We start from the raw sequence: 230686 nt of genomic DNA on the forward strand, positions 1-230686 counted from the left end.
TGTTTCGGGTAGTCGCCAATGGTTGGAATTTTGTAATTTGCTGGGCTTTGGCTCAGTAAGCGCCCCGCAGTGTTCCACACCAATTCTTCGGTGGTTAACCAACCTAAGCCTTGAATAAATCCGCCTTCAATTTGGCCGATATCGATTGCAGGGTTAATGCTGGTGCCCACATCATGCAAAATATCCACTCTGTCTAAACTCATCTCGCCAGTGAGGGTGTCGATGGTGACCTCGCTGCAAGAGGCTCCCAGTGAGAAGTAATAGAAGGGTCGGCCTTCGGCTTTGTTTCGGTCATACCAGATTTTCGGCGTTTTATAAAAGCCGGTGGTGGACAAAGAAATACGCTGTAGGTAGGCCATTTGTACCAATTCGGCCCAACTTAAATGCTGTTCGCCGACTTGTACCTGGCCATCGCTGATGTGGATCTGCTCGGCGGGAATTTGGTAATGTTGCTCGGCGAAGTCCAGCAGCCGCTGTTTGAGTTCATTGGCCGCGTTGTGTGCTGCCATGCCGTTTAAGTCGGTCCCCGAAGAAGCCGCCGTGGGTGAAGTATTCGGCACCTTGTCGGTTCGAGTTGCGGTAATTAACACGTAGTTAGCTGGGATCCCTAAAGTTTGGGCGACAATTTGCTGTACCTTAGTATGCAAGCCTTGGCCCATTTCGGTGCCGCCGTGGTTTACCTGAACACTGCCATCGGTGTATATGTGCACCAAGGCGCCGGCCTGATTAAGATGCTGCGCCGTGAAAGAAATCCCAAACTTAACCGGGCTTAAAGCCAGCCCCTTTTTAAAGGTTGGGTTGTTTTCATTCCATTGTTTCACCTGCTCGCGACGGGCTCGGTAATCACAATTTTTTTCCAGTTGTTGCATCAGTTGGCGCATTGCCTGATGTTGCTCGACTGGCATGCCGTAGTGGGTGGTGCAATTGTCTTGCTGGTATAAATTAAGGTAGCGAACATCCAAGGCATCTTGTTGGGTGGCGATGGCGATGTCTTCCATCGCTTGCTCGATTAAGATCATCCCTTGAGGCCCACCAAAACCTCGAAATGCGGTGTGTGACACCATATCGGTTTTTAAACGATGTCCCACAACTTCGGCCCTATTTAAGCTATAAGCGTTATCGGTGTGAAACATGGCTCGGTCGACAATCGCATCCGAGAGATCTGGAGAATGACCACATAAGCCATTCACTTCAATCTTGGCGCTTTCAATCAGTCCTTGTTTACTTAAGCCCAGTTGATAGCGGTTGTAGAAAGGATGGCGTTTGCCGGTTGCTGCCATATCAATGCTACGAGGCAGTCGGATTTTTACCGGCTTACCGGTTTGCCAACAGCCCAAGCTGGCCAAACATGCCCATTGTGCCGCCTGGGTCTCTTTACCGCCAAAACCACCGCCCATACGACGCATGTCCACGGTCACCCGATGAAAAGGAATGTTGATGACTTCGGCAATTAATTTTTGTACTTCTGAAGGATGTTGGCTTGAGGTATACACCATGATGCCTTGATCTTCGGTGGGCAGCGCGAGACTTACCTGACCCTCCAAATAGAAGTGTTCTTGGCCACCAACGTTTAGCTCACCACTTAGTTGTAATGGGCTGGTGGCGAGATCGGCTTGATTAACGTTAATGCCCATTTGGTGGCTAGGTAACACGGTAGGTTCCGGGTTCCCCGCCACTTGGGCTTGTTCGGCAGTGATAATCGGTTGGTCATCGGCTTGGTATTGCAGCAAGTTATCACTGGCTTGCTTGGCGATGTGCCAAGCTTGGCGATGGTTGTGGGCTAATACCAAGGCGATGGGTTGTTGAAAGTAGCGGATCTCTGTCTCGCTGAGTAATGGATCACCTGGGAAAATTGCGCCAATATCTTGGTGGCCGGGAATATCGCCGCAACGAATAAGCGCTACCACATCTGGCTGTTGGGCTAAAGTGTCGAGCTGTTGTTCGCTGACCTTTCCCTTGGCGATGCTACTACAAATTACTGCACCATGCAGGCAACCCGATGGGGTGGCCATATCATCGACAAATGCGGCTTCGCCCGCGACTTGTTTGGCTGCGCTTTCATGAGCCATCGATTGACCGATTACTTGGCTGGGTGCGCTTTGGTGGAGTTGTTGAGTGGTGAGTTTACGCATAAGCCGCTAGCCTCGTTGGGAGTTGGTTACAGTATAAATGGAAGCGTTTTAATAGGTTTTGTACCAGTAAAACCCGATAACTGGCACTGGCTCGAACATCGTCAATTGGCTTCACATATAGCGGGACTTGTTGTTGTACTTGTTTCAGTTTTTGCAGATTAAATGGGTGACCGAGCAAACAAGCTTCCAGCTCGCTCAAACGGACCGATTTAGCCGCAACTCCGCCGGCTGAGATAATGCAATGACTGACCCTATTTTCTTGGTCAAACTGCATGGTGACAGCTAGCACCACGGTGGCGATATCATCTTCAAAACGCTTACTTACTTTGTAAATTTGATGTTTGGTGCTGGGCGCAAGATCGGGCAGATGAATGGCGCTAATCCACTGCTCTGGACGCAGTTGGGTTTGTCGGTAGCCGGTGATGTAATCTTCCGGCGCGTACAATTCAGTATTGTTGCCATCATCTAGTTCAATTTTGCCACTTAAGCTGATGAGTAGTGGCGCAATATCGCCAATTGGGGAGGCATTGCCCAGACTGCCGCCCAAAGTTGCGCGATGGCGAATGGTTAAACTGCCTAAGCGGGCAAAGATCTCATCGGCTGTGGGGTAATGCTGTTGCATAAAGGCGTGCACCTGACTTAGCGGCATTGCCGCGCCAATCCGCCAACCGCCTTCGATACGCTCGATGACCTTGAGGTCGGGCAAATAGGTGAGGTCAATAATCTCATCGATGCGTTGCATTTGCTGTGTGACTTCTAGGGCTAAATCGGTGCCGCCGCCGATCCACTTCGCGTCCGGATGTTGCTGGCGAAGTTCGGCCAATTCTCGGCGCGAACGCGGTTGCCAATAATTATCACTGGTCAGGCTCGGGCATTCGGCCATCCAATGCTGTACGCCAGTTTCTCGTTGGCGAATATGATCGGTATGTTGGTTCGCGGTTGCTGCCACTTGTTTGGCAGCTTCAATGAGTGGGCCATAACCAGTACAGCGACATAAATTGCCCGCAAGAAATTCTTCCGGATGCTCAGGGGCAACCGATTGGCGTGATAGGGCATATAAAGACATCACAAAACCGGGGGTACAAAAGCCGCATTGGCTACCATGGTGGTCAACAATAGCCTGTTGTACCGGGTGCAAATTTTGGCCTTGCTTTAAATACTCAACGGTAATCACTTGTTTGCCGTGTAATGAATGTAGGGGCGTAATACAGCTGTTGATTTGTTTATAGCTGAGCTTGCCGCTGAGATCGATTTCTACCATTACCACAGTGCAGGCACCACAATCGCCACTGGCACAGCCTTCTTTGCTGCCCACTAGGTTTTGACGCTCTCGCAGAAAGTTTAGCAACATGGTGTCTGCGGCTTGTTGGCTTAAGCTAATCTGTTGATCATTAATCATTAGCTGTAACATAATCTCTCCTGCCTATTAAAACTATTTAGTTGTCCAATCGGTCAACTTTTTGAGCAAATTTTTTATTCTTGTACGCTATCTATTGTTCTGGCGTTGGTTCACTGCGATAAGCATAAGTGTCGGCAAAGCGGGATAAAATCCATTCCCCAGCGGTGACCGTGGGATAGCGACTGCTTTCGCCTTCGGCTAAACATGAGTCGAGTGTGCTTACTTCGGTATCGAAGTTCGGTTCAACAAAAAATGGCATCGAAAAACGGGTGGTTTGTTGGCTAGGGCTGGTTACTCGATGAGGTGTCGACTGATAGCAATCGTTGGTCCAGCGTTGCATTAAGTCACCAATATTCACCACGTAGCTGTTTTCTACAGGGCTGGCATCAATCCATTGACCGTGTCGGTCTTGAACCTGCAAACCACCGATTTGATCTTGATAAAGTAAGGTAATGCAGCCGTAATCGGTATGCGCTCCTGCGCCATTTTGCTGGCCCTGTTGTGGGGGATAATGGATTAAGCGCAATACACTAATTGGGCAAGTAAAACTCTTCGTGAAAAAATCCAGCGGCAACTTTAAAGCCAGCGCCATGGCTGACAAAAGCTTCAGAGCGAGCGGTAAGCTGAGCTCGTATTGTTGTTGCATCAATTGGATAAAACCCTGTAAATGCGGATATTGATTCGGGCCGTACAATTGAGGACAACGAGCTACCTGCGGATGATAAGGGCTTAAGTCTAGCGCCATATCGAAGGTCTCTTTAAAGTCTTTTGGGCCGTTGGGGTCGAGCTGCTCGGCGCTAACTTGTCCCCAACCGCGGTGATTGCTGGAGTGCTGGATACTAATCTGCTGTTTTATCGCCTCTGGCAGCGCAAAAAATTGCTCGGCCATGGCTTGTACTTTGGCGAATTGTTCGGCTGGAATGCCGTGACCTACCACATAAAAAAAACCAGTATCACGACAGGCCTTATCTATGGCGTCGGCCACGGTTTGCCAATCTTTAGGATTGGGCTTATCCAAGGCTGAGATGTTGATGATGGGCAGGGTTAGACTCATGGCATGTTCCATTGCTGTGGTTGAGGTTTAAGCCGCTGCCAAGGTTTTGCTTTGGCAGCGGTATATTGCAGTGTGGATATTGTTCCTATTTAGGAATGCTGGCGTCGATCCCTTCGACGTACCACATCACGCTCGCTAGCTCTTTGTCGTTCAGTGATTTACCTGCAGGGATCACTTCTTTACCTTGGTTGTCTTTGATTGGTCCAGTGAAAGGATGGAAGGCGCCGGAACGGATCTTCTCTTGAGTATCGCTAATCGCTTGTTTCACGTCTTCCGGTAAGTTTGGATTAACCGATGTGATATGTAGCAAGTCTTCAGCAAAGCCGCCCCAGTAATCTTCAGACTTCCAAGTGCCATTCATCACTTCTTCAACGGTGCGTATGTAATGCGGCGCCCAGTAGTCACGCACTGAGAACATGTGAGCAGTTGGTGCAAAGTGGCTCATGTCTGATGCTTGGCCAATGCCTTTCTTGCCGCGTTTTTCTGCTGCAATTAGCGGAGCAGGGCTGTCGGTGTGTTGTAAAATAACATCTACGCCTTGATCCATTAATGCGTTGGCTGCGTCGGCCTCTTTACCTGGATCATACCAAGTATTGGCCCAAACGATTTTAATTTTAACATCTGGGTTAACACTTTTAGCGCCGAGATAAACCGCGTTAATATCGCGAATGACTTCCGGAATCGGGAAGGAGGCAATGTACCCAATCACATTGGATTTGGTGGTCATGCCTGCCGCAACCCCAGAAACATAGCGACCTTCATACGTTCGTAGTACATAGGTCGAGACGTTTTTAGATCGCTTGTAACCTGTTGCATGTTCAAAGCGTACATTTGGGAATCGTTTGGCGACTTTCAGGGTGGGGTTCATGAAACCAAATGAGGTGGTGAAGATCAGTTTATGCCCCGATTTCGCCAATTGAGTGATCACTCGTTCAGCATCAGCACCTTCAGGTACGTTTTCCACAAAGGTGGTTTTTACTTTACCTGCAAAGTGTTTTTCCATTTCGATACGGCCTTGGTCATGCTCGTAGCTCCAACCATGGTCTCCGACCGGACCAACGTAAACAAAGCCCACTTTGAGTGGTTCGTCGGCCGCGTTAGATGCTGATGATAGGATGCTGGTGAAAGCCAATGCTGCAGCAGCCATCCATTTATTTATTTTCATGAAGAACTCCATTTCATTATTCAACGGTTGTGGTTGTCTATTTGTAATACCGAATAGCGATAGCAAAAAGCTGGCCACTTGGTCATGTTTTTTGATTTAAGTCAAAAAAGTAGATTAACACAAGCTTTGTTGTAAATACCTTTAGAGACTTGTTATTTCCATCAGAAAAAATTGATTTGTTTTGGTGCGAGCATGGTTTTGCGGGCACTACTTTGGTGCAGTGTTAGAGCCTTGAATGGCTGTGGCTTAAGGTGAAAAAATTGTGTTGGATGTGTCAGTTGTGGTGGTTTTGTAGTCCTTAGGTTGCTTTTTGGTGGGTTTTTGTTTGCAAGCTTACTTTGTTGGCAGGTTCCTTGCGTTAATAAGCTGACTTAGTGGTCAACTTTTTTGATGCGCGTGAGTTTTTTTGACAGGGAGTTAGTTATGACTAGCGAAAACGGAAACACCTCTTCACAAGAGTTACTATTTGAACTGGACGATCGTCCGCCAGTGAGTCAGGCATTTTTCGCGGGCCTGCAACATGTGCTGGCTTGTTTTGTGGGGATTATTACCCCCACTTTGGTGATAGGAGGAGTGCTTGGACTCGGTGCACATATTCCTTACTTGATTAGTATGGCACTGATGGTATCTGGGGTTGGCACCTTTATTCAGGCGAAAAAAATTGGTCCCGTTGGTGCGGGCATGATTTGCGTGCAAGGCACCAGCTTTGCCTTCTTGGGCTCGGTATTGGCAGCGGGATTTATCGCTAAAAGCCAAGGCGGGGGGCCTGAGCAGATATTGTCATTAATCTTTGGGGTTTGCTTTTTGGGAGCATTTATCGAGATTTTCCTATCTCAAGTGCTGATCAAAATGAAAAAAATCATCACCCCTTTGGTTACTGGTATTGTCATTACCATCATTGGTATATCGTTGATCAAAGTGGGCATGACCGATCTGGCGGGTGGATTCAATGCGCCAGACTTTGGGAGTTTCCAAAATTTAAGCCTTGGCGCTATCGTATTACTCACAATTATTATGTTGAATCGCTCCAATAACGCTTGGTTACGGTTATCGTCTATTGTGATTGGACTGGTCGTGGGGACCTTGATTGCTTTGGCGATGGGTAAATTGGACGGCAGTTCAATTACCGCACAGCCTTGGGTTAGCATTCCGGTGCCTTTTAAATATGGTTTTAGCTTTGATTGGGTCGCTTTTCTTCCAGTAGCCTTGATTTACTTCATTACTGCTATTGAATCGGCAGGGGATATTACTGCTAACTGCATTATTTCGCAGCAAGCAATTAAAGGCGATGGTTACTTAAAGCGGATCCGGTCAGGGGTATTAGCCGATGGGTTTAATTCAATGTTAGCGGCAACCTTCAATACTTTTCCAAATACCACCTTTAGCCAGAATAATGGGGTAATCCAGCTCACGGGTGTCGCCAGTCGTTATATTGGTTATTACATTGCCGCTATCTTGGTAATTTTGGGCTTGTTCCCCATGTTGGGGGCGGTGCTACAGCTCATACCTAAACCAGTGTTAGGTGGGGCTACTTTAGTGATGTTTGGAACGGTGGCGGCTGCCGGTGTTAAGATCTTGGCCAGCGATCAATTGAATCGTCGTAAGCTGTTGATTATGGCGGTCTCCTTCGGGGTGGGGCTCGGTGTGATTCTAGTACCTAATTTACTTCAGCATGCGCCTAAGTTAGTACAAAATATTTTTGGCTCGTCAGTCACTTCGGGTGGCTTAATGGCGATTTTCTTAAGCCTGTTATTACCCGAAGAACAAAGCACTGTTTCCTCGGAGGCTGTATCGCAGCCGAGTTCTGCGGTGAGTTGAATTTTTCGTACTTGAGAAAGTATTATAGTTTTGGCAGAATAGCGGGCAGGTGCTAGGGGGCGCCTACCCGCCAAGAGGAACTCACCCCAACCTGTCTGTTAAGTTGACGCTATAGGCTAAAGCGCAACAGACAAACCTCAATATCGACACTGTATGTCATTCTGAATATTGTTCTGCGGGAAACAAATTAAGTATTTGGGAAACATATAGATGTTATCTGCGACTGAAGAACTAAAAATTCGCGCCAAGCTTTGGCTTAAAAAGTCACCGGACACTGCCGAACACCGCTCACTATTAGCCTTAAGCAGGGGTAATCCGCCACAACTCAAACATGCCTTGTTGTTATTGGCGCGCCAAGCTGGATTTAAAGACTGGCAGCAGGCCCAGTTGATACTCAGTTGTGAGCAATCCCTAACCCGCCACCAGGATGCGGGTAAGTTTTGGCATGCCAAACCCTGCCTGAGTCTGCTCAATCACTGGTGTGCCTCTTATTCTGAAGCACTACACTTGCAAGTATCGCAGGGTGGCGTGTTGCTGCCTTATAAAACCCAGTATGTATTGGCTCAAGAGGTGTATCTGCAAGCTTTAGGCATGCGGGTCAGCGACCCGCTGTGGGCAGAACTTAACTACAACTGGTGCCAAGGCCCACAAGCACTTCGGCAAGCGCTTGCTTATCAACGCTTATTGGCGCAACAAACGGAATGTTATCGAGCGTGTTAGCTATTTATTAAAGTGTAATTAGTTACAGCTTTTGGCGGTATAAAGCCTTATTATTTATCGGTAATTTGTCTATGTACCGCGAGTTTGGCTCGCAATTTTATAAGGAAAGCTCAATGTCTAAGAAAATCTACTGCGTTGCGATGTTTAAACCTAAAGCAGGTAAAGAGAATGAGTTATTTAAGGTGCTGCAAGCTTTAGAACCTAATGCTGCGCGTGAAGATGGCTGTATCCAGTATACGGTGACACGGAAAATCGATAATCCTTTCGCGCCTGCCGACGGTTATCCAATTGCCTTTCACGAAATTTGGGCCGATCAAACCAGCTTTGAGGCGCACTGTGAGCGCCAGGAAATTCAAGATTTCTTTCAAACCCATTGTGTGGCCGAAACTGGCTTGGTGGAAGATGCGCTGGTACGTGCTTATAGTGATGAACCAGCCGATTTTGATGCGCCTATACTGGCTTAACTGCTGTATATTTAGAGCATCAAGTCTTAATTAACAGACTTTATAACATTCGGGGAGATGACGTATTGGTCGACATCTCCCTTGTTGTTTGGCTAGTTATCTGGTTGAGGGACTTCCTCCGCCATGGCCTGTTTGCGGGTCGCGGCGCTGGGAAGGCGAGTGACCAGATAGATCCCTGAACAGACCAACGCTAAAGCCAGTAAATATTTCCATTCTAAAATCGATTCATTTAAAAATAATGCTGAAAGCATGCTGCCAAATACTGGGATCAAAAAGTTAAACACGGTGATCATGGCTACTGAATTGTATTTGAGTAAAGTACTCCAAAGTGCAAAGGCAGCCGAAGATAACAAGGCCAAATAAAAAAGTAATAGACTGCTAGCAAGGTCAAACTGGCCAAGTTTTCCACCAAAGGCGAAACCCAAGGCGAGTAATACTAAGCCACCAATTGCTAATTGCCAGGCTGTCATCAGCATTGCGTCGATCTCTTGAGAGATTTTTTTGCCATAGATAGAGGCCGCCGCGAGGATAAACGCTGCCAAAACAATGGAGCCTTCACCCGCCAGGCTGAATTCAAAATTGAGTAATGACCCATTAAAATTAACCAAAAAGACCCCCGCAAAACCAACCAAGCAACCAATAGACTTGCGATGACTTAAACGATCATTTTTATAGATGAAGTGCGCTAGAATCACGCTAAAAAAGGTCCCGGTAGCATTCAAAATCGACGCTTTTACACCGCTCGCAAAGGCGAGGCCAATATAGAAGAAAACATATTGGAAACTGGTTTGACTTACACCGAGTAGTGCAATTTGCCGCATTTTCTTGATGCTCATCCCAAAACGATGTTTACCCATGATGCGGGCGAGTATCAGTAATAAGATACCGGCTAGCAGGAAGCGCTCACCAGCAAATACCATTTGTGAAGCGATGTCATGGGGGGCGATGGCCAATAATTGGTAGCCAGTTTTAATGGCGGGATAGGCACTGCCCCAAAGTAGGGTACATAAAATGGCTAAGCCAAATACAACCGGACGACGGGTAAAGAAAATAGCGGGTGTGTGGATCATGAATTGTTAACCTTAGCCAAATCACAAGGCTCATCAGCTAGTTTTGCTGGCTCGAGCGTCCAACAACTTTGTTGATGAGAAAATCAAGCCAAGCACTATAGCTTATTTGTAGTATTTTATCTCGATAGATTCAGTTTATCAGCGGAAATATTTCATAGTTGAAGTGTATATTTGGGCTTCAATAACCGATATATCTATGTTTCTGTATCTTCGATCCACCGTGCTTTGGGAAGCGCCGCTCGTTCGCGCTCACGCGATGTGGGGTCCGCATGTTGCCCCCTATATGGCATAACACTCGCCCCAACCGCGAAATTAATTCTGGCGTGCGGTATCTACTTATTATTTAACATCAGTAGCTTGGCGCCAAATCCAATAAACACTAAGCCTGTGATGCTCTTGAGTAGACCTTGAAACAAGCCTTTATTCACCATGCTGGAGAGTTTCGACATCAATACTACTAGTGAAGAGAACCAAAGTAGGGCGATCAAAGCATGCACCGTGACCAGTAACAAGGCATAAACAATGGCTTGCTGGTGATTTGGAATAAATTGGGGAAAAGCCGCAAGATAGAACATCGAAACTTTGGGATTGAGAGCGTTGGTTAAAAAACCTTCCCAAAATGCGTTGCGCTTAGTTAGTGTTGTGAGCGGGGGACTGAGTGTAGTTGCGTCTTCAGATGATGACGGTTTTGGCTTATAGGCCGCCCATAGCGACTTTAGCCCTATCCAAGTAAGATAGATTGCGCCGACAATTTTGAGCAGCATAAACGCGGTCGCAGATTGATATAGCAGCGCGGCAAGTCCAAAAATGGAAACACATCCATGCAGATAGAAAGCCGCAACAAAACCAGCGATATTTAAAAAGCCAGCTTTTTTACCGGATGTAGGAACCGTTTTTGCTATCAATAAACCGTTGGGGCCCGGGGAGATCACCAAGAGACTGGTGACGACAATAAAACTGAATAGCTGAATATATTCCAAAAGGTACTCCTTGCGTGTTGTATGACCAACAATCAAGACAAATCAGTTGATGTCTTTGAATGGGATGCTGATTGCTCATTGCATGAGACGAAGATTAAAACAAAATAAGCAAGAATTGTGCAATAAATAATTCTTGGGTGTTCGGTGAAGTGTCGATGGGCAACTTACAGCAAACGATTAAACAAAATAGAAGGTTTGGTTTTGCTGCGTTACATCTGTGGCTTAAGATTGGCGTTTTGTTAAAAAGACTTGTCTGCTAGTGATGTCGTCATCTGCAGGGGCTACCGCTTCGATTTTAACTTTACCTTGAAACTCGACTTTAATTTTTACTTCTTTGTTACTAGTATGGAGCCTTATCACTATGTGCAAGGATTTGCAGTGCCAGCCTGTCGACCAATTATTATCTTATTTTTGTTTTTATTTCAGTTCGTTGTACTTAATTCGTCTCAGGCCGCCGAGTCGCCATTTTGGCGAGTGAGCACTGTGCCACAGTGGGTGGTACAACATCCGGCAGTCGCCAGTAAAGTTTCAGATAAAAGGCTACCGTCGGCTAATTTTTTAGTCACCGATACCCAAGTGAATCTAAAAACCAAGCAGGTTCATTTTTATCGGCATCTTCGTTTGCAAGTGAATGATGTTAGGGGAATAGAAGATAACTCGGATATTAAAATCACCTTCAATCCTGATTTTCAACGCATAGAATTACACCATATTGAAATTCATCGTCAGCATCACAAGCTCAATCGCTTGTTTACTAAAGATATTCGTTTAATTGATTTGGAAACGGAACAACACAATAAACTCTATTCAGGGGAAAAGCAGTTACAGTTATGGCTAAAAGACGTTCGCGCAGGTGACATTATTGATTATAGTTTTAGCGTGATTGGCGAAAATCCAGTCTTTGCAGGCAACTTTAGCCAAACTTTTGGTTTGGGCTGGAGAGATAATGTTGCCCAGGTTTGGGTTAGCGTTGTCAGTCCGAAGGCCCGACCGCTCTCTACCCAAGTGGTGAATTTGGATACCAAGGTTAAAGTTGAGTCGTTGGCCAATGCTTTGCGTTATTCGGTTCATCTTGAAGATGTTCCTGCTTATGATGAAGATGGTCAGGCTCCCAGTTGGGATAATGTCTATCCTTTTTGGCAAGTCACTAGCTTTCAAACATGGCAAGAAGTGTCTAACTGGGCAGAGCAGTTATTTAATTTGCCAGAAGATGACTCTCCTGCATTTACAAAGTGGCTAGCCGACTTAAAGACAAAGCCCACTCAATTAGCGATTGAAAAAGCGATTGCCTTTGCGCAGCAAGAGGTCCGTTATTTGGGGATTGAAATTGCCGAAAATTCTCACCGCCCCCATCAACCTTCGCAAGTGTTTGATAATCGTTATGGTGACTGTAAGGACAAATCTTTACTGTTGGTTCGCGCCTTAAGAGCCATTGGCGTCGAAGCTTACCCAGTTTTAGTCTCTAGTTATAAACGCAATACTATTGGCGATTCCTTACCCAGCTATAACGCTTTTAATCATGCCATCGTGCGTATGACCTACCAAAACCGGCAGTACTGGATTGATCCAACGAATGCTTATCAAGCATCGCAGCTACAAACGATTGTGCCTGCTAACTTCGGCCAAGCTTTAGTGATTGCTCCTGGAAATACCGGCTTAACGACAATGCCTGAGTTAAATGCTAGTGATAACTTAGTGGATGTATCCGAAACCTTTCGCGCCGCCGATTACCAATCGCCGGTTCTATTGACGGTGAATAGTGTTTTTACAGGTACCGAAGCGGAACGCATTCGTTATGACATGGCGAATCAATCGATAAAACGTTTGTCTCAGGCTTATTTGGAATACTACCAACGCTATTATCCTGCGCTAAGAGCCCTGCAAGATATTAATATTAATGATGACAAAATAAGTAATCGCATTGAAGTGAAAGAGCACTACGTGTTAGATGATTTTTGGAGATTGGAACAAGCGGATGCGGTGTTCAGTTTGTATTCAAGTAGTTTGGACTATTACTTGAGGGTTCCCAAAAAAATAGACCGCCGCCAAGCTTATGCGCTTGGCGGGCCGATCACCGTTTCACATCAATCAAAATTGATTTTGCCGTATGATGTTGATTTTAGTGCGCTTAACGATGAGCAGCTGTTCGAAGATGATTATTTTAAATTTAGCGCCACGTTTGATTCCCATTATCGAACGCTTATTTATCAACAGCGTTATCAAAATAAACAAGCCGCAGTTGATGCAAAAGGTGTGCGAGCCTTTGCCAAGTTGATGCGTGAGGCCAGAAAACAATTAGATATTAGTTATAGCATCACCAATGTCACCTCTGATCCGGCTTATCAGTCGATGAATCAATTGGTTAATTTTTTATTAAATAAAAAGCAAGCCACTGAGCAAGGAGAGTGATCATGAAGCATTTGATTATCGGGTTCTTGCTTGTGTTGCTGCAAGCCTGTGCCAGTACCGACGCCGAGCAAACCAATACACAACAGAGAACCTCTGGGCCGGAGTTGAGCACGGGGCAGATGGCTGAACCAGCACCTCGCACAGCAAAGCCAGTTGAATTATATAGCGAGCAATTTTTTCTCAATTTTGAGTCAGCGCTCAATCAACAAACCGAAGACGCGTTATCCAGTAAAATAGATTACGATAAAATGATTGAGTATTTCATCGGCACCAAGGATCTCAACGCCACTGCTAAAGAGAACTTAAACAGATTGTTTTCAACGGTGAGTGAAGGCATGATTACCGGGATGAAGCAAACGCCAGATATGGAGTGGATGTATATCGGCAGTCAAACCGGTAATAATGGCTCTTTTATTAGTTATTACCGCGCGGCTCATCATGACCTTTTGGCTTATTATCAATTCACATGGTTGAACGGTGTTATTGTTGATGTTGTGAATTTAGCTTTAGGTGCGGGGATCTCTAGTGGTTTCGATTTCATACAAGAGAGTTCTCGTACTAATGTTTATTCCCATAAACAGTTAGATAATTTAGGTCTATTTTTTAAATACCTAGAAGACTCTCGCTATAATCAAATGCTACGCACTTATAATCTCATGCCAAAACGCTTTCAGCAGCAAGACTCGATACTTGGGGTTCTGCTACGAGTTCGCGATGATGTACCAAATCGAGAATTACCGGTTGCTTTGAGTCGTTCCTTGGCAAGACACAAGACCATACACCCCCGTTACTTTTTGTATTATTACGAGCAAAAAAAATACGAACTCGCCTTGGCATGTTTAGCCGCATACCCTGAGCCAGTGGTTAAGGATGTTCGAATTCAGGTGGAAATGGCTAGTTTACAAGATGCTCTAGGTGAGTCTCAATTGGCGGAAACCATGCTGGTTGACAGCATTCTTAAGCAGCCTTATCAACCTGATGCATACTTAGCGTTGCTCCATCTGTCAATGAAAACCCAGCAGAATGAACAAGCAGAACTGTTACTCAAAGTCTTATATGACCGTTTTTCGGTGGCTTACAGTAAGCAATCTCTGTTAGAGCTAGAGGCAGGCAATTCGTTTATCACAACGGTCAACTATCAACGTTACGCTAAATATATTAATTAGTGCTGAAGTGCTGGTGTATGAGCCAGCTCAGATTGTTTATGCATATTCAAGCTGGTGGGAACCGGAGGCTAGATCCCCCGGCGAGCCAATTATGTGTTTTTAGCCCCTGTGTTTTTTACTAGAAAGTACAAGAATAAAACAAAGGTTACAGCTGCTCTTAAAGCAACGACAGTTATAGGGATGTTATAAAGAAATAAGCCTTCCTTTATAAAATTCACTTTATTTTCAATGAGTTCATATAATTTAGATGAATTATTATAGGTCACCCACAACAAGTAATAATGAATGAATGCGACCAATGCAATCGTCGATTGGGCGGCATTATGGATGCCCCTGGATCTTGAGAGAAAGGTTCTTGCTTCTTTTGAAGTTATAATCCAACCAATAGCACCGAGTAATAGTGCATTACTCGCCCATACAATATTTAAATGAGTGTCAAAGTTCTTCTCAAGAAGGTTAATGATTAATTCAGTCTGGTCCGAGATTAAAGTAGCTTTGTTCTGTTCAGTCATATATTAAGTAACCGCCTCATAAACCCCACATTCTAATGAACCTCAGCACGCCATAAGCTCAAATCTCCAACCCCAAGGAGATTTGAAATGGCAAAGCGACGTACCGACCAAGAATGGCAAACTCTGTTTGAAAAATACCAATCCAGTCATCTATCCCAGCGAGTCTTCTGTGAGCGTAATGGGTTAAGTCTTTCTACCTTTTATGCCAAACGCCAACAGTTACAAACTACGGAGTCAGCCAATATCGGCAGCTTTGTTAAAGCAGAAGTTATCGAAAAAACGACTTGCTACCAAGTGGCTCAAACACCCATAGCTAATATGACCTTATCGATAAATAACGTTGAACTCAGCGTACCGCAAGGCACTCCCGTCCGTTACTTAGCCGAATTAATCGGAGCGCTGTCATGAAGAGAATGTTGAGTGCCCCGAACGTTTACCTGTATCGGGAGTGTGTGGATTTTAGAAAGTCTATCAATGGCCTGGCGGCCATTATTGAAGCTGAAACCGATTTGCCGCTCGGCACGGGCGCACTGTTCCTATTTACCAATAAACAACGCGACAAAGTCAAAGTGTTGTACTGGGATAAAACGGGCTTTGCCCTGTGGTACAAACGGTTGGAAAAAGCCAAATTCAAATGGCCCACTCAAGAGAAAAAACAGGTGTACACTCTGACTCAATTTGACTTAGACAGGCTGTTATCTGGCTTCACGATAATCGGCCATAAACCGATAAAAATAGACGATTTTACAATGAGTTAACTCCGATAAAAGTCAGTTATACTAAGCCTTGGTGTGGTGTTTTTAGTATAATCAACGCCATGAAAAAGACGCCTGATATGAACCCAGAAAGCCAGGACATCACCGAGCTTCAAGCGATGGTGAAAACGTTGATGTCGGAGAGAAAAGCACTGCTCGATAAGGAAGTACAATGGCAACAAGAGCGCCAATCCTTAATTGAACAGTTTAAGCTCGCTCTTGACCGCCAGTTCGCTAAACGTTCAGAAGCGTTAAAACCTTATAATGAAGCACAGGGTGACCTCTTTAATGAGGCGGAATGGGAAGCCGCTAAAGTGGAAGAAGAAGTGGTCACGACAACGATGACCACAAAACGCCGTGGTAAGCGTCAACCCCTTCCTAAAGACTTACCGCGTGAAATCATCGAGCTTGACTTGGATGAGCACGACAAACAGTGCTCATGCTGCCAACATACGCTGCATAAAATCGGCGAAGACCGCAGTGAAAAACTGGCGTTCACGCCCGCCATCCTAAAAGTGTTGGAATACGTTCGCCCAAAATACGCCTGTCGTCAGTGTGAACAACACGCTGAAAAAAGCCAAATTCACCAACAACCAGCACCAGAGAGCATCATCCCAAAAAGCTTCGCTACCGAAAGCCTGCTCACCCATATTATTCTCGGTAAATATCAGTATGCGCTGCCGCTGTATCGTCAGGAAACTTTGTTCACTCAGTCGGGGATCGACCTGTCACGAACCACCATGGCAAGGTGGGTGATAGAAGTCAGCGAAAAGTTCAGGCCACTTTACCAAGCCCTGAAAACTCACTTACTTGGGCAAGTGGTGGTTCAAGCTGATGAGACGCCGCTGAATGTGCTCAAAGAAGAGAAACAGTGTTATATGTGGCTGTAGGCGACTCTCCCGAAGCGGCCCTGCCTGGGATGAAAAACATCGTCTTGTTCGACTACCAAAACAGTCGCGCGCCAGCGTGTCCGGTGAACTTTTTAGGTGACTACTCAGGCTACCTGCAAAGTGATGGTTATGGGGTGTACGATGGATTAACGAACGTCACGAACGTCACGAATGTCGGTTGTCTGGCTCATGCTCGTCGTAAGTTCATCGATGCGAAGAAACTTCAGGGGAAAGGCAAAACGGGTAAAGCGGATGTGGTGTTGGCGAAAATCCAAAAGCTGTATGCGCTTGAATCCCGATTAAAGCTCACCGCTGCGGATGAACGACAGCGAGAACGACAAGCTCACGCAAAACCGATGTTGGATGACCTTTATCAATGGTTAACGTCGCAGAAAATTATCGAATCGAGTCCGCTTGGAAAGGCGATTAAGTACACGCTAGGTCAGTGGCCTAAGTTGATACGCTATGTTGACGAAGGTCATTTATCTATCGACAACAACCGGGCGGAGCGCGCCATCAAATCGCTGGTCATTGGCAGAAAAAACTGGCTGTTCGCCAACACCCCGAATGGGGCTGATGCCAGCGCAGTCCTGTATAGCATTATCGAGACGGCAAAAGCCAATGGGCTGATACTCTATGATTACATGGTCAAATGTATGAAAGAGCTAGCAAAGCCAGAGCCTGCTCTCGACGCTCTGTTGCCCTGGAACTTCTCACACTAAAATGGCCCGTGGGATCGTGGGGCGCGCTTACCCTGGAAATGATCACTCAACAAGATAAAGTCGGATCCAGTGCTGTCGGTCACATGTCAATAGGGGGGTGGTGAACGGTTACGTCCACTTCATCTATAAGGTCATAGAGTTATTTAAACTTATGAGTGTAATTTACTGCTGATGACAAAAGAGAAAACAGCATAAGTGAGAGGTTAAAACACCCCACAATTACAATGCCCATCACTATCGTATTATTGTTTCCAAATAGACCGGGTAAACTACTAAAGATAAAACCCATTCCAAATTGCATTATTCCAACTAAAGAGGAGGCTGGACCTGCATTGTTTGGAAAAGCTGACATTGCCAGAGCGGTACTATTTGCAGCTATTAGTGGCACCATGCCAACACAAAAAAATAGAGGAATCATTGTGTAGATTAACGATGATGATGATAAAGATAGCATTAATAATACAGAAAAAATTACGCTAAAAATCATTGACATCTTCAGTATCTGAGTAAGCGTGTAGCGTGATAATAACAGTCTATTAATTTGGCTGAAAACAACTATGCCACAGGCGATAACACCAAATGCAAATCCATATTGAGTTTCGTTTAATTGGTAGATCTTCATAAACAAATCTGGAGATGCTGCGATAAAGGTAAACATTACTGAAACGGCTAAAGAGCTAATAAGACATGGGATCAAGAAAGCTTTAACTTTCAGAATGTTGATAAACTGTCTGGCAATATCATTGACAGAAATATTTTTTCTTTCGTTATACACCAAAGTTTCTGGGATATAACGTAACGTCGTATATAAGCAAAAGAAACTGAAAACAGATAATAATAAGAACACAGATTGCCAAGCAAAATGGCTTATTAAGAAGCCACCTGAAATAGGAGCAAGTACGGGGCCTATTCCTTGCATCACCATCATCGTTGATAGTGCTTGAGCACTTTGTTTCTGATCGAATAAATCTTGAATGATTACCCTACTCATTACCATTCCGGCAGCTCCACCAATGCTTTGTATAAACCGAAGCACAATGAAAAGCTCATAGTTAGTGGTAAACATTATGAGTACTGATGCTATAAAGAAAATGGCAATCCCAGTTATTACGGGAGTCTTTCTTCCCCAACGATCTGATATTGGTCCGTATAACAGTTGTCCGACAGCTAACCCTAAAAAAAATATAGAAAGGCTTAATTGTAAGCTTGGTGTCGAAGTATTCAGAGTTTCGGCCATAGCAGCAAACCCAGGCAAATACATGTCTGTAGCGAATGGTGCAAAGGCGGTTAGCATTGCTAAAACCAGTATGATGGCCTTATGATTAACTTTATTCGTTGATTCTATATACATAATAATTAGGGGCTTCCAAGAAAATAGTCTGCCAGTATCGATGTACTGGCAGAACTTAGGTTTATGGGAAAATTAACTGTTTATCGGGTAGAGATATATCCACGGTATTGAGTTAAATGATCTGATTCCGGTCTATCAAGTAAGAATTCCCCAACAAAATCTTTATAAGGTTCGATGTATGGGAATTGGTCATATTCCGCCCAAGAAGGTTTCTTAATCTTATCTTTTACTTCAGACATAGCCTTTTCCCACTGCTTACTACTGTCAAACCAAATTTCAGCTACCCTCTGGAACGGACTGGTTCGTGGAGTGTTCAGTACACGACTTGATATAATTCGGTTTACTTCTGGTAACTTAGCAAGTTCTTTAGCAAAAGATTCTTTAAACCATTTGTCACCTTCTTCTTGGCTAATTCCGTCTGGATATTTAAACGCAATCGTCCAACGGTAGTTAGGACCATCTTCAATAGTACGGTCGCTGCCTTTAATATCGTCTTCCCAGAACATTGGTAGGAAAACAAATACAGTAGGGTGGTAGCCTTCTCTGCTCCCCATCCAAGTTGATGGACGAAGTTCACCATCGCTAGGTTGGCGTGTGAGTTCCAAATATTCCTTTGAATAAACTTCGCTAAAAGCTAGGCCGTTTGGTGTGGCTGAATCACTAGTGTTAAAAGGGTTTAATAACCAATAATGTTCAGTCATTATCCAGTTGTACGTACCATAATCTTCACCGTTTTTTGGAACAGGGAGCGCCCGGTAAGTTGCATATTTAGTTACATACGGCATGAATTGCGAAATGCTATCGGGCACATGATATTTGTATAGCCAACGGTATGCAGCAGGTAAATCACTATCATCTCTTACAGATACCATAATCATACTGCGCATTGGCGTAACTTGAACTGGATTAGCCTTTTGAACTTTTTGCGTAGCTTCATTAGACGGCTCTGCATTTACCCAGCCGTTCATACAGAAAACAGAGGATAGAAGTAGCGCAGATAAACCTAGTTTAGAAATAGACATAAAATGTACTCTTTGGTGTATTGGAACTACTTATTAGTATATTTCCGTATCATTAATATAAAAAATATATTATTTTTATCTGTGTGATATATTAATTTTATTTAATACTTTTAAAGTAGAGAGATTTGAAGTGGATATTAAACAGTTGAAGTATTTTGCATGTGTGGCTGAAGAGCTACACTTTGGAAAGGCTGCGGAAAAATTACATATTGTTCAACCCGCGTTAAGTATTCAAATCAAAAATTTAGAAGAGCACTTAGGAGGAAAACTATTTGTTCGTAATAAGCGAAACGTTGCTCTGACAGATGCTGGTAAAGACATTCTGAGTAAATCATATAAGATAATCAATGCGATGGACGAGTTACTAGAGTATTCAGAGGCGTTATTCAATGGTACAGCGGGGCACATCAATATTTCTTATTCTGGACTTGCTGCTTATACTGGCGTTATGGGAAGTGTCATTGAAACATTTAGACAAATGTATCCAGATATCGCGGTTGGTTTAGAAGAACATGACCCATATGAGCAGCTCCAGATGGTGCAGAATGGTGATATTCATACAGCGTTTATGACGACTATGAAGAAAGACATACCAGCAGGGTTACGATCTCTTCATTTGACTTCGTCACCTTTAACGTTTCTTCTCCCCAAAAATCATCATTTATCTACTAAGGGAATTGAAAATTACCAGCAATTAGAACATGAAGCATTTGTTATATATGCTTCTCCTGATGATACTCAAGCAACTGCGATCATAGAATCAGTGTGCGGCTTCAAACCAATTATTTCTCACAGAGCTTCTTCAGCGTTATTACTACCTTCGTTAGTGAGTGCTGGTTTAGGTATTGCGATTATTCCTAAGGCATTTGAAAAAATATCTTATCAGACAGACACGGTATCACTTCCATTACTTGAGCCACAAAAGATGGACATTAGTCTCATTTTCTTGGATAATGAAAAATCAGAAATAGTTAATAGATTCAAAGAGATAGTGAAAACACTATCTTTAACTTCTCAAGGTTTATCTGATTTATAGAAATGAAGGAATATGTCCGTCTTAGGCATAGTTTGTACTGGTCAACCCAAACTGGACACTTTTAGTTGAGAATTTTCAAACGCCACCGGTGATAAATCACCATTGGCCGAATGAAGCCGCTCTAAGTTGTAATACTTCATATAAGCAGCCACATCTTGCTTCATAAATTCTCGTGTTGGCTGATTAACTTTAAACAGCCAATCGTGTTTTAAACTTCCGAAGAATCGTTCAACAACAGCATTATCCCAACACGCTCCTACATCGCCCATACTGGCTCGAATATCAAAACCAACTAATAGCTTACGATATTGTTTACTGGTGTACTGTGAGCCTCTATCACTGTGAAAGACTAAGCCTTTAGGTGGTTGCCGTAAGTTGTAGGCTTTAATGAGTGCTTTGGAAATTAAGTCTGTAGTCATCCGTTTATCAATATGCCAGCCAACAATTCTGCGAGAGTATAAATCCATCACGACTGCTAAATACATCCAACCCTCGCCTGTTTTTAGGTAGGTCACATCACCAGCCCAAACCTGATTAGCAGCGCTTGGGTTAAAGTTCATATTTAGCAGGTTATCAGCGACTGCGTCAGAGTGTTTACGCTGCGTTGTCACTTTATAAGCTTGCCGTTGGGTCACTTTCAGCCGCAAGCGTTGCATCATTGTACGGACAGCATAGCGGCCTACTTGGTAGCCTTCCTTGCGCAATTTCTTCACCATCTCACGATTCCCTAGGCTACCTCGGCTTTTCTTGAATAACTGGCGAACACGGCGATAAAGCTTCAAAGTATCAAGGCCTATCACGTTCGCAGGGCGTTTAAGCCAATCGTAATAGCCTGATTTACTTACGTTCATGACTCGGCATAGCTGCGCAACAGGGAACTGATTTGAGTGTTTTTTTATGAAGCGACATTTTACTTCATTTCTTTCGCAAAGAAGGCGCTTGCCTTTTTTAGTATTTCTTTCTCCATGCGTAATTCTTTGTTTTCTTTGCGTAATCGTTTGAGTTCATCACGCTCAGACTCTTCTAGGGTGATGCCTTGCCGTTGGACTTCGTACCTTTCTTTCCACTTGTAAAGCAGGCTAGTGCCAACCCCTAGAGATTTTGCAGCATCAGCAACACTGTAACCTTGCTCCAACACCATTAGTACCGCTTCATCTTTAAATTCTTGTGGATAACTCTTGTGTGATTTTTTCAAACTCATATAGACCTCTTAATTCATTAACATACTGTCTCAAAATTAAGTGTCCGATGGAATTAGACCAGAACAGTTAAAATGGTGCTTCATGAAAAATCTAGGTGAATAAACTAGACACCCATTCTAAAAACAAAAATCTTTCACACTCTCGATAACCAAGATTACGCTTTTAAATCCCATCATCTTCGCCGAGTAGCGCAAATGAACAAGGGAGCAAAGTTGAAGTCTGTTTGAGCGTAGCGAGTTACTTCAAAAATACATACAAAAATTAACAGCTTAGCACCAGTAAAGGCCCATGGAGGAGCTCAAAAACACCGGGCATCCAACAAGCATTATCGAATGCTTACTTGAAATCCCAAGGTCTATTTGCGCTACGATATGGATGGATAAAGCTTCACCATTCTAAGTGAAACGCCCTGTGCGGAGCCGCATGCAGGGTGTTGTGGGGGCTGGAGGCTAGATACCTCCGGCTACCCGATTAGGTTTTTTGTACCTGGTTTTTGGCAATATTTTTAATGCGTTTATTAGCGCCATTTTCAGATAAGCCTTTCAAAATACTTTCATCAATATTTTGTAACTCTAATAGAGCTTCATGGACAATGGAGTCACCTGAATCCAGGCAACGAGCTTGCAGCTCAAACTCGGCATTGCTACGCAATTCCCGTAATAGCCTATAACGTATTGCTTGTTTTAGGGGCCACTTGCCGAACTTACGACTCTCGGTACATACCTTTTCAAATTGGGCATCAGTAATCCATTGACACTTAAGTAATTCAATAGCAGCACTTCCCCCCATAACCACATCCGTATCGTTAAGTGTTAATTCAAGGAATTGCGCTATCTCCTGATCCGTAGCCGAGTCACGAGTTCTTAGCCAATGTATAAATGCGCCATACCGATAATGTTCATACCCTTCATGCCCAGAACTTTCCTGATCTTTAACTTGAGAGGAAAAATATTGTTCTTCTAGCATTCGATATTCAATCCACTTCGTAGAATACCCCAATTTTTTTAACAGACTATGATCTATTGCCATGGTAAACCTAACAGCTTATTAAGAGGAAAAATTTCTTGTTTAAACAATAAAGAATAAACTAAGAATAAACTAGACCCCATGCTAAAAACAAAAACCTTTTACACTCTCGATAGCCAAGATTACGCTTTTAAATCCCATCATCTTCGCCGAGTAGCGCAAATGAACAAGAGAGCAAAGTTGAAGTCTGTTTGAGCGTAGCGAGTTACTTCAAAAATACATAAAAATTAACAGCTTAGAACCACACAAGACGGGTAAGGGTTTCGCGCCGTTCAACCTGTCTTAGCTAAACTCGCCTTGGGAAAACGAACAAGGCTTTGGCCCCGCTAACATCAACAGCGTTATTTACTATAGAAAGGAGCATCGGGCTTGTTCAACACCCGAATAAGGTGTCGGCTGCGCGACACCTATTCTTATTGTTAACTGCACTTTTTCGCAATGACTAAACCATGATTACTACTACCAAGTAATGATGGTTCCGCACACGTGGAAAGGTGATACTTCAGCCAAGCTTGATACTGCTTTTCGTTAAGCTGGTTGACCTCTTGATCAATAAAGCGAACATAACCATCCGTTGCAATATGGTTTTCGACACAAAACCCCGTTTGAACTGCGAGAGATTCAATTTCGGATGGTTTAGCAAAGTAACCTGTTCTAAAAAATGGATCTACGGCAGGTGAAGTCACTAAACCACTTTCATTTAACTCACTTAACATAGTTGGCAAAACTAAATCGCTGGACATTTTTGCGAGCAAACCTGCAACAAAGAACCGGCTGATATAAGCTATTGCAACTATGCCGTTTGGTTTTAAAACTCGATTAGCTTCTTTCAACACCGCTTCTCGGTCTAACTTTGATTGTATGTGATAAAGCGGTCCTAAAATTAATACGACATCTTGGGTGTTATTCTCTATAAAGCTTACGTCCGTTGCATTTGCTTCGTAGACAGACAAACTCAAAGATTGGCGTTTTGCATTATTATTAAGTTGTTCGACTAATTCAGGAACTAGCTCAACAGCTGTTACATTAATCCCTTGCTGAGCATAATGAAGTGAATAACGACCAGTCGCAGCACCAAGCTCTGCTAAATTGCATGAAGGATCTATATAAGACTCCAACATACTCAATGTTGTATCAAACTCAATACGCGTAATATTTTGAGAAAGAAGACGCTTCTCTTCATCAAACTTTGCGTAGTACTCCATATATTCTTCTTGCACGACTTCCTCCTGAGATAATAAACTAAACACCCATTCTAAAAACAAAAATCTTTCACACTCTCGATAGCCAAGATTACGCTTTTAAATCCCATCATCTTCGCCGAGTAGCGCAAATGAACAAGGGATCAAAGTTGAAGTCTGTTTGAGCGTAGCGAGTTACTTCAAAAATACATACAAAAATTAACAGCTTAGTACCAGTAAAGGCCCATGGATGAGCTCAAAAACACCGGGCATCCAACAAGCATTATCGAATGCTTACTTGAAATCCCAAGGTCTATTTGCGCTACGAGATGGATGGATAAAGCTTCACTATTCTAAGTGAAACGCCCTGTGCGGAGCCGAATGCAGGGTGTTATGGGGGCTAGATACCTCCGGCTACCCGATTATGCTTGAATTTCATACAGCTCCACTAACTTACTGATAATCTTTTCTTCGTGCGAACCATTACCTTCAATGCGGTCTAGACGATTACGTAAGAGATTGAACTCACTTTCTGTTTTGATTTTACCGCGTTTGATGACTCGCTGAATTTTAGCATTTTGCTTTTCAAAGTAATCTGGATTTACCGAATTCACAGCTTGGTAAAAAGCGCTAAATGCTTTAGAACGGAAATTTGGTTCGAGGTCCTCAATTAACAACGACAGATCGTTAATACCTTGCTCTAAACCCTTAGCGATTTCGGATTTTGGTGCTGGAAAATTATTGTCATTTACCCAGCCTTTTATTTGATCAATAGATTTAGAAAACCCCTCGATAATTGGAGCCAATTGTTCGCTTCCAATATCAGAAAAAGCCTCTAATACTTTTTGGCATATTGCTAAATTCATATCAAATTTAGTTTTGCGCATATCCCTCGCGGTTCCCCTTTTTGTTAGGCATTTGCGTGATTGTTAACACGAATAGGCCCCATGTGTAACCCGTATACGATTGAGAGATTCCTTTTAGTGTTGTGAAAAAATATCATATAGCCAGTATTATTTGGCTCACCATACTCTTCTTTTTTGCCGTAATATTCCAAAAACCAATTCAGCTTCTCTGCCTTTTTCTTCTCACTGCCGTTAAATTGTTCTGTGAGGTAGTTTACATATGAAATCCTATCATTCGCAAAGCCGACGTGAATACGCGTCACGCCTTTTTCAACAACAAAAGAATAATCTATATCTTTTTCATCCGAATCTTCTCTTATATCTACTGATGAAAAAGCTGACAGCTTGCTGAAGACTTCATCTGGAATTGAGTCCAAGTCTATGACTGGGAATTCTGGTTCAAATTTTTCTTTCTTGAAGAAACTAAACATAGGGTTGCCTATATATTTTTGTCCCAGCGAACGCAGTGAGCGATTACAGCGGCTTGTTATATGCCATTCAGCTTCCTTAATTACTGGAATTTTAGCTAGCCATAACGCCTACCACATACTGAATACACTGCAACACATTTCAACATTGATGGCTATTTTTAACTTCATGAGTGTTTTCATAGTCACACTGACAAGTTTCGTAGTCAAAACTTCCGCCCCGATCCAAGCAGCTATCAACACCTAAATCGTCACATGAACAAGTGGCACCAGTGAGAAGCAGTGCTATTAATGTATTTTTCACTCAAACTCCGGTGGCATATAACGCCAAATTAAGGTGTGAACAACGCAGACACCTTACTTAAATCATTGTGCCATAAACACTAAACTGGCTAGAAGTGAAAGCGTCAAGCGTTGTGAATCTCTCTTAAATTTATTGTGTACGCCCAGCATGGGCATGAACTAATGAGGTGAAAGTCCTCTGTAGGAAGGTCACCGTTTAATAATATTTTGATTATTAAACGCTAACTACTAGCGAATGGCAAGGGCATTGCCGCGAGGGAATGTCTGAAGGAAGCCGGACGTCTTTTTATCTAAAGAGAGGGCGAACTGATGAACAAGAACATCATATGAGGCGTAGGCTGGAGGCGAGTTGGCACAAGACAACGAAGCCATGTGATCTAACGGCCACCGTAAATGATGCAGCAGTGCAGAGAAAAGAGAAAGTGCATGTTCTACTTCTTATAAACAAAGAGTGGGGAGATCTGCTTAACTTGCGATCGTTTAACTCACTAGCTTGGCCGCTAGTTCAACAGGCCCGGCACTTAAGCCTCATCAACTTAAGTGAGCAAACTCGATGAACAACGATAGCGCTAGTTGGGGCAACTCAATTGGTGATTAAGTAGAAGTCAGCAGACGGCATAGTAGCCCAACGCCCATCGTAATGGTTGGGACACGGTGAAGGCCTGAACACTTAGAATAAAGGAGGAGCCTTGTTAAACTTGAACACCCATTCGCCGGCCGGCGTAGATGCGATTCAGCGTATTAACCCGCAGCCAGCCTTTAGCCAACATCTATTTGAACACATGCTACAACGTGAAAATATTCTGCGTGCGTGGCAGCGTGTTCGAGCCAATAAAGGGGCGGCTGGCGTAGATAACATGTCCATTGACGCCTTCCCTGCTTGGGCAAAAGCACACTGGAAACAGGTGGCGGCGGAACTGCGCTACGGCCAGTATCAACCTAAACCGGTACGCCGTGTGGAGATAGATAAACCCGATGGCGGGAAGCGCCTACTGGGGATCCCAACCGTGCTCGACCGTGTCATCCAGCAAGCCATTGCCCAAGTGCTAACGCCTATCTTTGACCCTAGCTTCTCAGCGAACAGCTTTGGATTTAGACCAAACAAGAATGGGCAACAAGCGGTGAAACAAGTGCAAAGCATCATCAAGCAAGGCCGACGTTTTGCGGTAGATGTGGATTTATCTAAATTCTTTGACCGAGTTAATCATGACTTATTGATGAGTAAACTGGGTCACCGAATGCAAGATAAGCGCTTACTTAAGCTGATTGGACACTACTTAAGAGCGGGTTTTATCCATAACCAGTGCTATCAGCAAACTCGAGAAGGTGTACCACAAGGCGGACCATTATCCCCCTTGCTGACCAACATCATGCTCGACCCATTAGATAAAGAACTGGAGAAACGGAGCCATAAATTCGCCCGCTATGCTGACGATTTCACCATCTTGGTGAAAAGTCGGCGTGCAGGAGAACGGGTGCTAGCGAGCATTAGTCACTTCTTGCAACGCCGCTTAAAGTTAATCGTTAACACCACCAAAAGCCAGGTGGTTAAAACAGCGAAGAGTCAGTTCTTAGGGTTTACTTTCAAAGCGGGACGGCTGCAAATCCATGCCAAAACGCTACACCGGTTTAAACAACAGCTAAAGCGCCTCACCAACCGAAACTGGGGCGTCTCGATGACTTACCAGCTCGCTAAAGTGAGCCAATATCTCCGAGGCTGGATAAACTACTTTGGGATCGCGAATTGCTATCAACTGTGTGTCGATCTTGATCATTGGGTAAGACGCAGAGTACGAATGGCCTATTGGCGACAATGGCGAAAACCGAGAACCAAAGTGAGGAATCTCATGCGCCGAGGGGTACATGTTCAAGCCGCAGTGGCGTGTGGTATCACCAGTAAAGGCCCATGGAGGAGCTCGAAAACACCGGGGATCCAACAAGCATTATCGAATGCTTACTTGAAATCCCAAGGTCTATTTGCGCTACGAGATGGATGGATAAAGCTTCACTATTCTAAGTGAAACGCCCTGTGCGGAGCCGCATGCAGGGTGTTGTGGGGGCTGGAGGCTAGATACCTCCGGCTACCCGATTAGTTGCCAAAATGCCATAGTGCCAAAAATATAACCAAGATATAGACTGCCAGAACAACAAGATTAGATGCCGAACTATTGTTTTTAGTCGATGCTTGCGTGAGGCCTGACTCGTCCTTGATTTTGTCAAAATCGAAGGTTACAACTGAAAGAGGATTACCAGTATACAACTTAACCTCTATGGCCCCTGCGCCCATTGCCAGCTCTCTGAAAGCTCTATTTTCAATCATTGTGAGGCCTCCTTCTGTTTTCTCCATGGGATGAACAACGACCTTGGGCCTTGGACGCAACAACTTGATATTGCTTAGTTGGTTAAAAGCGTATTGAAGCAGTTTTTCACCTACGTAAAAGTCAGAAAACAACACTCTTGGATGAGAAAAAGGATTAACCGCCATTTCATTAGGTTTTAAGATCTGGCTAGCTTTCTTGCCAATTCCTGAGATTGTTTTGGCTCCATTCTCCGCTGTCTGAATAACAACGATAGGTGAATCATCAAAGCACTCATTTTTTAAAACATCGGTTACCTTGATTCTGTTCTCCCATATCTGGACATACAGCACTGAAGCGAAACGAGATAAAATTCGATTTAACATCCGATATTTCCTTTGGCAACTAACATTTTATTAGTGCGCATGCGCGTTTACCTTGTTGGACCAGTGAAAACGCGCACAGTTAACTATCTGTATGTAATGAACTTATCAGTATTCTGCTAAATACACCATCAGGAAAAACGCGCATGCGCGTTTTCCAAACCTATTATCTCAAATCGTAAATATATAACTGATTGATAAAAATGAATAATCTGAATTAGTGCATGTATAAACGCGCAAATTTTTTCACTATTTCCCTTGATATCCTAGGAGTCCAAATAATACCGTATAAAAAAGGCCTTAAGCACAATCTTAAGGCCTTTTCGTTAAGCGCTAATCGCTAAGATTTAACCGCCGCTTTACGTTTCGCAGCCTGGTAGTCGAGTCCGGCCTTGCTGCGCTCCCAAAGGGGGCGTAGCAGTGGACTGAACAGAACCAGCGCGGCGATGCTAATGAAGCTGAGGGTGAGAGGACGTTCCCACAAAAAGCTGAGTTCGCCATCACCAATTAACAGGGCGCGGCGCAGGTTGTCTTCGAGCATGCCGCCGAGAATAAAGCCGAGTAGCATCGGCGCCATCGGAAAATTCAGCAGGCGTAAACCTAAAGCGGCTACACACACCGCCACCATAATCAAAATGTCCATACTATTGAACGACACCAAATACACTCCGGTGATGGAAAACAGCAGGATCATAGGGACTAAGTAGGGACGTGGAATGTTGAGTAACTTGGCCAAATAGGGGATCAGTGGCAAGTTTAAGATCAACAAAATAATGTTGCCAAAGTACATCGAGATGATGATCGACCAAAATAGGTCAGGGTGTTCGATGTACATGCGTGGGCCGGGTTGGATCCCATAGGCAATCAATGCGCCCAATAATACGGCAGTGGTGCCCGAACCAGGGATCCCAAGCGTGAGTAAAGGGACAAACGAGCCAGTGGAAGCTGCATTATTGGCCGATTCTGGCGCAGCCAGTCCCTTGAGTGAACCTTCACCAAATTTTTTCTTATCTTCTGGCTTGGCAATGTTACGCTCGACTCCATAAGCCAAAAATGAGGCAATGGTTGCTCCGGCGCCGGGTAATACGCCGACAAAGAAGCCAAGAACAGAGGAGCGTAGGGTCGGGGCGGCAATCTCTTTGATTTCGTCCTTGCTAAGTTTTAAGCTGCCCAGCTCGGCCATCATTTTTTGTTCTTTGCCACTGTTGCTGGGATCTTCAGGTTTGAGTACCGACATCAGCGTTTCGGCGAGGGCAAAAGTGGCCATGGCTAATAGTAAGAAACTGAAACCATCGATTAGATCGAGTTGACCAAAGGTGAAACGTTCTACGCCTTCACTGCGATCAGTTCCCACCGTAGCCAGCATTAAGCCAAGAATGGTCATCATAATTGCTTTTAGTACTTGGCCTTTTCCGGAGAATGCTGCGACCGCTGATAAACCCAAGACCATCAGCGCGAAGTAGTCGGCGCTTTGAAAGCTTAAGGAGACTGAGGCCAGCGCTGGAGCGGCAACTAGTAGCATTATTGCGCCAAGGGTTCCGCCAGTGAATGAGGCATATGCCGCAACCGCTAAGGCCTTACCTGCCTGGCCTTTTTTAGCCAGCGGGTTGCCGTCGAAGGCGGTCACCACGGTGGCACTACAACCGGGGGCATTAATTAAAATGGAAGATGAGGAAGCACCAAAAATTGCGCCATAGTAGACGCCTGCCATTAAAATTAAACCCGATGAAGGCTCTAAGCTGTAGGTGAGGGGGATCATCAAGGCGATGGCGGTAATTGGACCAAGGCCTGGCAGCATGCCGATAAAGGTACCGACTAAACAGCCAACCACCACCATCATTAGGTTCATTGGCATGATTGCGGTGCCAAGTCCGGCTAAAATTCCGTCTAACATGTGTTACTCCTTGCGACTGGTTTACGTTTAAGCATTAAACCAGTGCCATAGCTGTCCAGGTTCCAGATAAATATCTAATATTTGAGTCAATAGCGCCCAAAATACCAGGGTAAAGATCACTGCGACCATGATTGCTTTTTTATGCTTGGTTTCGCCCATCAGGCGAAAACTGAGCACCAAGAAAAAAATCGTGGCGAGTACAAAACCCAACCAGTTCACGAACCAGCCGTAGGCGAACATCACCGCTAGCAATTTTGTTACTGCTAGCCATTGGGTTTGTTTTAGGCTGGTGAGAAGGTCTCGACCTCCGCCGATAATTAGCGCCAGAGAACACACAAGGCCGCTAATGGCTAAAAACTGCGGCAGAGTTCGCGGAGTAAAGGGTTCAAACTCGGCACCGGCAAACAGTTGAATGTCGTAGCTAAAATAGCCATAAAACAAAGACAGTAGCAAAAATAGAAGGCCGCCTATTCGTTGATTGCTAAGTTGCATATCTTGCTCCAGATTAAAAAAGGCCGGTGTCGATCCCGACACCGGTGCTTAAGCGAGTGTTTGGCTTAAGCAAAAGATTCAGCAAGGGATTTTCTGGCTGAAGTGAAGCTATTTAAGAAACCCTAGTTCTTTCATCAGACTACCGACGATTTTTTCCTGTTGCTCGAGAAAGCCGTAAAATTGGCCGTAGGGAACAAAGTTATTCACCCAGCCATTGCGACTGCGCACGGTTTCCCATTCTGGCGTGTCATACATCGCTTTTAGCTCGTTAGAGAACTTTTCCGCTTGTGCCTGATTAATTCCTGGCGCAGCAAAAAAACCTCGCCAGTTAGCAAATACTGTGTTGTTACCCATCTCTTTGAGGGTGGGGACATTAGGGGCATCTTTCACTCGTTGTTCAGCGGTAATTGCTAAGATCCGAATCTGCTCATTTTTAGCCATCTCTAAGGCCTCACCCAATCCGGTGGAGAGCAGTGCCGTTTCGCCAGAAAGCAAGCCAGCCATAGCTTTTCCGCCCGCATCATAGGCGACATAACGCAATTTCATTGGGTTTAAGCCTTCGTTTTTAATTGCTGCCGCAGCAATTAAGTGATCTAAGCTGCCGCGTGCACTGCCGCCAGCCACTTTAACCTTATTCGGATTGTCTTTAAAATCACTGACCACTTGATCCCAATGGGTATATTTGGAATCGGCACGCACGATTAATGCACCATAATCAGCGATGGTTGCAGCAATCGGTGTTAGGTCGCGAAATGATTGTGGAAAAACCCCCGTTAATGAGCGAACTACAATCGGAGTCGAGTTCACCATTAAGGTGTGATCTTGGGTTTTAGCCGTTTCAATCAGGTGAGCGATGGCTTTTCCGCCGCCACCCCCGCTCATGTTTTGAAAGGATACTTTGTCGATAATGCCCGATTTCATCAGGGCTTCACCAGTGCCGCGGGCGGTGCCGTCCCAACCACCACCGGCGCCGCCGGGAATTAAAAAATGAATTTCTTCAGCTTGTACAATGCTACTTAAACTGGTGGCCAATACTGCGGCCCCTACTAATGTTCTCAATAATTGAATCTTGGCGAACATGTTGGCTCTCCTTGTTCCATAGGGTGTCCAGAAGATCTGAACGTGACTTCGCCAGTTAAAATTATGTTTTTCAGCGAAGAAGGTTAACGCAATGTTAACGAAAGGTGATTTTTTATAAATAAAAGCCAAGTAATGGCTTTAAAATTCATATTGCTGATTAAGTTCATATTGTTCACGGGAGTGCAGTTCGATGCTCGTGCTAAGCTCATTTGTGTGAATACAGGGAGAAAGGAATGTATCAACCTGCTCGACTATTCAGTTATCGCGCTCGACTGCTACTGATTATGCTGCTCTACAGTTTGTTACAATTGAGCATTGTGGTGGTGACCAGCTACTGGTATGTAAGTGATTCAGAGTATCAAGACAAAGGTGAGCGTGCGCTGGATGTGGCAAGAGTGGTGGCCAAGTTACCGGATGTGGTGGCAGCAGTAGAGCGTGGAGACAGTGAGTTTTTGCAATTACTGGCGGAAGAGCTGCGCCGTACCATGGGCGCCAGTTTCATTGTGGTGGGTGATGCCAATGGTGTGCGCTTAGCGCACCCGAAGCAGGAGCGGATCGGTCAACCGATGGTGGGCGGTGATAATTACGCTGCGCTTAGTTTGGGCGAAGAATATGTGTCGCGGGCGAAAGGCTCTTTAGGTGTGTCGGTGCGCGGAAAAGTACCGGTAAAAAACGCGCAAGGAAATATTATCGGCATCGTTTCGGTGGGCTATCTATTAGAAAAAATTGATGTACAACTCAAGCCCTATCTGTATTTTATGATTTTATTAGTGATGGGGGTTTTGTCACTGAATATGCTCATTGGCTGGTGGCTGGCACAGCGAATTAAAAATACTTTATTGGGCTTTGAGCCGGAACAGATGAGTCGACTTTATGCTGAGTTACAGGCGACCTTGAATACCATTCGCGAAGGGGTGATAGCGATTAATCGAGAGGGTATCATCACCAACATTAATGCTAATGCGATCCGTTTGTTGGGTAAAGATCAAGGCGCGCAACCCAGTCCGGTCGGTTTGTCGCTTCGCGATTGGTTACCCGACAGCGACATGGTGGAGTTACTCGACCAACCTCAGGCGCAAAGCGACATCGAGTTGCTGCTTAATGGCCATTTGCTGATCGCCAACCGAGTACCGATGCGCGACCCTCAAAACTCATTTATTGGCATGGTTTCAAGCTTTCGTCGCAAAGATGAAATTACCTCGCTTACTCAGCAACTGTCGCAAATTAAAGCCCATTCGGAAGCGCTGCGGGTGCAAACTCATGAACATGCCAATCAGTTGAATACCATCGCGGGTTTAATCCAGCTAGGCCAAGGTGAAAAGGCGCTGCAGTTTATTGGTCAGGCGAATGATCAATTTCAAGAGCTAATTCATTTTTTGATTGAGGCGGTCGATGACTCGGTGATTGCTGGCTGTATATTAGGCAAGTTCCATCGCGCTCATGAGCTGGGTTTGAGTTTGCATATTGATCCTGACAGTAGTTTACATCAGTTGCCTGAACACTGTGGCTCGGAGCAAATCGTGACTATTGTGGCGAACTTGCTGGATAACGCCTTTGAAGCGACTCGCAGAAGCGAGTCACCGTCGCCGATTAATTTGTCGATGACCGATCTTGGCCACGACATTATTATTGAAGTGGAAGATTTTGCAGGAGGCATTCAAAATAGTTTACAGGCCAATATTTATCAGCAAGGGGTCACCAGTAAGAGTCAGGAGGGGCATGGGATTGGCCTTTATTTAGTCAAAGAAACAGTGCAAATATTACGGGGTAATGTGGAATTTAGTAGCGATCAAAATGGGACTCGCTTTACCGTTTATTTACCCAAGCAATTGAAGTAGGAGTCAGGCTATGATTGAGGTTCTTATTGTTGAAGATGATCAAGGGATCGCCGAGATTCACCACCAGTATTTACAACGCGTTAGTGACTTTGAGGTCTCGGGGATTGCTTTGAGCATTGCCGATGCCAAAATCCATATTCATGCCAAACCGCCACAACTGATCTTGTTAGATGTGTATTTGCCCGATGGTACTGGTCTTGAATTATTGAAATATATTCGTAGCCAAGATTTAGCGATTGATGTGATGTTACTCACTGCCGCCAAAGAAGCTGCCACCTTACAAGAGGCTCTGCGTAATGGGGTGTTTGATTACATCTTAAAACCAGTGGTGTTTCCGCGGTTGCAAGAGTCCTTGCAAAACTATCGAACCTACTTACAGCGCTTGACCCAAAATAGTAGTTTTGAGCAGCAAGATGTCGATAAGCTAATGCCAATGAGCGAGGGGGCGAGTGGTGGGGCAGAAAACAAGCGGCGCTTACCCAAGGGCGTTGATGCGGTCACACTTGATAAGGTGCGCGCGCTATTTCGGGAGCATGCCAGCTTAACTGCTGAGCTGGCAGGGAAACAGATTGGCAGTAGCCGCACCACGGCCCGGCGCTACTTGGAGTATTTGGTCAGCTGTAACGAGCTGAGTCCTGAAGTGGCCTACGGCGCGGTGGGTCGACCTGAGCGGGTGTATCATCGGGTTGCTTGAATTGGTAAAGCGTTTCACGAGAGCTCAATCACTTGGCGAGTAATTGAGCGGTGTGAATTTTAAAGGGCTCAAGTGCTTACTTGGCTTGTCTCTGCACTCAGTTGATCGATTTGCTCGGCGTAAGCTACAAAACTGTCGCTCATGCTCATGCCTAGATCTTGATGATCCCAAGTCTGGAGTAGCCCGTGATAACCTTCTTTACCGGCTAAGGTATAGGCCGAAGAAACCCCTCTATAGGCTTTTTCGGACTCCATTGCTTGCCATTGCTCGCCTTGGTATAACTCTATTTCACTCACTCGTTGGCCTTGAGGAAGTTCAGCTTGATAGCGATAACGCAGCCGATGAAAATAGGGAAAGCTGCCATCGCCAGTGCCGACAATGCCGTTACTATAGGCATTGTCGATAGCCCCTTCGATCACGATGGCTAAGTCTGCACCTTTGATTAAATAACTTACGATGGCAATCTCGAAGGGCAGTAGCCGACCGCAAATTTCGGCTTTGGTGAGTGGACCTGTTTTTAATGAAACTCTTACCCCTCCGGCATTATGTAAGGCAAAGTCGGTGGGAGAGTGTTGGTTTGCCACCCAATAGAAAGCGGCACAAACCAGTGGCGAAACCTCGCTACCTTGAGGAAAATCAACGGTGGGCGCTCGGGTATGAAATAGCGATTGAGGCACCGTGGTAATCACTTGCTGATGCATCTTTTCAACTGCTGGTCGATAGTCTCTATCGATGAGTGTCTGCATTTTGGGCTCGGCAGAATAGTGGCTGAAAAATCGGCTCCCGCTTAGGTAGTGTTGCATTGCTTGATGTTGGGGAGGCGTGACTGGTTGTTCATTGACAAAGGCTTGCCAATTTTCGCTGAGTAAGAAGGATATGCCACCATCCATATGGGTGACCTTACCCTCGCGATTAAACCCGAGTTTTGCTAAGCCAATAGATTCGGCATGTTTGCCCGCTTGTAAGATCAGGCTATCATTCACCCAAGCAGGCCCTTGTTCACAGGAATTAAGGCCTAAGCTGCTAAAATCGCCAGTGAGGGTATGTGAGTGCCCACCCACAATCAGACTAATACCGTTAACCGCCTTGGCGAGTTCAACATCAGCCTGATAACCCAAATGGCTGAGTATAATGATGTGCTGAATATCTTGGTGATGTAAATGCTCAATGGTGGCGCGGGTGGTTTCGATAGCATTCAGAAAACTGCAATCGCTATCGGGACAACCAATCTGATGCATTAAATCATGAGTGATCCCAATAATCGCTAGCTGTTTATCGGCTAAAGGCTTTAATAGGTACTGAGCTATTTTGCGAGAATTATCATAGCGATAAAGATTACTATGTGGCGCCAGAGGGTGGGCTTTGTTTTGGTCTTCTTGGCTTAAGTCCATGTTGCCAGCCAGCAAGGGAAAGTTGGCTTGCTCGATAAACTGCGCCACTGGTGCATTGCCTAAATCAAACTCATGGTTGCCAATGGTCATGGCATCGGGTGCTAAACGATTGAGTAGGCGAACGTTAGCTAAGCCCTTAAATTGGCTAAAGTACAAACTTCCCTGAAAGCTATCGCCAGCATGTAAAAATAATGAAGGGCAACGCTGTTGCTTAGCTTCTTGGCGGAGCTGTTCTACCGCCGTGGCGATGCGGGCGTAACCGCCACATTGAGCCTCTAAACGATAATCTTCCCCTTGAATATTGATCTTGAAGTGAACCATGGACGCTTCGAAATGAGAGTGGGTATCGTTGATATGAGCTAAGTAAAGCGAGTAGGGCATAGCGAAGAAGTTCTCCTAGGGCCTGATGTATATGAGATTGTTATTGCAGTTGTAGTGAGATCAGATGCTGGTAACCATTGAGCGGAGTCGCGATGAAAACTAATTGATCAACAATGATGATCCGCGAAAGATAAACAAAGCCTGAACAAACATGATACGTGAAATTGTGTTGAACGGAAGGCTTTACTCACTGGACTGACAAAAAACTCATTCTAGAGTTGTATCAGGGATTAAACTAAGCGGTTTAATCCCTGTTTTTTGTTAGTGGATCCGAGCATCGAAGGGCTTAGCGAGGCTCATCGGTGCGGCCAGTTTTTGACGAATTGGATTCGAGCTAATCAAGACCATTACCACAATGGTTGCCACGTAAGGCATCATGGCTAACAGGTTTGGCGAGATCGTCACCCCGAGTCCTTGCATCACCAAGTGTAAAATTGAAGCGGCACCAAACAGGTAAGCTCCTACGACTAAATAGCCTACTCGCCAAGAGGCAAATACTACTAAAGAGAGGGCAATCCAGCCACGACCCGCGGTCATGTTTTCCATCCACATTGGGGTATAAGAGAGCGACATATAAGCACCCGCTAAACCAGCAAAGGCACCTCCGGTAAGTACCGCTAGGTAGCGAACCTTGAGCACTTTGATTCCCAAAGCATTGGCCGAATATGGGTTTTCGCCCACCGCTCGTAAGGTTAGCCCGGCGCGGGTTTTATTGACGACCCACCAACAAATACCAGTTAAGGCGAAGCTGGCATAAACTAAGATATCGTGGTTAAACAGCAAGGGGCCAATAAAAGGGATTTCGCTCAGCAGTGGGATCGGTATGGTTTTAAAGCCAACCACCGTGGAGCCGACTAAACTGGCACCTAAGAAGGCACTTAAACCGGCACCAAAAATGGTTAAGGCGAGGCCAGTGGCCACTTGATTGGTATTTAAATTTAACGATAAGATACCGAAGATCGCAGCCATCGCCATGCCTGCAATGACGGCTAATAATAAACCTAAGGCAAGATTTCCAGTAAAATAGGCACCAGCAAAACCAGCCATCGCACCCATCAACATCATGCCTTCTTGGCCTAAGTTGAGCACTCCGGACTTTTCGCAAATTAGCTCACCAAGGGCGACCAATAATAATGGGGTTCCGGTTTTAATTGCCGCAACCAAAATTTGTTGAATTAGTTCGATATCCATTAAGCGGTTCCTTGCTTTGGTTCGGAAGAAGAGCGGCTGGTGCTCGCTTTGGGTTTACTTGGCTGCAAAACAATGCGGTAGTGGATCAAGAAGTCACAAGCCAGCAGGAAGAACAATAGAATGCCCTGAAATAGCCCGGTAATTGCGGTAGGCATACCCAGTTCAATTTGTGCCAGGTCACTGCCCATATACAAGGTGCCCATGAAAAATGCCGCGAAAATAATACCAAAAGGATTCAATCGCCCTAAATAAGCGACGATGATTGCCGCATAGCCATAACCGGGTGAAACTTGTGGGATTAGCTGGCCAATGGGTCCGGTTACTTCGGCAACTCCAGCAAAGCCAGCTAAGGCGCCAGCGCTAAGCATTACACTCCACACAATAAACTTGCTGCTGTAGCCTGCGTAACGCGCTGCGGGTTGGTCGGAGCCAAATACTCGCAGCTGAAATCCAGGCAGAGTGCGATACAGGATGATCCCCGAGCCAATGGCTGCCAATATTGCAATCACAATACTGATGGAGGCGCGACCTTGTTCACTTAAGGTGGGGAGTAATACCGAATCGGCAAAAACAGCCGATTCAGGAAAGCCAAAACCAGCGGGATCGACTAGCGGGCCATGAACCCCCCATAATAACAAATACAAACCCACGTAGTTCAGCATGATGGTGGTTAAGATAATATTGGTATGAAATAACTGGTGCAGCAGGGTTGGAATGGCAGCCCATAGTAGGCCTGCTAAGGTGCCAGCTAAGAGCGTGACGATTAACCAGCTATAGCCGCTGTCATCACCGGCCTGTAAGGCAAAATAGCTGCCCACCAAGGCGCCAACGAGTAGCTGGCCTTCGGCGCCAATATTCCAGATATTGGCTTTATAACAGAGGGCTAAGCCCGTGGCACAGAGCAGTAAGGGCGTGGTTTTAACCATCAGTTCGCCCAAGTTATAACTGTCACTCAAGGGCGCAATAATAAACACTTTAAAGGCCGTAGCGGGGTTAATATCCAGCGCTAAAAACATCATGCTGGATACCAGCATGGTGAGTACGACCGCAATTAGCGGTGACAACCAAGACATTAACTTTGATGATTCTAAACGAGGTTGGGTTTTAAGCACGTCGCAGGCCCTCCTCGGGTTCATCGTGGTTAATAAAGCCGCCTGCAATCCATTTGCCTACTTGCTCAATATTGGTTTGTTCGGTATGCACGGCTTGTGACAGTTGCCCCTCATATAAGGCGGCAATTCGGTCTGAAATCATAAATAGCTCGTCAATATCTTCCGACACCACCAAGATAGCGGCACCGTTATCACGTAATTCAATCAGTTGCCGATGAATCGCACTAGCAGCACCAATGTCGACTCCCCAAGTTGGGTGGGCACAGATCAAAATGTCGGGTTCTTGGTCTACTTCACGACCAATAATGAATTTTTGCAAGTTACCGCCCGACAAGCTTTTGGCTTGAGAATGGGCGTTATGACACTTTACATCGTTGTGATGAATAATTGCCTTGGCCAGCTCTACTACCTTATGCGGCAAAATCAGCCCTCGTTTGGTGAGCCCCTTACGCGCACTGGTGAGTAGGGTATTGTCGGCTAGGCTCATCTCGGGCACGGCGCCTTGTCCTAGGCGGTCGGCGGGTACGTAGCTCATCCCTAATAGGCGGCGCTCGCCGGCATTTAATTTGCCAACGTTGCGCTCATGCATCACGATATTGCTGGCTTCGGCACGGGTATCTTCACCGCTCAGTGCTTCCAGTAGATCTTCCTGACCATTGCCTGCCACCCCTGCAATGCCTAAAATTTCGCCGCGGTGCAGACTTAAATTAACCTTGTTTAAACCCGTTCCAAAAGGATTGGTGGGGGGCACTGTTAAGTCGCGGGTCACCAGTACTTCGTCAGAGCCGATCCGTTTATGGTAACGCTCCGAGAGCACCGCATCGCTGCCTACCATCATTCGGGCGATAGAATCGGGGGTTTCGTTGGCGGGCACACATTCGCCACTGACTTTACCACCGCGTAAAATGACTGCGCGGTCACACAGTGCAGTGACTTCTTTGAGTTTGTGGCTAATAAATAGAATGCTGCAGCCTTCACTGGCAAGGGTGCGCAAGACTTTAAATAAGCCCGAGACTTCCTGAGGCGTTAATACTGAAGTGGGCTCATCCAAAATCAGTAGTTTTACGTCTTGGATCAGGCAACGTAAGATTTCTAAGCGTTGTCGCTCGCCGATGCTCAGATTATATACGTAACGATCTGGGTCGACCTTCAACTCATAGTTGGCGCTTAACTCGATAATTTTGGCTCGCAATGCGGCGGCGTCTTTCACCACGCCAGCATCGAGGCTTAGTTCAATGTTTTCTTGCACGGTGAGCGTTTCAAAGACCGAGAAGTGTTGAAACACCATGCCAATCCCCATGGCCCGGGCCATGTTAGGAGAAGTGATTTTGACTTCTTTCCCATTCCACAGGATCCCACCTTCATCGGCTTGAACCACACCATAGATCATTTTTACTAAGGTGGATTTCCCCGCGCCATTCTCACCCAACAGGGCTAAAATCTCGCCCTTTTCTAGTTGCATGCTAACTTGGTCGTTGGCAATAACGCCGGGGTAGCGTTTGGATACTTGCCAAAGTTCTAACAATGAATCGTGTTGGTTCATTCTGAGTCCATTCAATGTGTATATTTAACAGCTTGCCACAGCTAATGCATAAATCTGACCATTTGTTCAAGTTTATTGTTGTAGCTTACAAGTTATAAATGTTTAAAATATGTTGTACTTGATTGGTGCGCAATTTGCCAGTTTTGAAGCATTATGGTGCGCACCTAGCTTATCGCTGTGGCGACAGATTAGCACTAGTGATTTTATATTTTATCATTAATAATGCCTGACTTATTAATCGGGTCAGCGAATATAGAAGGGACTTCACGCGCATGGTAAAAACGACGGTGACGCAAGGCGGCACCATTCGAAAGAAGAATGAAAAAGTAATTTTGAAAGCTGCAACTCATGAGTTTGCAAAGCATGGTTATCAAGGGACATCTTTGCAAGTGATTGCCGACCGTGCTGAATTACCTAAGGCAAATTTACTGTATTATTTTAAGTCTAAGCAGGGTTTATACAAGGCTTTACTGCAAGACATATTAGCCATGTGGAACAATGCTTTTGAGCAGACCACAGTGGAAGATGATCCAGTAGAAGCCATCAGCGCCTATATTCGCTCAAAAATGCGCTATAGTCGCAGCCATCCGAAAAGTTCACGTATTTTCGCCATGGAAATTATTCAAGGTGTACCCAATGTGAAGGATCAATTGCAATTACCCGTCATCGATTGGGCTAACAGTAAATCTGACTTGATCCGAGCCTGGATTGCACAAGGTAAAATACGTCCTATCGAACCACTCAACTTATTATTTTTGATTTGGGGCGCGACCCAATTTTACGCCGACTTTGATACCGAAATTAAACTGATCAAAGGCCGAGCCCTAAACCAGCAAGAGTTTAACCTTGCGGAACAAAATCTGATTGATATTGTGCTGCGAGGGATTGGCTTAGTTAAAGATTGAACTTGATTATTTGGTCAGCTTTTTGCTTGTCCTGTTAGCATATGTTTTGTTTACAAGGGTGAGATGCCAACGATGTCTGTCGCGACACCAACTGCCACCAAATTATGGATTAAAGATCCGTTAGCTGTATTTAATGGGGCGATCAGCGGCCCTGATGCTGAACGTGACTGTGCGGGCGGATTAGTGGTACAAGGGTCGACGATCCTTGAATGTGTGGCGGCTGGCCAACGGCCGACGGGCACCATCGATGATATTTTTGACGCACATCGCTATGTGCTGATGCCGGGCTTGATTAATACCCATCATCATTTTTATCAAACTCTGACCCGCTGTCTACCCGCGGCGATTAATCAACCTTTATTCCCGTGGTTGCAAACTCTCTACCCCATCTGGAGTGGCTTAACAGCTAAACACATCGAACTTGCCACCGAAATTGCTTGCTGGGAGCTAATGCTGAGCGGTGCAACCACGGTGGCCGATCATCATTATGTGTTTAATCACGCACTGAGTGATGCCATCGATATTCAAGCCGAAGTGGTGGGGCGTTTAGGTGTGCGGGCGACCTTGACGCGCGGTAGCATGAGTCTGTCGCAAAAAGATGGCGGCCTGCCGCCGGATTCAGTGGTACAGAGTGAACAGCAAATTTTAGAGGACAGCCTGCGGCTGATCAAACGTTATCACGACGCGGATGACGGCAGTATGTTACAACTGGCCCTAGCACCTTGTTCGCCGTTTTCGGTGACGCAGTCACTGATGTGTGAAACCGCACAGTTAGCGAAACGTCATCGCGTACGGCTACATACCCATTTAGGTGAAACCATAGATGAGAACGATTTTTGCCTGAAAAAACTGGGCATGCGTCCAGTTGATTACTTGGAGCATTGCGGCTGGATGGGGCCACAAACTTGGCTGGCTCATGGCATTCATTTTGATCCCAGTGAAATACGACGTTTGGGTGAAGCGCAAATCGGTATTGCTCACTGTCCTACCTCGAATATGGTGCTCGCCTCGGGGATCTGCCCAACACTGGATTTAGCGGCCGCTGGATGTCATATCGGGATGGCCGTGGATGGTTCGGCCTCCAACGATAGTTCGAATATGATCCAAGAATTGCGACATTCATTGATGCAGCAGCGCTTACGTTATCGTGCTGATCAAATCACCCATCTACAAGTGTTGAACTGGGGAACTCAAGGCAGTGCTTCGGTACTAGGGCGAGATGATATTGGAGTGCTTGCGCCAGGCAAACAAGCTGACTTGGGCTTGTATCAATTAGACGGACTTAATTTTTCTGGTGCACATGATCCTTTGGCCGCGTTGATCTTGTGTGGTGCGAGTCAGGTGAGCAAGTTAATGGTGGCTGGCAAGTGGCTGATTGAAGATGCAGAGCAAACACGGGCGCAATTAAATCAGTTGAAAGCGCAACACCATCAGTTCGCAAAACAGCTGGTGGGCTAAACCTGAACAATGGCCTGCAAGTGTTGTCACTGTTTGATTCGACGGTGAAGTGCCAATGCGGGAGAGCTGCAAAACAAACGGCATTTTATTTCGCTTGGCTGAAGGCTTTGTGCTCTCCTCATTGCTTGTTTGCTGAGTGGTTTTAGCCTTGCAATAACTCGTGGTCTTTGGGGAGTTGGTTGGCTAACCATAATACTAATTTATGGCGCATTTCCGGTCCGGTCAGTTTATCTTTGGGCAGTGGGGTAAGACGTTTGTCTTCGGCCAATAACATGTACAGGGCTTCCACCTTATCTTTCTCTGAAATTCCTGGCGGAAATTTGGCAAAACCACGTTGTAAGGCATAAACCTCACCGATTTGTATGGCCTTTTTTAACAGTTGTGCTTCGTGTTTATATTTTTTCACTCAAGGTCTCGCTGTGTCTACCATCTACTCCCTTCAACATACGGTAAAGCGCAGCTCAATAACAGGGCTTAACTCACTAAATCTAAGTTAAGCCCGGACTTGGCTTTATGTTGCCGAAAAAAACAGCATTTATTGCTAAGTGCTCAGTTTTGGGATGCAGCCTTTAGAAGGCTTGTTATTAACTATTATCGATGGCTTCTGCGGTTACCTCGTTACCGCTGCGTTTACCGTCGAGGAAGGCGCTGGCATTGGCGAGCGTGGTATTCGCGATGGTTTGTAACGCTTCGTCGGTTAGGAAGGCCTGATGACCAGTAAAGATTACATTGTGGCAAGCGGATAAACGGCGGAATACATCATCGAGGATCACTTCTGCCGACAGGTCTTCAAAGAATAGCTCTTTTTCATGTTCGTACACATCTAAGGCTAAACCACCTAAGGTGCCATCTTTAAGTGCTTCAATACAGGCGAGGGAATCGACCAATTTGCCACGACTGGTATTGATTAATAAGGTGCCTTTTTGCATCTGAGCGAAAGCAGACTTACCAATTAAGTAAGTATTTTCAACAGTTAAAGGGCAGTGTAGGGTGATGATGCGTGACTGTGATAAAAGTTCGGGCATGCTGACATACTCAATACCCAGCTCTTTCGCTGCGTCGTTGGGATAGGGGTCGAAGGCTAAAACTCGACAGCCAAACCCTTTTAAAATACGGGCCGTGGCTAAACCAATTTTACCGGTGCCAATCACGCCTGCGGTTTTGCCAAAGATATTCATACCAGTTAAACCTTCGAGCGAAAAATTGGCATCGCGAGTGCGTTGGTAGGCTTTATGGATCCGGCGGTTTAATGTCATCATCAAGGCTATTGCATGTTCGGCGACCGCCTCTGGCGAGTAGGCGGGTACTCGTGACACGGTGATACCTAAAGCTTCCGCCTCGGCTAGATCTAAATTGTTGAATCCTGCGCAGCGCAACAGTACCAACTTTATTCCCAGTTGATGCAATGCCTGCAAGGTGGGGGCCGATAAATCATCATTCACGAACGCACAGACTGCATCGCTGCCATGCGCTAAACGAGCCGTTTGTGTACTGAGGGCGGTATCAAAGTATTCAATGGCAAATGCTGAAGACTTATTTTGGGCATCAAAGTGTTGACGGTCGTAGCGCTTCGCGCTAAAAAAACTAATCTTCATGACTTCTCCTAAAAACAAAGCTTAGCTAGTAATAGCTTGTTATGTAATTTTATTACATAATAGCTTCATTGAATGACGGATGTCGACCGATTGTGATTAGAAAATTTCAGAAATCAATAGCCTTTGAAATTGGCCTGGGTTTAGCCATTATTTATGCAGCCCTATGGGCCGGACGAGGTTTGAGTTACCTTACCGGAAACCTTCTCCCCGCGAGTATTCTAGGGATGTTACTGCTGACCATCCTGTTGCAGTTAAGATGGATTAAACTGGCTTGGGTGGAGCGAAGTTCAATGCTATTTGTACGTTGGATGTCGTTATTATTTGTACCTATTAGTGTTGGTTTGGTCGACCATCTTGAAACTTTATTTCAGGCTTTGCCTGCAATGATGATGACCTGTGTATTAGCGACCCTCATTTTGTTAGTTGTGGTGGGTAAAATTTATCAGTATTGGGAGCAGAAGGCGGAGCGTCAGTCATGATTAATCTGATTTATTTACCGCTAACCATCGCGCTCTACATTTTTGCTAAACGCCTGCAACAACGTTACCCCTCACCATGGTTAAATCCGGTGCTGATTAGCCTGACTGTATTGGTGATTGCACTGTTAAGTTTTGGGATCGCGTTCAGCGACTATAACCAATACAGTGGTTGGTTAAGTGAGTTATTACAGCCAGCGGTTGTCGCCTTAGGTGTGCCTTTATACAAACAATTACATGAAATTAAGCGAGAACTGCCGCGCATTGCGTTGACCGTATTGGCGGCGGTGCTTATTGCTGTGAGTTCAACTTTGTTGATGGCATTGTTGGTGGGCGCTACACCAGTGATCGCCGCGTCTTTATCGCCCAAATCGGTAACGACTCCGATTGCCGTTTTGATTAGTGAACAGGTTCAAGGTCAGCCTGCGCTCTCCGCGATTGCGGTTCTAATCACTGGTTTGGTGGGGGCGGTTGCGGGTTTACCAACATTAAGGTTGTTCGGTATTCATTCCATCAAAGCACAAGGCATTGCCATGGGCACCGCTTGTCATGCTTTGGGGACGGCTCGTATTTCGGAAGATGGACATCAACAAGGTGCCTATAGTGCTTTGGCTTTGGTACTTAGCGCGATCTTTACCGCTATTTTATGTCCGATGATTGTGCCTTTTATTTTTTAGTCATTTTACTGCGGCAAAGCACCCAACAAGCCATTTTAACCTTATTCAATGGCTTGTTGGTGTAATCTTACCCCCTTGTTTTTTGAAACTTCAATTACTTTACAAATCATCACCTCATACGTTTATCGGCGTAGATCCCATTGCTCAAAATTTATGAGAACCTGATCACATTTATTTGCTTAGCCTGCTAAGTAATGTATCATGCTTAGCAGGCTAAGTAACTGAGGATTAAATGATGGATGATATCGCAGTGTTTAAACAATTGTCGTTGGCCGAGCAACTCAGTCGAGTTGCCCGTTTGTGGCGGACGGTGGCCGATCGTAAGTTGACTTCATTGGGTCTGACTCATTCGCGTTGGACGGTATTATGGAAATTAAAAACCTTAAACGACCATGTGAGTCAGAAAACACTCGCCAATGCATTGGAAATTGAATTGGCCTCGTTAATGCGAACTTTAAGTCAACTTGAAAGCCATGGTCTGATCGTTCGTGATTGCTGTGAGAGTGATAAACGGGTGCGTATTGTTAGCTTTACTGAAAATGGAATTGCGCTCATGACTCAGGTGGAGGGGCGTATTTTAGCGCTGCGGCGGAACATTCTGGCCAACATTGATGAAGCGGCACTTACTCAATTTGAAACTGTGCTTGAGACCATCACCCATAATGCTTTACACCAATTAAACGACAATCATGTTGAGATCGAGGAGTCTGTGACATGACTGTAGAACAAAAATTTGCCCGTTGGATAAAGTTTTCGATACTGGTGTTTGTCATGGTATTTACTTACTTTTTATTTGCTGATTATAAAATTCCGTTGACACCTCAGGCCATGGTGAGTCGTGGGGTGACTCAGGTAGTGCCTCGAGTTAATGGTAATGTTGTGGCGATTCATATTGCGAATAATCAGTTGGTGAAGCAAGGCGATTTATTATTCACTATCGATCCAAAGCCCTACCAGTTGGCAGTGGAAAAGGCTGCGTTAGCGTTAGAGCTAGCCCAGCAAACTAACCACCAGTTGGATGCATCTTTAGCTGCGGCGAAAGCCGATGTTGTGTCACTAGGGATAGTGGCGCAACAGAAACGGCAATATGCACAACGACTGGCAGAGTTATTTATCAAGCACAGTATTTCTCAGCAGCAAAAAGATGATGCACAAAGCGAATCGGTGGCTGAACAGGCTAACTTGCAGGCCGCTCAAGCTCGGCTAAATGCACTGCGGTTCAGTCGGGGTGAGATGAATGATAATAATGTTAATATTCGGCTTGCACGTAACCAACTTCGTCAAGCAAAACTCAATTTATCTTATACCCAAGTGAGGGCCGAGCGAGGGGGCATTGTGGCCAACCTGCAACTGGCCGCTGGGGCATATGCAACCGTGGGTCAGCCCTTATTAGCTTTGGTTTCAACGGAAGCGGAAGTTATTGCCGATTTTCGTGAAAAAAGTTCTCGCTTGGCGGTCACGGGAAGTAAAGCACTCATCACATTTGATGGCGATCCGGGGCAACTTTACTCGGCATCGGTGATCGGTATGGATGCTGGTGTGAGCGTTGGGCAGTTTGATGCTAATGGGCGTTTAGCAACACCCAGTACTTCTACCCGTTGGGTCAGAGATGCCCAACGGATGCGTATTCATTTTTCGCTAGAAGGTGCTCAAACCGCTGGTTTACCTTCTGGTGCTCAGGCAACGGTACAGCTATTACCCGAAGATGGTTTATTTCGCTGGCTCGCTAAAACGCAAATCAGTTTACTGAGCATGCTGCATTACATCTATTAAGGCTGAGCTATGAATTTATGGCATCGCCCCTTATCGGAGAATGATCTTCGCCAAGCTTTACGAATAGCCTGCGGTGCTTGTCTTGGATTTCTCATTTGCAAATTTTTTGAGTTGAGTAACGGGGTCTTTTTTGTGGTGACCCCGATTTTATTGCTGGGAATGGTTCCGGTGATGAATGGTCATGTGGCTCGCCAATGTATTGCAGCGGCAGTGGTTTGCGGGATTGAAGTTGGCTTACTCGCTGGCTTATTTGGCAGTCATACCATCTTAATGAGCATGTTGGTGTTTGTATTATTCCTATATAAGTTCGCTTGTATGTCAAAAGGTAGCTTGTTTCTATTTGGAGCCACAAGTTTATTGAACTTAAGTATTATGCTGCACTTTGCAAGTTATCCCAGTACCGATTTGAATGATTTGATTTTCACTAATATGGGAGCCAATCTGCTGTCGGTATTGATTGCTTTTTTGGTGACAGCCTTGATCCCCGATGTAGCACCTCGACCCAAACCAGCCGTATTAGCAAAGCAAGCTCATCGAATGCGGCATGAAGCGTTGATGGGGGCGTCAATTGCCACTATTTCATTCTGGGTATTTCAAGTGTTTGACTTACAAGATTCGATGTCGGCTCAGGCGACGACCATTTTATTGCTGTTTCCAATGTATTGGAATGGTGCTTTAAGTTATGCCAGAAAAAGGGCGATAGGCACTATGTTGGGAGTGAGTACAGGCCTTGTCTGTCAGCTAGTTTTATATCATTGGTCTGGACAAATGATCTTGGTACTTCCGCTATTGTGGATTGGACTGTTGTTGTTTAGCTATGTTCATTTGAAAGAGGGCGGTGGTTCAGGCGTTGGATTTGGTGCTCTCACGACTTTAGGGATCTTATTTGGGCAATACCTTACACCGAGTAACGATTTGGTTTTCAGTGGTCTTTATCGACTAAGCAGTATTTTGTTTGCTACGGTTGTTACTTTGTTGGTGTGTTACCTGATTCATCGATTACTTAACAGCTTTGCGTTGACACGCTTTGGTCACTAAGCCTGCTATCAAAGATAAGCTGCTCGTAAGTTAAAGCGTAAGCAGCCGGCTTACGCTTCTTTTCCTTTCATTAAGCAGGTGATTTTGGCGTGAACGTTTAGCCGTTGGCGACTCTTAATTGCTCTGTTTGGCTGGCGAGGTATTCATTATAGCTGCCTTGAAAATCGATAATGCTTTGCTCTTTTATTTCGATTACTCGGCTAGCGAGCGAGGATACAAACTCGCGATCGTGGCTCACAAAAATGACCGTACCATCGTAAGTCTCTAAAGCTTGATTAAGCGCTTCAATGGCTTCCATATCGAGGTGGTTGGTGGGTTCGTCGAGCACTAGTACATTATTGTTTTGTAGCATCAATTTGCCAAACAACAAGCGATTTTTTTCGCCCCCCGAACATACTTTTGATTTTTTATTGAAGTCGTCTGCACTAAACAATAGTCGACCTAATAGGCCGCGAACCATTAAGTCGTCGTGTTTGGCACTACGCCATTGCGACATCCAATCAAAGATCGAGAGTTCACAATCAAAATCGCGACTGCTGTCTTGTGGACAATAGCCAATGGTGGCATTTTCAGACCATTTAATGTCTCCATTGTTGGCTGAAATTTGTTTCATCAAACAGCGTAAAAAAGTGGTTTTTCCTGCTCCATTTTCGCCAATTACCGCCAACTTTGCACCCGCTTCCAAAATAATATTACCTTGGCTGAATAGCGTCTCACCGGCAAAACCGTGGGCTAGATCTTCAATGATGAGTGCTTGACGGTGGAGTTTTTTATCTTGCTTAAGGCTAATTGAGGGCGTTCTACGGCTGGAAGATTTAACTTCGTCGAGGGTGATCTTTTCCATCCGTTTGGCTCGTGAGGTAGCCTGCTTGGCTTTAGAAGCATTGGCTGAAAAACGGTTCACAAAGGCCTGTAGTTCATCGATTTCGGCACTTTTCTTCGCATTTTCGCTATGCAGTTGCTCTCGGATCAGCGAAGACGCTTCGATGAATTTCTCATAGTTTCCGGGGTAAATACGCAGTTCGCCGTAATCAATATCGGCCATGTGGGTACAGACCGAGTTGAGAAAGTGGCGGTCATGGGAAATGATGATCATCGTGCACTTACGTTGGTTCAGTACTTTGGCTAACCACTCAATGGTATGAATATCTAGGTTATTGGTGGGTTCGTCGAGTAATAATATATCTGGGTTTGCAAATAGAGCTTGTGCAAGCAAGACTCGTAACTTCCAACCCGGTGCCACTTGTGCCATTAGCCCGTAGTGAAGCTCTTCGGCAATGCCTGCTTCTAATAGAATTTCACCCGCGCGACTTTCGGCACTGTATCCGTCCATTTCAGCGAATTCAGTTTCCAAGTGAGCCACGTCCATTCCGTCTTGTTCTGACATCTCGGGTAAGGCATAAATACGGTCGCGTTGTTGTTTGATTTTCCATAGGGCCGCATCGCCCATAATTACAGTATCTACCACACTAAAAGCTTCGAAGGCGAATTGGTCTTGGCTTAAGGTTCCAACTGTTTCGCCGGGGCTGATTGACACATTGCCTGAGCTAGGGGCTAGTTCTCCGCTAAGGATTTTCATAAAGGTTGATTTACCACAGCCGTTGGCGCCAATTAAGCCGTAACGGTTACCATTGCCAAACTTAGCGGAAATATTTTCGAATAGTGGCGTGGCGCCAAATTGCATGGTGATGTTTGCGGTAGAAATCAAAAGGTAATCCTAGAAAAATGGCCACGAAGGCTGAGATAAGCGGTATAAGGGGGCGCACTATAAAGAGTTGTCTCGCTAAAGTCGAGGGCAGTTGTGTGTTTATTAATCCGTTGGGCAGTTGAAGACGCAATCACTGACGCCAGGATCCGTGTTCGAAAAGGATTGGTCACCAGCTAAGATTTGGTTAATTTTGCGCTACTGGATTGTTATGATGTTGTTTTGACAGAGGAATCGTTAAATGGCTAATATTTTTTCAGGGATTGCTGAAGATTTTCAGCAAGAGCAGTTTAGTGATTTGCTAGAGCGTCCCAATATACGTATCGAGCGGATCGTTTCTTTTGGTCATCGTTCACCCGAGCAAGGCTGGTACGATCAAGCCGAGCACGAATGGGTGATGGTATTGGAAGGCAGTGCCAGCTTGTTATTTGAAGACGGTCACGAGCAACATTTAAATAAAGGGGATTACTTTAATATCCCCGCCCATGTTAAACATAAAGTCAGTCAAACTGCAGCCGATAGGCCAACCATTTGGCTCGCTGTTTTTTACTCTTAAGCAAACTCGAAGCTTGGGGAGTTTGAAGTTGGCACTTTGATGAGTCGTTTGGCTGCCTTTGCTGTTAAGTTTCATGGTACTAGAGTTGTTTTCAAATACTTAAGGCTTCTGTTTTTTATGCTGGACTCTCTAATACCCATCTAACTCATTCTCTGTTCATTCTTGCTGATCTAAATCAGCGCTACTAGTTACTGCGCGTCATGCCTGATTATCGGTAGATTTATGTTGCGTAATCAGTTGTTCATATAATGAATCAGATTGGTATAAAAATTCAATCACATCGAGTTTAAAGCGAGAAGAGTCAAAATTCTTCACTTGTTTGGTAACTTATCTAACTTAGAAAAAGATTCAATGCAGACATCCTTTAACGGGGATCATCCATTCACCACCAAACTATGGATAAATTTTGAGACATATTAAAAAATTTCAAATTGTAACTAAAACTATGATTGATTTTTATTCGAGGGAGACCCATTTAAATGCAGCGCAATTAAATGGGGCTTAGGCGAACCCTTCAGCTGTGCGGGTTGTTCATTGATTCGAGCTTGGTCTATGAGTTATGTCGGTAACTACATTTTATCGGATCAATTAACAACAAACGCTTGCAAAAGTTATCACTAGAGAGCTATTAGGATAGAACTTATTTGTTGATTTCTCGGTCGTAGCTGAGGCGTTTTGCTGCATCTAAGGTGAGCATTTGCATAAACGCTCGAGTTTCTGAATCGCTGCCTGCTGGTGTTGCCGCACTCCCCGCGCCAAATACGTTGGTGGGTACATTGCGTTTGGCAAAAGCATCGGCCCACAAGCTTTGAATTTTCACTTCAGCTTCGAGTTTTTGAGCAAGCGCGTTATCAGCTTCCAGAATGACCCGTTTTTGGTAGGCTTCTGCTTCCGCTAACGTTCTTTTAGTTTCGGCTTCGATGCGGGCTTTTTCCAGGTCAATTTCTGCGGTTTCTTTGGAAATCTCGGCTTGTGCCTTCATTTTTTCAGCGTTGGTGATCGCAAGTTGTTTGTCGGTTTGTGCTTCTGTGGTTTTTTGGATCTGTTCTACTTTCGCTTTGGCTTGACGCTCTGCCACTTCGCGCTCACCTCGGGCAATTGCGAGTAAGCGCTGCTCTTCTTCCTGCACTCGTTGTTCTCTGGCAATCGCGCGGTCTGCCGAAGCCTTTTGTTTTAATTGCATTCGTTCGATAAATTTGGCGTTAGGACGCATATCTGTGACCAAGGCGGATACGACGGTGACCCCAAAGTCGAGGAAACGTTGCGATTTTCGGCGCGGTTGTCCGTTGCTATCTAGAACTTTATTTACTACAAACACTGTTTTACTGTCATCGCCATATTCTTGCTGATCTTTGCCTAGCGCAGCATTAGCACTGCCGCTGGTGGCTTGTTTAGAATGAATGGTAATTTCTTCGCGCTTCACCAATAAGATCCCACTGCTCATTTGATTTTCAAACTCAGAATTAAATTCGGTTCGTCCGCCAGCATAATATTCTTCTGCGGCCATCAGCGAAGCATTGGCCTGCAAAGTTTCTTTAAACGCCGGGATCAGCGCTGTACGTAGCAGGTTTTCAGGGGATCTAAATTCGTGGGCTAGTTTTAAAAAGGAGTCATGGTCAGAGGGAATTGAAAAGCGCACTGTCGCCTCAGCATGGGCGTCTACTTGGTCAAGAAACATGATGCTCATCGGCGGTAAACTAGCTGAGGAATTATCCGAATCTTTCTCTGCACGGATTGGGTTTGCCGAGGCACCAGTAAGCGCTTGTACCGTCATTGAACGCTTCCAGGAATTATAACGACCAAAGGGATAAAATTTATAACCGACCTCGGTGACAACCGCTTCATTACCGGTGACCGTACGTACATGATAGATATAGCCGGGCTCTGCGTAGAAAAACGAATTACTGAGGGTATAAATTAAAGCCGCCAGTGCAACCAGACCCACAATGAATTTGTAATTAAATTCAAATTTACTGGCTATTTTTTTCACGCTTTTGGCTGCATCGTTATTTTTGACAAGATCGTCAGACATGATGAGTTCCTTCTACTCGGTTTTTGACTTGGATTTTTGCGGGGCGCATGATAACAGAATTAAAATACTAATAATGACTTTTTTATCAATTTAATTGAGGGCTTATAAATTTGATGAGGCAAAGCCAGCATACTTTGCTGGCTTGGAGATGATTTAGGCTTTGGCCGGAATATTTTTTAGGGTGCTGAGCAGTAATTGCCAGTATTTTTCGACCGCTGCAATTTCTACTTTTTCATCGGGGCTATGCGGAAATTTAATGGTGGGGCCAAAGGAGGCCATATCCCACTGAGGGTAGGCCGATTTGAATAAGCCACATTCCAAGCCCGCATGGATAACCATCACTTTCGGGCATTCACCAAATAGCTGTTGGTAGCTATCCTGAATAACGGTTTTGAGCACCGAGTCTGTTTCTGGTTTCCAACCCGGATAAGCACCAGAGAAGCTAAATTTGGCATCAGTTAAGCTAAACAACGAGGCTATGCTGGCTTCCACTTGGAGACGGCTTGAGTCGATGAGCGAGCGAACTAAGATTTTGATCTCGATGTTACCTTGCTGATCGCGTTTTATTACACCTAAGTTCAGAGAGGTTTCGACTACGCCGACGATGTCTTGGCTCATGCTCACCACACCATTGTTACAGGCGTTTAGGCTATCAATTACTTGACTTGATAGGCGCGCGCTAAAGCTTTGTTGTGGCGTGGTTATTTCGGTGAGTTCGATACATAAATTGGTTTCTACTTTGCCAAACTCATCGGCAATGGCTTGACGCTGTTGTGCTACTAAATCGATGAGGGCGGTTTTTTGGCTCGCATCGTAGACCAGCTGACAGCGGGCTTCGCGTGGGATGGCGTTACGCAGACTACCGCCCTGAATATCGCATAAAATCGGTTCTAAGCCTTGTTGTTGCATTGCCGCAAGCACTCGTAACATCAGTTTGTTGGCGTTAGCGCGTCCGCTATCGATATCACAACCGGAGTGTCCTCCCTTTAAACCTTTAATGTTGAGCGCGATGGCGGCTTGTTGGTTGGTGGTTGGCTGATAGTTTGCTGCAAAAGTAATGTTGGTATCACCGCCACCGGCACAGCCCATATATACTTCCCCCTCTTGCTCGGAGTCAGTATTAATGAGCAGCGAACCTTCTAATAGGCCAGCATCAAGGCCAAATGCGCCGGTCATACCCGCTTCTTCATCAATGGTAAATAGAGCTTCAATGGGGCCGTGGGCAATTTTGTCACTGGTTAATATGGCTAAGATCGAGGCGCCACCAATACCATTATCTGCTCCTAATGTGGTGCCTTTGGCGGTGACCCATTCTCCATCGATATAGGGCTGAATCGGATCTTCGGCAAAGTTGTGTTGGGTATCATTGTTCGCTTGGGGAACCATGTCTAGATGGGCTTGTAGGATCACTCCTTGTCTATCTTCCATGCCTGCTGTGGCTGGTTTTTTGATAATGATATTCCCCACGGCATCTTGGAAGTGCTCTAGCTGGTGTTGCTGGGCTAAGCTAAGTATCCAATCAATCATGGCTTGTTCATGTTTAGAGGGGTGGGGAATAGAACAAATTGTTGCGAAGTGCTGCCATAGCGGCTGGGGTGATAGAGAAGACAATGTAGACACAATGTTACCTTAAATCTGTTTTCTTAGAATTAACTCACTTTATCAGCAAGGAAACTTTAATATAAGTCTGCTTATTGGCTTTTGTTTAGAATATATACGTATTGGCTAGAAAAGTTGAATCTGGATGACCGTTAGCATGATAACTCGCTACTAAAAAGGGATAAATCACGCAGATAAACGAAGTATTTCTATTTTATCCAGCTATCTTAACGTTCTAAGTTGAAAAAAATGGTGATTTTTACTGATCTAGCTCAGTTTGGTGAGAACATACAGTAGCTTCTTGCTGGAGCCATGAATATAATGCCCCGCGATTGCCGCTACTAGCACAACGGAGTCCTCTGTATCGGCCCAATAAATACCTGTTGTCCAAGGAACATACATCGAGATGTTAGAGAAACTATTTAAATTAAAGGCGCATGGTACGGATCTGCGCACTGAAGTTATTGCTGGGATTACTACCTTTTTAACAATGGCTTACATTATCTTTGTAAACCCAAGCATGTTAGCGGCCACTGGGATGGATCAAGGAGCGGTATTTGTCGCGACTTGTTTAGCGGCCGCAATTGGTTGCTTTATTATGGGCTTGTATGCCAATTATCCGATTGCTCAAGCGCCGGGAATGGGCTTGAATGCCTTTTTCACCTACGGGGTGGTTCTTGGTATGGGACACACTTGGCAAGTTGCCTTGGGTGCGGTATTTCTCTCGGGTTGTATTTTCACTTGTTTGAGCTTATTTAAAGTTCGTGAATGGATCATTAACTCGATCCCACAAACACTGCGGGTTGGTATTGCCGCGGGTATTGGTTTGTTCCTCGGTTTTATTGCCTTACAAAATGCCGGCATCGTGGTGGATAACTCAGCCACTTTGATCAGTTTAGGTCACCAAAACCCGCATCAGATGATCTTAGCGGCTTTAGGTTTCTTCCTGATTATTGGCTTAGAATACCGCAAGGTTAAAGGTGGTGTACTTATCTCCATTTTGGCGATTACCGCTTTATCTATTGTACTGGGTTATAGCCAGTATCATGGTGTGATGTCGATGCCACCGAATCCAGCACCTACTTTCTTACAACTGGATATTGCGGGCGCCTTCGATATATCGATGCTCAGTGTTATTTTTGCATTTTTGTTTGTGGACTTGTTTGATACAGCTGGAACCCTTACCGCGGTTGCGCAGCGTGGCAACTTATTGGATGAACACGGTCACTTACCTAATTTGAAAAAAGCGTTGTTGGCCGATTCAACGGCCACTGTAACCGGGTCACTATTGGGAACGTCAAGCACCACATCTTACGTTGAAAGTGGAGCGGGTGTTGAAGTTGGCGGACGCACTGGTCTTACTGCTGTGGTTGTGGGGATCTTATTTGTATTGGCATTGCTGTTCTCTCCTCTGGCCGGGATGATTCCTGCCTATGCCACTGCTGGTGCCTTGTTCTATGTTTGTATCTTGATGCTATCGGGTCTCGTCAATGTTGATTGGACTGATTTGACCGAGGCTGCACCCGCTGCAATTGTGGCAATCTTGATGCCCTTGTCCTTCTCGATTGCCGATGGTATAGCGGTTGGTTTTATTTCTTACGCAGTGATTAAATTACTGGCTGGACGCCATAAAGAAGTTCCCCTTAGCGTATGGGTTCTGGCGCTAGTATTCTTGCTAAAGTTTGCATTTTTCTAGTCATTTTGTATTTTTTATAAAAAGCCATCACAACGTGATGGCTTTTTTTTATGTTATATTTTCTTCATTAATCAATATTTAGGCCTGCGAATGTGAAAGAGAATCTCTCTGAAGTGCTGTTTAAACCACGGATCAATGTGCTCGAAACATCGGCAATTTCTAATACTTTGGCGAAGGATTCTACAGCGGAAGGACAACAAGAAGGACGTAACTGGTATCGTTTGTTACGTCGTGAATATTGGGCTTGGTTAGGTTTAGACCCGATTGAAACCGAACGCTTATTTGCCGACATAGCGATAAGTGATAAACCTCGTACCAGTGCATTACTCGATACGGTGGGGGGCTATCAACCAGGAAATTGGAATTTTGAGTGGATGCAACGTGCCGTGCGTCATCAAACGGAAGCCAAGAAAGCCGAGCAAGGTGGTGATAAATCATTAGCTTACCAGCAGTTTTTAAATGCTAGCTATAGCGCGACGATTGCCGCTTATCCACATTTTAAAGGGGATGATCTGGCCACTTCGGCTCAAGCTTTAGCTTACAATAACTTTGCTTCGGCGATGCAACAAAGTGAATATGTTTGCAAGACCATGCAGATTCCCATCGAAGGTAAGAAAGTCGCCTGTTATCTGCATCTGCCCGATACCGATTCGATAAAACCGGTGGTATTAGTTAGTGGTGGACTTGATACCATACAAACTGAGCTCTATCCCATATTTGAACGGTTTTTAGCGCCTGCTGGTATTGCGATGTTAAGTATAGATTTACCCGGCGCTGGTTTCTGTTCACCGTGGCGCTTACAGCAAGATAGTAGCCGAATTCATCTGGCTGTATTGGACTACTTGCCAGAAATTCCTTGGGTGGATCAAGATAGAGTGGGGATCTTGGGTTATCGTTTTGCTGGAAATGTTGCGGCGCGTTTGGCTTTTCTTGCTAGTAACCGCCTAAGAGCTGTGGTCACGATTGGTGCGCCAGTCGACCGACTATTTACCGATGTCACCCGTTTTCAGTCGATGCCGCAAATGTATCGAGATTGTTTAGCGAACCGCAGTGGTGGTAACTCGGCGAATCGCGATAACTTATTCTATCGTTGTCTGCCTTTGTCACTGAAGACCCAGGGAATTTTAGGTGGCGCTAGAACCAAACTGCCGATGTATATTGTTGGACGAGAGAACGACCCAATCTCACCGCAAGCAGATATTACGCTGCTCGGTGCTGCCTCTCAAAGCAGTCAGGTTAGTATGATGAAAGAGCATGATTACTTACAAAATTACAATCAAATCTTTACGGAGGTCACGCAATGGTTACAAAAGCATTTGTGACTTCATTATGTTGTGGTCATTATGGTAAGGTAATAATTTAGACAATAATCACTATGGAGAGATTAAGCGCATGGAAGTGACTTGGCCAAGCCATGGAAAGTTAAGCTCAACATTTACGGCTATGGGTCCTTATTATCGGAAGGAACATAGCGTAAAGGAACAGTATTTTTTTGATTGCCTAGCCTCATGTGTTAGCGCTAAGCCAGCAGCTGAAGAACGAGAGTTTTTTGGTTGGTGGCTGGAGTTGCGGCTGGTTGATAGTGGCTTTGAATATCATTATTGGTATGGTCTCTACGACAAACAAGGTGAATGGCAAGAAATGTCGATCCCGCAAAAAAATCTGCAAGAGGTGCAACAGTCTTTAGACGTTTTCTACCAAAAATTAGTCACCCAACTGGACAAATTTAGTATCACCCTGAGTGCTGCTCCTTCCTTATCCCCGAACTTGACTCTCCCGGCAGCTTAAACGAGAAAGTTATATAAAATTGGCGCACAGAGTCTGTGCGTCAGGTTTTTATCAGGTAGAATACAAGCTTTGCGTTTTACCCGAGTTGGGATCATTAATTACCATGTCGAAGCAAACTATTGTTGTTAAGTTGGGGACCAGTGTGCTTACTGGTGGCACTGCTAAACTCGATCGAGCCCATATGATAGAGCTGGTTCGTCAGTTTTCCCTGTTACGCAAGGCTGGTCATCAGCTTATCGTTGTCACCTCCGGTGCGATAGCCGCAGGACGCGAGCATCTATCGTTGACCCATTCTAATATCGCACCAACTATCGCCAATAAACAAATGTTAGCGGCAGTTGGTCAGACCCGTCTGATTCAAGTGTGGGAAAGTTTATTCAGTATTTACGGCCTGCATGTAGGACAAATGTTGCTAACACGTGCCGATTTAGAAGATCGGGAGCGCTTTCTCAATGCGAAGGATATGCTGAAGGCTTTATTAGCGCATGGTATTGTGCCCATTATTAATGAAAATGATGCGGTTGCCACAGCCGAAATCAAGGTCGGTGATAACGATAACCTCTCGGCCTTGGCGGCAATCCTCGGCGAAGCCAATAAATTGCTGCTGTTGACGGATCAACCCGGTTTATTTACTGCAGACCCTCGTAATAATCCTCAGGCAAAATTGATCGAAGAAGTCCACGAAATTGATGCTTCAATTCGCGCCCTCGCTGGCGATAGCATCAGTGGTTTGGGCACTGGTGGTATGACGACTAAGTTACAAGCGGCGGAAATTGCTGGTCGTGCAGGCATTGAAGTGGTGATTGCTGCCGGGCATAGTGAAAATGTGATCACCCGGATGAGTAAAGGGGAGAGTGTTGGCACCCGATTCTTGGCAATATCAACGCCCCTGGAGCATCGCAAACAGTGGATCTTGGCTGGACCGCCGCCCCATGGTGAGTTAGTGCTCGATGGAGGGGCATGTAAAGCCGTTGTCGAGCGAGGATCTAGTCTATTACCTAAAGGCATTATAATCGTTAAAGGCGAGTTTAACCGGGGCGATGTGATAAGTTTGGTGAATACAGACGGTTTAGAGATCGCGCGTGGTATCTGTCGTTATCAGGCAAAAGATATGCAACAAATAAAAGGCTTACATTCAGAGCAAATCGATAAGACTCTGGGTTATGGTTATGGGTCGGTGGCGGTTCACCGTGACGACCTAGTACTGAAATAGGATGAATAAATGAGTTTACAGCAATTAGGCCAGCGAGCTAAACAAGCGAGCTTTGAACTGGCGACATTAACGACTCGTCAAAAAAATCAGGCACTGGCTGCTATTGCCAGCCAACTCGAAGCGCAGCAAGCCAGCATTTTAGCCGCCAACAATGTAGACCTAGAGGCCGCTCGTCAAGCAGGCTTGTCTGAGGCTCTACTGGATCGCTTAATGTTAAATAGCGAACGGTTAGCTGGGATCGCCAATGATGTTCGAAATGTGATTTCTTTAAATGATCCGGTGGGTAGCGAGATGGACTGCCGGGTTCTAGAAAATGGTTTACGTTTATCTCGTCGCCGGGTGCCACTGGGTGTGGTAGGGGTGATTTATGAAGCTCGGCCTAATGTGACCATCGATATTGCCGCCTTATGTTTAAAAACGGGGAACGCCAGTATTTTACGCGGTGGTAAAGAAACTTTTCACTCGAATATGGCCTTGGTTGCAGTGATCCAATCGGCCTTGCAACAAAGTGGCTTACCTGCTGCTGCGGTACAATATATTGAACAGCCAGACCGTGAATTAGTCGCCGAATTACTTCGTTTAGATGAATATGTTGACATGATTATTCCGCGAGGTGGCGCAGGGCTTCATAAAATGTGCCAAGAGAATAGTACGATCCCAGTGATTATTGGTGGTTTTGGCATTAGTCATATTTACGTGGATAACAGCGTAGACTTGGCTGCGGCGATCAAGGTGATTGAAAACGCCAAAGTACAGCGCCCATCAGCATGTAATGCTTTAGATTCCTTATTGGTGGATCAGAATATTGCTGCGGAGTTATTGCCGCAATTAGCCGAGTGTATGAACCAATCTTCGGTGAAATTAGTGGCCACCGACAATGCCATGAGCGGATTGGCTGCAGCCAAGGATTTACAGTTAGCTAAGGCGGGTGATTTTGACACCGAATGGCTGAGTTATACCTTGGGCGTGAAGGTGGTCGCCAATGTGGATGAAGCTATCGCCCATATGCGAAAGCACAACGCGAGTCATTCAGATGCTATTTTATCGAATAATCTGCAGTCGGTAGAACGGTTTGTGAATGCTGCGGGTTCGGCGGCGGTGTATGTGAATGCTTCGACGCGATTCACCGATGGTGCTCAGTTTGGTTTAGGTGCTGAAGTTGCGGTATCCACCCAGAAACTACATGCCCGTGGTCCGATGGGCTTGGAAGAACTGACCAGCTACAAGTGGGTCGGGATTGGCGATATGTTGGTCCGGCCTTAAATATGAGCAATTGAAGCTAGTCTGAGGGCTAGCTTATTTATCCAAGGGAAGTTCATGGCGCGTCACTTATGGTTAATTCGTCATGCCAAATCGAGTTGGCAACAGCCTTGGATAAACGATCGGGAACGTCCCTTGAGTGCTCGAGGAAGAGCCGCTGCGGCATTGATGGCATGTGACTATGCGTTGCCATTTGCTCGACTTGAATTGCTGCAATGCTCACCAGCGATCCGCGCTCAACAAAGCTGTGAATATTGGTTAACCCAACGTCAGTTGCACTGTGACCGGTATATCGAAATCGACCTGCATGTCACAATTGAGGCAAGTTTATATACCAGTCGCTGGGCGGATCTACTGTTACATATTCAAGCTTTCGCCGATCGTTACCATCATGTTGCGCTGATTGGGCATAATCCGGCTTTGGAACAGTTGCTGGAATACCTAACGGCGCAACAGCTGCCTAAATTTCCGACGGCGAGTCTTGCTATCCTAGAGTGTAATGTCAGTGCTTGGTCCGAATTGACAGAAGGTAGTGCTAACCTGGTGCTGTTTGATACCCCCAAACGTCGGCTCGCGGCAAAGCCTTGAGCCCTTATACCAACGAATTGATTTGTATTTATAGGCGATGAGCTAAGAGGTTTGAAACAAGCGTGCAATGAGCACAGGGATAAACAGGGCCTGACTTATCCCTAGATGTGATCAATTCGCTTATTTCTCAAATAGAGCTGCAACCTTGTAGTCCGAATGGAAGCTAATTTCACTAAAGGCCGTCCAAGTTCTGGCTACGTTTGTTCCAAAGCCTATAATTCGAGCATATTTGGCAGTAATGGGCGTAAAATTATAACGTTCAAAATCTTTGACCTTACCACTGGTCCAGGTTTTAAAGATACGTCGCCATTTTTTACCATCCATGGAGGTTTCCAAAGCAAATTTTTGTTTACGTTCATTCCCCTTATAAACCATAACATCTACCGAGTTTATCTCCTGAGGAACGTTGAATTCAAAATCTATCCATGATTCGCCTTTGTTTGCCCAGCGGGTTTTGTTGTTTCCGTCGATAACATTAGTTGCGATATTATTTTGGTCATGACTATTCGCAGTCACCTTCACCACATAGTAATTTGCAAGGCTTGAACCAGAGAATGCCAGCAAGGCGCCTAGAACCATCACATTGACTATTTTCTTCATTCCTTTATTCCAAATAATAAGTACATTTTTCAAGGCCGGGTACGATTTTTGTTCAAGTTGACTCGATAAAGGGTCAACATTAAACAATGTACTCTCCTGCGCTGTATTACCTTGCAAATATTTGTTTAGGCTGGTTTGATTAAGCCTATTTTTATTATGATTTGTTTATCAAAGGAGCGACAAGGCGCTCAAGTGAGGCCGATGTTTGGCTTCATTCTTTATGATACTGGTCTCAGTGTTGCGTATGAAAGCTGCTGAAGCCTGCGCCAAGTTAAGATTTGGCGCAGGCCTTACGGTTAAGCGTTTAGACTATTTTGTAAACTCAACAGCAGCTGAATCATCGGATTGGAAACGGATATCATAAAAGGCGGTCCAGCTCTGGGATACATCGGTACCAAAACCATTGATCCGTGCAAATTTAGCCGTCACTGGTGCGAAATTATAGCGTTCGTAATCTCGGGTGGTTCCGCTACTTACCGCTTCAAAAACTTTCTGCCAGTTTTGACCATCGCTTGATACTTCTAAGTTAAAACTGGCTTTTCGTTCATCTCCTTTGAAGACTGATAGGTCTAGCTTTGAGAGTTTTTGCTCACCTGCGAATTCAAATTGGATCCACGATTCGCCTTTATTTGCCCAGCGAGTTTTTTTGCTGGAATCAAGTACGTTTTTCGCAACGTGGGCTTTATCGTGGCTATTGGCCTTCACATCGACAATTTCTAGATTAGCAAAGGCTGAGCTTGAGCATAGTAGGGCACTAATTAGTAAAAATGTTTTTTTCATTTCGATCTCCATATGTTAGTTATATTTTTTTATTGTAAATCTCACGTTTATCGTAAGTGCTAGATTTTCCTAAATATTCTCCGTGAATATAACCACCCTCAGAAATAAACTCTGGGATTTGCTGCGGTTGTCCTTTTAAAGTTGCATCTAAGGCCACTAACGCTAGCGGCTCTAGTGCATCAATTCTGGCATTAAGCAAAGCGTGATGATTTAGGAAGTATCCACGAATAAAGCGATGTTTAAGAATGTTGTTGCCAATTGCTCGCGCCAATTCGAGATATTGCTGGTCAGAGGATATCTTGTACATTTCGAGGGCACTGAAAATACCGCTAGGATCTTGATTATTAAGGTTTAAGTTTAATTGGCTCGGTTTTGTTTTTGGTTCGCCAATATCTCCCCATCCAAGATGTTTTGTCATGTTGCGTGCTAGGGCCCATAACGCTTGGTCGCCAGATAAACGATAAGCCTTTAATAAGGGAAATAAATACTTTTCACTGTCGATGACTTGAGCTTGAAATATGCGGCCTTTTTTTCCGTAGTAACCGTCGCGTACTAATGGGATCCCCATGATATCAGTACCATCATTGAATACCGCTTTAAATTGGCCTCTTTCGGCATCGTAAGCCACTCGATAAAAACCTTTTAGGTCTTTCACCGCCCAGCTTAAGATTTCGCTGTCTTGATGTATTTCGGCAATGTAAAGCTTGACCAAGGCACTGCTGATGGCTATCGAATTAGCATTGCCTTTGAACAGGACATTGCCTTCTTTGGCTATCGCACCATATTCTGGACCAAATTGGCGTTGGGCACGGTCACCATATTTAGAATTGGTGTCATTATCGGATGGGGGAGATGATTCTCGTTGGCGCGGTGATGTAAATTGATAAACAGGGGCTCCAGTTTTTGGGTTACTGGCGAGTTCATATTGTTTTAGTAAAAATTTAGCCCAGTGATTGGCACCTTCAGCAATCTTCGGTTCGGCTAACTCTGTCAGTTTATAGGCCGCGTAGATAAGGTCTGAGCCGGCATTGATAAAGCTTAGACCTTTACTGAGAGGTAACTCGGGCAGTTTTGATGGTTCGACAATATCATCGGATAGCTTGCGTTGAAAAACTTTATCATTATAAGATTTTGAATATCGACCATGACGCCCCATATCCATCCTCTTCCAATTATCTAGGTGAGCGTTCCAAAAAGCTTTTATATATTTCTCAGTTGCCTTCGCATCCACTTGATGCAGAAAACTATAATAAGGAAAGTGATTTTTTAATTCATGAACTTGGTTTTTATTCTGAGGGCCTTCTAATTCCAAGCTATCCAGATTAATAAAACGATGACCTCCCCAAAAGAATAATCCATTTTCATGACTATAATTTTCTAGAAAATATCGCGCAGTTTTTTCTGCGGCTTGGTGGTACTTATCATCGCCAGTCACTACGCTGAGACCATTTAAAGTTCGCATGAAGTTTTGTTGGCTCGCAAAGTTTGAAATAGTCACACGGTGTTTATCTGGGTAGATCCATTCGACTGGTTTTCGAGTGATGGTGTTCACGCCATCGGCGAGCAGTGGACTGCGATTTGAATGACTTCTTGCTTCGGTTAATACGTTATTCACATAGCTCTTCACCGCCTCTAAACGGCGTGCATCTTGATTGTTATATTGAGTACCAGCTTGCGCAATAAGAGGTAGTAAAAGCGATAAAACGGTGAGCGTTCGCATATTCGCGGTTTAATTACCAAGTCATGAGTTGTTCCTAGATTAATAACGCATTCAATTTTTTGTCAATTTATTTAAATTAATTGAACCGTTATTTCAACCATTGATCACAATCGTGTTAGTGAATGAAATATATCGATTATCTATTTGATGGTTTTGTCGGTTTAAACTGCCCTTGAATGAACGGGATTTACCAAGCTAAGATTACCGAGCATTTTGGGGAAGGGGTCGGAGCTTGCGGTTAAATGTGGCAGCGCGAGCTAGGGTAGATATTTGAGGTTGCAAGCATGTGGGATCCGGAGAGTATGACTCTCCGGGGGAATCTAGTGGTGACTATTTAACTTCGATGCCTTTCGCTTGTAGGTCAGCATGGTAGCTAGAACGTACCAGAGGACCACAGGCCGCATGAGTAAAGCCCATCGCTTCAGCTTGTTTGCGAAGCTCGTCAAACTCTTCTGGTGGCACATAGCGGGCTACGGGCAAGTGATGTCGACTTGGTTGCAAGTATTGTCCCAGTGTGAGCATGGTGACGCCATGGTCACGTAAATCTTGCATTACTTGCAGAATTTCTTCATTGGTTTCACCCAAACCCATCATTAACCCGGATTTGGTGGGGATATTCGGATGAAGCTCTTTAAAGCGTTTTAGCAAGGTTAATGACCACTGATAATCTGAGCCAGGGCGAACCTGTTTATATAGGCCTGGCGCCGTTTCTAGATTGTGGTTAAACACATCCGGGGGATTGCCATCTAAAATTTCTAGAGCCTTATCCATACGGCCTTTAAAATCAGGGACTAGAGTTTCAATCTGAATCTTTGGACTACGGCTGCGAATTTCTTTCACACATTCGGCAAAGTGGCCCGCGCCGCCATCCCGTAAGTCGTCGCGATCAACTGAAGTAATCACTACATAGCGAAGTTTCATATCGGCGATGGTCGCAGCTAATTTTACTGGTTCTTCTTGATCTAAAGCCAGTGGTTTTCCATGACCAACATCGCAGAAGGGACAGCGACGAGTACAGATGTCACCCATGATCATGAACGTAGCCGTGCCATGGTTAAAGCATTCGGCTAGGTTAGGACAGGAAGCCTCTTCACATACCGAGTGCAAGTCATGCTTGCGCATTGCACTTTTAATTTCATTGATTCGGGTACTATCTGAAGGCAATTTAATACGCATCCAGTCCGGCTTGCGTAACATGGTTTCCTTCTCTGAAGGGATCACTTTTACCGGAATAAATGCCATTTTGTCGGCATCACGAAGTTTTACTCCGGCTTCCAATCGCACTTTTTTTGCACTCATAATGGGAGCTGTCCTCGTTGATATTCTATTTGGCTATAGCCAAGTTGTTGTGCCAAAATCTCGGTGATTTTCTCAGCCACTTGCTCGACACTGGCTGAGTGTTGAAAATCGGCAATCTGGGTCATCTCCAATCCAGCGTAACCGCAGGGGTTAATCAGTAAAAATGGACTTAAATCCATATTTACATTCAGCGCTAGGCCATGAAATGAACAACCTCGACGGATCCGCAGACCCAAAGACGCGATTTTTTTCTGTTGAACATAGACCCCAGGGGCCTCTTTCTTGGCATAAGCTTCGATTTGATAACTAGCCAAGGTTTCGATGATACTTTGTTCTATCGCGGTAACTAATTGGCGTACACCAAGTTTACGACGACGAATATTCAGCAAGGGGTAAGCAACTAATTGACCCGGCCCATGGTAGGTCACTTGTCCACCGCGATCCGCTTGAATGACTGGAATGTCACTCTTTGCTAAAAGGTGTTCGGGTTTTCCGGTTTGGCCTTGAGTAAACACTGGCTCATGCTCTACCAGCCACAGCTGATCAAGCGAGTCTTCAGTACGTTGCTCGGTGAAATCTTTCATGGCTTGGAAAACCGTTTGGTAATCCTGCTGGCCTAAATGGCGAACCTGTAATATTTGCTGATTGGACATTTATAATACGTGTCGAACGTCTTCTATGGCACCAATTTCGGTGTAAAGGCTTTCAATATGAAACTTACTCGTGACTTTTACCACTAAGGTAATGGATTTGTAGTTTCCCTTGCTACTTGGACGAGTTCGCGGGCTATAGTCACCAGGCGCTAAGTTCTGAATCACACTAAGCACTTCATCTTCTAATGTGTGGCTATTCACTCCCATGATTTTAAAGGTAAAATCGCAGGGAAAATCAAGATATTCATCAAATTTGGTTTGCATAACTGACCTAAGGATACCGTTCTAGATGCTTTCAAGAAGCGAACTTAAAATAAAAACGCGTTATTCTAACGCGTTTTTGTGATGTTTGCCTAAAATTTCCGTATCGCTTTATCTTCTATCAAGCTAGTCCTTCGCTTGTATGATTAAAATAGTGAAGCAAAAAATAGTTTGATGTAGTCAACTAGGCGTTTAAACAGACCGCCCTGTTCTACGTCTTGCAATACCACTAAGGGGTATTCGGCGACATCTTTACCATCGACTTGGAAAAATACAGACCCAACTTTTTGCCCTTTTGTTAAGGGTGCTTTGAGTTCTTCTTTTAGTTCAAAACTTGCTTGTAGTTTACTCGCCTGACCCCGTGGTAGCGTTAATGCTATATTTTGGTCAACCCCCAAAGAAACACTGTCTTGGTCTGCCATCCATACGGTTTGTTCTACAAAACTATCACCCGCTTGGTAAGGTTTGACCGTTTCGAAGAAGCGGAATCCCCAATTGAGTAACTTTTTACTTTCGGCGGCTCTGGCTTTTGCTGAATTAGTTCCCATTACAACCGAGACTAAGCGCATGCCGTTATTGGTCGCTGAAGAGACTAAGCTATAGCCTGCGTGCGAAGTATGGCCAGTTTTCATACCATCAACGTTAATACTCTTGTCCCAGAGGAGGGTATTGCGGTTATGTTGGGTAATGCCGTTGTAGGTAAAAGATTTTTCTTTATAAATTGCATACTCATCCGGCGTATCACGGATTACCGCGCTGGCAAGGATCGCAATATCTTTTGCGGTAGAGTATTGCTCGGTGTTATCTAGGCCATGGCTGTTGACGTAGTGAGTATTTACCATGCCTAGGTGAGCGGCCCAAGAATTCATCAGGCTGGCGAAAGAGTCTTCACTACCTGCAATATGCTCGGCCATTGCCACACAAGCATCGTTTCCAGATTGGATAATAATGCCTTTATTGAGGTCTGAGACTTTAACTTGTTTGCCGACTTCAATAAACATTTTGGAAGAGTCGGGGAAGTTTTTTGACCAAGCTTTTTCGCTGATGGTTACCATGCCATCCGGATCGAGTTTTCCAGATTTTATTTCTTTACCAATAATGTAACTGGTCATTATTTTCGTGAGGCTCGCTGGGGCGAGGCTTTTTTCCTCATTTTCGGCAGCGAGTACAGTGCCTGAGTCAAAGTCGACTAAATAATAAGCTTTTGCCGCAATGATAGGGGCATTTGGAATGACTTGTGGCGCAGCATCGGCAAGGCTCACATTGCTGACAATCAGAAGCGCGGAAGCGCAGCTAACACGCTGAAATACATTTTTAATCATGTTGGGCTCTTTGGCTTGTTAGTCAATAAACTTGGAAGGACATCACTATAACAAAACTTAAGCCTTGTTGGTAAGTTCCTATGCTAAATCCACTAGTTTGCTTTTAGATGAATAATATAGGCGTCTTTATATTGGCCTTGCTTAATTTGGGCTAAATTTTTCTCGGCGCTGAGGACATCCTGGTAAGGTCCAGCTCTAAGTTTTTGCCAACCATTTTCAGAAATTAATTGTGTGCTTACACCTTGGCCGTCGAGTTGACGTTGATGTTGTTCGATTTGTTGTTTGTTTTTACTGGCCAATAGTTGGATAAAATACAGAGCTTGATGGCTGCTTTGTGGTTCGGGGCTGGTTTTTTGATCATCGAAGCGAAGCAACTTGATTTTTACCTTGGCGGTACCCGCCTTGAGCATGTCTAGTTTGTAGGCTGCTGCGTAGGAGAGATCGATCATTCGCTGTTCATAAAAGGGGCCACGGTCATTGACCCGGACAATTACCGAGCGCTGGTTGCTTAAGTTGGTGACTTCCACGTAGCTTGGTAGAGGAAGATTTTTGTGGGCAGCGGAAAGACTGTACATATCGTAAATTTCACCATTAGAGGTGAGGTGCCCATGAAATTTTTTACCATACCAAGATGCTAGACCGGTGTCTTCATATTGTTCAATATCCTGCCAAACCTGATAGTTTTTCCCACGTACTCGATAGTCTCGATTACCTTGGCGGCTATAAGGCTCAAACCGCGGCACAGGGTTTTCCAAGTGGGCAAGCTCAGGTGCCTTATCTGGGGCCTTATCTTGACTGATCCCATAACGTTGGTCGCTTGGAGATGAGCTACAAGCCGTAAGAAGGCTCAATAGACCAAGGCTTAAGCAAAGCTTAATCATCGTGTGATTAATTCGCATTAAGTTGCGCCTTTGCTTGTTTGAGTTGTTGGCTAAATTGATAGACCGCCATGGCATAGAGGGGACTACGGTTATAACGAGTGATGACATAAAAATTGTGTTCCGCGAGCCAATAGCTATAACCATTAGTTTCTTCTAATTGTAGCAACTTAACCATTTTATCTGCGCTTAAGTCGTCGTCACTAGCAATGCCAGCTTGGGAGAGTTGTTGCCAAGTATGTATTAATTTTAATTCTTCACTTAACCACGGTTTGGCTTGGGCTGCACTCGCTGTCGCGGGATGGACCACGGGTTGGTTAATTTTCCAGTGATGTTGGCTAAAGTAATTAGCGACGCTGCCAATTGCATCGATGGGATTGTTGAGCATGTCGATACGGCCGTCTTGGTCGAAGTCGACCCCATAATACAAGTAGCTAGAGGGAATGAATTGTCCGAATCCCATGGCGCCAGCATAAGAGCCTTTAATCTCATCTAAGCCCCAGCCTTGTTGTTCCGCCAATTTGATAAAATAGCCAAACTCTTTGCTGAAAAATTGGCCTCGTTTGGGATAATGAAAGCCAAGTGTATACAGCGCATCGAGCACTGAATAAGTACCTTTATGGCGACCGTAATAGGTTTCCACGCCAATGATCGCAACGATGATTTCTGCGGGGACTTGAAACGTTTGCTCTGCTTTAGCTAAACTTTTTTGATGTTGTTGCCAAAATGCTAGGCCAGCATCTAAACGCTCCTTAGTAAGGAACAAATCACGGTATTGGTACCAAGGTTTTGCTTCCCAAGGGCGTCTGATAGCATCGATAACCGCTTGCTGAAATTGGGCTTGTTTAGTGGCTTGTTGTAAATCTTTTAAGGGAATGTTTAATTCCTGACTTAAGCTGGTTAGCCGTTGCTGTTGATTCGCTGCAAAGGCAGAACTGATTCCCAATTGACAAATAATAAGCAGCAAATAACACCAACGCATAATAATCCTTATTGGGCATAAAGCCGTTTATGGGTATGAACAGACATTAGAATGCCAAAACCAGCCATTAGAGTCACGATAGAAGTACCGCCATAGCTGACTAAAGGTAGTGGAACCCCAACAACAGGTAGTAAACCGCTGACCATACCAATATTGACAAATATGTAAACAAAGAAAGTAAGAATAATACTGCCCGCGAGTAAGCGACCAAAAGCGGTTTGCGCTTGGCTTGCGATATATAGTCCCCGGCCGATGACGTAAAAATATAGGCAAAGTAATAACATTACGCCAATAAAGCCAAATTCTTCGGCGTATACGGCAAAAATAAAGTCGGTGTGTCGCTCGGGTAAAAAATCTAACTGGGATTGGGTGCCTTGCAGCCAGCCTTTGCCAGAGAAACCTCCGGAGCCGATGGCAATCTTGGATTGGATGATATGATAACCAGCCCCTAAAGGGTCACTTTCGGGGTTGAGTAGGGTTAATACCCGTTGGCGTTGATAATCATGCATTAAGAAAAACCACAATAGTGGTATAAAGGCGGCAATTATACCAGCGGCTGCGATGACTAGACGCCAACTCATGCCTGCTAAAAACAGAGCGAATACGCCAGATGTCGCCACCAATAGCGAGGTGCCCAAATCTGGTTGTTTAGCAATTAATAAGGTGGGGGCTACCGCGAGCGCAGTTCCGATAAATAAGTGTTTTAAACTCGGCGGTAGAGAGTGTTGACTAATGTAGCGTGCCACCATCAATGGTACTGCCAATTTCATGATTTCTGAAGGTTGAAAGCGAACCACACCTAAATCGAGCCAGCGTTGCGCTCCTTTACCAACATCACCAACCAGCAATACCGCCAGTAGCATGAGTAGGCCACTGAAGTAAAATAAGGGGGTCCAACGCATATAAACATCGGGGGGAATTTGTGCCAACACAAACATCACCACCGCAGCTACTGCGAGGCGAATTAATTGGCGATTCAGCATGGCAACACTTTGGCCACTGGCACTGTATAGGACACATAGCCCTAAGCCTATGAGGGCGAGTAAACCGAGTAATAGTGGCCAATCTAAATGAAGCCGCCACCAAAGTGAGTTGTTTTGCTGTTGGCTAAAGTTCCCCATTATTGAACACTACCTTTTGTTTCAAAATAACTATCAAACATACTACGAGCGAGCGGTGCGGCATTACTACTGCCGCCACCGGCATTTTCGATGACCACAACGGTGACAACTTGGGGATCATCAAAAGGAGCAAAGGCGACAAACATGGCATTGTCGCGATGTTTTTCTTTAAGCTTATCCGCATCATATTCTTGGTCTTCGGCGATATTCACCACCTGTGCGGTTCCTGATTTCCCTGCCGCTTTATAGGCTGTGCCTTTGAATGCTCGGCGCCCAGTACCGTTACTTTTGTTAATTACACCATACATACCATCGAGTGCTATTTGCCAATTCTTTTGGTTTTTCAAGTCGATTGGCGGTTTAATTTGTGGCGGAAGGCCAATATGCGAGTGGCTGTCTCCAACACTTTTTAAGATCCTCGGAGAGATGATCTTGCCGCGATTGACTAAAATATTTGTTGCTTGCACGAGTTGTAAGGGGGTTGTGGTCCAGTAACCTTGGCCAATCCCTACCGAGATAGTATCGCCTTGCCACCAAGGTTGGCGATAGCGGGCTCGCTTCCATTCCCGACTCGGCATATTGCCTCGACTTTCCTCGTGGATATCGATGCCAGTATATTCACCAAAACCAAACTTACTCATATAGTTATGAATTTGGTCGATGCCTGTTTCGTAGGCTAGCATGTAGAAGTAGGTGTCAACACTTTGTTCGATAGCTTTGTATACATCGACCCAACCATGGCCCCAGCGCTTCCAGTCGCGGAAGCGACGTTTGGTATTCGGAATTTGAAACCAACCTGGATCCCAAATTCGTTGTTGTTCAGTAATCGTGCCTAATTCCAATCCCATCACCGCTAGCTCCGGTTTGACGGTGGATGCAGGAGGGTAAACCCCTTTGGTTGCGCGGTTAATCAGGGGGCGGTCAGTTGAATTGAGTAATTTGTTGTAGTTCTTGCTGCTAATTCCGTTGACAAATAAATTGGGATCGTAGCTTGGGCTAGAAATCATCGCCAGTACCCCACTGGTTTTTGTATCAAGTAAGATGATGGAGCCACGGCGTCCATCTAACAGGCTTTGAGCTCTTAATTGAAGACGAATATCGACATTGAGGTAGAGATCTTTGCCCGGTACCGGGGGGACAATCTTCATGGTGCGAATAATTCGTCCCCGGTTATTGACTTCGACTTCTTGATAGCCAACGTTTCCATGTAAGATTTCTTCATAATAACGTTCAATGCCCTGTTTACCGATGGTGCGAGTTGCATCATATTCGGCAAGTTTATTTTCTTTTTCTAAACGCTGTAAGTCTTTGACATTGATGCGTGCTACATAACCGAGCAGATGAGTCAGGCTATCGCCATAGGGATAATATCGAGTTAGGCTCGCTTCGATACTCGCGCCTGGAAATTTATGTTGTTGGGCACTAAACATCGCCACTTGTTGCTCGCTTAGCTGTGACTTTAGTACCACCGGCTTAAAGCGACGAGTATGTTGTTTAGTTTGGTAAAAACGTTCAACGTCAGTTTCGCTTAAGTTTAGCAACTGGCTGAGCTGCTGGATTAGTGTCTCGAGATCGTTCACCTTCTCAGGAATAATTTCTATGCTGAAGTTGGGCCGATTTTCTGCCAGTAGAACCCCGTTTCGGTCATAGATTAAACCTCGGGGTGGGGCGAGCGGCAGAACCTTAATTCGATTATCATCCGAGCGGGTGGTATAGGTTTCATGCTGTTCAAATTGCAGATAGTAAAGGTTTGCTAAAAGCACACAAATGAGCAGAAAAATACCAACAATCGAGACCAAACTACGACGAATAAATAATCGTGATTCAGCCGAGTGATCTCGCATTGCGACGCGTTGTCTTGGCATATCTTAGTAACTATTCCCGATGGTAAGGATGGTTGGCGGTAATGCTCCAAGCGCGATAGAGCGTTTCAGCAACGATCACTCTTACCATAGGATGAGGCAACGTCAGCGCCGATAGAGACCAACGTTGTTCAGCGATATCGATGCAACTGGGCGCTAAGCCTTCGGGGCCACCAATTAATAGGCTGACATCTCTGCCATCCATTTTCCAGAGTTCCAATTGCTGTGCTAACTGAGGGGTCGTCCAAGGCTTACCCGTTACTTCCAGAGTCACCACGCGGTTGCCTTTGGGGATCACCGCAAGGGTGGCTTCCCCTTCTTTGTCGAGGATGCGTTTAATATCGGCATTTTTGCCGCGCTTTCCAGCATTGACTTCGACTAGCTCTAGCGGCATATCTTTAGGAAAGCGACGAGCATACTCTTGATAAGCGGTTTCTACCCAACTGGGCATTTTGGTGCCGACCGCCACTAGTTGGATCTTCATCCAGCTTTAGACTCTGCGTGGTTTGGTGCCCACAGTTTTTCTAGTTGATAAAAGTCTCGAGCGCTGTCTTGCATTATATGTAATACCACATCGCCTAAATCAACTAATACCCATTCAGATTCTGCCACACCTTCTAAGCCGATAACCTCAAATTCTGCGCGTCTAGATTCGGCAATCACATTATCAGCAATGGATTTCACATGACGTTTAGAATTACCACTACAGATGATCATAGTATCGGTCACACTGGAAAATTGGCTTACGTCTAGACTTTGAATATCTCGACCTTTCATATCTTCGATTTTATCGATCACAAAATCGATTAGTTTTTTGTTTTGCAACAAATCAACCCCAAATTTGAACTAAAAAGTGAGTATACCACGCTCGGTCAAGCTAGGTTAAGCGCCATAGAGCTTATGTTGCACAATATAATGAGCGACGGCGGGAGAAAGTTTCGTTTCAAGTTGCGCTAAGCTAGCCCCTTTAGAAAGCATCTGACGAATTTGGGTCGATGAAATTGCCATGGGTTCTAATTCACAAAAGTAGACCTTACCTGCACGTTGTTGATTGAGTTGTTGTAGCTGCTGGCAGTGCTTAGGGGCTAACCACTGGGCCAGCGCTTCAGAAATGTTGAGGGGGTAGCCGGGGCGTGCGATGACCAGTAGATGAGCATGATCGCATAAATTTTGCCAATGATGCCAGCGATCGAGTTGATTAAATGAGTCTAGCCCCATGACAAAACCAATCGCGTTAGTGGGATATTCGGTGGCCAATTGCTGTAAGGTTTCGTTGGTATAAGAATGGCCGCCTCGATCAACTTCCCGCCAGTCTATATGTAACTTCGGGTGATTGATTAAGGCTAGCTCTAGCAGCTGCTTGCGTTGGGCTGCAGAGGCATGTTGGCGAGCTTTTAATGGTGATAAGGCATTTGGGAGTAGGGTTAAATCTAAAGCCTTGGTTTGCGTGAGTAGTTGCTCGGCACTGCGTAAATGGCCAAGGTGGATCGGATCAAAGGATCCGCCAAAAAATAATTTAAGCGGGCTCATGTTGTACTGACGCGAGTTCGAAAACTAAACGTTCTAATTGATGCCAAGCTTGCTCTCCAGCAAATTGTTTAATCGCTTGGTCGATGGCTGCAATTTGTAGCCTAGCTCGATTGATTTGCTGCGCGTTGTAACGTTTAGCTGCCTGACTGATTAAGCCTTGGCGCTTGTTCCATACCCCATGTTGTTTAAATAAACTTGAATGGTGGTTGCTTGGCTGTTGTTGCAATCGTTCTAAGAGTTTAAATTCTTTATCCAGCGCCCAGTTTATTAAGGTGGGTTCTTCGCCTTCTAGGCGGAGCTGTTTGATGATCAGTAAACCGCGCTGAAACTCCCCCGCAAGTAAGGCATCTACTAGTTGAAAACTTGAAAAGTGATTGGCATGTGATAAGCCTGATTCAATCTCTTTTAAGCTGGGGAGTTGTGGTCCCCAACGCAGTGCGATATTAGCAACTGCTTGATTCAGAGCCAGTAAATTACCCTCGTAGTAATGCAACAAGAGGGCGATTAACTCATGATTTGGGTTTAAATGATGTTGTTGAAGGCGCTGCCGGATCCAAGCCTGTAATTGGCTCCCTTCAGGTGTATAAACCATCACCACTAAACCGTGTTTTTCCAGCTGTTGGTACCAAGCCTGTTTTTCACTGGTTTTGCTGAGTTTAGGCAGGCTGAGTAATAATCGCGTTTCTGGATTGACCAATTTGAGCACTTGCTCAAGTTGAGTTTGTGTGGATTTATCAGGAACTTTATCGAGTTGCAGCTCTATCAGCCGATACTGACTAAACAGTGATAATTCAGACATTGCATCAACAATGCTGGGCCACTCAAAGTCGGTGTCTTGAGTGAATTTTATTCGTTCTTCTGCTAGCCCGTGTTGCTGTAGCTGCTGACGAATAAAGTCGATGGCTTCTATTTTAATCAGTGGTTCTTCGCCCGCGACTAAGAAACAGTGAGTGCTCGCGATATCTTGCTGCACAAGCCGATCGGCGAAGATCCGCATGCTACCAGCTTACCGTCGCTAATTGACGCATGATTTGGTCGGCGGCCATTCCCCGTAACTCGGTGTATAGGAGCTCGCGCTCTCGTTGCTTGGCTAAAGCGGCTAAGGGGTTATCTTGGAAGTCTCGGTGTAATTGTACCGTTAGTGGGTAGTTGCCAACATCGGCAATCTGGAGGTAGCCAGCAACACGGTAACTCAGCTCATATTCGGCGACTTGTCCATTGGCAAATAATGACAAGGTTCGCTTATTTATTTCTTCACCACCAATATGAAGAGTGGGAATATCCTCTTGAGGGGAATCAATCACCTGAACATTGTTTTGTGCTAACTGACGTTTTAGCTCACGGATTAGGGGGCTAAATTCATCACTAGAAGACAAATAAACTTGGGTGAGTTTTTCATCGAGTAAATAGCTACCACGAGGGGCAAAGCCACAAGCGCTGAGTATACTTAGACTCAGGATTAGCAATCCATAGCGCAGGTTTTTAAGATTCATACTTGCTCGTATTTAAAATGGCGGAATCTGCTAACAGACTCCGCCTAAGGTTTAGTTGGCAACAATGTTGAGTAATTTACCAGCAACGTAAATTACTTTACGTACAGTTTTTCCATCAACAAATTTGCTTACATTTTCATCGCTCATGGCTAAGGCCTGAACGGTGTCTTGATTCGCGTCAGCGGCTACGGTGAGTTTAGCTCGTAGCTTGCCATTGACTTGAATGACGATGAGTTTACTATCTTCAACCATGGCGTCTTCGTCGGCAATAGGCCAATCCGCAGTATCAATCTCGCCCTGATTTCCCAAAAGTGTCCAAAGTTGGTCACAAATATGAGGGGTGATAGGCGATAGCATTAATACCACGGCGTTGATTGCTTCGCGGGTTACCGCACGAGTATTTGCATCAGACTGGTCAGCTTTCGTCAGTTTGTTCATCAATTCCATAATTGCAGCAATCGCTGTATTAAAGGTTTGACGACGGCCAACGTCATCACTTACTTTGGCAATGGTTTTGTGTACTTCACGGCGTAGATCTTTTTGCTGGGTACTGAGGCTTGCCAGATTGACTGCGCCCGCTGTGCCTGCGTTAATATGTTCAAAGCTGAACTTCCAAATTCGACGCAAAAAGCGTAGCGAGCCTTCTACAGCACTATCTTGCCATTCAAGTGTTTGCTCTGCCGGAGCCGCAAACATCATGAACAAACGAACCGTATCAGCCCCGTATTTGTCTACCATCACTTGCGGGTCAATACCGTTATTTTTCGATTTCGACATCTTGCTCATACCAGCGTAAACCAAGACTTTTCCAGTGGCTGTTTTGGCGCTAGTAATTCGGCCTTTTTCGTCTTTTTCGGTAATTGCATCGACAGGCGAAACCCATACTTTGCCGCCTTTTTCGTCTTCATAGTAGAAGGCATCGGCAAGTACCATTCCTTGAGTTAATAAGCGTTTGAAAGGTTCGTCTGACTCGACTAAACCAGCATCGCGTAATAATTTGTGGAAGAAACGAGCATATAATAAGTGCAAGATGGCATGTTCGATCCCGCCAATATATTGATCGACTGGTAGCCAGTAGTTGGCTTGCTCGGGGTCGAGCATCACATCCTGATTATTGGCGCTACAGTAACGAGCGTAATACCAGCTGGATTCCATAAAGGTATCGAAGGTGTCGGTTTCATGGAAGGCTACTTGCCCTTCAAACTCAGTTTTTGCCCACTCCGGGTCGGCTTTGATTGGCGAGGTAACGCCATTCATCACTACGTCTTCTGGTAGCACAACTGGTAGTTGGTCTTCTGGGACGGGAACCACATCACCATTGGCAAGGTTAAGCATTGGAATGGGGGTACCCCAATAGCGTTGTCGGCTAACGCCCCAGTCTCGTAGGCGAAAGTTAACCTGTTTGCTCCCTTTGCCAATCGATTCAAGTTTGGCGGCTACCGCATCAAAAGCGGCCTTAAATTCTAAGCCGTCAAATTCACCAGAGTTGAACACCTCGCCTTTTTCGGTAAAGGCTTGCTCTGATAGGTCTAGTGCTGCGTCGCTTGGTTTAATTACACCAACAATTTCTAAGCCGTAGGCTTGAGCAAATTCATAGTCTCGTTGGTCGTGGGCGGGAACCGCCATGACAGCTCCAGAGCCGTAACCCATTAATACAAAGTTAGCTACCCAAATTGGCACCAGCTTGCCAGTTAGCGGATGAACGGCATTTAGCCCGGTGGCCATGCCTTTCTTCTCCATCGTCGCCATATCGGCTTCGGCTACTTTGTTGTTTTTACATTCATCTATGAAAGCGGCTAAGTCTGGGTTGGTTTTCGCAGCTTCTAGGGCGAGTGGGTGCTGTGCTGCGATACCCACATAAGTGACCCCCATGACGGTGTCAGGGCGGGTCGTGTAAATTGAGAATTGTTGGTCGCTATTTTCTAAACCAAACTGCATTTCGACGCCTTCGGAGCGGCCGATCCAGTTTCGTTGCATGGTTTTAACTTGTTCTGGCCAGTCATCTAGCTGGTCTAAGTCATCTAATAGCTCTTGCGCATAAGCGGTGATCTTAATAAACCACTGCGGAATATCTTTTTGCTCAACTAAAGCTCCAGAGCGCCAGCCGCGACCGTCGATCACTTGTTCATTGGCGAGTACGGTTTGATCGACCGGGTCCCAATTCACGGTGGCCATTTTTTTGTAAACTAAACCTTTCTCATAAAGCTTGGTGAAAAACCACTGCTCCCAACGATAGTAATCTGGCTTACAAGTTGCCAGCTCGCGGTCCCAGTCGTAACCGAAGCCTAGCTGTTTTAGCTGAGTTTTCATGTACTCAATGTTTTCGTAAGTCCATTTAGCTGGTGCGGTATTGTTGTTAATCGCAGCGTTTTCGGCAGGTAAACCAAAAGCATCCCAACCCATTGGTTGCATCACATTTTTACCCTGCATGCGCTGGTAGCGTGATACGACATCACCAATGGTGTAGTTGCGCACGTGGCCCATGTGTAAACGACCACTTGGGTAGGGGAACATCGACAGACAATAAAATTTTTCTTTTCCTGGCTGTTCAACGACTTTAAACGTTTGTGCTTGCTCCCAGTGCTGTTGCACTTTGGTTTCAATTTCACGTGGATTGTATTGCTCTTGCATCTGTGGATTCTTCCAGAATGAACCAAAATTTGGACATGGCAGCATAAGCTACCGTACTCGATCCGCATAGGATACCGAGTCCGCTTGCTGACAACAATAGCTAGGCCCTGTTTATCTTTGTGTTGAGGTTTGTTGTGCTTGGTTTTTTATCACAAATGAGTAGGGATTTTCTCGGAGATAAACGAAAGTCAGTTTTTGATAAAGCGCCATGGCATGCTGTCTACAGTCGATTGGTATTCCAGAATAAACTGTGTTTAGCGCACATTCATAGGTAAGCAAACAGGCTATGCTTAACTAAGAAGCTAATCTTAAGGAGTGGGTGGGTATGCCAAAACGAATTAAAGCCTATCAGGCCTTTGTTAAAGATTTAGAACAGCGTATTCAGCAAAGTGGCGAAGTGAGTCGTGAGGAGTTATCTAAACTCATTGATGCCACTCAAGAGTATTTGCATGCAGCGAGTGACTTAAGTAAGGATGAATGGCAGCTGATTGCTAACTACGTGCGACGAGACTTGAGTGACTGGCGGGATGACTATCGTCGCGCCTATGAGGAAAGTCCGTCGATGGAGATGCTTAAACAGAGTATTTGGTATTGGTTAGCCAAATTAAGTGACCCGAGCCAAGTGGAATGGCATGAGTTGCTTGGTGATCTGCAACATCAAGGTATTTACCAGCGTGGAGAGTTGATTGGTTTGGGGGTTCTTGAATGTGCTCAATGTGGTGAGCACACCGCCCTATGGCACCCCACCATTATCGATGCTTGTCCGAAATGCCAAGGGGAGCGTTTCTATCGCCACCCCATGAGCCATGTGGAGGATTAAGCTTTGACTGAGCGGCGTTTTAGCCAGTAGGGCAGAGCCGTGGCAAAACCGAATAGGATGAGCAAGGCGATTGGCCATAAACCCAAGCGTTGATAGGGCGTCGCGCCAGTAGCTGGCGTGACCGCACCGCTGAGAGTCAGCTGTTGATATTCTGGCGCTCGTTGTTGGATCTTGCCAAAGCGATTAATAATTGCAGTGACCCCGGTATTCGTTGACCGTAGCACTGGACGGCCAAATTCGAGAGCGCGCATGCGAGCAATTTCTAAATGCTGCTGAGGTCCAATGGAATGGCCAAACCAAGCGTCGTTACTCACTGTTACAATGGCATCCGTTGTATCGGTTAATTGTGGCCTGAGTAGCTCACCAAAGGCGATCTCATAACAAATGGCTGCAAGCCAGTGATGTCCTTTTACCTGTAAATTATTTTGGTTTTCTTCACCGCGGGCGAATGAAGACATTGGCAAATTAAAATATGGCGCGAGAGGTCTTAACAAATCCTCGAAGGGAACAAACTCGCCGATCGGTAATAAGTGATTCTTATAATAACGATTAGGGTTTTCGTAGTAGTAACTGGCGCTGGCAGCAACTTGCTCGGTTTGCTGCCCTAGGGTGATTAGCGCGTTGTAGTAGCGATTGCTTTGTAGGTCATGAGCGATGACGCCAGTGATCAATGCTTGTTGCCGCTGGAGTAATTGTCCATCTAAGTCATGCAGAAAGTCGATCACTTGATATTCGATGGCTGCAATCGCCGACTCTGGCCAAATAATCACATCGGCTTGTTCTATGTTTAGGGTTTGTTGTTGATACATGCTCAAGCTCTCAGCACGATTCTCGGGTAACCATTTGATGTCTAATGGTACGTCTCCTTGCACTAAAGCGACTTGAATTGGTGTCTGCGCGGTGGTCCAAGCGTGGCCTTGAAATAACCAGCCGACAAGTAGCGGAGTCGCGACTATAACAGCGGCTAGCCAGCGCATTTTTCCTTGAATGGTGATTAGCAGGGCACTCGCAGCAGCCAACAGCAAGACTAACCAAGTGACGCCGTATAAGCCAAATATTGGGGCGATGCTCGCCAATGGAGAGTCGATTTGGCTATAGCCAGGTTGTAACCAAGGAAAACCAGTGAGAACCCAACTTCTTAACCATTCGCTGAGTAGCCAGCAAGCGGGAAACCAAGCCAAGTAAAATACCCAACGGCGTTTTCCTCGCCATTGATTGGCTAAGTAGCAAGCGAGGGCGGGATAAAGTGCTAAATAACAGGTTAATAAGGCCATTAAACTGAGGCTGGCTATCAATGGCATTCCGCCAAATTCGGCCATGCTCACATGGACCCAGTGAACCCCGTAACCAAACCAGCCTAAACCATAACAGAAACCGAGCTTAAAACCGGAACGACTGGGCTTGAGTAGTCCTAATAAAGCCAGTAATGATAGTGGCATGAGTGGCCAATAACCATAGGGCGCAAAGGCAAAAGGGGCGATTAAACCACTGACTAAAGCGGCTAATAGACTTAGCCGCGGGCTTAACAATAAGGGCATATTAGTCTTGTATATTCAATTGATTGGCATTCTCTTCAGGAATGCTGACCTGTAGCTGGACTAAGCGACGGCGGTCTGCGGTGCGAATTTTGAAATGGTAACCTTCTACGGTAATACTTTCACCTCGTCCAGGAAGATGGCCGAAGGCATGGGTCACCAAGCCGCCGATAGTATCTACTTCGTCATCACTAAAATTAGATTTAAAATAATGATTAAAATCTTCGATGTCGGTCAAGGCATTCACTGAGTAGGTTTTGTCATTAATTCGGCGAATGTCATCTTGCAGACTTTCTTCGTTGGCGAATTCATCTTCAATATCGCCTACGATGATTTCTAAAATGTCCTCGATGGTTACAAGGCCAGAGACGCCGCCAAACTCATCCACCACAATGGCCATATGGTAGCGTTTGCTACGGAATTCTTTTAATAACTTATCGATGCGTTTACTTTCTGGTACCACCACCGCGGGGCGAATCACTTGGCTCAGTGGTGTGCTGGCTGCATCTTGACTGAACGCATAGCCGAGTAGGTCTTTGGCGAGCAAAATACCTTCGATATGGTCCTTGTCTTCATTTATCACCGGAAATCGCGAGTGTCGCGCTTCGGTAAGTGTTGGTAAAATTTCAGCGATGGTTTGGCTGATGTCTAACGTGACCATCTGGGAGCGAGGGATCATAATGTCTCTCACTCGTTGACTCGATACATCGAGCACCCCTTCGATCATCTCGCGGGTATTTTGGTCGATCAGCTCGCGTTGATTGGCGTCTTGAATTACTTCTACCAAGTCCTCTTTACTCTTCGGCTCGCCTTGCATGAGTTGAACTATTTTGTCTAGCCAACCTTTTTTAGCTGAGCCGTTGCTCGAGTGAGGGTTGTCGTCGCTCATATACTTGTTTTTACCTAGTTGTTTAATAGGGGTCGCTAATACCCAGTTTGGTGAGCACGGCAACTTCTAAAGCTTCCATTTCTATTGCGTCTTGCTCATCAATATGATCATAACCTAGCAGATGAAGGCAACCATGTACAACCATGTGTGCCCAATGGTCGAAAACAGCTTTACCCTGCTGTTGGGCTTCGTATTCAACCACTTGTCGACATATTACTAAATCACCCAATAAAGGCAATTGTATTCCGGGAGGAGCCTGAAAGGGGAAGGATAATACGTTGGTGGGTTTATCCTTATTTCGGTATTGGTGATTGAGCGCCTGACTTTCTGCTTCATCGACGATGCGAATGGTTAATTCGATATCTTGCGCTTGTTCAACTAGGGTCGCATTTAGCCAAGCTTCAAAAGCGCTTACGGTAGGCAAGTTTTGTTTATCACCTGTGGCGATCTGTAAATCAACCATCGCCATTTTATTGCTCACTCGTTTGATTGAGCTGCTGAGTGGCACGGCGTTGCTGTTGTTTTTCAGTTGCAATACGGTCTCGTTCATCTTGTTGCTCGTAGGCTTCGACGATCGCGGCGACAATTGGATGGCGTACCACATCTGCGGCTTGGAAGAAGTTAAAACTTAAAGCTTCCACTTCGCTCAGTACTTCGATGGCATGCCGCAAGCCAGATTTTTGATGGCGAGGTAAGTCGACTTGAGTAATATCTCCGGTGATCACCGCGCGCGAGTTAAAGCCAATTCGAGTCAAAAACATTTTCATCTGCTCTACAGTTGTATTTTGACTTTCGTCTAAAATAACGTAGGCATCATTCAGGGTTCGGCCACGCATGTAAGCTAGTGGTGCGACTTCAATCACATTGCGCTCGATGAGTCGTTCAACCTTTTCAAAACCAAGCATTTCAAATAGTGCGTCATAAAGTGGACGTAAATATGGGTCAACCTTTTGGCTTAAATCGCCGGGTAAGAAACCCAATTTTTCACCTGCCTCAACGGCTGGGCGGGTGAGCAAAATTCGTCTCACTTCCTGACGTTCTAAGGCATCAACCGCACATGCTACCGCGAGGTAAGTTTTACCCGTACCAGCAGGGCCAATACCAAAAGTGACATCGTGACCAAGCATGTTGCTAATATAAGTGGCTTGATTTGGGGTGCGTGGTTTAATGACGCCCCGTTTGGTCTTAATGTTTAACTGCTTGCCGTAGTGAGGGCTCCCTTCTTCGTCTTGCTCCAGGGCTTGGCTCTCTTGAATAGCGAGGTGCACTTTTTCAGGACTTAACTCCGGTATATCTCCACCTTTAAGAGGTGCCGTCTCTACGTAAAGAGTGCGCAAAATACTCGCCGTAATTAGACAGATGCCATGACGACCGGTAATTTGAAATTGATTATTCCGATAGCTGATTTCAACCCCTAAGCGTTTTTCTAACTGTTTGAGGTTGTCATCGAGAGGGCCACATAATTGAGCGAGACGAGGGCTGGAAGCGGGCTCCAGATAAATTTCAATGGAATTGATTTTATTACTCAAATTGTTTTATGGGCAGGTTTTAAGAAACCTGCCGCTACTCCTTAAGGGGTTAGCATAGACTGCAACTAAGGGGTAAAGCTTGCCACGCCTAGGTGGTTTGCTTGCCCATCGGTTTTGTCGATAATAGTGGCAGGAGCGACGTCATTTCGCAACTGCATTTGTTGCTCAGTTCGGAGTAATTCACCACGTAAAGAATGAGCAAATACGTCGACGATCTTCACATCAACAAATTGACCAACCAGTTGGTGACCGCCTTCGAAGTTGACCACCCGATTGTTCTCGGTACGTCCACGTAATTCCATTGGGTTTTTCTTCGAGGGACCTTCTACTAAAATCCGCTGTTCGCTATCCAGCATTCGACGACTCACCTGCATGGCTTGCTGGTTGATCCGTTCTTGCAAGATATACAGACGTTGTTTCTTCTCGGCTTCGCTCACATCGTCTGGTAGATCTGCCGCTGGTGTTCCTGGACGGGCGCTGTAGACAAAGCTATAGCTCATGTCGAAGTTAACCTGCTCGATTAGTTTCATGGTATTGGCAAAGTCTTCGGTAGATTCACCTGGGTAGCCAACAATGAAGTCGGAGCTGATTTCGATATCAGGGCGAGCCTTACGTAGTTTGCGAATAATCGATTTATATTCGATTGCAGTATGGCCACGCTTCATCAAGTTGAGGATCCGATCGGCGCCGCTTTGTACCGGTAAGTGTAAGAAGCTGACTAATTCAGGCGTATCAGCATACACTTCGATAATATCGTCAGTAAACTCAATTGGATGACTGGTGGTAAAACGAATACGGTCAATGCCATTAATGCTGGCGACGTAACGTAGCAATTCGGCGAAACTACAGATACTGCCGTCGTGCTGGAGACCACGGAAAGCATTTACATTTTGTCCCAGCAAGTTGACTTCGCGAACGCCCTGTTCTGCCAGTGAGGCGATCTCATAGAGTACATCATCTAAGGGGCGGCTGACTTCTTCGCCACGGGTATAAGGTACTACACAGAAGGTACAATACTTACTACAGCCTTCCATAATGGATACAAAGGCAGTAGCGCCTTCGGCACGAGGTTCAGGCAACCGATCAAATTTTTCAATTTCAGGGAAGCTTACGTCTACTACCGATTTCTCGCCACCTTTCACTTGTTTGATCATTTCAGGCAAGCGATGTAGGGTTTGCGGGCCAAATACAATGTCTACGTAAGGTGCGCGTTCGCGGATAGCTTTGCCTTCTTGTGAGGCCACACAACCACCTACGCCAATCACCAAATTAGGATTTTTTTGTTTCAGGGTTTTCCAACGGCCAAGCTGGTGGAATACCTTCTCTTGAGCTTTCTCTCGAATAGAACAAGTATTCAATAGCAGTACATCGGCTTCATTGGCTTCTTCAGTTAGCTGAAAACCATGGGTCGCATCTAGTAGGTCGGCCATTTTAGAGGAGTCATACTCGTTCATTTGGCAGCCCCAAGTTTTGATATGCAGCTTATTTCCCATCGTTTTACTCATTATTACATCGTTGAAAAAGGACGCATATTTTACTGGTTTATATTGGTTCTGACCAGCGTCAATTGTATGCTTTCGTGGCCGGAGAGGTAAAAAACGTCTAGCAGTGCTGAGTATTGATATCGAATTGAATTATTGTCGGCAAGATTAGCTTCAACTCTAGGCTTCGGGTTAAACTTGCTGCAAACGATTTGGCTAATGTGGTTCGAGTGGAAAAATTTGATGTAGTGGTTGTGGGTGGCGGCATGATCGGTGCTGCCAGTGCTCAAGGTTTTGCCTTGCAAGGTTTGCGCGTATTAATGATTGAGTCTTATGTACCGGAGGCTTACCAACCCAGTCAAGCACTCGATTTGCGGGTGAGTGCGATTAGTCACGCCAGTGTACAATTGTTAAAGAAATTACAAGCTTGGTCTGCCATTTGCGCGATGCGTGTATGTCCCTATCAGCAGCTACAAGTCTGGGAAGATCCTCTGGATAAATTAATTTTTGATTCTGCCCAGCTTAATTTGTCTGAGTTAGGTTTTATGGTTGAAAATCGAATTATTCAATTGGGACTTTGGCAGGCGAATCAACTCTCCGGTGTGGTTTGTAGAATAGCCAAGCAAAGCCGATTAGTGAGTAATACTAGTGAAGGTGTAGTGCTGTCGGTTGATGGTTCTGAGATCACCGCCAAACTGATGGTGGTGGCTGATGGTGCAAACTCCAGTATGCGTCAACAATTGGGCTTAGGCATCACTGCTTGGGACTATCGCCACGACTGTTTTGCGATTAACGTTAAACTTGATGCACCGCAGCAAACGGCTACTTGGCAACAATTTTTCCCTAGCGGTCCTCGAGCTTTTCTACCACTAGCCAATCAGCACGCTGCACTCATTTGGTATGATGCCAAAGATACTGTACGTGGATTAAAGCAACTCAACAAATTACAGCTTAAAAAACGCATTGAAGCAGAATTCCCGAGACTTCCTGGAGCGATTGAGATCTTAGATAGTGGCAGTTTTGCATTGACTCGCCGGCATGTGAATCGTTATCTGAAACAGAGTGCGGTGGTGATTGGTGATGCTGCGCACACCATTAACCCCTTGGCTGGGCAGGGCGTGAATCTTGGCTACCGTGATGTGAAGTGCTTGCTTGCGCAAATTGAGCATTATGGTTTAGCGAATAAAGACAAGGCCTTGCGCAGCTTCAATGTGCGGCGTCGTCCTGATAACTTGATGATGCAAACGGGGATGGATTTATTTTATTTGCTGTTTTCGAATTCCCTAACACCCGTTCAGCGGTTACGCCAACTGGCGATCAAAGGTGCGCAGGGGAGTGGTCCCATCAAAGATTGGGCCTTGAAGTATGCACTGGGTGATATATAACCAGACAACAGAAATGTTAAACAAGTGAAAGCCTGCTCGATGCAGGTTTTTTTATTCGCTGTGAATTGACCAAAGAAAAAGGCCTGCTAAAAAGCAGGCCTTTTAAGGTGGCAGGGATAGCTGGATTTGAACCAACGAATGGCGGCATCAAAAGCCGCTGCCTTACCGCTTGGCGATATCCCTACAAAACTCTTTAAATTGTCTTCTTCACTAAAGAAGAATGGTGCGGAAGGAGAGACTTGAACTCTCACACCTTGCGATACTAGAACCTAAATCTAGCGCGTCTACCAATTCCGCCACTTCCGCAAATTGTTTTACATCAGACTCTTGATAGTGAGAATGATGGTGGCTATGGCGGGACTTGAACCTGCGACCCCAGCATTATGAGTGCTGTGCTCTAACCAGCTGAGCTACATAGCCATCTATAATGTTGCTAAGCAACACTACAAATTTATCGGCAGGGAAAGCAAACGCTAGTCTACGACATAGTACTTACTGTCTTACCTGGGTAAATTACCCTAATCAGTTACTGCATTCTCAAGTGATAAACTTGAGGACAATAAAAGTGGCAGGGATAGCTGGATTTGAACCAACGAATGGCGGCATCAAAAGCCGCTGCCTTACCGCTTGGCGATATCCCTGCAGAAACTTACACTCGAAACAATGTTTCGATAATCTTCACCCTAAAGTGTAGACCAACAACCAAGAATCTTAGTTCTTGTTGTTTAACTCAAGTATAAATACTCAAGCTTTAAAAGGTGGCAGGGATAGCTGGATTTGAACCAACGAATGGCGGCATCAAAAGCCGCTGCCTTACCGCTTGGCGATATCCCTACAAATTGTATCTTTCTCAAGAAAGATGGTGCGGAAGGAGAGACTTGAACTCTCACACCTTGCGATACTAGAACCTAAATCTAGCGCGTCTACCAATTCCGCCACTCCCGCAAATTGTTTTACATCAGACTCTTGGTAGTGAGAACGATGGTGGCTATGGCGGGACTTGAACCTGCGACCCCAGCATTATGAGTGCTGTGCTCTAACCAGCTGAGCTACATAGCCTTGTGAACGACGCTTTGCGTTGTTAACGGCGCGTATTATGCGTATCTGTCCTAGGAGCGTCAACCGTTTTTTTTCCAAAAAACTGCAAAAAAGTCTGTTTGAACAGTTTGTGTACGCGATGAGGCTTGTTTGTACAACTTGACTGTTTGCTTTGTGGCCAATTAGTCCTTTTAGCCTGTATGTGCGCTAATTTTGAACACGGTATTATTTCAAATTTTTATGACTTGTGATGGTGTCTTGGCATGAATGCGAAGTGCATGTTTGAACTCATCAATGGTCTCTGCGTTCTGAATGGGGTGATTGGTTTAAGCGTGCGCAATGAGTGTAAATAGCTTACGGCTTAATACTAATCTGATTCATTATATAAGCAACTTATTGCGCTGCATAAATCTGTCGATAACGAGGTATAAAGTGCCGTAACTCGTGGCTCTAATTACAAGATACATCACGCAGTTAGCGCGGATTTGCCAGTAACAATCAACCAATAATGAGTGAGGTTGGTATAAGGCATCGAAGGCTTGTCTATGGAGCTAAATAATAACCTTAGGTCGCTAAGCCTAGAAAATATCATTGATTGAGGTAAAAAGTAGGTGCTATGTCCATGGGTAAGTAAGGTGAATGAGTACATTAAACAATAAAAAAGCCAACCTAAGGTTGGCTTTTTGTGAAGTTCTAAGGTTTAAACGTTAAATAAGAAGTGAATCACATCACCATCTTTAACCACGTAAGTTTTCCCTTCTTGACGCCATTTACCAGCTACCTTTGCGCCAGATTCACCCTTGTATTCGATGTAGTCGTCATAACCAACCACTTCCGCGCGAATATAACCTTTTTCAAAGTCGGTATGAATCTTACCTGCTGCCTGGGGCCCTGTAGCGCCAACAGGCACGGTCCAAGCTCGCACTTCTTTCACGCCTGCGGTGAAATAGGTCTGCAAGTCGAGCAACTCGTAACCTACTCTAATCACTCGGTTGAGTCCGGGCTCTTCCAAGCCCATTTCGTCCATAAACTCGGCTTTTTCTTCTGCGTCTAGTTCGGCGATTTCGCTTTCTATTTCCGCACAAACAGCCACTACGGCAGCATTTTCGTTCGCGGCGATCTCTTTTACTTTATCTAAGTAAGGATTATTCTCGAAACCATCATCGTTCACGTTGGCAATGTACATGGTTGGTTTCGCGGTTAAGAAGTTCATGTAAGCGATGGCTGCTTTTTCTTCTTTGCTTAAGTCTAAGCTACGTAGCATTAAGTCAGCTTCGAGGTGGGCTTGTACTTTTACCAATACCTCTAACTCAAATTTGGCCTCTTTGTCGCCACCTTTGGCTTTTTTAGCAACCCGGATCTGAGCTTTTTCACAGGTATCTAAATCAGACAAGGCTAGCTCGGTGTTAATTGTGTCGATGTCTTCTGCGGGGTCAACTTTACCTGACACGTGCACGATGTTGTCATTTTCAAAGCAACGAACCACATGTCCAATGGCATCCGTTTCACGGATGTTTGCTAAAAATTTGTTACCTAAACCTTCTCCCTTAGATGCACCCGCAACCAACCCTGCAATGTCTACAAATTCCATGGTGGTGGGTAATATGCGTTGTGGGTTTACAATTTCAGCCAATGCATTTAGGCGCTCGTCAGGTACCGGCACTACGCCGGTATTTGGCTCAATAGTACAAAATGGAAAATTTGCAGCTTCAATGCCGGCTTGAGTCAAAGCGTTAAAAAGGGTTGATTTACCCACATTTGGTAAACCAACGATGCCACATTTAAATCCCATAATATTACCTATTGTCTAGGGGCTTAGCCCGCTTTGTAACTATGTAATCGATTCATTGCTTTGCTTAAACCATCTTTAAGCAAAATATCGGTACTGCGCACCGCTTCATCAATTGCATCATCAATCTGTTGTTGGTCGCTTTTAGGAGCTTTTCCTAAAACGTAGCCTGAAACGCGGTCTTTATGACCCGGGTGTCCAATTCCTATCCGTAAACGATAAAAATCCTTGTTATTGCCAAATTTACTGATGATATCGCGCAGACCGTTATGTCCGCCATGTCCGCCACCTTTTTTAAAGCGAGCGACACCAGGGGGTAAATCAAGCTCATCGTGAGCAACCATGATTTGCTCAAGCTCGATACGATAAAATTTAGCTAAGGATGCAACGGCTTTACCGCTGAGATTCATAAACGTTGTAGGGATCAATAAACGGAGTTCTTGGTCTGCCAACTGAATACGGCCGGTCAATCCGAAGTGTTTACTGTCTGGTTTTAATTGGATGTGATGATTGTTGGCTAGTTGAGAGACTAACCATGCACCAGCGTTATGGCGGGTCGCGGAATATTCGGGGCCTGGATTACCCAGGCCCACGAGTAAACGAATTTCGTTTATCACTATTCTTCAGTAGCTGCTTCTTCAGAATCAGCAGCGTCTTCAGAGATACCTTTAGGCATTGTGATAGAAACTACTGCTTGGTCGTGGTTTTCACCTTTACCAAGAACAACAGAAACGACGCCTTCCGGAAGAGCGATTTCTGAAACATGAATAGAAGCGCCTAACTCTAGGTTCGCGATGTCTACTTCAATGTATTCAGGTAGATCTTTAGCCAAACAGCTTACTTCGATCTCAGTTGATAGGTGGTGTACTTTACCGCCATTTTTCACTGCTTCTGCTGAATCTTCGTTTAAGAAGTGCAGTGGTACTGATTTAGTAATGGTGTGGCTATTATCAACACGTTGGAAGTCGATGTGTTGAATACGTGGCTTGTAAGCATGACGCTGCATGTCTTTTACTAGCACGTCTACGGCAGTGCCAGCAACGTTTACAGTAATGATGCTTGAGTAAAAAGCTTCCGCTTCTTGAGCTTTCATTACGTGGCGCTGCTCAAGCGTAATTGAAACAGGCTCTTGGCCTGCACCGTATACGATAGCAGGAACTTTATCTGCGTGACGTAGGCGGCGGCTCGCACCTTTCCCCAAGTCAGTACGCAGTTCAGCGTCAAGTTTGATATTAGACATTGTGTTTCTCCAAATAAATAAATGAGGCTAAGGTTTCGCGACCAAACCCTAACCAGTACCTCATTGAATGAGTGAACGAATGCATAATACGTCATTACTTCAATTCAAAAGGCGCGGCATTCTACCATTGAGCTTTTTGAAAGCCAATAAAAAAGCACGGTAAATCTGTTACAGTATCCATTGAATTAAGTTTGTGCGTCTGCTCTAGGCGGCGTAAGGCGTTCAAAACACCTAATTTTTAAACTAAGTTTGTGAGAGTGTTGAAGAACATCCAAAGTTCTAAAAACTAGTATTTAATTAAAGTAGTGACTGATAAGCTCAAAATGACGCTTGTACACTTGATTAGTTCTACGCCTTAGGTCTCAAAGTGATATTCAGCTAATACGTATTTGTACAAAACGAGTTTGGCTGCTTGTATGAAATCTGTCCTTCTGCTTTTTAGTATCCCAAAAGGCAGAATAGCATTACTTTTCAGTGGTGCTATCAATGAAAGCTTTAGGACAACGTTCATGGCATACTCAAAAATCAATTGCGATAACTTGCACGCCAATGCAGATAAAGTGTATGCGGTAACCTTTTAGTTAATCTTTTCCATTACAAAGTTAGTTAACAACTGTCCATTAATGTCTACTTTCTGTTTTTTTACGACACAGAAGCCAAAGTGTTCATAAAATGGTCGGGCTGTTTTACTCACCTGTGAGTAGTAACGCTTTATACCTTCCGAGCGCCCTTTAGCAAATAAGCGCTCCATTAATAATCTACCCACGCCGATACCTTGATATTCGGCATGACAGAAAAAATGATCAATATATCCATCCTGTTGCAAGTCTGCGAAACCGACTATTTTCCCATTTAGTTCTGCGACAAAAGGATTCATATCATCCACTCGCTTTTGCCAAACAATCATGTCTAAGTTATCAGGAGCCCAGGCAGTTACCTGTTCTAGAGAATAATCATTGATGTTTATATTTCGGATCGTGTGATACTTCAGTTTCCACGTTTCTGATGCATCTGTTTTTTGGTAATTTCTTATAATAATCATGGTGTTTTTACGGGTCCTTAAATTTCAGAACGTTATTTTACTAATGATTTATCATCATGAATAGCCACATAGTGTTGTGCTTTGGGATGAATATGCGAAATCAAAAAACTCATCGACTATCTTGAGCGAGAGAAAGCAAGAGGAGAAAGAGAGAGAGAAAGCAAGACACCCAAGAGAAAACAAAAGAGAAAACAAGACACCCAACTGTCAAAGAAGACACCCACCTCAACTAACGAAACGCCACCGGAGAAAGAGAGAAAACAAGACACCAGAGAGAAAACAAGACACCCAAACTAACGAAACGTTTATTATGGTCTAAACTGTCAATAGTGATTTATTTGGGGAGTTATTATCATGCCTCGGTCAAGACGCTCGCAAGTGAGCTTATCGGATACCCCCTACTATCATTGTGTTTCCCGTTGTGTTCGACGGGCGTTTCTGTGTGGCGAAGACCAACAAACTGGTAAAAGCTATGAGCACCGCCGCCAGTGGGTCGAGGATTATCTGCTCAAATTAGCGTCGGTGTTCGCCATTGATGTTTGTGCTTATGCTGTCATGAGTAATCATACCCACCTCGTGCTACATGTTAATCAGCCGCAAGCAGAAGCTTGGTCAATGGATGAAGTCTTAGAACGCTGGCATAGTTTGCATCAGGGCACCTTACTGACTCAGATGTATCTCAACCTTGAGTTACGTCCGCAGTTAAGTGAGGTGCAACTACAAGCCATTCGCGCCACCGCCGAAGTGTATCGGACTCGCCTGTATGACTTAAGCTGGTTTATGCGCCATTTAAACGAACACATTGCGCGAGCCGCCAATCAAGAAGACCAATGTACCGGTCGATTTTGGGAAGGACGCTTTAAATCCCAAGCGCTTTTGGATGAAGCCGCACTCATGGCGTGTATGGCTTACGTAGACTTAAACCCCATCAGAGCCAAGATGGCAAGTACACCAGAGGGCTCTGCTCATACCAGCGTACAACGACGAGCAAAAGCCGCTCAGCTAAAACAAGCCCAGGCAACAAACCTGTTTCCCTTTGTGGGTAACCCAAGAGAGCAGATGCCCCAAGGCTTACCCTTTGAGCTGAAAGACTATCTTGAGTTGGTTGATATGACCGGACGCATGGTAAGAGAGGATAAACGGGGTGACATCGACAGTGGCGAAAGTTCCATCATCCAACGCTTAGGGATAAATGAAGCGCAGTGGCTGATTTTAAGCGGTGAGTTTGAACGGCACTTTTCTGGGGCTGTCGGTCAAGAAAGCTTGCTCAGGCAATATCATCAGCATATGGGGCACAAACGAACGGCCGGTTTAAGTTGCTGCAGACGTTTGCTAAATCGCACTTAAGTGCGAGCTTACTTTCGAACCATTCATTCTCCATCAGCTTTGCTGAGGCGTGTATTTCCTCAGAAATCATCAAGATGAGTGATTAATGATGAATTCAGCCACCAATCAGCATGATTAACGCCAGAGGACTAAATAATTGCAGTGGAATTACTTTCACAAACGGTGTTGCTGTCTCCATGGTTCTTATCATGGATGTCTATGCTCTTTTTAAACGCCTTATATGGTGAGTTAGTATGATGCACCATCGATCTTGCGAACTAGAATATTTGAAAGTACTTTATTTTCAGCCATTCTCATATTGACCGCCAAGATATTTTCGGAGCATTTCTGCGTTGTTACGTAATGCGTCAGGCAGCCACATGAGTTGCAACGATGAAACTCTACTTCTTTGTCTCCCCAACAATAAAAAGCAGTTTTCTCATTCATATTGATTTGAATTTGCTCTGGAGAAAAGTACGCCCAAGCCGCAGCATAACGACGACAAATAGAACAGTTACACTCGCCAACTTCTTTAGGGAGCGAACTTAATGTTAAACTAACATTTCCACAGTGACACTTTAATTCCATTCGATAATTCTCTGTATTCACCTAACACCGCAATCTAGATAATCCCTTGGAAATTCATATAAGTAGACGCGCCCCCCGTTGTTTAAGCTAATTGATTTCGCCAAAAACCTTTTCTATCAAATCCTGCGCGGAGGCTTTCGGGATGTGCGAAATTGAAATTCTACACTAAATGCTTATTGGGCTGCGCCCTTATATTCACAAAAAACACCTTAACTCTCTGATGGTTGCCCCTACATCACTCTTGGATTGCGACAAATTGTCTCTCATTGAACTCGGGCGCAATAGCACAAACCGAACCTAAACACTGCATTAAATGCATGGACCGCTTGCTCGGTAATCACCCTCTAAATCGTGAATTTTTAGCCATATACCAATGGCATGCTCGGCAGATTTGCGGGGCTAATCTCATGCCTGTGGTGCTAGTAGGTTGGACTGATGTGCGTGAGCAATGACGCGTGATGACCTTACGTGCATCTATCTAATAAAAGGCCGCTCCATTACTTTGTATGAACGCACCTTCGAGTTCAACGATTACAATGCACCATGTAATCATCATCAGTTCCTATCTGAGCTAGCCAGTGTGTACACCGTTGATAGTGACGGATAGGGATACCGTAATACTTGGTTTAGGGAGGTGGCCTCTTATGGGTGGTATTGGTTGGGTAAGTTGCGGGGAGAAGTTTGTTATCAGCTCAGTGAACAATGGGAACTCACTAAAACGGTAAATTTAGACGTTAATCGGCATGACAATAAATAATAGCAGTGGAATTTCTTTAACAATTGGTGTTGCTGTCTCCATGTTTCTTATCATGGATGTCCATAGTCTTTTCCTTGATTGAATTGTCGCTGAAGATGGTGTTCGGCTAATTGCAGACGATTATTGTATAAATTTATTGCGGTGGTTTTTTCTAAGGCATGTCGCGCTTGTTGATTGAGTTGCAATACTTCACCCGCTGCGGATAAAAGCAAAGCGGGTAAGGGAAGTTGCTCAAATAGTTGTTGCTGTAAGGCTTGTTGATCTTGTTCTTTGGTTAGTTGTTGGCAAATTTGAGCACTGCGTTGTAAGTGGTCGACTAAGTGTTCGAATGACGCAGTTGGTGAGATGGGGCCCCCGTTGTTTAAGCTAATTGATTTCGCCAAAAACCTTTTCTATCAAGCCCTGCGCGGAGGCTGTCGGGATGCGCGAAATTCAAATTCTACACTAAATGCTTATTGGGCTGTGCCCTAATATTCACAAAAAACGCCTTAACTCTCTGATGGTTGCCACTACATCACTCTTGGATGGCGACACATTATCCTTGACCGAACTCGGGTGCAATATAATCAGCAGGGTCTCACCCAAACATTGTATTAAACGTATGGACCGCTTGCTCGGTAATCATCATTTAAATCGTGAACGTTTAGCGATATACCAATGGCATGCTCGGCAGATTTGCGGGGCTAATCCCATGCCTGTGGTGCTAGTTGATTGGGTAATCCTCCCATTATTAACCGCATTTATTCGTAGAATTCATGCTGCCGTTTTTAGTGGTGGGAACCCTCCATTTGCAAGGTGTGGTCGTTGATGATTGTAGAACCATAACCATTGGGTCGCCCGATCTTGAACCTCTTCAAGTGTGTCAAACAAATACTTACTCACTAAGCCAAACCTCATAGTACGGTTGAACCTTTCTATATACGCGTTTTGTTGTGGGTTCCCTGGCTGAATATAATCGATTCGAATGTCGTGGTTGTTGGCCCATTTAATAAACGCATGGCTAATGAACTCAGGACCATTGTCGCAGCGGATCGCAACAGGTTTGGTTCGTTGTTCGATGAGCTGCTCTAAGATCCGAGTGACTCGTACTGTGGGCATTGAAAAATCAGGTTCTGACGCCAGACCTTCACGTTTGTAATCATCTATCACATTGAATAAACGGTACTTCCGGCCATCAGATAGCTGATCATGCATAAAGTCCACGGACCAAACTTGGTTTGTTTTAATCGGCTCTTTAAGAGGCTCTGGCGTATGGCGATTCAGGCGTCGTTTTGGCCTAATACGTAAGTTTAGAGCCAATTCGCAGTAGATCCGATAAACCCGCTTATGGTTCCATGTATACCCTTTAACGTTCCGCAAATGGTGAAAACACAGGCCAAAGCCCCAGTCAGAGCAGTCTTCACTGTTGCACAGCGTTACTAACTCTTGAGCTATCAACTCATTCTCAGGTTGAAGCTTCGATTTATAGCGATAGCAGGTCTCGCTGATCCCAAACCAATAGCATGCACTTTTAATGCTGATGTGATAGTTCGCCACCGAACGCTGAGCCATCAATCGACGCTCACAGGGCTTCACCACTTTTTTGCCATCGCCTCTGAGATCACCTCTGCTTTAAGGCGTTCTTCCGCATACATCTTTTTAAGCCGTCGATTTTCATCTTCGAGTTCTTTCATCCGCGCCATAAGGGATGCGTCCATACCACCGTATTTCGAACGCCACTTGTAAAAGGTTGCGTTGCTCATTCCATGCTCACGACAGAGCTCAGGAACAGGTGTACCAGCCTCAGCCTGCTTGAGAATAGATAAGATCTGACTGTCCGTGTAACGTGACTTTTTCATGTTGAATCTCCTGTATTTACTATACGAGAAAATTCTACTTTTGCATGCGATTAATTTTCGGGGGGATTACCATTGGACTGATGTGCGTGAGCAATGACGCGTGATGACCTTGCGTGCATCTATCTCAATAAAAGGCCGCTCTATTACCTTGTATGAACGCACCTTCGAGTTCAACGATTACAATGCACCATGTAATCATCATCAGTTCCTATCCGAGCTAGCCAGTGTGTATCATGGATGTCCATAGTCTTTGATAGTCTTGTTTTCACCGTAATTAAACTCTGATGATAATAGATAGGAAATATATGCTGACGAGCTGCCAATATATATTGAAAGAGCCTCAGAGAAACTAATGATTAATTCCCGACGACCTTTTTCATTCTCTATTAGTCTTTGAACCGATACTTTTTTTCGCTCAATCAAGTACGGGATCAGTCCAGCCATCAAACCGACAATAGCTGGAACTCCAATTTTGATGGCATCTTTGTATAATTCGATTTCTTCAGGAGACACAGATTCTTCCTTGGTACTCTAACAGTATATTAATATGCAAATTCCCATCTTTCACGCATGCGAAGTTACCACCTATCACGCAGCACAGAAATTCACGCACCCTTTAATATTTAAATTTATCAACAGCATACCAGTCAATCACCATTTTGACCATGCGTGAAAGATGGTCATGCATTTGCAGAATGATGGGAATCCACTAAGCTGTATATCCGTCATGGGGCAAAAGCCTGTTAGCCCAGCGACGGTATAACAAGTCTCTGTCCCAAAGCGATATAGACAAACCTCGTAAATAAAAAAAGCGAACCATGCGGTTCGCTTTTTGCGTATTGGGGCCATTAAGTCAAACATTTAATTTAATGGAGCCAACTACAAGATCATATTTTAATATGCTTGTTGTCAGAACATTGCAGAAATTGATTCTTCATTGCTGACGCGTCGAATCGCTTCTGCGAGCATTGGCGCTAAAGATAATTGACGTACTTTTTCCAAATTACGCATTTCATCTGTTAATGGGATAGAGTCAGTAATAATGACTTCATCGAGTGCAGAATCGGTAATGTTTTTCGCGGCATTACCCGAGAATACTGGGTGAGTCGCATAGGCAAATACCCGCTTAGCACCTTTGGCTTTGAGTGCTGCAGCTGCTTGGCAAAGCGTACCGCCAGTATCGATCATATCATCAACCATGATGCAATCACGGCCATCGACATCACCAATAATGTTCATGACTTGAGCAACATTTGCACGCGGACGACGTTTGTCGATGATTGCTAAATCACTGTCATTAAGCATTTTCGCGACGGCGCGGGCGCGGACGACGCCACCGATATCGGGTGATACCACAACCGGTGACTCGAGGTTTCTATCTAACATGTCTTGCAATAGCACAGGGCTACCAAAGGCATTGTCGACAGGTACGTCGAAGAAGCCTTGAATTTGTTCTGCGTGAAGATCAACGGTTAGAACTCGGTCAACGCCGACACTTGATAGAAAATCAGCCACAACTTTGGCTGTAATTGGCACCCGTGCGCTGCGTGGGCGACGGTCTTGACGAGCGTAACCAAAGTAGGGGATTACCGCAGTAATACGACCCGCAGAGGCGCGACGTAGAGCGTCAACCATCACGATCAGCTCCATTACGTTGTCGTTGGTTGGAGCACAAGTGGATTGGATAACAAAGATGTCTCCACCACGAACATTTTCATTGATTTGTACACTAATCTCGCCATCACTGAATCGACCTACTGATATATCACCAAGAGTGGTATATAGGCGATCAGCAATACGTTGGGCAAGTTCGGGCGTGGCGTTACCGGCGAAGAGTTTCATGTCTGGCACGATGGAAACCTCAGATTTATCGGGTCAAAAGAGCGTTACGTTGTTTAATACCTAAGAAGACGGTTCCTTAAGTATCTACTGTGTTGTTGAGTGTTGTTTTGTGATTCAATTGCTGATGAAGCGGCGATTGATTACAGGCCTTACACACAAAGCCGGAAATATTCTTAGGACATTTCGCCAAAACTGACAAGGCTTCATGTTCCGTATCGAAGGCGGCAAAAACGCAACTACCCGTTCCGGTCATCTTCGACGGCGCGTATTCTACCAACCAGCGAAGAGCTTGTGCAACCTCCGGATAAACTTTAGCCACAATTTCTTGGCAATCATTTTGCCAATCTGCGTTGGATAATTGTTGCCAACTTCTTTTGGGCGTATCTCTGGGTAAGTCTGGATGGCCAAATACACTTTCTGTCGCCACATGCACCTGAGGGTGCAGCACTAGATACCAAGGCTCTGAAATTTCGACGTTTTGCAGTTTTTCGCCAACCCCTTCTGCAAAGGCACTATGCCCATGAATAAAAATAGGCACATCGGCGCCCAGTTGCAAACCGAGTTGAGCTAAGTCTTCAATAGCAAGTTGACACCCCCACAGTTCATTTAATACCAATAGTGTGGTCGCAGCATTGGAGGAACCACCGCCAATGCCACCGCCCATCGGTAAATGCTTGTCTAAAGTGATGTCGACCCCTTGGGTGATCTGACAATGTTGCTGAAGTAGCCGGGCTGCTTTGACGACGAGATTGTCATCGGCGGGGAAGTCTAGTTTGCTGGTTAGTGAGATGCTGCCGTGTGGATTCGCAACAAAATACAGTTGGTCGCAATAGTCAATGAATTGAAACAGGGTTTGAAGTTCATGGTAACCGTTAGGAAGACGCCCATTTACATATAAAAATAAATTGAGTTTAGCGGGAGAGAGCCATGGGCCGCTGTTTATTTGTTTAGTCATGTATTTGCCATTGATGAATATTGAGTTTCAATAGAGTGCTTTTTGAGCGAATTTCCAGTTGGCGCGGTAAAGCAAGCTGTCCGTACTGAGCATAATTGAGGTAATTCACCTGCCAGTTATCGGCTGTCGTGAACGCGGCTAAACGATGCTGCGGATTTAATTGATAATCATTTTGAGTCGGGATCCCGAGTAACCAATTCGGTAATTGGGCGATGGGGACTTGCCAACCGGTTAGCTGCATGATTAGTTGTTGCGCATTGTCACCGAAATACTCTTGGTTTTTGGTTTTTACCCACACCTTGTGTGGCTGATAATGTAACTCGATGGCTTGGGTTCCCAAAGGGCCATTGAGTTTGAGAATGCTTTGCTCGCCATCCTGTTGCCAAGACAAATTTGCTGCTTGGCGCGAAGTTTCGCCAATAAAGGCGATCTTGCCACTGAGCTGCCAAGTTGTAAGTTGTTGGAGTTGGCTGAGATGTTGGTCCCACTCACTATTTTTAGTTGTAATTGGGGGCTGGATGGTACAGGCGCTGAGTGACACCGCGAGTACGATAAATAAGGCAAATTGGCGCACAATAGCTCCGGTCTTTTTTTGCAGTATAAAAGTTTGCATAGGTGACTGTAAATTACCTAAAAGCAAAGATGTGTTGTAAAAGCTCGATAAAAATAGTCTAACTGGCGGCGCTTTGCGATGGAGTTTCTTTTATTTAGCCCCTTATTCCCGTACAATTTCTCTTTTTACCCATAGGATACGGCGCAACAAAGCCCCACAGCGATGACCTTGTTAGTCTTAGGAATCAATCATAAATCTGCTCCCATTGGTTTGCGTGAACTTGTCGCGTTTAGCCCAGAGCAAGTCAACCAAGCCTTGAGTAAAGCAGTTGCAGAGCTTGGTGTTGAAATGGTGATCGTATCAACCTGCAATCGTACTGAACTCTATTGTCATTTAGGAGAAGTTGATAGTACCGATGTCATTAATTGGTTAATTTCTTATAAACAGTTGCCCGAACAAGAAATTATCTCTTGCTTCTATCAGCACCAGCATCAGCAGGCAGTCGCTCATTTAATGCGAGTTGCCAGTGGTTTAGATTCGCTGATTTTAGGTGAACCGCAAATTCTTGGGCAAATTAAACAAGCCTACAATGAATCACGTGAAGCCGGTGCCGTCGGCAGTGTATTAGAGCGCTGCTTTCAGCGTGCATTTTCGGTGGCGAAAGAGGTTAGAACCAATACCGATATTGGCGTGAACGCAGTCTCGGTGGCCTTTGCTGCAGTCAGTTTAGCCAAGCAAATCTTTGATGATTTAAGTGAATCTAAAGTGTTGTTGGTTGGTGCGGGCGAAACCATCGAACTGGTGGCAAAGCACTTGGTGGATAAAGGGGTGACGCATTTGATGGTGGCAAACCGAACGGTGTCACGCGCTAAATTGTTAGCTGAGCGATTTTCAGCCGATGCGATAACCTTAAATGACATCCCTTTGCACTTGGCTGACTTTGACATTGTGATTAGTTCTACAGCGAGTCCTTTACCGATTATTGGTAAAGGCATGGTGGAGAGTGCTTTGAAGAAACGTCGTTATCAACCGATGTTTTTAGTCGATATTGCGATCCCGCGAGATATTGAAGAGCAAGTCGGTGAGTTACGCGATGCCTATTTGTATAGTGTTGATGATTTGGAAGGCATCGTTGAGCAGAATATGGCATCACGCGCTCAGGCAGCAGAACAGGCTGAATTTATTGTTGAGACTCATAGCGAAACATTTATGGGCTGGTTACGGTCATTGGAATCGGTAACCACCATTCGTGATTATCGAAGTCATAGTGAGCGGGTCCGCGACGCCGCGGTAGAAAAAGCACTGGAGTCTTTAGCCAATGGCAAAGATCCGGCAATAGTGATCCGTGAAACAGCTTTCCAATTAACTAACAAGCTTATTCACGCCCCAACAGAGGCGATTAATAAGGCGGGACGTGATGGCCGCTTTGATGAATTGGCTGTGATACGAGAGGCCGTAGGCCTAACTAAATAACCTGATTATTGTCGATGCTTCGTTGCTAATCATGGTTGGCGAAGTATTGTATTTATAGAGAGAAAGCATGAAAGCGTCCATTATATCCAAGCTTGAGACCCTACAAGAGCGGTATCAAGAAGTTCAAGTATTGCTCGGTGAGCTAGAAGTTATTTCTGATCAGAACCGTTTTAGAGCCCTGAACAAAGAATACTCTCAGCTAGAAGAGGTGGTGAACTGTTTTACCACTTACCAACAGGCACAAGAGAATTTTGATTCTGCCAACGAAATGTTGAACGATGACGATCCTGAAATGCGAGAAATGGCTGAGTTAGAAATCGCCGATGCCAAGCAAGAGATGGCGCGTTTAACCGACGAATTACAGTTATTATTGTTACCGCGGGATCCCAATGATTCACGAAGCGTATTTTTAGAGATCCGAGCTGGCGCGGGTGGTGATGAAGCGGCTATTTTTGCTGGCAATTTGTTCCGTATGTACAGTAAGTTTTCTGAAAATCAGGGCTGGCGGATGTCGATTGTATCAAGCAACGACAGTGAGCAAGGCGGTTATAAAGAGCTGATTGCAAAGATCGACGGTGAAGATGTATATGGTTTAATGAAATTCGAGTCTGGCGGACACCGGGTGCAACGGGTGCCTGAAACTGAGTCACAAGGCCGGATCCACACCTCTGCTTGTACCGTCGCAGTGATGCCGGAGATCCCTGAAGCCGAACAAATCGAAATTAATCCCGGTGATTTACGGATCGATACCTTCCGAGCTTCTGGCGCGGGGGGGCAGCACGTGAACAAGACTGACTCTGCGATTCGTATTACCCATATCCCCAGTGGAGTGGTGGTGGAATGTCAGGAAGAGCGTTCTCAGCATAAGAACCGGGCCAAAGCGATGTCAGTATTGTCGGCTCGTTTACAGGCTGCAGAAGATGATAAACGTCGTGCAGAAGAAACCAGCATGCGTCGTGAGTTGGTTGCCAGTGGCGATCGGAGCGAGCGGATCCGCACCTATAACTATCCACAAGGTCGCGTGAGTGACCATCGTATTAACCTTACTTTATATCGCTTAAACGATATTATGGAAGGGGATTTATTAGCCTTACTCGACCCTATTTTACAAGAATTTCAGGCAGACCAACTCGCGGCCTTGGCAGATAATGACGCCTAAGCCACCAAGCATCGCGGAGGCTTTAAATTGGGCGAAGCAGACTCTATTTAACGGTGAGTCTCCGCAGATTGATGCTCGCGTATTATTACAATATGTATTGCAATGTGAACCAGCATACCTGATGACTTGGCCTGAGCGTCACTTAACGCAAGCTCAATGGGATGATTATCAATATTGGGTATTTAAGCGCCAAGGGGGACAGCCAGTGGCTTATATTACTGGTTTACGTGAATTTTGGTCCTTACCTTTAAAAGTATCAGCGGCGACGCTCATTCCACGTCCCGACACTGAAGTTTTAGTTGAACTAAGCCTAAAGAAAGTCACTAACCAAGCCGATACAGAAATAGTTGACCTTGGTACAGGCACGGGGGCGATCGCTTTAGCAATTGCCAGTGAGTTGCCCTTGGCCAAAGTATATGCTTGTGATGTGCGTTTAGATGCGGTTGAACTAGCGCGTGAGAATGCTCAAGGTTTAGATTTAGAACGAGTTGATATAAGACAGGGTTCTTGGTTTAGTCCGTTTGAGGGGCAACGCTTTAATTTAATTGTGAGTAATCCACCCTATATTGACCCGCAAGACCCACATTTACAGCAAGGTGATGTGCGTTTTGAACCAAGCTCTGCACTTACTGCTGAGCTTCGAGGTTTGGCTGATATTCAGCATATCATTAGTTCTGCTCAGGCTTATTTAAAGCCGGGTGGGTGGCTGCTGTTAGAGCATGGTTTCGATCAAAAAGAAGCCATTCAGCAACGATTAACTGCTGAAGGTTTTGTACAAGTATTTACCGCGCAAGACTATGGTGGCATGGATAGAGTCAGTGGCGGTTGTTATCTCGTTTAGTTGGACGGGTTATAACATCGTCAGTTGGGTGACTGAACAATTAGCTAAAGGATAGGGATTGAGTGATTTTTCGCATTTTAGGTATTGAAGAAGAAATCGCTGGGCAATCTTTTGGGGAGGTCCGCAAGAGTTTGCATCGACTGTGGTTAGATTGGCTTAAGGTCAACCCTGTTGCGCAGGGCACCGCTCCGCGTTTTGAACAATTAAAGCAATTGTTCTACCAAGACTTAGGTTTTAGTGGTGATTGGCAAAGTTACTACCATAGTAACAATTTGTTGATTCATGATGTGCTAGAGCGGCGCAGTGGAAATGGCACGACTTTGTCCGTGTTATTTCATTATTTTGCTCGTAAATTAGAGCTAGAATGTCAGGCTATTGTATTTCCTGCGCAAACGATATTAGCCTTTAACATTGAAGGGCAGGGGGTATATTTTGATGCCTTTGCTGGAGAATCCAAAAGCTTGGCGCAGTTAGCGGTGATGCACCGTGGTTATAAGGGCAATTTGGCCAGTTTAATTAAGGAAAACCTGCAACCACTCTCTTCGGTAGAGATGACGCTACGCTGGTTAGCAGAGCTGAAGGCGGCTTGTTTACGGGAAGAACTATTTGAGATGGCCTTACGGACCTCTCAGGTTTTGCTGCGTTTAAAACCTGGTGATCCTCACGAAATGCGTGATCGCGGTTTTATTTACCAACAATTGGATTGCAATAGTGTTGCAATTAACGATTTTGAATATTTTATTGAGCAATGTCCCGATGATCCCTTATCGAAGATACTGAAGATGCAGATCAACACGATGGACGCTCAGCCTGCAATTTTGCATTAAGAGGAATAGCATGCAGCAACAAACGATTAATATTGGCGAAATTAAAGTCGCCAACGATGCACCCTTTACCTTATTCGCTGGGATGAATGTACTAGAATCTCGTGAATTGGCGATGCGCATCGCCGAGCATTTTGTGGAAGTCACCGACAAGCTTGGTATCCCCTATGTATTTAAAGCTTCGTTTGATAAAGCGAACCGCTCTTCTATTCATTCTTATCGTGGTCCTGGAATGGAGCAAGGTTTACGTTTACTCGAAGAGATCAAACAGCAGTTTGCTATTCCAGTGATCACCGATGTTCACGAAGTGGCGCAAGCGGCTCCTGTGGCGGCGGTCGCTGACGTGATTCAATTACCGGCATTCTTGGCCCGTCAAACAGATTTAGTGGAAGCGATGGCTCGCACGGGGGCGGTGATTAACGTTAAAAAACCGCAGTTTTTGAGCCCATCACAGATGGGAAATATTGTCGATAAATTTGCCGAATGTGGCAACAATCAGGTGATATTGTGTGAGCGGGGCAGTAACTTTGGTTATGACAATTTAGTCGTCGATACGCTGGGGTTTGGCATCATGAAGCAAGTGAGTCGAGGCGCACCCGTTATTTTGGATGTGACTCATGCCTTACAGTGTCGTGATCCTTTAGGTTCGGCTTCGGGTGGGCGTCGAGAACAGGTTGGAGACTTGGCTAAGGCAGGCATGGCGACGGGTTTAGCGGGGCTGTTTCTGGAGGCTCATCCTGATCCTGATGATGCTTTATGTGATGGGCCAAGTGCCTTGCCTTTATCGAAACTAGAACCTCTCCTTAAGCAAATTAAAGCGCTGGATGATTTGGTGAAGTCTTTCGACAATTTAGATACCCTCTCAAAATAAGAAATTTGTCGTTAATGGTAACTTTAAGTTTCCCTGAGCTTTTTCTCTTGTTAGGGTAAACTGAATAAGCTAGACGTATTCGCTAGGTCTAGCGACTTTGCTAAACAGATAAAATGGAAGTGATATGTTAAAAAAAGCCTTGCGCACCGCTTGTTTGGTCGTGACTTTGGGTTACCTAAGCGCTTGTGCTAGCACTTCAAGCCAGACGCCGAATACAGTTGTTCTTGCAACGCCATTACAGGTGAATTATCAATCAGAAGTTGCGCTGGCTCGCTTGGGACAAATGCTTAGTTCTGGTGAATATGATCAACAACAGATGGCGCAGCTATATTACGAACGAGGCATTGTATTTGATCGTGTTGGGCTACGAGCCTTAGCCCGCTTCGACTTTAATCGAGCCATTCAGTTAAAGCCCGACTTTGTCGAAGCGTATAACTTTCTGGGGGTTTACTTTACCTTAGCCGAAGAATTTGACAGTGCTTTTGAAAGCTTTGATTCGGCCTTGGAGCTTGAGCCAGATTATGCATTCGCTTACTTTTATCGCGGTTTAGCACTGAATTACGCAAATAAGCCAAAGTTGGCAGTGGTTGATGTTAAACGCTATGCTGCTCAGGCTCCCAATGATCCTTACCGCGTATTATGGCGTTATCTCATTCAATTAGAAGCGGGTGAAACAGACGCATTAACAACGCTACAAGCGGCTTTAGCTGAATACTCTAGCGAACAGGACTGGGGTTGGCAGATTGTTCGCCTCTACGCTGGCCAAATCGATCAACAGCAGTTTTTGGCCAGTACGATGGCTGGCGAAACGGATAATCGCGCTTTGGCGGAGCGGCTTTGTGAAGCATACTTCTATATGGCGAAGCTCGCACAACGGGCGGGGAATCAGACCTTGGCCAGCAGTTATTTCAAACTCTCTTTAGCGAATAACGTTTATGATTTTGTCGAACATCGTTTAGCTTTATTTGAGTTGCACCGCTATGAGAGCCAACCCTAACCGGCTCTCATTGAGCTTGTTTTAGTCTTGCTGGTGGCGGATCCCAGCAATTTGATGCCAGTAGCCATTGACACTATCCGGCGTAGGAAATCGTTCGGTAGTTTGGCTGCGGCGGCGAAAGGCTTCTAGGTGTTCGATACTATCTTCACCTAGTGGACTAATTCTCACGATATCGACCAAACCCTGCATACTTTGTTGGTCATTAATTAAGTCGTAACAATCTCCCGACATGGTTTGAATACCATTTAATACAAATAGTGGCTGGCCTTCTTGGCTATCGACGCGGCGTCCATTTGGGTAATTAATGCAGCAGGTTTCGCAGTTGTCTTTGCTTTTCCCCTCAGCCTGAGCGGTAAAACAACGGGCTGAATAAGCCAGTGGTAAATGCCCGTAAGCAAAGACCTCTATCTCAAAGCGTTCACGGATCCCCATTTCAATACATTCATTACTAAGTTTTTGTAGCCAATCTCGGGAAAGTTCAACGGGCATTACCCAGCGTTGCATTCCTTGGTCAAGCAATACTTTCAGCGCATAGCCATTGTAAATATTAACCGCAGGACCGCAGACGAAAGGCAAACTGGCTCTATGTGCTTCTTCGATGGCACTAAAGTCATTTGCTTCGATTAAAAAATCGCCATTACTGACTAATTTTTGAAGTTGTTTAATCTCTGAAGGTGCTTCTAACAAAGCCATGGTCGATATTACAACTTGTTTGCCAGCGAAGCTGAGTTGTTTCGCTAAGTCTAGCCAGTCTTGTACCTTCATATTGCGTCGTTTGCTACATACGGTTTCGCCGAGATAGACAATGTCGGCGCTGCTGGCCTTGGCTAGATGATAGAACTCTTCAATTTGTTGGTTGGGCCAATAATATAGAATTGGTCCTAGTGCATATTTCATATGGTACCTATCCTTTATTGCCAAGCTTTTTGGTAAGCACCCAACGTGGTTTGGCTGCCTTCAGATAAATTAGCTAATTGACTCATCCAGTGGCTTTTCGCGGAAAAACTCTCTGGGTTTGCTTTAAAGCTATCGATTGCTTCTCGCCACACTTGGGTCACTTGAGCGACATAGGCGGGACTACGTTGGCGCCCCTCTATTTTTACAGCGGCTATATTGGCGGCGAATAACTCTGGGATCAGTTCAATGGTATTGAGGCTGGTGGGTTCCTCTAAGGCATGATAACGCTGTCCGTCTACATCAAAACGCCCCTTACATAAGGTGGGGTAGCCGGCGGTTTCATTCGGAGCATAGCGGTCAATCAGAATGTTGTTTAGCCTAGACTCTAAGCCCTGTTCGGTTTCTTGCCAACGGACATAAGAAGCGGGTGAACAGGCTCCAACGGTATTGGGCGATTCTCCGGTTAAATAGGAGGACAAATAACAGCGACCTTCTGCCATGACACAAAGGCTACCAAAAGCAAATACTTCCAGCTCCATATCTGGGCAAGCTCTCGAGAGTTGTTTGACCTGATGGATGGATAATACTCGTGGTAGCACAACACGTTTTACCGCAAAGTTACGTTGATAAAAAGCGATGGCCGAAGCATTGGTTGCCGAGGCCTGCACCGAGAGGTGAACTTCTAGGTCTGGGTGCTGTTGCTTCGCATATTCGAGCAAACAAATGTCGGCTAGAATGACGGCGTCAGCGCCGATATCAACGGCGCGGTCAATGGCTGAGAACCAAAGATGTTGCTGTTGTGGGTGTGCAAAAGTATTAATCGCAATATGTAATTTACGCCGATGTTGCTTTAAGTAGTCGACCGCTTTATCAAGCTTCTTTCCTTCAAAGTTTAAACCAGCAAAATGGCGAGCATTCGTGGCGTCTTTAAAGCCAATATAGATAGCGTCGGCGCCGTGATCCACCGCCGCTTTAACTGCAGGTAAAGAGCCTGCAGGGCAAAGTAATTCCATAGGTCCCTCTCAAGAGATTTTTTGTTATTTTACTGGTCTTAGTTATTCAGGATATTGACTCAGAGCAGGTTTGATGTTGGCAAAGTTGAGTAAACTGAATCACTTATCTGCTCGATCTATTGTTTATATATGAGGAAATGAAGTGCTGGATAGCTTGAAACAATCTTTAGTGAAAGACATGCCCAAAATATTGAGCATTCCTGTGAAGTTCTGTCCTTTTGCTGTGCAAGGCTTGGTTTTAGAGAAAGCGCTAGCCCTTGCTTTTGCGGAAGCAATTGAAGAAGGCGATCTTGATTTTTTGCTACAACGTTGGTTGAAGCTTGAAGTGACCGATCTAAATGCTAGCTGGTTTGTCACTTTTCAACAGGGAAAATTGCGGGTTCAAGCGAATGCGCCTCAAATTGATGTCAGTTTTTCTGGTCAGCTTAATGAATTTGTATTGCTCATGGGACGCCAAGAAGATCCAGATACATTATTTTTTCAACGCCGCTTAAAAATAGAAGGTGATACCGAGCTCGGTTTAGAACTTAAAAATTTACTGGACAACTTAGACTTTGACAGCCTGCCCGCATGGCTTAGCGAAGGCTTGAAAAAAAGTGCCGGCATGGTGCTGCAATATCATAGCGCGTAACAGGGTTTGCGATTTAACCAGCCATTTGGTGCTTTTTAAATGGTCACTATAAAGTAGCTAGCAGAATCCTTGTGCTTATTTCTCCTTAGGAAACACGGCAATTCGGGTCTGTTTGCTCTTGGTATGCTTCTGCTGGCGGTGATTCAAATTCATTTATCTCAATAAAACTGAACATAAAAAATCATTCGCTGCCAGGTTTCTATCGCTTAAATCTCTCAAATTGTTGTTGGATTTGTTGATAAAGTTCTGTGGTCCATGGGGGTAAGTGATCTGGTACTGGAAACAGCGGCAATAGCCTTGGATCGTGCGGGGCGATAACCACTGAACTATTGCCGGGGCCAATACGTTCCACCAAGATAAATAAATCTTCGATATTTTGATCGCCGATGGCTAAACAGCCGATTGATGACGCTTTGCCATGAATAAAAATGTTTGAACCGGGCTGCTTGCGTTGTTCCAACTTTGCTTTGGCAAGATCGAAACTATTAGGGTAGTTTAGTTTCATCGAAAGATGAAATTGACTATTCGGGTTTAGAGCCTCAATCTGATAGATCCCCTCGGGGACTTGCAAGTCCCCTTCTCGAAGCTTTGGCCCTGCCGTGCCACTCGCATGTCGGATCCAATAAGTATGAATAAAGTGATAACCCTCCCCACTGTCGGCCCATAGCTCTAAGCGTCGTGAACGTTTGCTCGCCAATAAGGTGATTTTTTGCGGCGGGTAATCGACTTTAGCGGCAACAAATAGCGGTAATAAACGCTTTAGACTATCGTTATGGTAGGCCTTTATAGCCTGACTAATGGAGCGTTTTCCTGCTAAGTGCTGAGTCGAGTTTGGCCATGTAGCAGCCATTATAGAAAAACAATAGCCACCAAGGAGGGCATAAAAGCATAGTCGAATGAAACTCAAAGGTGAATGCTCGGTAGATTGCTGAGGCTGCAGTGTACTTGTTGTTTTGTCTTCTGACTAGCGTTGCCATGTTGGCTGCTGGTTGAATTTGCTGACTAGGCAAGTCGTGAAAATGAGAAATTTGGGGATTGGGATGAAATACAGGATTAAGTTACTCATTGCTTGTTCTCTATTCACGAGTATTCAGCTACAAGCTCATACATTGGAAGAGCTGAGTTACATGAGTGAAGACTTTTTCCCTTACAACTATGTTGAACAGCAACAGCCGCAAGGTTTTGCTGTGGAACTGTTAAGTTTGGTATTTCAGCAATTGGGTAGCCCGCTCCCAGAGATCCAGTTTTTACCTTGGAAACGGGCATACGCAAAACTGCAGCAGCTGCCTTATACGGTGTTATTTTCAACTATTAAAACTGCCCAGCGAGAGTCAAAATTTAAATGGGCTTGTCCAATTAACATCGGTCAGGCCAATTTATATGCACTGAATGACAGCAAAATTGAGATCACGGCGTTGGCGGATTTAGCGAATTATAAAGTTGCATTACTCAGCGGTCAGTCGATCCATGCTTATTTAAATGATGCTGGCCTACAGCATAATATCGTGGCGATTAAGACTATTGAGCAAGCATTTAAATTATTAGCGCTACGCCGAGTTGATTTGTTGGCCCTGGTCTCGGAGCACATCGACCCACATGAACTAAGCTTCAAACAAGTCTATAGTTTGTTCGATAATGAATACTGTTATGCTTTTCATCCATCGGTGAGTGAGCCCGAATTACGACGCTTTCAACGAGCCTTGCAGTTAGTCGTCAGCTCTGCGAGTTATCAAAAGCTCTACCAAAAGTATTTTAAGTAGTTGCCTTATGGTTGGTTCCGACTTTAGTCGTAGGCTCGTGTTAATAACTTGTTAATTTGCAACTTGTTCATTAGCATGATTATTCGCTCGCTTGAAGATGGCGGGTGCCATAGAAATTCATCGAGAGCTGCTGATAATTGGCGTGATTAAGGCGTCGAGAGCTTTGAGTCGTTGATGACGCACGCTTAAATCAGCAAGTTGTAGGCTAGGGCTGAGTTTTCATCGTTTAGATATTCAGGATCAAGGGTTCGCGTGGTCGTAGAACCTTTACTAAGGAGAGTAAATCATGGCTTATTGGCTAAAAAGTTTATTACTACTGACAACAATGCTCGGTGTAACAGCGCAGGCGGACACCGCTAAAAACTACTTGTTGGCAACTGCGAGTACCGGAGGAACCTATTATCCGGTGGGGGTCGCATTGGCAACCCTCACTAAGGTGAAGATCCAACCGACCCATAAAGTGAGTGTTTCTGCGATTAATTCTGCTGGTTCAGCGGAGAACATTAAGTTATTGCGTGATAAAGAAGCTCAGTTTGCCATTTTACAGGGGCTCTATGGTTCCTATGCGGTTAATGGGAGTGGTCCTCTTGAACAACAAGGAAAGCAAACTCATCTGCGCTCTATTACTATGTTATGGCAGAATGTTGAGCAATTTGTTATTCAAAAGCAATACGCGAAAACAGGGGATATTAGCGACCTACTAGCATTAACTGGAAAGACACTCGCCTTGGGTAAGAAAAACTCCGGAACTATTGGCTCGAACCGTTTTCTACTGGGGCATCTTGGGGTTGATATTGATAGCCAAATGAAACTTTTTTCTGCAGGTTATGGCCCCTCTGCGGAAGCGCTACAAAATGGCCAAGTAGTCGGCATTAACACGCCGGCAGGGGCTCCTACCGGGGCTATCACTAAGTTATTTGCCGCAGCGGCGAAAGATGTTGTACCGCTGGATATTAGCGATGAGCAAATGCAGCAGGCAAATGGGGGCCTGGGTTTATGGACTCGGTATGTGATACCCGCAGGCACCTACCCGAATCAGGCAAAGGACTGGAATACCATTGCGCAACCGAATTTTTTAGCGGTACATGCTGACGTGGATGAAGAATTTGTTTATTTGTTGACCAAAACGATTTACGAAAACTTGGCTTTTTTACAGGCGATCCATAAAGCAACCCTCGCCATGTCGTTAGAAAAAGCGCTGGCAGGTTTGCCTGCTCCACTTCATCCCGGTGCGGCACGTTACTATCGCGAACAGGGGATTCAAATTCCCGATAACTTGGTGGCGAAATAAGCGCTTGTTTTGGCTTAACAAGTCAGTGAGTTTGCTTGTTAAGCCTCTCCATATCATAAGACCAAGCCGAATCACCGATAGAAAGGGCTTCAAATATTCAGTGCGAAGGCCTCTCGTGAGCATTGATCCCGTGGTCATCTTTTGCTGATGGAAGCAATTCTCATCATACGTGCACTTCGCATGCACTTTTATTTATGCACCGCGCATTATTGTTACTCAAGGAGCTTCTGCTATGCAATGGAATGCAGTCCCCGATAGTATCCGTCAAGAAGTCAACGAAACCCGTTCCTTGTCATTGGTGTATGTGCTGGGGATCGTGATTAGTCTAGTGCATGTCTATTTCAATATTTTCGCCGATATTGCAGTTCTGCAACAAAATATTATCCACTTTGCAGGTTTTGTCTTGTTATGTGGCTTGCTGAAGCCGCTGACAAAGCATCACTTGGCCAGTTGGTTGGATCGTATATGGGTATTTTCTATCACGCTGTCAGCGATTTATTTGCTGTTTGCCGAAGACTTGATTTACCAACGGGGCGTTCGTTTAGTCACTCTCGATTGGATCTGCGGCATAGTGGTGATCCTCGGCGCGATTGATATGACGCGTCGGGCGACAGGTTGGGTGATCCCATTGCTCATTGTGAGCTCTATTTCCTATTTGGCCTGGTGGGGCAATTATGTGCCGGGCGTGTTTCAATTCAAAGGTTTAAGTCTAGAGACGCTGTTGTTTCGAAGTATTTATGGTGACGATGCCATCTTTGGCAACATCGCCCGAATTTCGGCGAGCTTTGTGTTTATGTTTATCCTGTTTGGTGCCTTTTTATTACGCTCGGGCGCAGGGGATTTTGTGATCCACTTGTCAAAAAGCATCGCCAGTAAACTGGTTGGCGGACCAGGGATTGTGGCGATTATCGCCTCAGGTTTAACCGGGACTATTTCTGGTAGCGCAGTGGCCAATACGGCTTCAACTGGGGTGGTGACGATTCCTCTGATGAAAAATGCTGGATTTAGTGCACGTTTTGCTGCCGCCGTTGAGGCTTCGGCGTCGACTGGAGGGCAAATTGTCCCCCCGATTATGGGGGCTGGTGCCTTTGTGATGGCTAGTTATACTCAGATCCCCTACAGCACCATCGTCATCGTGAGTATTTTTCCTGCGATATTGTATTTTGCCTCACTGGTATTTTACGTGCGAACGGAATCTTACAAAATGGGTTTAACGCGTACCATGGAAAAAGGCGCGCCCTTACTGCCGATGGTGTTGCGAGAAGGTTTATCCTTTATTGTGCCCGTGAGTTTATTGATTAGCTTACTGGTGATGGGGTATACCCCGACTTATGCGGCGGTGATCGCAATTATCACGGTGGTTATCAGTTCCTGGTTTACCCCGAATAAGATGGGTTTTCGAGCCATCGCCGATGCATTTGCACTAGGGGCGCGAAATATGGTGGTAACTGCGGTATTGCTCTGTTCCGTAGGCCTGATTGTGAATGTGATCGCCACCGCCGGGATTGGTAATACCTTTTCGTTAATGATTACCGAGTGGTCAGGCGGAAGCTTATTATTGGCCTTATTGTTGGTGGCTATCGCTTCTTTGGTTTTGGGGATGGGTTTACCGGTCACTGCCTCATATATTGTACTGGCGACCTTGTCGGCACCCGCCTTGTTACAATTAATGGCGAACGCCGAGTTGGTGAGAGTGTTGAGCACCACAGAGATCAGCAGTGAGCTGCATGCGGTATTAATGCTGCTGGGGGTGGGGGCAGAGCAAAGCAGTTTGAGCTTAGTGGAGGCGCAAACTTTAGTCAGTCAAATCCCTGATGAGATGATGGCCTTGCTGCAACCGATGTTGCTTGATGATGGCAAAATAGCGATGTTGTTGCTGTCTGCTCATTTAATCATTTTCTGGTTGTCGCAAGACAGTAACGTAACCCCGCCAGTTTGTTTATGTACTTTCACTGCCGCCGCTATCGCCAAGTCTCCACCAATGGCGACCGGTTTTACTTCCTGGAAAATCGCCAAGGGTCTATACATCATTCCCTTGTTATTTGCCTATACGCCTTTAGTGCAGGGGGCGGGGTGGGAGCCGATACTCGTGTTTGCTTTTGCTTTGCCCGGCTTATACGCCTTTACTTTAGTGATGCAGGGCTGGCATAAACGACAGCTACAGATTTGGGAGCGAGTGCTGATGGCCGCGTTGGCTACGGCTTTATTGTATCCTTTGGGTTTTGTTTGGCAGTTGTTTAGCTTGTTCTGCCTAATTATATTTGTGCTTTACCTTGGCAAAAGCGCCAAACTGAAACTGTCTTCGGTGGAGTCGTGAAAAACCGCCAGCAAGCTCAGTGATAGTGCTTAAGTGCCTGGCGGATACTTCAAACAACTTAGTTCAAACATCTTAGGGAATGCCGGGTAGAACAAGAATTCGTCAATCCATAAAAAGTTTGACTCAATTGGCTGAATTGCGAGCGGTTGAACTGAAATAGCCTTTACATTTTAAAATCATAAACGTAATATTCACACCGCTGCGGAGGGGTGGCAGAGTGGTCGAATGCACCGGTCTTGAAAACCGGCAAGGGTTAATAGCCCTTCGAGAGTTCAAATCTCTCCTCCTCCGCCATATTAACTTGGCATGTCATCAATCAGAACATGACACTTTAATTGCAGCAACACCCCTGCGGAGGGGTGGCAGAGTGGTCGAATGCACCGGTCTTGAAAACCGGCAAGGGTTAATAGCCCTTCGAGAGTTCAAATCTCTCCTCCTCCGCCATTTTTAAAAGCCATGCTAAAGCATGGCTTTTTTCGTTTCTGCTCGGCACTTATTGTGCGAGCGGATAAAGACGCAGGTAGTTTTTCAGGGCATTTGCTAGATTTACCGACCAAAACTGTCCCGCTAAACTTAAGGTAAGCTGTTGGCCGTGCTGTGTGACCAGGCCGTTTTTTTGCCAAGCATCAAACAGCGTTTGACAATGGCGAAACACCTGCGCTCCTTGAGGAAGTTTAGCCGCGCTTAGTTCTCCTTGGTCACAGCCGCTGACAATGGCAGCTTGTAGCGTGGCATCTTGGCTCGGTGGGGTTAAGGTTTGAAAAGCCCAGCTGTTTTCTTGCACTGCATTTTTCCAGGTATCGATATCGCGAAACTGCATCATGCTAAAGCCATTGATTTTTCCGCCAGCCCCGGCGCCAATGGGCAAAATATCGACCCCCTGCTTGACCAGGCTATTGTAATGGCTTTGCTCTCGGGGATCGCTTGCCCAATGACAATAACTCAGCTGCTTTAAACCCTGCTTGGTGAAAAACTGATGCCCTTGGCGGTACATCAGTGCTTTTTCGCTGGTGCTTAAAGGTTGGGCAACTCCCTCCTTCTCCGAATTTCGTTGTAATGCGGTACCGCCAAATGTGAGCAGTTGATAGAGATCGACACCATGGACACCGCTGCTCAGCACATCTTGTAGATCCTGCTGCCAGTTTTCAGTCGTCTGATGGGGCAGACCATAGAGTAAGTCGATGGCAATAGTCGCTTGTTGTGAAGCGCTTAATTGTTGCAGCCGTTGGAGAATGGTCTCACGTTGGTCGAGCCGTTTGGCGCTGCGACGAACCTGGCTGTTAAAGCTTTGCACTCCAAAAGAGAAGCGATTAAATCCGCCCGCGAGCGCGGCGGAAAACTTGTCATCGTCAAATCGATTGAGTCGACCCTCTAAGGTGATTTCGCAGTCACTACTTAAAGGAAAGTAATGTTGGATCAGCTGACCAAGTTGCTTCAGTTGGGCTGAGTTTAAATCGGTGGGGGTGCCGCCGCCCACGTAGACTGCGTCGAAGGGCTGCGCCTTGCTCCAGGGATAAGCTGCTTTGGCCTTGAGCTCTTGTTCTAAAATTGCGAAATATTGGTCCATCATTTGCGGGCTACTGGCATATTGAAAAAAGCTGCAGAAACTACAGCGCACGCGACAAAAGGGGATATGAATATAAATCGCACGCTTTTGCTGTGAGGTTGGCGAAGCTGAGAGTTGTGCAAAGAGCTTGTTGAATGCGGTATCTCCTGACAGCTGTGCGCCGGTATTTTGCTGTGCATGGGCGGTGGTTTTTTTAGCAAAGGCAAACTGTAAAGGCGAAGGGCTTGCCTGGCCGGTGAGTGCTTCGGGTAAGGACGACAAAGACAGAGAATTTACTTGAGTCATGATTGGCTTCACAAAGTATTTATTGAAAATGTAAATTATTATCATTTGCATTTCATTGATCTAGACCAAGTCTACGCTGCTAAATGTTGAACAACATCTTTGGCTGATATCTGAGAAAATTGCCAATATAACTTGAATTTTCTTTGTAAGACTCTGTTCTTGTTGAAAGTAACTGAACTATTATTATTCTTCATTAACTGATCATCAAGGAATGAAGATGAAGCGCTGTTATCGTTTTGCAATATTACCCTTTGTGCTACTCATGAGTGTGTTAGTGGGCTGCAGCACCCAGCCCAGTCATAGTTGGCAGCCTGATCATAGCTATAAAATCACCGTGTTACATACCAACGATCATCATGGCCGTTTTTGGCAGAATAAATACGGCGAATACGGATTGGCGGCGCGTAAAACCCTCATCGATGGGATCCGTAAAGAGGTCGCGGCTGCAGGGGGCAGTGTATTACTGTTGTCTGGCGGGGACATTAATACTGGTGTTCCGGAGTCAGATTTACTGGATGCCGAGCCTGACTTTAAGGGGATGAAGTTACTCGGTTATGATGCGATGGCTTTAGGCAATCATGAGTTTGATAACAGCTTGGCGGTGCTGGCGCAGCAGCAGGAGTGGGCGGGATTTCCCTTCTTATCGGCCAATATTTATCAACGATCCACCGGTCAGCGTAAATTTCAGGCCTATACAATTTTCGACCTGCAGGGCGTTAAAGTGGCGGTGATCGGTTTTACGACGGAAGATACCTATAAATTGGTGCATCCCGATACGGTGGCTGATATCGAGTTTCGGGATCCCAAAGTCGAGGCGAAGAAGGTACTGGCAGAACTGCATCAACAAGAGCAACCGGATTTAGTATTTGCGGTGACCCACATGGGGCACTACGCCAATGCGCAACATGGGGTTAATGCGCCGGGTGATGTGAGTCTGGCGCGTTCATTAAAACCAGGTGAGTTAGACTTAATCGTTGGTGGCCACTCTCAAGAGCCAGTGTGTATGGAGCAGCCAAACCGTTACGATGTTCATTTTAAGCCTGGCGCGGAGTGTCAACCCGACCAACAAAATGGCACCTGGATCGTGCAAGCCCACGAATGGGGGAAGTATTTGGGACGCGCCGATTATACGTTTAAAAATGGTGAGTTTAGCCTCGATAGTTATCGCCTTATTCCAGTAAATTTGAAGAAAAAAGTACTGCTTGACGGTAAAAAGCTGCGGGTATTGGTCGCCGACGAAATTGCCGCCGATCCGCAAGCTTTAGCTTTGTTGAGTCCTTATCAGCAACAGGGGCAGGCGCAACTTGGGGTGAATATTGCGCAGCTCAAGGGACGTCTGGAAGGGGATAGAAATAAGGTGAGGTTTGCTCAAACCAACCTCGGTCGAATGATCGCAACGGCGCATATGCAGCGGGTGAATGCTGACTTTGCGGTGATGAACTCTGGCGGAGTGCGTGCTTCGATTGAGCCCGGTGATGTGAGCTATAAAGATGTTCTTACGGTACAACCCTTCTCCAATACCATTACCTATGTGGACATGAGCGGTGCTGAAGTGCTCGAGTATTTGTCGGTCGTGGCGACCATGCCGGTGGATACCGGGGCCTATGCGCAATTTGCTGGGATTGAGATGACCGTGAGTAACGGCAAGGTGAGCGATGTGGTGATTGCTGGTCAGCCGCTGGACAGCGCTCAAACCTACCGCTTTACTGTACCAAACTTCAATGCAGCAGGCGGCGATGGTTACCCTAAGATTACCGAACATCGGGGTTTTGTTGATACTGGCTTCGTGGATGCTGAAGTGCTAAAAGCCTTTATGCAACAGCATAGCCCGCTGAATGCGGCAGATTTCGCGGCTCAAGGAGAGATCACTTATCGCTAATTAAACGTTTCATCAATCAAGCTACATAACTGATTCTGGAGTTGGCTCCTTGCTTGATGGTTGCCTCGAAAATTTGGTCTCGAGCCTTATAATCGTCGGAGTATAGTGCTTAATACTTGCGTATTCATTGGGACTGATCAGTATTTTTCTAGGTCTGTTGTTAGGCTTGAACCACCGCCGACTTCAGGATTAACTCATACCATTACTTATCTTGGTATAAACCCGATTGCTGTTTTGCTAGCAAGTTGGGTAGCCGTTAAACCCATTTAGTGGTTGGTTGAATTGCATCATACATAGCTTTGTTATCTCACGCGGCTTTAAGCGTATAGACGAAGGGATATCACTTGGCTAAGTTCTCAAAAATTTGGATTACATCGACTGATTGGTTTTATGAATTTTCGGCTTAGCTTTCTTATGGCGTCACATCTAGGCGGTTGGGGAGAAACAACTCATATCAGCAGTGAGAGGATTGTGTCGCTTGTTCGATGAATAACTCACGATAAGATTTTGTCTCTAGGTCTGGAGTGCTTAAACCAAATTGACTGGCTAAGCTTTCGAGTTCAACTTTATAGTTTGCTAGCATTGACTGCTCATCGGTCATAATCGCAAATTCAGCAAAGTGTCCAATTCCTTCGAGATAATCTAGTGTTACATGGTACTGACCGATGAAGTAAATACTACGGATTTTTTTTGCTTGTAAAGCGACCTGATAGCCCATAGTTTGCAACATACTTTTTGCTGAGTTTGCATTGATGATATTCGTCGCTTCACAGCGATCAAACTCTGGACCTTTGACTATCCATAATTTTATTCCCGACGGTTCCATCTCACGGATACAAACACTCTTATTTTGCGCTTGAAGTTGTTGAGTGGATGTATCGAAGTAGCAATCCGATTCGACGTTATCTAGAAGCATTACCTTATGAGGTATCTTAGCTAAGGTTTGCAAAAAATCAGATTTTGACGGCAATTTAAATTTTAGTTCGACTTCATATTGCCCCTTGAAATGCTCTGAACTCATTTATTTTGCTTTCTTATTTTATCGGGAAGGACTGAATATTAGCATGACTGTAGCGCTAAAGTAGACAAAAACTCTTGAACCAAAGCGTGTGGGTGCGAAGCTTGCGACGAGCTGGCTAGCTCGTTGATTCAATGGTGCGATGTGACATTTCATTAATTATGTGGTATCGCAATATGCTATGGTGGGTCGAAGTAGTTTATTGTATTCAGTGTGATGCCACATGCGATGAGATGAGTTCTAAACGTGGTATTATTAATAACAATTAAAACAGTAGAGTTATAATATGTTGATTACATTTAGCTGTAAAGCCTATGCGGATATTACGATGTTTGGTGATGTGGGCCTACAGATGTTGAAGATGATGGGCCAAAGTGACAACGTGCCCGGAGCAATTTTGGCTGCAGATGTGGCAACCGCACTTGCTCAGTTAAAAGCTGCGATAGATCTAGCGGAAAAAGCGCCGGAACTTGGCGATGCCAAAGATGAAGCCGACGATTTGATTGAAGCGCCTGTGAGTTTGGGGCATCGAGCATTTCCCTTAATTGAGTTATTGACCGCAGCTGCTAAAGAAGAATGTAACGTGATGTGGGAGGCGATTGGTAATCAACATCCATAAGGATGGCTAAGGCTTTTTGTCTGATTGCTTTGCGTAAGGTTTTTAGGGTGACAATAATCATGTAATAAGTATCTGTCAAACATACTAAGTCGCCTTGTTAGTAACAGCATTAGCCTCAGTTATAGTGTCCACTCATGTTAGTTTCTAAGTACGATTTGGCGGCTTCAACCTTGAGTCGGTGTACGTTTTTGTTAAACAGGCGTTGGTGGAATATGAATTTGAGATATTCATATTTGAATGAAACTGTTTTGTTGGTGATTGTTGATTCAGAACTTCAGTAAGAACATTGTTATTTCATTGCTGTTAAGTCATTTACGAAATCAGCGAAGTAAGCCTGCTTAAGGTTAGTTGAGAGTATGTTTTTCGGTTTTTCGCGCGCGTTGATGGCGCGGCTAAACGAAGGATCACTGAAGATACTTGTTAAAAATCATATCATAAGTACCGTCTTCCTTCATCGATGCAAGAGCTTTGTTGTAATCTGCAATGAGTTGTGTGAAGTCGCGTTTTCTTGTGAATGCGAGGTAACTTGGAACCGCCTCCAGATTCGGGGATAATTGCCTTATTTTATTGATTTCTCCCAGCGATTTAGCGGTGCTTAACACAACATGCCGATAGGAAGGGATCAAATCTACTCGGCCAGCTAAAAGTTTTCGAACATTACTTTTAGAGTTTTGAGCTACATCTATTTTTGAGAATAGTCCTTCAGCCAATGCAGCATCAAGTTTTGGCCCATAGCTGGTGTGATTAATCACGCCAATCGATTTATCAACCAATTTTGTGAGGTCACCGTCATAGGTAACTGTAGAATTACTCGAAACAAAAAAAGCTTGTACCTGAGTGATCAGGACTTCACTGGTATAGCTCATAAACTCTTGTCGTTCATCGGTTAAATATGCTGAGAATATACCATCTACATCACCAGATTTGACGGATTTTAAACATCGGGCCCAAGGCATGAGTTGAATTTCAACGGTATACCCAGCGCGATTAAATGCTTCATTTATAACATCAATTAAAATGCCCGTTTGTTTACCATTTTCTAGGTATGAAGTGGGAATACTGTCAGCTGCTGCGGCCAGCACAATAGTTTCAGCAGCGACTTTTTGATTAGATATTGTCAGTATTAAAATGGAAATGGCTAAATAACATATCCGCTTATATATTTTTTTTTGAAAAATATTTGTTAATGATTTCAATTTCAGAGCAAAGTGTTTGTTCAGCCTATTCAACATTTCGCTAGTCTTTGGGGATTGTTCATCGTGGCTCATTTTTTGAGACTGGGGATCTACAGTAGATTTATTTGGATACCGGGCAAAAAGTTTTACTGGTTTCATCTATATGTCAGCCTTTCAAAAATAAGTTCTTATGCCTTGAGTTGTTCAAGATACGCTCCGCTCGTATAAAAACATTTGGATACGGTTTGACTATGAAAATTTAGCCGCATTTTGTGGACCATTCATGTTTGCTTCAGACTTAAATTTTGCTCCGAAAAACCACATCAAGTTCTCATAGTATAGTGGGGAATCTGGTATTCACCCAATATCAACTCGTGGCATAAGGGACCTCTTGGCTTAGTCTGAGATAGCTTGATGGCTCTTAAATCGTGACTAATATTGATTAAAAGCAGTGGGTTTTTGCGTTTTCGAAGTTAACTATCCTGATTCAAGCAAAGCGATTTTTTGTGGTGTTGTGACCTGATTTTATGACTGAAAATTGTTTCGCCAGAATTTATTCTCAATCGACGTATTGTGTGTACCTCTTGGTTGGATTAACACGTCATTTTTGAACGAAACTCCTACACTTAGATCGAGGAAGAGTGAATCCATGAGGCTTCGATTTTGCCTGCTTCTTGGTGTGCTTATTACGCCCATGAGAAAAAGCGCTGATCTGGAACTCTCTAAACTCTGCTAGGCCTTGAATGAGGCCTTGAATGAGGCCTTGAAATGAAGGATCGGCGTATGGAATTTAAAGATTACTACAACATCCTTGGCGTGAAGCCTGATGCGGGAAGCAAAGAGATCAAAGCGGCCTATCGTAAGCTCGCGCTGAAATACCATCCTGATATGAATTCTGATGCTCGAGCTGAAGCAAAGTTTAAAGAACTGGCTGAGGCGTATAAAGTTTTAAAACATCCCAAACGACGTGCTGAATATGATCAACTTCGCCAATATAGACAGCAGTCAAGTCACGGCTTTCGCCCACCACCGGGGTGGCGAAGTACCAGTTACGCTGAAGAGCCTGATAGCGAGCAATTCGAAGGTGATTTTTCTGAGTTTTTTAATTCAATTTTTGGTCAGCATCGGGCTACATTTCGGCAGCGGGCTTCAGCTGCGCCGCAACGCGGTCAGGATATCGAGATTGAACTGCCGCTATTTTTAGAAGAAACCATTCAACAAACGCATAAAACCATCGAGTATCAGCTGCCGGTGTTTCGTAACGGGCGGCTTGAGCATGTCACCAAGCAATTGAAGATTAAAGTGCCGATGGGAAGTTGCGATGGTGAACGGATCCGAGTGCCAGGCCAGGGGCACCCCAGTTCCAGTGGTGGCTTTGCGGGCGATCTCTATTTGCATGTTCGTTTAGTACCGCATCCGCTGTTTGATGTGCAGGGACATCATTTGTATATCTCATTGCCCTTGTCCCCATGGGAGGCCGCTTTAGGCACCAAGGTGACACTGCCCACCCTTGAAGGGAAAATCAGTTTATCGATCCCTGCGAATACTCAAGCAGGGCGCAAATTGCGAGTGAAGGGTAAAGGCTTAAGAAGTAAAAATGTCACTGGCGACTTATTTGCGGTGGTCAGCATTGCGATACCGAATAAAGCGACGCCACAGCAGCAAGCGTTATGGCAGGCGCTGGCCTCTAGTAGTCACTTTAATCCCAGAGCAGCGTGGAGGGAATGAGCATGAGTGAAGCTTTCGTCAATATATCTTTCAATGAACTCTGCCAACTTGCAGGAATAGAGCGTGATGTGCTGATTAATGTGGTGGAATACGGCATTGTTCAGCCACTAAAGGGGGAAGGGATAGAGCGCTGGATATTCGATACTACGAGTCTTCATTGGATCAAAAAAGCGGTGCGGCTTCATCAAGACTTAGAAATAGATTGGGTGGCGGTCGCCATGGTGGTTAACTTGTTGCAACAAAATGAAAATTTGTTGAAGCAAAATCAAGCTTACCAGAGACAGCTTCAGCGCTTTATCGGCGGCTAGCTAGTCTCTGGTGGTGATTGGTTCATGATTTGTCAGTTAGGTGAAGCTCAGCACTGTCCTTTATTGGTGTGGCAGTGTATCTGTTTGTTCGATGAATTGTTGAAACTGTTCGATAAACCAGATGAGCTTCGGATCCTGATAGCGGGTTTTATGCCAATATAAATTTAGTTGGTAGTTAGGAAGTTTAAAGGGCAAGGGACTTATGCTTAAACGAAGTTGTTGTTGCATCTGTTGAGCATAGCGATGGGGGAGGGTAAGTAAATAGTCGGTATTTTGCACAAAATAGGGAGCCGCTAATACACTGGCAGTTTTAATCGCAATCTGTCTCTTTTTTCTTATTTTGGCCAAGCTAATATCTACGATGCCGCGGGATTCGTTCCAAGGTGTGACTAGAATATGTTTATGTTCTAAAAATTGTTGTAAGTTGAGTGGGCTTGGGGTTCCTCGCTGCGCACAACGAGCATTAACATAGTGGTCTTCAAGCCAAGTTAAGCGCATTAAACTTTCGCTACTCTCTGGCTGATGGCTGAAACCACAGGCCAAGTCGAGCTCTCCCGATTTAAGCGCTGCTTCTGGTAGGCGTTGTTCTAATTGTAGAAACTCAATATTAATTGCTTTAAACCCTTGGCTTAAGTGAGCGGTAAACGCTTGCATACACCAAGAGCTATAGTCGGTAGTGGCGATTTTAAAGTTGTGGTTTTGCGTCGGCGAAAAGGCTTGAGATAACTCAAAGCCCTGATTGAGCATGGTGAGTGCTGGCATCACATGTTCAGCCAAACGTTGGGCATAGGCTGTGGGTAGCATTCGGTTTTCGATACGAACGAACAGCTCATCGCCTAGTCGTTCTCGTAGGCGAGTGAGCGCATGACTACAGGCAGATTGACTCAGCTTAAGTGTTTCGGCGGTGACGGTTACAGAACCTGTTTGATATAAACTGGCAAATAGCTTCAGTAGATTGAGATCAATATTAGGAAATTTGTCCATGCACACTCTTCATTTGTCGCCTGCATATAATGCACTGTATTCATGAAGCTATAGAGCTTACACTCTCCCTACTTTGAGTCAACAGGATAAGCAAATGCCCTTAAATATTAGACCCGCAGAAAAAGTCGATGCTGCGACGATTTTAAATTTTATTCAGCAACTCGCAAATTATGAAAAGGAGCCGAAAGCGGTAGTGAATAGTGTTGCACAAATAGAACAACGTTTATTTGGTTCAGAGATCCATGCCCATGCGCTCATCTGCGAACAGGATGGTGTGGCGATTGGTTTTGCGGTGTATTTCTTTAACTACTCTACTTGGCTGGGTCAATATGGCCTTTATTTGGAAGATCTTTATGTGTCTCAAGATCAACGCGGTCAAGGGGCGGGTAAGGCTTTAATGGCGTATTTAGCTCGGCTTGCGGTGGCGAAAGACTGTGGCCGTTTTGAATGGTCGGTATTAGATTGGAATCAAAGCGCTATTGATTTTTATCATAGTATTGGCGCTCAGCCACAAGATGAATGGATTGCTTATCGCTTATCGGGTAAAAATCTAAAGCTTTTTGCTAGTATTGAAGGCTAGTTGTTGCTTTTTTTTGCTTAAAGTTGCCGCTTTGAACGGCGGTGAGTATGCTGAGCTTTGGTGAATAAATCGGAGCCATGGTGTTCGTTGGGAGCTCACCATTGAAGCGAAACACCTTGCGCCGAATCTTCAGGCTCCTTTGTTCAATGTTGGAAGACTGATTGTGAATTGAACGCGGCAAGCACCGTGAATTTGTTTGGCTCTCTATTCAGGCGTTGAAAAGTACCGTAACAGCGAAGTGTTGGGCAACTGCCCGTTTTTATAACAAAGCCAGCAATATATCTAGCTGGCTTTTTTGTTTTGAGCCGTTTGCGCTTGTTTGGAAACTCTCTCGTTATTTTCTAGTCTCTATATCTGTGAGTTTGCTCATAAATTCTCCATCAAATGATTGAGTACCGATGAGTTCGTGCTACCTTGTTTCCAGTATTCAAAACAGGGTTCCAGAATTTTGGAAAAAGAAGTTAACATACCGGCTTTGAGTCGAACAATCAGAATTATTGACGTATTGGTCGCTCATGGAAATCTCAGTGCCAATCAAATCATTCGCATCCTCGGCCTACCGAAAAGTTCGGTGTATAACTTATTAAATCAACTCAAGCGTGAGCGGATTGTCGATCAAGATAGAACCGGCCAATATGTGCTGGGTTTGAAGTTACTCGAATGGGGTGGGGCCGTTTCTGCACATCAAGATTTAAGAGACGTTGCCTATCAGCATTTGGAAGCCCTTGCCAGCAAAACTGAAATGCTTTGTCATTTGGGGATTTTAGACAATGACACGCCTATCTATTTAGTTCGGGTGGATAGCCTATCGCACATCCAGGTGAAAACCTGGGAAGGCAAACAACTTTGTATTTATCGTTCGTCTTTAGGCAAATGCCTTTTAGCCTATTTAGATAAAGCAAAGCAGCAACAGATTATCAAATCAATCAGTTTTGTCGATCATCTCCCCAATAGCATTGGTTCACGGGCCGAGCTTGAGCAAGAGCTTACGCGAATACGAAGCCTTGGGTGGGCGAAAGATGATGAAGAAGATGCCGCCAATATTCGCTGCGTGAGTGCACCGATTTTCGATAAGCATGGTGCCGTTATTGCAGCGATTTCTTTGGTGGGTACGGTGATGCACATTGGTGATAATTTTACCTTTGAAGACGCCGCCTCAGAAGTACGAAACACAGCAACCGCAATATCTAGAGAGCTAGGTTTTAATGGAGAAGTAAATTAATGAATAGACCCCCAAAAGTATTATGTGCCTTATTAACGCCATGGAAAGATCAGTCCCCCAATTTGGCCGAAATCAGGCGAATTGTCGATTTTCAAATTAAGCAAGGTTTGCTCGGAATTTTCCCAATCTCTTCTGTGGGAGAGGCTGGCATTATGAGTTTTTCTCAAAAATGTGCGGTGATTGAAGCAGTTTGTGCCGAAGCGAAAGAGCGGGTTCCAGTTTGGAGTGGTATTCCTTCAAATAACGCAGATGAGAGTATTCAATTGGCGGCTTTTGCAAAGTCACAAGGTGCCACCGGATTGGTGTTAATGCCACCGGCTTTTTATCCCTGCGATGAAGCCGCGATTATTAGTTTTGTAAGCAAAGTTGCAGCCTCGACAGACCTCCCCATCTGTCTTTATAACATCCCTTTTATGGCGGATCCGATTAATGCCGAAACGGCGGCAAAACTAGCCCGTTTAGCCAATGTTGTTGGAATTAAAGATTCTGGCGGTTGTTCAGTTAATTTCATGAAAATGCTGAGCTTATGTAAAGCGGTTGATCCTGAATTTAGGGTGATGACTGGCCGCGAAGAGTTCTTATATGGCTCGTTGATGCTTGGTGGTGATGGTTGTATGACCGCAACTTCAGGGGTGATGCCAGAAGTGATGGTGAAAATTAACGCTTTATTTGAAGCCGGTCAGTTTGATGCGGCTAAAAAGCTTCAATTCGCAGCGATGGAAGCGATGATGGCGATGTCCTCAATTCGTTTTCCGTTTGGCTACCGAATTGCAATGGAAGCTCGAGGATTCGATATGGGTCAATCCCCATTAACCCATACCGAATCAGACTCGAGCTACACGACTGCCAAGGTTCAGAGCTTGGCAATATTAATTAACACACTAGTCGAATTAACGGTCAATTAACGATCGGGAGTATATAACAAAATGACGTTACCTAAAATAAAAGAAATTCGTGCCTATTACATAGGCGGGGCGACAGGTAAAAAAGGCAATGGTGGTGCAGACTATCATGACCAACAAGGTGGGCATTGGATTGATGACAAGATCTGTACCCCGATGAGTCGTTATAAAGAATATGAACAGTCTCGACAGTCTTTTGGGATTAATGTGCTTGGTACCCTGATCGTTGAAGTAGAAGCTGACGATGGCACCACTGGATTTGCAGTTTCAACCGCTGGTGAGCCCGGTTGTTTTATTGTTGAGAAGCACTTAAATCGTTTTGTCGAAGGCAAGTGTGTCTCTGACATAAAATTAATCCACGACCAGATGATCCGCGCGTCAATGTACTATAACGGCGGCGCAGGTCTGGTCATGAATGTCATTAGCTGTGTTGATTTGGCGCTTTGGGATCTATTTGGCAAAGTCACCCAGCTTCCGGTATTTAAGTTACTTGGTGGGGCTGTGCGGGATGAATTGCAGTTTTATGCCACCGGGGCACGACCCGATCTCGCTAAAGAGATGGGCTTTATTGGTGGCAAAATGCCCACGCATTTTGGTCCGCATGAAGGTGATGCTGGGATCCGTGAAACCGTGAAGCAGTTTAAAGACATGCGAGATCTTTGCGGCGATGACTTTTGGTTAATGGCCGATTGTTGGATGAGTATGGATGCTAATTATGCAATTAAAACCGCTTGGGCGATGCATCAAGCAGGTGTTAATTTGAAATGGATCGAAGAGTGTTTTCCCGCCAATCAACATCAAGCTTATCGTGAGCTAGTAGCAAAAGCCCCACCAGGTATGATGGTCACGACTGGAGAGCACCATGGCACCCTTGAGTCATTTCAAGAGTTATCTGAAACTGGGGTCAACATTATGCAACCAGATGTTGGCTGGTGTGGCGGATTAACCACGCTCGTAGAAATTGCGGCAGTGGCTAAATCTCGGGGCCAGTTAGTGGTGCCGCACGGCTCGTCCGTCTATTCTCATCACGCGGTGATTACTTTTACTAACTCACCTTTCAGTGAGTTTTTGATGACCGCGCCCAAAGCGGATCATACTCGTCCACAATTTGACCCCATTCTAATTAATGAACCGGTTCCCGAGCGAGGTCGCATTCACAAAGACCAACTCGATAAGCCAGGATTTGGTGTTGAGCTAAATCGCGATGGTCTTATTCGCCCTTATACTCATTAATTATTAGGACTAGAGCAGGTGCGTTGCGTTTGCTCTAGTTATAAAAGGTCTTGTTATGAACAATTCAGCATTGTTAGATTCTGCTGTCCATAAATCAATGGTCCGTCTCGTTCCATTGATGTTATTACTCTATATTTTGGCTTTTCTCGATCGAGCAAATATCGGCGTCGCGAAGGTTCAGTATATGGCTGATACCGGAATTGGTAGCGCCGCATTTGCCTCGGGGGCATCAATTTTCTTCTTAGCTTACGCCTTCTTGGGGGCTCCATGTAATTTGTTAATGAAGAAAGTCGGTGCCAAACGTTGGATCGCCTTTACCACCATCCTATGGGGCTTGGTTTCATGTTCGTTAGCGATTGCCGATACCGAAACTAAATTTGTGACCACTCGTTTCTTGCTAGGGGCCACTGAGGCTGGATTTTTCCCTGGAATGATCTACTTAACCTCCTTATGGTTCCCGCAAAAAAACCGCGGCACCATTATTGGTATGTTCTATGTTGGTCCTTGTATTGCCTTGGCTCTGGGAACCCCCTTTTCTGGTGCCTTACTCGAAGGTTTGCATGGTTGGTTAGGCCATCCTGGTTGGTTTTGGATGTTCTTAGTGGAAGGTTTATTAGCTGCCGCAGTCGGTGTATTTGTTTACTTCTATTTAGATAGTGAACCTACTTACGCTCGCTTTTTAAATGAAGGGGAAAGAAAAGCCCTGATGCGCGAACTGAGCCAAGAAGAGCAAAAATCGGTGGCATCGAAGATCTCTGATGCGATTAAAATTCCCCGGGTGTGGGCGCTCGCCATCGCCTATGGGGTGATTCAGCTGTCGGTTTATGGTTTAGCATTTTACTTGCCTTCAACTGTTGCTAAGTTGATTAGTAGTGTCAATGTTACTTTTATTTCAACCCTTGTTGCGGCTATTCCTTGGGTGGTTGCAGGTTTTGCAACTTATTATATTCCTCGTTATGCGGCGAAGCGATTTGCTGAAGCGCATTATGCCGCCTTGGTATTAACAATTGCGGGGATTGGGGTGATTGGTTCTGCGGTGTTTAGTGCTTCTCCGGTTGCCTCTATTTTTTGTTTGTCTTTGGCTGCTTCCGGCTTCATTGCGGTTCAGCCGATGTTTTGGACAATGCCAAGCGCGATACTTTCCGGCAGTGCTTTAGCAGCAGGGATCGGTTTTGTGAACATGTTTGGTGCCTTCGGGGGCGCTTTGGGCGCTCCGGTTCGTGAATTTGCGGAGCCTATATTTGGCAATCCGATGGCCCCTCAGATTGTGATGGGGGTAACTGCAATATTTGGCGCAATTTTGATTTATAGTTTACGTCCACAACAAGCAGGCTCACAGCAGCCTATAGCCGAAGAGGTGATCGCTAAATAATGAACATGTAAATAAGGCGGCTTTAAAGCCGCCTTATTTTAATTGGGATATGACAGCTCCGCGTCGCTACAGTACCCACTTCCAAATGATGAATAAGGCTAAGAAGCCGAAAAGATAAATCAGGCCAAGGTAACTGACGACCCGTAATCCGAGTCCACCTTTCAGCTCCGTTTTAATGGCCGCCGTGTTGACTAACTTGTGGTTGAGCCAAGCAAACATGGGGGTGGTCATAAAGGCGAGTGTCATGGCAAAGCCTAACATCGCTAATAAAGCAGATTTAAAAAATAATATAATCCCAAAGCTCACCACCGATACCACCAGCAACCAGCGCACAAATTGGCTATTGGAAGCCTCTGGTTGGCCTTTCAATAAGGAAAAACCTTCGGCGAGGGCTCGCGAATAGCCATCGTATACGGTGATCGACGAGCCAAAAATACACAAGAAAGCAATCACTGCGATGAGGTAGCGTGACCACTCGCCAATGGTACTGGCATACAAGCTCACTAATTGGTGAGAAAAACCAATGCCTCCCGCAGCTAAGGTTTCACCGCTGCCATTGAGAACTAATGCACCTAAGGCTAAAAATACTAAGGCCAATAACATCGTCGTCATATAACCGAGATTAAAGTCAAATAAGGCTGACTTGGCGGTGACTTTTTCATTTTGACACTGCTGCTTTAACCACAGTGAGGTAATGCCTGAAATTTCGATGGGGGCGGGCATCCAACCCATAGTGACCACTAAAAATCCAATGGTGGCCATATTCCAAGGCGAGGGCGCCTGATAATCTGCCGGAGCGACCGGCCCTTGATACCAGGCCATGGCGGTTGCACTCAGCGTTGCCACCACCAATGCCGCCATGATTATTTTGGCAACGTTGTTCAGCGCCGAAAAGTGACCCGCAATTAAGATGACTAAGCTTGCGGCTAAAATGATGGCACATAACACCGGCATGGGTAAGGCTACCGGCACAAAATAACCTAATAGACTGGCGGCAAACATGAGTAAGGCTGCCGAGTTCACCACGGCGGCGATACAATTGAGTAAAAAGGCTGTCAGCAGGTAGCCTTTGCCCATGCTCATATAACCCTGTTGCAGGGTTTGCTGAGTACTGATGGTATAACTGACACTCGCTCGGAAGAAAGGGTATTTAAATACGTTCACCAGAAAGATTAACAAGGCCAACTGCCAGCCAAATTTGGCGCCCGCCTGGGTGGAGGCAACTAAATGGCTACCGCCAATGGCGGCGGTAGCCATTAAGATCCCGGGTCCAAGTAGCTGAATGATTTTTTGTAAAGATTGCACGGGGGAAGTTGTTGTGTTGGGAATACTCTGTTCCACTGGGGCGTCCTGTTACTAAGTGTTGTGTTTATGTTTGGGTGTTTAATAATTATTCGAACATTGTAAAGCAAATATGCCATTTACAAAAAGCTTAGTTTTTAGCAAATGTTAACTGCCTCCCGCTGGGCGCTGGCCTTTGAGATATATCGTCGATAAAAATGCGGTACGAAAAAATAAAAAACCAGCTTCATGAGAAGCTGGTTTTTAATTCAAGCAGACGCTTTAAACGCGGTCGTTTATTGACAAGTATCTGGCGCTAATTTAATGATTTCAGCTGCGCTGAGAGCGTCGTTGGCAACATAAGGGCTTAAACCTCCTTTACCAGCGGTCGCATAAACATAGTCGGCCAGGTCTTGGCTAGTTGCCATCATATTTACGTTAATGGTGCTTTGACTCGCGGCATCATATCTGGCAAGCATATCAGGGACGTTACCGATTAATACGGATGAGCCATCGAGGCTGCTACCAGAACCCTGGGCCTGACAATTTGCGTTTGATTCGTAAACCTTGGTGCCACTGACCTCAAGACTAGAACCATCGTCGTAGACTAGTTTTGTGCCGATGATACTTTTGACCCAATAGTCAATATCATCTTTTTTCGCGTTATTGGTGTTGTTTAAGAACATATTATTTTCAAATAAGATGCTACCTGCCTTACGAACACTCAATACATCTTTTCGATAACCATAAAACACGTTATTAAACATGTGTGACTGGCCCCAGCGTAACAGCGGTACTCGACGTCCGGTGTTAAACTCCGAAGCAGCGTAAGAAGCATCATCGGTTACAAATAAGTTATTGTGAATTGTGGTTCGAATATTGGCATTCACCGGACGGCTATCACTTGAACCATGTAAAGCCGCGCGTTTCACGTTTTTCAATTTGTTAAATGAAACGGTGATGTTATAAGCACCTTGCTTCACATCGAAGGCGGAATCGCCAGTGTGGTCAAAGGTGTTTTGATGCAGCCAAATATCGTGCGATTGACCAGTTGAACGGATCATATCCGGATCGGCTTCATGGTCTTCGGTGTGGCCACCGCCAACAAAATGCACGTTGCTAATGATTACGTTTTCGGACGGGGTATCGTCGCCATTACCAATTTCAAAACCGCTGTATTTAAAGTTGGCGTTCGCGCCACGTCCATCGATGGTAGTATTAGAGTGGATCATTGGAACTGCCAGCGCACTCTTCACATTGCTGTTATCAACGTTTAGTTTGATGTTGAAGAAGGTATTATCACAGTCGCTGCTGGAAACATCGTGATTGGTACACCATAATTCAGCGTCTAAACATTCGGCTTTGCTCGCATTGTCCAGAGCGCTGAGCACTGCAGGCTCCTCACAGGCTAAACGGTACATCGCAATGTTGGTATCGGCTTTAAAATCATCCTTATCAAATACAATCCAGTTGTAGGCATCGCTGCTAATTGCATTGAGTATTTGTTTTTCAACCAGCGAGCCATCTGTCGGCTTTTTGATGACAACCAAGTTACTATTACCACCTACATCATAACCGCCCACGGCTTTGCTACCGTAACCCACCGGCTTACCCAAGCTAGAGGATAAACACTCAACCTTCTCTTGTTCGCTTAATGAAGATTCGTCCCAATTCACATCAGCGTTTGTCACCAAGTCATGACAAGCGTTAATCGTGCTTGAATCTATGGTGGCGTGATACGCGGTACTGAGGTGCTCAGTCCCTGCCTTATCAGTGACACCTAACCAGTAGTAGTAGCTGCCGTCGGCGAGATTTTTATCGCTGTAACTGACGTTATCGATGTTGGATTGAATCGCACTGCTACCCTCGAAGGTGGCGTCGGTATCACGGTAAACTTTCTGATTTGTAACCTCAATACTTCGAGCCGTCCAGTTTAAAGTGACTGAGGGACCAGCCGTTTTACCACTGAAAGTGAGAGTTGGTTCGGAGGAGGGCGTCGAGCCACTGCTGGAAACTTTGAAATCTGCAACCGTTGCAACTCCTGTCGAGCTGAGAATTTCGAAGGTGAGGCTATTGGTCTTGATGGTACTGATGTTGATGGTGCCCGCACCAGAACCCGACATGATCACCGAATCACTGCTTGCCTTGGCATTCACACCCACCGTAGTGTTTGAGCTATCTTGATTGATTAATTGCCACGCGCCGATGTGACCTTGATAATTAGCGGCTTCAGTGATGGTGACTGAGCTAATGTTTTGTTGCGCTGGCCAGGTAATAGAAACAGAACCAGTTGCGCCAGCTGGAGCCCAATAGCTGCTAAGGTCATTGTCAATAACGTTGTCGTAGCTGGTGCCATTGGCGAGGCTGCTACCAGTGGCGGTTGCACTTGGCGTGCTGTTTGGTGTGCCACCGTCAGAGGAACCCCCGCAGGAGGTGACAGCTAACAATAACAAGTAGCCCAGTGGCTTCATTGTTAGTGTTTTACCCTTGCTTATCATGATACTAGTCCTTATTTATCAAAACACTTTATCTGCGAGAACGATTACTTATTGTGAATAACCGTACTGTTTTTGGTTGATATTTTACTGAGGTTTAAAGAACCACATAATGTTCGATCTAAATTTATGTATAACTAAATAGTTAAATTTATCAAAAATAAAATAACAAGCGAATTTAAAAGAAACATCGGTTCAAAAAAATTAGCGTGTAATCATTATAACGACAAAGCCTTAAATATAGCCATGATGAAAATATTCAATATTTGCGGTAAGTCACTAAATTACTCGCGAAATTTTAATGATTGAGTCTTTGGGGGGCAGAATTGAATTTTTGAGGAGCGGCTATCAACTTGATATTTTTAATTATTTGTTTCATCAATAAGTTTATTCAAAATATGATCGATTTTTAGTGGCCGTGGGTGGATGAGACTCGCTTTATTAAGCGATAAGCCTCGGTGAAATGATAACTGCTAACTCTTTGAATGGGTTGTCGCGATAGCTTCAGATGGTTATCGGAGAAAGAACTAGTATGAAAGATAAAAAGCCAGCCTCGCTAGAAGCTGGCAGTATTTAGTTTATTGAAGCATTATTGGCAAGAAGAGGGGGCCTGCGCAATCACTTGTTGGGTGGATAAAGCCGCAGGGGATAAATAGGGTGTTAAACCGCCTTTACCTGCTGTGGCAAAACTGTATTGCGCCAAATCGTCACCAGCACTGAAGCGATTACTATTAATTACGCTTTTACTGCTGCTGTCGTAGCTGGAAAACATATCTGGGGTAGTTCCATAAGACGCACTTAAATCGCCCGGATTGCCTTGAAGCTGGCAATTGGCATTGGCGTACCAAACATAGCTTCCACTGATCTCTAAGCCGCCTTCGCGATAGTCACGTAATAAAGTTTCAAGCCAGTAATCCATGTCATCACCCTTGCTGTTGTTGATATTATTCAGGAACATATTATCTTCAAAAGCAATTCGACCACCCACGCGTACACTCAGCAGGTCTTTACGATAGCCATAGAATACGTTGTTAAACATATGTGATTGGCCTCGACGCATTAGTGGCACTCGACGCAGGCCATTGTAGGCACTGTCACCAAAATGCTCATCGGTGGTAATGAACAAATTATTATGAATGGTGGTGGTGATTTGGTCGTTCACGGTTCGGCTATCGCTAGAACCATGTAAGGCAGCACGTTTTACATTGATCAATTTGTTAAAGGATACGCTAATATCGTAAGCGCCCACTTTCACATCAAAGGCTGAGTCACCGGTATGCTCGAAGGTATTTTGGTGGATCCAAATATTATGCGACTCTCCGGTAGAGCGCAGCATGTCGGGATCAAGATTGTGGTCTTCGGTGTGGCCAACACCAATGAATCGGTTGTTGGTGACAATTACATTTTCGGTGACATAGGTGCTACTACCACTGCTGTCTGCACCCATTTTGAAACCACTAAATTCAAAAGTAACTTTGCTGGTGCGTCCATCAAGGGTGGTATTGGAGTCGATCATCGGAATTTTGAGTGCGTTTAGACTCTTATCGTTGAGCTTATCGTTAAAGAAGGTATCGTCACACTCATCACTTGCTACACCATGGTTCGAACACCAAAGTTGTGGGTTTAAACATTCCGCTTCGCTGGCACCATCTAAGGCATCGAGTACATCGCCATTGCTACAACCGAGGCGGTACATGGCAACGGTTGTGTCTGTGGCGAAGTCGTCTTTATCGAAGACTATCCAGTTATAGGCAGGAGAACTAATCGCGTTGAGGATTTGTTGTTCAACAGAAGTACTACTGTTTTTAGTAATCACAACAAGGTGACTGCCGCCATCAGGGTTGTAGCCCCCGGTGGTTTGACTACCGAAGCCGACAGGCTTACCTAACGATGTAGCCAGACACTCGACGATTTGTTGTTCTGTTTGTAAGGATGATTCCCACCAGTTGATTGAAGGGTCGTTGACTAGTTGATTACAATCGGCATCAAGATCTACATTGCCGGAGTCATCCGATACATTGACGGTCGCTGCAGTGGCGTCAGTATTGTAATTATTTCCTTCACTGTCGGTGAATTTAATCCAGTAGTAGTAAGTCCCATTTGCTAGGCCGCTATCGGTATAGGTGTTTGCGGTTATTCCCGAGGCTATTCTCACTCGTCCAGACGGATCGGCGTCGGTATCGCGATAAATTTGCTGACTCGCAAGATCAATGCCGCTGACACTCCAATTGAGTAATACGGAGTCGTTGCTGACCGAACTTGATAATGATGATTCAAAAGAGGGTTGTTCCGGTGTTGTGTTACCGCTACTACTATAGGTTTCAAATTCAGCCACGGTGGCTAAACCGGAAGCGCTGAGGATTTCGAAGTTAAGCTTTTTGGTGCTTATCGCGTTGAAATTTATGGTTCCAGCACCAGAACCAGTGGCCAGTACCGTGCCGTCATCATTATTGACGAGCTGCCATGAACCGATATTTCCCTGATAGCTTGTGGCTTCAACAATGGCGACAGAGGCAACACTAACTTCGCTACTCCATTTGATTGAAATTCTGCCACTACTGCCGTTGGGTGCCCAATAACTGCTTAGATCACCGTCTCGAACATTTCCATAGCTGGTGCCACTGGCCTTGCTACTACCATCGGATCCGGCTCCGATACTTAGATTATCTGCGGCTAGCAGTGCATTTGAGTTGAGTGTTAGCACCGATAACAGTAAGTATCCCAAGGGCTTGAGAGTGCCTACGTTGGTTTTACTAATCATTGATTTAGTCCTTTATCATGTAGTTTTAGTCAATTGATTCGTTCAATTTTTGTATAGGGTATTTTTGTTATATCTATTTATTTATGATGGTTCGATGATGCCTCCGATCTGTATTTTCTAAATGATTACGTTTTTTTGATAATATTTTAGTAATAACCATTTATTATCAAAATACTGGTTTATTAAAAGTAAATATTTGTTTCTTTTGTGAGCAGTTATTACATTTAGATAAGATGACAAAAATAGCAATAATGTTTTTGATAAAAACATTAAATAGGTGTTGTGGATCACTTTCTATTGTTTAGTTGTGTGGACTTAGTCGCAGTATATTGAAGGGAGAAATATGCTTTTATAAAGAATAAAGTCAGCAATTTGATATGCTGACTTTAAGTGATTTATGGTTAGTTGGGTAGGCTTAGCTTGCCGATTTGGCAATCAGCAAGTCGCCATGTAAGGCGACAAATTTATCGTACAACTGCTCTTCGCTTTCGACATAAGCTGGGTTAACGCTGATGCAGTCGATAGGACAAACAGCGATGCAAGTTGGCTGTTCATAGTGGCCTTTGCATTCGGTACAACGCGCAGGATCAATGACTGTCATCCTGCCATCGTAGGAGATGGCCTGATTCGGGCATTCTGGCTCACACATGTCACAGTTGATGCATTTTTTGCTAATTTGTAGCGCCATGCTTAACCTTTGGCGTTTGCTGTTTGATGAGGGTTACGGGTATTTTGCCCAGATTGTAGATTGCGCATCAACAATGCATGCGCTAAGTCTACATTTTCGGGAACTGGCAAAAACACGGTATGTCCGCTGCCTTTCGCATCATCGATGAGCTCACCTTTTTTATTTTCAAGATGCTCCAGTTTGAAGCTCAGGTTCCCTTGAGGGGTCATCAACTCGAGCGTATCACCTAAGATGAATTTATTTTTTACGGTGACTTCGGCCAAGCCATTCGGATTGCGTCCGGCCACTTCGCCAACAAATTGTTGGCTATCACTGATTGAATAACCGTAGTCGTAATTTTGATACTCGTCGTGAGTATGACGACGCAAGAAGCCTTCGGTGTAACCACGATGGGCTAAGTTTTCTAAGGTGCCCATTAAATTTGGGTCGAATGGCTTACCAGCCACCGCATCATTGATCGCCTGACGATAGACTTGAGCGGTGCGAGCACAGTAGTAGAAAGATTTGGTTCGGCCTTCAATTTTAAGTGAGTGCACACCCATTTTTGTTAAACGTTCGACGTGTTGAATCGCCCGTAAATCTTTCGAGTTCATAATGTAAGTGCCATGCTCGTCTTCAAAGGCGGGCATATACTCGTTGGGGCGCCCTTGCTCTTGGAGTAAGAAGACTTGGTCGCTGGGTGCGCCTGCGCCTAAGGTCGGCTCTACGATTTGCGGCTGAGCGGCGATAATGTCACCCACTTCGTTTTCTTTGGCTTCGTGAGCGTTATATTTCCAACGGCAGGAGTTGGTGCACGTTCCTTGATTGGGGTCGCGTTTGTTAATGTAGCCTGATAACAAGCATCGGCCAGAGTAGGCCATGCAGAGGGCACCATGGACAAAAACTTCTAATTCCATCTCAGGAACTTTCATCCGAATTTCTTCGATTTCGTCTAAGGATAGCTCGCGGGACAAAATTACTCGTTCAACCCCTTGCTGTTGCCAGAACTTCACCGTTGCCCAGTTGATCGCATTCGCCTGAACTGAGAGATGGATGGTTTGTTCAGGAAAAGCTTCTCGCACCATCATGATCATACCAGGATCCGACATAATGAGAGCATCGGGTTGCATCGCGATGACGGGTTCAATGTCACGTAAATAGGTTTTTAGTTTGGCGTTATGCGGCGCGATGTTACTTACCACATAGAGCTTTTTAGCTTGCTGGTGTGCTTCGTTAATCGCCAGTTCAAGGTTCTCATGATTAAATTCGTTATTACGTACGCGTAATGAGTAACGAGGTTGGCCTGCATAAACAGCATCAGCGCCGTAGGCAAAAGCGTAACGCATATTTTTTAGGGTGCCAGCAGGTGACAGTAATTCTGGTTTGAACATCAAAGCTCCGGGTCTGAGTCGAATCATTGAGAATGGCTGCGAGCAGCACAATAAGGGCGCGCATTTTACGCTTTGCTAAAGGGGCTTGCAATGGCTTTGTATGAAAAATCACCAACCATTAAGTAACTACTTGAAAGTATGTTAATGGTTGGTGAAATAGGTAAGTTTAAATGAGGACTTAGCTGGTTAATTCGCCGCCTAGGGCTGCAATGAGATCAGGGATCATTTTACTGAGTTCGCCGCTGGTCAGGGCAAAGTCGGCATCGAAGCGTGCCGCTACATCGCTTTTGTCGATGTCTTCATTTTGTTCGGTGATGGTATCGGTGAACTTCACACCTTTGATACTCATATCTTCACTGAGGATAAAACGTATTGATTCAGCCCAAGTTAGTTCTAGTTTAGTTACAAATTTATCGGCATCTAAATGCACTTTAATTTCGTCACTGAATAAGTCTTGTTCTTTACAGCGAATAATACCACCACCTTCTAGGGCGCTACGTAACTCGGCTTCTTCGCCCAATTCAAAATTAGCCGGAACCAGCTTTTCGTTTAACCAGTCGGTCATGGTGACATCGGCTTGGTTTGCTAACTTAATTGGTGTCACAGGTAAGCTGCCTAAGGATTTTCGCAACAGCGAGACGACTTCTTCGGCTTTCTTTACGCTACCCGCATCAACCGCAATTAAGTCGTTTTCTGGACTAATCCAAGCGTAAGTTAAATTGGTTCTGGAAAAGGCTCGAGGTAATAAGCTCAGTATAATTTCTTCTTTCAACGCATCTTTTTCGGCTTTTTTAAGCGGGCGTTGTTGCTCTTGTTCAATAAGTTCAATTTTATCTTGTAAGGTATCGCGGATCACCGAAGCTGGGAGCATTTTTTCTTCTTTCTTGGCGCATACCAAGTATTCGTTCCCGACAACATGAATCAAACTTTGACCGAATTTACCCATGGGGGCTACCCAACCAAACTTGCTTAGGTCTTGGCTTCCGCAAGGGCTAAAGCTTAGCTCGTCTAAGGTAGCGTCTAGCTTTTCTGGTTCGAGTTCCAGTTCTTTGGTGATTCGAAACAACATTAGATTTTTAAACCACATAACGGATTGGCTCTTTGTCAAATAAGGGGCGCTATTCTAACAAAACTACCGTACTTGTCAGTGGCCATTTTCGTTTTTTTAGTTTGAGCTTTGACTTGCAAGACGCAATGATTGATTTTGTTGTCGTCGCGGATCCAGATTTGAACAGTTTGTTAATGATTTGTGATCTGAATCGAAATCTCGCACATGAAATAGGAGCTGACTCACATCGGCATGGCGCACGATTATCCATACTCAAAATCCACTTATTCAGTTGATGAATGCCTAAATGACATTTTCCAAGTTTGCTTCGACTTTAAGCTTACGCCAAGCCAAAACCTCCGACAGCGATGAAATTAGTGATATTTGGCTGGCGGCAAGTTTACGAGCGCATGACTTTTTGCCGAGTAGATATTGGTGGGAGCGGCAAGAGGCCTTACAACGTTTGTATCAATACGAATCGGAAGTGTGGGTGGCCGAAGTGTCTCAGCAGGTGTGTGGTTTTTTAGTTTTGGTACAGCATCAGTTGATTGCTTTGTTTGTCAGCCCACATTGGCAGGGCAAAGGAATTGGCTCTCAGTTACTGGCGTTGGCAAAACGTCTTCGTTCGCATCTTCAGTTACATTTGTTTGTCGACAACGTAGCGGCTTATCAGTTCTATTTACGGCATCGTTTTCAAGTATTGCGTTACCGGTCCGAGCGTTATACTGGCTATCCCTTGGTACATATGGGATTTGGAGCTTACCCTAAAATGAGCGCCAGGGCTTAAGTCCTGGCGCTTGATCGCATTTTGCCGAATTTACTTGCCGTAAAGATTTTCAAAGCAGTAGTTGGTTGCGTCAACGAAACCTTCGACACTGCCGCAATCAAAGCGTTTACCTTTAAATTTATAAGCCATGACACAGCCGTTTTGGGCTTGAGTTAACAGTGCGTCGGTTAACTGAATTTCGCCATTTTTACCGGCGGGAGTATCGCGTAATAAATGAAATATGTCTGGGGTGAGAATATAGCGACCGATCACCGCTAAATTGGATGGCTCCTCGCCCAATGGTGGTTTTTCGACCATCGACGTCACTCGAAATAAATCATCTCGTAAGGCTTCGCCTTCGATCACGCCATATTTATGGGCCTCTTCTTTTGGTACTTCCATAACGGCGATAATCGAACAGCGGAATTGTTGATATAGTTTTGCCATTTGCGCAAGAACACCACCGTCATCACCAAAACATAAATCATCGGCTAACACTACGGCGAAGGGTTCTTGACCAATTAAAGTCTCACCACATAACACGGCATGTCCCAGGCCCATCATTTTTTTCTGGCGGGTATAGGTACAATTAACATTGTCGACTAGGTGACGAATTTCTTTGAGGTAGGCTTCTTTACTGGTGCCGGCGATTTCATTTTCGAGCTCGTAACTGATGTCGAAATGATCGGCGATGGCACGCTTGCCTCGGCCTGTGATAAATGCCATATCACTCATACCCGCAGCAACGGCTTCTTCGACGCCATATTGAACCAGGGGTTTGTTAACGATGGGAAGCATTTCTTTAGGCATTGATTTAGTGGCCGGTAAAAAGCGGGTTCCATAGCCTGCTACCGGAAATAGACATTTCTTTATCATGGACATAGCAACTCCTTGTATCCTTTCAACGAGGCTCGTTTCAAGCCTAAGCTTAGTGTTATTGAATATCTAAGGTAAACGCAGCAAGAGCGATGCCAGTGTCGTTGCGCATGGTCGTTAAGCGTTTGTTTTAGAATTGTTTTATATGAATTCACTTGGTTTGGCCAGAGGCTTCCAACGATTCAATTGCACTGCTTTAGTGCATATTTATCGGCTGAACCAAAATAATGCATTAAAACGGGACAAAGGGCACTAAGTAAAGATAATTATTTTTTATGTTAATAGTCGTTGGTTGTTTATTGATTGTTTTTTATATATGAAACAACGTATTACATCGGTTTTAGTTAACCGGGATTGATTATTTACGATTGGCACGTTACTTGGAGAGTTATATTCCAATACGTACAATGTTGATCACTGAGGGCTGTCTATGCAAAAACTCGAACACCTATTACAGCAAATTTTTGGTGATTCTGTACCTGAGTCGCTGGGCCATGACATTGGCTTAAAGATAGAAGCGGCTAAATCCACCTTTCCTCGTTATCAATCATGGTCGGAACAAGATCTGATTTTGATCAGTTATGGGGACAGTGTGTTGACTGAAGGCCTATTACCCTTGTCAAGTTTGCATCGGTTTTTAGGTGATTATTTAGAAGGACTGATTAGCGCCGTTCATATATTGCCTTTCTTTCCGTTTAGCTCCGACGATGGATTTTCGGTGATTGATTATTATCAAGTCAACTATAGCCTGGGGGATTGGCAAGATGTTGCGGCGCTCAATCAGGACTTTGAGTTGATGTTTGATTTGGTGATGAATCACTGTTCCAGACAGAGCCTTTGGTTTAATGATTTTGTAAATGGTTCGGGGGAAGGGAAAGATTACTTTATCGAGTCTGATCCCTCGCTGGATTATAGTGAAGTGACTCGGCCGCGCACTAATCCTTTAATTGTTGATGTTTATACTAGAAAAGGCTTAAAGCATGTTTGGGCCACCTTTAGTGATGATCAAATTGATTTAGATTTTTCAAATCCAAAGGTGCTATTAGCTTTTATCGATATTTTTATTTACTACTTAAATAAAGGTGGGCGGTTTATCCGTTTGGATGCGGTGGCTTTTGTTTGGAAACAACTCGGTACTAATTGCATTCACCTCCCGCAGACCCACGCGATTGTTAAGTTGCTACGTTGGGTGATGCAACAACTCGATCCAAACTTAGTCTTAATCACCGAAACTAACGTCCCTCACCAAGAGAATATTAGTTATTTTGGTGCTGGAGATGAGGCTCATCTGGTCTATCAATTTGCTTTACCCCCTTTACTGTTACACGCTTTAAATCGTGGTAACGGACACTATTTAACGGCGTGGGCTCGTGATTTAGCGGCATTGCCAGAAGGCTGTAGTTATTTTAATTTTGTCGCCTCTCATGACGGTATCGGTGTTCGGGCGGTGGAACAGATTATTCCGAAACATGAAATTTCCGATTTGGCGGAGTCGGTGCACAACTTTGGTGGTTTTGTTAGCATGAAATCTAATGGTGATGGCACTCAAAATCCCTATGAACTAAATATTTCTTTATTTGATGCCTTGCAGGGAACTCGTACGGGCTCCGATCAGTGGCAGGTTGAGCGGTTTTTATGTAGTCAGATGGTGTTGTTAAGTTTACAAGGGATCCCGGGGATTTATATTCATAGCTTAACGGCGACCGCTAACGATCATTTACTGGTGGAGCAGACTGGGCGCACTCGTTCGATTAATCGTCATCGTTGGCAGCGTCAAGAGTTTGAAGATTTATTAGCTCAAGGGCATAGTGCGCAAGCTCAGGTGTTTCATCGTTATCGCGATCTGTTGGCTTTGCGTAAGTCGATCGCAGCCTTTAACCCGCAAGCGGCTCAGCGCGTTTATGATTGTGGCGATGCTGTATTTGTGCTGCAACGAGGTTTAGCGCCAAATGGAGGTGTATCTTTGTCACACGAAGCGCTATTAGCAGTCTTTAACCTCACAAAATATCCGCAGCATCTTGATCACTGTGCTCAGTTGCCACAGGCCTACTTAGGGGAATGTGAAGACTTACTTAGTGAAGAGCGGCTTAACTTAGTGGACTATAAACTGAAGCCTTATCAAGTATTGTGGTTATGCCCAGTGACAGATTAAGTATATTGGTTTACGCCTTATAAAAAAACTCGGCCTTGATGCCGAGTTTTTTTATTTCAGAATTGGATATTCGGCTTAGCAGTTGTCTGCTTCAACCGCTTCATAGAGGCGTTCTAAAAAGTCAGGCGCTGCGCTTTGTACACGGTTCCAACTTGGGATGAATGGTGTCGCAGAGGGATTATCGAGGAAGGTTTCTCCTGCTGCCATAATTGCCTTGGCAAACAGTTCTACAGCGTCTTCTTCAGCATGGCGGTCAAGGGTTAAACCGTTAATCAGTGCATCGCTGTGGTAATTTTCGATAAAGTCTAAGGCCATTCGATAATAAGTCGCTTTTAAAGTGCGTAGCTTACCAGGACTAAAAGTGTGCCCTTGGGTGGCGAGCTTTCTAATCACCGCTTTACTGATATCGGTGGCCATCTTAGCAAGACCCGTATCTAGGTTGTCGATGCTGAGTTCTTGGTGCTTATGGTCATAAACATCGGCAATATCCACCTGACAAATGCGATTGGTCGAATGATTACGGAAGACTTCCGATAATACGCCAATTTCTAAACCCCAGTCGGAGGGAATACGAATGTCATTAATTACATCTGATTGCATGGAGAACTCTCCAGCCAGAGAGTAACGGAAGCTATCAAGATATTCTAAGTAGTCATCATAACCTTCTATTTTTTTGAGCGCTTTCAATAAAGGCGTGACCAATAAACGCGCAACGCGACCATTTAATTTTCCATCGGCATGACGCGCATAAAAACCTTTACAGAATTCGTAGTTAAATAGCGGGTTGGCAACCGGATACATGAGTCGTGCGAGCATGCTTCGATCGTAGGTAATAATGTCACAGTCGTGCAAACCAATCGCTTTACTCTTACCCGACGCTAGGGCGTAGCCAAAGCAATACCATACATTCCGTCCCTTTCCGGCCTCTTTTGGAGCTAAGTTGAGTTCGGCTAGTTGCGAGTCGAGGGCTCGCAGGCGCGGGCCGTCGTTCCAAAGGATACGTACATGTTGCGGCAGCTCAGCAAAGTAGTTCTTGGCAAAGGCAAATTGCTCTTCGGTGGCGCAGTCTAAGCCAATGATTATCTCGCTGAGGTAGGGTACTTTCGCTAGCTCTGCCACAATCGTGGCGAGGGCTGGTCGCTCTAATTCAGAAAACAAAGAGGGGAGTACCAGACTCATTGGCCGAACCTTGGAAAAAGCCATCAACTCTTGTTCTAGCTCTTCTAGTGGGCGGTCAGTTAAGTTGTGTAAGGTCGTTACAATACCGTTTTGATAAAAATCAGCCATGGTTATGCTCCAGTTAAAAAAGAATGTAAAACTTGTTGTATCATTTTGTGCCAACCATAGGGCCCTGGGTGTGGGGCTAAACTGCAGTTAGGATGGTCTATATAAAGGGCGGGGGCGTGTTTGCGTGGAATTATCACAGCCAAGTCGGCTTGTTCTAACATACTGCGATCGTTTTCGCTGTCACCGAGCGCGAGATTAAAGAAACGATGTTGGTAGTACTGTTGGTAATGTTGATTTAACCAGCGCATCGCGTCGGCTTTGTCTAGGCGAGCCTTGATATGTAAAAAGCGTCCTCCTTTGATCACCGCTAAATTGTGTGCTTCCAATTTTTTTATAAATAATTCAAGTTGCTCTGGGCTGTCATTCCATAATACCGGTTCAGAGGCCATGCGTTGCTTGGCCAGTTGCGCCTCGTATTTATTGAGACCAGTGTGTAGTTGTACCTCTTCTGCATTCATATCATTAAAGCCCTGAAAGCGAAATTGGCAACGTTGGCGAAGTACGCTTAAGTATTGGCAAATGTCGGGGTAGCTAGGGCCAAATATTTTAATATTCCATTGTTGCTTGCCTACATTGAGGGGACTTAAGTCATCAATTTGTAAAGGGCTGTGCGAAGGGATACAAATGGCAGAGCCATTTTCGACCACGAAGGGCTGTTCAATTCCCAGTTTCTTTTGAAGTTCTAAGGCTTCCATTAAGGTTTTACTGGTATTAAAAATCACTGGAATGTTCAGTAGCTTTAGTTGTTTCAAGCTGGGCTGCGCGGGTTCGAAGCTATAAGAATCGTGGTCGAGTAAGGTGCCATCTAAATCGGTAAACACGAGCAGGTTGCTTGCATTGATTTGCAACTCTGCTGGAGATAGTTGTTTGGCTAAATACGGCATATGGCCTCAATATCGATGAATGATACATTTATTTATTAGAAGCAGGAGCAATGCCACAGTCGCTAAGTGCTACCTTAGTCAATAGATAAAACCTCTAATTATCATGAATTTACCATGATTTATTATGCCCTTTAGTCACTGAAGCTTGAGATTTGTTTTGCATTATTTTGGTGCAAAGCTTTGCTAATATTTAGGTGAAGCCCTTTATTGGTGCGAATATATATTTGTTGGGTGGTTTGACTTACACTGACTGCTGTCATAAATCTGTCATTAATACGTCGCATAATTGCCACAGTTTCTTAGATCGAGATAAAAGTAATGCCAAGGAAGATACTTGTTGTAGAAGATGAAGCTCCAATTCGTGAAATGCTGTGTTTTGTATTAGAGCAACACGGTTATGAGCCTATTGAAGCTGCGGACTATGAGCAAGCGATAGCAAAGTTAACTGAACCTTATCCAGAGCTGGTATTACTGGACTGGATGTTACCCGGTGGTAGTGGGATTTCTATTATTAAACATATGCGTCGCCATGACTTAACGCGTCAGATCCCCGTGATTATGTTAACCGCGAAAGGTGAAGAAGAAGATAAGGTTCAAGGTTTAGAAGCAGGCGCTGATGACTATCTTACCAAGCCTTTTTCTCCCAAAGAATTGATGGCGAGAGTGAAGGCAGTGATCCGTCGTATTTCACCGACATCTTTAGAAGAAACCATTGAAGTTCAAGGTTTACGTTTAGATCCAGTTTCACATCGAGTGAGTGTCGAAAATGAACCCTTGGATATGGGGCCTACAGAGTTTAAGCTATTGCACTTCTTTATGACTCACCCCGAGCGTGTTTATAGCAGAGAACAACTGCTAAATAATGTGTGGGGAACTAACGTGTACGTAGAAGATCGGACGGTTGATGTGCATATTCGTCGCTTACGTAAGGCTATAGGCCTACAAGGCTATGATCGTTTGATTCAAACCGTTCGAGGTTCTGGGTATCGTTTTTCAACTAGAGTGAAATAATACGAATGTTTGTGCCTTTTTCTTGGCAACGAGTAGTGTGGCGGGTCGCGTTGGTGTACTCGCCTTTATTCGTTTTGGGGATACTCACCGGGTATATTCTAGAGCTGTGTTTGTTATCGGCGGTGATCCATATTATATGGATGTATAGTCAGCAGCATAAGTTGCTTGATTGGTTGTACAATCAGCGCAAGTTGTCCCCGCCTCATGGCTCTGGGAGCTGGGAGCCTGTTTTTCACGGCATTTATAATATGCTGAAGCGACGTTTAGGCCGCGAGCGGGAACTTGCTCAGTTGATGAAGTATTTTCGTCTCGGTGCCGAAGCTTTGCCAGATGCGATTGTCGTGATCAATCAAGATGGCGCCATCTTGTGGTGTAATCAATTAGCGCAAGGAATGTTGGGTCTAAAGTGGCCTGCCGATGCAGGCCAGCATTTAACGAATTTGGTGAGAACACCGAGTTTCGTGAATTACTTGCGTAAAGGTCGCTTTAAGCAACCCTTAGAAATCGTGAGCCCAGTGCAGGCTGGTGTATGGTTAGAGTTTCGGGCGATGCCCTATAGTCAGCAGCAGTTATTGCTGGTGGTTCGGGATGTTAGTCAACTGCGTCAATTAGAAAAAATGCGTAAGCGTTTTGTTTCTAACGTGAGCCATGAGTTGCGTACTCCGCTCACCGTGTTACGGGGTTACTTGGAAATGCTCGATCAAGAGCAGGTTGATCCTATGATATGGGGGAAAGCTCGTAATACGATGCTGGACCAAAGCGCTCGGATGGAAAATCTGGTCAATCAATTGCTGACTTTAGCTAAAATCGAATCGGCCTCGGTTGAGGATAGCCTTGAACCGATTAACTTTTCCGAAATGGTCCGTAATTTAGAAATGGATGCCAGTGGTCTCGCTAAGGATAAACAGCTGGATTTTGATTTTAATATTGAAGCTAATATTAAGATTAAAGGAGAACGCGAACAGTTACGTAGCGCCTGTGGTAATTTACTTGGTAATGCCATTAAGTACTGTACTGAACCGGGACGGGTAGAGGTAAGCTTGTCTTTGGTGCCTCAGGGGGCTTTGTTTTTAGTGAAGGATTCAGGGCCTGGTATTGCACCAAAACACCTGCAGCGTCTTACCGAACGATTTTATCGGGTAGATAAAGCTCGCTCCAGAGATACCGGCGGAGCAGGCCTTGGTTTATCCATCGTAAAGCATGCATTGCAACATCATGATAGCGAACTTAACATCAAGAGCCGATTAAATCAGGGGAGCTCTTTTAGTTTCATTATTCCGCGAAAACTCTTTATAAAGTCTTAGTTATTGATTCGGCCGAGCGGTATGTTCGGCCTTAGTAAGCCCCAAAAGCGACTGATGCTGTCGCAACTTGCATCGATAACGAGTGCTAAGATATTTGTAATTTCCCCATTATTTTTTCATCTCAGGCTTGTGTTTGGCGACTTGCTTAAGCCAAATTCGAAGTTATTCGTATCGTCAACTGATCCTTAGATAGATGGTCTGTTTAAATCTTGGGAGCCAAAATTGTTCAAACACCATTTCAGTGAGAGCCGTGAAAGATTAAATGATGCTATTAATGTACTTGAACGGCGCCATTTTGAGTTGAAGTTGGTAGAACAAAGTAAAAGAAAAGCGAGACGGGCGCGGTCGTTACGCAAGCATCCGGTATTTGAACCTCGACCGTCTATAGTTTTTTCGCGAGTAATGGCTTAGCGAACAAGGTTTTTCTGATGTTTCATCAAAAGTTCAATTTTAAAGGCAGCGCTGCAGTTGATGAACGTGGTATCAAAAACGGAAAACTCATTCCTGCTATTTGGTGACCAAAATATTGTAGCGTGTTGTTGTTCATTAGCGATGATAACAGCGTCTGTGTGTGTGGTGAGCTCCCTCTTTAATTTAGCGAGAGCTGATTTGATTGTGGGCAAGGCCGACCGTTGGTTAGTGTTTAAATTGCCTAATCGATCTCCATTATTGATGAATATTTGCCGATATCAGTCCGCCGGAATGATGATTAAGACCCCGTTAAATATAGCTAAACAGGGGATTTTATAAAAAATTTGTTTTGACATATAAATGTCACATAGTCGAAATATAATCGTCATCGAATTCACCAATACTACATGACGAAAATAACTTAACGCGTCATTTATGGAGATAAAGATGACATTGAAAAAACTTGTAAGTGCAGTAGCTATTTCTGCTTCGTTGTTAACCACTAGCGTACTTGCAGCTGGCCTGGACGCCACGCTTCCGGAATACCATAAAACGACAGGTATTTCTGGTAACCTTTCATCTGTAGGTTCTGATACTTTAGCAAACATGATGACGCTATGGGCGGAAGAATTTAAGCGTGAATACCCAAATGTAAATGTACAAATTCAAGCGGCGGGTTCTTCTACTGCTCCTCCTGCGCTGACTGAAGGTACATCACAGTTTGGCCCGATGAGTCGCCAAATGAAGAGCAAAGAAGTTGAAGCGTTTGAGAAGAAATACGGTTATAAGCCAACTAAAGTACGTGTTGCAATCGATGCTCTCGCCGTATTTGTACATAAAGATAACCCGATTAAAGGTTTAAGTTTGGCGCAGGTTGATGCTATTTTTTCTTCAACCCTAAAATGTGGTGAAAATGGTGCTGCTGAGCGCTGGGGCGAAGTTGGTCTAGATGGCTCGTGGGCTGATAAAGACATTCAATTATTTGGTCGTAACTCAGTGTCGGGTACCTATGGTTACTTTAAGAAGAAAGCCTTATGTAAAGGTGACTTCAAAAACTCGGTGAACGAGCAACCTGGTTCTGCTTCTGTGGTTCAATCGGTATCTTCATCTTTGAATGCCATTGGTTATTCAGGTATCGGTTACAAGACTTCAGGTGTTAAAGCGGTCGCACTTGCTAAGAAAGGCACTGATTACATAGCCGCTAGCTTAGACAACGCAGCTACTGGTAAATACCCATTGTCTCGTTTCTTATACGTTTACGTGAACAAGCACCCTAACAAGCCTTTAGCCCCAATGGAGCGCGAGTTCCTTAAAATGATTCTGTCTAAAACTGGACAGCAGATTGTTGCTAAAGACGGTTATGTACCACTACCTTCTAAAGTTGTGTTATCTGATTTAGAAAAAGTTGGTATTAAGCTTTAATAATTAAAGCTTAAAGCGACCCTCGCTTCGGCGGGGGTTTTTACGTTTAGGCCTTGAGACATTTTGATGACTAAGTTGAGCGGGGTAACTGGTTCTCGTTCATGTATTTTGGCAAGTACTGATAGCCCTCAGTTCAATAGCTCTGTTAAGCGCTTGCTCTTTGGTTTACCACCGCACCAATCAACTTGCATGAGGAGCCATCAGCGTTAGCTGCAGGGTAAGCATCAAACTTTGTATTTAGCTCCGCCGCATCATATTTAAGACTCCTCGCAAAGTCAGGAGCAAATAACAGCATTTGTTCGCAAGAAAATCTAAGCTTCGAAAGAAACATAAGGCGCAAGCTGTATCTTGAGTTCAGATGGTCGCTATTCCTCATGATGCTTGACTATGAGTGATAGTTGGATCGGCGATGAACTGGCTCCAAAGCGTTTAAAATACTGAATGGCTAAGCTTGAAATCCTTCTCAGCCGAGGATCTTGGCGAATATACGGATTAACTAAATTGTCACTTGATGTGTGACCCAGATCACTATAGATTGTTATTGTGACTTGAGTCACAAATACGCTTAAATCACTAGGTATTTTAAATCCTGAGGAGAAAGACCATGTTTGATTATTTTGGTGTACTTTATTCATCGTATTACTTTACGAAAGCTGATGACTTTAACTACTATTGCGAAACTCGCAAGGACATTCACCGTTAAGCAATTTTGTAGGTAACGCTATGTACTATCGTCCGATTATTGGTTCAGCATTGTTAACTATTGTTTGTTTCGGATACCTTGGACAATTTAAACAACAGCAGAGATAAATGGAATGAGTCAAGCTAGCCCGAATGCCTAAATCACTTTGGTTTTTTAGGCATTTTTTATGCGTAATCCAAAATAATCGCTGATGCTTCCCCCCCAACATTTTTATTTCCAAAAATTCAAAATACTTCTTGCAATGTGATCTGTATCACATTATATTTTAACTGTGACTTGGGTCACACTTTATTAATATTTAGGAGAAAGATTATGTTTGATTATTTTGGTTCTTTATACGCAAATTACTACTTCACTAAAGTCCATGGTTTTAGCTCAACGGAAGAAAAAAATATTCACCGTTAATCCTCACATTTGAACATGTGGGCTTAGCACTTAACTTGTCGCCTGAGGCGATGAAGTGATAGTCAACTGAGCGAGACTGAATCATGGGTCAAATGTTTTAAAATGCCTGATAGCTTAAACGCATCGGGCATTTTCCATTTTTACTCCTAAGCTGCTTATATTCCCTCTGTTTTATCTTCCTAGACCGCATATTTTTAAGCCGAATCAAACAACGTCATTGATAAATTATTTATACTATGCACTAATTTTTTATTAATGAGAGTATTCATTTTGTCTATTCAACCACAAATTCTCGAAGCAATTCCTAGTTATGCGAGTTGTTTGCGATTGAGCCTGGTCGACTCTCAGTCGCTGAAAGCCTGTCTGGGCAATATTGCCAAGGTATATTCGAAGGAAGATAGCCTTGTTGGTCTAGGTGCTCCTTTGTTAGCACTGCTAAATATAGATGTTCCCGGTTTGAAGTCAGTTGCTAGTATTCAGGGAATACGGCGTAGTAGTCCTGCGAATCAAGATGATTTGTGGCTGCGAGTGAGTGGCAAAGATCCAGGCCAAGTGATGTTACGAGTAAACCAGTGGCTGGCAGTGTTAACACCAACTTTTGCGGTTAATGAGCAGTTGGAGGGCTTTCGCCATGATGGAGGAAGAGACTTAAGCGGTTACGAAGACGGTACCGAAAACCCTGATCAAGAGCAGGCACCGAATGTTGTTGCCTTAGCAGGAGAGAAGGGGATCGCAGGCTCCTCGATGCTTGCAGTACAAAAATGGCAACATCAACTACAACACTTTCATCATCTACCGAGTGAGCATCAGGACAACATTATTGGCCGGCGTAAGCATGATAATGTCGAGTTTCCTGAGTCACCAAGCTATGCTCATGTTCGGCGTACAGCCCAAGAAAGCTTTACTCCAGAAGCATTTATGTTACGCCGCAGTCTCCCTTGGATACAGGGTCAGCAGTGTGGGCTTAATTTTATTTGCTTTGCCAATAGCTTTTATCCTTTTGAAGCACAACTTAAACGGATGTTGGGCTGCGAAGACGGTATCGAGGATGGCTTATTTCAGTTTAGTCGCCCACTCACTACCAGCTATTATTGGTGCCCACCGGTTGATGAACAAGTTCTCGACTTAAGGATCTTAAAGCTCTAACTTAGTGCTCTAGTATCGTCTGGTATAGGCTCATCCCACGCGCTTGATAATTTGCGAGAGCGCTGGGGTGGTCTAAATCACAAGTATGCACCCAGACTTTATTTGCCTGCCATTGCCAGGCAGTTTGCAGACAGCGGGTGAGTAAATCCCCGCCTAGCCCCTGTCCTAAATAATCTGCAGTTAAGCCAAAATATGCGATTTCAACACTGTTGTCTGAGTGTTTATGTAGTTCAAAATAACCTGCTAACAGTCCCTTAATATAAGCCCCAAAGGTGCGTAGCTGATTACTTTCGATGTAATCAAGCCATTGTTGTTCAGACCAAGCTAATTTGTCGTTCCATTGCCAGTTTTGACCCACGGCAATATAAAATTCTCGGCTTTTTTGTGCCTGCTGTTCGATGATTTCTTGTACCGATAAATGTTCGTTCATCGGCTTAGCTGATAATTGGCTGAGGCTGAGTTGTTGTAAATAGTATACTTTACTGCTCATTGTCATAAAAAATGAAGGAATGATGAATCCAGTCTAACATGATGTTTTCACTATCCGTAATCACACCATATTTAATAAGTAATTAATTTATAGGTTGATTTATCAGTGTAATGAATGCGATACATGGTGTCAGGTATTTTTACAGACGAAGCTATTGCATTTCGCTTTGTGTTATCAAGCTGTTGATTTTTTAGGTTGATTGTTACTGGCTTGGTTTATGCATTTACAACCCTAAGCAAGCATCATGTTGTTCACTGATTTAGCGGTGCACTATATAAGTGAGTAACTGATTTCATTATAGAGGGCATTATGTTGATCAAATTAATAAAATTAGCTTTTGTCATACTTATTGTTGGTTATTCCAGTTGGGGTTCGGCTGCGCCGGTGACCAGCTACGTTCCTTCCGGAACATGCAATACCAATAACGTGGTGCTTCGCTCCATGATGTTATCAGGGGGAAGCGAAGAACTGCTTTCAAGTGCTCATTCGGCGAGTTCATGCTTAGTGTTTGCTGGTAATGATGATGGTCATGCCAATGATCCTATAGTAAATATTGGTCAAAAAAATGATGGATTGTTGAATACTCGCTATGGTGCTTCTAACGACTTGTTCTTTATTGAGCCTGAGGATTTACAAAATCTAGATAATCAGCCTTTAGGTGTTGCCGATGACCCAGGTTGGATCCAGTTAGCGAGCGTAAATGCTGATATGCAAGTTAATTATGACCAAGCGGGTCCCATCGTCCCTGGAGGCTTGTCTTTATCGATCGATGACTTATTGAATATGACTTTTAACTGCGTGGCTGGTCGTCGTGGAGAGTGTACCTCGGTAAATTGGGTTATCGAAACCGACCCTGGCATTATTGGTGATGTTAGCCAGTTGTTAGGTGCGGCAAGCTTTGATCACTTGGCCTTTTCGATCAAAGTAGCAAAAGGCTTTATTATTTATGATTTCGATTTTATTGATATTTTTCAACAAGAATTAGCTAATGACCCGGCTTCAAGTTTGAATTTCCAGACGCCTTACAAATTGTCAGGGTCTTTAGATACCGATGATTTTGGGAATCCTCAAGGTAACAGTACACAAGCTATTTCGCATCTGAATGTATGGGCTCGTGACCCCGCAGATCCAACACAAGTGATGGAGCCTAGTTCATTTGGTATTTTGGTTATTGCTCTACTGGGATTGATGATTGCGCGAATATCTCGTAAATCAATGTTGGTTCGTTGGTAAATGAAAGCTAATGATAAACGCTTTGCTTGATGCAGCTTGATCTTATGAAATTTTAGTTGAGCGAGATTTAAAATCTTATCAAGCCGTGCATACTTGGCGTGTAGTGCTGGTTCAGCTTCTGCGCGGTTAAACAAGCCCGATAAATGTATGTTCAAGCTTCAGATGGGTCTGCTGGTGTGGCTGGTTGATTGTAGTGAGGTAGCCGTTTTATCGATATTAATGATTACCGTGGTTGCCTTTATTCAAGTGGTCATGCTTGAGCGATAAAGCGAGCGTTTATTCATCAAATTGAATGCTTGGTGCGTTTGTTAGCTGCCCCGAACTACTTATCAATGTGGACTGATTGGTTCTGCTCGGTTTGATTCAGCGGTGCGACGAGGCGGTAACGCTGCAGTTGATGAGGTTTTTCGTATGGCATGCCATCATATGTTGGTTCATGTTGTCAGGTATTGAGGCAGTTGTTGGTGAACAGAGGCTGGTGATGACTTGCCCGCCGATAACTCAGGCAGGCAAGTTGGTTTTGAACCAGTTAAGTGATGGTCTCATTATCCTCATCAATTATCCGACGAAGCGGCCTCGATTCAATGGCTTTGAAGTAATCGAGAGTCCATAATTGAGAACGAATTTTACGACGATTTCCTCTGGGAACATAACTATTGAGCTGTTGAGCGTCGATGATGCGCGCTTTGGTGGTGTCAGCAAATTGTAGTTCTAATAAGTCGATGACTCGTTGTTTGAGTGTTTCATCATAAATAGGGACGCCGACCTCGACTCGTTCTTCGATGTTGCGAGTCATCCAATCGAAGGAGGCAATGAAGACTTGATTTTCCCCGCCATGGTAGAAATTAAATACCCGAGGATGTTCTAGGAAACGATCGACGATACTAATGATGTGAATGTTTTCACTCACGCCTTCTAATCCCGGAACCAGAGAGCACATGCCCCGAATAATCATCTTTATTTTAACCCCAGCCTTACTTGCCGCATAGAGCCGGGTAATGATTCCTTTGTCCACGAGGTTGTTCACCTTAATCGTAATTGCGGCGGGGTTTCCTGCATTGGCTTGGTTGATCTCATAGTCAATAAGGCTAAATAGCCGACGCCGAGTATCGTTGGGCGATACGATTAAATGCTGAAACTTAAAACGTCGATAAGGCTGTTGAATAAACCGAAAAACATTATCGATTTCTTGGCCAATCTCTTGGTTTTTGGTGAAAAGAGCGAAATCGGTATATATTTTGGCAGTTTTTTCATGAAAATTACCGGTACCAATATGGCTATAATAGACTCGTTGGTCGCCTTCTTTGCGTGTAATGAGCAACAGTTTGGAATGTACTTTCAGAGAAGGAACTCCGAAAACCACCTTAACCCCGGCATCGGTCAGTAGCTGAGCCCATTCAATGTTTGCTCCCTCATCGAAACGAGCCCGTAGCTCAATGACAACGGTGACGCGTTTACCATTGTTGGCTGCGTCAATGATTGAGTTCATCAAGTGCGACTTTTTGGCGACTCGATAAATATTAATCTTGATACTACTCACTTTAGGATCAAAAGATGCCTGGCGGACAAATTCTGAAATGTAACGAAACTTGTGGTAGGGGTAATAGAGTAAAATATCACGCGCTGTAATTGCGTCGAATACCGTATCAAATTGGTCGAAATCGCGACAATTTAACGCGGACATCTTTTTGTTTTCTAGGTACTTACGCCCCACGTTAGGAAAGCCGATGAAGTCTTTAAAATTGTGGTAACGACCGCCGCCGACACTGTGGTCTAGCTTAGAAATATGTAGCATATTACTTAAGCGTTTAATCATGCTGCTCGGCATATCCCGATCATAGACAAAGCGCACCGGCTCTGCGGTTAGGCGCTGTTTGATCCCTTCCGACATTTTTTCGAGTAGACTCTGGTCCACTTCATCATTTAAGTCATACTCGGCATCACGGGTCATCTTAATCGAGTAGGCGGCGGCACTATCGTATTCGTAAAACCCACGTAATAAATCGTCGAGACAAAAACGAATAATATTATCCAAAATAATCATTGTTTTACGGGTTCTTCCTCCATCGGGAGGAAGTACCACAAAGCGTGGTAAATTATCTGTAGGAATTTCAATAAGTAAATGGTTTTCCTGCTTAGCATTTTTCACTTCGACGGCTAAATAGGTATATTCATCTTTCAGGAAGCGAACCAAATCGGTCCTTTTGGTCAATACGATTGGCGTAATGTGGCGTAACACCTTATCTTTAAAGTACTTTCTGACCCAATTTTGATGGTTTTCACTGAGTTGGTCTTCGTTGATCAAGAAAATATTTCGTCGCGCCAAGGTAAGAATGATTTCTCGGTAAGTATCATCAAAATCTTGTTGAAGTTCTGCCAACTTAGTTTGAACGTCGTTAAGAAGCTGGATTGAACCGTCATCTTTTTGCTTTAGTTCATTTAAGATAATACGGCGTTTTAGCGCGGCCACCCGCACCTTGAAAAATTCATCCTGATTGTTTGAAAAAATCCCTAAAAATCGCACTCGTTCAATGATTGGAACGGAATTATCTTGTGCTTCTTGCAATACTCGTTGGTTAAACGAAAGCCAGCTTAACTCTTTCTCTATATATAGACTGTCGCTCATTTTATACCTTTGTTACTTATTGCTCGTCGGAGAAATCAACCATTAAATCATCAGCTAACGATTCTAAAGATTGTTGGATAGCGATACGTTGCTGTTCATCTGCGCAGGGGACTTGTAACTGCGCGGTAAAAATCAATCCGCCCCAATTCGGCGCACTGCTAACACTGGTAGTGATTTTACTTAAACTCACGCCGAGTTGATTTAGCGCTTGAGTAACTTCTTGAACAATGCCAACACGATCATTGGCTGTCACATTGATGCTAATTTGTGTCTGTTCGGCATGGTCGTTATGGTCGCCTTCAGCGATATTGACCAATAATCCATGCTGATTATTTAGGTCATCACACAGTGCGGACAAATGTGCATCATCGACTTCAATATGTAAAATTCCTGTAAATTGCCCCGCCAGTTCGGTAAGGCGACTGGCTAGCCAATTGCCATGGTGTTTGACCACTAGCGTTGATAATTGATCGACAATACCCGGACGGTCTTTTCCAATGACGCTGACAACCAGTTGTTTCATGAATTGACTCCTACAAAGTGCTTCGCTGGGAAAATGGGTTCCCTTGTTTAAGATGCTAAGCATTGCCCTAAAGTATGCATAGCTTTTATGGATTAGGGAAGGTCTTATCCTCTTGAAATAGAGAACAAATTAGCCAAACCTACAATATAATTTTTCGGTAACAATAAACACGTATTATTGTCATAATCTCTTGCTAAAGATAGCTGAGCGGTCACTATTCGCCCATTGATTTGATATTTTTTTTAACTCTTGCATCCTGTAACAATACTGTCATAAAACTGCCATATACTTTCGCCAGACCTATTAGATTGTGAGGGAAACATGACGCAGTCAGTGTCATTTAATAGCAGTGCTCAACGGCTGATTAAGGACCGATTAACCCGCTACGGTGTAAGTGCTGGCGGGATAGTGGTGTTGTTAGCATTAATTTTAATCTTCTTTTATTTATTGTATGTGGTTGCACCGATTTTTTATGGGGCCAGTCTCGATAAACTGAAGACCATTCCATTGCATGATAGCAGTGCTACGGTCGCCATTGGTGTCGAAGAACAAAATGAAATTGCTTATCGTTTTAATATGGACGGTAGTTTGCAATTTTTTGATCTTACTAAAAATAATACCGAATACCCTAGTTATCAGCTTGACGCTGATATTACTTCAGCTGACCGTACCGTGCCGAATCAAGGTTTAGTCGCTTACGGTACTGCTCAAGGTGAAGTATTGGTCGTGACGCCTAAGTTTAGTGTTAGCTACCCTAACGATAAGCGTTTAATTACGCCAAGTCTAAGCTATCCCATGGGTGAGCAGGCCTTGTCAATTGATGAACAGGGTAAGGCTATCGTTAAATTGGCTTTCGAGCGACAAGAAGAGTCGGCGATGGTGGCTGCGATTACCGAAGATGGTCGAGGTTTGTTAGTGGCTTTGGACGCAGAGGAAAACATGTTCAGTGATTCCTTGGAGTGGACCGCTTCTCGAGCCGATATTCCTAGTTTGCCTCAAAATATTGACCAAATGTTGGTAACACCTGATTTACGCCGCTTGTATATTCGTAGTGGCAATCAACTAGCTAATTATAATATCTCCGATATCGATGATATCCGTCTGAATTCAGTGGATTTCATCAATAGTAAAGGCGCGAATGTAACTCGCTTAGCCTTGCTTTCGGGGGCCAGCTCGTTGATTGTTGCCAATGATAACGGAATTGTTACGCAGTGGTTTGATGTTGCTAAAGATGGTGTGCGTAAACTCACGCAGATCCGAGAGTTTGATGCTGGCGCAAACATTAATGACATTGGGGTTGAGTATTTCCGTAAAGGCTTTGCAGTTGGCGCAGATGATGGCTCTATTTCTTTGTTTCATACCACTGGTGGTGGTCGTTTGGTTCGAGAGAATACTAAACTTGGCACCAGCTTGAACTTGGCATTTTCTCCTCGGGCGAGTGGTTTACTGACCGAAAATGAGCAAAGCCTAACCTTCTATCATGTCGAAAATGAACACCCTGAAGTCACCTGGCAGGCGCTATGGCATAAAGTATGGTACGAAGGTTATCCGGAGCCACAGTATGTGTGGCAGTCAACTTCCGCAAGTGATGATTTTGAGCCTAAGTTAAGTCTGGTACCTATCTCATTTGGTACGATTAAGGCAGCTTTGTATGCCATGTTATTTGCAACGCCAATTGCCTTGGCGGGCGCGATTTATACCGCCTACTTTATGTCTTCTTCGTTACGTAAGGTGGTTAAACCGACGGTCGAAATTATGGAGGCCTTACCCACGGTTATTTTAGGCTTTTTAGCCGGTCTTTGGTTAGCACCGCTGATCGAGGATAACTTGCCTGGGGTGATTGCCATTATGATATTGCTGCCGATCGGATTTTTGGTGACCGCTTTTGCCTGGAGCAAAATGCCTAAACAATTGCGTCAAATGCTACCAGAGGGCTACGACGTGATGGTGTTGATCCCGGTGGTGATATTTATTGGCTGGGGTTGCATTGAAGTGAGTCCGTTGTTGGAGCTATGGTTGTTTGACGGTGATGCTCGCTTATTCTTAACCAACGAATTGGGGATCAGTTTTGACCAGCGTAACTCTATGGTGGTGGGCCTTGCCATGGGATTTGCGGTCATCCCCACTATCTTCTCGATTGCCGAAGACGCCATTTTTTCAGTGCCGAAGCACTTAAGTAATGGTTCATTAGCGCTCGGTGCAACACCTTGGCAAACCTTGGTTAAAGTGGTTATTTTAACCGCAAGTCCGGGGATTTTTTCTGCTGTGATGATGGGCCTAGGTCGCGCGGTCGGTGAAACAATGATTGTCTTAATGGCCACCGGTAATACTCCGGTTATGGATTGGAGTATTTTCCAGGGGATGCGTACCTTAGCGGCGAATATTGCGGTAGAAATGCCTGAGTCAGAAGTGGGAAGTTCACACTATCGGGTGTTGTTCTTAGCGGCCTTTGTCTTGTTTGTATTCACCTTTGCATTTAACACCATTGCTGAATTTGTGCGCCAACGTCTGCGCGACAAATATAGCTCGCTGTAATAGGGAAGTGGGAAATAACCGATGAATAAGTGGTTTAAATCAGGTAACCCGTGGATTTGGATGACCGCCGGGGCTGTTAGCATTAGTTTGGTTGCAGTTGTCGGCTTGTTGTTACTGATTGCGGCTCGAGGTTTGGTTTATTTTTGGCCGAGTCCGGTAATGGAAATGGAAGTTCACCAGTTTGGTAAAAACCAAACGGTCATTGGTGAGCTATATGAAACCGAGTTAGTTCCAATTGAGCGTTTACAAGCTTCCGGTGCGAATACCGAAGGCTTGGATGGTGCATTTGTGGAGCGCTTTTTGATCAAAACGGGTAATCGTGAATATGTGAATTTAGATTTTCGTTGGTTAAGCGAAAACGAAATCGTGTCCAAGCGCACACCTAAAAACATCGCGGTCGTCGAGCGTAGAACTAACGGTAACTTTTATGGTTATGTAGAAGGGATCATTAAAAATGGCGTGCATATTGAGGCAGCAAAAGATAATCAACATACTCAATTATTCGAGTTGTTAGATCGCTCAAATGGGATCATTAAACAAGCTGATGCTTTACAGCGGCACAAAATTGGTGGGGTGAACTATCAACTTGAGCGCTTACGTTTGAAACAGCGTCGATATGAATTGGATGATGCATTGACTGCCGAACATCTAGCGGATATTGAGGCGCAGACTAAGCAGCTACATGAAGAGTATCAAGTTTTAGAGAAGCAGTTATTTGCTTATCGAGATGAGGCTAAACGAGACCAATTAATCATTCGTGATATGCGTGGTGAATTGGTCACCATCCCGATGAACAATGTACTAGATGTGTTTTTCCCGAATGAAATGAACGGCTTTCAGAAGCTCGGACATTGGCTGCATCAGGCTGGTAAATTTGTGGTTGATGAACCGCGTGAAGCGAATACCGAAGGCGGGGTATTCCCGGCTATCTTTGGTACGGTATTCATGGTGATGTTGATGGCAGTGATTGTGACGCCGTTAGGGGTGGTTGCGGCTATTTACCTGCACGAGTATGCCGCAAATAATGGCTTCACCCGCTTGATCCGGATTGCTGTGATTAACCTGGCGGGAGTTCCCTCGATTGTTTATGGGGTATTTGGCTTAGGTTTCTTTGTTTATATGTTAGGCGGCAGTATTGATTCCTTGTTTTATACGGAATCCTTACCGACACCAACCTTTGGTTCGCCGGGCGTTATTTGGTCAGCTTTAACTTTAGCTATTTTAACTTTGCCAGTGGTGATTGTTTCTACAGAAGAAGGTTTATCGCGCATTCCTAGCGCAGTACGCCAAGGGTCGCTGGCCTTAGGGGCAACCAAAGCTGAAACCTTATGGCGGATTGTGATCCCCATGGCAAGCCCGGCAATTATGACTGGTCTGATTTTGGCGGTTGCTCGTGCTGCGGGTGAGGTTGCGCCACTGATGTTAGTGGGGGTGGTGAAACTTGCGCCAACTTTACCTGTAGACGGCAATTTCCCCTTTGTTCATTTAGAACGTAAATTTATGCACTTAGGTTTCCATATTTATGATGTTGGCTTCCAAAGCCCCAATGTCGAGGCGGCACGACCTTTGGTATATGCCACCGCATTTTTATTGGTCACGGTAATCATTGGCTTAAACTTAGCTGCGATTCAAATCCGTAACCGTTTACGTGAAAAGTTTAAAACGTTAGACCAATAAGCTAACGGCAAATTTGTAGGAAAAAAAATGATTTCTTTGAATACAGAACTTCGTCGAGATACAAAATTAGATTTGGCTAACTTAAGTGCTGAACAAACCGCATTAGAGGTTAAAAATTTAGACCTCTATTATGGGGATAAACAGGCTTTGTTTGATGTATCGATGAAGATCCCTAAGGGACAAGTTACCGCCTTCATTGGTCCATCCGGTTGTGGTAAATCAACCTTATTACGTTGTATTAACCGGATGAACGATTTAGTCGATATTTGTAAGATCAGTGGTGAAATATTGCTGCATGGCCAGAACATTTACGATAAGAGTGTCGATGTTGCTGCGCTGCGTCGCAATGTAGGGATGGTTTTTCAACGCCCCAATCCATTTCCAAAGTCTATCTACGAGAATGTCGTTTATGGCTTACGTTTACAAGGGATGAAGGATCGTCGAGTATTAGATGAAGCGGTCGAACGCTCATTGCGTGGCGCGGCAATTTGGGAAGAGGTGAAAGACCGTTTGCACGATAATGCCTTTGGTCTATCGGGTGGTCAGCAGCAACGTTTAGTGATTGCGCGAGCGATTGCCATCGAGCCTGAAGTGTTGTTACTGGATGAACCAACTTCGGCCTTGGATCCTATCTCGACTTTAACCATTGAAGAATTGATTAATGATTTAAAGAGTCGTTATACGGTGGTTATTGTGACTCACAACATGCAGCAGGCGGCCCGAGTCTCCGACCAAACGGCCTTTATGTATATGGGGGACATGGTGGAATATGCGGATACTAATACCTTATTTACCACGCCAGCGAAAAAACAAACCGAAGATTACATTACAGGCCGTTACGGTTAAGTCCCCGTGACTGAGGAATTATTATGGATAAGTTGAATATGAACAAACACATCTCTGGCCAGTTTAACGCTGAGTTAGATCATGTGCGTAATCAAATTATGGCGATGGGAGGTTTGGTTGAGCAGCAGCTTAAAGATGCCTTAAGTTTATTAAATCGCCCCAACGCTGAGTTAGTGATAAAGGTCATCAATACCGATAGTAAGGTTAATTCTTACGAAGTTGCTATTGACGAAGAGTGCACTCGTATCATCGCTAAACGTCAACCAGCCGCGAGTGATTTGCGGGTCGTAATGGCCATTATTAAAACTATCGCGGATTTAGAACGAATAGGTGATGCTGCGGCGAGCATCGGTCGTATGGTTGAGCGGAATATGGATAAGCCTTTAAAGGCTTCATTGATTAGCTTAGAGCACCTAGGGCAACACACCGCGAAGATGTTGCATGACGTGTTAGATGGTTTCGCTAGAATGGATGTGGATATTGCTTGGCAAGTCCATCAAGAAGATAAAAAAGTGGATAAAGAATATGAACGACTCATCCGCGAATTGATGACGTACATGATGGAAGATCCTCGCTCGATCCCACAGGTGCTCGATGCATTAAATGCTGCTCGCGCCATCGAACGGGTAGGAGATCGTTGCCAAAATATCGCTGAGTACATCATTTACTTTGTGAGAGGTAAAGATATTCGCCATTTGGCAGGAGACGAAGTCGAAAAACTACTTTAATCTGAGTTTTTCTATTAAAAAGCTGGCAATAAGCCAGCTTTTTTATTTGCTATTTCTCAACAATAACGCTGCGACTGCAGTTGATGCTGATTATTTTTGAGCAATTATTACATTTTTCACAGCTTGCTGGTCTGAGCTGTTATGACCGCAAGGTTTGTTTTATAACAAGCTATTATACGTATTCCTACCGATAGAAAAATCTCCGTTTTAAACATTTGAATCGCACAGCAAAAGCTAAACGTTTAAAAAACAATCTAAGATTATGTTTTTTAAAACCTTATATTATGTATTTTGTTTTCATTGTTTACCTTTTTGCAACGTTAACCTTTACGTAAACGTAAATCAATCAATCTCATCTCGTATCTTAAAAAACAAAAATAATTAAATTACGTAATTAAGTTTCATAATTAGACCTTGGTGGTAAGTTTTATCTCGCTGATAAATTCATTTTATAGAGTGATAACTTTAAATAATGCTTTGCTTTTAATTTATCCGGTGATATAAAAAACAGGCTCTTGAGGGTTAATTAAAACGGTCGTTTTAATTTATCAGTGGCTTTATACTTTAGTTTTAAGGGGCTATTCGGTGATAGCTTTTTGATGTAAGTTGAATTACAGATACGTAATAATTACATTGCTATCTTTGGTTTAAAGCCTATCGATAACTTGAGGTTTGTTGCTTTATTGTTAACTGAAGTGTTTGGCTAACTTGATGATTGCTGATTAAGTTGAATGTTCACTTGGTATGCGGTTATGCGTATATAAAGATTGCGAACATAGTAACAATATACTTAATAATGCATCCTCGTCGTCAAATAAAGGGTTTTAGGTGATAACGATAACAAATCAAGACGCAGCATTATTTGGGTCGATTGACCGATTGCCGAGAGGCTAATCGCAAGTATAAGCGGTGTTAAACAAACTAGGTGAATACGCAGTACAGTTCGCTGTACTCAGGAATGAAAGTCGAAGAGGGATTGAATATGACATTAACAAGAGAACAGCAAATTCAAGCATTAGAAAAAGATTGGGCCGAAAATCCTCGTTGGAAAGGGGTGAAGCGTCCTTATAGCGCTGCAGAAGTGGTTAAGTTGCGAGGTTCGGTCATCCCTGAGAATACGATTGCTCGTCGTGGCGCAGAAAAATTATGGTCTTTGGTGAATGGCCAAGCTAAAAAAGGTTACGTGAATTGCTTGGGGGCTCTCACGGGTGGTCAAGCGGTACAGCAAGCTAAAGCAGGGATTGAGGCGATTTACTTGTCGGGTTGGCAGGTAGCGGCTGATAATAACTCTGCATCAAGTATGTATCCTGATCAGTCGCTATATCCAGTCGATTCGGTGCCTAAAGTGGTAGAGCGGATCAATAATTCTTTCCAGCGAGCTGACCAAATTCAATGGGCAAGTGGACTTTCTCCCGCAAATGGCGGTTTAGATTACTTTTTACCCATTGTGGCTGACGCTGAAGCTGGATTTGGTGGGGTTTTGAATGCTTTTGAACTGATGAAAAGTATGATTAAAGCAGGCGCTGCAGGTGTGCACTTTGAAGACCAACTCGCTTCGGTGAAAAAGTGTGGTCATATGGGAGGGAAGGTGCTGGTTCCCACTCAAGAAGCGGTACAAAAGTTGATCGCAGCCCGTTTTGCGGCCGATGTTGCCGATGTTCCAACTCTGGTGATTGCTCGTACCGATGCAAATGCAGCCGATCTATTAACTTCTGATGTTGACCCTTACGATGCAGAGTTTTTGGAGGGTGAACGTACCAGTGAAGGTTTTTACAAGGTTAGAGCGGGTATCGATCAGGCCATTAGTCGTGGTTTAGCTTATGCAGAATATGCCGACTTAATTTGGTGTGAAACTGCAACGCCTTGTTTAGAAGAAGCACGTAAATTTGCCGAAGCAATTCATGAAAAATACCCAGAGCAATTGCTTGCTTATAATTGTTCGCCTTCGTTTAATTGGCGTAAAAATCTAGATGACGAAACGATCGCTAAATTCCAACAGGAATTGAGTGATATGGGATATAAATACCAGTTTATCACCTTAGCTGGGATCCATAATATGTGGTACAACATGTTCGATTTGGCTCATAACTACGCTCAGGGCGAGGGGATGAAACACTACGTTAATATGGTGCAAGAAAAGGAATTTCAAGCTGCTGATCGTGGTTATACCTTTGTCGCCCACCAGCAAGAAGTAGGGACAGGCTATTTTGACCAAGTGACTAACGTCATTCAAGGCGGTAAGTCCTCGGTGACTGCCTTAACAGGATCTACCGAAGAAGAACAATTTAGTTAGTAATCGAACGATTGACTAAATTTGTACAGAATAAGATCAGTTTAACTGACGTTGTTCGTTAATTTGGCAGCCTTTTGGCTGCCTTTTCTTATTGAAGCGCTGTGAGGTTCAAGTTGAGTATCACTAACTCGCGTTAGTCATTTGGCGCCGAGTATATGTGAGTTTGATTTATGTCGATTGTAAATAGTGGTTAGCTTGAACTAATACTTGGCGATATAAATCCAAACAGACAGCGTCAATATCAGTGGCGTGTTGTTCTAAATCATGGGCCATGAGCACGAGTGGTGCCGGGCGGCGTAGGCGTTGGCTAATCGCTTCAAGTGTTCGGCCCAAGCTGGCCCGATGATGGTATTGACGTAACCAATCGTATTGTTGCATCCGCTGTGCGGTAAGCTTTGCCTGGGCTGGCAAGGGGAAGTTAGCGAGTTGCTGATAGCAGTGCTGAATAAAATCGCTGCGGTTTAGTATCGAGAAATTTTGCCAATGTTGACTGAGTAAATGGTCGAAATATACGTCGAGAGCGATCCCAGCATAGCGGCGTAGCTTGGGTCGAAAACAATGCTGTAAACCGGTTTTGATCACCATCTGGTCAATGAAGCTGTCGATATGTCGATGCAGTAAAATACCTTGTTGCTCAAACAGTGGATAATTTTTCCAGGCCTTACCTTTGACAAAGTCACCTAAAAATGCACCGGGAATCGAGCTCTTCGTTTGTTGAGCAATGTGGAAATGCGCGAGATAGTTCATTTTGTGAAACTGATGTCTGTGGTGTTATTCATTAATGATACGCATCGATAGCACCATAGATCCCTTCAATGAGCATTTGGCAACCAATAACCGCTAAGATCAGACCCATTAATCGAGTAATAATATTGATCCCTGATTTTCCGAGCAAGGCTTCTAGCTTTTGTCCAAAAATGAAGAACACGAAGGTGATCAAGCACAATAGAGCAAATGCGCTTACGGTTATCGCAATATCTTGCCAAGCATTTGAAGCTGAAAAACTCATTGCGGTGGCAATTGTTCCTGGGCCAGCCAAAATAGGTACTGCTAAAGGCGATATTGCAATATCTGTATCGCTTTCCTCTGAGGTTTTATGCATTTCGGAATGTTCTCCATGGAGCATATTATAGCCGATGAGAAAAACTAAGATGCCACCAGTAATCCTGAGTGCTGGGAGGGTAATTCCAAACATGTGGAAAATGGTTTTACCTAATAATGCGAAGGCTAAGATGATAAAAAATGAGACCATTAATGCTTTAATTGCGATGGCTTTTTGCTGTCTTTCAGCTAACTGACCGCTTAATCCGATAAATACTGTGGTATTTGCAATAGGATTCATAATGGCAAAGAAGCCGAGGAATACCGTAATGGCGTGTTGGGTCAATTCATTCATCTGAAATCCTTATCGCTGAAGAAGATAGCGTTTACGGTCAAGGTGGTTCGCGACCGAAGTTTTTGATTTGTGGCGAGAGAGGTCGGCGATTGGTGAAGTCAGTTCATGTTTCTCAATTGCTAGCCTTTCTTACAGAGTTGCCAAAATATCGTAAGCTGAAATAAGACAGATTAACAGAGCTTTAGGCCTTTCTCGAGCTAAAAAAAATCCAGCACTAGGCTGGAAAAAAACATAAGGAATGGCTAATACGGGCTATTGCTGGAGGCTAAATAGCAGGGGCGATTAGCGGCCCCATAAATCGACTTATTCGAAACGACTGAATACGACGCTAAAGGATGGAAGCACCTCGCGATTTATGTGATAAAGAATACCGTGATATAGATCACAAAACAACTTTTATTGTAATTTTTTTACTTAATTTTTATTCTTTTTTAGTCATTTTTGTGAAAATCCAAAGTAATACAATGAACTATGTAGTAATTATACTTAATCTTCGGTGTTTTGCGGTTCTTGTTCCGCTAACATTTCTAGCAAGGATATGGCTACACCAACAAAATCTGTATCAGTAATAATGCCTAATAACCGTTTACCTTCTACGACGGGGAGGCAGCCGATACGATGTCGTTCAATGTGTTTAGCGGCTTGCTCAACACTCGCTTCGGCGGATACGGTGTGTAACTTGGTAATCATGATATGTTTTAGCATGATTTGTTGTTCATGGGCACGTCTTTGTTCTGGAGTGGTTTTTGTTAATGATGATTCTTGCGCGGCGAGTAAGGTTCGTTCACTGACTAAACCGACCAGTTGCTGTTGCTTGTCGAGGATGGGTAGGTGGCGAATTTTGAATTCCTTACACAGACTAATCGCTTCTTCTAAGGTCGTGTGTTCAGTGCAAGTGTGTGGCGTAGTAGTCATGATGTCTGCAATTTTAATCATAACGAGCACCTCTGGTTGTCATCTCTTCTTTAAATCTAGAGGTTCTCGGTGAATTTGGGTTGATAAAAATCAACGAATTTTGTGCTTTTTCAAGGTGCGGTACAGACTTGTGGTGTTGCTTATAAAAGCGATGAAAATATCGTAAATTATCTTGCTAAATTGATGAATATCTACTGCTCATTCCCTTCGTTTTACTTCTGATTTTTGTTGCTGGATTGAGCTTTGGTGATGGTTTTTGGGGCTGCTTGTTATTGGCTTTAGTGAGGTCGATGGTAGGAAGCGGTGTTCGCTAGATACATCATGAAATAACAGCGAATAGGTGAGCAAGCCGAAGGGCTTGGTTGAGCATTGTTTACTTGCTCCCTATGAAACAGGGCTTAACGGTAGGCTATGAAGTCTGCCTACCGTGAGTCGTGATAAAACCGTCAATGAACACTCGATTTGCGCGAGTGTTCTCGTTTATTTCTGCTGAATGATGGCTAAAACAGTTTGTGATAGAGACGATTGGCATAGTCATCAGTCATGCCCGCAATATAATCAGCAATCACGCGTGCTTGATTACTTCCATTTTCGCCTGCTTGTAGCCAACGGGTTCGGGTATTTAGTGGCAACAAGCGCTCAGGGTCGCTGGCAAAGGCTTGAAATAGCTCCATGACGACTTGTTGGCCTTTGAAACGGGTCATTTCTATCTCAGGGGTTTGAATGACATAATGTAAGACGAAACGCTTAAGTACGTCTAAGGCTTGCGCCATGGGGGGCTCCATGGCGGCTTGTAAGTCCAATAATGGATCGTCGAACAGTTGTTGATGACGAAGCCTGATAGAGGTGATAAAGGCATTTACTAAGCTGCCTATCGCATCTTTTTGATCATAGTGATGTTGGCTAAATAGTTTTACGGATAACTCGCCAATTTCATCGGCTAACCAGCAATCTTTGATATCGGCAATCGCCGAGGCGACTTGTTCTTGCCAATCGTGGCGGCTGACAATACCCATGACAATGGCATCTTCAAGGTCGTGCACACCATAGGCGATGTCGTCGGCTAGTTCCATAATGGAGCAGTCTAAAGACTTAAAGCTGCTCTTACGATGTTGCTGGCTACTCACCTCGCGACTTTGTACGAAACGTTGGCGATCGTTTAAGCTAAAGCTGGCAAGGACCCAGTTATATAATTCACGGTCGTCATCATAGATCCCTTTCGCAGGGGTCCAATCTGCAACCTTTAACTGACGGAAGCTTTTGGCTTCTTGAGGCAGTGGTTGGCGCTGTAAGTGACTTAATAAACATGGGTATTTGATAATACCTAACAGAGTTCGTCGCGTCAGGTTCATGCCATTCGACTTAGTATACGGCTCTAATTTAGTTAAGATCCTAAAGGTTTGGGCATTGCCTTCGAATCCCCCGTGATGACGCATCATATAGTGCAGCGCGACTTCTCCACCATGGCCAAAGGGAGGGTGGCCGATATCATGAGCGAGACATAAACTCTCAATGAGATTTAATTCGGGTAAAAAGTGATGTGGTAGGTCCTTTAAGGAGTGAATGTGGCCGATAATGCCTGTACCAATCTGCGATACTTCCAGCGAATGAGTTAAGCGGGTTCGGTGAAAGTCATTACTGCCGATGCTGAGCACCTGAGTCTTGTTTTGTAAACGACGAAACGCTGCAGAATGAAGGATCCTCGCTCGATCTCGTTGCCAAGGAGTGCGATGATCATTGCGTCGTTGATTTTGTTCTTCAACAAATCTTGCTGTGCCATCTTGTTCGAACAGTCCATTCATTTGGTGGGCTCCCACTACTACACATTCACTACCTTACACTACCTTTAGTAAAAATAGTATGTGCTTAATTTTAACCAAAAAAAAGGCACCAAAGGTGCCTTACTATTTTCAGCCGAGAGCTTTAATCGACTTGCCGATAGCCATCTAAAAAATTTGCAATTCTTCCTATTGCTTCTCTTAGCTCTTCTTCTCGAGGTAAAAAAACAATCCGAAAATGGTCAGGTTTGGACCAGTTAAAGCCAGTACCTTGTACAATTAATATCTTTTCCTGCTGCAACAAATCTAGGGCAAATTGTTGGTCGTCCTTAATGTTGAATTTTTCCACATCAAGTTTTGGAAATAGATACATTGCGCCTTTGGGTTTTACGCAGCTAATTCCTGGGATATCGTTCAGCAGTTGCCAAGCAAGGTTGCGTTGTTCATATAAACGCCCCCCGGGAACAATTAATTCATTGATACTCTGATAGCCGCCGAGTGCTGTTTGAATTGCATGTTGCACGGGCACATTGGCACATAAGCGCATCGATGCCAGCATGTCTAAACCGTCGATGTAGTCCGTCGCGCGATGTTTCGGACCACTAACGAGTAACCAACCAGAACGGAAGCCACATACGCGATAAGCTTTGGATAAGCCGTTAAAGGTTAAGGTGAGCACGTCGTCAGATAATGTCGACATTGGGATGTGTAAGGCATCATCATAAATAACTTTAGAATAGATCTCGTCGGCAAATAGAATCAAATTATGTTCACGCGCCAATTCAACCAGCTCGAGAAGAATTTCTTTGCTATATACCGCTCCTGTTGGGTTATTTGGGTTGATCACCACCAAGCCTTTGGTACGAGGTGTAATTTTACTGCGGATATCGTCTATATCGGGAAACCAACCTGCTTGTTCATCACATTCGTAGTGAACTGGATTACCGCCAGATAAGGTTACGGCAGCTGTCCATAGCGGGTAATCGGGTGATGGGACTAACATTTCGTCGCCGTTATTTAGCAGTGCCTGCATCGCCATCACGATGAGTTCACTAACGCCATTACCGAGATAAATATCTTCGAGGGTGGTGCTACGTAGTCCTTGTAACTGGTAGTGGTGCATTACCGCTTTACGGGCCGAAAATAAACCTTTGGAGTCGCAGTAACCCTGAGCTGTCGGCAGGTTATGGATCACATCGACTAGAATTTCTTCGGGCGCTTCAAAATTAAACTCTGCAGTATTGCCAATATTTAACTTCAGTACACGGTGACCTTCTTCTTCAAGGCGTTTGGCTTGCTTTAATACAGGACCTCGTATGTCATAACAGACATTGTCGAGTTTATGGGATTTCGCTATTTGATACATGATAGTTACAGCCTTAGATGGATATGCTTATTAACTTATTTTTTGAGCTTGCTTGCAAGCCTTTGCGATGAGTATTTATACTTTTTTAGAATTTTTTATGGCTGATGCGATTTTGTGCGATGAGTTGATGATAAACTGCTACTTATAGTAGATTTTTCATTGTGAGACTATGTTAGAACTCAAGCATTTAAAAACCTTACAAGCGCTTCGAGAAAGTGGCTCCTTGGTGGTTGCCGCTCAGCGTTTATGTTTAACTCAGTCCGCTTTATCTCATCAACTCAAAGATCTTGAATCACGTATTGGCGCTAAACTATTTGTCCGAAAGACCAAACCATTACGCTTTACCATGGCGGGTTTAAGAGTATTAGACTTGGCCGATAATGTTATAGAACAGGTACAGCATACAGAGCGTGAATTGAGCCGTCTAGTTGGCGGTCAGGCTGGGCGGCTGCATCTCGCGATTGAGTGCCATAGTTGTTTTAATTGGTTGATGCCCGCTATCGATCATTATCGTGGCTTGTGGCCAGATGTGGAATTGGACTTTAGCAGCGGATTTAGTTTTGAACCCTTACCCGAACTTGCGTTGGGGCAGTTGGACTTAGTGATTACTTCTGATCCCCAAGTGTGGGAAGGGATTAGTTATTGGCCATTGTTCTCCTATCAACCGACATTAGCGTTAAGTCCTAATCATCCCTTGGTGAATAAACCAATCATCGAAGCGGAAGATTTTTCCAAGCAAGTGCTAATTTCCTATCCTGTGGATAGTCATCGTTTAGACCTCTTTAATTTGTTTTTGGACCCCGCTGGTGTGGAGCCTTTGGCGATCCGTAAAGTTGATATGACCATCATGATGATGCAGTTGGTTGCCAGTGGCCGGGGAGTGGCGGTATTGCCCAATTGGGCATTAACTGAATATGTTAATAAAGGTTATATCGTGACCCGCCCCTTAGGGGATGGAACATTGTGGCAAAACCTTTACGCAGCCCGAGCTCAAAGTCATCAAGATAGTGCCTACATTGAAGCCTTTCTAGAGATTGCCCGCGAGCATTGCTTTAGCCATTTAGAGGGGATCAAACCGATAGTCTAAAACGGCTTTGATTGAGTTATTAGATGGGGTCGATGGCAATCAATTGATTATCGAACATATTCTTGATAAGGCCCACAAATTCATCGATAAACTGTTGCTGCTGTTGGGTTGGACTGCTCATCCAAACACCAGATAAGACTTGTTCTAAGTCATTCATCACCGCGTCCATTTCGCGAATAACGGTGAAGCGATGTTCACTATCGAGGTGCTCGTGTTGGCGACACACTAACATCACGTTGTCAGATAACTTTTCAGTGACATAATCGCATATTGTTAACGGATTCTGTTGTGCCTGCGTATGTTCAAATAACGCAAGATTGTCACTTAAGAAGCCAATTAGCTGAACGTAGCCTTCACTATCAGTTACCATCGTTCTGTTTCCCTCTTCAACTTTATCTTTATCTGTTTAGTGTATAACGAAATATGACTTAAAAAAAATGTCAGTGAACAAATATGTTAGCTCTATAAGGTCTGAGTTAACTCAGCAGACTGAATATAGGCTTGATTACAAGAATTGGGTAGATAAAGTCTCGGATTCGCCCGTTTTAGATCGCTTAAATGATATTCTAACAAACGCTTGTCTATGGGAGCTGTGCTTTCAGTTTGTTGTAGCCAATTGACTAAGGATTTCGTGTTCTGTGCAAATGCCTGTTCTAAGTCGACGATTTGTTGTTTAGTTTTTTGTATTTGCTCCACATTTAGGGGGGAACGCTGTACTAAATTAATCAGGTAAGGCGTCAGCTTGTGGGCTTGTTTAAAATAACTATCACGAATAGGGACAGGAGACAGCTTCAATTGCTGCTGGCGTTCCAGTTGACCGCAGATATGATTCGCTTTAAGTAAGCCTACGGTTTGTTGGATCACTTGGTTGATATCAAAACCTTCGCCGTACATTTCATGGATCCCAGTGGCTAAGTCATGTTTAGCCAGCCGTAATTTGGGAAAGTTGAATTGTTCTCGAGTAAACACTCTTACTCGGTTAGGGGCCGCATGCCGGGGGACGATAATCGCCAGTTGATCGCGCTTTTGCTCAAAATATAGGTTGGCAATCGCGTGCTGTTGTTCACTTAAGCTAATCAGCCGACCACTAATTTGGCAATCCACGGACTTAGGTTTATCACCGATCTGGTTGGCACTAACATATTGTTGAGGATAATCGGGTAATGCCTGAACTTGTCCCAGTTGGCGTTGCAAATAGTGAGTTGCAATGGCGGCACGACAAATGGCGGTTTCACCTAATGGCTCGATGTTAAATACCTTCCAGGCAATTAATGCAACCATGAGTATTAACATACTGCTACTCATAACAATCAATGGTTGCCGTCGAATGATCATAACTGCCTCGTAAACTAGAAAATAATAGCCATAGTGTGTTTATCTGTTGTTTTTCAAAAAACTAAAGGACTATTTAGAATTATAGCGTCTTACTTGGCAGCGCTTGATCTTCTTTTCTCGGTGAATTTTCTAGCTAGCTTAAACTCGGCACATACGTCGTGTTAGCACGCCAACAAGCTACCTAGCAGAATTGCCAATTTAAAGTTCTTTACAGGACAAATTTTATAGCTTTGTGGTGTGAACTTATGGCCGACTAAGGCCGCGTGCGTTTGGTGATTATTTAAACTTGCTGTTTAATTATTTAAGGCAAAGCAGCGTTTGAGAAAACTAGTGCTGGCATGAATCATTGCGCGTCGCGTCGAGTGGCGATTGATTCGGTTCTCATTTTAAAGTCATCGTTTCGTCGTTAACAATTAGCTGACTGCTTGGGGCGAATGCCCCAACTTTAAATATTATGCTCGTTATTTTAGGCGGTTTTTTGTTTGACCGGAGGTCGCGTCGCTAATTCGATCCTTCCTTTGGGTTTACTACAACAGGTGAGGACTTGGCCTTGGGGAATATTGGCTAAAGGGGGCGTGGAATATTCAACTTCCCCCTTTAATAGGGTGTTTCTACAAGCGCCGCAGACACCTTCTCGACAATGATATTCAGGATTAAATCCTGCCTGCTCAAAGGCTTCTAGAATACTGCGATGGTGGCTATCAACCACCACCTCAATACCATCAGCGATCACTCGGCCTTCTTGATGCGGCATTACAGCTCAAAATCCTCAAAGTCATCGACTGCAATGGTTGAGTCAATTTGTCCGACGAGGTAGGAACTGATTTCAGCTTCTTGTGGTGCGACCTGTACATTGTCTGAAACTAGCCAAGAATTTATCCAAGGGATCGGGTTACTGCGGTCTTCAAAGCAAGGGTGTAAACCCACGGCTTGCATTCGGTTATTGGTTATATATTCAACGTATTGACAGAGGATCTCTTCATTCAAACCTATCATTGAACCGTCTTTAAATAGGTACTTGGCCCATTGTTTTTCTTGTTCTGCTGCATCGGTAAACATCCGCCAAGCGTCTACCTCACATTCGGCCGCTATTTCGGCCATCTCAGGATCGTCTTTCCCTTCGCGCATTAAATTAATCATGTGCTGAGTGCCTGTGAGATGAAGAGCTTCGTCACGGGCAATGAGCTTAATGATTTTGGCATTGCCTTCCATGAGTTCACGTTCAGCAAAGGCAAAAGAACATGCAAAGCTTACATAGAAGCGAATTGCTTCAAGTACATTAACCGACATTAAACAAAGGTAGAGTTTCTTTTTCAACTCACGAAGTGAGACGGTGTAAGGCTTGCCATCGAGCAGATGTTCTCCTTCGCCATAGAGGTGATACATTGAAGAGGCTCGAATTAAATCGTCGTAATATAGTGCAATGTCATTGGCTCGTTTGATGATTTCTTCGTTTTCCATGATGTCATCAAAGACTTCACCGGGATTTCCCATCACATTACGAATAATATGGGTATACGACCGCGAGTGGATGGTTTCACTGAAAGCCCATGTTTCTATCCAAGTTTCGAGTTCAGGTAGGCTCACCAAAGGCAATAGAGCGACATTGGGAGAGCGTCCTTGAATACTATCAAGCAAGGTTTGGTATTTTAAATTACTAATGAAAATATGCTGCTCATGTGCGGGCAATTTTGCATAATCGATGCGGTCTCTGCTGACATCCACTTCTTCTGGACGCCAGAAAAATGACAATTGCTTTTCAATTAATTTTTCAAAGATAGGATGACGTTGTTGGTCATAACGAGCCACGTTTACCGGCTGACCAAAGAACATGGGTTCTTTGGTGGCATCGTTGGCTGTTTGGGTAAAAATTGAGTAGTTCATCTACATTATTCCTAACAATTCTTTGCGCCTAAGCGCGTAAACTTGGCTTAAATTTTACATGCACCGCCGGCGCAATCATCATCTTCTGGCTCGGGTTTCATATTATCGTGCTGGTCGCTAGCGCCATCACGAGTATTATGATAATACAGAGTTTTTACGCCATATTTATAGGCGGTTAGCAGGTCGGCAATCAAGATTTTCATGGGGACTCGATTACCGACAAAGCGTGATGGATCGTAGTTAGTATTAGCCGAAATACTTTGGTCAACAAACTTTTGCATTAAACCCACTAATTGCAAATAACCGTCATTATTTGGGATATCCCAAAGTAATTCATAGCTATTTTTGAGGTTTCCAAAGTCAGGCACCACTTGTTTTAGAATGCCGTCTTTACTGGCTTTTACACTGACGTAACCGCGTGGTGGTTCAATGCCATTGGTCGCGTTGGAAATTTGGCTGGAGGTTTCCGATGGCATCAAGGCTGATAAGGTTGAGTTACGTAAGCCGTAAGTGGTTATTTCTTGGCGTAATTCTTCCCAATCGTAATGCAGCGGCTCGTTGCTTAATTGATCCAACGATTTTTTATAGGTATCGATGGGCAGAATACCTTGCGCATAGGTGGTCTCATTGAACATCGGGCAGGCACCTTGCTCCTTGGCAAGACGCATTGAAGCTTTTAACAGCCAGTACTGGATTGCCTCAAAGGTGCGGTGGGTTAAATTGTTGGCACTACCGTCACTGTATTTGGAACCATTCTTAGCCAAATAATAGGCATAGTTAATGACCCCAATCCCTAAGGTGCGACGGCCAAATGACCCTTTTTTCGCTGCTAGTATGGGGTAGTCTTGGTAATCGAGTAAGCTATCTAAGGCTCGAACTGCAAGATCTGACAAGTTTTCCAATTCGTTGAGATCTTCAATTGTACCTAAATTGAAAGCCGATAGAGTACATAGGGCGATTTCACCATTCTCGTCATGCACATGCTGTAACGGTTTGGTGGGCAGTGCAATCTCTAAACAAAGGTTTGATTGACGAACTGGTGCTTGAGCCGGATCAAATGGGCTATGAGTATTACAGTGGTCGACGTTTTGAATATAAATACGTCCGGTAGAAGCACGTTCCTGCATCAATAAAGAGAACAAATCAACGGCTTTAATCGCCTGTTTACGGATACTAGCGTCTTGCTCGTATTTTAGATAAAGCTGCTCGAAGGTATCTTGATCTTCGAAAAATGCATCATATAAACCCGGTACATCGCTGGGCGAAAATAAAGTGATGTTTTCACCCTTCACCAAACGTTGGTACATTAACCGATTCAGTTGCACCCCGTAGTCCATATGACGAACTCGGTTATCATCAACGCCTCGGTTGTTCTTGAGTACTAATAGTGACTCGACTTCGAGATGCCAGAATGGATAGAAGATAGTTGCAGCGCCACCACGCACACCACCTTGTGAACAGCATTTAACCGCCGTTTGAAAATACTTATAGAAAGGGATACATCCAGTATGGAAGGCTTCTCCCCCACGGATCTCACTACCCAAGGCGCGGATCCGTCCAGCGTTGATGCCGATCCCTGCGCGCTGTGATACGTAAGTTACAATCGATGATGCGGTGGCGTTGATGGACTCTAAGCTATCACCACACTCAATCAATACACAGGAGCTGAATTGACGGGTTGGGGTGCGTACTCCCGACATGATCGGTGTTGGCAAGGAAATCTTAAATAAAGAGGTCGCATCGTAAAAACGGCGAATGTAATCCAAGCGAACTGATTTGTCATAATGGGCAAATAAACAGGCTGCTACTAGGATATACAAAAATTGGGCACTTTCGTAGATCGTGCCAGTGACGCGGTTTTGTACTAGATATTTACCTTCCAGTTGTTTTACTGCTGCATAGGAAAAGTTCATATCGCGCCAGTGATCGATAAACTCATCCATTTGGGCAAATTCTTCCACGGTGTAGTCTTTCAGCAAATGCATGTCATAAAGACCCGCTTCACATTGTTTGACCACATGTTCGTAAAGCTTCGGTGGTTCAAACTGACCGTAGGCTTTTTTTCGTAAGTGGAAAACTGCTAAACGAGCGGCTAAAAATTGGTAATCGGGCGTTTCTTGAGAAATTAGATCTGCAGCCGCCTTGATAATCGTTTCATGGATATCTTTGGTGGCCATACCATCGTAGAATTGAATATGTGATTTTAGTTCGACCTGTGAAACGGATACATTTTTAAGGCCCTCGGCGGCCCATGTAATCACTCGGTGAATTTTATCCAAATTAATGGCTTCTTGTTTACCGCTACGTTTGGTTATCAGTAGATCTGTATTCATGAATGGAGGGCCTATATCCTAATTTTGTGCTACTGGCTGTCTAGTATGGCAAATATTGCCTGACTACTAGATATAGTGTTTATAAATTTATTTGATACAAGATAATGAGGTTTTGTCGATTTCGCAAGACTTGGAAAAATGAAGAACTTGTGCATAACATGCGGATAATTGCTATATGTTAGTGCTTACTAACTAGCTATCCATGTGACTTTGTTAGCGTGGCGTTAATGCAAGTTCTTTTTGCTATAAAAATAGAAAATTATTTATTTTTATGAAAACTTGAAGCGGTTTATAATTTAGCCAAATGTTTGGCGATTAGCTGTTCAAGTTGCTCACTTTTTTGACAGTGTAAATCGGCTTGCCAAGTGTGGATATTGTCATTTTCCGAAATATAGCCCCATTCGGCTAAAATAGTCGTCATCTGGGTGTTGTTTCCAGCTTCGATGTCACGCAGAGCGTCGCCAACATACAAACAATGCTGTGCTGCTACTTTGAGTTGTTGGCAGGCATGTAACATGGGTTCCGGATGCGGTTTCCGCTGGCTAACCGTATCGCCTCCGACTAGCGTTGCACAGCTCGCAAACTCAGTAAAGTAAGCAAGTAACTGCCGACTTAAACTTTCAGGTTTGTTTGTCACGATCCCCCAAGGTGTAGATGTTGCATCTAAGTAGGCTAAGGTTTGCTGAATGCCAGGGAATAAATTAGTGTCGATGCAGATGTTCGACTGATAAAAGTCGAGTAATTGTTGACGCAGTTTGGTTTGCTCTTGTTGATGCCAACTTTCGCCAAAACCAAAACCCAGTAGCCCCATGGCACCATGGGAGCTTAAAGTTCGAGCATCACTTAAACTAATGAGTGGTTGCTGGTGCTGCGCTAGTACATGATTTGCGGCCGCTGCAAGATCAGGCGCGGTGTCTAATAAAGTACCATCTAAATCAAATAGTACCGCAAGTTTATTGTTCATCCTGATCCTGCTTGGCAAGTTGTAACATGTAATTCACATCGACATTAGGGCTTAAGCGAAAGTGCTCAATCACTGGGTAAAATTGTACCCCGGTAATGGCCTGACTTTGTAGGCCGTGCTCATCAGCCCAGCTGAGCAACTCTGAAGGACGGATAAATTTATCATGCTGATGGGTTCCGTTGGGAACCAGCTTGAGCAGTTTTTCTGCCGCCAGAATCATAAACAGGTAGGCTTTTGGGGTACGATTGATGGTTGATACAAAGAGGTAACCGCCGGGCTTGACCAATTTGGCGCATGCTGCAATTACCGAGCTTGGATCGGGCACATGCTCAAGCATTTCCATGCATGTCACCACATCGTATTGGGCAGGCTGTTGTTCGGCGTGCTGTTCGGCGGTGGTCTGCAGATAAGTTAATTGTGCCCCGGTTTCTAAGGCGTGCAACTTGGCGACTTCAATTTGCTCTTGCCCCATATCGATCGCAGTCACATCAGCCCCTCGCAGGGCCATACTCTCGGCTAATATTCCGCCACCACAACCGATGTCGAGGACTTGCTTGCCAAATAGTCCCTTGGCTCCCCGCTCAATATAGTCGAGACGTAATGGATTGATCTGGTGCAGGGTTTTAAAATCCCCTTGTTCATCCCACCAACGGGAGGCTAAGCCTGCAAAATGTGCTATTTCTTGGTGGTCAACATTTTGGCTGTTATTTGGCTGTTCCATTGGTCTCTTTATCCAAGTCATTATTTATAAGTATTATAAGAACTTGTTCATCCTAGCCACAAGCTTTTGTTGAATTCCGGTAGTTTTTCATTTTTCTAAAAGAAAAGAGCGACATCAGGCCTGTTAAGGCGTCGGTTTTATGGTAAAGTTCTCGATTACGCTGAGTAATTGTAACAAGCAATAAAAACGAAGGATTTTGTCGTCTATGAGCGATCTTGCAAAAGAGATCATGCCTGTCAATATTGAGGATGAGCTGAAAAGTTCCTACCTTGATTATGCCATGAGCGTGATTGTTGGACGCGCCTTACCAGATGTACGTGATGGTTTAAAACCTGTGCATCGCCGGGTGTTGTTCGCAATGAATGTACTAGGTAACGATTGGAATAAGCCTTACAAAAAATCTGCCCGTGTGGTCGGTGATGTTATTGGTAAATATCACCCCCATGGTGATAGTGCCGTTTACGATACAATTGTGCGGATGGCACAGCCGTTCTCCTTACGTTATATGTTGGTAGACGGGCAAGGTAACTTTGGTTCGGTTGATGGTGATTCAGCTGCAGCAATGCGTTATACCGAAATCCGTATGGATAAGTTGGCGCACTCTTTACTGGCTGACTTAGAAAAAGAAACCGTTGATTACGTCCCCAACTACGATGGTACCGAGCAAATTCCTGCGGTGTTGCCGACTCGGATCCCGAACCTGTTAGTGAACGGAGCTTCGGGCATTGCGGTGGGCATGGCCACCAACATTCCACCACATAACCTCACCGAAGTGGTGAATGGTTGTTTGGCAATGATCGAAAATCCTGAGATCACCATCGACGAATTGATGGAATATATCCCTGCGCCGGATTTCCCTACCGCGGGTATTATTAATGGCCGCGCAGGCATTATTCAAGGCTATCGAACTGGTCGCGGTAAAGTGTCGATCCGAGCGAAAGCGGAAGTCGTCACCGACAAGGCCGGCAAAGAAACGATTATTGTTCATGAGATCCCTTATCAGGTGAACAAGGCTCGACTGATCGAGAAGATGGCCGAGTTAGTAAAAGATAAAAAACTGGAAGGTATATCTGCATTACGTGATGAATCCGATAAGGATGGTATGCGTATTGTGGTTGAATTGAAACGCGATGCAGTGGGCGAAGTTGTATTAAACAACTTATATTCACAAACCCAGATGCAAGTGTCCTTCGGCATGAACATGGTTGCCTTGGATAATGGTCAACCGAAGATTTTTAATCTTCAAGAGATGATCGAATGCTTCATTCGTCACCGCCGCGAGGTGGTGACACGCCGTACGGTATTCGAATTACGTAAAGCCCGTGATCGTGCGCATATCCTCGAAGGTCTAGCGATCGCGCTAGCCAATATCGATGAGATTATCGAGCTGATTAAAACCTCTCCGACTCCAGCCGAAGCAAAAACGGCTTTACTTGCTAAAGGTTGGGACTTAGGTGGTGTTGCGGCGATGCTCGAGCGTGCAGGCGATGATGCGGCTCGTCCTGATTGGCTAGAGCCCGAGTTTGGTATTCGAGACGGAAAATATTTCATCACACCGACTCAGGCACAAGCTATTCTCGAATTACGTTTGCATCGTTTGACCGGTCTTGAGCATGAGAAGATCATTGCAGAATACAAAGACTTATTAGATCTGATTGCTGAACTGTTGCATATCTTGAATACCCCAACTCGTTTGATGGAAGTGATCCGCGACGAGTTGATAGAAGTGCGCGAGCAATTTGGTGATGAGCGTCGCACCGAAATTTCAGCGAATAGCTCCGATCTGTCGATTGAAGATCTGATCAATGAAGAAGACGTGGTGGTGACGCTTTCCCATGAAGGCTACGTTAAATACCAACCTTTGAGCGAATATGAGTCACAGCGTCGTGGTGGTAAAGGCAAAGCCGCCACTAAGATGAAAGACGAAGACTTCATTGAGAAGTTGCTGGTGGCAAATACCCACGATACGGTCTTGTGTTTCTCAAGCGTCGGTAAAGTGTACTGGATTAAAGTTTATCAATTGCCGCTGGCGAGTCGTCAAGCGCGTGGTAAACCGATTGTCAACTTGCTGCCATTGGGTGATGATGAGCGAATTACCGCGATTTTGCCCGTTCGTGAATATCAAGAAGATAAATTCATCTTGTTTGCAACGGCGAATGGCACCGTTAAGAAAACCCCGTTAACCGCCTTTAAACGACCATTATCCAGCGGTATCCGCGCGATTAACTTGCATGATGACGATAAGCTGATTGGCGTTGATATTACCAATGGTGACAACGAAATCATGTTGTTCTCTGATGCGGGTAAAGTGGTGCGCTTTAACGAGAAGCAACGGGATAGTGAGACGGGTGCGGTGAAACTCGATCCTGAAACCGGTGAAGAGCTGTTGGCCTTACGTCCAATGGGTCGTACCGCTGCCGGGGTTCGTGGGATTTCGCTTGACGCCGGTCAGAAAGTAGTCTCGTTGATTGTGCCAAATGGAGACGGAGACATTCTAACCGCCACCGAAAATGGCTATGGTAAACGAACTCGTTTAGATGAATATCCGGCGAAGAGCCGCGCGACTAAAGGTGTGGTATCGATTAAGGTGAGTGAGCGGAATGGCTTAGTGGTGGGGGCCGTGCAGGTGACCGAACTACAAGAAATGATGCTGATTACTGATGGTGGTACCTTGGTTCGTACTCGGGTCCATGAAGTTTCGTTGGTTGGCCGCAATACCCAGGGGGTAACCTTAATTCGTACTACCGAAGGTGAAAAGGTGGTTGGTCTACAACGGATTGACGAAATCGAAGAGGCAGAGTTTGAAGACTTAGTCGATGGTGAAACAGCGGAGCAAAACGCTGAGGCTTCCCTCGACAACGATAACTCAGCCGCTGCCGAAGATGATTCGGCGGCCAGTGAGACTGATGCCGAATAGTCATCGGCTATAACATAAACGGGCGGCTTCGGTCGCTCGTTTTTGTTTGAGAGACCCGCCAAACCATTGGTATAGCCTATTACAGGCGGTATAAAATGAACCACTGCAGTGGTCGAACACAACATAACAAAGAGATAGGCATGAGAAAAATCTACAATTTTTGTGCAGGCCCGGCGATGTTGCCAGAGGCTGTGATGCAACAGGCCCAAGCTGAGTTTTGCGACTGGCAAGGTTTAGGGGTATCGGTCATGGAAGTGAGTCATCGAGGTAAAGAATATATCGCGATGGCTGCCGAGGCCGAACAAGATCTCCGCGATTTACTGGCGATTCCCGATAATTATAAAGTTCTATTCTGCCAGGGAGGGGGGCGTGGACAATTTGCAGCTGCCCCTCTGAACCTGCTTGGGGATAAAACCAGTATTAGTTATATTACCACCGGGCAGTGGTCGAAAAGTGCCGTTGTCGAAGGTGAGAAACACGCGGCAGCCAAGGTGTTTGATGCACTGGCTGTGGATGAGCATGGTCAGGTTTCCGTGCAAGACAGCTCTCAATGGCAATACGATAAAGATTCTGCCTATGTTCACTACTGCCCCAACGAAACCATTGAAGGGATCGCCATCGAAGAGACCCCAGATGTGGGAGATATGATTTTAGTGGGGGATTTTTCTTCTACCATTTTGTCTCAGCCCATCGATGTTAGCCGCTATGGACTGATCTATGCTGGCGCACAAAAAAATATCGGGCCTTCGGGCTTGGCAATTGCCATCGTGCGCGAAGATCTGTTGGATAAAGCTCATTCCCTCACCCCAGGTATCATGAATTACAGCGTATTGGCGGCCAGTGATTCGATGTTTAATACGCCACCGACTTACTCCTGGTACTTGGCTGGCTTGGTGTTTAAGTGGTTGAAGCAGCAAGGTGGCTTAAGCGCTATGGCAGAAAAAAATGCCGCTAAAGCCGAGTTATTATACCGATTTATTGATGCGAGTGACTTTTACCACAACTCGGTCGCGCCAGCGAATCGTTCAAAGATGAATATTCCTTTTCAACTGGATAATCCCGAGTTGGATGCACTGTTTTTGAGTGAAGCGGCACAAGCCGGTTTGATGACTCTGAAAGGACATCGCATTGTGGGTGGCATGCGCGCCAGTATTTATAACGCGATGCCCATTGAAGGGGTGCAAGCGCTAGTGGCCTTTATGGCCGATTTTGCACAGCGTCATCCGCAAGGCTAGCCAAACACTGGCAATTTTATCAAGCAATTAAGCCAGTCTATTGGCACTAAAGAAGTAGAGATAATAGATAAATGGAACAATTAACCCTACAGCCAATTTCACAAGTTGACGGTGAAATTAACCTTCCAGGCTCCAAGAGTGTGTCGAACCGAGCATTGCTGTTAGCTGCTCTCGCCGAAGGTGAAACGGTTCTTAATAACTTACTCGATAGCGATGATATTCGGCATATGTTAAACGCGCTGAAAACCCTGGGAGTGTCTTATCAGCTTTCTGACGATCGACGTCGTTGCACGGTGACGGGTTTAGGACGTGCCTTTAAGACGGAGCAGGCGGAGCAGTTGTTCCTTGGGAATGCCGGAACAGCCATGCGCCCACTGTGTGCCGCTTTATGTCTCAGTGAGGGGGAATTTAGCTTGACTGGCGAGCCTCGCATGGAAGAGCGACCGATTGGCGCCTTAGTGGATGCTTTACGTCAAGTGGGTGCTAACATCGATTACTTGAAGAGTGAAGGTTACCCGCCGCTGAAGATCAATGGTACCGGTTTGCAGGGTGGCAAAGTGAGCATCGATGGCTCGGTTTCCAGCCAATTTCTAACCGCATTCCTGATGGCCGCCCCCTATGCTCAAGCTGACGTTGAAATTACCATTATTGGCGATTTGGTGTCCAAGCCTTATATTGATATCACTTTGAAGATGATGGCCGCTTTTGGGGTCGATGTAGCAAATGATAACTATCAGCGTTTTGTGGTCAAAGGCCAGCAGGTGTATCGTGCTGCCGGCGAGTTTCTGGTTGAAGGCGATGCCTCTTCTGCCTCCTATTTCTTAGCGGCCGGCGCGATTAAAGGTGGTCAGGTAAAAGTTACAGGGGTGGGCAAGAAATCGATGCAGGGTGATGTGTTATTTGCCGATGTATTGTCGGCCATGGGCGCAGATATTGAATGGGGCGATGATTATATTATCGCGCGCCCGGGTGAGCTAATGGCGGTGGATCTGGATATGAATCATATTCCCGATGCTGCCATGACGATCGCTACGACGGCGTTATTTGCTCGCGGTACCACTTGTATTCGCAATGTATACAACTGGCGTGTTAAAGAAACAGACCGCTTAAGTGCAATGGCGACTGAGTTGCGTAAAGTGGGTGCCACGGTTGTCGAAGGTGAAGACTTTATTGAAGTGACGCCACCGGCAAAAATCAAGCATGCAGCAATCGATACCTACGATGACCACCGTATGGCGATGTGTTTCTCTCTGGTGGCTCTGAGTGACAGCGCGGTGACGATTAACGATCCGAAATGCACTTCTAAAACTTTCCCTGACTATTTTGAACGTTTGCAACAGCTTAGCTCGTAAAAAAGGTCGCTAAATTGTTACAACTTAGTTAGTCTAAAGGGGTCACTTTTTTGTGACTCTTTTTTTATATCTGCATTTTGACTCACCTTGGTGGGTTTAATAATTAAATAGGCAAAAAGCCAACACTAAAATGCAGCAAAAACGGTAATGGATACTATGAATGTATATACAGCTAGACAGGCGATCTTAGATCGTCGTCAGCGAGTGGCTGCCTATGAATTGTTATTTCGTGATGGGCCAGAGAATGTATTTCCCAATATAGACCCCCATGAAGCCACTTCTAGGTTGATTATTCGTACCCAGTTAAATCAGGGTTTACAGGAAATCACTCAAGGAAGACCAGCCTTAATTAACTTTTCAGAAGATAGCCTTTATTCAGATATTGTCTGTTTGCTGCCTAAACAGCAGGTTGTGATTGAAATTCTGGAATCAGCAAAACCCAGTAAAAGGCTATACAAGCGTTGTCAATACTTGGTTCGCAGTGGTTATCGTTTAGCTTTAGATGATTTTATTTATCATCCTGAGTGGGAACCATTTTTTAAACTGGTCTGTTTAATAAAGATAGATATAAGAAAAACACCCTTGAATCAACTAGGGTCTTTTTTTGCTGTTATCAATAACTATAAAAGTATCAATTTATTAGCGGAGAAGATCGAAACTCAGCAAGAATATCAGCAGGCGAGAGCTTTAGGTTTCAGCCTCTTCCAAGGTTTTTATTTTTGTCGGCCCGAAATGCGCCAATCTAAGGAGCTGGATGCCAGTTATCAGGTGATCTCTCGACTATTTCATGCAACCAGCAAAGACGAGGTTAATGTGAATGAAGTGGTCGGTTATTTCGAGCGAGACACTAGTTTAGCTTACAAGTTATTGCGTTATGTGAATTCGAGTCACCAGCCAATTGTGCGAAATATCGTATCGATCAAACAAGCGGTCGTATACGTTGGAAATGCTCAATTACGTAAGTTAGTTGCGATACTGGCTAACGCAATGACCGTTAGTCATAAGCCCAGAGAGTTGATGAGAATGTCATTACATCGGGCTCGTTTTTGTGAGTTGGTCGCAAACCGTCTATCACAGGTCAATAGAGACAGTGCTTTTTTATGCGGCTTATTTTCTTTATTAGATGCGATATTAGATAAGCCATTGAGTGAAATTCTTGGTGCTTTACCATTGGATCAAGACATTAAGGCTGCACTATGTAGTGGGCAGTCATCTGTGTTAGGTATCATGTTGCTCACGATAAAATCCTACGAACAGGGCAATTGGGCCTTGAGCGAAAGTTTGGCTCAGCAGTTAGAGATCGATTATCTGGATATTGAACAATTTAACTTGCAAGCGCTGCTATGGAGCGAAGAGTTTCAATCTTTGTTAAGTCCAACAGCATGAAATGAAGTTTAGGTCTTGATGAAAAAACAGCTTCATTTTTATAAAAGAATACCTTGAAACGATGATCGGTAATGATCGATTCTACTTTCGATTTCTATCACCATTGATGGTGGTTCGAACGAGGATCTCCAATCGGCGAATCGTGAAAAGAAACCTCACGATAGTCCTAGTCATAGTGGTGTGAAGTTTTGGCTCGCTTATTGAATTTGTGAGTTAGCAAACATTAATAGGGTTTTTACTTGGTTTTTATTGCATATAAATCAAATAATATTTGATTGATTTTGGTAAGCTGCATAGAGAATATTTGTACTTGGCGCATAGAATGCCGAGACAGCGGGAATTTTTAGGAGCTAAATAGTTTGCAGTGGTGCCTCGTTAAATCTTTAACGTTGCTAGTGGTAGCTTGTTGTTGGTCGTTGGGTGCTCATGCCTATATAGTCAATGCCAGTGAATATCAATGGCTCGAAGATCATCCAAAGGTGAAAGTTGCGGTGGTTGCTGAGCGACTTCCTTTGGAATTTTCGGACCCTCAGGGACAAGCTCAGGGCTATGCGGTTGATATGTTGGCCCAGTTAGCTTCACAAACCCATTTAGTTTTTGATTATCATGTGTTCTCTAGCATCTCCTCTGCAGTGCTTGCTTTGCAGCAAGGTCAGGTAGATATGCTTAGTAGCGCACCTCGTCATCATCGGCTAAGTCCTTTTGTTCATTATACCCAAGCCACCGAGCTGCAAACTCTGGTTGCCTACCAAAACTTAAATCATGCCCGTTTTAGTTCTGTTGAACAGTTATCTGGCCAGAAGGTGGCGGTGGTGATGGGCAGTAGTGCTCATGAAATTGTCGCGAAACAGTTTCCCAATCTAAGTCTTCAGCCATTTACTCGCTTGTTCGATGCGATGCAGGCATTAGCACAACAACAAGTGGTGGCGATCGTCGCAGGAAATGACGAGGTCGCCGCACAACTTCGAGCAATGCCACAATGGCATATGCAACAAGCCTTTCAGTTTGAGCAAGATCTAGAACATCGATTCGCCGTTCGTGATGATTGGCCAATGTTGGTGAGTTTGCTTAACCGCGGTCTGAACTCCCTTGAGCCAAACTTTAGCCAGCAGAGTTACCACCGATGGCAATCGATTGTCGCAACGACCCAGCCAAGCAACACCGTATCTTATTGGTGGGGACTCGGGTTATTGCTACTGTTTATCGTGATTGGTACTGGTTTCTTATTCATCCAGCAAAAATTTCATCGCCTAAAATACAAAGCCACCCTGTTACGTGAGCAATTAGACTATTGGAAAAATCATGATGAGGTAACGGGCCTGCCAAATCGAAGACATATGACCCGCTTAATTGCCGATTGGTTAGATGATGCTTTACCTATGTCGGTGCTGATGTTCGATTTTCCGCGGCAAAACGAAGTATTTGAGAACTTTGGCCAACATCTCGGAGAAGTAACTAGAGAAGCATATGCTAAGCGCGTACAGAAGAGTTTGCGTCGGCATTATCCGGAGGCTCAGCTCGGTTATTGGTATCATCATTATTTTGTGGTGGCGATACCAACGGTGAATCGTGATAAAGAAGTCATTGCGATCGCCAAACAGATCATTCAAAGCTGTCGAGGTTGGTTGCGTTTAGAGCAATTACAGTTGTTAACTCGCTGTCATGTTGGCTATAGCTGTTTTCATCCTAGTCGAGATGCGATCCACAGCGATGCTTTACTGGCAAATGCATTTACCGCTTTAAATCATGCGGTAAAAGATGGCAGTAGTATCTGCCGTTATCATCCCGACTTTAGTCAGGCAAGCCTCGTTAAACTGACCCTTGAATCTAAATTACGTAAAGCGATTGCCAATGATGAATTGGAGTTATTTTATCAACCTCAGTATTGCTTGCTTTCGAACCAAGTGATCGGCGCTGAAGTATTATTGCGCTGGTTTACCGATGGGGGGGCGATTTCTCCTGATGAATTTGTGCCTGTCGCTGAAGAAACAGGCTTAGTGCTGCAATTAGATAAATGGGTGTTTGAGAATGCGATGCGGTTCATGGCGCGCTACGCAAGTCAATTGGCGAAAGACTTCAAATTATCCGTTAACTTTTCCGCTGCAACGGTGTCTTTAGGTCACGCGGAGAAAATCGCGATTAGTTATGCCCAGCAATGGCAGGTGAATCCGCAACGGATCTGTATTGAAATTACTGAATCTGCCATGATGGAACAACCAGATGAAGCGAAGGCAAGCATTCAACGAATGCGAGATGCGGGTTTTGGAATTGCGATTGACGATTTTGGGACCGGTTACTCGTCTATGGCCTATCTGAAACACCTACCAGTCACCTTGTTGAAAATTGACCGTGCCTTTGTGAGTGGTTTGGAAGATAACCTGTCCGATCAACATATTGTTAAAGCGATGGTTATGGTTGCACGTAGCATGAAATTCCAAGTATTAATCGAAGGTATTGAAACGCAGAATCAAGCCAATATTGCGTCGGTGATGGGTTGTGAGCAAGCCCAAGGTTTCTTTTTTGCCAGACCGCAAGCTGAGGTTGATTTTGTACAACATTACTTACCTAAACCCCACGTGAAGGAGCCGCTTCGTTTAGTGGGTAGTTAATCTTGGCTCGCCTTTTGCTTTCCCTTGAGTAACAACGATAAATGCCATTAATCTGGCGGGAGAGGGAAATCATGAGAGTTGAGTCAGCAAATCTATTTAGCGAACTCCAATCAATGGCCGGTGAAATGAAAACTGGCGGTATTGCTCAGGATATAAATCAAGCTAACGCACCGCTAGGCCTCTCAAAAGTTAATAGTGACTTTGGCAGTTTATTAAGTGACGCCATTAATAATGTGAATGGCTTACAGTCGAATGCCAATGATTTACGAACCCGTTTCGATTTAGGCGATCGTAACGTTGGTATTGGTGATGTGATGATTGCTAGTCAAAAATCCAGTATTGCTTTCGACGCAACGGTGCAGGTGAGAAATAAATTAGTTGATGCTTACAAACAAATTATGTCTATGCCCGTTTAATGGGACTAGGAGTATATTGTGGCGAGCGAAGGGAGTAACGCAATGAGTCAAGAACAAGCACTACTAGGCTCCGATAGCGATAGTGATAATTTAGAAGCAACGGAACAACAGAGTTCTGCACTATCATTTTTGAGTAACGGTGATGTTCTGCGCCAAATTATTATGATTTTGGCCCTCGCAATATGTTTGGCAATGGCGGTGTTTTTGCTGATGTGGGCGAAAGAACCAGAGATGCGACCACTGGGGACCATGACCACCAATGAACTGGTTGAGACCCTTGATTTTCTCGATCAGGCAAAAATACCTTATACCATTGAAGGTAACTCGGTATTAGTCAATGCTGAACAATACCAAGATATTAAGTTAAAACTTCGTCGCTCAGGGTTGAGTGAGGCTGCGCCAGCTGGAGAGCAAATTCTGCTCAATGATATGGGCTTTGGTGTCAGTCAGCGTTTAGAAGGTGAGCGTTTAAAACTGAGTCGCGAACGTCAGTTGGCGACAGCCATTGAACAAATGAAGTCGGTGAATAAAGCTCAAGTTCTATTGGCCATTCCCAAAAGTAATGTATTTGCCCGTCAGGAGCAAAAACCTTCTGCCACCGTGGTTCTCAGCCTGCGTAATAATAATGGTCTGGTGCAAGAAGAAATCGATTCGATTGTTGATATTGTCGCCTCAGCGGTACAGGGTCTTATTCCAAGCCGAGTGACGGTGACCGATCATAATGGCCGTTTGTTAAATTCTGGCAGTCAAGATCCGTTATCTTCGCGTACTCGTAAAGAATTTGAAATGGAGCGTAAGCGAGAATCTGAATATAAAAACAAGATTGACGCTATTTTGATCCCCGTTGTAGGCTTAGGTAATTATACAGCTGAAGTTGATGTGACCTTAGACTTCACTGCTGTAGAGCAAACGCAGAAGCGCTATAACCCCGATTTACCGGCAGTTCGTAGTGAATTCACGGTTGAAAATAATAATGTTGGTGCTGGCGCGATAGGGATCCCTGGAGCCTTAACCAATCAACCTCCAGTCGCTGCACAGATCCCAGAACAAGCAGGTGGCGCAAATGCACAAACTCAGTCTGGAAGTAGTCACAAAGAGGCCACGCGTAACTATGAACTGGATACAACAATTAGTCATACCCGTTCTCAAGTGGGGGTGGTGAGGCGAGTGAGTGTTTCGGTGGCATTGGACTATAATAGTCAAGTTTCTGACAGTGGTGAAACGACACGTGAGCCACGTTCTGCAGAACAGCTCGCTAGCATTCGCCGTTTGTTGCAAGGTGGCGTGGGTTTCAATTTAAGCCGTGGTGATACACTCGAGGTTGTGAGCGTACCATTTACTCGACCTGAAATATTAAGCGAAGCTGACTTGCCGTTATGGGAGCAGGCATGGTTTTGGCGCGCAATGCGGATTGCGGGCAGTGTATTAGTTCTGATTGTATTGATTGTGGCCGTGGTTCGTCCGATGTTAAATCGTATTCTTTCTAGCGGTGAAGAGAGTGAGCATGCTGAAACTGATTTAGATGCGGCACTTGCAGCTTATGAAAATGATGATGATTTACAATTGATTTCGGCCGACAATACCGAAACAGATTTTGGGATCCGTGATGGACAGCTTAAACTACCGGACCTACATAAAGATGAAGACATGTTAAAAGCGGTGCGAGCCTTGGTCGCGAATGAACCTGACTTAGCCGCGATGGTAATCAAAGACTGGGTAATTAACGATGCCAAATGAAAATGAAAATGATATGGATCCAGAAGTCGTTCTGGAAGGAATGAGCGGCATTGAGCGAGCCGCGATTCTGATGCTGAGTTTAAATGAAGATGACGCAGCGACCATATTCCGCCATTTAGAACCCAAACAAGTACAACGTTTGGGGATGGCAATGGCATCGCTCGAGGATTTTTCCCATGAGCGAGTGGTTGCGGTGCATCGTTTATTTATCGACGACATTCAGAAATACACCAATATTGGAATTGGCAGTCAAGACTTTGTACGTAAGGCGCTTACGGCAGCCTTAGGTGAAGATCGCGCCTCCAGTCTGGTTGACCAAATTATTATGGGCAGTGGTGCTAAGGGCTTGGACTCTCTGAAATGGATGGATGCGCGTCAAGTGGCGAATATCATTCAAAATGAACACCCACAAATTCAAACCATTGTTCTCTCTTATCTTGAAGCTGAGCAGTCGGCTGAGATTATGTCGCAATTTGCCGAGAAAGTACGGCTTGATTTAATGATGCGGATTGCCAACTTGGAAGAAGTTCAACCCGCTGCCTTAACCGAATTAAACGAAATCATGGAAAAACAGTTTGCAGGGCAAGCTGGAGCTCAAGCGGCCAAAATGGGCGGCTTGAAGGCGGCAGCCAATATTATGAACTTCCTCGATACCAACATGGAAGGCATGCTCATGGATTCGATCCGCGACAGCGACGAAGAGATGGCGCAGCAAATACAAGATCTGATGTTTGTTTTCGAGAACTTGGTCGATATCGACGATCGTGGTATTCAAACCTTGCTGCGTGATGTTCCTGGTGAGTTACTACAAAAAGCATTGAAAGGTGCCGATGATGGGCTGAAAGAGAAAATCTTTAATAACATGTCGAAACGTGCCGCTGAAATGCTAAAAGATGATTTGGAAGCGATGGGCCCAATTAAAGTCAGTGAAGTTGAAACCGCGCAGAAAGAAATCCTTGGTATTGCTCGCCGCTTATCCGAAGCTGGCGAAATTATGATTGGTGGTGGCGGTGGTGATGAGTTCCTATAATCGATGACAGAACAAGATAAAAGTGAATCAACAGACGAGCATGACTCTGAAGTAAAACAAGACGCCAGCCAATCATCTATGGATGATGACGAGATTGCGGCTTTATTGGCTGAGACTCAAGGTTCACCAGTTGAAGTTGCCGACCAAGAATCACAGGCGATGATTGATGATGTTCTGGCAGATACTTCCGTCGGCCCTGAGCCTGACGATATCGTCTGGCCTTTGCCCAATTTTTCAGACGCAGAGCACCGCCAGCATGGGCTATCGAGTAACGCATATGGTGTTAAGCCGTCTTGGGTTGATCAGCCAGAACCAGAAGTAGAGCCTGAAATTCAGTTCGAGCCGATGACCATCGAAGAGTTAGAAGCGCTTCGCCAATCGGCTTACGATGAAGGTTTTGCTGAAGGCAAATTGGCGGGCCATGAGGCCGGTTTACTTAGTGGCCATGAAGAAGGGCTTGCAAAGGGGCTTGAGGCCGGACAACAACAAGGTTTAAGCCAAGGCTTAACTGAAGGCCAACAACAGATCGATGAATTAAGTGCCCATTGGGCTGGTTTGGTGGGGCAGTTACATCAGCCAAAGGCGCAAATAGATGCGGAGGTTGAGCAACAAATAGTTGATCTTGCGATGAAGTTAGCGGCAGAAATCGTTCAAGTGGAATTGCAGACAAACCCTGAGATTATTGTTAAAACAGTGAAACAAGCAGTGGCCGCTTTACCGTTACAACAGCAGAGTATTCAAATCCACCTTCACCCTCTAGATTTAGCTATTGTTGAGCAGGTCTTTCCTCCCGAAACCCAACAGAAGAAAGGTTGGCAGCTATTGACTGATGGTAGCCTTACTCAAGGTGATTGCCTGATTGAAAATGACTTATCTTCGGTGACTGTAGAGATGAGTGAAGTGATTCAGCAGAGCTTACGCTCATTTATTCGTCAAAATGGTCAAGATGATGACTCTGATCCAACGGCTTAAACGTTATCAAACAAGCCACGTGCGCAATAACCCAACAGTGGCGGGTAAGTTAACTCGTGTGGTGGGGCTGACTCTTGAAGCCATTGGCTGCCGTGCTCCGCTCGGATCTTTATGTGCAGTCGAGACCTTAGATGGATTTTTAGAAGCCGAGGTGGTTGGTTTTTCTGGCGATAAACTATTTCTTATGCCTAGTGAGCAGTTAACCGGTGTATTACCAGGGGCTCGGGTGATCCCTTTACATGAACACCATGGTATTCCGGTTGGTATGGAGCTATTAGGTCGGGTGATCGACGGGGTAGGTAAACCCCTCGACGGTTTAGGCGAAATTCATTGCAAGCAAGTGGATAATTTAAGTTCAGTCCGTTTAAATCCCATGGCACGAAAGCCAATTAAGCAACCACTTGATGTCGGTGTGCGTTCAATAAACGCGGTGCTTACCGTGGGGCAGGGTCAACGAATGGGATTGTTTGCCGGATCGGGGGTCGGTAAAAGTGTCTTGATGGGCATGATGACTCGAGGCACCACGGCCGATGTTGTCGTGGTGGGTTTGATTGGTGAACGTGGTCGAGAAGTGAAAGAGTTTATCGATGAAATCTTGGGAGAGGAAGGGCGTCAACGCGCGGTTGTCATCGCCGCCCCTGCCGATGCTTCGCCGTTAATGCGATTGAAGGGCTGTGATACAACCTTAACTATTGCTGAGTATTTTCGAGATCAGGGTTTGAATGTTTTACTGTTAATGGATTCATTGACTCGTTATGCTCAAGCGCAGCGCGAAATTGCTTTGGCCATTGGCGAGCCGCCAGCGACCAAGGGCTATCCGCCTTCGGTATTTGCCAAGTTGCCACGTTTGGTGGAGCGGGCAGGTAATGGCGGGGAAGGCCAAGGGTCGATTACTGCATTTTTCACGGTACTCACCGAAGGGGACGACTTACAAGATCCTATTGCTGATGCCGCCCGTGCTATTTTAGATGGCCATATCGTTTTGTCGCGTGAACTCGCCGATGCTGGCCACTATCCTGCGGTCGATATAGAAAAATCGATTAGTCGCGTTATGCCAGCCGTGACTAGTGATAACCATCAATTATTGGCCCGCCAATTGAAATCCTTAAATTCTTCTTACCAACAAAATCAAGATCTTATCGCAATTGGTGCCTATCAGCGAGGCGCCGATAAACGAATTGATTTAGCCATTGCCATGAAGCCTCATTTGGACCAGTTCTTGCAACAAGAAATGAAAGAAGTTGTAGCTTATGACGAAAGTCTGACGCGGATGCAGCGTACCATGCAAATGGCTAACATCAACGCCCAAGGTCCGCTCAACTAGCTACCAATAGAACCGACTAGGAGAGTACCATGGCGAGGCGAGCGTTATATTTAATGGTTGAGCGTTTGCAGGAACAAGAGCAAGATGCGGCGACTGAAATGGCTCAAGCTCAACAACAACTCAATGAATTTGAGACTCAACTGGCGCACTTACAGCAATACCGTCGTTCTTATCTTGAGCAAGCTTTAGCGAAGGGAGTTGATGGTTTGCACGCCGATAGTTTCCATCAATATCAATTGTTTATTCAAAAGTTGGAACAGGCGAGTGTTCAACAAGGTAAGAGCATTGAACAAATTAAAAAAAATGTGATGTTGAAACGCAAGCAATGGTTGGATCTGCAGGCTAAAAGAAAGGCGATGGAGTTGCTGATTGATAAACAGCTGAAATTGAAACAACAGCAGCAAATGCGCGAAGAGCAAAAGTTGCTTGATGAATATGCTTTATATGCCCATTTACGTGGTCAAGCATAATTGGCGTATTTTTTGCCTAATACTTATATGTGCTATCGCTTTGCCGCTTTGCTCGATGGAGACTCTGTGTTTCTTTGCTCGCATGGTAAATAAAGATAATTTTTAAGGGTAAGCAACAATATGGAATTATTGTTAACAGATACCGCCGGGGCTAATCAATTCTCGGCCTTAAGCAGCGCTTCGCTAAGCCCTTCTGCTGGAGCTGGCGATTTTGCAAAAATGGTTAGTGAGTTGGATAACTTACCTAAGGCTGAAAATGCCCTTGGTTCTTTAGTTAAAGAGCAGTTTGTTAAACCGCAAACCGAGCAGAATGCCTCTCAGTCATCGCTTGAGTCGCAAAGCCCTTCAGATTTACTGAAACAGTTGACTGACGCAAAACAAGTTGTAGTTGATTTAAATCAGACTGGTGCTGTGGAAGGAGAGGCTGAATCTGAAGAGCCGCAGTCGACAGCTAAACTTACGGATTTAACCACTTTATCTGAGAAAGAGGATACCGATGTGAAGGCAAGCGGCAGGGATCTGCCGCTCGATATCGAAACTGATGACGTAGACCTTTCTCTTGAAGATTCGAACAGCGCCGCTGAAGCTCATGCAAAGGCTGGCTTTGACAGTGAAGAATTGTTGAACCTCGACGAAAAAGTAACTGAGGATAAAACAGCAGCGGACTCTGATGAGACCGATCCCGACAGCGATCTCATCGCGATGCTAACTAAGGATAGCTCGTTGGCAGAAGTGACTGCTTCGAGCAAGTCGCAATCATCGGATCAAGCTGACAGTGAAAGTGTTGAAACTGCAAACACGAAACTCAGTAATGGAACTCCAACTCAGCTGGAAAAACAAAATGTCACTGAGGGCTCTAGTGTTCCCAAACAAGCCGTCAGCACGGTCGTTGATGATGCTGCGGCTAAGGATGTAACTACTCAGGCCAGCGATCGTCCTCAGCAAAAAGTAGCGAGTGATTTGAGTAAGGCTGAAGCATCAAGCGGTGGCACACCGCCAGAGAACAAAACTGATGATAAACAATCAGTTAATGCCCAATCAACGCCACTCAGTGGGCATGGTAAGCTCGAGCAAGTTGAGTTAGCAAAAAATCAGTCAACTCATGCGACTGGTAGGCTTGAACAAACCGATATAACTAAGGCGCAGAATAGTAAGCTTGAACAAGCCGAGTTAGCCAAGTCTCAATCAGCTCAATCTGCCCAAGCCAACAGCATTGCTGATAAGTCGGCAGGTTCGGATACGGTGAAAGCCGATCCTGGTCAGCAAGCTGCGACTGTGACTTCAAAAGTCGAGTCGAATTTGAATGCTGTCGCAACAAGCGGCGAACGCCGCTCTGTGAATCAAACCTCAACGTCTAGCGGTGATACAGTGGTTGCGGCGCAGCAGAGTGGGACGACTAACGACACTAAATTAAACGCCAATCTTAGCCAAGCGAAAGAAATCACGCCTGAGCAACAGCAGCCAACACCACATCGGGTTGTCGATGCAAAAGTTCAGAGCTTTAGTCAAGTTGCAGAATCAGCGAATAAAACTCAAAGTGGGACTGCTGAATCAGGTGCCCAAGCTGATAAGTTCGCAAGTTCAGCGTTTGCAGATGGGCGTGCCACGAGCGAAGGTAAGCATAGTGATGATCATCAACAACAAGGGCAGGCTCAACAGCATACGGCAGCTCAAGTTGGCTTAACTGAATCGGCTAGAGCACAGCAGACGAATCATCACTTTAATGGTGTCTCTGGAGCAGAGTCCATTAATCGAACTGAGCAAAATGGCGAGATAAGCCTGAAGCAAGCTCAACAAGCGAATCAACTCAATGACAAAAATGGGCTGATGAATCAACGTTTAAATCCGAGTCAATATCAAGCGCCTGCAGAATTAAATCAACGCGTGCAATATATGCTAAGCCAAGGCATGCATAAAGCTGAAATCCGTTTAGATCCTGCTGAGCTGGGTAGTATGCATGTGCGCTTGCAAATGAATCATGAGCAACAAGTATCGGTACATATTCAGGTGCAAAACCCGCAAGCACGAGAAGCCTTAGAGCAAACCATGCCTCGGTTGCGTGAAATGCTTCAACAACAAGGCATAGAGCTTGGTCAAAGTTCGGTCAATCAGCAGCATCAAGGGAGTTCTTCTAATCAAGGCCAAGGTCAATCTTTAGCGGGTGGTGGGACAGAGAGTCTGCGTCGCGGTATTGAGGGCGGTGTTGAACAAGAGCTAGACAGTTCGCAGATAAATCAATCAAGTCGTGACGGAATCGACTTCTACGCATAGTTTATTTGCTGCTAAGGCTGTTGTCGTCCATCCTAACTATGTAATAATCAAATCAGTTTTAGTTATTAATTCATGGAAGCATAAATGGCTGAAGAAACAGAACTAAAAGTAGAGGAAGAGGGCTCAGGGAGTAAGAAGAAGCTAATCATCATTGTTGCCATTGTTGCCGTATTGGTGATCGGAGGTGTGGTTGGCTTTCTGTTAATGAGCGGCGGTGGGGATGAAGCACCAGCTGCAGCCACGCCTTCAGAAGAAGCCACGTCGAGCGTTACCCATAGTGCCTTATATGTTGGTATGCCTCGGCCATTTGTATTTAATATTGTCGGCGATAGTCGGGACCGTTTGGTACAGATCAAGGTGCAGTTATTAGTGAGAGGCACGGTCAACGAAGAGTTAGCGAAGCTACATATCCCATTGATTGAAGGCACCTTGTTGAATGTTTTTAGTTCCGCGTCGGTTGACGATTTGTCGACGCAACAAGGGAAAGATGCTTTGCGAGAGAATTCGCTCGTTGAAACACAAAAAGCATTAAAAGAAATTACTGGTAAAGTAGTGGTTGAGAAAATTCTCTTCACCGGTTTTGTGATGCAATAAAGGAATACCGTGAGCGATTTATTAAGCCAAGACGAAATTGATGCGCTGTTACATGGTGTCGATGACATAGAAGAGGACATTATTGAGCCAGAAATGTCTGGCAGTGTGGTTGAGTTTGACTTCTCTTCCCAAGATAGGATTGTGCGTGGTCGGATGCCAACGCTTGAGTTGGTGAATGAACGCTTTGCTCGACATATGCGGATTAGTTTATTTAACATGATGCGCCGTACCGCTGAGGTGTCGATTAACGGCGTACAAATGATTAAGTTTGGTGAATACGTTCATACCTTGTTTGTTCCTACGAGTTTGAATATGGTTCGTTTCCGTCCATTGAAGGGGACGGCCTTGATCACCATGGAAGCTCGCTTGGTGTTTATTTTAGTGGAAAACTTTTTTGGCGGTGATGGCCGTTATCATGCCAAAATTGAAGGTCGAGAATTTACACCCACCGAGCGCCGCATCATCCAGATGCTGCTGAAGTTAATCTTTGAAGATTATGTTGAAGCTTGGGCGCCAGTTATGGATGTGGGCTTTGATTATCTGGATTCTGAAGTGAATCCAGCGATGGCCAATATTGTTAGCCCTACCGAAGTGATCGTTGTAAGTTCATTTCATATTGAGTTAGATGGCGGTGGCGGAGATTTTCATATTGCCATGCCATACTCGATGTTGGAACCGATTCGTGAACTACTTGACGCGGGTGTGCAAAGTGACAAACAAGATACCGACCAACGCTGGAGTTCGGCGCTTAGAGACGAAATAATGGATGTTCCGGTTGGTTTACACACCAAGTTATTAGAGACCGATGTCACTTTACGACAGTTGATGCATTTAAAAGTGGGGGATGTTATTCCGGTCGTGATGCCCGAAACCGCAATGTTATTTGTAGAAGACTTACCAAGTTACCGAGTCAAAATTGGCCAAAGCAACGAGAAAATGGCACTGAAAATTGAAACTCAATTAAAACGTCCGGACACTGTGAAGAGTGATTTGGAATTGGTCGTCAGTAGCAGCCGTCGACTTACTAGCGATGATTGAGATAAATGAGGAAAAACAATGAGTGATCAAGATGATATGGCTGATGAGTGGGCAGCAGCAATGGCCGAAGCAGAGCCAGCTCCGTTAGAAGAGTTTGTCGATGAATCTAAGCCTATCTCAGAGGAAGAACAACGTAAACTCGATTCAATCATGGATATTCCGGTCACGATTTCCATGGAAGTTGGTCGTAGTAATATTAGTATTCGTAATTTGTTACAACTTAACCAAGGCTCGGTGGTTGAGCTGGATAGGGTGGCAGGCGAACCCCTCGATGTATTAGTGAATGGTACTTTAATCGCACATGGCGAAGTGGTGGTGGTAAATGATAAGTTTGGTATCCGTCTCACCGATGTGATTAGCCAAACCGAACGGATTAAAAAGCTCAAGTGATGCAATTGCGCAAATTAGCTTATTTATTGGCTTGTAGCATGGTATTACCTGTATATGCAGAGCAGACGACGGCAAGTACCTCTAACAGTCAGGTGGAATTGGTCTCTTGGCTGATGTCTTTTGCTTTGGTCTTGGTGACTATTTTTGTTTGTGCTTGGGTTTTAAAGAAAACCCGTTTGAGTCAATTTGCTGGCGGTCAAGCGAAGGTTGTCGCAAATTTGGCTCTGGGAACACGAGAGCGAGTAATGGTCGTGGAGATTGGCCAGCAACAATATCTGTTAGGGGTAACTGCACAATCAATTAACCTGTTGGATAAATTAGAACAACCTCTAGAGGTCAAGAATAATTCTGCCAACGGAAACTTCGCAAAACAGCTGCAAGGAATGTTATTTAAAAATGAAAAGTAAGTGGCTGTTATGGCTTTTGGGTATTGGTTTAGTTTTTAGCTTACCCAGTTACGCCCAGAATGGGATCCTGCCAGCGATTACTATGACGACCAGTCCCGATGGCGGGCAAGAGTATTCAGTCACACTACAAGTTTTAGCCTTAATGACTGCATTGTCATTTTTGCCAGCTTTGGTGATTATGATGACCTCTTTCACCCGTATCGTCGTGGTGATGTCTATCTTACGTCAAGCCATGGGGTTGCAGCAAAGCCCGTCGAACCAAGTCATCATTGGCATTGCGCTATTTTTGACTTTTTTCATTATGTCACCCGTGATTGATAAGGTGAATGAGAACGCGGTACAGCCCTATCTCAATGAGCAGCTAAGTTCAACCGAAGCTTTTGAGCAGGCCAAGCAGCCGCTGAAAGAGTTTATGTTGGCGCAAACGCGTTTGACTGATTTAGATACTTTTATCCGGATCTCAAAAATTGAAGTCGGCTCTCCTGAAGAAGTTCCGATGACGGTGCTTATACCAGCCTTTATTACTTCAGAACTGAAAACCGCTTTTCAAATTGGCTTTATGTTATTTATTCCTTTTTTGGTGATTGATTTGGTTGTCGCTAGTATTTTGATGGCGATGGGAATGATGATGTTATCGCCGATGATTGTATCCTTGCCTTTTAAGTTAATGTTGTTTGTATTAGTGGACGGTTGGAGCTTAGTGATGGGCACTCTCGCCAATAGCTTTGGTGTGTGATAGATAAGCAAGGAGTAAGGTAATGCAACCAGAAGTCTTTGTTGATGTATTCCGGATGGCACTTGGGCAGGTGGTTATTTTGGTTTCAGCGGCGATTATCCCTAGCTTATTAGTTGGTTTAGTGGTCTCTATTTTTCAAGCGGCAACCTCCATTAATGAACAAACCTTAAGTTTTCTGCCTCGCTTACTGGTTACTTTGGCATCGCTGATGTTTGCGGGTCATTGGTTTACAGAAAAGCTCATGGAATTATTTTTTACCATGGTTGATATGATCCCGCAGGTTGTTGGCTGATGGAATTTTCTGCCGAGTTGATCATGGCTTGGATTGGACAATATTTATGGGCCTTTACGCGTATTGCGGCGATGTTGATGGTGCTAGCCAGTTTTGGCGGAAAGACGGTTCCAACTCGAGTTCGGATATTGTTGGCTTTAGCGATTACTTTTGCTTTGGTTCCGGTATTACCCGATGTGCAAGGTATAGAGTTATTCTCGTTACAATCCTTTATTGTGGTATTGCAGCAAATATTAATTGGGGTCGCGATAGGTTTTATTTCTCAATTACTGATGCAAACTTTTGTCGTGGGCGGACAAATTATTGCGATGCAAACCAGTTTGGGTTTTGCTTCTATGGTTGACCCCAATAATGGTCAGAGCACTCCGGTAGTGGGACAGTTTTATCTATTGCTGGCAACGTTATTGTTTTTGGCGATTGACGGTCATTTACAGTTAATTAGCTTAATTGCGATGAGTTTCGAAACGCTGCCGATCGGTATGCATGGTTTAAGTAGTATCGATTATCAGCAACTGGCCGGCTGGTATTCGCAACTATTTCTTGCAGCTTTAGCCTTGTCGATTTCTTCAGTGGTGGCAATGTTGTTGATCAACTTCTCTTTTGGCATCATGACTCGGGCTGCGCCGCAGTTGAATATTTTTAGTATTGGCTTTGCGGTAAGCATGCTATTTGGTTTATTTATTTTATGGTTAACCATTGGTGGCTTCCTGGCTCATTTTCAACGACAGTGGGAGGTAGGCCGAAGCATGGCATGTACCATGCTTCGTATTGGTTGTTGACCAATAAGGCTAAGATACGATGGCTGATGATGATCAAGAACGTACCGAAGAACCCACGGCGAAAAAGCTTGATGAAGCTCGTAACAAGGGGCAAATTGCTCGCTCTAAGGAGTTGGGTACTGCGGCAGTTTTGATTACGGCTGCAATCGCAATTATGGCTTTTGGTGGCATGCTAGCCGAGTCAATGGTGAAAGTCTTTGAAGTTGCTTTTACTCTGAGTCGTGAGCAAGTATTCGATGTTCACCTATTGTTTAAAAATATTGGCTCGATTGCTTGGCTATTGTTTAAGCCGATGTTGTGGATCATGGGGTTTATTGCTTTGGCAGCCCTACTCGGAAATACCTTATTAGGTGGTATATCGTTTAGCTGGGAAGCTGCGATGCCCAAGGCGAATAAGTTATCTCCCTTGCAAGGGTTTAAAAGAATGGTTGGCGTACAAGCTTTGGTAGAGTTTGTTAAAAGTGTTGCCAAAGTGATAGTGATAGCTGGTGTTGTTTGGATTGTATTACGCTGGAAATTTGCCGATATCTTGTCTTTAAGCCTACAGTCAATTCCGGGCTCTATTGTCAATGCTTTAGATATGTTGCAATGGATGTTGTTAGCGCTGGTTTGTAGTTTAATTATTATTGTTATCATTGATGTCCCTTACCAGATATGGAATCACAATAACCAGCTCAAAATGTCTAAGCAGGAAGTGAAAGACGAGCACAAAAATATGGAAGGAAGCCCTGAAGTTAAGGGGCGGATCCGTCGTTTGCAAATGGAAATGGCTGCTCGTCGTATGATGGCAGATGTGCCGCAAGCGGATGTGGTTGTCACCAATCCGACTCATTTTTCGGTGGCGCTTCAGTATGACAGCAAGGCGGGTGGTGCGCCGAAAGTGGTGGCTAAGGGTGTGGATGAGGTGGCGATGAAAATCAGAGAGATCGCTCGTCATTACGAAGTCCCTATTTTAGAAGCGCCAGCCTTAACACGTTCTCTGTACCATACCACGAAGCTCGGTCAGGATATTCCTGATGGGCTATATGTCGCAGTGGCTCAAGTATTAGCCTTTGTGTTCCAGTTGGAGCAGTACCGTAAAGGTCGAGGACAACGACCTAAACCTGTGGCTGATGATTTACCTATCCCCGACGAATTACGATACTAAGCTCAATTCTATGATTTCTCTAGGTGTACCTTTGTTGTTGGCTTAGTTATTGCTTTTCTAAATTATCTCTTGCTCTACAGTCAGTATTTCGTCATTTATGGAAATCATTAATCGTCTCACTAGCTTGAAGCTTCAAGACTTCAAAAAGATAGATGCCAGTCTCATCAAAGGTTTTGGTACGCCAATGGTGGTATTGGCTACCCTTGGCATGGTGGTTCTGCCAATGGCGGCATGGCTACTGGATATCTTGTTTGCATTTAATATTTCCTTAGCCTTGGTGGTGCTTTTGGTTGCAGTCTATACCAAGCGACCCTTGGATTTTGCGGTATTTCCTACGGTGCTGCTGGTTGCCACTTTATTGCGTTTAGCCCTAAACGTTGCATCTACTCGAGTGGTCCTTTTGGAAGGACACAATGGCGGAAATGCTGCGGGTAATGTGATTGAAGCCTTTGGTTCGGTAGTGATTGGTGGAAACTATGCTGTCGGCTTAGTGGTCTTTCTTATCTTGATGATCATTAACTTTGTTGTGGTGACCAAAGGTGCGGGTCGGATTGCCGAGGTGAGCGCGCGTTTTACTTTGGATGCGATGCCGGGTAAGCAAATGGCGATTGATGCGGATCTTAATGCTGGCATTATCGACCAAGAGCAGGCACGTGTTCGTCGTAGTGAAGTGACTGGCGAAGCCGATTTTTATGGATCGATGGATGGCGCGAGTAAATTTGTAAAGGGCGATGCGATTGCTGGGATCCTGATTCTTTTTATTAATATTTTAGGTGGTTTCATTATTGGTGTGGCCCAACACGATCTGAGTTTTTCGCAAGCGGCAGAAGTTTACACTCTGTTAACCATCGGTGATGGTTTAGTCGCGCAAATTCCATCGTTACTACTATCTATCGCTGCTGCTCTGATCGTGACCCGTCAAAATACCGAAGCCGATATGGGCGAGCAAGTTAGCTTGCAGCTGTTTAAAGATCCACGGGTTATGATTATCTGTGGTTCTATTTTATTGGTGATGGGGATTGTTCCGGGAATGCCGCATTTGGCATTCTTAAGTTGCGCTGCGGTGTGTTTGGTGACCGCGTGGTTACGGCATAAAGCCGATGTTAAAAAAGCTGCAGATACAGCCTTACAGCCAGCCAGCACTCATCCTCGTAATAGTAATGAGCCTAAAGAGTTGGGGTGGGATGATGTACAACCAGTTGATGTGATTGGTCTGGAAGTTGGTTATCGATTAATCCCGCTAGTTGATAAGACTCAAGGCGGAGAATTGCTTGCTCGGATTAAAGGTGTACGTAAAAAGTTATCTCAAGATTTCGGTTTTTTGGTGCCAGCGGTACATATTCGTGACAATCTGGATTTAGGCCCTAATCAATATCGAATTACCTTGATGGGGGTTACTTATGGTGAATCTGAAGTATTCCATGATCGAGAAATGGCGATCAATCCGGGCCAAGTATTTGGTAAAATTGAAGGCCAGCCAACCACCGATCCTGCATTTGGTTTAGAGGCGGCTTGGGTTGCAACCGAGCAGCGTGAACACGCCCAAACCCTTGGCTATACGGTTGTTGATTCGGCGACAGTGGTTGCCACCCACCTTAGTCAATTGTTAACCAATAATGCAGCTAATTTATTGGGACATGAAGAAGTACAAAATTTGTTAGACATGTTAGGAAATAGTTTACCTAAGCTTGTTGAAGGTTTAATCCCAGATACCCTGAACTTATCTACTGTTGTTAAAGTGCTGCAAAATTTACTGAGTGAAGGGGTGCCAATTAGGGATGTACGGAGTATCGTTCAGACCTTGGTGGAATACGGACCGAAGAGCCAGGATGCCGATATTCTGACCGCAGCTTGTCGTATTTCTTTAAAACGTTTAATCGTTCAAGAGCTAATTGGTAGTGAAGCAGAGTTACCGGTCATTACTTTGTCACCAGACTTGGAGCAAATATTGCATCAATCTATGCAGGCAGGTGGTAACGATGGTGCAGGAATGGAACCAGGTTTGGCCGAAAAACTGCAAGTATCTTTAACTGAAGCATGCCAAAATCAAGAATTAGCAGGCCAACCAGCGATATTATTGACATCCGGTATATTGCGTTCGAGTATGTCGAGGTTCGTTAAAACAGCAATGCCTGCATTACGTGTACTGTCGTATCAAGAAGTGCCGGAAGATAAACAAATACGTATTGTGAGTTCAGTTGGGCAATAGGTCCAATGGGTAAGCAAAAGGAAGGTGACCAGTGAAAATGAAACGCTTTTTTGCAAAAGACATGCGGACCGCGTTAGCCGAGGTGAAAGAGACTCTTGGTAGTGATGCCGTGATCATGTCCAACAAAAAGGTGACCGGAGGCATAGAGATTGTTGCTGCGGTGGAGCCTTCCAAGACTAATGCTAAGGGAGAAAACTCATCACGAGAGTTAGCCGATGATAGCGTCAATTTATCGTCCGTCAAACCTAAGCACAGTTCTAAAACGTCAACAAACCAACAGCTTGGTCATGATTTTGACGAAAATGCGAGCCTCAAAGATAATTTGACTAATTTTATGCAGCGCCATCAAAAGCGTCAGCAAGAAAATTTGCAACAATCCAGCTTAAATAAATCGCAACGGCCTCGAACCGTTCAGGCTCCTCGCTCCTTGGCTCAGCAGCAAGGGTGGATACAGCAAGGTTCAGCAGCCAAACCTGCGGCAAGCCGTATTGCAACGCCAAGCGCAGAGGCGAATCACAGTGAAGTGGGTGAATTAAAGAAAGAAATGGCAGCGATGCGAAAGTTGTTGGAACATCAAGTGTCGGGATTAATGTGGCAGGAAGTTGAGCGGCAAGAGCCTGTTCGAGCGATGTTAATCAAACAGTTACAGTTGGTTGGTTTTGATGAGGATATGGCCGATCAGGTGGCTGGTTATATCCCCGAAGAGCTAGGCGTACAAGAAGGCTGGCAGCATTTACGGGAATTACTGGCAAATCAGCTCCCTGTCGGCCAAGATGAAATATTGTTAAAAGGTGGAGCGGTTGCCTTATTGGGCCCGACGGGGGTCGGTAAAACAACCACTATCGCCAAATTAGCTGCGCAGTTTGCTATGCGCCATGGTCCTGATAGCGTGGCGATGATTACCACAGATACTTATCGTATTGGTGCTCATGAGCAACTGGCAACTTATGGTAAAATTATGGGCTGTGCAGTTCGAGTGGCGAATGATGAAGCTGAGTTGTCCCAGCTTTTATACCAGTTTAAAGATAAAAAGTTAGTCTTAATCGATACCGCTGGTATGAGCCAAAGAGATATCCGTCTACATGAACAATTAGACAAGTTAGTCAAAAATAGCCAAGTTAATATCCGTAATTATTTGGTGATGTCAGCCAATGCTCAGCGACGGGTAATTGAAGAAACTGTAAATCAATTTAAGCGAATTCCTTTGGCTGGTACCATACTTACTAAATTAGATGAAAGTTTAGCGTTAGGTGAAGTGTTAAATGTAACCTTGCGTCATGCTATACCAATCAGTTACGTTACTCATGGTCAGCAAGTACCAGAAGATATTGCAGTGGCGGTGCCTAGCGAATTAGTTGAGCAAGCTTTGTCGGTGATAGATAAGCATTCTCAGCAACACTTTTGGTTTAGTGAAACCGAACAACAGAAGGTTTCGGATGTATTCTAAACATAATGATTTTGATCAAGCTAGCGGCTTACGAATGATGCAACAAAAAAATAATGTGAAAGTAATCGCAGTGACTGGTGGAAAGGGTGGGGTTGGTAAAACCAACGTGACGCTTAACATGGGAATTGCAATGGCGGGTCAAGGCAAGCGAGTCATGGTCCTTGATGCGGACTTAGGTTTGGCGAATGTTGATGTGCTACTTGGGCTGCGCGTGACTAAAAATCTGTCGCATGTGCTATCGGGAGAGTGCACTCTTGACGAAGTATTAGTTGAGGGACCAAATGGGATTCTGATTGCGCCAGCAACTTCAGGAACTCAATCCATGGTTGAATTAAGCCCTGCGGAACATGCAGGTTTAATTCGCGCTTTTAGTAGTATGAAAACACCGATAGATGTTTTGCTGGTTGATACCGCAGCGGGCATCTCTGATATGGTGTTGAGTTTTGCAAAAGCGTCGCAAGATATTTTAGTCGTCGTGTGTGACGAACCAACATCAATTACCGATGCTTATGCCCTGATTAAACTACTCTCTAATAATCATGGGGTGTATAAATTTAAAGTTGTTGCCAATATGGTTCGTAGTTTAAGAGAAGGTCAGGAGTTATTTACCAAGCTGACTCGGGTGACGGAACGATTTTTAGATGCCACTCTCGAGTTAGTGTCTTGTATTCCCTATGATAACAATGTCCGATTGGCCGTTCGCAAACAACGTGTTGTGGTTGAAGCCTATCCTAAGTCACCAGCGTCTTTGGCATTTCGCTCTTTAGCCAGCAAAGCGGCTACTTGGCCGATACCTGAGCAAGCGGGAGGACATTTAGAATTTTTCATCGAGAATCTTCTCGAATTTGGACAACGCAAGAATAGAGAGCAGCTTAGTGAATAAAGTTGCCGCCTACGCCAATACCAGCGTTAACGACACTAATGCGTTAGTGGAGCGCCACGCCATTTTGGTTAAACGGATTGCCCATCACTTAATGGCTAGGCTACCGGCTAGTGTTATTGTGGATGATTTAATCCAATCTGGAATGATCGGGCTGATAGAAGCCGCTCGTAATTTTGATGGCTCTAAAGGTGCTAGCTTTGAAACCTATGCAGGGATCCGAATTCGCGGCGCGATGCTTGATGAAATACGCCGTGGCGATTGGGTTCCGCGTTCTGTACATAAAAATAGTCGCGCGATTAGTGACGCTATAGCTGCTGTTGAAAGAGAAAAAAATGGTGATGCTAAAGACGCTGAAGTTGCTGAAAAACTCGGGGTTTCTCTTCGCGAATACCATACGATGTTAGCGGATGTTAATTGCGGGCGAATCTTAGGCATTGAGGACCTTGGGGTAAACGAGGATGTCATTTCTAACGAAGAAAGTCGCGAGCAAAATCGTCCTTTCGAAGGTTTTGCAAATCAACGATTTCAACAATCTTTGGCGGAGTGCATCAAAGGGCTACCTGAACGAGAAGCCTTAGTATTATCGCTTTATTACGATGAAGAGCTTAATCTTAAAGAAATTGGTGAAGTATTAAGCGTTAGTGAGTCGAGAGTGAGTCAAATTCATAGTCAAGCGCTTGCCAGAGTGAAAACTCGAATGCGAGATTGGACACAATAGAGAAATTCATCCTTACAAAACTTATAAAAGATGGACTAAAATTGTGTTTATTAAGGCATAATAATGTATTACATAAATTTGTGACCCGTTTGTGGGCTAGTAAAACATCCAGCTGGGGGACGTACCTTGGATAAAAATATGAAAATTCTGGTTGTTGATGATTTTTCAACAATGAGAAGGATTATTAAGAACTTGTTGAGAGATTTAGGTTTCAACAATACACATGAGGCCGATGACGGTAACACCGCGCTACCAATGCTTAAGGGTGGCGATTTTGAGTTTGTAGTGACTGATTGGAATATGCCTGGTATGGAAGGTATCGATTTGTTGAAAAACATTCGTGCCGATGAGAGTTTAGCTCACCTGCCTGTATTGATGGTCACCGCGGAAGCGAAACGTGAACAAATTATTGAAGCCGCACAAGCCGGAGTAAATGGTTATATTGTAAAACCTTTTACAGCAGCTACTTTAAAAGAGAAGCTCGATAAGATTTTCGAAAGATTACAATAAAAGGAAGACGCGTGAGCACCGATACTCCGATTATTTCATTAGCGGATGCGCAACAACTGGTGATGCTACTTGAAATGGGAAAGGTCGCCGAGGCGAACCAACTAGTCAGTGAGCTATGTGCTCCAAAAGCTAACTTGCTGTTTGATAAAGTTGGCCAGCTCACTCGTCAACTTCACGATTCATTAAATGATTTCAAATTGGATATTCGGATCAATGAACTCGCGAACCAAGAAATCCCCGATGCCAAAGAACGTTTAAACTATGTCATCGAAATGACCGATCAAGCTGCTAATAAAACGATGGATGCAGTCGAGTCGGGTTTGCCGATTGCTGATAAATTAACCAATGATATCAATGATATTATGCCTGTATGGCAAAATTTGATGGATCGGAAAATTGAGTTAGGCCAATTTAAAGCGCTGTGTCACCAAATCGATATTTTTCTGACTAGTTCTTCATCTGATGCCGATAAACTACGTAACATGCTTACTGAAATTTTAATGGCACAGGATTTTCAGGATCTTACCGGGCAAATGATTCGAAAGGTGATCACTTTAGTTCAGGAGGTTGAAGAGAATTTAGTTGAGATGCTCACCTTGTTTGGCACTGACATGGTGGATGTCGCTCCTGGTCAAGATGATAAAAAATCGGGTGTTGAAGCAGAAGGCCCTATAATTAATAAAGAACAAAGGGATGACGTTGTTAACGATCAAGACGATGTTGATGACTTGTTGTCTAGTTTAGGATTTTAAGGGAGTAGCGCATGTCGTTTGATGTAGATGAAGACATCTTACAAGACTTTCTGGTAGAAGCGGCAGAGATCCTAGAGCAGCTTTCTGAACAGCTTGTTGATCTAGAAAAACGTCCTGATGATAGTAACTTATTGAATGCTATATTTAGGGGTTTTCATACCGTTAAAGGTGGTGCTGGTTTCTTATCATTAACTGAACTCGTTGACGTTTGTCATGGTGCGGAAAATGTGTTTGACACATTACGTAACGGTGGCCGCGGGGTGTCATCAGAGTTAATGGATGTCATACTTGAAGCACTTGATTCCGTGAATGATATGTTTGCTAAGGTGCAAGCAAGAGAACCTTTAACACCAGCTTCGCCAGAGCTTATTGAGCGATTGCATCAATTATCTCGGCCTGCTTCAGAAGATCAGGTAGTGGTTGAGCCGGAATCTGAGCCCGAGCCCGAGCCCGAGCAAATTCCAGAGAGTAAATCAGCTACTGGCACTGGTATTGATGATATTTCTGATGACGAATTTGAAAGCTTACTCGATGAGTTGCATGGCTCAGGTGCTCCAAAAGCAGCTTCTCAAGCGAGTCCGGTAAGTGCTGCAGCCCCTAGCGAAACTGCGAGTGGTGGCGATATTTCTGATGATGAGTTTGAAAAGCTACTCGACGAGCTACATGGCTCTAAAGCACCAAGTGCTAAACCTGCCGCTGTTACGCCAGTGGAAACGGCGACGAACAGTGACGAAATTGGCGATGATGAATTCGAAAAGTTATTAGATCAGCTGCATGGTGCTGGTAAAGCGCCTGAGGTTAAGGCGGCAGCCAAGCCCGAAGTCACCCCGAAGGTCGAGCCGAAGAAAGTTGCACCAACAAAAGTTGCAGCTACTCCGAAAGCTGCTGCTCCAGCCAAGTCTGAGCCGGCAAAAGCAGCGCCCAAACAAGCCCCTCAGGGGGAAACGACGGTTCGCGTCGATACCCGTACTCTCGACGAAATCATGAATATGGTTGGGGAATTAGTTTTAGTCCGTAATCGTTTGGTTAGTCTTGGTTTAACCAGTAATGATGAGGATATGGCTAAGGCGACCTCTAACCTTGACGTTGTGACCGCTGATTTACAGGGTGCAGTGATGAAAACTCGAATGCAGCCTATTAAGAAGGTGTTCGGTCGTTTTCCTCGAGTCGTTCGTGATTTAGCTCGTAGTTTGAAGAAAGATATTAACTTGGAATTGGTCGGTGAAGATACCGATTTAGACAAAAACCTAGTGGAAGCGTTAGCCGATCCACTGGTGCATTTAGTGCGAAACTCGGTTGATCACGGCATTGAAATGCCAGACCAACGTGAAGCGGCAGGAAAACCGCGTACTGGTGTCATTCGTTTGTCAGCCTCGCAAGAAGGTGATCATATCTTGCTGATGATCGAAGATGACGGCGCGGGAATGAATGCAGATAAGCTTAAATCTATCGCTATAGAGCGCGGTGTTTTAGATGCCGATGCGGCGGCAAGAATGCCAGACAAAGATGCTTATAGTTTGATTTTTGCACCAGGTTTTTCGACAAAAACTGAGATTTCTGATATTTCGGGGCGTGGTGTTGGCATGGACGTGGTCAAAACCAGTATCACCCAGCTGAACGGTTCTGTGGATATTGATTCTAAGCTCGGAGGCGGTACTACTTTACAAATCAAAGTACCATTAACGTTAGCTATTCTACCCACTTTGATGGTTGATGTAGGTAAACAGACTTTTGCTTTACCACTCACCAGTGTAAATGAAATCTTTCATCTGGATTTAACCAAAACCAATGTTGTTGACGGTCAGGAAACCGTTATTGTCCGTAATAAAGCTATACCTCTATTTTATTTGCAAGATTGGTTGATCCGTAATAGTCAATCTGGACAGAGAAGTTCTCAAGGACATGTGGTTATCGTACAGATAGGCCAACAACAGGTGGGATTTGTCGTTGACAACCTCATTGGGCAGGAAGAAGTTGTGATAAAAGCGCTTGACCAGTTATTGCAAGGTACCCCTGGAATGGCCGGGGCGACGATTACCAGTGATGGTCGTATCGCACTCATACTCGATATTCCTAGTTTACTAAAACGCTACGCTCGTAAGTTATAACGCCGAGCACAGCCCTTAAAAAGAATTGAGTATGGCAATAAAAGTATTAGTTGTTGATGATTCTAGTTTTTTCAGACGTCGAGTCAGCGAGATTATTAACGCTGACCCAAGCCTTGAGGTGATAGGTGCAGCTAAGAATGGCCGCGAGGCCATTGAAATGGTTGCAAGTTTAAAACCTGACGTGATTACCATGGATATTGAAATGCCAGTTATGGATGGCATTACGGCTGTAAAAGAAATTATGGCCAAACATCCCACGCCAGTGCTGATGTTTTCATCGTTAACCCACGATGGTGCTAAAGCGACCTTAGATGCTCTAGATGCTGGTGCACTTGATTTTATCCCCAAAAAATTTGAAGACATTGCTCGTGATCGTGAAGAAGCCGTCAGCTTGTTACAACAACGAGTAAAGGCCATTGCCAGACGCCGAGTGATAGCGCGTCGAGCGCCATCGAGTCTGACTCCCCGAGCCGACAAACCTTTGACGCCAAGCGCCCGGACGCCACTAAGGCCGACGACTGCGGCAAGCAGCCAACCTTCGGTAGAGCGCAAGGTTCGTACGTCTGGTGTGTTTAAACCTTCAGGAAAACGCTATAAATTAGTCGCGATAGGGACCTCTACCGGTGGTCCGGTGGCTTTGCAAACAATCTTAACTCAGTTGCCGGCTGGGTTTCCTAAGCCCATTTTATTAGTTCAGCATATGCCAGCTACATTTACAGCTGCATTTGCTCAACGCTTAAATACACTGTCACGGGTTAATGTGAAGCAGGCCGAGGATGGAGATGAATTGCGACCGGGTTGTGCTTATCTCGCACCCGGTGGCAAACAGATGTTAGTTGAGCCTCGCGGTCAGTATGGTCGCTTACGAATTATTGATGGCAATGACAAAGTCAACTATAAACCTTGTGTCGATATTACTTTTGCTTCTTTGGCGAAAAGTCATCAGGGCGACGTTTTAGCCATGATCTTGACCGGTATGGGGGCTGATGGGCGAGATGGTTGCCGTTTATTGAAAGATAAAGGCTCAACGATCTGGGCTCAGGATGAAGCCAGTTGTGTTGTTTATGGTATGCCACAGGCCGTCGCAAGTGCTGGACTCGCCTCCAATCAAATGCCTCTCGATCGTTTTTCTGAAGCGATAGTTATGGAAATTGGTAATGGATAAACTTAGCATCTTTGGCGTTATTTTAGCGTTCTCTGCTGTTGGGTTTGGTCATGTTTTTGCTGGTGGGTCGTTAGACGATTTAGTCAATGTACATGCATTAACAATTGTATTGGGGGGGACTATCGGCGCGGTAATGTTACAAACGCCGAGCAAACAATTTGTGCAAGCTCTGAAAGTGATACCGAAGGTTTGGTTTCAGTCGCAAGATAATGTACAGAACCAAATTCAATTGATATTGAATTGGTCTCATATTGTTCGTAAAGATGGTTATTTGGGCCTAGAACAACAGCAAAAACATGCAGATTCGTTTACTTTACGTGGTTTACAAATGCTGATAGACGGTGCCGAAGCTCAACAATTACAACAATCCTTAGAAGATGTCATCGACTTAGAACAAAGTCGTTTGGAACGTCAGGCGGGGGTGTTTGAAGCCATGGGGGGTTACTGCCCTACGGTGGGTATTATTGGTGCAGTACTTGGTTTGATTCAGGCTATGGATTTTTTAAGCAGTCCTGAGTTACTTGGAAAGGGAATTGCGGTTGCATTTGTCGCGACCATTTATGGTGTTGGTTTCGCCAATTTTATTTTCTTGCCTTTTGCCAATAAGCTTCGCTCGCAAGCGGGGGATCGCGCTATTTATCAGGAAATGACTTTAGCTGGATTGGTTTCAATCGCTGAAGGTGCCAGTAGTATTGAAGTAAAGCGTCGCTTACATAGCTTCGTTGTGGATATCGACTAGTATGCGTCATCGCTATGCTGCAGCTGCTAAGCGAAATGCAAACACAGAGCGTTGGTTAGTCTCCTACGCTGATTATATGACATTGATGTTTGCGTTGTTTGTAGTACTTTACGCGATGGCGATTACCAATGAAAAAGATTACCCCGAATTGCAACAACGCTTACAACAGGCGATTGCCTTATTTGAAGTTTCTGATGGGCAAGCTGAACGGAATGAAACGGTCTCGTCAACGGAATTGCTGATGGAATATGGTCACTCGATTTTGGATGGTCAAGTTATCATGCCTAACGTGCCGCCAACGACTTCAAACTCAGTTGCTCAGTCTAATCTAACCGAACTCGCAAGCCAATTGGCTATTGAACTTAAAGATATTTTCAAAACTGACGACATAGTAATAAATAGTGATGAAGACTGGCTAACCATTGAGTTAGATAGTCGACTTTTTTTTGCTAGTGGTAGTGCTTACTTGCTTAAGCCTGCTGAACAGTTAGTTTTACGTTTGTCCGAAAAGCTTAAAATGGTCGATAATTATATACGAGTGCGTGGTTATACCGACGAGCAAAGTATTGATAGTGAACTCTATTCAAGCAATTGGGAGTTGTCAGCCGCTCGGGCCACAAGAGTTGTTCGGGAATTGCAGTCAGATGGGATTCAACCGCAGCGAATGGCTATCGAAGCCTACGCTCAATATGCCCCGTTATCCGTGAACGGAAAACTGCAAAGCGATAAACAAAATCGAAGGGTGGTCATTGCACTCTCTAAATACATTTGGGACTCTTCAATTGCCCAATCGTCAGTTGTCGAACAAGCGCCAGCGGGAGATGAGCAGAAAGTTGTTAAGCCAGATAGTGAGACAATGTTAGCGGTGCCATTGGAAGGTGGTGGGGTGCGATTTACGACAAGGCAGGAAGAATAGGTGAAAGTTTGGACGGTTGCTAATCAAAAAGGCGGTGTCGGTAAAACTACAACGGTGATATCTCTGGCTGGTCTACTAGCGCAACAAGGAAAACGTGTCCTATTACTCGACACTGATCCCCATGCGTCGCTCACCAGTTATTTGGGATTTGATGTTGATAGTGTTCAGGGCACTCTTTATGAACTTTATCAAAACAGTCAACTCGATGATGCGATGGTGACCCATAGTATTCAAGCGACTTCGTTTGATAATTTAGATTTAATTCCTGCAAGTATGGCTTTAGCTACTTTGGATAAAGTGTTGGGGCAGCGTGAGGGAATGGGCTTGATTTTAAAGCGCATTTTGGCGCGTATTGAACATAAGTATGATTATGTGTTAGTTGATTGCCCACCAGTTCTGGGGGTGATGATGGTTAATGCTTTAGCTGCGAGTGAGCGAGTATTAGTGCCTGTTCAAACAGAGTTTTTAGCCATTAAAGGTTTGGAGCGCATGGTTAAAACCTTGAGTATTATGCAACGCTCTTGTCCTAACCGCTTACGCTATACGGTTGTTCCAACGATGTATGACAAGCGAACTCGTGCTTCATTAGCGGCCTTAAAGGAACTACAAGAAACTTATCCGAACAACATTTGGAATTCAGTGATACCCATCGACACCAAATTTAGAGATGCTAGCCTACGGCATGCGCCACCTTCCTATCATATAAAAAATTGCCGCGGGGTATTTGCTTATCAAACCTTACTCGCTCATCTTCTGCAGATGACCGATGAGCAGGGGCTATTATGAATAGCGATACCTTGATGGAGCAGGCTTTAGGGAGTTATTTTGATTCTTTATTGAAAGAACCTGAAAGTGTGCCTCTCAGCCCTGTTAGTGAAACCTTGAATCAGTCTTCGTTTGCCCCTGAACCTCAAGTGAAGCCGCTTGCGACTTTGTTCGCAGAAGCCGAGCAACGAGTTGCCGCTGTTGCGGAGGCTAAGCCGGTATTACTCCCTATTAAAGAGTTACCAGAACAGCCTGCACCAAAAGTTGAACCCGAGCATATAGCGCCTGCTGATGAGTCTTTGCCAGCAACGAGTATTCAAGTAGAAGAGCAGCTTGTTGAAGCGCCTTTACCGGAAGAATGGCACAATATCGAAACCGATAATGAGTTTCAGGTTCTATTTTTTGAAGTTGCAGGCGTTACTTTTGGAGTGCCCTTGACTGAGTTGGGCGGAATTCATCGTATTAGTGAAGTTAGCCCACTCTTTGGTAAGCCAGATTGGTTCGCTGGCATTATGATCGAGCGTGAACAAAAGTTAACGGTTGTCGATACCGCTAAGTGGGTGATGCCGAATCAGCCTTTTGAACCTGACTATAAATACTTGGTTATGCTTGGTGAAAGTAGTTGGGGTTTGAGCTGCGAGAAGCTATTTGGTACCGAGCGGTTGAATAAAGATGATGTAAAGTGGCGTGTTGATCCCGGTAAACGTCGTTGGTTAGCGGGAATGGTCAAACAAAGGATGTGTGCTTTATTGCATGTTGAAGAGCTACAACGAATGCTTTCTCAGGGGGTAAATATAGATGGATGTTAGAACTGTGAGGTAGAGCGAGCTCTGTTTAATTGAAAGACTAGGTAAATCCGCCGTTTAGTTTTATAACTTATGATATATACTTGAATAGATAAGAGTTGCGAGATCCAATTGGACTCATGAATAAAAAGGACATGCAGATGAGCGAGCAGCGTAACGTCGCAGAAAATATTGCCGAGGATGAAGTTCTACAATGGGTAACTTTTCAGTTGGAAAGTGAGACCTATGGTATTAACGTGATGCAGGTACAAGAAGTATTACGTTATACAGAAATAGCGCCGGTGCCAGGAGCGCCAAACTATGTTTTAGGCATTATCAACTTGCGTGGTAATGTGGTCACGGTGATCGATACGCGTTCCCGGTTTGGTTTGCCTTCATCAGATATTACCGAAAATTCACGGATCGTGATTATAGAAGCTGAATCACAAGTCATCGGGATTTTAGTGGATAGTGTTGCTGAGGTGGTTTACCTACGTTCTTCTGAAATAGATGCCGCACCAAACGTGGGTACTGAAGAGAGCGCGAAGTTCATTCAAGGTGTTAGTAATCGGGATGGACAGTTATTAATTTTGGTTGATCTCAATAAGCTGCTTTCTGATGAAGAGTGGGATGAAGTAAGCTCAATATAAATGGATTGGATTAATCTTGTTGCGTTATTGGTTATGTTGCTTGGCCTTGTGGGTGTTTACTGGTTAACACACAAGGCTAATCGACATATAGATTCCAGTGAAGCCAAAATGGCGAGTTTGGAACTGGTTATTAAAAATTTGTTAAGTAAGCATCGAGCCGCTGAAAAAGAGCTGCAAGAGTTACACGTAGCCAATGCTTCTTTAGTTCAAGAATTAGAGCGTCAGGCTGAGCAAGTCGAGCAAGCGTTTATTCGTAGCGCTCAAATAGAGTCACAAGATCCTGACAGCAAGTTGTACACCCGTGCCGTCAAATTGGTCGAGTTAGGCGCTGATTTAGAAGAGGTGATGCGCGAATGTGAATTACCTAAAGCCGAGGCTGAACTTCTATTAAGTCTACGGAATAAAATGAAAGGGCAAGCAAGCTAGCCTTGCCTTCTCTTCTCTCTGAACCACTGCACTTGCCAAGCCCCGTTTGCTGTTTGTTCCACAAAATCCTATTATCATGATTGAGTCAGAGTCGCTACAATGCTCGTTTAAAGTAGACTAAATGGTAGGTCTTCGGAACTGAATTGAGTGGTATTTGATTCAGCTAAATTAATTGTTCAGGGCAAGGTTGTTGTATTGTCCTGCGTTGTTGCTGCATGAATCTGCTATTTTATATGTTCTTATTGTAATCGGTAGGGGGGCTGCTGTAGTTGTTTTAGCTTGATTGGTTTTTCTTTGTATTTTGGACTGTTATCTCGATCTGCTTATCTTTTACATCTATTTTCTGAGTCAGTTGTCAGTTGTTCTTAATGACAGCCTTATGCGCTCGAGCTTCTAGTCGGCGGCCATGACCTATACACGAACGGCCGACCATATTCGATTGCTTCTGTATTTTGCGGAATGGTGTTTATTTCATCGTTGCTGGTCCGACTGAATATCTATTTTGATTTGGCTTTACTTTGATGGAACATCTCCTTAACATATTCGTTATTTCAATTGCTTGCCTAGATTTACGATCTAGCTGTGATACCATCCCGACACTTATTATATCAAGACACATTTGAATGCTGGAAGCTATTGGACTTTGCTGTGTTAGAGAAGAGCGCGTTCTTTTTGACAATTTATCGTTTACCTTAAACGCTGGCGATATCCTGCAGGTAGCGGGTCCCAACGGTGCGGGGAAAACTAGTTTATTACGTTTGCTTGCAGGTTTATCTCGTCCTGAGCAGGGAGAGATCCATTGGCAAGGGCAGAGCATTAATCAAATCTCTGATAGCTTTCATCAACACTGCCTGTATCTGGGGCATCATGTTGGGGTAAAGGCAGAGTTAAGTGCCGTAGAAAACCTACAGTTTTATTTGGGGTTGGCGGGTCAGTCCATGTCATTGGGGCAGCTATACGACTTGTTGGCTCGAGTCGGTTTAGCGGGTTTGGAAGATGAACCAACAGCACACTTGTCGGCTGGACAGCAGCGCCGAGTTGGCTTGGCTAGGTTATGGCTTGTGGAACGTCAATTATGGATCCTAGATGAGCCCTTTACCGCAATCGATAAGCAAGGTGTTACTTATTTAGAAGCCGTACTGAAGCAACATGCAGAGGCCGGCGGAATGATATTGCTCACGACGCATCAAACTTTAAATATCGATAGTGCCCATTATCGCGTGTTAAACATTGAGCCTGCTTATGAGGAAATTGTTTAATGCGGGTTTTTGTGAGTGTTGTTAAACGTGAGTTGTTAGCTGCATTTAGACAAAAGTCAGAAGTTGTCAATCCGTTATGGTTTATTTTGATTGTGATAACTTTGTTTCCTATTGCCGTTGGGCCAGAGCCGCAGTTATTGGCGAAAATTGCGCCTGGAATTTTATGGGTAGCGGCTTTACTCTCCTCATTATTGTCTTTAGAGCGCTTATTTCGAGATGATTATGCTGATGGCTCATTAGAACAGATGTTGTTGAGTGGCTCGTCTTTAGCGTTGATCGCTTTAGCAAAAACAGTGGCGCATTGGATGATTACAGGCTTACCAATTTTACTGCTATCACCGCTGCTTGCAGTTTTGTTATCCCTAGAATGGCAAAGTTTTAAGGCTACATTCTATACCTTATTATTAGGAACCCCTGTACTGAGTTTAATTGGTGCAGTGGGCGTAGCCTTAACAGTGGGCTTGCGTAAAGGTGGTGTATTGCTGAGCCTATTAGTTTTACCTTTGTATATTCCTATATTGATTTTTGCGACTTCTGCGATTGAAGCCGCATCATTAAACTTGCCCTATACGGGCCATTTAGCGATTATGGGTGCGATTAGCTTATTGGCGCTCACTTTGGCTCCCTTCGCTACCGCCGCGGCATTAAGAGTTAGCGTTAACTAAATATAATAATAAATTATTGTCAGAGAGTACTTACCCTAATGTGGAAATGGTTACATCCTTATGCAAAACCGCAAGCCAGCTATGAACTTGCTGGAAAATTTGTACCTTGGTTGAGTGTATTGGCCCTTATTAGTTTTGTGGTGGGCTTAATTTGGGGCTTGGCCTTTGCGCCCGCCGACTATCAGCAAGGCGATAGTTTCAGAATTATTTATATTCATGTTCCTTCGGCAATATTATCGATGGCGGCTTATTCGTCGATGGCAATTGCCGCTTTTATCGGCTTGGTGTGGCAAATTAAACAAGCTGATATTTATGTGGCTGCAGTCGCTCCTGTTGGCGCGGTCCTTACCTTTGTTGCTCTATTTACTGGGGCTGCTTGGGGGAAACCAATGTGGGGGGCATGGTGGGTATGGGACGCTCGTTTAACCTCTGAGTTAATTTTGTTGTTTTTGTACTTAGGTGTCATCGCCCTATACAACGCATTTTCGGATAAAGTTATGGCTGGCAGAGCCGCTGGGATCTTGAGTCTAGTGGGCGTTATTAATTTGCCAATCATTCACTATTCCGTGGAATGGTGGAATACCCTACATCAAGGGGCCACGATTACCAAGTTCGCGAAACCGTCGATTGATTCTCAAATGTTATGGCCCTTATTGCTGAACATATTTGCTTTTGGGTTTTTCTTGGTTGCGGTCAGTTTGGTTCGCTTTAGAACCGAGCTGTTAAGGCGAGAACGCCGCCGCCCTTGGGTACAACAACTTCTTATCAAGCCAGATCAACGGGAGGGTTAATATGATGCAATTTGATTCAGTCGCTGATTTTTTTGCGATGGGTGGTTACGCGTATTACGTATGGCTGGCCTATGGCGTGAGTGCGCTCGCCATGGGAGCGTTGGTCATCGATAGTTTGATTAAACGAAGAGCGATTATTAAATCGGTGACGCATTATTCGGTGCGGCGAAAACGGGTACAAGCAGCGAAAGAGATGAGCGAACACTTATGAATCCTAGACGTAAAAAACGCTTAACCATTGTTATCTCTATTGTGTTGGGTTTAGGGGCATCCATTGGTTTGTTGCTTTATGCACTGGCGCAAAATATCGACTTGTTTTATACCCCCACAGAATTAGTTAAGGGGAAAGGTCCACAGGCACTTAAACCGGAACTGGGTCAGCGATTGCGGATTGGTGGTTTGGTATTGCCTGGCACTGTTGAGCGTTCTGCAACAAGTTTACAAGTGAGCTTTAAACTGAGTGATGCCGGCGGTGAGATTGTGATTGTTAATTACGAAGGTATTTTGCCGGATCTATTTCGCGAGGGGCAGGGGATTGTCGCGCAAGGTGTATTGACCGCCGCTAACACCGTGTCGGCCTTCGAAGTATTGGCTAAACATGATGAAGAATACATGCCGCCCGAGGTTGCCGAATCTTTGATTGGAATGGAACATTTTAAACCTGAATATACTGAAGCCCAATTGCAGGGCTCTGCTCACTAGAGATATCTATTATGATTCCAGAACTTGGACATTATGCGTTGATCCTAGCGGTCACATTGGCCATTTTACAAAGTGTTTACCCTTTGTGGGGGGCTAGTAAAAATAGTGTTTTGCTGATGCAGTCGGCAAGACCTTTAGCTTTGGCCCAATTTGCTTTTGTTGGATTGTCGTTTGCGATTTTGAGTTATGCCTTCGCGGTCAATGATTTTTCAGTCGCTTATGTCGCGAATAACTCAAATAGCCATTTACCTCTATATTTTCGTTTATCTGCGGTTTGGGGAGCTCACGAAGGCTCCCTATTGCTTTGGGCGCTCATTTTATCTGCTTGGGGAGCAGCGGTTGCATTATTTAGTCGAAGCTTGCCGCTAGATGCTGTGGCGCGAGTGGTCGCGGTGATGGGGATGATATCGGTCGGTTTCTATTTATTCATTTTACTTACTTCAAATCCCTTCGAGCGCACGCTGCCGTTTTTCCCAGTTGATGGTCACGATCTTAATCCATTGTTGCAAGATGTCGGATTAATCTTCCATCCCCCGCTATTGTATATGGGGTATGTGGGCTTCTCGGTGGCCTTTGCTTTCGCTATTGCGGCCTTAATCTCAGGACGTTTAGATTCAACTTGGGCTCGTTGGTCTCGTCCTTGGACAATGGCTGCTTGGGTATTTCTTACTGTTGGTATTGCGCTCGGTAGCTGGTGGGCGTATTACGAGTTAGGTTGGGGTGGTTGGTGGTTCTGGGATCCAGTTGAAAATGCTTCTTTTATGCCGTGGTTGGTAGGAACTGCTTTGTTGCATTCTTTGGCGGCAAGTGAAAAGCGTGGGGTGTTTAAAGCGTGGACGGTGCTATTAGCGATTTCAGCTTTTTCTTTAAGTTTACTGGGCACCTTTCTGGTTCGCTCCGGTGTATTGGTGTCGGTACATGCCTTTGCTAGCGATCCGGCCAGAGGACTATTTATTTTGGCCTTTCTGCTGGTGGTTGTGGGCGGTTCTCTATTGCTGTTCGCGCTGCGTGCTTCAAAGGTTAAGAGCCGTGGATCTTATCGTTTGTTCTCGCGAGAAACTTTTCTGCTGATCAACAATGTATTGTTGGTGGCTGGCTTGGTTGTAGTGTTACTTGGCACTTTATTGCCGTTGATCCATAAGGAAATTGGCTTAGGAAGCATTTCGATTGGTGCCGCTTTCTTTAACCGAATGTTTAGCTGGATGATCATTCCCTTTGCCGTTGCTTTGGGGATTGGCCCATTGCTGCGTTGGAAGCATCAAGATCCTCGGTCATTAAAAAAGCCCTTAGTTTGGCTTGCTCTGGTGAGCCTGTTATTGCCAGCCATACTGATGTTCATTATGGCACCGCAGTTCTATGCGCTGGCATACATGGCCTTAGTACTGGCGATGTGGATCATCACATGTACCGCTTTAGAAGTCTATTTACGGGCAACCCATCGTCATCGTTTTTCTAAGGGCTTGAGTACCTTAAGTCGCTCTCATTGGGCGATGGTATTAGGACATATAGGCTTAGCTGTATCGATCATTGGTATTTCGATGACCAGTCATTACAGTATTGAGCGAGATTTGCGTTTAGAGGCAGGGGACTCGGTGACTTTTGCCGCTTATCGTTTTCACTTCAAGCGTGTGGAACCCTTACAGGGGCCGAATTATCAGGGGCATGTGGCAATTATTGACGTTTATAAAGGCGCTGACTTGAGTACCACCTTACGTGCCGAGAAACGCTTTTATCGAGTACAGCGAAATATGATGACCGAGGCAGCTATCGACGCTGGTTTATGGCGTGATTTATACGCAGCCATGGGCGAGCAATTACCCGGTGGCGCTTGGGCGGTCCGTTTATACTATAAGCCATTTATTCGCTGGATATGGTTTGGAGCGCTGATTATGGCGATCGGTGGATTGTTTGCCATGAGCGATAAACGTTATCGTTTTAAGGTGAAGCGAACACACCACAAAGATACGCTTGCTCATGAAACAAAAGCTTATGTGGAAGGTGTTTAAATGAATAAGCGATTATTTTATTTTCTACTGCCTTTGTTACTTTTTTTGTTAGTCGCCATATTTTTATATCGTGGCTTATATAGTGATGCAACAAAATTGGAATCGGTATTGGTGGGGAAACCAGTGCCAGTTTTTACCCTACAAGATCTTTATCAACAAGATAAGCAGCATAGTGCTGATATTTTTAAAGGACAACCGTTGCTACTCAATGTGTGGGCGACTTGGTGTCCGACTTGTCGCGCTGAACATGCTTTTCTGAATAGCTTATCCGAACAAGGGGTGAAAATCGTAGGTCTTAATTATAAAGATGACCGACAAAAAGCAATTGATTGGTTAACTCAGCTTGGTAATCCCTATCAAATTAATCTATTTGATGGAAAAGGACTACTTGCCTTAGATTTGGGCGTATATGGGGCTCCCGAAACTTATTTCATCGATAGTCAAGGTATCATTCGGTATCGCCATGTTGGTGATGTAAATGCTCGTAACTGGCAGCAGGAATTAGGCGCTATATACAGTCGCTTGGAGTAATGACGATGAGATTAAGGCAAGCCTTTCATCTTATATTATTGGTAATGCTGCCGCAGTTTGCGATGGCGGCGATTGAGGTCCATGAGTTTGACTCTGTACAGCAAGAAACCTTGTTTAGAGAGTTGACTCAAGAGCTTCGTTGTCCAAAGTGTCAGAATAACAATATTGCTGATTCAAATGCGGGCTTGGCGCAAGATCTGCGAGAGAAAACCTACCAGATGGTCAAAGCGGGTCGCTCTAAACAACAAGTTTTGGATTATATGGTGGCCCGTTATGGTAATTTTGTGCGTTATGATCCTCCGTTGACTCCCGCGGTTCTGCTGTTATGGTTGGCACCAGCTTTTATTATTATTTTTGGCTGTTTCACTATATGGCGTTTAGCTAGGCGCAAACCAGCCCCAGTCGTTGATTTAGATGAACAAGAACAAAAGCGATTAGCTGAGCTAATTAAACAAACGGAGCGAGAGTCAGAATGATAGTTTTTTGGTTAGCTGTAGTGGCTTTAACCTTACTTGCCTTGGCCGCAGTGGTTTTACCGCTCTGGTTGCGCCGCCAGCAAGCATCACTTACCCAAACCGATTTAAATAAAGCATTGTATAAAGATCGGCTGTTAGAAATCGAGCAAGAAAATCAGCAGGGCTTAGCGGATGATCGTGAACAGCTGGTGACGGAGCTACAACACAATCTGTTAGACGATATTCCTGAAAGTTCGCTTAAAGCAGAAACTCGTTATTCAGCTTGGGTATTGTTAGTCAGTTTGGTCTTCGTTGCCACAGTTCCTGTGGGACTCTATTATTATTTGGGGAGTGCGAAACAAGTTCAACATTGGCAATCGATCATCCAGCAAATGCCAGAATTGAGTAATAAGGTGTTGTTAGCTCAAGGTGGACCGGTTAGTGAGCAGGAACTCACCGATTTTGCTTTGGGTTTACGAACCAAGCTTTATCAAGATCCGAATGATAGCCGAGGTTGGTTTTTATTGGCGAAGGTAGGCCAAGCAATGAATCGTTTGGATGTGATGACCGATGCGGCTGAAAAAGCCTACGCGCTAGATGCCGATAGTCCCAATGTGTTAGTCGTTTATCTTCAGTCATTGTTTTATAGCGGTGATGCGATGGCAAAGGCTCGAGCCGAGCGTTTGTTGGTGGCGGCTTTACAGAAAATGCCAAATCAACTGGAATTGTGGTCATTATATTCTTTTTTAGCAGTCGAGCAGCAACAGTACTCATTGGCGATCGAGCGTTGGCAAAAAATGCTAAGCCTCGTTGATTCTGGTTCAGAACGCGCTCAAATGTTGAATAAAAATATTCAATTTGCCCAAGCGCAAATTGCTCAGCAGAGCCAAGCGCAAGCGCAACAGCAATCATCTTTATCAACAGAAACACCCACCTCAGAGCCAAACTACAGCGTGACGGTGAACTTGCAAGATGGTTTAGTCGCACCAGAATCGAGTTTCTTATTTGTGTTCGCAAAGGCTGTGAATGGGCCGCCAATGCCATTAGCCGCCAAGAGAATTGCCCACCCTAAGTTCCCATTAACCGTTACACTTTCAGATAAAGATAGTATGATGGAAGGCTTGAAATTATCACAACAAGCTGAATTCTATATAACCGCTAGATTGTCTTACGATAATAATGCACAGACAACCACTGGCGATTGGGAAGGGAAGTCGTCAACGATTTCCCAAGGCAGTGATTTACCTATTTCTTTATTAATTAATACTCCCTTGTAGTTTTGTAGGTGTATTGTCAGTATTTAAAGTTTGCGCTATTAAGCGATTGAACTTAATGACATAATAAATGGCTGCTGAAAGGCAGCTTTAATTTTTGTATGATTGGATTGCGTTAAACAAGAGCACTTTGTTTGTTAAGTTCTATAGTTGTAACGTTACCAAGGAAGGAGCATTCAGTGCTACGTCATGTTGTATTTGCGTTTTTGACGTTTACCGCGATTTTTTCAACTGCTTTATCGGCAGCGGAACAAGGTGAGCCAGTTACCGGTTTTTCTGATCCTTTTGAAGGGTTTAATCGCAGCATGTGGGAGTTTAACTACAATTATCTAGATAAACCCATCTATCGCCCGGTCACTCATGTGTATGCTGATTATGTGCCCTTTGGTTTGCGTGAAGCCTTAAACAATGTGATCCGAAATTTGGAAGAGCCCGCTAGTTTTGCAAACAATTTATTGCAAGGAAAAGTTGAGCGTGCCTCGAATAATTTAGTTCGATTTTTGTTTAATTCCAGTTTTGGAATATTTGGAATTTTTGATCTGATGGGACGTTCAGGAGCCAAGCGAGACATCGAAGAGTTTGGTGATGTAATGGGCTTTTATGGCGTCCCTGAAGGGCCATTTGTCATGATACCGGTATTAGGACCGACGACCGTGCGTAAAGAGGTGGGGGACTGGGTTGATGCCTTTGCTTCTCCGTTGTCTAACTTAAGTTATGCGGAGCAAGCGGTAAAATGGGGTTTAGATGGACTGTATAAACGGGCTTCAGTGATTGAACAAGAACCGCTACTAGACAACTCTCTTGATAGTTACACCTTTATCAAAGACGCTTATCTACAATACCGACTATATCGTTTTTATAATGGTAAGCCTCCGACTCAGTCGAAACAGGATATCGATTCCGCCCTTGAAGGCTATTTAGATGAAATCGAAGGTTACTAAAAGCGATTGGATTTTTGTTGGAATGGCCTTTGCTCGGCCCTTGGTCTAGGTTCATTTTGATCTGAATTGTGAGCGTTTTGCTCACAATTTAGGGCGATATAAGAGCTTTTATTGCTATAAAAATAAAGCCTGATAAATAAATTTACCTATAACATTAATCGCGATGATTATGCCTAATGGAGTCACAGTTCTCATTTTACTGAGCTATGCTTATTGAAGCAAAGCTCGGTTCTGCTGTATCGCAAACCCTCAATCTCCTCGCTTAAGGTTATGTTTCAGTTAGTTTTTGGTTGTTTTTATTTTTTGTAAGCAAGCTAGCGTTCTCGAGTTATTACTTATATAGTCAAGCTGTTAAGCCTTAAAATACGTTATTAACTTATTAATAAATAAGGAAAAAGGTTGTCGATTAATGCCTCAGCATGATGAGAATCCACTTTATGGGATTTCTATATTAGTTGTAGAGGACGAACCTGTGTTTCGTCAGCAACTGCTTGCCTTCTTGACTCAGCAGGGTGCTTTAGTATGCACTGTTGAAGATGGTTATGAGGCCTTGCAAGCGATTGCTCAGCAGTCTTATCAACTGATATTGATGGATCTACAAATGCCGAGGATGAACGGGCTTGAGTTGTTGGAACATCTTGATAGTTTTCCGGGAATTATTATTGTTATTTCTGGAAAAAGTAGCATGGCCGATTTACGTAAAGTGTTACAACTCGGTGCCAGTGATTTTTTGGTGAAACCATTAATCGACTTTAGAGAATTAACGCATACGATTCTTTCTAGTTTATCGATGCTGGAGCAACAAGATTCACAAATGGAATTTGCTGAATTTAGTGAGCATAAAGCACATTTTAAGGCGAATGATGCACAAGCAAGCTTGGTTTTAAGAGAAATGTTGCCCAAAACCACGCAAGAAATTGTGGGTTTCTTTTGTCATTATCGTCTAAAAGGACAAACTTTATTTCCGCTTATCAAGCAAATCGATCAACATCATGTTGGTTTTTTAGTGGTAGATATTTGTTTGTTGGGCGATGAAGGGGTTATTGCTGCAGTCATTATTAACGGTTTCTTTCAAGATATGTGGAACCGTTTCTTAGTGAATGATCGCTCAGCTCTGCAACCCAGTATGGCATTAAGTACTTTAAATAAGATTATTAAAGCTGCCGATTTAAGAGCTTCTGTGGGCTGCTTGTACGGCATTATCGCCCATGATAATGTGCACTTTGCTAATGCTGGTCTACTTGATGCCCCCTCGCCATTTGATGCTGCTCATCCAGGTTTGGCTTTAGGCTTGAATGTTGATGCGCATTATCAAGAAGGGGCGGCAAAGCTGTCTGATATTGGGTTTAGCCTACGATTTAGAAACCTAGCCGAAGACCATATTAATTTAAAATTATTTCCGGTGACTTAATTTACCTTGGACGATCTTATAAGGGGGCTCGAACCGCAATCTAGACCGAGTTTGACGGTTAAATAGTCTTTTGAAACATCCAGTATTGAAACTAACCCAAATTGCTTGATCTCCTCTTTTGTAACGCGCCATGCGGTCGTATTGCTCTTCTCGGCAAGGATTCAGTTTTTATTTAGCCTATAATTTTTGCTTTCAATGAAAGGTTACAGCGCAAATGCTGTCTCTAAGGGCATGGCAAAATAAATGAATACATTGCTTGTGAAAGGGGTTAATTAGACGTCATAACAACGAATCGGCATCCTTCATGCCATCATCACTATTTCAGTATGTGCTTCTGCTATTCTTTGTTTGTTGCTGTACTCAATCTGTCAAAATCAGTAGTATTGCAGCCATTTAGACGAATCAGGGTAAAGGCGTAGCATGAACAGAAAAGGTATTATCTTAGCGGGAGGCTCGGGAACTCGACTTCACCCGCTTACCAAAGTGATTAGTAAGCAATTAATGCCTGTTTATGATAAGCCCATGATCTATTATCCGGTCTCAACACTATTGCTTGCGGGGATACGAGATATATTGATTATTTCAACGCCGGAAGAGTTACCTCGCTTTAAAGAATTGCTGGGTAGTGGTCGTCAGTGGGGCGTGCGGTTTGAATATGTCGAGCAGCCTTCACCGGATGGCTTGGCACAAGCATTTATTTTAGCGGAAGATTTTCTCGATGGCGCTCCCGCTTGTTTAGTGCTGGGTGACAATATATTTTATGGGCATGACTTAATTAAGTCTTTGAGAAAAGCTAATCAGCATAAAACTGGTGCAAGTGTATTTGGTTATCATGTTACCGATCCTGAGCGTTACGGTGTGGTTGAGTTCGATGATTCGGGGAAAGCGATTTCTATCGAAGAGAAACCAAGCACTCCTAAATCTAATTATGCGGTCACAGGTCTATATTTTTATGATGAGAAAGTGGTTGAGTTGGCAAAGACCATTCAACCTTCTGCTCGTGGCGAACTAGAAATTACAGACTTAAATAATCTCTATCTTCAACGAAATGAGTTGAGCGTTGAATTAATGGGACGTGGCAGTGCTTGGTTAGATACTGGTACACACGACTCTTTACTGGAAGCGTCTCAGTTCATTTCGGTGTTAGAAAAGCGCCAAGGATTAAAGGTTTGCTGCCCTGAAGAAATAGCCTATCGGCAGGGTTTTATTGATATTCAGCAATTAAAAGCGCTCGCCGAACCGATGTTAAAAAATGGTTATGGGCAATACTTGATGAACCTAGCAAACGACTCAGCATGTAGCCAAGAGATGGTCAAATGAAATTTATTGAAACAGTAATCCCTGATGTGAAAATTATAGAGCCAAGTGTATTTGGTGATGAACGTGGTTTTTTTATGGAAACTTTTCGTCAAACGCTTTTTTCTGAATTTTGTACTCAGCAAGCTTTAGTGCAAGACAATCACTCCAAATCTAAACAAGGAATATTGCGGGGTTTACATTATCAAACCGAACATACCCAAGGAAAGTTAGTGCGGGTGGTCAGCGGTGAAGTGTTTGATGTAGCCGTTGATATGCGAGCCAATTCAGCTACGCTTGGTCAATGGATTGGCGTGATATTATCCGCCGAGAATAAACGCCAGTTATGGGTTCCCGAAGGATTTGCACACGGTTTTTATGTGGTGAGTGCGGAAGCAGAGTTTGTTTACAAATGTACTGATTATTATGATCCCAGCTCTGAAGTGTCAGTGGCTTGGGATGACCCTGATATTGGTATACAGTGGCCCCTCGTGAATGGTTTAGCGCCATCTTTATCAGCGAAGGACCAACAGGCCATTCAATTTGTCGATGCGCCTCGTTTATAAATCAATTTACATGTCGTTTTGTGAGTAAACAATGAAAGTACTAGTTACCGGGAAGGGGGGCCAATTAGCTTGGGAATTACAGCAAGCTAAGCCTGAAGGCGTAGAGTTATTTAGCCTTGGCATTGATGAGCTGGACATTACTGATCAGTCTGCGGTTGAGCTGGCATTCGCAACAATTAAGCCTGATGTTGTGATCAATGCTGCGGCTTATACCGCAGTTGACTTGGCCGAGTCACATCAAGATATTGCCTACGCAGTTAACCAACAGGGGCCTCGATTTATTGCCCAAAGTTGTAAGAAAACAAACGCTTATTTACTACATGTTTCAACCGACTTTGTTTTTTCGGGTGATAAGGCGACGCCTTACTCGGTGGATGCGGTGGCGAAACCTCTTAATGTATATGGCGCATCTAAGTTAGCGGGTGATTTAGCTGTGGCAGAGGTGCTTGCGGATCAGGCCTTGATCGTACGCACTGCATGGGTGTACTCAGTGCATGGTAATAATTTTGTGAAAGGCATGCTCAAGCTGATGGAAAGCAAGTCAGAACTAGGGATTATTTACGATCAAGTCGGCACGCCAACTTGGGCCAAGGGACTTGCCTTGTGGTTATGGACCATGGTAGCGAAATTAAATAGAGATGAAAACACAGCTGGAGCTTATCAGTTGGCGGGTACAGCTAAAGGGCAAGTTTCTACTTTTCATTGGACTGATGCCGGGCTTGCGTCTTGGTATGATTTTGCGATCGCGATTCAGGAGTTAGGGCTTGAAAAAGGTTTGCTTAGTCAGGCGATCCCCATTAAGGCGATCCCAGCCAGTGCTTATCCTTTACCCGCAGTTCGCCCCTCATTTACGGTACTCAACAAAATCACAGCCGAGCAGGCTTCAGGCATAGAGACCATACATTGGCGTAAGCAATTAAGCCTCATGATGGATCAATTAGTTTAAGTATCAGAAGTATTAATCATAGATTTAGAGAAACGATTACAGTTGGATATTATGAATTCAAGAAAAATGTTGGTGACGGGTGGCGCTGGTTTTATTGGTGCTAACTTTGTGCATTATTGGTTGGTAAATCATCCTGGCGACAAAATCGTCGTATTAGATGCACTTACCTATGCAGGTAATCGCGCTAGCCTTAAACCAGTTGAAACGGATCCGAATTTTAATTTTGTACAGGGTGATATTTGCGATACGGCATTGGTTGAGTCGTTGTTGAAAGAGCATCAATTAAATACAATTGTGCATTTTGCGGCTGAATCACACGTCGATCGCTCAATTACTGGGCCGGATGCCTTTATCGAAACCAATATTATTGGCAGTTATAGTTTACTTAAAGCCGCAAAAAAGGTATGGATAGATGGGCCTAAAAGCCAAGGTTTAGAGAGCATCCCACATCGTTTTCACCATGTCAGCACTGATGAAGTATATGGCACTCTTGGGCCCAGCGATCCAGCTTTTACTGAAGAGACTCAATACGCACCAAATTCCCCTTATTCAGCCAGTAAGGCAGCTAGCGACCATTTGGTACGCGCTTATCACCATACTTACGGTTTACAGGTAACCACCTCAAACTGCTCAAATAATTATGGCCCGTATCATTTCCCTGAGAAATTAATTCCGCTCATCATCACCAATATCTTAAACAACAAACCTTTACCCGTTTATGGTGATGGACAGCAGATCCGCGACTGGCTGTATGTTGAGGATCATGCCAGAGGTATCGATTTAGTGCTGAACAAAGGGCGCGTAGGTGAAAATTATAACATTGGTGGCCATAACGAATGGGCCAACATCGATATCGTTAAGTTGGTTTGTCAATTATTAAATCAACGGTTTAGCCAAGACCCAGGCTTAGCGGTTCAATACCCGCAAGCCGCTGCCGCCATTGCAAATAAGGCCGAAAGTTTAATTACTTTTGTTGAGGACCGAGCTGGGCATGATCAGCGCTATGCTATCGACGCCAAGAAAACGCAACAAGAATTAGCTTATGTACCTCAAGTGTCTTTTGAACAAGGTATTGATCTAACCATCGATTGGTATCTCAATGCGCAAGATTGGCTAAAGACTTTGTAATCACCTTTACTGAGCTGAGAGTTCTGGATGAAATGGAACTCTTGTTTTCAATGCTTGTTAGAGACGAATTTGGTGCCTTATGGTGACAGCATTAGTGTGTGTTAGCATAAATATTATAGACCCATAATTCTGAACGCCCTCGATTAGTCTCATGAATGAAACTAATCGAGCACCCTTAACTCTGTTTCTTTTATCGCTATTGCCTATCGTTGAATTGTCCGCTTAACTCCCAATACTCTTGATTAGCCTTTGTCTTGAACGCCTATAACAAGAAAAGATTAACCGCCAGTTGTAGCTATTTGCTCTAAACTAAAAAAGTCATCGATCAGATGTAAATCAATGCCTCGATTGCTTAGAATTCGAAGTTATTAAAAGTAGCATAATGTTATAGCAGCGTTGCTAGTAGTTGCTTGCCACATAAGTTAATCTGATGTTGTTTTATATTCTATAACGATATAACGAACTAAGAGCTAAAGACTAAATGGAAAATTATAACTTAACTCATCTAAAAGCATTAGAAGCTGAGAGCATCCATATCATTCGCGAAGTCGCGGCTGAATTTGATAAGCCGGTGATGCTTTATTCTGTGGGTAAAGACTCTGCGGTAATGCTTCATTTAGCGCGCAAAGCTTTCTTCCCAGGCAAAATTCCCTTTCCTTTATTACATGTCGATACTAACTGGAAATTCAAAGAAATGATCCAGTTTAGAGACCAAATGGCCAAAAAATATGGCTTTGAGTTATTGGTTTTCAAAAATCCCGAAGGGCTAGAAATGGGGATCAACCCATTTGTGCATGGCAGCGCGGTTCATACCGATATCATGAAAACTCAGGGGCTTAAAAAAGCCTTAGATCAATATCAGTTTGATGCCGCTTTTGGTGGTGCGCGTCGTGACGAAGAAAAATCTCGGGCAAAAGAGCGGGTTTATTCTTTCCGCGATAAAAATCACCGTTGGGATCCTAAGTCACAACGCCCCGAGTTATGGAATAGCTATAACTCAAAAGTAAATAAAGGGGAGAGTATTCGAGTATTTCCTTTATCTAACTGGACAGAGTTAGATATTTGGCAATATATCTATCTCGAAAATATCGATATCGTTCCGCTTTATTTAGCGGCTAAACGTCCGGTAGTGGAACGTGACGGTACCCTGATTATGGTTGATGATGAGCGTATGCCTGTCGAAGAGGGTGATATTCAACATAAGATGGTGCGTTTTAGAACGCTAGGCTGTTACCCCTTAACTGGTGCAGTAGAGTCAGAGGCCGATACCTTGCAAGATGTGATTCAAGAGATGCTGTTAACTAAAACTTCCGAGCGTCAGGGCAGAGTGATCGATCATGACAGCGCGGGCTCAATGGAAAAGAAAAAGATGGAAGGTTATTTTTAGCACTTGGAGACCAACCAAGCGTGATAGAAAAACTACACCAAACAGTAGCTTGCGAGCATCGAACGACGAATATCAGAGTATTCCGTTAATATATAAGTATTTTTTTGAGCTGTAAGATGCCCCGTGCTGACAGCTCGAAGTGAGGGAACCATGTCACACCAGTCAGATTTAATTGCTTCAGATATTGAAGAATATTTACAACAACATGAACAAAAGCAACTACTACGCTTATTAACTTGCGGCAGTGTCGATGACGGTAAGAGTACCTTGATTGGGCGCTTGTTACATGATTCAAAAATGATTTTTGAAGATCAATTGGCCAGTATTAAAAATGACTCGAAACGATTTAATACCACCGATGGGGAGTTTGATTTAGCACTACTGGTTGATGGTTTGCAATCAGAGCGAGAGCAAGGCATTACAATTGATGTTGCTTATCGTTATTTCTCAACGGATAAACGTAAGTTTATTATTGCCGATACCCCAGGGCATGAACAATATACCCGCAATATGGCCACTGGCGCCTCGAATTGTGAATTGGCGATCGTGATGATTGACGCACGCTACGGCGTGCAGGTTCAAACGCGGCGCCATAGTTTTATCGTTTCGTCTTTAGGTATTAAACAGGTTGTTGTGGCAATTAATAAAATGGACCTGGTTGATTTTTCTGAACCGCGATATGAAGAAATTAAAGCAGAGTATCAAAAATTCGCTGAAAATCTAAAAATCGAGAACATTAAGTTTGTGCCAATTTCGGCGCTCAATGGAGACAACGTTGTCGAGCGCAGCGAGCAAAGTGCTTGGTATCATGGTGAAACTTTAATGGGGATGCTAGAAAGTGCGCCGATTAGCTCTGGTTTAAATTTCGACGATTTCCGTTTTCCCGTGCAATATGTCAACCGGCCAAATTTAGATTTTCGTGGCTTTTGCGGCACCATTAGTTCCGGTGTTGTGCGTAAGGGGGATGAAGTTACGTCATTGCCTTCGGGGAAAGTTTCCAAAGTGAAGAGCATCGTTACCTTTGATGGTGAGCTAGATGAAGCATACGCGCCGATGGCGGTAACGCTCACTTTAGAGGATGAAATTGATGCCAGCCGTGGAAATATGCTGGTTCATAGCAATAACAAGCCATGGGTTGCAAGCAGTGCCGAAGCAATGATCGTTTGGATGGCAGACGATCCTTTAATTGCCAATAAGCAATATGATTTTAAATTAGCAAGCAAAACGACCTCGGGTTCAATTGCGCAAATTGAGCACCAAATTGATGTGAATACACTGGAAGAAAAACCCGCAGTGCGCTTAGCTTTAAACGAGATCGGTGTTTGCCAAGTGCAGTTTAGTCAGCAGGTCGCATTTGACGCTTACAGTCGCGCGCATGGTACCGGTTCATTTATTATCATTGACCGAATTAGTAACGTCACCGTGGGTGCAGGGATGATCCAAGCGAAGGGCAAGTTTGACGAACAATCGACAAATAGTGAGTTTTCAGCGTTTGAGATCGAACTTAATGCGTTAGTTCGTAAGCATTTCCCACATTGGGATGCGAAAGACCTCAGCGAATTGTTAAAATAATGTCCATACAAGCAATTTTAGTGCTAGTTATATTTGTTGGCACTATTGCTGCTCTGATTCGGTATCAGCAATATCCGGCTAAAATATTTGGCGGGGTAATGTTGATACTGTTTGTATTCAATTTGGTCAGTTCTGAGCAAATATTAGCGAATATCGCAAACCAAGGACTAATGACACTAGTATTGCTGATGCTTTGTTCGATTGCCTTAGAAAAAACCCGTTTATTGCGTTTATTAGCCGCCTCGATTATCAAGCCTTCATTGCGTGCTACTTGGTTTCGCCTTTTTACTACCACGGTGCTGTCGTCGGCAGCGCTTAATAATACTGCCGTGGTGGCTACGTTGTTGGCGCCGATCCGTAATAATCCTTATCATAGCGCTAGTAAATTGCTGCTTCCTTTGTCTTATGCGGCGATATTAGGCGGAACTTTGACCCTCATCGGTACCTCTACCAATTTAATCGTGAACAGCTTATTACTTGAAAGCACCGGCCAAGAACTCGGATTTTTTGATTTTTCATTGATTGGCCTCGCGGCTGTGGTTTGTTGCGGACTTACCTTGGCATTTTTCTCTCGTTATTTACCCGATCATCAGCGTGAGGTCGATAGTTATCAAAGCTATTTTATCGATGCCAAGATCCAACAGGACTCGGGTCTCATTGGTAAAAGTGTCGAAGATAACGGCTTAAGGCACCTCGAATCATTATTTTTGGTGGAAATCGTCCGTCAAGGGAAGTTGATTAGCCCCGTTTCTCCTAGTGAAGTACTTGATCAAAATGATCGTTTAATCTTT

General features: G+C 44.6%; 203 protein-coding genes, 9 tRNA genes and 4 pseudogenes (2 of these 216 only partly in view). 118 read left to right on the forward strand and 98 right to left on the reverse strand.

Going from position 1 to position 230686, the window contains the following annotated elements:
* From xdhB to ACRRSY_RS07710, 4 genes are all read right to left on the reverse strand, one after another.
* Positions 1-2132, reverse strand: partial view of a xanthine dehydrogenase molybdopterin binding subunit gene (xdhB, locus tag ACRRSY_RS07695; protein ID WP_432462883.1) — the 5' portion only. 250 nt of this gene lie to the left of the window's left edge; 2132 of the gene's 2382 nt are visible here — the first part of the coding sequence; it begins with the start codon at positions 2130-2132; its stop codon lies off the left edge, out of view.
* Complete coding sequence (xdhA, locus tag ACRRSY_RS07700; protein WP_432453772.1) at positions 2125-3543, reverse strand: xanthine dehydrogenase small subunit; 1419 nt, start codon at positions 3541-3543, stop codon at positions 2125-2127. Before xdhA ends, xdhB begins: the two co-directional genes overlap by 8 nt.
* Before the next feature lie 79 nt (positions 3544-3622).
* Positions 3623-4585, reverse strand: coding sequence for an isopenicillin N synthase family dioxygenase (locus tag ACRRSY_RS07705; protein WP_432462884.1), 963 nt, complete (start codon positions 4583-4585; stop codon positions 3623-3625).
* Between the two features lie 85 nt (positions 4586-4670).
* Positions 4671-5750, reverse strand: a complete 1080-nt coding sequence (locus tag ACRRSY_RS07710) for a BMP family ABC transporter substrate-binding protein (protein WP_432462885.1) — start codon at positions 5748-5750, stop codon at positions 4671-4673.
* A gap of 423 nt (positions 5751-6173) precedes the next feature.
* On the opposite strand from ACRRSY_RS07710, the gene ACRRSY_RS07715 reads away from it, so the two are divergent.
* The 3 genes from ACRRSY_RS07715 (at position 6174) to ACRRSY_RS07725 (ending at position 8752) form a co-directional block, all read left to right on the forward strand.
* A complete protein-coding gene (locus tag ACRRSY_RS07715; protein ID WP_432459030.1) occupies positions 6174-7568 on the forward strand; it encodes a uracil-xanthine permease family protein in 1395 nt (464 codons plus the stop codon).
* Positions 7569-7778: 210 nt separating this feature from the next.
* Positions 7779-8288: a hypothetical protein gene (locus tag ACRRSY_RS07720; protein WP_432453768.1), complete on the forward strand. Its 510-nt coding sequence runs from the start codon at positions 7779-7781 to the stop codon at positions 8286-8288.
* A gap of 113 nt (positions 8289-8401) precedes the next feature.
* Positions 8402-8752, forward strand: a complete 351-nt coding sequence (locus tag ACRRSY_RS07725) for a putative quinol monooxygenase (RefSeq protein WP_432453767.1) — start codon at positions 8402-8404, stop codon at positions 8750-8752.
* A gap of 92 nt (positions 8753-8844) precedes the next feature.
* On the opposite strand, the gene ACRRSY_RS07730 is transcribed toward ACRRSY_RS07725, so the two are convergent.
* Together ACRRSY_RS07730 and ACRRSY_RS07735 are read right to left on the reverse strand one after the other, a co-directional pair.
* Complete coding sequence (locus ACRRSY_RS07730) at positions 8845-9822, reverse strand: DMT family transporter (RefSeq protein ID WP_432453766.1); 978 nt, start codon at positions 9820-9822, stop codon at positions 8845-8847.
* Between the two features lie 332 nt (positions 9823-10154).
* Positions 10155-10802 carry a LysE family translocator gene (locus tag ACRRSY_RS07735; RefSeq protein ID WP_432462886.1) on the reverse strand — a complete coding sequence of 216 codons (648 nt, stop codon included), beginning with the start codon at positions 10800-10802 and terminating at the stop codon, positions 10155-10157.
* 363 nt (positions 10803-11165) lie between these two features.
* On the opposite strand from ACRRSY_RS07735, the gene ACRRSY_RS07740 reads away from it, so the two are divergent.
* Together ACRRSY_RS07740 and ACRRSY_RS07745 are read left to right on the forward strand one after the other, a co-directional pair.
* A complete protein-coding gene (locus ACRRSY_RS07740; RefSeq protein WP_432462887.1) occupies positions 11166-13211 on the forward strand; it encodes a DUF3857 domain-containing transglutaminase family protein in 2046 nt (681 codons plus the stop codon).
* Between the two features lie 2 nt (positions 13212-13213).
* Positions 13214-14377 (forward strand): hypothetical protein, encoded by a 1164-nt coding sequence (locus ACRRSY_RS07745; protein WP_432462888.1) that lies wholly within the window; start codon positions 13214-13216, stop codon positions 14375-14377.
* An 89-nt stretch (positions 14378-14466) separates the two neighbouring features.
* On the opposite strand, the gene ACRRSY_RS07750 is transcribed toward ACRRSY_RS07745, so the two are convergent.
* Positions 14467-14889, reverse strand: coding sequence for a hypothetical protein (locus ACRRSY_RS07750; RefSeq protein ID WP_432462889.1), 423 nt, complete (start codon positions 14887-14889; stop codon positions 14467-14469).
* Positions 14890-14976: 87 nt separating this feature from the next.
* Here ACRRSY_RS07750 and tnpA point away from each other — a divergent pair, with 87 nt between their 5' ends.
* From tnpA to tnpC, 3 genes and pseudogenes are all read left to right on the forward strand, one after another.
* Complete coding sequence (gene tnpA, locus ACRRSY_RS07755) at positions 14977-15297, forward strand: IS66 family insertion sequence element accessory protein TnpA (RefSeq protein WP_432462890.1); 321 nt, start codon at positions 14977-14979, stop codon at positions 15295-15297.
* Complete coding sequence (gene tnpB, locus ACRRSY_RS07760) at positions 15294-15647, forward strand: IS66 family insertion sequence element accessory protein TnpB (protein ID WP_432462891.1); 354 nt, start codon at positions 15294-15296, stop codon at positions 15645-15647. Before tnpA ends, tnpB begins: the two co-directional genes overlap by 4 nt.
* 59 nt (positions 15648-15706) lie before the next feature.
* Positions 15707-17256: pseudogene (tnpC, locus tag ACRRSY_RS07765) on the forward strand (IS66 family transposase).
* Between the two features lie 139 nt (positions 17257-17395).
* Here tnpC and ACRRSY_RS07770 read toward each other — a convergent pair.
* Both ACRRSY_RS07770 and ACRRSY_RS07775 read right to left on the reverse strand, forming a co-directional pair.
* Positions 17396-18607 carry a multidrug effflux MFS transporter gene (locus ACRRSY_RS07770; RefSeq protein WP_432453762.1) on the reverse strand — a complete coding sequence of 404 codons (1212 nt, stop codon included), beginning with the start codon at positions 18605-18607 and terminating at the stop codon, positions 17396-17398.
* Between the two features lie 80 nt (positions 18608-18687).
* Entirely contained in the window at positions 18688-19629 is a 942-nt protein-coding gene (locus ACRRSY_RS07775; RefSeq protein WP_432462892.1) for a hypothetical protein, read from the reverse strand.
* 130 nt (positions 19630-19759) lie between these two features.
* Here ACRRSY_RS07775 and ACRRSY_RS07780 point away from each other — a divergent pair, with 130 nt between their 5' ends.
* Entirely contained in the window at positions 19760-20665 is a 906-nt protein-coding gene (locus ACRRSY_RS07780) for a LysR substrate-binding domain-containing protein (protein WP_432453760.1), read from the forward strand.
* A gap of 41 nt (positions 20666-20706) precedes the next feature.
* On the opposite strand, the gene ACRRSY_RS07785 is transcribed toward ACRRSY_RS07780, so the two are convergent.
* The 5 genes from ACRRSY_RS07785 to ACRRSY_RS07805 all read right to left on the reverse strand — a co-directional run bounded on the left by ACRRSY_RS07785 (position 20707) and on the right by ACRRSY_RS07805 (position 25410).
* Positions 20707-21866 (reverse strand): IS3 family transposase gene (locus tag ACRRSY_RS07785; protein ID WP_432462893.1). Its coding sequence is split into 2 segments (ribosomal slippage): positions 20707-21617 and positions 21617-21866, totalling 1161 coding nucleotides; the frame shifts between segments, so codons are not numbered across the junction.
* A 472-nt stretch (positions 21867-22338) separates the two neighbouring features.
* Positions 22339-22833 (reverse strand): hypothetical protein, encoded by a 495-nt coding sequence (locus ACRRSY_RS07790; protein ID WP_432462894.1) that lies wholly within the window; start codon positions 22831-22833, stop codon positions 22339-22341.
* A 479-nt stretch (positions 22834-23312) separates the two neighbouring features.
* A complete protein-coding gene (locus ACRRSY_RS07795; protein ID WP_432462895.1) occupies positions 23313-24113 on the reverse strand; it encodes a class I SAM-dependent methyltransferase in 801 nt (266 codons plus the stop codon).
* Positions 24114-24496: 383 nt separating this feature from the next.
* Complete coding sequence (locus tag ACRRSY_RS07800) at positions 24497-24961, reverse strand: hypothetical protein (protein ID WP_432453757.1); 465 nt, start codon at positions 24959-24961, stop codon at positions 24497-24499.
* A gap of 23 nt (positions 24962-24984) precedes the next feature.
* Positions 24985-25410 (reverse strand): hypothetical protein, encoded by a 426-nt coding sequence (locus ACRRSY_RS07805; RefSeq protein ID WP_432459039.1) that lies wholly within the window; start codon positions 25408-25410, stop codon positions 24985-24987.
* A 989-nt stretch (positions 25411-26399) separates the two neighbouring features.
* Between ACRRSY_RS07805 and ltrA the strand changes: the two genes are divergently transcribed.
* Complete coding sequence (gene ltrA, locus ACRRSY_RS07810) at positions 26400-27731, forward strand: group II intron reverse transcriptase/maturase (RefSeq protein WP_432462896.1); 1332 nt, start codon at positions 26400-26402, stop codon at positions 27729-27731.
* A gap of 68 nt (positions 27732-27799) precedes the next feature.
* Here the strand turns inward: ltrA and ACRRSY_RS07815 are convergent, their stop codons facing one another.
* From ACRRSY_RS07815 to ACRRSY_RS07830, 4 genes are all read right to left on the reverse strand, one after another.
* The gene (locus ACRRSY_RS07815; protein WP_432462897.1) at positions 27800-28393 is read right to left on the reverse strand and encodes a rod shape-determining protein MreB; all 594 of its coding nucleotides are present in this window, start codon (positions 28391-28393) and stop codon (positions 27800-27802) included.
* 337 nt (positions 28394-28730) lie between these two features.
* Positions 28731-30284, reverse strand: coding sequence for a tripartite tricarboxylate transporter permease (locus tag ACRRSY_RS07820; protein ID WP_432462898.1), 1554 nt, complete (start codon positions 30282-30284; stop codon positions 28731-28733).
* 27 nt (positions 30285-30311) lie between these two features.
* Complete coding sequence (locus tag ACRRSY_RS07825) at positions 30312-30776, reverse strand: tripartite tricarboxylate transporter TctB family protein (protein ID WP_432462899.1); 465 nt, start codon at positions 30774-30776, stop codon at positions 30312-30314.
* Between the two features lie 108 nt (positions 30777-30884).
* Positions 30885-31856 (reverse strand): tripartite tricarboxylate transporter substrate binding protein, encoded by a 972-nt coding sequence (locus ACRRSY_RS07830; protein ID WP_432462900.1) that lies wholly within the window; start codon positions 31854-31856, stop codon positions 30885-30887.
* 233 nt (positions 31857-32089) lie between these two features.
* On the opposite strand from ACRRSY_RS07830, the gene ACRRSY_RS07835 reads away from it, so the two are divergent.
* Both ACRRSY_RS07835 and ACRRSY_RS07840 read left to right on the forward strand, forming a co-directional pair.
* Complete coding sequence (locus tag ACRRSY_RS07835) at positions 32090-33694, forward strand: ATP-binding protein (RefSeq protein WP_432462901.1); 1605 nt, start codon at positions 32090-32092, stop codon at positions 33692-33694.
* Between the two features lie 10 nt (positions 33695-33704).
* Positions 33705-34388 carry a response regulator gene (locus ACRRSY_RS07840; RefSeq protein ID WP_432453749.1) on the forward strand — a complete coding sequence of 228 codons (684 nt, stop codon included), beginning with the start codon at positions 33705-33707 and terminating at the stop codon, positions 34386-34388.
* 68 nt (positions 34389-34456) lie between these two features.
* Here the strand turns inward: ACRRSY_RS07840 and ACRRSY_RS07845 are convergent, their stop codons facing one another.
* The 4 genes from ACRRSY_RS07845 to ACRRSY_RS07860 form a co-directional block, all read right to left on the reverse strand.
* Entirely contained in the window at positions 34457-36160 is a 1704-nt protein-coding gene (locus tag ACRRSY_RS07845) for a bifunctional metallophosphatase/5'-nucleotidase (RefSeq protein ID WP_432462902.1), read from the reverse strand.
* A 261-nt stretch (positions 36161-36421) separates the two neighbouring features.
* On the reverse strand, positions 36422-37351 hold the full coding sequence (locus tag ACRRSY_RS07850) for an ABC transporter permease (protein ID WP_432453747.1): 930 nt from the start codon (positions 37349-37351) through the stop codon (positions 36422-36424).
* The gene (locus tag ACRRSY_RS07855) at positions 37351-38463 is read right to left on the reverse strand and encodes an ABC transporter permease (RefSeq protein WP_432453746.1); all 1113 of its coding nucleotides are present in this window, start codon (positions 38461-38463) and stop codon (positions 37351-37353) included. The genes ACRRSY_RS07850 and ACRRSY_RS07855 overlap by 1 nt, the downstream gene beginning before the upstream one ends.
* On the reverse strand, positions 38456-40006 hold the full coding sequence (locus tag ACRRSY_RS07860) for an ABC transporter ATP-binding protein (protein WP_432462903.1): 1551 nt from the start codon (positions 40004-40006) through the stop codon (positions 38456-38458). The genes ACRRSY_RS07855 and ACRRSY_RS07860 overlap by 8 nt, the downstream gene beginning before the upstream one ends.
* 272 nt (positions 40007-40278) lie before the next feature.
* Here ACRRSY_RS07860 and ACRRSY_RS07865 point away from each other — a divergent pair, with 272 nt between their 5' ends.
* Both ACRRSY_RS07865 and ACRRSY_RS07870 read left to right on the forward strand, forming a co-directional pair.
* The gene (locus ACRRSY_RS07865) at positions 40279-40911 is read left to right on the forward strand and encodes a TetR/AcrR family transcriptional regulator (RefSeq protein ID WP_432453744.1); all 633 of its coding nucleotides are present in this window, start codon (positions 40279-40281) and stop codon (positions 40909-40911) included.
* Between the two features lie 72 nt (positions 40912-40983).
* Positions 40984-42369 carry an 8-oxoguanine deaminase gene (locus tag ACRRSY_RS07870; protein ID WP_432462904.1) on the forward strand — a complete coding sequence of 462 codons (1386 nt, stop codon included), beginning with the start codon at positions 40984-40986 and terminating at the stop codon, positions 42367-42369.
* 142 nt (positions 42370-42511) lie between these two features.
* On the opposite strand, the gene ACRRSY_RS07875 is transcribed toward ACRRSY_RS07870, so the two are convergent.
* On the reverse strand, positions 42512-42775 hold the full coding sequence (locus tag ACRRSY_RS07875; protein ID WP_432453742.1) for a DUF5062 family protein: 264 nt from the start codon (positions 42773-42775) through the stop codon (positions 42512-42514).
* A 178-nt stretch (positions 42776-42953) separates the two neighbouring features.
* A complete protein-coding gene (locus ACRRSY_RS07880; protein ID WP_432453741.1) occupies positions 42954-43964 on the reverse strand; it encodes a 2-hydroxyacid dehydrogenase in 1011 nt (336 codons plus the stop codon).
* Positions 43965-44056: 92 nt separating this feature from the next.
* On the opposite strand from ACRRSY_RS07880, the gene ACRRSY_RS07885 reads away from it, so the two are divergent.
* The 5 genes from ACRRSY_RS07885 (at position 44057) to ACRRSY_RS07905 (ending at position 47928) form a co-directional block, all read left to right on the forward strand.
* The gene (locus tag ACRRSY_RS07885; protein WP_432453740.1) at positions 44057-44443 is read left to right on the forward strand and encodes a CidA/LrgA family protein; all 387 of its coding nucleotides are present in this window, start codon (positions 44057-44059) and stop codon (positions 44441-44443) included.
* The gene (locus tag ACRRSY_RS07890) at positions 44440-45117 is read left to right on the forward strand and encodes an LrgB family protein (protein ID WP_432453739.1); all 678 of its coding nucleotides are present in this window, start codon (positions 44440-44442) and stop codon (positions 45115-45117) included. The genes ACRRSY_RS07885 and ACRRSY_RS07890 overlap by 4 nt, the downstream gene beginning before the upstream one ends.
* A gap of 232 nt (positions 45118-45349) precedes the next feature.
* Positions 45350-45835 carry a MarR family transcriptional regulator gene (locus ACRRSY_RS07895; RefSeq protein WP_432453738.1) on the forward strand — a complete coding sequence of 162 codons (486 nt, stop codon included), beginning with the start codon at positions 45350-45352 and terminating at the stop codon, positions 45833-45835.
* Complete coding sequence (locus ACRRSY_RS07900) at positions 45832-46890, forward strand: HlyD family secretion protein (protein ID WP_432462905.1); 1059 nt, start codon at positions 45832-45834, stop codon at positions 46888-46890. The genes ACRRSY_RS07895 and ACRRSY_RS07900 overlap by 4 nt, the downstream gene beginning before the upstream one ends.
* 9 nt (positions 46891-46899) lie before the next feature.
* A complete protein-coding gene (locus ACRRSY_RS07905; RefSeq protein ID WP_432462906.1) occupies positions 46900-47928 on the forward strand; it encodes a DUF2955 domain-containing protein in 1029 nt (342 codons plus the stop codon).
* A gap of 97 nt (positions 47929-48025) precedes the next feature.
* Here ACRRSY_RS07905 and ACRRSY_RS07910 read toward each other — a convergent pair whose 3' ends face one another.
* Complete coding sequence (locus ACRRSY_RS07910) at positions 48026-49636, reverse strand: ABC-F family ATPase (RefSeq protein ID WP_432462907.1); 1611 nt, start codon at positions 49634-49636, stop codon at positions 48026-48028.
* Between the two features lie 238 nt (positions 49637-49874).
* Here ACRRSY_RS07910 and ACRRSY_RS07915 point away from each other — a divergent pair, with 238 nt between their 5' ends.
* Positions 49875-50189 (forward strand): cupin domain-containing protein, encoded by a 315-nt coding sequence (locus ACRRSY_RS07915; protein ID WP_432453734.1) that lies wholly within the window; start codon positions 49875-49877, stop codon positions 50187-50189.
* 640 nt (positions 50190-50829) lie between these two features.
* Here ACRRSY_RS07915 and ACRRSY_RS07920 read toward each other — a convergent pair.
* Together ACRRSY_RS07920 and ACRRSY_RS07925 are read right to left on the reverse strand one after the other, a co-directional pair.
* On the reverse strand, positions 50830-52221 hold the full coding sequence (locus ACRRSY_RS07920) for an SPFH domain-containing protein (RefSeq protein ID WP_432453733.1): 1392 nt from the start codon (positions 52219-52221) through the stop codon (positions 50830-50832).
* 153 nt (positions 52222-52374) lie between these two features.
* Entirely contained in the window at positions 52375-53841 is a 1467-nt protein-coding gene (locus ACRRSY_RS07925; RefSeq protein WP_432462908.1) for an aminoacyl-histidine dipeptidase, read from the reverse strand.
* Between the two features lie 385 nt (positions 53842-54226).
* On the opposite strand from ACRRSY_RS07925, the gene ACRRSY_RS07930 reads away from it, so the two are divergent.
* The 6 genes from ACRRSY_RS07930 (at position 54227) to ACRRSY_RS07955 (ending at position 60365) form a co-directional block, all read left to right on the forward strand.
* Positions 54227-55516 carry an NCS2 family permease gene (locus ACRRSY_RS07930; protein WP_432453731.1) on the forward strand — a complete coding sequence of 430 codons (1290 nt, stop codon included), beginning with the start codon at positions 54227-54229 and terminating at the stop codon, positions 55514-55516.
* A gap of 92 nt (positions 55517-55608) precedes the next feature.
* On the forward strand, positions 55609-56838 hold the full coding sequence (locus tag ACRRSY_RS07935) for an alpha/beta hydrolase (protein WP_432453730.1): 1230 nt from the start codon (positions 55609-55611) through the stop codon (positions 56836-56838).
* 70 nt (positions 56839-56908) lie between these two features.
* Entirely contained in the window at positions 56909-57304 is a 396-nt protein-coding gene (gene crl, locus ACRRSY_RS07940; protein ID WP_432453729.1) for a sigma factor-binding protein Crl, read from the forward strand.
* 103 nt (positions 57305-57407) lie between these two features.
* Positions 57408-58517, forward strand: coding sequence for a glutamate 5-kinase (proB, locus tag ACRRSY_RS07945; protein WP_432453728.1), 1110 nt, complete (start codon positions 57408-57410; stop codon positions 58515-58517).
* A gap of 9 nt (positions 58518-58526) precedes the next feature.
* On the forward strand, positions 58527-59780 hold the full coding sequence (locus ACRRSY_RS07950; protein WP_432453727.1) for a glutamate-5-semialdehyde dehydrogenase: 1254 nt from the start codon (positions 58527-58529) through the stop codon (positions 59778-59780).
* 54 nt (positions 59781-59834) lie between these two features.
* Positions 59835-60365: a SixA phosphatase family protein gene (locus ACRRSY_RS07955; RefSeq protein ID WP_432453726.1), complete on the forward strand. Its 531-nt coding sequence runs from the start codon at positions 59835-59837 to the stop codon at positions 60363-60365.
* Positions 60366-60485: 120 nt separating this feature from the next.
* Here ACRRSY_RS07955 and ACRRSY_RS07960 read toward each other — a convergent pair whose 3' ends face one another.
* The 17 genes from ACRRSY_RS07960 to leuS form a co-directional block, all read right to left on the reverse strand.
* A complete protein-coding gene (locus tag ACRRSY_RS07960; protein WP_432462909.1) occupies positions 60486-61052 on the reverse strand; it encodes a discoidin domain-containing protein in 567 nt (188 codons plus the stop codon).
* 222 nt (positions 61053-61274) lie between these two features.
* A complete protein-coding gene (locus ACRRSY_RS07965; protein ID WP_432453724.1) occupies positions 61275-61745 on the reverse strand; it encodes a discoidin domain-containing protein in 471 nt (156 codons plus the stop codon).
* Positions 61746-61764: 19 nt separating this feature from the next.
* On the reverse strand, positions 61765-63465 hold the full coding sequence (locus ACRRSY_RS07970) for a hypothetical protein (protein WP_432459051.1): 1701 nt from the start codon (positions 63463-63465) through the stop codon (positions 61765-61767).
* A gap of 330 nt (positions 63466-63795) precedes the next feature.
* Positions 63796-64764: a lipoyl synthase gene (gene lipA, locus ACRRSY_RS07975; RefSeq protein WP_432453722.1), complete on the reverse strand. Its 969-nt coding sequence runs from the start codon at positions 64762-64764 to the stop codon at positions 63796-63798.
* Entirely contained in the window at positions 64761-65417 is a 657-nt protein-coding gene (gene lipB / locus ACRRSY_RS07980; RefSeq protein WP_432453721.1) for a lipoyl(octanoyl) transferase LipB, read from the reverse strand. The genes lipA and lipB overlap by 4 nt, the downstream gene beginning before the upstream one ends.
* Positions 65418-65681: a DUF493 family protein YbeD gene (ybeD, locus tag ACRRSY_RS07985; protein ID WP_432453720.1), complete on the reverse strand. Its 264-nt coding sequence runs from the start codon at positions 65679-65681 to the stop codon at positions 65418-65420. It abuts the gene before it with no gap.
* A gap of 143 nt (positions 65682-65824) precedes the next feature.
* Positions 65825-67000 (reverse strand): serine hydrolase, encoded by a 1176-nt coding sequence (locus ACRRSY_RS07990; protein ID WP_432453719.1) that lies wholly within the window; start codon positions 66998-67000, stop codon positions 65825-65827.
* A gap of 92 nt (positions 67001-67092) precedes the next feature.
* Complete coding sequence (locus tag ACRRSY_RS07995) at positions 67093-67899, reverse strand: septal ring lytic transglycosylase RlpA family protein (protein ID WP_432453718.1); 807 nt, start codon at positions 67897-67899, stop codon at positions 67093-67095.
* Positions 67889-68860, reverse strand: coding sequence for a lytic murein transglycosylase B (gene mltB / locus ACRRSY_RS08000; RefSeq protein ID WP_432462910.1), 972 nt, complete (start codon positions 68858-68860; stop codon positions 67889-67891). The genes ACRRSY_RS07995 and mltB overlap by 11 nt, the downstream gene beginning before the upstream one ends.
* 8 nt (positions 68861-68868) lie before the next feature.
* Complete coding sequence (gene rodA / locus ACRRSY_RS08005) at positions 68869-69981, reverse strand: rod shape-determining protein RodA (protein ID WP_432459053.1); 1113 nt, start codon at positions 69979-69981, stop codon at positions 68869-68871.
* Positions 69981-71846: a penicillin-binding protein 2 gene (gene mrdA / locus ACRRSY_RS08010; RefSeq protein WP_432459054.1), complete on the reverse strand. Its 1866-nt coding sequence runs from the start codon at positions 71844-71846 to the stop codon at positions 69981-69983. Before mrdA ends, rodA begins: the two co-directional genes overlap by 1 nt.
* 10 nt (positions 71847-71856) lie before the next feature.
* On the reverse strand, positions 71857-72327 hold the full coding sequence (gene rlmH, locus ACRRSY_RS08015) for a 23S rRNA (pseudouridine(1915)-N(3))-methyltransferase RlmH (protein ID WP_432453714.1): 471 nt from the start codon (positions 72325-72327) through the stop codon (positions 71857-71859).
* Positions 72324-72668 carry a ribosome silencing factor gene (gene rsfS, locus ACRRSY_RS08020; RefSeq protein ID WP_432453713.1) on the reverse strand — a complete coding sequence of 115 codons (345 nt, stop codon included), beginning with the start codon at positions 72666-72668 and terminating at the stop codon, positions 72324-72326. The genes rlmH and rsfS overlap by 4 nt, the downstream gene beginning before the upstream one ends.
* A 57-nt stretch (positions 72669-72725) precedes the next feature.
* The gene (gene nadD / locus ACRRSY_RS08025) at positions 72726-73373 is read right to left on the reverse strand and encodes a nicotinate-nucleotide adenylyltransferase (RefSeq protein ID WP_432462911.1); all 648 of its coding nucleotides are present in this window, start codon (positions 73371-73373) and stop codon (positions 72726-72728) included.
* On the reverse strand, positions 73360-74370 hold the full coding sequence (gene holA, locus ACRRSY_RS08030; RefSeq protein ID WP_432462912.1) for a DNA polymerase III subunit delta: 1011 nt from the start codon (positions 74368-74370) through the stop codon (positions 73360-73362). The genes nadD and holA overlap by 14 nt, the downstream gene beginning before the upstream one ends.
* A gap of 1 nt (position 74371) precedes the next feature.
* Positions 74372-74866, reverse strand: coding sequence for an LPS assembly lipoprotein LptE (locus ACRRSY_RS08035; RefSeq protein WP_432453710.1), 495 nt, complete (start codon positions 74864-74866; stop codon positions 74372-74374).
* A 51-nt stretch (positions 74867-74917) separates the two neighbouring features.
* Positions 74918-77497 carry a leucine--tRNA ligase gene (leuS, locus tag ACRRSY_RS08040; protein WP_432462913.1) on the reverse strand — a complete coding sequence of 860 codons (2580 nt, stop codon included), beginning with the start codon at positions 77495-77497 and terminating at the stop codon, positions 74918-74920.
* A 325-nt stretch (positions 77498-77822) separates the two neighbouring features.
* Between leuS and ACRRSY_RS08045 the strand changes: the two genes are divergently transcribed.
* Complete coding sequence (locus tag ACRRSY_RS08045) at positions 77823-78317, forward strand: zinc ribbon-containing protein (RefSeq protein WP_432453708.1); 495 nt, start codon at positions 77823-77825, stop codon at positions 78315-78317.
* On the opposite strand, the gene lnt is transcribed toward ACRRSY_RS08045, so the two are convergent.
* The 5 genes from lnt to miaB all read right to left on the reverse strand — a co-directional run bounded on the left by lnt (position 78314) and on the right by miaB (position 83763).
* Positions 78314-79855, reverse strand: a complete 1542-nt coding sequence (gene lnt, locus ACRRSY_RS08050; protein ID WP_432453707.1) for an apolipoprotein N-acyltransferase — start codon at positions 79853-79855, stop codon at positions 78314-78316. The two genes, ACRRSY_RS08045 and lnt, sit on opposite strands and share 4 nt — an antisense overlap.
* 1 nt (position 79856) lies before the next feature.
* Positions 79857-80741: a CNNM family magnesium/cobalt transport protein CorC gene (gene corC / locus ACRRSY_RS08055; RefSeq protein ID WP_432453706.1), complete on the reverse strand. Its 885-nt coding sequence runs from the start codon at positions 80739-80741 to the stop codon at positions 79857-79859.
* 22 nt (positions 80742-80763) lie between these two features.
* Positions 80764-81210 (reverse strand): rRNA maturation RNase YbeY, encoded by a 447-nt coding sequence (ybeY, locus tag ACRRSY_RS08060; RefSeq protein WP_432453705.1) that lies wholly within the window; start codon positions 81208-81210, stop codon positions 80764-80766.
* A 1-nt stretch (position 81211) separates the two neighbouring features.
* Positions 81212-82270 carry a PhoH family protein gene (locus ACRRSY_RS08065; protein WP_432453704.1) on the reverse strand — a complete coding sequence of 353 codons (1059 nt, stop codon included), beginning with the start codon at positions 82268-82270 and terminating at the stop codon, positions 81212-81214.
* 65 nt (positions 82271-82335) lie between these two features.
* Positions 82336-83763, reverse strand: a complete 1428-nt coding sequence (miaB, locus tag ACRRSY_RS08070; protein ID WP_432456192.1) for a tRNA (N6-isopentenyl adenosine(37)-C2)-methylthiotransferase MiaB — start codon at positions 83761-83763, stop codon at positions 82336-82338.
* Positions 83764-83981: 218 nt separating this feature from the next.
* Between miaB and ACRRSY_RS08075 the strand changes: the two genes are divergently transcribed.
* The gene (locus tag ACRRSY_RS08075; protein ID WP_432462914.1) at positions 83982-85136 is read left to right on the forward strand and encodes an FAD-dependent monooxygenase; all 1155 of its coding nucleotides are present in this window, start codon (positions 83982-83984) and stop codon (positions 85134-85136) included.
* Between the two features lie 108 nt (positions 85137-85244).
* On the opposite strand, the gene ACRRSY_RS08080 is transcribed toward ACRRSY_RS08075, so the two are convergent.
* The 11 genes from ACRRSY_RS08080 to ACRRSY_RS08130 form a co-directional block, all read right to left on the reverse strand.
* Positions 85245-85319 (reverse strand) — tRNA-Gln (locus ACRRSY_RS08080).
* 38 nt (positions 85320-85357) lie between these two features.
* Positions 85358-85442, reverse strand: a tRNA-Leu gene (locus tag ACRRSY_RS08085).
* A gap of 37 nt (positions 85443-85479) precedes the next feature.
* Positions 85480-85556: transfer RNA gene (locus ACRRSY_RS08090), tRNA-Met, on the reverse strand.
* 146 nt (positions 85557-85702) lie between these two features.
* Positions 85703-85777: transfer RNA gene (locus ACRRSY_RS08095), tRNA-Gln, on the reverse strand.
* A 118-nt stretch (positions 85778-85895) separates the two neighbouring features.
* Positions 85896-85970: transfer RNA gene (locus tag ACRRSY_RS08100), tRNA-Gln, on the reverse strand.
* 26 nt (positions 85971-85996) lie between these two features.
* A tRNA-Leu gene (locus tag ACRRSY_RS08105) sits at positions 85997-86081 on the reverse strand.
* A gap of 37 nt (positions 86082-86118) precedes the next feature.
* A tRNA-Met gene (locus tag ACRRSY_RS08110) sits at positions 86119-86195 on the reverse strand.
* A gap of 679 nt (positions 86196-86874) precedes the next feature.
* Positions 86875-87966 carry a redox-regulated ATPase YchF gene (ychF, locus tag ACRRSY_RS08115; RefSeq protein ID WP_432462915.1) on the reverse strand — a complete coding sequence of 364 codons (1092 nt, stop codon included), beginning with the start codon at positions 87964-87966 and terminating at the stop codon, positions 86875-86877.
* A 23-nt stretch (positions 87967-87989) separates the two neighbouring features.
* Positions 87990-88580 (reverse strand): aminoacyl-tRNA hydrolase, encoded by a 591-nt coding sequence (pth, locus tag ACRRSY_RS08120; RefSeq protein ID WP_432462916.1) that lies wholly within the window; start codon positions 88578-88580, stop codon positions 87990-87992.
* Positions 88580-89203, reverse strand: coding sequence for a 50S ribosomal protein L25/general stress protein Ctc (locus ACRRSY_RS08125; RefSeq protein ID WP_432453700.1), 624 nt, complete (start codon positions 89201-89203; stop codon positions 88580-88582). The genes pth and ACRRSY_RS08125 overlap by 1 nt, the downstream gene beginning before the upstream one ends.
* Before the next feature lie 577 nt (positions 89204-89780).
* A complete protein-coding gene (locus ACRRSY_RS08130; protein WP_432453699.1) occupies positions 89781-90245 on the reverse strand; it encodes a GNAT family N-acetyltransferase in 465 nt (154 codons plus the stop codon).
* A gap of 354 nt (positions 90246-90599) precedes the next feature.
* Between ACRRSY_RS08130 and ACRRSY_RS08135 the strand changes: the two genes are divergently transcribed.
* On the forward strand, positions 90600-91592 hold the full coding sequence (locus ACRRSY_RS08135) for a transposase (protein WP_432462917.1): 993 nt from the start codon (positions 90600-90602) through the stop codon (positions 91590-91592).
* Between the two features lie 228 nt (positions 91593-91820).
* Here ACRRSY_RS08135 and ACRRSY_RS08140 read toward each other — a convergent pair whose 3' ends face one another.
* Entirely contained in the window at positions 91821-92159 is a 339-nt protein-coding gene (locus tag ACRRSY_RS08140; RefSeq protein WP_432453697.1) for a GFA family protein, read from the reverse strand.
* A 169-nt stretch (positions 92160-92328) separates the two neighbouring features.
* On the opposite strand from ACRRSY_RS08140, the pseudogene ACRRSY_RS08145 reads away from it, so the two are divergent.
* Positions 92329-92883, forward strand: a pseudogene (locus ACRRSY_RS08145) (IS4 family transposase); the annotation flags it as partial.
* 83 nt (positions 92884-92966) lie between these two features.
* Here the strand turns inward: ACRRSY_RS08145 and ACRRSY_RS08150 are convergent.
* On the reverse strand, positions 92967-93299 hold the full coding sequence (locus ACRRSY_RS08150) for a hypothetical protein (protein WP_432462918.1): 333 nt from the start codon (positions 93297-93299) through the stop codon (positions 92967-92969).
* A 65-nt stretch (positions 93300-93364) separates the two neighbouring features.
* Between ACRRSY_RS08150 and ACRRSY_RS08155 the strand changes: the two are divergent.
* Positions 93365-93631, forward strand: a pseudogene (locus tag ACRRSY_RS08155) (IS4 family transposase); the annotation flags it as partial.
* Between the two features lie 38 nt (positions 93632-93669).
* Here the strand turns inward: ACRRSY_RS08155 and ACRRSY_RS08160 are convergent.
* Positions 93670-94754 (reverse strand): IS3 family transposase gene (locus ACRRSY_RS08160; RefSeq protein WP_432462919.1). Its coding sequence is split into 2 segments (ribosomal slippage): positions 93670-94505 and positions 94505-94754, totalling 1086 coding nucleotides; the frame shifts between segments, so codons are not numbered across the junction.
* A 73-nt stretch (positions 94755-94827) separates the two neighbouring features.
* On the opposite strand from ACRRSY_RS08160, the pseudogene ACRRSY_RS08165 reads away from it, so the two are divergent.
* Positions 94828-94995: pseudogene (locus ACRRSY_RS08165) on the forward strand (IS4 family transposase); the annotation flags it as partial.
* Here the strand turns inward: ACRRSY_RS08165 and ACRRSY_RS08170 are convergent.
* From ACRRSY_RS08170 to lolB, 4 genes are all read right to left on the reverse strand, one after another.
* Positions 94986-95267 (reverse strand): hypothetical protein, encoded by a 282-nt coding sequence (locus ACRRSY_RS08170; RefSeq protein ID WP_432462920.1) that lies wholly within the window; start codon positions 95265-95267, stop codon positions 94986-94988. The pseudogene ACRRSY_RS08165 and the gene ACRRSY_RS08170 overlap by 10 nt on opposite strands.
* A gap of 396 nt (positions 95268-95663) precedes the next feature.
* Positions 95664-96605 carry a ribose-phosphate pyrophosphokinase gene (locus ACRRSY_RS08175; RefSeq protein WP_432453695.1) on the reverse strand — a complete coding sequence of 314 codons (942 nt, stop codon included), beginning with the start codon at positions 96603-96605 and terminating at the stop codon, positions 95664-95666.
* Between the two features lie 67 nt (positions 96606-96672).
* Positions 96673-97551, reverse strand: coding sequence for a 4-(cytidine 5'-diphospho)-2-C-methyl-D-erythritol kinase (gene ispE, locus ACRRSY_RS08180; RefSeq protein ID WP_432453694.1), 879 nt, complete (start codon positions 97549-97551; stop codon positions 96673-96675).
* Complete coding sequence (lolB, locus tag ACRRSY_RS08185) at positions 97544-98164, reverse strand: lipoprotein insertase outer membrane protein LolB (RefSeq protein WP_432462921.1); 621 nt, start codon at positions 98162-98164, stop codon at positions 97544-97546. Before lolB ends, ispE begins: the two co-directional genes overlap by 8 nt.
* A gap of 162 nt (positions 98165-98326) precedes the next feature.
* On the opposite strand from lolB, the gene hemA reads away from it, so the two are divergent.
* The 6 genes from hemA (at position 98327) to nlpI (ending at position 104269) form a co-directional block, all read left to right on the forward strand.
* Complete coding sequence (hemA, locus tag ACRRSY_RS08190) at positions 98327-99577, forward strand: glutamyl-tRNA reductase (RefSeq protein WP_432453692.1); 1251 nt, start codon at positions 98327-98329, stop codon at positions 99575-99577.
* 67 nt (positions 99578-99644) lie between these two features.
* Positions 99645-100736, forward strand: coding sequence for a peptide chain release factor 1 (prfA, locus tag ACRRSY_RS08195; protein WP_432453691.1), 1092 nt, complete (start codon positions 99645-99647; stop codon positions 100734-100736).
* A complete protein-coding gene (gene prmC / locus ACRRSY_RS08200) occupies positions 100726-101577 on the forward strand; it encodes a peptide chain release factor N(5)-glutamine methyltransferase (protein ID WP_432462922.1) in 852 nt (283 codons plus the stop codon). The genes prfA and prmC overlap by 11 nt, the downstream gene beginning before the upstream one ends.
* 62 nt (positions 101578-101639) lie before the next feature.
* Complete coding sequence (locus tag ACRRSY_RS08205; protein WP_432453689.1) at positions 101640-102404, forward strand: SirB1 family protein; 765 nt, start codon at positions 101640-101642, stop codon at positions 102402-102404.
* 10 nt (positions 102405-102414) lie between these two features.
* Positions 102415-103272 (forward strand): 3-deoxy-8-phosphooctulonate synthase, encoded by an 858-nt coding sequence (gene kdsA, locus ACRRSY_RS08210; protein ID WP_432453688.1) that lies wholly within the window; start codon positions 102415-102417, stop codon positions 103270-103272.
* 124 nt (positions 103273-103396) lie between these two features.
* Positions 103397-104269, forward strand: a complete 873-nt coding sequence (gene nlpI / locus ACRRSY_RS08215) for a lipoprotein NlpI (RefSeq protein ID WP_432453687.1) — start codon at positions 103397-103399, stop codon at positions 104267-104269.
* Positions 104270-104290: 21 nt separating this feature from the next.
* Here nlpI and ACRRSY_RS08220 read toward each other — a convergent pair whose 3' ends face one another.
* Together ACRRSY_RS08220 and ubiU are read right to left on the reverse strand one after the other, a co-directional pair.
* On the reverse strand, positions 104291-105166 hold the full coding sequence (locus ACRRSY_RS08220; protein ID WP_432453686.1) for a U32 family peptidase: 876 nt from the start codon (positions 105164-105166) through the stop codon (positions 104291-104293).
* 14 nt (positions 105167-105180) lie between these two features.
* Positions 105181-106179 carry a ubiquinone anaerobic biosynthesis protein UbiU gene (ubiU, locus tag ACRRSY_RS08225; protein WP_432459075.1) on the reverse strand — a complete coding sequence of 333 codons (999 nt, stop codon included), beginning with the start codon at positions 106177-106179 and terminating at the stop codon, positions 105181-105183.
* A 142-nt stretch (positions 106180-106321) separates the two neighbouring features.
* Between ubiU and ubiT the strand changes: the two genes are divergently transcribed.
* Positions 106322-106810, forward strand: coding sequence for a ubiquinone anaerobic biosynthesis accessory factor UbiT (ubiT, locus tag ACRRSY_RS08230; RefSeq protein WP_432453684.1), 489 nt, complete (start codon positions 106322-106324; stop codon positions 106808-106810).
* Positions 106811-107009: 199 nt separating this feature from the next.
* On the opposite strand, the gene ACRRSY_RS08235 is transcribed toward ubiT, so the two are convergent.
* On the reverse strand, positions 107010-107660 hold the full coding sequence (locus ACRRSY_RS08235) for a L,D-transpeptidase family protein (protein WP_432462923.1): 651 nt from the start codon (positions 107658-107660) through the stop codon (positions 107010-107012).
* Positions 107661-107850: 190 nt separating this feature from the next.
* Here ACRRSY_RS08235 and ACRRSY_RS08240 point away from each other — a divergent pair, with 190 nt between their 5' ends.
* The 5 genes from ACRRSY_RS08240 (at position 107851) to ACRRSY_RS08260 (ending at position 112622) form a co-directional block, all read left to right on the forward strand.
* The gene (locus ACRRSY_RS08240) at positions 107851-108570 is read left to right on the forward strand and encodes a substrate-binding periplasmic protein (protein ID WP_432453682.1); all 720 of its coding nucleotides are present in this window, start codon (positions 107851-107853) and stop codon (positions 108568-108570) included.
* Positions 108571-108856: 286 nt separating this feature from the next.
* The gene (locus ACRRSY_RS08245; protein WP_432453681.1) at positions 108857-109861 is read left to right on the forward strand and encodes a TAXI family TRAP transporter solute-binding subunit; all 1005 of its coding nucleotides are present in this window, start codon (positions 108857-108859) and stop codon (positions 109859-109861) included.
* 232 nt (positions 109862-110093) lie between these two features.
* On the forward strand, positions 110094-112178 hold the full coding sequence (locus tag ACRRSY_RS08250) for a TRAP transporter permease (protein WP_432453680.1): 2085 nt from the start codon (positions 110094-110096) through the stop codon (positions 112176-112178).
* 203 nt (positions 112179-112381) lie between these two features.
* A tRNA-Ser gene (locus ACRRSY_RS08255) sits at positions 112382-112472 on the forward strand.
* A gap of 59 nt (positions 112473-112531) precedes the next feature.
* Positions 112532-112622, forward strand: a tRNA-Ser gene (locus tag ACRRSY_RS08260).
* A gap of 49 nt (positions 112623-112671) precedes the next feature.
* On the opposite strand, the gene hutW is transcribed toward ACRRSY_RS08260, so the two are convergent.
* A complete protein-coding gene (gene hutW, locus ACRRSY_RS08265) occupies positions 112672-114030 on the reverse strand; it encodes a heme anaerobic degradation radical SAM methyltransferase ChuW/HutW (RefSeq protein ID WP_432462924.1) in 1359 nt (452 codons plus the stop codon).
* 217 nt (positions 114031-114247) lie between these two features.
* Between hutW and ushA the strand changes: the two genes are divergently transcribed.
* Entirely contained in the window at positions 114248-115909 is a 1662-nt protein-coding gene (ushA, locus tag ACRRSY_RS08270) for a bifunctional UDP-sugar hydrolase/5'-nucleotidase UshA (protein WP_432453678.1), read from the forward strand.
* 454 nt (positions 115910-116363) lie between these two features.
* Here ushA and cyaB read toward each other — a convergent pair whose 3' ends face one another.
* Positions 116364-116930, reverse strand: coding sequence for a class IV adenylate cyclase (cyaB, locus tag ACRRSY_RS08275; protein WP_432453677.1), 567 nt, complete (start codon positions 116928-116930; stop codon positions 116364-116366).
* Positions 116931-117213: 283 nt separating this feature from the next.
* On the opposite strand from cyaB, the gene ACRRSY_RS08280 reads away from it, so the two are divergent.
* Entirely contained in the window at positions 117214-117546 is a 333-nt protein-coding gene (locus ACRRSY_RS08280) for a DUF1840 domain-containing protein (RefSeq protein WP_432462925.1), read from the forward strand.
* A gap of 404 nt (positions 117547-117950) precedes the next feature.
* Here the strand turns inward: ACRRSY_RS08280 and ACRRSY_RS08285 are convergent, their stop codons facing one another.
* Positions 117951-118880, reverse strand: a complete 930-nt coding sequence (locus ACRRSY_RS08285; RefSeq protein ID WP_432462926.1) for a substrate-binding periplasmic protein — start codon at positions 118878-118880, stop codon at positions 117951-117953.
* A 624-nt stretch (positions 118881-119504) separates the two neighbouring features.
* Between ACRRSY_RS08285 and ACRRSY_RS08290 the strand changes: the two genes are divergently transcribed.
* Together ACRRSY_RS08290 and ACRRSY_RS08295 are read left to right on the forward strand one after the other, a co-directional pair.
* Complete coding sequence (locus ACRRSY_RS08290) at positions 119505-120449, forward strand: DnaJ C-terminal domain-containing protein (RefSeq protein WP_432453674.1); 945 nt, start codon at positions 119505-119507, stop codon at positions 120447-120449.
* Between the two features lie 2 nt (positions 120450-120451).
* The gene (locus tag ACRRSY_RS08295; RefSeq protein ID WP_432453673.1) at positions 120452-120757 is read left to right on the forward strand and encodes a chaperone modulator CbpM; all 306 of its coding nucleotides are present in this window, start codon (positions 120452-120454) and stop codon (positions 120755-120757) included.
* 60 nt (positions 120758-120817) lie between these two features.
* On the opposite strand, the gene ACRRSY_RS08300 is transcribed toward ACRRSY_RS08295, so the two are convergent.
* The gene (locus tag ACRRSY_RS08300) at positions 120818-121741 is read right to left on the reverse strand and encodes a LysR family transcriptional regulator (RefSeq protein ID WP_432462927.1); all 924 of its coding nucleotides are present in this window, start codon (positions 121739-121741) and stop codon (positions 120818-120820) included.
* A gap of 94 nt (positions 121742-121835) precedes the next feature.
* On the opposite strand from ACRRSY_RS08300, the gene ACRRSY_RS08305 reads away from it, so the two are divergent.
* The 5 genes from ACRRSY_RS08305 (at position 121836) to ACRRSY_RS08325 (ending at position 127050) form a co-directional block, all read left to right on the forward strand.
* Positions 121836-122321 carry a GNAT family N-acetyltransferase gene (locus tag ACRRSY_RS08305; protein ID WP_432453671.1) on the forward strand — a complete coding sequence of 162 codons (486 nt, stop codon included), beginning with the start codon at positions 121836-121838 and terminating at the stop codon, positions 122319-122321.
* A 448-nt stretch (positions 122322-122769) separates the two neighbouring features.
* On the forward strand, positions 122770-123543 hold the full coding sequence (locus ACRRSY_RS08310) for an IclR family transcriptional regulator (RefSeq protein WP_432462928.1): 774 nt from the start codon (positions 122770-122772) through the stop codon (positions 123541-123543).
* Positions 123543-124448, forward strand: a complete 906-nt coding sequence (locus ACRRSY_RS08315) for a dihydrodipicolinate synthase family protein (protein ID WP_432459091.1) — start codon at positions 123543-123545, stop codon at positions 124446-124448. The genes ACRRSY_RS08310 and ACRRSY_RS08315 overlap by 1 nt, the downstream gene beginning before the upstream one ends.
* Positions 124449-124469: 21 nt before the next feature.
* Positions 124470-125678 (forward strand): L-rhamnonate dehydratase, encoded by a 1209-nt coding sequence (gene rhmD / locus ACRRSY_RS08320; protein ID WP_432462929.1) that lies wholly within the window; start codon positions 124470-124472, stop codon positions 125676-125678.
* Between the two features lie 55 nt (positions 125679-125733).
* A complete protein-coding gene (locus tag ACRRSY_RS08325) occupies positions 125734-127050 on the forward strand; it encodes an MFS transporter (protein ID WP_432462930.1) in 1317 nt (438 codons plus the stop codon).
* A 66-nt stretch (positions 127051-127116) separates the two neighbouring features.
* Here ACRRSY_RS08325 and ACRRSY_RS08330 read toward each other — a convergent pair whose 3' ends face one another.
* From ACRRSY_RS08330 to rdgC, 6 genes are all read right to left on the reverse strand, one after another.
* Complete coding sequence (locus ACRRSY_RS08330; protein ID WP_432456191.1) at positions 127117-128307, reverse strand: NRAMP family divalent metal transporter; 1191 nt, start codon at positions 128305-128307, stop codon at positions 127117-127119.
* Positions 128308-128627: 320 nt separating this feature from the next.
* Entirely contained in the window at positions 128628-130829 is a 2202-nt protein-coding gene (locus ACRRSY_RS08335; protein ID WP_432462931.1) for a pectate lyase family protein, read from the reverse strand.
* 586 nt (positions 130830-131415) lie between these two features.
* A complete protein-coding gene (locus ACRRSY_RS08340) occupies positions 131416-133587 on the reverse strand; it encodes a pectate lyase family protein (protein ID WP_432462932.1) in 2172 nt (723 codons plus the stop codon).
* Positions 133588-134002: 415 nt separating this feature from the next.
* Positions 134003-134275 carry a YfhL family 4Fe-4S dicluster ferredoxin gene (locus tag ACRRSY_RS08345; RefSeq protein ID WP_432453664.1) on the reverse strand — a complete coding sequence of 91 codons (273 nt, stop codon included), beginning with the start codon at positions 134273-134275 and terminating at the stop codon, positions 134003-134005.
* 2 nt (positions 134276-134277) lie between these two features.
* Complete coding sequence (gene trhP / locus ACRRSY_RS08350) at positions 134278-135645, reverse strand: prephenate-dependent tRNA uridine(34) hydroxylase TrhP (protein ID WP_432462933.1); 1368 nt, start codon at positions 135643-135645, stop codon at positions 134278-134280.
* Positions 135646-135823: 178 nt separating this feature from the next.
* Positions 135824-136732 (reverse strand): recombination-associated protein RdgC, encoded by a 909-nt coding sequence (rdgC, locus tag ACRRSY_RS08355; protein ID WP_432453662.1) that lies wholly within the window; start codon positions 136730-136732, stop codon positions 135824-135826.
* 268 nt (positions 136733-137000) lie between these two features.
* On the opposite strand from rdgC, the gene ACRRSY_RS08360 reads away from it, so the two are divergent.
* Positions 137001-137480: a GNAT family N-acetyltransferase gene (locus ACRRSY_RS08360; protein WP_432453661.1), complete on the forward strand. Its 480-nt coding sequence runs from the start codon at positions 137001-137003 to the stop codon at positions 137478-137480.
* A 30-nt stretch (positions 137481-137510) separates the two neighbouring features.
* On the opposite strand, the gene galU is transcribed toward ACRRSY_RS08360, so the two are convergent.
* Positions 137511-138335 carry a UTP--glucose-1-phosphate uridylyltransferase GalU gene (gene galU, locus ACRRSY_RS08365; RefSeq protein ID WP_432453660.1) on the reverse strand — a complete coding sequence of 275 codons (825 nt, stop codon included), beginning with the start codon at positions 138333-138335 and terminating at the stop codon, positions 137511-137513.
* A gap of 430 nt (positions 138336-138765) precedes the next feature.
* Between galU and ACRRSY_RS08370 the strand changes: the two genes are divergently transcribed.
* A complete protein-coding gene (locus ACRRSY_RS08370; protein ID WP_432453659.1) occupies positions 138766-140487 on the forward strand; it encodes a sugar phosphorylase in 1722 nt (573 codons plus the stop codon).
* 75 nt (positions 140488-140562) lie between these two features.
* On the opposite strand, the gene ACRRSY_RS08375 is transcribed toward ACRRSY_RS08370, so the two are convergent.
* Complete coding sequence (locus ACRRSY_RS08375) at positions 140563-141774, reverse strand: glycosyl transferase (protein WP_432453658.1); 1212 nt, start codon at positions 141772-141774, stop codon at positions 140563-140565.
* A 2-nt stretch (positions 141775-141776) separates the two neighbouring features.
* Entirely contained in the window at positions 141777-142658 is an 882-nt protein-coding gene (locus tag ACRRSY_RS08380; protein WP_432453657.1) for an HAD-IIB family hydrolase, read from the reverse strand.
* Between the two features lie 318 nt (positions 142659-142976).
* Here ACRRSY_RS08380 and phoB point away from each other — a divergent pair, with 318 nt between their 5' ends.
* The 4 genes from phoB to ACRRSY_RS08400 all read left to right on the forward strand — a co-directional run bounded on the left by phoB (position 142977) and on the right by ACRRSY_RS08400 (position 149060).
* Complete coding sequence (gene phoB, locus ACRRSY_RS08385) at positions 142977-143669, forward strand: phosphate regulon transcriptional regulator PhoB (protein ID WP_432459098.1); 693 nt, start codon at positions 142977-142979, stop codon at positions 143667-143669.
* A gap of 5 nt (positions 143670-143674) precedes the next feature.
* Positions 143675-144973, forward strand: coding sequence for a phosphate regulon sensor histidine kinase PhoR (phoR, locus tag ACRRSY_RS08390; protein WP_432462934.1), 1299 nt, complete (start codon positions 143675-143677; stop codon positions 144971-144973).
* Positions 144974-145831: 858 nt separating this feature from the next.
* On the forward strand, positions 145832-146806 hold the full coding sequence (locus ACRRSY_RS08395; protein WP_432453654.1) for a PstS family phosphate ABC transporter substrate-binding protein: 975 nt from the start codon (positions 145832-145834) through the stop codon (positions 146804-146806).
* 1378 nt (positions 146807-148184) lie between these two features.
* Positions 148185-149060: a Dyp-type peroxidase gene (locus ACRRSY_RS08400; protein ID WP_432453653.1), complete on the forward strand. Its 876-nt coding sequence runs from the start codon at positions 148185-148187 to the stop codon at positions 149058-149060.
* A gap of 1 nt (position 149061) precedes the next feature.
* Here ACRRSY_RS08400 and ACRRSY_RS08405 read toward each other — a convergent pair whose 3' ends face one another.
* Positions 149062-149550 (reverse strand): GNAT family N-acetyltransferase, encoded by a 489-nt coding sequence (locus tag ACRRSY_RS08405; RefSeq protein WP_432453652.1) that lies wholly within the window; start codon positions 149548-149550, stop codon positions 149062-149064.
* 309 nt (positions 149551-149859) lie between these two features.
* Between ACRRSY_RS08405 and ACRRSY_RS08410 the strand changes: the two genes are divergently transcribed.
* The gene (locus ACRRSY_RS08410; RefSeq protein ID WP_432462935.1) at positions 149860-150783 is read left to right on the forward strand and encodes a hypothetical protein; all 924 of its coding nucleotides are present in this window, start codon (positions 149860-149862) and stop codon (positions 150781-150783) included.
* Positions 150784-151312: 529 nt separating this feature from the next.
* On the opposite strand, the gene ppk1 is transcribed toward ACRRSY_RS08410, so the two are convergent.
* Positions 151313-153409 (reverse strand): polyphosphate kinase 1, encoded by a 2097-nt coding sequence (gene ppk1 / locus ACRRSY_RS08415; RefSeq protein WP_432459102.1) that lies wholly within the window; start codon positions 153407-153409, stop codon positions 151313-151315.
* 16 nt (positions 153410-153425) lie between these two features.
* The gene (locus ACRRSY_RS08420) at positions 153426-153932 is read right to left on the reverse strand and encodes a glycine cleavage system protein R (protein ID WP_432453649.1); all 507 of its coding nucleotides are present in this window, start codon (positions 153930-153932) and stop codon (positions 153426-153428) included.
* A gap of 321 nt (positions 153933-154253) precedes the next feature.
* On the opposite strand from ACRRSY_RS08420, the gene ACRRSY_RS08425 reads away from it, so the two are divergent.
* The 5 genes from ACRRSY_RS08425 to aceA all read left to right on the forward strand — a co-directional run bounded on the left by ACRRSY_RS08425 (position 154254) and on the right by aceA (position 162011).
* Positions 154254-156467, forward strand: coding sequence for an ABC transporter permease subunit (locus ACRRSY_RS08425; RefSeq protein WP_432462936.1), 2214 nt, complete (start codon positions 154254-154256; stop codon positions 156465-156467).
* A gap of 21 nt (positions 156468-156488) precedes the next feature.
* A complete protein-coding gene (pstA, locus tag ACRRSY_RS08430) occupies positions 156489-158144 on the forward strand; it encodes a phosphate ABC transporter permease PstA (RefSeq protein ID WP_432453647.1) in 1656 nt (551 codons plus the stop codon).
* Positions 158145-158171: 27 nt separating this feature from the next.
* Positions 158172-158990: a phosphate ABC transporter ATP-binding protein PstB gene (gene pstB, locus ACRRSY_RS08435; RefSeq protein WP_432453646.1), complete on the forward strand. Its 819-nt coding sequence runs from the start codon at positions 158172-158174 to the stop codon at positions 158988-158990.
* A gap of 23 nt (positions 158991-159013) precedes the next feature.
* Complete coding sequence (gene phoU / locus ACRRSY_RS08440; RefSeq protein ID WP_432453645.1) at positions 159014-159718, forward strand: phosphate signaling complex protein PhoU; 705 nt, start codon at positions 159014-159016, stop codon at positions 159716-159718.
* Positions 159719-160700: 982 nt separating this feature from the next.
* Positions 160701-162011, forward strand: coding sequence for an isocitrate lyase (gene aceA / locus ACRRSY_RS08445; RefSeq protein ID WP_432453644.1), 1311 nt, complete (start codon positions 160701-160703; stop codon positions 162009-162011).
* Positions 162012-162179: 168 nt separating this feature from the next.
* Here aceA and ACRRSY_RS08450 read toward each other — a convergent pair whose 3' ends face one another.
* The 5 genes from ACRRSY_RS08450 to ACRRSY_RS08470 form a co-directional block, all read right to left on the reverse strand.
* The gene (locus ACRRSY_RS08450; protein ID WP_432462937.1) at positions 162180-162758 is read right to left on the reverse strand and encodes an ACP phosphodiesterase; all 579 of its coding nucleotides are present in this window, start codon (positions 162756-162758) and stop codon (positions 162180-162182) included.
* A gap of 31 nt (positions 162759-162789) precedes the next feature.
* The gene (locus ACRRSY_RS08455) at positions 162790-163407 is read right to left on the reverse strand and encodes a MarC family protein (RefSeq protein ID WP_432459105.1); all 618 of its coding nucleotides are present in this window, start codon (positions 163405-163407) and stop codon (positions 162790-162792) included.
* 486 nt (positions 163408-163893) lie between these two features.
* Entirely contained in the window at positions 163894-164343 is a 450-nt protein-coding gene (locus ACRRSY_RS08460) for a CBS domain-containing protein (RefSeq protein WP_432462938.1), read from the reverse strand.
* Positions 164344-164822: 479 nt separating this feature from the next.
* Positions 164823-166124: an anti-phage deoxyguanosine triphosphatase gene (locus ACRRSY_RS08465; protein WP_432462939.1), complete on the reverse strand. Its 1302-nt coding sequence runs from the start codon at positions 166122-166124 to the stop codon at positions 164823-164825.
* Between the two features lie 121 nt (positions 166125-166245).
* On the reverse strand, positions 166246-167466 hold the full coding sequence (locus tag ACRRSY_RS08470) for a pyridoxal phosphate-dependent aminotransferase (protein WP_432453639.1): 1221 nt from the start codon (positions 167464-167466) through the stop codon (positions 166246-166248).
* 169 nt (positions 167467-167635) lie between these two features.
* On the opposite strand from ACRRSY_RS08470, the gene ACRRSY_RS08475 reads away from it, so the two are divergent.
* Complete coding sequence (locus ACRRSY_RS08475) at positions 167636-168553, forward strand: LysR family transcriptional regulator (RefSeq protein WP_432462940.1); 918 nt, start codon at positions 167636-167638, stop codon at positions 168551-168553.
* A gap of 19 nt (positions 168554-168572) precedes the next feature.
* Here ACRRSY_RS08475 and ACRRSY_RS08480 read toward each other — a convergent pair whose 3' ends face one another.
* The 7 genes from ACRRSY_RS08480 to ubiG form a co-directional block, all read right to left on the reverse strand.
* Positions 168573-168923 (reverse strand): DUF3802 family protein, encoded by a 351-nt coding sequence (locus ACRRSY_RS08480; protein ID WP_432453637.1) that lies wholly within the window; start codon positions 168921-168923, stop codon positions 168573-168575.
* A 92-nt stretch (positions 168924-169015) separates the two neighbouring features.
* Positions 169016-169846 carry a hypothetical protein gene (locus ACRRSY_RS08485; RefSeq protein WP_432459107.1) on the reverse strand — a complete coding sequence of 277 codons (831 nt, stop codon included), beginning with the start codon at positions 169844-169846 and terminating at the stop codon, positions 169016-169018.
* 508 nt (positions 169847-170354) lie between these two features.
* A complete protein-coding gene (gene yfaE / locus ACRRSY_RS08490) occupies positions 170355-170642 on the reverse strand; it encodes a class I ribonucleotide reductase maintenance protein YfaE (protein WP_432453635.1) in 288 nt (95 codons plus the stop codon).
* Positions 170642-171772, reverse strand: coding sequence for a class Ia ribonucleoside-diphosphate reductase subunit beta (nrdB, locus tag ACRRSY_RS08495; RefSeq protein WP_432453634.1), 1131 nt, complete (start codon positions 171770-171772; stop codon positions 170642-170644). The genes yfaE and nrdB overlap by 1 nt, the downstream gene beginning before the upstream one ends.
* A gap of 47 nt (positions 171773-171819) precedes the next feature.
* Positions 171820-174105: a class 1a ribonucleoside-diphosphate reductase subunit alpha gene (gene nrdA / locus ACRRSY_RS08500; RefSeq protein WP_432462941.1), complete on the reverse strand. Its 2286-nt coding sequence runs from the start codon at positions 174103-174105 to the stop codon at positions 171820-171822.
* Between the two features lie 289 nt (positions 174106-174394).
* On the reverse strand, positions 174395-175069 hold the full coding sequence (locus ACRRSY_RS08505) for an HAD family hydrolase (RefSeq protein WP_432453632.1): 675 nt from the start codon (positions 175067-175069) through the stop codon (positions 174395-174397).
* Positions 175059-175790, reverse strand: coding sequence for a bifunctional 2-polyprenyl-6-hydroxyphenol methylase/3-demethylubiquinol 3-O-methyltransferase UbiG (ubiG, locus tag ACRRSY_RS08510; RefSeq protein ID WP_432462942.1), 732 nt, complete (start codon positions 175788-175790; stop codon positions 175059-175061). Before ubiG ends, ACRRSY_RS08505 begins: the two co-directional genes overlap by 11 nt.
* 205 nt (positions 175791-175995) lie before the next feature.
* Here ubiG and gyrA point away from each other — a divergent pair, with 205 nt between their 5' ends.
* The 52 genes from gyrA to ACRRSY_RS08770 form a co-directional block, all read left to right on the forward strand.
* Complete coding sequence (gene gyrA / locus ACRRSY_RS08515; protein ID WP_432462943.1) at positions 175996-178707, forward strand: DNA topoisomerase (ATP-hydrolyzing) subunit A; 2712 nt, start codon at positions 175996-175998, stop codon at positions 178705-178707.
* Positions 178708-178847: 140 nt separating this feature from the next.
* Positions 178848-179942 carry a 3-phosphoserine/phosphohydroxythreonine transaminase gene (gene serC / locus ACRRSY_RS08520; protein WP_432462944.1) on the forward strand — a complete coding sequence of 365 codons (1095 nt, stop codon included), beginning with the start codon at positions 178848-178850 and terminating at the stop codon, positions 179940-179942.
* A gap of 71 nt (positions 179943-180013) precedes the next feature.
* Positions 180014-181294, forward strand: coding sequence for a 3-phosphoshikimate 1-carboxyvinyltransferase (gene aroA / locus ACRRSY_RS08525; protein WP_432459111.1), 1281 nt, complete (start codon positions 180014-180016; stop codon positions 181292-181294).
* Between the two features lie 156 nt (positions 181295-181450).
* Complete coding sequence (locus tag ACRRSY_RS08530; RefSeq protein ID WP_432453627.1) at positions 181451-182680, forward strand: EAL and HDOD domain-containing protein; 1230 nt, start codon at positions 181451-181453, stop codon at positions 182678-182680.
* Between the two features lie 359 nt (positions 182681-183039).
* Positions 183040-185289, forward strand: coding sequence for a putative bifunctional diguanylate cyclase/phosphodiesterase (locus ACRRSY_RS08535; RefSeq protein WP_432462945.1), 2250 nt, complete (start codon positions 183040-183042; stop codon positions 185287-185289).
* A gap of 71 nt (positions 185290-185360) precedes the next feature.
* Entirely contained in the window at positions 185361-185705 is a 345-nt protein-coding gene (fliE, locus tag ACRRSY_RS08540) for a flagellar hook-basal body complex protein FliE (RefSeq protein WP_432453625.1), read from the forward strand.
* Positions 185706-185747: 42 nt separating this feature from the next.
* Positions 185748-187442 carry a flagellar basal-body MS-ring/collar protein FliF gene (fliF, locus tag ACRRSY_RS08545; protein WP_432453624.1) on the forward strand — a complete coding sequence of 565 codons (1695 nt, stop codon included), beginning with the start codon at positions 185748-185750 and terminating at the stop codon, positions 187440-187442.
* On the forward strand, positions 187432-188472 hold the full coding sequence (gene fliG, locus ACRRSY_RS08550) for a flagellar motor switch protein FliG (protein WP_432453623.1): 1041 nt from the start codon (positions 187432-187434) through the stop codon (positions 188470-188472). Before fliF ends, fliG begins: the two co-directional genes overlap by 11 nt.
* Before the next feature lie 3 nt (positions 188473-188475).
* Positions 188476-189444 carry a flagellar assembly protein FliH gene (locus ACRRSY_RS08555; protein ID WP_432462946.1) on the forward strand — a complete coding sequence of 323 codons (969 nt, stop codon included), beginning with the start codon at positions 188476-188478 and terminating at the stop codon, positions 189442-189444.
* Positions 189419-190768, forward strand: a complete 1350-nt coding sequence (gene fliI, locus ACRRSY_RS08560) for a flagellar protein export ATPase FliI (RefSeq protein WP_432459115.1) — start codon at positions 189419-189421, stop codon at positions 190766-190768. Before ACRRSY_RS08555 ends, fliI begins: the two co-directional genes overlap by 26 nt.
* A gap of 29 nt (positions 190769-190797) precedes the next feature.
* A complete protein-coding gene (fliJ, locus tag ACRRSY_RS08565; protein WP_432453620.1) occupies positions 190798-191238 on the forward strand; it encodes a flagellar export protein FliJ in 441 nt (146 codons plus the stop codon).
* Between the two features lie 120 nt (positions 191239-191358).
* The gene (locus tag ACRRSY_RS08570) at positions 191359-193509 is read left to right on the forward strand and encodes a flagellar hook-length control protein FliK (RefSeq protein WP_432453619.1); all 2151 of its coding nucleotides are present in this window, start codon (positions 191359-191361) and stop codon (positions 193507-193509) included.
* Positions 193510-193593: 84 nt separating this feature from the next.
* Complete coding sequence (gene fliL, locus ACRRSY_RS08575; protein ID WP_432453618.1) at positions 193594-194103, forward strand: flagellar basal body-associated protein FliL; 510 nt, start codon at positions 193594-193596, stop codon at positions 194101-194103.
* 9 nt (positions 194104-194112) lie between these two features.
* Entirely contained in the window at positions 194113-195141 is a 1029-nt protein-coding gene (gene fliM, locus ACRRSY_RS08580; RefSeq protein WP_432453617.1) for a flagellar motor switch protein FliM, read from the forward strand.
* Between the two features lie 18 nt (positions 195142-195159).
* Positions 195160-195531, forward strand: a complete 372-nt coding sequence (gene fliN / locus ACRRSY_RS08585; protein ID WP_432453616.1) for a flagellar motor switch protein FliN — start codon at positions 195160-195162, stop codon at positions 195529-195531.
* A complete protein-coding gene (gene fliO / locus ACRRSY_RS08590) occupies positions 195531-195938 on the forward strand; it encodes a flagellar biosynthetic protein FliO (protein ID WP_432453615.1) in 408 nt (135 codons plus the stop codon). The genes fliN and fliO overlap by 1 nt, the downstream gene beginning before the upstream one ends.
* Positions 195928-196674: a flagellar type III secretion system pore protein FliP gene (gene fliP / locus ACRRSY_RS08595; protein ID WP_432453614.1), complete on the forward strand. Its 747-nt coding sequence runs from the start codon at positions 195928-195930 to the stop codon at positions 196672-196674. Before fliO ends, fliP begins: the two co-directional genes overlap by 11 nt.
* Positions 196675-196696: 22 nt before the next feature.
* Positions 196697-196966, forward strand: coding sequence for a flagellar biosynthesis protein FliQ (gene fliQ, locus ACRRSY_RS08600; RefSeq protein WP_432453613.1), 270 nt, complete (start codon positions 196697-196699; stop codon positions 196964-196966).
* The gene (fliR, locus tag ACRRSY_RS08605; RefSeq protein WP_432453612.1) at positions 196966-197745 is read left to right on the forward strand and encodes a flagellar biosynthetic protein FliR; all 780 of its coding nucleotides are present in this window, start codon (positions 196966-196968) and stop codon (positions 197743-197745) included. Before fliQ ends, fliR begins: the two co-directional genes overlap by 1 nt.
* A 19-nt stretch (positions 197746-197764) precedes the next feature.
* Positions 197765-198892 carry a flagellar biosynthesis protein FlhB gene (gene flhB, locus ACRRSY_RS08610; RefSeq protein ID WP_432453611.1) on the forward strand — a complete coding sequence of 376 codons (1128 nt, stop codon included), beginning with the start codon at positions 197765-197767 and terminating at the stop codon, positions 198890-198892.
* Positions 198893-198989: 97 nt separating this feature from the next.
* A complete protein-coding gene (gene flhA, locus ACRRSY_RS08615) occupies positions 198990-201101 on the forward strand; it encodes a flagellar biosynthesis protein FlhA (RefSeq protein WP_432453610.1) in 2112 nt (703 codons plus the stop codon).
* 31 nt (positions 201102-201132) lie between these two features.
* The gene (gene flhF / locus ACRRSY_RS08620) at positions 201133-202548 is read left to right on the forward strand and encodes a flagellar biosynthesis protein FlhF (protein WP_432459121.1); all 1416 of its coding nucleotides are present in this window, start codon (positions 201133-201135) and stop codon (positions 202546-202548) included.
* Positions 202538-203431 carry a MinD/ParA family protein gene (locus ACRRSY_RS08625; protein WP_432453608.1) on the forward strand — a complete coding sequence of 298 codons (894 nt, stop codon included), beginning with the start codon at positions 202538-202540 and terminating at the stop codon, positions 203429-203431. The genes flhF and ACRRSY_RS08625 overlap by 11 nt, the downstream gene beginning before the upstream one ends.
* Positions 203424-204149 carry an RNA polymerase sigma factor FliA gene (locus tag ACRRSY_RS08630; RefSeq protein ID WP_432453607.1) on the forward strand — a complete coding sequence of 242 codons (726 nt, stop codon included), beginning with the start codon at positions 203424-203426 and terminating at the stop codon, positions 204147-204149. Before ACRRSY_RS08625 ends, ACRRSY_RS08630 begins: the two co-directional genes overlap by 8 nt.
* A 126-nt stretch (positions 204150-204275) precedes the next feature.
* Positions 204276-204659, forward strand: a complete 384-nt coding sequence (gene cheY, locus ACRRSY_RS08635) for a chemotaxis response regulator CheY (protein ID WP_055734955.1) — start codon at positions 204276-204278, stop codon at positions 204657-204659.
* Positions 204660-204670: 11 nt separating this feature from the next.
* Positions 204671-205411: a protein phosphatase CheZ gene (locus ACRRSY_RS08640; protein WP_432453606.1), complete on the forward strand. Its 741-nt coding sequence runs from the start codon at positions 204671-204673 to the stop codon at positions 205409-205411.
* Positions 205412-205422: 11 nt separating this feature from the next.
* Positions 205423-207519: a chemotaxis protein CheW gene (locus ACRRSY_RS08645; protein WP_432462947.1), complete on the forward strand. Its 2097-nt coding sequence runs from the start codon at positions 205423-205425 to the stop codon at positions 207517-207519.
* A gap of 31 nt (positions 207520-207550) precedes the next feature.
* Positions 207551-208684 carry a protein-glutamate methylesterase/protein-glutamine glutaminase gene (locus ACRRSY_RS08650; RefSeq protein ID WP_432453604.1) on the forward strand — a complete coding sequence of 378 codons (1134 nt, stop codon included), beginning with the start codon at positions 207551-207553 and terminating at the stop codon, positions 208682-208684.
* On the forward strand, positions 208677-209423 hold the full coding sequence (locus tag ACRRSY_RS08655) for a flagellar motor protein (RefSeq protein ID WP_432453603.1): 747 nt from the start codon (positions 208677-208679) through the stop codon (positions 209421-209423). The genes ACRRSY_RS08650 and ACRRSY_RS08655 overlap by 8 nt, the downstream gene beginning before the upstream one ends.
* Before the next feature lies 1 nt (position 209424).
* Positions 209425-210339: a flagellar motor protein MotB gene (locus ACRRSY_RS08660; protein ID WP_432462948.1), complete on the forward strand. Its 915-nt coding sequence runs from the start codon at positions 209425-209427 to the stop codon at positions 210337-210339.
* Positions 210340-211125: a ParA family protein gene (locus ACRRSY_RS08665; RefSeq protein ID WP_432453601.1), complete on the forward strand. Its 786-nt coding sequence runs from the start codon at positions 210340-210342 to the stop codon at positions 211123-211125.
* Positions 211122-211913, forward strand: coding sequence for a chemotaxis protein CheW (locus ACRRSY_RS08670; protein WP_432453600.1), 792 nt, complete (start codon positions 211122-211124; stop codon positions 211911-211913). Before ACRRSY_RS08665 ends, ACRRSY_RS08670 begins: the two co-directional genes overlap by 4 nt.
* A 137-nt stretch (positions 211914-212050) precedes the next feature.
* The gene (locus tag ACRRSY_RS08675) at positions 212051-212539 is read left to right on the forward strand and encodes a chemotaxis protein CheW (RefSeq protein ID WP_432453599.1); all 489 of its coding nucleotides are present in this window, start codon (positions 212051-212053) and stop codon (positions 212537-212539) included.
* Entirely contained in the window at positions 212540-212965 is a 426-nt protein-coding gene (locus tag ACRRSY_RS08680) for a DUF2802 domain-containing protein (protein ID WP_432462949.1), read from the forward strand.
* Positions 212966-213588: 623 nt separating this feature from the next.
* Positions 213589-214224: a cytochrome c biogenesis heme-transporting ATPase CcmA gene (gene ccmA / locus ACRRSY_RS08685; protein WP_432462950.1), complete on the forward strand. Its 636-nt coding sequence runs from the start codon at positions 213589-213591 to the stop codon at positions 214222-214224.
* Positions 214224-214889, forward strand: a complete 666-nt coding sequence (gene ccmB / locus ACRRSY_RS08690) for a heme exporter protein CcmB (RefSeq protein WP_432453596.1) — start codon at positions 214224-214226, stop codon at positions 214887-214889. Before ccmA ends, ccmB begins: the two co-directional genes overlap by 1 nt.
* Positions 214890-214927: 38 nt before the next feature.
* Positions 214928-215680 (forward strand): heme ABC transporter permease, encoded by a 753-nt coding sequence (locus ACRRSY_RS08695; protein WP_432453595.1) that lies wholly within the window; start codon positions 214928-214930, stop codon positions 215678-215680.
* Between the two features lies 1 nt (position 215681).
* Positions 215682-215891, forward strand: coding sequence for a heme exporter protein CcmD (ccmD, locus tag ACRRSY_RS08700; RefSeq protein WP_432453594.1), 210 nt, complete (start codon positions 215682-215684; stop codon positions 215889-215891).
* Entirely contained in the window at positions 215888-216382 is a 495-nt protein-coding gene (ccmE, locus tag ACRRSY_RS08705) for a cytochrome c maturation protein CcmE (RefSeq protein WP_432462951.1), read from the forward strand. The genes ccmD and ccmE overlap by 4 nt, the downstream gene beginning before the upstream one ends.
* A gap of 11 nt (positions 216383-216393) precedes the next feature.
* Entirely contained in the window at positions 216394-218388 is a 1995-nt protein-coding gene (locus tag ACRRSY_RS08710) for a heme lyase CcmF/NrfE family subunit (RefSeq protein ID WP_432462952.1), read from the forward strand.
* The gene (locus ACRRSY_RS08715; protein ID WP_432453591.1) at positions 218389-218919 is read left to right on the forward strand and encodes a DsbE family thiol:disulfide interchange protein; all 531 of its coding nucleotides are present in this window, start codon (positions 218389-218391) and stop codon (positions 218917-218919) included.
* Between the two features lie 5 nt (positions 218920-218924).
* Positions 218925-219395 (forward strand): cytochrome c-type biogenesis protein, encoded by a 471-nt coding sequence (locus tag ACRRSY_RS08720; RefSeq protein WP_432462953.1) that lies wholly within the window; start codon positions 218925-218927, stop codon positions 219393-219395.
* A complete protein-coding gene (ccmI, locus tag ACRRSY_RS08725; protein WP_432462954.1) occupies positions 219392-220651 on the forward strand; it encodes a c-type cytochrome biogenesis protein CcmI in 1260 nt (419 codons plus the stop codon). Before ACRRSY_RS08720 ends, ccmI begins: the two co-directional genes overlap by 4 nt.
* Before the next feature lie 176 nt (positions 220652-220827).
* Positions 220828-221589 (forward strand): MlaA family lipoprotein, encoded by a 762-nt coding sequence (locus tag ACRRSY_RS08730; protein WP_432462955.1) that lies wholly within the window; start codon positions 220828-220830, stop codon positions 221587-221589.
* Positions 221590-221998: 409 nt separating this feature from the next.
* Positions 221999-223000 (forward strand): response regulator, encoded by a 1002-nt coding sequence (locus tag ACRRSY_RS08735; protein ID WP_432453587.1) that lies wholly within the window; start codon positions 221999-222001, stop codon positions 222998-223000.
* Positions 223001-223420: 420 nt separating this feature from the next.
* Positions 223421-224320 carry a glucose-1-phosphate thymidylyltransferase RfbA gene (gene rfbA, locus ACRRSY_RS08740; protein WP_432462956.1) on the forward strand — a complete coding sequence of 300 codons (900 nt, stop codon included), beginning with the start codon at positions 223421-223423 and terminating at the stop codon, positions 224318-224320.
* Positions 224317-224862, forward strand: coding sequence for a dTDP-4-dehydrorhamnose 3,5-epimerase (gene rfbC / locus ACRRSY_RS08745; RefSeq protein WP_432453585.1), 546 nt, complete (start codon positions 224317-224319; stop codon positions 224860-224862). The genes rfbA and rfbC overlap by 4 nt, the downstream gene beginning before the upstream one ends.
* A gap of 31 nt (positions 224863-224893) precedes the next feature.
* Positions 224894-225808, forward strand: a complete 915-nt coding sequence (gene rfbD, locus ACRRSY_RS08750) for a dTDP-4-dehydrorhamnose reductase (RefSeq protein ID WP_432462957.1) — start codon at positions 224894-224896, stop codon at positions 225806-225808.
* Between the two features lie 51 nt (positions 225809-225859).
* Entirely contained in the window at positions 225860-226936 is a 1077-nt protein-coding gene (gene rfbB, locus ACRRSY_RS08755) for a dTDP-glucose 4,6-dehydratase (RefSeq protein ID WP_432462958.1), read from the forward strand.
* Positions 226937-227417: 481 nt separating this feature from the next.
* The gene (cysD, locus tag ACRRSY_RS08760; RefSeq protein ID WP_432453582.1) at positions 227418-228323 is read left to right on the forward strand and encodes a sulfate adenylyltransferase subunit CysD; all 906 of its coding nucleotides are present in this window, start codon (positions 227418-227420) and stop codon (positions 228321-228323) included.
* Positions 228324-228473: 150 nt separating this feature from the next.
* Positions 228474-229895, forward strand: a complete 1422-nt coding sequence (gene cysN, locus ACRRSY_RS08765; protein WP_432462959.1) for a sulfate adenylyltransferase subunit CysN — start codon at positions 228474-228476, stop codon at positions 229893-229895.
* Positions 229895-230686: the 5' portion of an SLC13 family permease gene (locus ACRRSY_RS08770; RefSeq protein ID WP_432462960.1), read on the forward strand. The gene runs 939 nt beyond the window's last position; 792 of the gene's 1731 nt are visible here — the first part of the coding sequence; the start codon lies at positions 229895-229897; the stop codon falls past the right edge of the window. Before cysN ends, ACRRSY_RS08770 begins: the two co-directional genes overlap by 1 nt.

Origin of the sequence: Agarivorans sp. QJM3NY_33, assembly GCF_050870865.2 — a bacterium.
Taxonomy (GTDB): Bacteria; Pseudomonadota; Gammaproteobacteria; order Enterobacterales; family Celerinatantimonadaceae; genus Agarivorans.

Coding starts and splice junctions, on each gene's coding strand:
- xdhA (WP_432453772.1), bottom strand. CDS start 3,543: ATGTTACAGCTAATGATTAATGATCAACAGATTAGCTTAAGCCAACAA.
- ACRRSY_RS07705 (WP_432462884.1), bottom strand. CDS start 4,585: ATGAGTCTAACCCTGCCCATCATCAACATCTCAGCCTTGGATAAGCCC.
- ACRRSY_RS07710 (WP_432462885.1), bottom strand. CDS start 5,750: ATGAAAATAAATAAATGGATGGCTGCTGCAGCATTGGCTTTCACCAGC.
- ACRRSY_RS07715 (WP_432459030.1), top strand. CDS start 6,174: ATGACTAGCGAAAACGGAAACACCTCTTCACAAGAGTTACTATTTGAA.
- ACRRSY_RS07720 (WP_432453768.1), top strand. CDS start 7,779: ATGTTATCTGCGACTGAAGAACTAAAAATTCGCGCCAAGCTTTGGCTT.
- ACRRSY_RS07725 (WP_432453767.1), top strand. CDS start 8,402: ATGTCTAAGAAAATCTACTGCGTTGCGATGTTTAAACCTAAAGCAGGT.
- ACRRSY_RS07730 (WP_432453766.1), bottom strand. CDS start 9,822: ATGATCCACACACCCGCTATTTTCTTTACCCGTCGTCCGGTTGTATTT.
- ACRRSY_RS07745 (WP_432462888.1), top strand. CDS start 13,214: ATGAAGCATTTGATTATCGGGTTCTTGCTTGTGTTGCTGCAAGCCTGT.
- ACRRSY_RS07750 (WP_432462889.1), bottom strand. CDS start 14,889: ATGACTGAACAGAACAAAGCTACTTTAATCTCGGACCAGACTGAATTA.
- tnpA (WP_432462890.1), top strand. CDS start 14,977: ATGGCAAAGCGACGTACCGACCAAGAATGGCAAACTCTGTTTGAAAAA.
- tnpB (WP_432462891.1), top strand. CDS start 15,294: ATGAAGAGAATGTTGAGTGCCCCGAACGTTTACCTGTATCGGGAGTGT.
- ACRRSY_RS07770 (WP_432453762.1), bottom strand. CDS start 18,607: ATGTATATAGAATCAACGAATAAAGTTAATCATAAGGCCATCATACTG.
- ACRRSY_RS07775 (WP_432462892.1), bottom strand. CDS start 19,629: ATGTCTATTTCTAAACTAGGTTTATCTGCGCTACTTCTATCCTCTGTT.
- ACRRSY_RS07790 (WP_432462894.1), bottom strand. CDS start 22,833: ATGCTAGAAGAACAATATTTTTCCTCTCAAGTTAAAGATCAGGAAAGT.
- ACRRSY_RS07800 (WP_432453757.1), bottom strand. CDS start 24,961: ATGCGCAAAACTAAATTTGATATGAATTTAGCAATATGCCAAAAAGTA.
- ACRRSY_RS07805 (WP_432459039.1), bottom strand. CDS start 25,410: ATGTTTAGTTTCTTCAAGAAAGAAAAATTTGAACCAGAATTCCCAGTC.
- ACRRSY_RS07815 (WP_432462897.1), bottom strand. CDS start 28,393: ATGTTAAATCGAATTTTATCTCGTTTCGCTTCAGTGCTGTATGTCCAG.
- ACRRSY_RS07820 (WP_432462898.1), bottom strand. CDS start 30,284: ATGTTAGACGGAATTTTAGCCGGACTTGGCACCGCAATCATGCCAATG.
- ACRRSY_RS07825 (WP_432462899.1), bottom strand. CDS start 30,776: ATGCAACTTAGCAATCAACGAATAGGCGGCCTTCTATTTTTGCTACTG.
- ACRRSY_RS07830 (WP_432462900.1), bottom strand. CDS start 31,856: ATGTTCGCCAAGATTCAATTATTGAGAACATTAGTAGGGGCCGCAGTA.
- ACRRSY_RS07835 (WP_432462901.1), top strand. CDS start 32,090: ATGTATCAACCTGCTCGACTATTCAGTTATCGCGCTCGACTGCTACTG.
- ACRRSY_RS07840 (WP_432453749.1), top strand. CDS start 33,705: ATGATTGAGGTTCTTATTGTTGAAGATGATCAAGGGATCGCCGAGATT.
- ACRRSY_RS07845 (WP_432462902.1), bottom strand. CDS start 36,160: ATGCCCTACTCGCTTTACTTAGCTCATATCAACGATACCCACTCTCAT.
- ACRRSY_RS07850 (WP_432453747.1), bottom strand. CDS start 37,351: ATGGATATCGAACTAATTCAACAAATTTTGGTTGCGGCAATTAAAACC.
- ACRRSY_RS07860 (WP_432462903.1), bottom strand. CDS start 40,006: ATGAACCAACACGATTCATTGTTAGAACTTTGGCAAGTATCCAAACGC.
- ACRRSY_RS07865 (WP_432453744.1), top strand. CDS start 40,279: ATGGTAAAAACGACGGTGACGCAAGGCGGCACCATTCGAAAGAAGAAT.
- ACRRSY_RS07870 (WP_432462904.1), top strand. CDS start 40,984: ATGTCTGTCGCGACACCAACTGCCACCAAATTATGGATTAAAGATCCG.
- ACRRSY_RS07880 (WP_432453741.1), bottom strand. CDS start 43,964: ATGAAGATTAGTTTTTTTAGCGCGAAGCGCTACGACCGTCAACACTTT.
- ACRRSY_RS07890 (WP_432453739.1), top strand. CDS start 44,440: ATGATTAATCTGATTTATTTACCGCTAACCATCGCGCTCTACATTTTT.
- ACRRSY_RS07895 (WP_432453738.1), top strand. CDS start 45,350: ATGATGGATGATATCGCAGTGTTTAAACAATTGTCGTTGGCCGAGCAA.
- ACRRSY_RS07900 (WP_432462905.1), top strand. CDS start 45,832: ATGACTGTAGAACAAAAATTTGCCCGTTGGATAAAGTTTTCGATACTG.
- ACRRSY_RS07905 (WP_432462906.1), top strand. CDS start 46,900: ATGAATTTATGGCATCGCCCCTTATCGGAGAATGATCTTCGCCAAGCT.
- ACRRSY_RS07915 (WP_432453734.1), top strand. CDS start 49,875: ATGGCTAATATTTTTTCAGGGATTGCTGAAGATTTTCAGCAAGAGCAG.
- ACRRSY_RS07920 (WP_432453733.1), bottom strand. CDS start 52,221: ATGTCTGACGATCTTGTCAAAAATAACGATGCAGCCAAAAGCGTGAAA.
- ACRRSY_RS07930 (WP_432453731.1), top strand. CDS start 54,227: ATGTTAGAGAAACTATTTAAATTAAAGGCGCATGGTACGGATCTGCGC.
- crl (WP_432453729.1), top strand. CDS start 56,909: ATGGAAGTGACTTGGCCAAGCCATGGAAAGTTAAGCTCAACATTTACG.
- proB (WP_432453728.1), top strand. CDS start 57,408: ATGTCGAAGCAAACTATTGTTGTTAAGTTGGGGACCAGTGTGCTTACT.
- ACRRSY_RS07950 (WP_432453727.1), top strand. CDS start 58,527: ATGAGTTTACAGCAATTAGGCCAGCGAGCTAAACAAGCGAGCTTTGAA.
- ACRRSY_RS07955 (WP_432453726.1), top strand. CDS start 59,835: ATGGCGCGTCACTTATGGTTAATTCGTCATGCCAAATCGAGTTGGCAA.
- ACRRSY_RS07965 (WP_432453724.1), bottom strand. CDS start 61,745: ATGAAAAAAACATTTTTACTAATTAGTGCCCTACTATGCTCAAGCTCA.
- ACRRSY_RS07970 (WP_432459051.1), bottom strand. CDS start 63,465: ATGCGAACGCTCACCGTTTTATCGCTTTTACTACCTCTTATTGCGCAA.
- lipA (WP_432453722.1), bottom strand. CDS start 64,764: ATGAGTGCAAAAAAAGTGCGATTGGAAGCCGGAGTAAAACTTCGTGAT.
- lipB (WP_432453721.1), bottom strand. CDS start 65,417: ATGTCCAATCAGCAAATATTACAGGTTCGCCATTTAGGCCAGCAGGAT.
- ybeD (WP_432453720.1), bottom strand. CDS start 65,681: ATGCAAACCAAATTTGATGAATATCTTGATTTTCCCTGCGATTTTACC.
- ACRRSY_RS07990 (WP_432453719.1), bottom strand. CDS start 67,000: ATGATTAAAAATGTATTTCAGCGTGTTAGCTGCGCTTCCGCGCTTCTG.
- ACRRSY_RS07995 (WP_432453718.1), bottom strand. CDS start 67,899: ATGCGAATTAATCACACGATGATTAAGCTTTGCTTAAGCCTTGGTCTA.
- mltB (WP_432462910.1), bottom strand. CDS start 68,860: ATGCGTTGGTGTTATTTGCTGCTTATTATTTGTCAATTGGGAATCAGT.
- rodA (WP_432459053.1), bottom strand. CDS start 69,981: ATGGGGAACTTTAGCCAACAGCAAAACAACTCACTTTGGTGGCGGCTT.
- mrdA (WP_432459054.1), bottom strand. CDS start 71,846: ATGCCAAGACAACGCGTCGCAATGCGAGATCACTCGGCTGAATCACGA.
- rlmH (WP_432453714.1), bottom strand. CDS start 72,327: ATGAAGATCCAACTAGTGGCGGTCGGCACCAAAATGCCCAGTTGGGTA.
- nadD (WP_432462911.1), bottom strand. CDS start 73,373: ATGAGCCCGCTTAAATTATTTTTTGGCGGATCCTTTGATCCGATCCAC.
- holA (WP_432462912.1), bottom strand. CDS start 74,370: ATGCGGATCTTCGCCGATCGGCTTGTGCAGCAAGATATCGCGAGCACT.
- ACRRSY_RS08035 (WP_432453710.1), bottom strand. CDS start 74,866: ATGAATCTTAAAAACCTGCGCTATGGATTGCTAATCCTGAGTCTAAGT.
- leuS (WP_432462913.1), bottom strand. CDS start 77,497: ATGCAAGAGCAATACAATCCACGTGAAATTGAAACCAAAGTGCAACAG.
- ACRRSY_RS08045 (WP_432453708.1), top strand. CDS start 77,823: ATGCCAAAACGAATTAAAGCCTATCAGGCCTTTGTTAAAGATTTAGAA.
- lnt (WP_432453707.1), bottom strand. CDS start 79,855: ATGCCCTTATTGTTAAGCCCGCGGCTAAGTCTATTAGCCGCTTTAGTC.
- corC (WP_432453706.1), bottom strand. CDS start 80,741: ATGAGCGACGACAACCCTCACTCGAGCAACGGCTCAGCTAAAAAAGGT.
- ybeY (WP_432453705.1), bottom strand. CDS start 81,210: ATGGCGATGGTTGATTTACAGATCGCCACAGGTGATAAACAAAACTTG.
- miaB (WP_432456192.1), bottom strand. CDS start 83,763: ATGGGAAATAAGCTGCATATCAAAACTTGGGGCTGCCAAATGAACGAG.
- ychF (WP_432462915.1), bottom strand. CDS start 87,966: ATGGGATTTAAATGTGGCATCGTTGGTTTACCAAATGTGGGTAAATCA.
- ACRRSY_RS08125 (WP_432453700.1), bottom strand. CDS start 89,203: ATGTCTAATATCAAACTTGACGCTGAACTGCGTACTGACTTGGGGAAA.
- ACRRSY_RS08130 (WP_432453699.1), bottom strand. CDS start 90,245: ATGATTATTATAAGAAATTACCAAAAAACAGATGCATCAGAAACGTGG.
- ACRRSY_RS08135 (WP_432462917.1), top strand. CDS start 90,600: ATGCCTCGGTCAAGACGCTCGCAAGTGAGCTTATCGGATACCCCCTAC.
- ACRRSY_RS08140 (WP_432453697.1), bottom strand. CDS start 92,159: ATGGAATTAAAGTGTCACTGTGGAAATGTTAGTTTAACATTAAGTTCG.
- ispE (WP_432453694.1), bottom strand. CDS start 97,551: ATGACTAAACAAATAAACAGCGGCCCATGGCTCTCTCCCGCTAAACTC.
- lolB (WP_432462921.1), bottom strand. CDS start 98,164: ATGCAAACTTTTATACTGCAAAAAAAGACCGGAGCTATTGTGCGCCAA.
- hemA (WP_432453692.1), top strand. CDS start 98,327: ATGACCTTGTTAGTCTTAGGAATCAATCATAAATCTGCTCCCATTGGT.
- prfA (WP_432453691.1), top strand. CDS start 99,645: ATGAAAGCGTCCATTATATCCAAGCTTGAGACCCTACAAGAGCGGTAT.
- prmC (WP_432462922.1), top strand. CDS start 100,726: ATGACGCCTAAGCCACCAAGCATCGCGGAGGCTTTAAATTGGGCGAAG.
- kdsA (WP_432453688.1), top strand. CDS start 102,415: ATGCAGCAACAAACGATTAATATTGGCGAAATTAAAGTCGCCAACGAT.
- nlpI (WP_432453687.1), top strand. CDS start 103,397: ATGTTAAAAAAAGCCTTGCGCACCGCTTGTTTGGTCGTGACTTTGGGT.
- ACRRSY_RS08220 (WP_432453686.1), bottom strand. CDS start 105,166: ATGAAATATGCACTAGGACCAATTCTATATTATTGGCCCAACCAACAA.
- ubiU (WP_432459075.1), bottom strand. CDS start 106,179: ATGGAATTACTTTGCCCTGCAGGCTCTTTACCTGCAGTTAAAGCGGCG.
- ACRRSY_RS08235 (WP_432462923.1), bottom strand. CDS start 107,660: ATGGCTGCTACATGGCCAAACTCGACTCAGCACTTAGCAGGAAAACGC.
- ACRRSY_RS08240 (WP_432453682.1), top strand. CDS start 107,851: ATGAAATACAGGATTAAGTTACTCATTGCTTGTTCTCTATTCACGAGT.
- ACRRSY_RS08245 (WP_432453681.1), top strand. CDS start 108,857: ATGGCTTATTGGCTAAAAAGTTTATTACTACTGACAACAATGCTCGGT.
- ACRRSY_RS08250 (WP_432453680.1), top strand. CDS start 110,094: ATGCAATGGAATGCAGTCCCCGATAGTATCCGTCAAGAAGTCAACGAA.
- hutW (WP_432462924.1), bottom strand. CDS start 114,030: ATGACTCAAGTAAATTCTCTGTCTTTGTCGTCCTTACCCGAAGCACTC.
- ushA (WP_432453678.1), top strand. CDS start 114,248: ATGAAGCGCTGTTATCGTTTTGCAATATTACCCTTTGTGCTACTCATG.
- cyaB (WP_432453677.1), bottom strand. CDS start 116,930: ATGAGTTCAGAGCATTTCAAGGGGCAATATGAAGTCGAACTAAAATTT.
- ACRRSY_RS08280 (WP_432462925.1), top strand. CDS start 117,214: ATGTTGATTACATTTAGCTGTAAAGCCTATGCGGATATTACGATGTTT.
- ACRRSY_RS08285 (WP_432462926.1), bottom strand. CDS start 118,880: ATGAAACCAGTAAAACTTTTTGCCCGGTATCCAAATAAATCTACTGTA.
- ACRRSY_RS08290 (WP_432453674.1), top strand. CDS start 119,505: ATGGAATTTAAAGATTACTACAACATCCTTGGCGTGAAGCCTGATGCG.
- ACRRSY_RS08295 (WP_432453673.1), top strand. CDS start 120,452: ATGAGTGAAGCTTTCGTCAATATATCTTTCAATGAACTCTGCCAACTT.
- ACRRSY_RS08300 (WP_432462927.1), bottom strand. CDS start 121,741: ATGGACAAATTTCCTAATATTGATCTCAATCTACTGAAGCTATTTGCC.
- ACRRSY_RS08305 (WP_432453671.1), top strand. CDS start 121,836: ATGCCCTTAAATATTAGACCCGCAGAAAAAGTCGATGCTGCGACGATT.
- ACRRSY_RS08315 (WP_432459091.1), top strand. CDS start 123,543: ATGAATAGACCCCCAAAAGTATTATGTGCCTTATTAACGCCATGGAAA.
- rhmD (WP_432462929.1), top strand. CDS start 124,470: ATGACGTTACCTAAAATAAAAGAAATTCGTGCCTATTACATAGGCGGG.
- ACRRSY_RS08325 (WP_432462930.1), top strand. CDS start 125,734: ATGAACAATTCAGCATTGTTAGATTCTGCTGTCCATAAATCAATGGTC.
- ACRRSY_RS08330 (WP_432456191.1), bottom strand. CDS start 128,307: ATGGCTACCGCCGCCATTGGCGGTAGCCATTTAGTTGCCTCCACCCAG.
- ACRRSY_RS08335 (WP_432462931.1), bottom strand. CDS start 130,829: ATGATAAGCAAGGGTAAAACACTAACAATGAAGCCACTGGGCTACTTG.
- ACRRSY_RS08340 (WP_432462932.1), bottom strand. CDS start 133,587: ATGATTAGTAAAACCAACGTAGGCACTCTCAAGCCCTTGGGATACTTA.
- ACRRSY_RS08345 (WP_432453664.1), bottom strand. CDS start 134,275: ATGGCGCTACAAATTAGCAAAAAATGCATCAACTGTGACATGTGTGAG.
- trhP (WP_432462933.1), bottom strand. CDS start 135,645: ATGTTCAAACCAGAATTACTGTCACCTGCTGGCACCCTAAAAAATATG.
- rdgC (WP_432453662.1), bottom strand. CDS start 136,732: ATGTGGTTTAAAAATCTAATGTTGTTTCGAATCACCAAAGAACTGGAA.
- ACRRSY_RS08360 (WP_432453661.1), top strand. CDS start 137,001: ATGACATTTTCCAAGTTTGCTTCGACTTTAAGCTTACGCCAAGCCAAA.
- galU (WP_432453660.1), bottom strand. CDS start 138,335: ATGATAAAGAAATGTCTATTTCCGGTAGCAGGCTATGGAACCCGCTTT.
- ACRRSY_RS08370 (WP_432453659.1), top strand. CDS start 138,766: ATGCAAAAACTCGAACACCTATTACAGCAAATTTTTGGTGATTCTGTA.
- ACRRSY_RS08375 (WP_432453658.1), bottom strand. CDS start 141,774: ATGGCTGATTTTTATCAAAACGGTATTGTAACGACCTTACACAACTTA.
- ACRRSY_RS08380 (WP_432453657.1), bottom strand. CDS start 142,658: ATGCCGTATTTAGCCAAACAACTATCTCCAGCAGAGTTGCAAATCAAT.
- phoB (WP_432459098.1), top strand. CDS start 142,977: ATGCCAAGGAAGATACTTGTTGTAGAAGATGAAGCTCCAATTCGTGAA.
- phoR (WP_432462934.1), top strand. CDS start 143,675: ATGTTTGTGCCTTTTTCTTGGCAACGAGTAGTGTGGCGGGTCGCGTTG.
- ACRRSY_RS08395 (WP_432453654.1), top strand. CDS start 145,832: ATGACATTGAAAAAACTTGTAAGTGCAGTAGCTATTTCTGCTTCGTTG.
- ACRRSY_RS08405 (WP_432453652.1), bottom strand. CDS start 149,550: ATGAGCAGTAAAGTATACTATTTACAACAACTCAGCCTCAGCCAATTA.
- ACRRSY_RS08410 (WP_432462935.1), top strand. CDS start 149,860: ATGTTGATCAAATTAATAAAATTAGCTTTTGTCATACTTATTGTTGGT.
- ppk1 (WP_432459102.1), bottom strand. CDS start 153,409: ATGAGCGACAGTCTATATATAGAGAAAGAGTTAAGCTGGCTTTCGTTT.
- ACRRSY_RS08420 (WP_432453649.1), bottom strand. CDS start 153,932: ATGAAACAACTGGTTGTCAGCGTCATTGGAAAAGACCGTCCGGGTATT.
- ACRRSY_RS08425 (WP_432462936.1), top strand. CDS start 154,254: ATGACGCAGTCAGTGTCATTTAATAGCAGTGCTCAACGGCTGATTAAG.
- pstA (WP_432453647.1), top strand. CDS start 156,489: ATGAATAAGTGGTTTAAATCAGGTAACCCGTGGATTTGGATGACCGCC.
- pstB (WP_432453646.1), top strand. CDS start 158,172: ATGATTTCTTTGAATACAGAACTTCGTCGAGATACAAAATTAGATTTG.
- phoU (WP_432453645.1), top strand. CDS start 159,014: ATGGATAAGTTGAATATGAACAAACACATCTCTGGCCAGTTTAACGCT.
- aceA (WP_432453644.1), top strand. CDS start 160,701: ATGACATTAACAAGAGAACAGCAAATTCAAGCATTAGAAAAAGATTGG.
- ACRRSY_RS08450 (WP_432462937.1), bottom strand. CDS start 162,758: ATGAACTATCTCGCGCATTTCCACATTGCTCAACAAACGAAGAGCTCG.
- ACRRSY_RS08455 (WP_432459105.1), bottom strand. CDS start 163,407: ATGAATGAATTGACCCAACACGCCATTACGGTATTCCTCGGCTTCTTT.
- ACRRSY_RS08460 (WP_432462938.1), bottom strand. CDS start 164,343: ATGATTAAAATTGCAGACATCATGACTACTACGCCACACACTTGCACT.
- ACRRSY_RS08465 (WP_432462939.1), bottom strand. CDS start 166,124: ATGAATGGACTGTTCGAACAAGATGGCACAGCAAGATTTGTTGAAGAA.
- ACRRSY_RS08470 (WP_432453639.1), bottom strand. CDS start 167,466: ATGTATCAAATAGCGAAATCCCATAAACTCGACAATGTCTGTTATGAC.
- ACRRSY_RS08475 (WP_432462940.1), top strand. CDS start 167,636: ATGTTAGAACTCAAGCATTTAAAAACCTTACAAGCGCTTCGAGAAAGT.
- ACRRSY_RS08480 (WP_432453637.1), bottom strand. CDS start 168,923: ATGGTAACTGATAGTGAAGGCTACGTTCAGCTAATTGGCTTCTTAAGT.
- ACRRSY_RS08485 (WP_432459107.1), bottom strand. CDS start 169,846: ATGTTAATACTCATGGTTGCATTAATTGCCTGGAAGGTATTTAACATC.
- yfaE (WP_432453635.1), bottom strand. CDS start 170,642: ATGCCGCATCAAGAAGGCCGAGTGATCGCTGATGGTATTGAGGTGGTG.
- nrdB (WP_432453634.1), bottom strand. CDS start 171,772: ATGAACTACTCAATTTTTACCCAAACAGCCAACGATGCCACCAAAGAA.
- nrdA (WP_432462941.1), bottom strand. CDS start 174,105: ATGAATACAGATCTACTGATAACCAAACGTAGCGGTAAACAAGAAGCC.
- ACRRSY_RS08505 (WP_432453632.1), bottom strand. CDS start 175,069: ATGAACAATAAACTTGCGGTACTATTTGATTTAGATGGTACTTTATTA.
- ubiG (WP_432462942.1), bottom strand. CDS start 175,790: ATGGAACAGCCAAATAACAGCCAAAATGTTGACCACCAAGAAATAGCA.
- gyrA (WP_432462943.1), top strand. CDS start 175,996: ATGAGCGATCTTGCAAAAGAGATCATGCCTGTCAATATTGAGGATGAG.
- serC (WP_432462944.1), top strand. CDS start 178,848: ATGAGAAAAATCTACAATTTTTGTGCAGGCCCGGCGATGTTGCCAGAG.
- aroA (WP_432459111.1), top strand. CDS start 180,014: ATGGAACAATTAACCCTACAGCCAATTTCACAAGTTGACGGTGAAATT.
- ACRRSY_RS08530 (WP_432453627.1), top strand. CDS start 181,451: ATGAATGTATATACAGCTAGACAGGCGATCTTAGATCGTCGTCAGCGA.
- fliE (WP_432453625.1), top strand. CDS start 185,361: ATGAGAGTTGAGTCAGCAAATCTATTTAGCGAACTCCAATCAATGGCC.
- fliF (WP_432453624.1), top strand. CDS start 185,748: ATGAGTCAAGAACAAGCACTACTAGGCTCCGATAGCGATAGTGATAAT.
- fliG (WP_432453623.1), top strand. CDS start 187,432: ATGCCAAATGAAAATGAAAATGATATGGATCCAGAAGTCGTTCTGGAA.
- ACRRSY_RS08555 (WP_432462946.1), top strand. CDS start 188,476: ATGACAGAACAAGATAAAAGTGAATCAACAGACGAGCATGACTCTGAA.
- fliI (WP_432459115.1), top strand. CDS start 189,419: ATGATGACTCTGATCCAACGGCTTAAACGTTATCAAACAAGCCACGTG.
- fliJ (WP_432453620.1), top strand. CDS start 190,798: ATGGCGAGGCGAGCGTTATATTTAATGGTTGAGCGTTTGCAGGAACAA.
- ACRRSY_RS08570 (WP_432453619.1), top strand. CDS start 191,359: ATGGAATTATTGTTAACAGATACCGCCGGGGCTAATCAATTCTCGGCC.
- fliL (WP_432453618.1), top strand. CDS start 193,594: ATGGCTGAAGAAACAGAACTAAAAGTAGAGGAAGAGGGCTCAGGGAGT.
- fliN (WP_432453616.1), top strand. CDS start 195,160: ATGAGTGATCAAGATGATATGGCTGATGAGTGGGCAGCAGCAATGGCC.
- fliO (WP_432453615.1), top strand. CDS start 195,531: ATGCAATTGCGCAAATTAGCTTATTTATTGGCTTGTAGCATGGTATTA.
- fliP (WP_432453614.1), top strand. CDS start 195,928: ATGAAAAGTAAGTGGCTGTTATGGCTTTTGGGTATTGGTTTAGTTTTT.
- fliQ (WP_432453613.1), top strand. CDS start 196,697: ATGCAACCAGAAGTCTTTGTTGATGTATTCCGGATGGCACTTGGGCAG.
- fliR (WP_432453612.1), top strand. CDS start 196,966: ATGGAATTTTCTGCCGAGTTGATCATGGCTTGGATTGGACAATATTTA.
- flhB (WP_432453611.1), top strand. CDS start 197,765: ATGGCTGATGATGATCAAGAACGTACCGAAGAACCCACGGCGAAAAAG.
- flhA (WP_432453610.1), top strand. CDS start 198,990: ATGGAAATCATTAATCGTCTCACTAGCTTGAAGCTTCAAGACTTCAAA.
- ACRRSY_RS08625 (WP_432453608.1), top strand. CDS start 202,538: ATGTATTCTAAACATAATGATTTTGATCAAGCTAGCGGCTTACGAATG.
- ACRRSY_RS08645 (WP_432462947.1), top strand. CDS start 205,423: ATGTCGTTTGATGTAGATGAAGACATCTTACAAGACTTTCTGGTAGAA.
- ACRRSY_RS08650 (WP_432453604.1), top strand. CDS start 207,551: ATGGCAATAAAAGTATTAGTTGTTGATGATTCTAGTTTTTTCAGACGT.
- ACRRSY_RS08655 (WP_432453603.1), top strand. CDS start 208,677: ATGGATAAACTTAGCATCTTTGGCGTTATTTTAGCGTTCTCTGCTGTT.
- ACRRSY_RS08660 (WP_432462948.1), top strand. CDS start 209,425: ATGCGTCATCGCTATGCTGCAGCTGCTAAGCGAAATGCAAACACAGAG.
- ACRRSY_RS08670 (WP_432453600.1), top strand. CDS start 211,122: ATGAATAGCGATACCTTGATGGAGCAGGCTTTAGGGAGTTATTTTGAT.
- ACRRSY_RS08675 (WP_432453599.1), top strand. CDS start 212,051: ATGAGCGAGCAGCGTAACGTCGCAGAAAATATTGCCGAGGATGAAGTT.
- ACRRSY_RS08680 (WP_432462949.1), top strand. CDS start 212,540: ATGGATTGGATTAATCTTGTTGCGTTATTGGTTATGTTGCTTGGCCTT.
- ccmA (WP_432462950.1), top strand. CDS start 213,589: ATGCTGGAAGCTATTGGACTTTGCTGTGTTAGAGAAGAGCGCGTTCTT.
- ccmB (WP_432453596.1), top strand. CDS start 214,224: ATGCGGGTTTTTGTGAGTGTTGTTAAACGTGAGTTGTTAGCTGCATTT.
- ACRRSY_RS08695 (WP_432453595.1), top strand. CDS start 214,928: ATGTGGAAATGGTTACATCCTTATGCAAAACCGCAAGCCAGCTATGAA.
- ccmD (WP_432453594.1), top strand. CDS start 215,682: ATGATGCAATTTGATTCAGTCGCTGATTTTTTTGCGATGGGTGGTTAC.
- ccmE (WP_432462951.1), top strand. CDS start 215,888: ATGAATCCTAGACGTAAAAAACGCTTAACCATTGTTATCTCTATTGTG.
- ACRRSY_RS08710 (WP_432462952.1), top strand. CDS start 216,394: ATGATTCCAGAACTTGGACATTATGCGTTGATCCTAGCGGTCACATTG.
- ACRRSY_RS08715 (WP_432453591.1), top strand. CDS start 218,389: ATGAATAAGCGATTATTTTATTTTCTACTGCCTTTGTTACTTTTTTTG.
- ACRRSY_RS08720 (WP_432462953.1), top strand. CDS start 218,925: ATGAGATTAAGGCAAGCCTTTCATCTTATATTATTGGTAATGCTGCCG.
- ccmI (WP_432462954.1), top strand. CDS start 219,392: ATGATAGTTTTTTGGTTAGCTGTAGTGGCTTTAACCTTACTTGCCTTG.
- ACRRSY_RS08735 (WP_432453587.1), top strand. CDS start 221,999: ATGCCTCAGCATGATGAGAATCCACTTTATGGGATTTCTATATTAGTT.
- rfbA (WP_432462956.1), top strand. CDS start 223,421: ATGAACAGAAAAGGTATTATCTTAGCGGGAGGCTCGGGAACTCGACTT.
- rfbC (WP_432453585.1), top strand. CDS start 224,317: ATGAAATTTATTGAAACAGTAATCCCTGATGTGAAAATTATAGAGCCA.
- rfbD (WP_432462957.1), top strand. CDS start 224,894: ATGAAAGTACTAGTTACCGGGAAGGGGGGCCAATTAGCTTGGGAATTA.
- rfbB (WP_432462958.1), top strand. CDS start 225,860: ATGAATTCAAGAAAAATGTTGGTGACGGGTGGCGCTGGTTTTATTGGT.
- cysD (WP_432453582.1), top strand. CDS start 227,418: ATGGAAAATTATAACTTAACTCATCTAAAAGCATTAGAAGCTGAGAGC.
- cysN (WP_432462959.1), top strand. CDS start 228,474: ATGTCACACCAGTCAGATTTAATTGCTTCAGATATTGAAGAATATTTA.